Raw genomic sequence first — 230686 nt, forward strand, 5'->3', positions numbered from 1 at the left:
TCGCAGCATTATCGAACAAGTGGTATTAGATGGTGATGCGGCTATTTCTAAATTTAATCAGCAGTTTGATGGCGCTATCATTGATGATCTTGCCCTAACAACTGCAGAGATAGATTCTGCCAGTGCTAGAGTGTCAGACAAGGTAAAACAAAGCATTGCCCAGGCAGTTGCTAATATTGAAGCGTTTCATCGGGCACAAATATTTAAGCCGATTGATATTGAAACTCAAGTAGGCGTGCGATGTGAGCTTAGATCTGAAGCGATTGAAAAAGTCGGCTTGTATATTCCAGGTGGCACTGCCCCACTTATATCAACAGTAATGATGCTGGCCCTGCCCGCTAGAATTGCCGGTTGTGAGCAACGTGTATTAGTTAGCCCACCGCCAATCAATGATGCGATTATTTATGCGGCTAAGGTGTGTGGTATTACCGAGATTTATCAAGTCGGTGGTGCTCAAGCCATCGCCGCTTTGGCATTTGGTACAGAGACTATACCTAAAGTCGATAAAATATTTGGCCCAGGTAATCGTTATGTTACCGAAGCTAAACGCTTAGTGTCACAAGATAACCGCGTCAGTGTCACCATTGATATGCCTGCTGGACCGTCTGAAGTGTTGGTGATTGCCGATGACCAAGCCAATCCTGCTTTTATTGCAGCGGATTTGCTGTCACAAGCTGAGCACGGCGTGGACTCGCAAGTGATGTTGGTGACCAACAGCGTAGGGCAAGCTGATGCTGTGAATGCTCAGCTCACTATTCAACTGGCATTGTTACCACGACAAGATATTGCCGCCAAAGCACTTGAATGTAGCCGAAGCTTAGTGGTTAATGATCTCGCTCAAGCGGTACAAGTATCCAACCAATATGGCCCGGAGCACTTAATCGTTCAAACTGAAAACCCACGGGCTTTGCTCAGCACTATCCGTGCTGCAGGTTCGGTTTTTCTAGGTGCATACACACCAGAATCCGTTGGCGATTATGCCAGTGGCACTAACCATGTGTTACCCACTTACGGTTATAGCCGAGCGGTATCGAGTTTATCACTAGCGGATTTTAGTCGACGCTTTACAGTGCAAGAACTCAGCGCAGAAGGCCTGAAAAACATTGGCCAAACCGTGATGACCTTAGCCGAAAATGAACTGTTAGATGCGCACAAAAATGCCGTTGCAATTAGGTTAGCAAGCTTAGAACAATAACAGTAATCTTGGCGCTGTGATGATAAATCCATCGTTGACAGCAATAATAGAATTGATTTATGAGCACACGTTGATGAACACATTTGATGCAAAAAAATTAGCCAGACCCGAGTTACTCGACCTTACCCCTTATCAAAGTGCTAGGCGCATTGGTGGCCGAGGCGACATTTGGATTAATGCTAATGAATCACCTTTTAACAATAGTGATTTAGATAAATTAAATCGCTACCCAGAGTGCCAACCACCTGCACTAATCAATGCGTATGCTGATTATTCAGGGGTTAAGCCAAGTCAGATTATTGCAAGTCGCGGCGCAGATGAAGCTATTGAATTACTTATCCGCACTTTTTGTACGCCGGGTAAAGATACCATTGCCTCATTTGGTCCAACTTATGGCATGTATGCCATCAGTGCAGCCACCTTTAATGTCGGTGTAACAGCACTGAGTTTAGGGGCTGATTATCAATTACCCGAAAACTGGCCAGCTGAAATTGGCGATGCCAAACTGGTATTTATTTGTAATCCCAACAACCCGACTGGCACTATCATCAGCAAACAAGATATTGAAAAGGCGATTGCAAGTGCGCCTCAAGCAATCGTTGTGATTGATGAAGCTTACATTGAATTTAGCCCTGAGTATTCGGTTGCAGATTTACTGTCGACATACCCAAACCTTGTGGTATTGCGTACTTTATCTAAAGCGTTTGCTTTAGCCGGTGCCCGTTGCGGCTTTATGCTAGCGAATGAAGCCATTATCGATTTAGTCATGTTAGTAATAGCACCTTACCCTGTACCACTGCCGGTATCTGAATTAGCCACCAAAGCGTTAAGTTCTGATGGTATTAAGTTGATGCGTGAGCAAGTGGCTAGCTTAAACCAACAAGGTGAGCGACTTACTCAGGTACTACAACAAATTGGTGCCCAGGTGCTGACAGCAAAAGGTAACTTTGCCCTAGCTCGCTTTAAAAACGTTGGCGAAATAGCACAAATACTTAGAGACAATGGCATTGTCGCTAGAGCCTATAAAGACCCTCGTTTAGCAGATGCTATCCGCTTCAGTTTTGCCTCTAGCGCGCAAACAGACAAAGTAATAGACGTGCTATTAAGCAGCAAAAATACATAAATTATAACAATATTCCTACAAAGTTAAGGTCAGCAACATGAAACAGAAAATACTTTTTATTGATCGTGACGGCACATTAGTCGAAGAGCCTGCAATTGATAAGCAATTAGACAGCCTAGCTAAGTTAGTATTTGAGCCACAGGTGATCCCTGCGCTATTAAAATTGCAAAAGGCCGGTTTTAGATTAGTGATGGTCAGTAATCAGGACGGCTTAGGGACACCTTCATTCCCTAAAGATAATTTTGATGCACCGCATAACATGATGATGCAAATCTTTCAAAGCCAAGGGGTGATGTTTGACGATGTGGTTATTTGCCCGCACTTTAATGATGAAAACTGCAGTTGTCGCAAACCAAAACTTGGGCTTGTAAAAAGCTACTTAACTGAAGGCAGAGTCGACTTTACTGAATCCGCTGTTATTGGTGACCGCACTACAGATGTAGAACTCGCCAATGCTATGGGGATTAAAAGCTTCCTATACAATCGTCAAACCTTAGATTGGGACGCTATTTGCCAGGCGCTGTTAAGTAAAGGCCGTCAAGCCACGGTTGTGCGCACCACCAAAGAAACTGACATAAAAGTGACCATTGATTTAGATAATCAGTCAAAAGGTAAAATTGACACCGGCATTGGCTTTTTTGATCACATGCTTGACCAAATTCAAACCCACGGCAATTTCAAAATGGATGTTCACGTCGATGGCGATTTAGAAATTGATGATCATCACAGCGTTGAAGACACTGCACTGGCTATTGGTGATGCGATTCGTCAAGCCTTAGGTGATAAACGCGGTATTGCCCGTTTTGGCTTTAGCTTACCAATGGACGAAGCCAACGGCGAATGCTTAATGGATATTTCAGGCCGTCCATTAATTAAGTTCAAGGCTGATTTCGATCGGGAAATGGTCGGTGAAATGGCCACTGAGATGGTGCCACACTTTTTCCGTTCATTCGCTGATGGTTTACGCTGTACCTTGCATATCAGCTCTGAAGGTGACAATGACCACCACAAGGTAGAAGCCTTGTTTAAAGTATTAGGTCGCACTCTTCGCCAAGCGGTGAAAGTAGAAGGTGACATACTGCCTTCAAGTAAAGGCGTGCTGTAAGGAGTTAACGTGACAGACTTATCCATAAAAGAGCAGTCAGCTGTTCCTAATCGCGCTAAAGGCAATGACTTAGATGATCTTACTGTGATTATCGATACTGGTTGTGCCAATTTAAGCTCGGTGCGCTTTGCGTTTGAACGCCTTAATGCCAATATCGTCGTCAGCGCTGACTTTGATGTTATTCGCAGTGCTTCTAGAGTTGTTTTACCGGGCGTGGGTACTGCTGGTGCGGCTATGGCTGCATTAAAGTCAAAAGACTTAATCGAGTTAATTAAAAGCCTGACGCAACCCGTTATGGGCGTTTGCTTAGGGATGCAAATGCTTGCTTCCCTGTCAAATGAGTATGGCGGACGTGGCACACAGGCCATTGAATGTTTAGGCCTTATCCCGACAGAGATAGGTGATTTAGACAGCAAAGGCTTACCTTTGCCACACATGGGCTGGAATCAAATCACCGTATCTGATCATCCACTTTTTGCAGGCATAGAAAATGGCAGTTATGTGTACTTTGTGCATGGCTATCGTGCGCCAATCAGCGAATATACCTTAGCAAGCAGTAATTACGGTGAAGATTTCAGCGCCGCAATTGGCAAAGATAACTTTTTTGGGGTGCAATTTCACCCAGAAAAAAGTGCTACCGTTGGCGCTAAGATTTTACAAAACTTTTTAAACATGGGGAAAGCGCAATGATCATTCCTGCAATTGATTTAATTGATGGTCAAGTGGTGCGTTTATATCAAGGCGATTACCAACAAAAAACCACCTTTGACTTAAGCCCCCTCGCACAGCTGCAATCCTATGAAGCACAAGGTGCGAAATTACTCCATATTGTCGATTTGACTGGCGCTAAAGACCCTTCGAAACGCCAAATAGCCTTAATTGGCGAATTAGTGGCTGGGTTAACAACCGATATTCAAGTCGGTGGCGGTATTCGTAGTGAACAGCAAGTTGAAGAGTTATTAGCATTAGGGGTTAAACGGGTAGTAATTGGCTCACTGGCAGTTAAAGAGCCTGAATTAGTTAAAAGCTGGTTTGTTAAATATGGCAGCGAAGCTATTTGTTTAGCGCTTGATGTCAATATTAACGATGCGGGCGAGAAAATTGTTGCCGTATCTGGCTGGCAAACGGGTGGCGGCAAGTCTTTAGAGTCACTGGTAGCCGAATATCAAAGCGTTGGCTTGCAACATGCTTTAGTAACTGATATCAGCCGTGATGGCACCCTACAAGGAGCTAATACGGATTTATACCGCGAACTGGCAGCAAAGTATCCTGACATTAATTGGCAAGCTTCTGGCGGTATCGCCACATTAGATGATGTTGCTGCTGTGCGTGATAGTAAAGCCAATGGCATTATCATCGGCAAAGCACTACTGATTAAAAACTTCACCGTTGAGGAGGCAATCACATGCTGGCCAAACGCATAGTTCCTTGCCTTGATGTTCGTGAAGGTAAAGTCGTTAAAGGGGTACAATTTCGTGACCATGAAATTGTTGGCGACATAGTGCCGCTTGCTGCTCGATATGCTCTTGAAGGGGCTGATGAGCTGGTGTTTTACGATATTACCGCTAGTGCACACGATAGAGTGATTGATAAGTCATGGGTCAGTCGCGTGGCTGAACAAATTGATATCCCCTTCTGCGTGGCCGGTGGGATCAAAACCATTGAACAAGCCCGTGAAAAATTAGCTTTTGGGGCTGATAAAATATCAATTAACTCTCCTGCATTAACGGACCCAAGTTTAATTTCACGTCTTCAGGATGAATTTGGCCGCCAGTGTATTGTGATTGGTATCGACTCGTTCTATGACGCGGCATCAGACAGCTATAAAGTAAAGCAATTTACCGGTGATGAAGCCGCGACTAAAGACACCCAGTGGTACACCCAGGACTGGGTTGAAGAAGTGCAAAAGCGTGGCTGTGGTGAAATTGTACTCAATGTGATGAACCAAGATGGTGTACGTGGCGGCTATGATATTAAGCAGCTCAGTATGGTTCGCGCTATTTGTGATGTGCCGTTAATCGCATCAGGCGGCGCAGGTACCATGGAACATTTTAAAGAGGTGTTTGAGCTGGCCAAAGTTGATGCAGCATTAGCAGCCAGTGTATTCCATAAAGGCATAATCGATATTGGTGATTTAAAACGGTACCTACACAGCCAAAAAATTGCGATTCGACTATAAAACGCATTAAATAAAGAGATAAATTATGACACAAGTAACATTGGATAGTGCAAGCCTAGCTTGGGATAAACAGGATGGATTGATTCCTGCCGTGGTTCAAAATCACTTAACAGGCAAAGTCTTAATGCTAGGCTACATGAATGAAGCTGCCCTTGAGAAAACCCTATCGACCAATCAAGTTACTTTTTTTAGTCGTTCAAAACAGCGCTTATGGACCAAGGGCGAAAGCTCAGGTAATACCCTACAACTTATCGCTATTGATAAAGATTGCGATAACGACAGCCTGTTAGTGCAAGTTATTCCTAATGGCCCAACTTGCCATACTGGGACAGAAAGCTGCTGGCCAGATGGCAATGCCCATCCTTTTATTGATAATCTAACAAACGTCATAATTTCACGTAAGGGTCAAAGTGCAGACTCAAGCTATACAGCCTCATTGTTTGAACGGGGCACTAAACGAATTGCACAAAAGGTTGGTGAAGAAGGATTAGAAACAGCGTTAGCTGCGGTAACAAATGATAAAGAAGAGCTAGTTAATGAGGCGTCTGACTTAATGTATCACTTGATTGTGTTACTGGAAGATCAAGGCTTGTCGATGGCTGATATTAATCAAAACTTGCTTGCTCGTCATACCAAAGCGGCAAAGTAACGGCAAGCGATTAACGCTACAATAAAAAAGACGCCTAAGCGTCTTTTTTATTGTATAGAGTCATGTTGTTATTTACATAACCCACAAAAGTGACTTATGTTTATTGGGGTCTATCACTATTAGTAATCGTTAGATTGCCATCGACATGAATATCACGTTGCGGGAAGGCAATAGCAATATCGTTTTTACCAAATATGTCATAAATTCTAAAACGAATTTCACTTCGACGGCGGCGAATGTCGGTTTCAGATACTGCGTTAACCCAAAAGACCATATCAAATATGAGTGCACTATCACCAAAATCTTCAAATAGTACCGTTGGTTTAGGGTGCGGTAAAATATCATCACGCTCTTCAATAACATCAAACAATAACTTTTGCACTAACATCACATCTGAACCATAAGCGACGCCCACTCGCACAAAAGTACGGGCATTTTTATCAATCAAGGTCCAATTAGTTACAGTATTTTCAAGCAGTTGGCTGTTCGGAACTAACATATGAACACCATCATTTCGACGAATTAATGTCGAGCGGGTGTTTATCGACTCAACCACCCCTCTTGCATCGCTTACTTCTAAAAAGTCACCGATACGGATCGGGCGTTCCCACATTAAAATCCAACCTGATATAAAGTTGTTAATAATATTCTGCGCACCAAAACCCACACCAATGGCAATTGCGCCTGAAACAAACGCAAATGCAGTAAGGGGGATATTGAGAATATCCATGCTGGTAATAGCTAAAATAGCGATAGACAATACTAAATACATACGAGAAAACAAATGTACAGCATCAGCACTCACGTTACGTTTTCTTAAGCCGCTAGTAATTAACTTACCCACTCTGCTCACAATAAACCAAGCTAGAAAGATATACAGCGGCACCTGGATAATTTGCAGCAGAGTGATCGGGCGGTTATCGTAGGTGTAGACCACAAACGATAGCACCGAAAGTAACTCATTAAAGTCCATTAGATTGCTCTCTTGGTTATATTTATTGTTTAAGTTTAGTAAAGCTCTGCTTCACCCGGCGGACGAGTTTTCAATATTTTTAAAAACCACATGTATTGCTCAGGGTAAGCTTTTATGACTTGCTCAACAATTTGATTGAGCACTAAAGATTCATCTTCTTTAGTGACCATACTATCGGGATCTAATGCCGGCAATATGGTGGTATGAAATACCATGGCTTTTTTATCATAGCCGATTTTAACGGGAAACACTTTTGCATTACCCGCTTTGGCTAAACGTCCTACTACGGGTAATGTGGCTTTAGTGGTACCAAAAAATGGCGCAAACACGCTTTGTTCTGGTCCCAAGTCTTCATCGGGCAAATAAAAGAAGCTATTATCTTTTTTCAGTTCTGACAATAGCGCTCGAATACCTGCTTCACGCATATACACTCGGCCACCTTGGCTACTGCGTAAGCGGTTACTAAACCAGTTAAATAACCCATTACGGTGAGCTTTTGCCATTGTCACCATAGGTATTTCAATATTGACTCGCAACCCTGCATACTCCATGGGCCAAACATGCGGCATAATAAAAATAATCGGATGCCCTGCAGCTCTTGCTTGGGTCACATTTTCAAAACCCTGTAATTGAACGCGACGTTTAATGTGATCATTTGAGCGAAACAGCATTTCTGCTTGTGATAATAAGATAAGGATAAAGGCTTCGACATTATCACGGATCAGGCTATCGACTTCATCAGGGGTCAATTCTGGTAAACATTGACTAATATTGATCCGCGCTATGCTAATTGGCTTAGTGGCAATACGCATCACTAATTTAGCTAAAACACGGCTCATGGGATCGCGAATAAAGGCCGGTAAAATACCAAATAAAGATAATATTAGGATAACCAGCCAGGTTCCCCAGTATCGCGGATGCAATAACCCTGCATTAAAGCGAGTATCAAAATGCTTTTGTTGTCGAGCCAATAGATAAACCTCATCGAAAAAATCTGCGGCAGAATAATAGCATGACTATTTTATTCGGCAAATTCAAAAAAAAAGCCACTCTACCAGAGTGGCTCTTTTAATTATTACTATGTAAAGCAGATAAGCTAATTTAACTAGTGAACTTATTTCTTACCAGCGTTAGCCGCTTCCACGCGTGCTTTTAACTTTTGTCCAGGACGGAAAGTCACCACACGACGTGCAGAAATTGGAATGTCTTCACCAGTTTTCGGGTTCCGTCCCGGTCTTTGATTCTTGTCCCTAAGGTCAAAGTTGCCGAAGCCAGATAACTTGACCTGCTCACCATGTTCGAGTGCTTCACGAATTTCTTCAAAGAAAGACTCCACCATCTCTTTAGCCACACGCTTATTGATGCCAAGTGTTTCAAATAGATGTTCTGCCATTTCGGCTTTGGTAAGTGCCATACTTTAATCCCTCAACGATGCGTTGAACTCGGTCTTTAGCGCCGATAACACAGATTCCATAGTCTCAGTGATATCTTTATCTTCAAGCGTACGAGTAATGTCTTGTAACGTAAGTGCGATTGCCAGGCTCTTTTTGCCAGGTTCAACACCTTTACCTAGGTATACATCGAACAAGTTTAAGCCAACCAACTGATTTTCGCCAACTTTTCTTATCAAATTCATAACATCGGTTGCAGATATATGATCATCTACTACTACTGCGATATCACGTCGATTAGCAGGAAACTTAGATACAGCTTGGGCTAGCGGCAAACTGGCATGTAATAATGCGTCCAGTTCTAACTCAAAAACAATTGTTTTACCATTAAGTCCAAAAGGCTTTTCCAAGCTAGGATGGATAGCACCAATATGACCAATGACTCGATTATTTCTTAATATTTCAGCACATTGTCCTGGATGCAGCGCAGGATGAGTAGCTGCTTTAAAACTAAATTCAGAAGCGGCAACTGTCAAGCCGATTATTGCTTCTAAATCACCTTTTAAATCAAAGAAGTCTACAGACTTAGATTCCATTGACCAATGTTCATCATTCTGAGCACCGGAAATTACCGCACCAATCATAGCTTGTTGACGGACGCCAGCATCTGAACTTGTGTCAGGCACAAAGCGTAAACCGGTCTCAAATAAACGTACACGGCTTTGCTGGCGATTTTGATTATAGCCCACCGCTGATAATAATCCGGTAAACATCGACAAACGCATTGACGACATTTCTGTCGAAATAGGATTTGGCAAAATCATGGTGTCTTGTTCTGGGTGAACAAGGGCTTGCATTTTGGGGTCAACAAAACTGTAAGTAATTGCTTCTTGGAACCCGCGAGCCACCAGCATGTTACGAACACGTTTGAGTGGAATGTTAGCTTCAGTATGATCAGACATACTTAATGCAGCTTGCGGCGCTGTATTAGGGATATTGTTATAACCATAAATGCGCGCAACTTCTTCAATTAAATCTTCTTCAATTGCCATATCAAAACGGTAAGTCGCTGTAGTGACAACCCAAGTATCATTAACAGCTTCAACACTGAATCCTAAACGCTGTAAAATATCAACTACATCAGCATCAGGAATTGGATGGCCTAAGGTTTTATCTAGTTTACTGCGACGTAATGTAATTTTAGCTGCTGCTGGCAAATGTTCGACAGCCACCGCTTCAATTACTTGCCCAGCTTCACCACCACAAATATCCAACACAAGGCGTGTAGCACGATCCATTACCTTATGTTGCAGCTGTGGGTCAACACCACGCTCGAAACGATGTGAGGCATCTGTGTGTAAGCCTAAACGACGTGATTTACCCATAATCGCTAGAGGTGCAAAAAAAGCACACTCTAATAAGATATCTTGAGTACTATCAGTCACACCCGTTGCTTCACCACCAAATACTCCGGCTAATGCTACGGCTTGCTTATCATCAGCAATCACTAAGGTGTCACTAGGCACAGTAAGTTCATTACCATCTAATAACGTCAGCTTTTCCACACCATCGCCTAAACGCACATTGATTGCACCATTTAAGGTATTCAAGTCAAATGCATGCATTGGCTGACCAAACTCAATTAATACATAGTTGGTAATATCAACAATGGGATCAATTGAGCGAATACCACTACGACGTAACTTTTCTTGCATCCATAGAGGCGTTGCCGCTTTTACGTTGATATTTTTTACTATACGACCTAAATAACGTGGACAGGCTTCTTTTGCCTGCACGTTAATAGCTATCGGCGCGTCAATGGTTGCTTCAGCCGCTTTCCAGGTAGGCTCTGTCACTACTTGACGATTTAATACACCCACTTCACGTGCAAGACCTGCCATGCCTAAACAATCGGCACGGTTAGCGGTTAAGTCAACATCAATAATTGCATCATCTAAATCTAAGTACTGACGAACGTCTTGACCAATTGGTGCATCTTGCGGTAATTCAATAATGCCATCACTTTCAATATTGATACCTAACTCGCTGTAAGAGCACAACATACCCATTGACGGCTGGCCCCGCAGCTTGGCTTTCTTAATTTTAAAATCACCAGGCAATACTGCGCCAACCATGGCAACAGCAACTTTTAATCCTAAACGACAATTTGGTGCGCCACAAACAATATCAATTAACTCATCGCTACCGACATTAATTTTGGTAACGCGTAATTTGTCAGCATCGGGATGCTGGCCACACTCAACAACTTCACCCACAATAACACCGCTAAATGCAGCAGCTACTAGGTCTATGCCATCCACTTCAAGGCCGGCCATGGTAATTTGGTGTGATAATTCGTCACGACTTACTGATGGATTAACCCACTCACGAAGCCAAGATTCACTGAATTTCATCGCTTTGTTGCTCCGTTATTTGAATTGCTTAAGGAAACGTAAATCGTTTTCAAAGAAGGCACGTAAATCATTTACGCCATAACGCAACATAGTTAAACGCTCAACGCCCATACCAAAAGCAAAACCAGAGTATTTCTCAGGATCAATGCCGACACTGCGAAGTACATTTGGGTGCACCATGCCACAGCCTAACACCTCTAACCATTTACCGTTTTTACCCATGACATCCACTTCAGCAGAAGGCTCTGTGAAGGGGAAATATGAAGGACGAAAACGCACTTGCAAGTCTTCTTCAAAAAAGTTGCGTAGAAAATCATGCAATATGCCTTTTAATTCGGCAAAGTTAACGTTTTCGGCAACCATCAACCCTTCGACCTGATGAAACATCGGCGTGTGGGTTTGATCATAGTCGTTACGGTATACACGACCCGGTGAAATAATACGTAATGGTGGCTTTTCATGCTCCATAGTACGGATTTGAACCCCAGATGTTTGCGTACGCAACATCACTTTAGGGTTAAAATAAAACGTATCGTGGTCCGCACGAGCAGGATGATGTTCTGAGATATTTAATGCATCGAAGTTATGGAAATCATCTTCGATTTCAGGGCCATCTTTAACCGTAAACCCAAGCTCACCAAAAAAGGTTTCGATACGATCAATAGTGCGGGTCACTGGATGTAATCCGCCGTTATCAATGGTACGACCTGGTAAAGTGACATCAATTTGTTCAGCGGCCAATTTAGTGGCTAACTCTGATGCTTTTAAGCCATCAATACGTTCAGATAATTTCTGCTGGACTGCTTGTTTTGCTAGATTGACGGCTTGACCAAATGCAGGTTTCTCTTCTGCACTTAATTTCCCCATCATTTTCATCATGTCAGTGATTTGACCTTTTTTACCAAGGTAGTCGACACGGATATCATCCAATGCCTTTAGATCACTGGCCTGCTCTATCACTGCCAAGGCTTGTTCTACGATCTCTGTTAACTGCTGCATTTATTCATCCACTGCATCTGGGCATTACTAATGCGATTTTTACCATTAAACATAACGGCAAGATGTAGATAATACCTTTTAGATTATTCTAAAGGCACTACCCATCAATTAAAATAAAAGAGATAAATTTTACGTTAGCAGCCAACATATTACTAGGCTTTTTAAGGGTAATTATAAGCTTTTACTCAGGTTTATTAGCTTAAAGTAACTCGGCCTGACGACGTTGAGGATTAATCGTCAATTTATCGTGAATATTATCAATAGTCGCTTTACTATAATAAAGGTGGAATTAGCATTATATCATTGATGCAACTCAACCAGTCTGATTGAATAGTAGATAAATTAATCAGGTAACACTGAAAAAAGCTTTATGTATTAAAGTTTACCTTTTTCACCCCGATAAACTATGTACTTACCTAAGTACTTATTTAATTTAAGTACTTATTTACCTGAGATGGTTTTTACCTGAGTTCATAGCCAAAAAATAAAAAGAGGCACTGATGAAAGAAGTTAAATTTAGATGGATAGATCAATATCTTATCCATATGACCTTAAAAACAAAGTTTACTATTTTAGCGATTGTACCCATGTTGATGATTATTGGTTTAACGCTTTTCTTAAATAACCTTCATGCCGACAACTTACAAAAAACAAATAATAACAATCAATTACAGTTCATTAAGCAAGCCAATTATTACATGGAAAGCGCCTATGACTTAATTGACGAAAGTAAGCGTAATGAGTTAAAAACTCAGTTATCGAATACTAGTCAAATAGTCAGTATTGATGATCTAGACAACCGATTGAAGGTGCTTGCACAGCAAGGTGGTGGAATTAGTGAACAAGATAATATCACCCGCATCGTGAGTGGTATTAATAACCATAACATGGCTATAGTGAGTGAGATATCATCACAGCAGCTGGCTCATAACAATAACAATGCTAACTTAGCTTATATTATGATGGTGGTATTATTGGCTGTTCTTGCTGCCTTTGCTTACTACATCTCAACCTTTGTTGGCGGTGCATTATATACCACAGTAATGGCTTTAAGACGCGCAGCTAGCGGTGATTTAACCGGCAGACTTAATTTCTTTGAAGTAAAAGATGAATTCAGTCTACTTGCTATCAGTATTGATGCCTTAGTCGATCGTCAACACACTTTGGTTAAGCAAATAACCCAAGCCACTGAACAAATTCGCACCGTTGTGTCAGGTTTTAGAACCACAGCCCAAGATGGCCAAGCGATGGCTGTGGATCAGCGAGAGCATTTAGACTCATTGGCTACAGCAATGGAACAAATGACCGCAGCTGTTAAAGAAGTTGCCCGTAATGCAGAGCAATCTTCAAGTGAAACTGAAGAGACCAATAATCAAGTGGCCGCAGGCTCAAAAGATATTGCAACCACAGTACATGCAATTGATATTTTATCGGAAGAAATTGGTCAAGCATCTAATGCCGTCGGGGTGTTGAATGACAATGCCAGTAAAATTGATGCTGTGGTCACCACAATTAATGCTATTTCCGAACAAACTAACTTACTCGCACTTAACGCCGCCATTGAAGCTGCGCGTGCTGGTGAGCAAGGGCGCGGGTTTGCTGTCGTTGCAGATGAAGTACGTACTCTAGCAGGTAGAACACAAGCTGCCACAGTGGAAATTAAAACCATGATCGAAGCACTTCAATCAGGTACCCGTAATTTGACCCAAGTAATGTCTCGCACCGTTGAGCAGGCCAGTGAAGGTAAAAAGCATGTTCTTCAAACCGGTGAAGATTTGAATAATATTGCCCACCATAGTCATCGTGTACTTGAAATGAGTGTGTTAATTGCAACCTCAGCGGACGAACAATCTGCTGTTGCCAACGAAATAGCAACCAATTTAATGGAAATCCGCAATCAGTCGCATAATGTAGAGAAGTCAGCTAATCAGTCAGTATCTGGTTGCGATGAATTACACGCTACTGCTGAACAACTTGATCAATTATTGGTAGGCTTGAAGTTATAGTATTGGAGCTTGTGTTAGCTGAACCTAAAAACACAGCTATACCATTGTAAAGTAGAAGTTTAATCTAGGCGCTGCGGCGCCTTTTTTATTTATCAAATCATAAAACACTCCTTTAAATTAAACAACGCTCTGTGACCGCCCGTCGGTGCAGTCAGTAGGAACTACTGACATAATGTTAGCTATACAACCTCAACAGAGGGTAATAGATACATTCAATAACCTAAATTCATTAGGTTAAGCCTATTTTTTGGCAAACTTAGCGTTTGTTTGTAAAACAAAGCAGATTAATATATCAACAGTAGGCCTATTACACGTTTATGTAATGTCGTTAGCAAGACAACGAACTATTTGGGTAGGTGCTTGAGGCTATTAGGGTGAAGTGCTGATTAAATATCTGATAAACTATTTAAACGAGTTGATATAAGATTTATAAACCCGTACAAAAAAGCCTTAGCGCTTACGCTAAGGCTTTGATATTAAATCTGAGAAAGACTCTCTTTAGAAACATCTACCATATAGGAGTCCTGTAACCAATTACGGCCAATTAATAATTTATGACCCATTTCGCTACGATCAGTTAAGTTGACGTCAACTAAATATTCTTGCCCTAGTTCACCAACACTTAAACGAACCCTGTAGCGAATTTCAGATCCTTGTGCATTGCGAATAAGCGTTTTACCATAAATTTTAGTCCGAATATCAACGGCATTACCTTTCTCATTCTCTGTAGTAAATGTCACCATCTTACCGATGTTGTTTTTCATATCACTTTTATCTTCTTCTTCAATCCGCATATTGACTGCGTGAAGTGAATTTTGACCCGCTCCAGTATCAATACGTGTTTTAAACATTAGACTGGCTTGTTTTATGTTTAACTTGGCAATTGGGCCAATAATATTATCAATCTTCTTTCCAGATATATCGACAATATAGTCATTTTTGAGAAAGTTACGCCCAATTAACAATTTGTAATTCATATGGCTACGGTCACGTAAATTTACATGGACCATTTTTAACGCATCAGAAAAACCGATTTCAAGTTTGACCATGTAACGCGTTTCAATACCCTGCGAGTTTCTCACCGTTGAGGTTTTGAGAATTTCCGCTTGTAAACGTTTTTGCTCACCTTGTTCATTTTCAGTGGTAAATTCAATCATTTTACCAATATTGTGTTTCATTTTTTTCGCCGCACCGCCGATAATCTCTAAATCAACAGCATGCAAAGACGAATTTACTGCACCGGTATCCATACGCGCTTTATACATTAAACCCGACTGCGCAACAGTCATCACTTCCTTTTGTTTTAAAATTTGTTTTTCTGTCGCATTGGCAAAAGACAAACTGAAACACAATACAACAAGCAAGGTTATGCTTTTAAACATGTTTATTCCCAACAATAAATATTAAACTATAAAAAAATTAATGCAGTATTTTATCAATTTCTTGGTCGAACAAATTCTTAATTAAACCGGAAAATTCAGTTATAAAAATGCTTTGTTCAGGAGTGGCATTCTGATCAGCAACTTTAGCTAATATCTCTTCTAAATCATAAACAATCGCATCGATTTCTCGAATAACCATATTGCGTTGAGCAAATGATAATTGCGGATTTTGACCACAAACCATAATGATTTGAGCAGATAACTGTTCTTCAAATAACTCTAAAACGGTTTCAGACGCCAAGACATTATTTGCAGAGGTTTCAAATAACCCTAAATGCTCAGTTAAATACTGAATTAAATGCGTATAACCGTCTTTATCTGTAACCATCTGAACTCCGAAAACTGAATGACAATGTGATTATAAAGCTAGGTTATCCAAATAATAGATCACCTATTTAATTATGTTACTTCAGCACTAACGATATCTTTACGCCAGCTCTACTGTGATAAGGTTAGCACAAATGACACTGGAACCGCTAAACTGATACTGGTTAATCCGGCGATATCACGTAACTTTTCAACCCCTGATACTAAATTAAAATCTCCAGCTTGAACAACCACTGGCATTAAACTTGTTACTAACATTTTAGTGGCTGACAATTTAGCGACCACCACATTGAAAGGTAAAACTTGCTGCTCACCATGGAGCGCAACTGTAGCATCAACTTGGGTTGTTAACGTTTCGCCGACTTTTAAATCACTTATAAGCTTTGGGTTAATATTGGCTGTCAGTTGTAATTTTGGAAACTGAGCAACTTCAAATAACAAACCTTGCATTCTGTCATCACGGACACTAATTCCGCTATCTACACTGCTTAAGTCTATTGTTAAACTAAATCCACCAGAGTCACTCAGAGCACCTTCTATTTGTTTAAATCGATGAACCTCTCCCACGTCTGCTTTTTTAATTGAAATAAAGCTGACTGTAGACTGACTATTATTCACCTTCCAATCACTGGCTAAAGCCTGATTAGACAGTAATCCAAGTACCATTAACGATAACCATAGTTTCATCTTAAAATCCTTTTGCGAGTTCATAATATAATAAGTATAGATCAGCGTTGATTAACTAACCATTTATCCAACGATTGAGCAAATGCATGCTTATCTGTTTGTGAAAAAGTATTCGGGCCTTGGGTATGCACACCGCTGCTTCGCATCTCCTCCATAAAATCACGCATAGTTACTGTTTGCTTGATATTTTCAGTTGTATAGACATTGCCTCTAGGGTTAATGGCTAAAGCGCCTTTGTCAATTGCATCTGAAGCAAGCGGAATATCGGCGGTGATCACTAGATCCCCTTGATGAAGTTGCTCGACAATATAATTATCTGCTTCATCAAAACCAGAACTCACTCGGATCATCTTAATAAAGGGTGATATCGGTATTTTAATCATCTGATTAGCAACCAAGATAATGTTAACCGATTTACGCTCGGCGGCCCTAAACAACATCTCTTTTACTGGGTTAGGACACGCATCAGCATCCACCCAAATCTTAGCTTGCATAGCATGTCCTCATTAAGGTGCTAAACGATCAATTAGCCATGTTGACTCAGGTAATTGACTGTATATAAACCTATCATGCAATCTATGCTCCCCACCTTGCCAAAACTCGATACTTTGAGGTCGCACTAAGTATCCTCCCCAAAACTTAGGTAATGGCACATCGCCTTGAGCAAATTTAGCCTTCATTTCATTAAACTTACCTTCTAAAACTTGGCGAGCAGAAATTTTACTCGACTGTTTAGATACCCAGGCAGCTATTTGGCTGTCCTTAGGTCGGCTCATAAAGTATTTAGCGACTTCAACCATAGATAATGGCTCAGCTTTACCAATAACAGCGACTTGTCGCTCTAAAGGATGCCAAGGAAATAATAAGCTTATCTTATTGTTGGTTGATAATTGCGCCGCTTTGCGACTTGCTAGATTAGTAAAAAATATAAAACCATTATCATCAAATTTTTTAAGTAATACGATACGCTGAAAAGGCTGGCCATCTTCATCAACGGTAGCAACACACATAGCTGTAGGATCGGTTAAATTGGCATCTTTGGCCTGTGAGAGCCACTTTTCAAATAAATCCATCGGATTTATCGGTAAATCAGCACGGCGTAATCCACCTTGAGTATACTCTCGACGAATATCACTTAAATCGCTCATACCTTCCCCTTATAAGATAAAGCCCACTTCATGCTGGCTTTATATCAAAATATTATTTGTTAACTAAGCCTGTTCCTTTAGCCCAAACATGCGGCATTTAAAGACCTAGCGTAGCACCTGCAAAGCGATAAATATCTACTGATTCATAACATGGTGCAACTGGAGCCATATCTAGATTAACTATACTCATACAATGTAGGCAGTAAATGACTTTTATCGCTTTATCGCTGATTAATAAACTGAACACTGAAGTTACTGGTACGGTCAAAACATTCAATATCAAACGAGGTATGTAGCAATATATTTACGCACTTAAGTCACCATTTACACATACTGAATATTCAGGCTTGCTGCAAAAATGGCAGTACACTGTCCAAATTGCTAATTTACAAAAACTCAGGGCTCAGTAATTCTGAGCAAGTCTGCTGATAGTGGCTGAAAATTACATTATAACCTTGCCTAATTGGATATGAGCAATGTCCTACACATATATTTTTAGGTTCTATTGGCGAGGCTATCTCGGTGTTGAATCCGATGATGTCCCAACTTCTTGGCTTCAATATTGCCAACAGGGTTGACGCTATATCAGATTGATGTTGCTCAAGGTCTACATTAGTTTCTAAACTGACATACGAGCTCTGCTCTTGGGGCGTAATATGTACTGTGTAATAGAAATTATCTTTAATGCCATTGATTGAAAAACCAAGCGGAGTAAACACATGTGCATCGTATTCAAAGTCTGCAAAAAACTCATCTAGCAATAACAGTTTATATATCTGAGCTACTGTTTGCTGCTCAGTACATAAATAGTCTGCCACTGGTCCACTAATGTGGTACATCAATAATTCGTAGCTTTTATCCTGTGGCAGAATTTGGCTACTTTTAACACTGCTAAATAAAAAGTGATGATGATTATCTAAATGACCGACTCGAAAGGCGGTACCGGGTACCCTCAGCCTCAAGGTATTAATGTCATCTATAAACGTGCTGGCCTGTAAATGAGCTAAATATTCATTTTTACGTTGATAGCTAATAAATATCAGCTTATCTTCGGTCACTTTATCAATTAACGCACTCACTGAATCGATTAATGTCGATAAGCCACACGTTAGCATTACCACCCGATGGTCCCACACAAACAAGCTAGACTCACTGAGTAAGTATGCATCACATTGATCATTGTTAATATGCGACAGGATATCTGCCTTGGCTAAACTGACAATATGCTCCCAGAAAGATAACGGCAAAGCACGAAGTGATCCGAAACTCGGATCAACGCATAACTCTACTTTTTTTTCTGAACCTTCAAAAAACATATTAATCACGCATAACTCAATTGATTGAAAATAAATAAAGGCTTAGTCATTATTCATAACTAAGCCTTTTCTTCAATGATTTACTGATTAAGATTTACATAAATTAATATTAAAAATCTTCAAGATAAGTGTAACCGTCTAGGCCAGCTTGTAACTCTTCAAGAGTACTTACACGCTCATCAGGTGCAATATGCTGTTCTACTAACTCTTCAAACGTACGCATAAATGCATTCGCATCTAAGTTTACATAACGTAATACATCAGCAACTGTGTCACCTTGTAGTACTGATTCGATGTTAGTCAGTCCGTTTTCATCTAAACGAATAACTGCAGAGTTTGTATCACCAAATAAGTTATGCATATCACCAAGAATTTCTTGGTAAGCACCCACCATAAAGAAGCCTATTAAGTACGGACTTTCTGCACTCCATGCAGGCACAGGCAATGTAGTTTCAATCCCTTGACCATCAACGTATTGATCAACTATCCCATCTGAGTCACAGGTAATATCCAGCATAACGGCACGGCGCTCTGGCGCTTTCTCTAGTCCAGATAATGGCAGCACAGGGAACACTTGATCGATACCCCAAGCATCCGGTAATGACTGGAATAATGAGAAATTAACAAAGAACTTGTCAGCTAATTTTTCATTCAACTCATCAATTACTGGACGGTGATAGCGGTTATTATTACTTAATAAGCCCTTCACTTCGTGACAAACACGTAAATGAGCCTGTTCAGCCCAGGCACGATGCGCCAAAGTAAACTGACCAGCAGCGAATAACGAATGTGCTTCAGCAATGTCACTTTGGGTATCATGATAAATCTCAATGATGGCGCGTTGATCTTGACCACCACTGATTTCTTCCCATGATTGCCACATATTGTGTAACAACTGAGGGTCATCTTCATTAGGCGCAACAATCACTTCTGGCATGTAAGCTTCAGTGCCAATAACATCTGTGATCAATACTGCATGATGCGCGGTTAAATGACGGCCAGACTCTGAAATAATACGCGGCATTGGCTGCTCGTATTCATTACACAAATCAGTTAATACGTTAACAATGTTGTTAGCATATTCATTTAAACCATAATTCATTGAGTTGTTGCTTTGACTTCGAGTACCATCATAATCAACAGCTAAACCACCGCCGACATCAAAACAATCAATTTTGGCACCTAATTCGCGCAGTTCACAATAAAAACGACCCGCTTCGCCGACACCTTGACGAATATCACGGATATTGGCAATTTGCGATCCTAAATGGAAATGCAACAGCTGTAATGAATCAAGCATATCAGCGGTTTTTAATTGTTCGAGTACCTTAAGTACTTGCGCAGCAGACAAACCAAACTTTGATTTTTCGCCGCCGCTAGCTTGCCATTTGCCCTTACCCTGGAATGCTAAGCGAACACGTAGGCCCAAACGAGGTGTCACACCTAATAGCTTGGCTTGTTCTAGTACCATAAGCAGTTCAGACATCTTTTCTAGCACGATGTAAACTTTATGGCCCAACTTTTCACCAATAAGCGCTAAACGCACATATTCTTTATCTTTATAGCCATTACAAACGATCACAGAACTGGCTTTTTGAGCCATTGCCAGCACAGCCATTAACTCTGGCTTACTACCGGCTTCTAAACCTAGCTGCGGTACTTCTTTAGACTTTTGGCTGGCTAAAATTTCTTCAACTACGGTTTGCTGCTGATTAACCTTAATCGGGTAAACTAATAAATAATCATTTTGATATTCGTATTTTTGAATGGCATCATTGAATGCCTCACATAAACTTTCTACACGATGATGCAGAATTTGAGGGAAACGAACTAGCACAGGTAATGACACATCCTCTTTAACCAAATCCTTGGCTAAAGCACTTAATGCAACTTTATGATCGGGTTGACTTGGATTAGGTGATACAGTCACTTCCCCATCTTCACGAATACCATAGAAGCCGTGACTCCAATGAGTAACATTATAGCCCGCACGAGCATCTTCAATTGACCAATCAGACATAATTATTTTCCGTATTTCCCCTACCACATCAAAATCACATTCTGATGTAATATGGCTTGTGAATTAAATCATCATAACGTTAGCACATTATGAGATGTATAGTAGATGATCAGCTTTTACTTTGACGGCTAAATTATACCAATTTAGTGACACTGTTATCATCTATACGTACTTTATTTGCCGCTTTACTGCCTAGTATTTATCAATTCTAGGGCGACAATACAAACGCTTGTCTAAGTTTACTAAACGCATAAGTGAATACTTATGATCCATAACCGCATAAATACTTAAGTCTATTTTTACAAGGCCATAAAGACTTATCAGTCAGTGTGTTAAACCTTAAAACTTGAGCCTTTAAAAGCGGCGCAATTAAACCGCGCATTGTGCTTCAATGCAAGTAGAATAAGCTGTGGTATTAATAAAAAGCCTAGATTCTTTTTCTCTTCACAGATGAATTTCGACTCAATACGGTGTGATACTATTATCGGCTCACTCTTAATCTAAAATCACTCATAATTTTAAAAAACGTGTATACTAATGGCCTTTGAATATTTGCAATATTCACCTATTATTTTGCCCCAACAGATAGAGATTCACATGATACAAATCGGAAGAAGCTATTCACTCGAAGTCGTTAAAGAAGTCAGTTTTGGTATATATGTTAATGCCCTCGAACTTGGCCAAGTGTTAGTTCCGAAAAAGTTTGTTCCTAAAACATATGAAATTGGTCAAAACATTGATGTTTTTTTATACCTAGACTCTGAAGATAAAGTGATTGCAACCACACAAAAACCTTTCGCACAGATAGGTGAGTTTGCCTATTTAAAGGTTGCAGCTCTTAGCGAGTATGGCGCATTTTTAGATTGGGGTCTGGATAAAGATCTTTTCTTACCCTTTGGCGAACAGCACAAAACCATCGAAGAAGGCCGTTCATATTTAGTGTACGTCCATGCCAATAGAGCCGACGAGCGCATAGTTGCATCATCTAAAGTTGATAAATTTTTAGATAAAACACCAGCAGATTATGAAGTTGGCGAGCAAGTAAACTTGATTATCGGTGGTTCAACCGACTTAGGCTTTAAAGCGATTATCAATAATAAGCATTGGGGCGTTATTTATGAAAATGAAGTTTTTCAAAAGTTACGTTTTGGCCAAACACTCACTGGCTTTATTAAAACATTACGCAGTGATGGCAAAATTGACCTAGTGCTTCAGAAGGGTTCTCAACAGGAACTGGATAAACAAGCGATTCAAATTATGAATAAACTTGCTAAAGCAGATGGCTTTTTACCTTTACACGACAAAACAGACGCCGACGTGATTTATGCACAATTAGCTATGAGTAAAAAAGCCTTTAAAAGATCCATTGGTGGCTTATTCAAAGGTGGACAAATTACTATCGAGAAAGACGGTATCCGTCTGGTTTAAAAGATAAACTGATTTTATTGTACAGTACATAAACGATTGCATTGATATCGTTGTTAAAACAAGCATGGGGATGCTATAACATCTTCATGCTTTTTTATTTAAGGAACACCATCAATGGAATTAAATACACTGGAAGCCAGAGTGATTGGCTGTTTGATGGAAAAAGAAATCACCACTCCCGATCAGTATCCCTTATCTCTTAACTCAATCACTTTAGCGTGTAACCAAAAAAGTAGCCGTGAACCTGTGATGTCTTTAACTGAATCTGAAGTACAGATTATCATTGATGGTTTGACTAAAAAGCGATTACTCAGTGAACAATCGGGGTTTGGCAGTAGAGTCATTAAATATAAACACCGTTTTTGTAACACAGAATTTAGCGATTTAAAGCTCAACTCAGCCGAATACGCATTAGTGTGTGTTTTACTGTTAAGAGGGGCTCAGACACCTGGGGAATTAAAAACACGCACTAATCGTTTACATGAGTTCTCAGATGTTACCCAAGTAGAATCTATTTTGCTCGAGCGAGCAAAACAAGATAAACCTTTTATTGCACAACTGGCTAGGGAAGCGGGTAAACGAGATTGCCGTTACATTGAATTATTCAGTACATCTGTAGATGATTACCAAGCCAATAGTATCACTAACTTAGAGGTCTCAGCACAAGCGCAGCAAAACTCTTTACAAGATAATAAAATAGCTGAACTAGAACAACGAATTGAGGTATTAGAGACAGCATTCGCAAAGTTATTATCACAGTCTTAGCAAGCTCACTTGCTTAATCGTATGTTAATTTCGGGCGTTAATCACTAAAGGATCTTTATGAATAACCCAGCAATATCATCTCCATCAGCCCTTTCGCATATCTGGCTGCTTGCTCGTTTCGAACTGACAAAGCGTTTCAGTAGCCGCAGTGGGATAATTGCATTAATCGCTTTTATCATGGTGTGGAGTATTATTTTAATTTACCCTGTTAAAGAAGCCGCTAGCATTATTATGCAACCCAGCTTTAAAGAATTTATGGCGGCGGTATTTGGCCCTACCACACTTGACCAATTGTTTAATTGGAAGGTTGCAGAGTTTGCTGTCTTTTGGGTTGCGGCGCTATATTTGTTCCCATTATTCAGTATTTTTATCTCGGCAGATCAATTTAGCTCAGATAAACAGCGGGGGACTTTACGCTTTATCAGCTTAAGAGTTAGCCGTAATAGCTTATTTCTAGGACGTTTTATTGGTCAAGTAATGATTCAATCATTACTTATTTTACTGACGTTAATCGTCGCTATTGCGCTAGTTATGAGCAGAGACAGTAGCTTACTTTTTCCTGCAATCAAAACAGCTATGATTATTTTTGCTAGTGTATTGATTGTTGTATTACCTTACATTGCCATGATGGCACTATTGTCTATTATTGCCAATAGTGCACGTCAGGCCAGTATCTTCGCTGTTATTTTATGGATTATTGTCTCGCTGGTAATTACCTTAATTAATGTTCAATTGCCGGGTTTTGACGTTGTCAGTTATTTACTGCCGGGTTCGCAATTATCTGACATGGTCAATACCCAAGGTTTAGCTGCATTTGCCTACACTCCCATTCCATTGTTACAAACTTTTGCCATATTAATCATAGGCCGCATTGTTATGCAAAGGAGCGCATTATGAATCTAATACACTGCAAGCAGCTCAGTAAAAGCTATAACGGTAAGCCTGTCTTAGATAAAGTTGATATATCATTGGTTGCTGGTGCCCCCATTGCACTCGTTGGCCCTAACGGGGCGGGGAAAACGACTCTTTTTAGCATTTTGTGTGGTTATATCAAACCCAGTGCAGGGGAAGTCACTATTTTGGGCGAGCCCGTTGGTAGCCCTAAATTACAAGGCCTGCTTTCTGCATTACCACAAGATGCGCAACTAGACCCGGACAGTTCTATTTTTAGTCAACTAAAATTATTTGCTGAACTTCAGGGGATGAAAGGTAAAGCAGCAAAGCAAGAAGCTATGCGCGTCTTAGAGTTGGTAGATTTAGTTAATGTGGCTAAAGCAAAACCGAAAAGCTTAAGTCATGGTATGAGTAAACGGGTTTCGATTGCCCAAGCCTTAATCGGCTCGCCTAAATTAGTATTACTAGATGAGCCAACGGCCGGCCTTGATCCAGCTAATGCAAAGAAAATTCGTGAAATTGTTAGAGACCAATCCGAACGTACCACGTTTGTGATTAGCTCACACAATTTGGATGAATTAGAGAAATTGTGTGATCAGGTAATTTATTTAGAAAGAGGCCAGCTTAAACAGTCATTGTCGATACATACGGCGCAAGATGTTGATTACCTAACATTAATTATGAAAAAGGCTGATATGGCCGCGGTGCATCAAGCACTACTTGGGCTAACAGCTATCACTAAAGTCAGTCAAAGTGCTAATAACCAATTTATTATTGAATACCCCACTCAATCTGATTTCACTTTAGAACAACAACTGTTCAGTGTTTTAGCTCAACATCAATGGCAATATAAGTCGATTATGAAAGGACGTACATTAGAAGATACCTTGTTCGCTTCTGAGTTTGAACACGCCACCTAGAAGCTGTTTTTGTGGACATAGTTTGATTCTGTCTAGTATAAACAAGAAAGCCGGATAACTGTTTAGTTAACCGGCTTTTTATATATCTGAATATATAAGTTCGCATTTTCAATTGATGCAAAAAATATTAAGCATATTGGGGAGGTTATACTTACGATGATATTCAATTTTGCCTAAAAAAAAGCAAAAAAAAACTGCGGCATATGCCACAGCTTTAAGTCCATTTCACCTCGGTGAAATATTTTAGCTTAAACTAAAGAAACGTTTTCAGCTTGAGGACCTTTCTGACCTTGGGTCACAGTGAAAGAAACTTTTTGACCTTCGTCTAAAGTTTTGAAACCGTCTGAGTTAATTGCACGGAAGTGAACGAATACGTCTGGACCAGACTCTTGCTCGATAAATCCGAAACCTTTGTCAGAGTTGAACCACTTAACAACACCAGTAACTTGAGACATGATATAAATCCTGTAAATATAAAATAAAGCCTAAACGGCGGTAACGCTGGAAAATGCCGGTATTACTTATGTTAACAGGACGAAACTGGTCGTATTGAAACACAAAAAATAAGTCCAACCTTCAAGCTATGTAAACTATAAACCATTTTAAGAATAAGTCAACAGGCATGATAACCATGACTCATTTAATTACTACTTAACTCAATACCGTTTATCTAAATTCATCAATAAGTTATTGGTGTATTTACTCAGTTTACCCTGCAACACTATGACGTTTATGCACTTCGATTTTAAAATCTAATTCACAGTTAAGCCCTTCTTCTGCCATCTGTTGCTTTTGACTCAAGGATAACTTCCATGCATAAGGTGTCATATTGAGTAAATGTTCAATATCACTTTCATCTGTTAATGACAGCATGTACTCAAGACTATGCTGACCAAGATAATCAAAACCTTGCAATACTAATGACTCTTGTGGGTGGAGTCTTGGTTGATCATAAATTTTTTGTTTAATCGCAAAGTGATGTTTAGGCCCAGGAGAGACAGTAATTAATATCCCTTCAGGTTTGATGACTCGTTGTAGCTCTTCTACTTTAGATGGCGCATAAATGCGAATAGCTAAATCAAAACTATTTTCAATAAATGGCATCTCAAATACGCTCGCAACACAAAAATGCATGTTAGGATATTTTTTTGCCGCATATTTAATCGCAATTTTAGAAATATCTAATCCCCATAATTGGCAATCACTTTGTGTCTGATGAAGTTGATTAATTAAACGATAGCTGTAATACCCTTCCCCGCAGCCAATATCTAAAATGGCTTTTGCCTGTGGCTTATACTCACTAGCTAACTGATTCACTTTATCACTGAGTGCTTGATAATGTCCTTTGTTCAAAAATTCGCGTCTAGCCAACATCATTTCTTTATTGTCGCCAGGATCTTTCGATTTCTTTTTTTGTACCGGTAACAAATTCACATAGCCTTCTTTAGCCGTGTCAAATTGATGATTTTTTGCACAATACCAGGTTTTAGTTTGATTTTGATTTTGAGCTAAAGGAAGCTGACAAATAGGACAGATATAGGACATCAATAATTCTTAATAAGTTGTTAGTTTTCATCATCTGACAGTTGATTAACTAATTCAGTGACATCAAAAGGAGCCAGTATGTTATAGCATTCTAGTTTTTGCTGTAGCTTTTCAATATCTAATGAAGCTTCATTTGCAGCCCTAGATAGACTAGGACGCTCTAAAGACTGATGATAAGTACGTAAAAGCCATTGACGTTTATTCTGCAACAAATGATCTAGTTTTAACAGTTCAGTCGACACACCTGGGTGAATTTTTCCGGATTCACCACGCATATAATCTGCAATATCACGCCTAACCTGCTCCAATTCACTAATGTGTACAGCAAGTGTTGCGGTAGATTCACTATGCTTAGGTTTTTGCCCTAAAATAGTTTTAGCAATAACCAATACTTGTGGCTCGCACAATAATCGTAAATCATGCTCTAGTGGGATTAATTCAAACTTACCCTGCTCAACCGCACTAAAAAACATCTTACCGTCAGCTTGAATGATGATCTCAATACCTGCTTTCAACTGCTCAATACATACCCTAGGGGCGACAGCCATTCTAGAGTAGAGCCTAACACCTTGGCCAATCAGGCGATTGACATCATATTGTTCAGCAATACAATGCGTTGGTTGATAGTCAATATTCACAAATGCTTGCTGGCGAACAATTAACGTAGCCTCAACACCTGCTACTTGGCTCACTATCATTTCGAATAATGGGTTAGTTAAAGAAGCCAAAACCAGTAAATCATCAATATTGTCCAATAAACGAACCGTAATCAGAGTTGGATGGTCTATTTGAATCACATTGGGATGACTAAAAATATGCTGGTGCATTCAAAAAAATCCTTTTTACATTATGATTTGCGAATATTATCGGCTGACATCGTATTATCTGCATATTAATCTAGCAATCATTCAATTGATAAATCAACAAGCACTTAACCTAACCAGAATTAATGCTAAGATAATAAAATCATTTAGTAAGAAACTTCATTATGGCTGATGCAATACAACCCACTTTATTTTGGCACGATTATATGACCGTAAACACTAAGCCTATAATTCAAAAGGATTAAACAAAAAACCAACCCGCATTATGTACACAGGGATGTACACACATTAATTTCATCTATGTTTTACTCGTACATACACCACTGGTTTTTTTCTTTATCAAACCAAGTATCAATATTTACAGGATGGGCAGCGCCATCAGTAAACTGCGTAAAATCAAGGTCAGTTAAATCAACTTCACAGACTATCGCTGGTTCAAGAACAAAAATATTAAGAACAGCAACTAAAGAAAACAACACCGTGACACCAACAGCAACCCTAACAGGACGAAAGACCATTACTGATTCAACTCTGAACGAAGCGCCTCAATCTGGCGGTCAATAGTACCAACAACCGTATCAGCCTGCTGCATAACCGCTGTCATTTCTTGAGCTAAACTTTGTTGCCAGGTTGCACCGGCTAAATTATTGTTAGCATAACGACCACGATCACGCAGTTCATTAGTTTTGGCGTCGCGCTCTTTAAACACTTTTTTTCTATCTTGCTCAAGATCAGCTATTTCACGTTTAATTTGTTGCTTACGAATATAAGCACTGACTTCTGATTTTTTGTCAGAAATGGAAGAGTCTGAAGAAAGGTCATTATTTGATTTGGTTGGTGAAGCAAAGACGCTACCAACATTACTCAGGTCTAGGGGTACACTTTCACCATCACAGGGATCTGCTTGATATTTACCATCAGCGCACTTATAAACCTCTGCAGAAGCTGTAAGAGACGCCAAACACAGCAAAAGACTTAACGCTGCTTTTCCTTCCATAGAAACACCTCGTTTAATACATTACTCAAAATCGCCTGCTAATGTAGCAAGTTATTATCATTCTCGCCAAATTTAATATTCAATAGTCGATGGCAACTGATGGAACGAGATACCACTTATTAATAATAAATAATTACCCCTAAACCTCTATCTCCACAAACGCCAAGTCAGGTGCAGTCCCTAGCACTCTGCCGTCTTGAACATAGATATGATCGCCGATACTGCCAGAGCCAATAACCCGCTGGGTGTGGCCGCTGGCAGTAGTGGCGGTAACCGTTCCATCGGTATTCGCCACATTAATCGTCATAATTAAACGCGGGGCACTTAGGCTTTGTTGCAGCTGCTTTAACATTAATACTCCTTACAACGTCCGTGCTTATGCCACATGACGAACGACTGTGATGGTTTGCTCTACATCGATGTCGCCAGTGTCACTAACCGATGCGCTAATCGTGACTGAATCACAGGTACCTTTGAATACCTCTACTCCTTCACGAACGCCGATTAACATACCAGGTGTTGCGGGTGGTAAGTCGGCCAGAATCGGTAAACTCATATTGATATTAAGCTTATTGCCTGTATCGGCCAGTGCGTTAGTACCAGCTGTTCTAGCAGCCTGATTATCAACAATCAGTTGAGCGCTAATGTCATCAGTTGCGATATTGCCCGCAGTGCCTGCACGTTTTACTTTTGCGCTAATGCCCTGCTGCTCACCCCGCAGCCAAACCACATTACACTCGGTACCGATTTCTTTTGACTCGCTGTAACTGGTGATCACCGCATCGTGCAAGGTTAAATCAGGTGTCGCAGCATCCATTAACCACGGCACAGTTGGCCAACGTGGTACCACGGTTAATACTTTGGTTTCATCATTAGATAACAGCATGCAACCCAATTGTGTTACCGCTTCTTGCACTGCATCGATGGGCGATTTATTGCCAACGCTAAACGCGCCTGCAGGTACGTTAAAATCAACGATACCGTTAAGCTCAATAGTCCAACCAGTAAACTGCAGCATGTCAGAAAGTAAACCAGCAAAACTGCGTGATGTTGAATTGGTATAACTGATCGGCAATACATATGGCGTAGTCAGTTCGGCGCTGCGGCTGCGGCCTGTTCCGCGATAAGTCGCGTTACCAAACACTTTGCTTACGCTGGTTTGCTCAAGTAAAACATAAAACTCATAGCCGTTAATGCCTACTTTAAGCAGTTGGTTTTCAGCGCGGCTGGCATCGATACGGCTTGAAAAATCGATACTCACCGAACTGGCCCACTGGCCACGGCTGCGACTAATACTGATATTGCTGATCACAATCGGCACGTTGTCAGACAAGCGTATACACGTAATGGTTGGCTGCATTAAATAATACCTGCGCAATTGGGGTTCAATGGGGGTTTTAAAATCAAGATTGGGTAACACTGGGTTTGAGTCAATTAACCCGCCACCGTCGTCAAAGTAACAATACTCTGGTGAGGGTGTGAACCGGATAATAATCGGATTGACTGCAGAGCTGGTTAAAGGGGTAAATGGATCATTAAAACGAATACTCGCTACACCCACTGGTGGACGATATTTAGTCGAGCATATCCAGCGTGATGCATGCGGGCCCCATTTTAAAAGGTGTTCAGTACCGCAACGTATTCCTTTATAACGTAATGTATGCTGAATATGTTGTGCTGCGCCATCATGCCATATCAAACTTACTGATAATCTCTCAGCTGCAACATCTAACCAAAGCATTACGGTATCAGTTTGATGGTTAAGTGTTTTTTGCCATAAAATATCAATAGAGGTTTGATGGCTTGCTGGTATCGCCCAACTAACAGCAAAGTCATTACAGGTTTGTGGTAATGCTTTCCAGCTGAAGCCGTAGCTTATACCTTCTGATGCTTTAGATGCCCAACCAGCGATAATCGTTTGTTCGGTTCCATTGTTTAACGTCCAAGATGCGTCAAATTCGATACCTATGTGACTTGCTACCTCAGCTAATACAGTTTTTTTTTCAATAGCGATAGGTTTGCGCCACACCATACCGCATTCAATACCAATGCTATTATCGACAATTACAGGTGGTTCACCGTCATCGCCAAACCTAATTACAATGGGTGACAATCTAGACGCGTAAGGCCTGCTGAACCTTATAATTACCATATGTCTAACTCACCGAGTACCGCAGGTTCTAGTTTAATTGCGTCAATTTTTTGAAGCGCATAAACACCATTCATATCAATAATGCCGACAATAATTTTATTAGTTAATGCGTACTCGTAATTAAACACAGTTTGAAAAGTCTTTGACGGTGGTACTTCCATGTATCTCATAACCAAGCCAGTAGTTCGGTCAATTATCATCAAACGACTCGCTGCAACGTCAATATCAACGGTCAGTAACCCAACGTTTAAATGGTCAGCACCCTTTGTTAGTTTGAGTATTAAACTATTCATACCAAGTGTCCAAATCAATACATACGTTACATGAACCAACGTGACCTTGCCTGATAATCCAATAACTACGCCCCTGTTGAGTATGAACTTGCGGCCACGGTTGGTCACTATATCCACCTTGTGCAAATTCATACAGCCCAGCTATAGCGCCACGAATCACAGGTCTACTCTCGCTGAACCGTATGAGTGTATCAAAAGCGTCCTTGGTGCCTGAGTTAAGCGTTTTTAATTTCACCAATACAGGGGCAAGAAATAGGTTTGTAACGGGTACACCTTGCGAGTTAGAAGCTGACGTTTGAGAATAAAGTTTTGCACCATCCATCGGTAAATACAATTGGTACTCCGCTGAATATATGTCGTTGTTGGCGTCACCAAGTACGACTTGCCCTGAGCCGTTACCCAAATAATCTAGTGACAAATTCCAACCAGTACTACCTGTATTATTTGTTGATGCATAAAATGCCATCATTGTTGATTGGTCATAAGGTAGCGATGGGTCTAAATCACCAAACCACCAAGTACCAGACCCAGACGTACCTGACGCCATAGGTTTAGAGGTGTTATTAACTATTAAATAAAACGATCTCGACGTACCGATTATCACCCACTGCGTGTTATTTGCAGTTTGTGCAGAGATGGAATTATAAACGTGAAGCGGTAGCACTTCATCTACACTATTTGCAATTTTACCATGAGTATAAATTACCGTACCACCCACCCTATCATCCGTATTGAAATCCGCAAATCGCAATACACCACCACTACCGTCAGTGGGTGAGTTTCTAAAAACAATCTTTCTATTCTGAACATCTTCAAATGGTGCAGTCCACCCTAATGGTGATTTAGTTCCATAACCCTCAACCAAGCATTTTTTTAAAATCGTTATAAGTTCAGATGGTCGTCTTTCAACAAGTTGCGGTGCACCCACATCATCCCAACGATAAACCGTTACAGGTAATGCCATTTTAATACCCCTTCTTATAATTTATTAATATCGAGCGTTAAGACTCATTACCGCGGAATGACAATACAGCCCTATCTTCTGTAATTTGTGTGTGACCACTTTGTACCGTTCGCAACAACATGGCAGGTTTTGAACTGGCGTAGCTTCTAAAACGAATGGCTTCGCCAGCTTGCCAACCGCCACCAAATGCGCTCTGGCGAATAATAAAATACGGGGCAAGTGTCAGTGGGTTTATTGGAGCGAAATCATTGACGGTATCACCAGTGGCAATTTGACCTAGGCGCTTACCAATACAGCGAAATGCTGTTTGACTGGTCATAATCAACACCCAGTCCTCGTTAATTGCAGTGTCGTTACGCACTTCAATCGGGTAATCAACCACATTCAAGCTGGCTGTCGCATTGGTTCCATCTTGGTCCCAATTATTAGACCAGGCTGTCATATCGCGAACAGTACCAACTCGTGCTTGTAAATCACCTAAATCTTGTACGCTAGACACCACAGAGCCTATGGGGTACGACTGACTTAATGGCGCGGCTAATACCAAAGTATTGGGCAGCACCTCTACAACCAAAGCTAATTCACCGATGCTATCTGTCAGTAAAAATGGCGCTTCAAAACCACTAAAATTACTGTGCAGTGTCACAACACCCGTTTCTTTAACCACACTGTAATGCGTGTTATTTAGTGTCCATAAACTGGCACCGTTGGCGTCAGTAATATCGACAAATCGCGCATTCACTCGTACAGATAAGGTTTGATCAACCGCAGGGCTAACGATTACTTGGGTTTGACTATGCTGAACATTAATATTGGTCCAGGCAGTAAAACACGCCACAACACCGCCGTTTTTAATCCGCAGTGGGTTTAGGCCATAAAGCTCAGGAGGGGGTGAAAGCGTCACCGTTTCGGTTACGTCATAACGTAGGGTGCTTAATATCACTCGTTGCGCAAACTCAAGCGATACCGCGCCATTAACAATACTGCCTGTCACTCCCGTGCCGCTAATAATGCCGTTGGCATCGGCGCTGGCACTCAGCAAGGTTTCAGAAGTGGTCGAAACAGTGACATAAAAGCTATTCAGTACAGGCTCAGGACTGGTAAGAACAAACGTCACACTTAAATCACCAGGTGGCACATCGCCACCGCTAGCGGGTTCAGTTTTAGCTAACAAACAGCCATAGGTTAAAGTGAAATCACCCCGAAAATCCACATCCTTCGTCACCACACCAGTACGGGCATTAATCCAACCAATTACGGTCTGATTTAATTCGATTATTGGGATTGCACTAATGTTATCGGCACTAAAATTACCTAGGCTCACACTACTGTTGCTGTAGCTTGAACTATCAAAATTTACTTCACCCGCAAAAAAATCCTTCGTCAAAATGCTGTTAACAGGAAACGTATTACTACTGGCATAAATCTGGTACTTACTGGCTTGATAATACGACACCGCAATGCTGTTATTTCCCGTCATGTTGATGCCCGTAAAAATAACAGTAACCGTGGTACCAGTAATGAAGATGTTGGCATACTGACCAAACGCGCCGCTGTAACTTACCGCCTGTTTGTTGTTTTCAGCAAACCAAGGGGAATTAACCAAATCAGGTATCTCAAAAATATAGGTGTTTTGATTTTTCACACTGGGTAAAACTAAGGTTTTACGGGCTGGAGCATACACCCCAGCATTATCAACTGTAACACTACCGCCTTGCGAATCAGACACTCCCGCTAATGCATTACCTGCGCTTAATGAAATGGTACGCACCTTGGGTAACATCTCTGTTACCGTTGCACCAACATCAAGTATTTCACTCGTTGCAGCAGCTGTCAGCTCACTCACGCCATGGTATTTAATGCCATCGTTCGCACTAACATAACGCAATTTAGTACAGCCCGTTTCACCATTGATAGTGACGTCAAAGTTTGGTGTATTAAACGGAATAGCCGGCTTAAAATACACTTGCCCACCTTGGCCACCTGTTACGGTTTCTTGAACTTCACAAAAGTGTTCAAAGCGGGGGTACAGCGCATTTTCATTACCTGCATACTCAACAGAAATAACAATCACCTGGCCTTGGCTTAACCGAATAGTTTCGTAGTAGTCTTTACCATTGAATTGATAAATAGACTGTAAATACGAGCGAGGAAACGAGTCTTGGCCCGCCAACAAACCTATTAACCGGTTACGCACCAGTTGCCCAGCTTTAACTGATGACTCTAAAATCTCGACCATATCAGTCATGCGATCAGCATCTTCAAACTCATTTGACTCAGCTAACAACATGCTCACCAAAGGGTCTGTAGGTTTTTGGCTGAAAAAAACATGACCATTAAGCAACAGCTCAGTGCCTGTGGTATCTAGCGCGGGGTAACATTTGACAATATCAACCGCAGATTGCGCGTGATCAATATCTGAAATCGCTCTAAATAGCTCATTAAGCTCACCAGACTTCACCACTAATTTAGTACGCTGGCCGCCTGCATCATCACTTGAACCAAGCAACTCAGGTTTAAATATTTTTAAGTCATTACGGGTAATGGTCATGTGCCACCTGTGTTAATCATGCTAAAGCGTTAAAAATCGTAAAACCACGTTGGTTAACAATGGGTACTCGCCAAACTCATCATCCAAATCATCACCGGTGATCACGTTAGCTTGGGTGTTATCCCACACCACATTAATGTTGTTGCCGTCATGGTTAATGGTAAATTCGGTGAGTGTGCTAGCGGCGTGGGCTTGCAGCGCATTAAAATCTAGGCGATGCATCCAACCATCTTTAGTGCCTAGCTCTAATGCAATACCGGATGGAATAGCGGTTTGCTGAATATGCGGGGCACCGTTAAGTGCCCGCTTCATATTGGCGCTAACTCGTTGGGTGTTATTGCGGTTAAGCCAATGCAAAGGCTCTTCCAAATCAATACTGTCAATAATGGTGCTAAACATAGGACCTCTTTTTGAAGTGATACAGCAACCTAGCGGCTAACCGCCAACCGACTGCAAACGCTTAATCTCAGCCACCAACTCATTCACTATGCTGCGCTTAGTTTGCGCATCAAAGGTGCGGTTACCCACTTGCAGTTGCAACACAACCGTGTCACTGCTACTTGGGGCAACAGTGGTTTGGCTAGATGATGTTTGGGGTGCAGGGGCTTGTACCGTTTTTTGGGGTGTGGTTTGTTGTTTGAGGTTTTGCGTATCAGTAATGGCGCGTTGTTTGTCAGATTCTTGCTGAGCTTTAATTTCAGCGGTGCGAAACGCATAAACCTTGCTTAAGGTTTTTTCAGCTTCACGTAACTGATTAATTAACGCCTGATCACCCGTTCGCTCGGCTTTAGTAAGTTGCGCCTTAATCTCTGTTAGCTCTTGCTGATAACGACGTTTTTCAATTTCGTCCTGACGGCCAAGGTAACCGTCTAATTCATCTTGCAAGGTATCAAGGGTTGACTGAGCACTATCACGCAGTGAATCCATGCTAGATTTAGCTGAATCAATGGCCGATTTCAGCACACCCAAGTCTTGATCATTCATCAAGTTCATTGAATTAGCCGCACGTTCTGCGCTTCTAATTAAGCCAATGTTGCCACCTTCGGCCGCATTAAGTGCATCAACCATTTTAAGCAGCTCAATGCGCTGGCCATAATAGGCCGCTTGCGCTTGCTTACCGGCTATTTCAGCTTTACGGGCAAAAGTGCTAATGCCAGTGAAGTCGATAGCAATGGCTAGCTGGTTTTGTAGCTCATTAATCTCACCCGTTAAGCTTCGGTAAGTTTCAATGGTTTTATCTAACTCACTACTTGAGTCAATTAACAGGGTTTGACCGTAAAGAATCGACTTAAAGTAAGCAACAGCACCTTTACTTAGCTCAGCTACTTCGGCGGTAACACCTCGTAAAAAGTCAGTAAAAAACTCAGCAACACCGGCCAATGAAGTCCCTGCTTGCTCGGCACTTTTAACCACAACCCCCATGGTGTTTTCCATGGTGGTACCAATGCCTTTGTTAGCATTAGCCACTCTCACTTCATTTTCTTCAGCATCATTGCCGACGTTACCTTGCACCTCCTTTAAACGTTGGTACTGACCAATAAGCTGGTCAATATTATCAACTAGACCTAAATTTGCGGCTTGCTGACGAATACTGGCATCAACTTGTTGGTCACCGGCTGCGGCAGCTTTAATGGCAGCCTCAGCGTATTTTAAAAATGCCTGGTTAAGTTCGTTAGTTGACGCAACACCATCGGCTGCACCTTGTTTTACTTGTTCATAAGTCGCTTTAGCCGCTGCAGCCTGCTCGCGTAAAATCGATATTGTGGTAATACCGGCTTTAGACATCGCCAACTCAAACGCTTTAATTTTGGCGGTTTGTTCGTCGGTAGCATCACCTTGATTTTGCTGGGCGTTCGCAACTTTATTAGCTGCATCAGCCTGCACTTTAGCGCTTTTAGTTGCAGCATCACCCGCAGCCTTGTAAGCACTAGAAGCTGATTGCTCAATCTCACCCGTTATCTGTTTCCATGCAGCGGCAGCATCTTTTCCATCTTGCTCAACTTGGTCAAAATAGGCTTTAGATACAGCTTTAATCGCGGCAGCTTGATTTTCAAAAGCTTTAGATAAATCATCACCCCCCAGGAAACCAATAACCTTAGCCCAGCCCTCAAGTAAGAATGCAAATAAACCAGTAAATACACCTCCAACAGTGGCAACCATTGAAGTAAATGTATTAGCAAGCAAACGAATAGATCCACTAATAACATTCAGTGCCCGAGCAAAGGCGGAAATGTTTTCGAGTGTGGCAGTAATGCTGGCGCCACCATCGCGAATCATGGTGGTAAAAAAGTCACTAATATCTTGCGCAGCCTGCTTGATTTGACCGCTATTATTGAGTTCATCAAACTTTTCATTTAACGATTGAATAAAATCAACCGCCACCTGGTACGCACCCGAGTCAGCAATAATGGTTTTAAACTCGGTCCACTTGTTCGACATTAAGTTAACTTGACCGCTTAAGCGTTCAAGGCTTTTAGACGCTTGGCCATTAGCCTGCTTGCCCATTTCGTCAAACAGCTGCTTGATAACATCGCGGCCCAACTCACCTGCTGCGCTCATTTTTTGCAACTGAGTCACGTTTTTACCGGTGACTTTTTCAAGCAAGTCCCACACGGGTACACCGCGTTCAACTAACTGTAATATCTCCTCACCTTGCAGCTTTTGCTTTGCCCACGCCTGGCCAACCGCTAAAATAATTCCCTCTAATTTTTCTTGGCTACCACCTAAGCGCGCGTTGTAATCCACCATTGACTGCAGTGATCCATTCATAGGATCTATGCCAAAGGTTTTTAATGAGGCAAAGGCTTTTTTAGCGGTATCTAAACGGGTAGCGGTATTATTAGCAAAGTCTTTTATCCAAGCAGTGGCCTGCTCACCACCGGCAATACTGCCCATCATGGCGCTCATTTGCACTCCAAAGGCTTTAGCTTCATCCCCTGCAGTCAGTATTGACTTCAAACTTTCCCAAAGCCTATCAACACCAATATAAGCACCCGCCATTGCAACCAATGAGGCTGTGGCACTTTTAACGCTGCCACCAAAGTCACCCGCTTGCTTTTGTGACTCATTTAATAACTTATTGTGGCGTTCAAGCTTAGTGTTAACCCCTTTTAACGCTGCTTCACCAGCTATTTGCTGCTGCTTTAGATCAGCACTGGCATCAGCCAGCTTATCCATGCTTATGCCAGCTTTGTTTAAGCTGGCGGTGTTTTGATCTAACTCGGTTTTATTTTTATTAAGGCTACGTTCAAGCTGATTTAGCTCAGTTCTAGCGGTTTTTACTTGTAGCGTATATTCGGCTTTATTTCGGCTAGCCGCATCTGTTGCGGTGCTAACCTCAAGCAGTTCGCGGCGCTGTGTATCTAATGCGGTAGCCAGCTCTGTGGCGGCATTTTTTGCGCTGGTTTGTTCAGTGGTTAATTGCTGTAAATCAGTTTTGGCGTTGGTTAATGCTGCGGCTTGCTCTTTGCTGGCAGTGGCACTTTGTTGCTGTTCGCTGCTGAGCTTTGCAACTTCAACCCGGGCTTGCTGCAACTCGGTTTCATATTTAACTAATGCCGCTTGTGCCTGGTTGTATTCTTGCTCAAGTTGATTAGTTGAACCCTCGGCCGCCTTTTGCGCCGCTTCAAGTTGCTTTAACTCTTTGGCAGCCACTTTTTGCTGAACAACTAACTTATCAAGCGCGACTGAATTATCTTTATAGGCTTTTTCGCCTTTAATAATCGAGTCCGTTAAGCCATCAATAGAATTAGCCGCGGCCTGTAAGTCTTCTAACTCTTTTAAACGGGCATTAAGTATTTCGCTTTCTGATGCTAATTCAGCTAAAGCCTTTTCAGACTTTTTAGCTTCGCTTGAAAATAAATCTTTGCCCTGAATGATCAGGTTAATGACTTGGTCTTTAAAGCTCATGGGCTTTCCTTATAACAAATTGCAGACATAAAAAAAGCCTGAGCAATTCAGGCTTTTAATCAATAATTTTGAGTACAAGTTAACCATTAAGCATACTCCCCGAAAGCTTGGCCAAGCCTTTCATTGTGATGCGTACTTGGGTAGACACTTTGCATAGGCCGCTGCTGTGTTCAACTTCGGTAACTTTATGCTCAACTAATGCTTGTTGTATTTTGTCTTGGTAACCTAACCAACTAGAACCTTGGCGACGGTAAATCCACTTTTTACATTGCAGCAATAAAAACAATTCTTTAGGGCGTACTTGTAATTGTTTAGCCGCATCGGTAATACACAAGCTGCCATCTGCTGTGGCAATACGGTCTAGCGCATCGGCTTTGGGCTGAGTGACTTTTAACAGGTCCTCAAGCCCAATCACCTTTTCAGAATACCCTAACAACAAACCGCGCATTACGGCTGGGTCGCGCAAGGCTTCCATTGGGTCAATATGGGGTTGGCGTTGATTAAGGCGGTCTCTCATCTCAAAAAACGCTTTCACTAAATTCTTTTTAAACGCCTTTACCACACCAATGTTACGCATAAAGCTGATCAACAATGTGGCTTGCTGCTCGTTAAGGATGGCAACTTCACGATTTTGACTGCCGCCAGCGGTGTCAAAGGGTAGCATTTCAAATGCGACCCTTCCAAACTCCTGTAAATCATCAAAATTTTTGCGAATTAATTGAATCACTGTTTTATGGGTATTACCCACACCCTCAGCAATGGCTAACGATGTAGTAACAGGCACGCCACTTTGGCAGGTTACAATATTAGCGGCTAATTCTAGTTGCATTTTTTTTGTACTATTTGCTATAATCTGCATGGTAAATCCTTTGGTTATTTACGATTTGTGTTAATGCTTAAGCCTCGACTGTATTCGCAGTTGGGGCTTTGTTTTATGTCCTTTCCTGTTATCCCTTTTTTATACTCCCCTTTAGGCAACATAAAGCCGTGAGCGATTTGTAGAGAGCCAAGCTCGATTACGTTAAGTTATTGATGATTAAAAAGCCCACAGCGGTTAACTGTGGGCTTGTTTAAATGTTGATACAGTTTACGCTGCACTTCGCACAAAGAACTTCGACTTACCAGTAGCAACAATGCTGCTATCGGCCAGTACGCCGCCTTCAATGTCGAACGAGCCGTAATCGTCACCAATCAAGTCTAGCCCTGAGGTGGGCGTAGGCTTCCACTTATAAAACTTAAGCACCCACGGCTTGCCGGTTGAATCGTTAATACCGTCAATAACCACACCAACTGTTTTGCCCGATTCCGTTAATGCCTGCAAAGCGTTACCCGCTTGGCTGGTGTAGCTCACGGTTAATGCCTGCCCCGCAGTAATGGTGCCAGCTGATAACGCGCGAATACCTGCGGCGCTCACCACATAATCTTCATCCAACGTGTAGGTAACATCGCCAGCTGTATTTTTAACAACAGCGGCAATTGAGGTATCAATCATTTTAGCGGTTTGTGCCAAGCCATCTAACATGGCAATAATGTCTTCGTCGCTTACTGGTACAGCGGTTAACACATCGATTTTACCGCGCATGGCCAAGGCTAAGTTTTCATTGTTAAAGTCGTAAAACGTGCCGCTTAGGTTAACCGCTTTAATTAAGGTCACTTCATCGGCATAACCACCGCCACCGCGATAATTAGGTAACGATTTTGTTTCTTGCTCAATAGCGAGTTTTACACCGCTAACGTTGCCACAGTCTCGGCCGTCGATATAAACAATCGCCGATCCAATGTAGCTTTCAACTACAGTTTCGCTCATAGTCTTTCTCCAAATTTAACGGTATGAACTAGGGTTAAGGTAATGACCGCTAGCGCATGTTTTTCATGGCTTTCGGGCATAATGTATTTACAGGGTTCGGCCTCTTTAAAGCTGATACACATTGGCAACCATGAGGGTTTTTCCAAATTGCGTTCATCTTTAAAAAAGGCGCTGCGAATGTCTCGCACCAGGTTAATTAAATCGGTGGTGGGGTTGGTGGTTTTGGTGACATTGATACCGGCTATCACTTGCAATGCCAGATCGTCACGGTATTTATCTATGCCGTTTTTGGCGCTGAACAAGTCAGTGTGAGGCTGCAAAAATATAAACTTTTGCTCTTTGGCTGCCCCTTGTGCATAAAAGCCTTCGCGCACCTCTGCACCGTCAACCAGCTGTAAGCGGTTTAAAATGGTTTGAATCATGGGTACCTCAAAAACAGAATTGAACTACTTAGCGTATTGGCCATATTTTTTACGCAGATGAGCAATAATCGGAGGCGCTAACGCCTCACGCATAAAGCCAAAACTGCTTGCCACTGAAGGGCCATATAACGCTTTTTGTCCTTTAAGGTCACGCCAGGCGTTATCACCCTTTTTGCGACTAAACATCAATTGATTACCATTGCGGCCAAGCACCATAAATGCACCACTAAACCACACAGGCTGATGGCGAATAACGTTAATGCTAAACCCCGCAGCTACCCTTGCGGCTCGCTTACCCACCTTAAAACGTGGGCTAGCAAATCGCGTTAACGAGCTCGGTCGCATTCTTGCGTTTATTGATGCCCTAAGGGTTTTAGGATTAATGCTGACACTGAAATACTGATCAACATACGACTTAGACTTAAAGCCGTATTTGTTAAATATTTCATTTGCGGCTAACGCATTACCAAACTTGGCGGCATCGTCAATGGCTTTAGCAATAGCAGGGGCTTGTGCGACGCGCATGCGTTTTAGTTCAGCCGTTACCGCATCAAACCCTGTTGCCACTAATGCCATTTTTATTCCTAATAACTCACAAACACAAAGCTAACGCTAATATCATCTGAGCCATTGTGTTGCGTCAGTCGATATTGATGACCGTTCAGCTCAAACAAATCATCACATTGCACCTTGCCTTCGCTGAGCAAAAACTCGGCAATGTTCACTGGTTCTAGCACGTATTCGTTACTGCGATCTTTTTCGGTTGGCGGCAGATTGACACTACGGCTATAAGCCGCTTGGCCGGCGCTAGGGATAAACTGGCACGGTTGCGCCAGTTTAGTGAACGCACGCGCAAGCTTGGCGGCTATGCGTTCGTTAACGCTAGGCATTCACTTTTACCCAAACGCTATCACTTGGGTTGGCCGCATCGGCCCACGCTTTACCCGCTAAGGTATTGCCTGATGCAACGCTAGTGATCATGCCATCAGCCTTGATATAAACCTGCCCGCCCTGAGTAATGTCGTCAGCAGTCACTTTTGGCAACTCAAACACGCCCTCTGTTGCACCTACGCCCGCGTCACCAATGGCAACACTACCCAGCGACACAGCAACCAATTTACCTAATAACACAGGTTCACCACTGGCAACGGTGGCCGTGGCGATAAAGTCGATGGTATTACCATCTGCTACACAATTTTTCATAAAGGTTTGTCCCAATTACGTTAAAAATTAGCCATTAAAAAGGCCGCTACTTTTGTTAAGTCGCGGCCTTTTATATTGTGGAATGTACGAGGTTTTCAGCTAGGTTACACACCCGTTGATTTAACCAAACCACGGTGATCAAGCGGTGATACACCTGCATCAATACGCACTTTGGTTGCAACACCATCAACGGTAAAACCTTGTTGCTGCTCAATGTATGGCGTGTCGATACCATCAAGGTAAGCCACTTCAATCGTGTCTTCACCCTGCGCAGCAGTTAAGTACCACTCTTTGTCACTTTTCGCTTTTAAGCGAGGTTCAGACAACACCTCAACAAAGTCGCGAATTGGGTTAGCAATACCTGAGTTTGCATCAGTACCTTTAACCGACGTTGACTGAATAATTTGCAACACCGCACGCTTAAGATTTGGTGGTACCAACGCAAATGCAGGCATGATGTTTAACGGTGACTCGCCAATCATTTGCGATTCCATTAACTCAGCGGCAATGCTGAACGCTTCAACGCTTGGCGCGCCCGATGATAAGTTGCCATGCTCAGCATGGAATAAGGCTTTACCGTCATTCATTTTGGCGTTTTTGGTTAACACAGCCCAAAACAAGTCACCAATAGTGCGCTTAGCGGCTTTACCCATTTTCATCGGTACGCCCATTAACATGTCCATGTCATCGTTAATAACTGTCTGACGAGTTAACGTAAAAATACCGCCGTAGGTTGCTAAGGCAATTTTTTCAGCGTGGTCGCCAACAGTGATGTACTTGTATTCAGCACCGTCTTTCACTTCTGGTAAGCTTGTAAACTCACCCATGCCAACACGATGCGCCACTTTAAAGTCACTTAACTGACCTTTTTTAGCGATACGTTCAAAGGTTTCAGCCGCTTCAGCCCACCCTTTTAACACTGACTTATTGGCCACATCTAACATGATGTTACCGAAATCAGACGAGGTATGAGTAAAGGCTAAACCCACCATTTGCATCACGTTCATACCCGCACAACCAATGCCGCGATCGGCTAATGATGCACGGGCAAGTTCACGTAAGTTATAACTGCCATAGCCATTGTCTTTTTGTGCCGCTTCATGGCCAGCGCGTGCCATTAGTTGCGCACGAATTGAATCACCCACAATGTTACCGTTGCTGGCATGAATAATGACACTTTTAGGCTGCACGGCGCATGGCGTAATGCCTTCGCCAAGCTTAGCCAAAATCATATCTTTGGCTTTGTCAGCATCGATATTCGCATCAGCAATACAGCTGTTTTTAAGTTCAGCCAATTGCGGAAAAGTCGCAAACGCGGTGTTAATACCGCTAATACGCTCAGTGTTAAATACCATAGCCGCCGCTTGAATATCTGCTTGCGACGGTGCTGCGGGTGCTGGTACTAAAGCGGCTGGGGCTGGGGCTGGGGTAATAGTGGCTGCTGGCGCAGGTGTGTTTAAGGTGGTAGCACCGATATTGCCCTGTTGTGCTAGCAGGGTTTGTAATGCTTTAGGCATATTATTAAAGTCCTTCAGTCGTTTAAAATTAATTGATGCAGCCATTTGCATCGGTTCTATCACTTCATCTGCTAACCCAAGAGCAACAGCCTCTTGTGCTGACAACCAAGTATCTTCTTTGAAAAACTGTCCTAGCTGTTCATCACTTAACTTGCCACCGGCTTTATCTTTATAAGCCTTGCCCATACTTAAGCGCCACTTATCAAGCAAGTCTGCGTATTCACGTAAATCATCAGCGGTACCAACTGCACCGCCCCAATTACTGTGGATCATCAAAAAGGCATTAGACGGCATAATCACGGTATCGAATGCCATACAAATCACACTGGCCATTGATGCGGCTACCGACTCAATACAAATCGACTTTTGGCAAGGCCAACGCGCGAGGATGTTATAAATAGCCATGCCATCCATCACATCGCCGCCACCCGATTGAATGTAAGCGTTAATCTGCGACACTTTGCCCATAGCGCGTAGGTCAGTGGCGATTTGTTTGGCGGTAAAATCCCAGCCAACATCGCCATATAAAATCAATTCGACCACGCCATTGGCAGCACCTTTCATGCTGTAGATACCGCGTTTTTCTTTACTCTCGGTCAAGCTCGCTGATGCGCTTGGCATTAGCATCATGGCGGCCACGGCTAGACTTATTTGGGTCTTTTTCACTTGGGTTTTCTCCGTTTTGTGGCTCAGGGTCGTTACCCGTAACCATGTCGTTTTCACGGTTAAACTTCAGCTCACGTTGACGTTGGCGTTTAACTTCGCTTGGGTTACGGCCACGGGCTCGCGCCCAGTCAGCCTCGGTGGCAGCATTACCGGCTATCATCATTTCCCAACCTTGGGACTCTTTGCGGGGGTCAATCCATGGCATGGTAGGGCCGTAATAAACGGCATCAAACAAGCTGCGCATGTCTAAGTCTGGCGGTAGCACTAATCGGTCTTGCTTGTTCATTAACTCCATTTGCAACCAGTTACGAAACGCTGGCCGCGCCCAACCGGCACAAAACCATTGCTGCATAATGCGGTTAGACTCATCTTGCTCAACCAGCTCTTGGCGCTGGCTTGAGTAACTGCCTTGATAATCACGGGCAATGCTTGAGTAACTGCCACGAGTCCCCGCAGCACAGGCTTTTAACTGACCATTACGAAAATCAACCAAATGCACATTAGGGCGATTTGACTCAATCATGCCCACGTCTTCACCCGGTGCCAGGTCGTCGAACGTCATGCCTGGTGCAATGTTAATTTCACGGCTTAGGCTTTCGCCTTGGTCTGGCGTAAACATACTGGCGTCACCGCGTTTAATGTAAAACGCTAACGCGGCAGCAATACGGGCGGCTACACGTTCAGACTCTTCATAGTCTTTAATGTCGCCAAGGCGAGTTAAAATGCCATGAAAAATACTAATACCGCGCAGCTGGTGCAGGCGCTTAAACAGGCCAAGGTGCAGCATGTTACTGGCGGGTACGCTTTTAGTCTTAAAGCGAAAACCAATTTGGTCAGACGGGTGATCAAGCAACACATGGTAATTCACCACCTGCCCCCAACCGTTTACCTCTAACCCCTGGCGAACGCGCGTGGATACATCATTAAGTTCAAACGGAATGTAATCAGGCTCTAACGCCTCAATACTGTATTGGGTGCCTTGTGGGTTTGGGTGACCAAACTTAGCCGTTTTACCGCGCACTTGCTGGCCAAACACTTCACCATCACGCAATGCGGTACGTAACACTAAACGCTCAAACTCGGGGCGAGTGTAGCGCCCTGTTACATCGGGTTTTAATGACCACGCAGCAAATCGGCGCTGAATATCATTGGCTAACTCATCCAGTATTTCACCACTCATACTGCGCGGCTGTGGCTCAACCACAATGCCTTGCGCACCAATTACCCGCTCTTCCATACGGTCTAAAATGCCAATACTCAGGTCGTGGTTTTCGTCTAACCACCTTGCTTGCTCACGTAAACTTTTACCTGCGGCAAACACCGCTTGGTTGGCACCGCGCCCTTCTTTATTGGCTTTATGGGTTCGGCTTGGGCTGGCAGCTTCATAACCTTTAAGGTTGCGATAACTCATTGCGGCCGCCTGTCGCTTTAACGCCCAGCCAGGGGACAAATACGATAGTGCATCGTTAATAATGCTCATATTGATTCCTAGTTAAATCGGGCAAGTGTGGTGCCCCGTGGGCGGGTAAACATGCTTAGGGTGCGCTGCCATTCAATGCGGCCTTTACGAATTTGTTCTAGGTCTTCACTGGTCATCAGCTTGCCATTAACGCTAACGGTTTTACCCGCCAGCACCTCTTTTTCAGCGTCGATATACAGCGCCACCATGTCTGTCGCTTGTTGCTTTGACATTACAGCCAGCCTCCTGATTTAGCCGAGCCACCATTTAACCAGTCATTAGCTGGGGCTTTTTTCGGTTTTTGGGGTTTTTGGGGTTCATCGGTTAATGATGGGTTGTCGTCTTTATTTGTTATCACTTTACTGAGCGCATCGAGATTAATGCCAAAGCGTTCAATAGCGATATACAGCGCAGCCAAGGCATACACAAAACAATCTAGCGCTTCGTTACGCCTGCCGCCTGCGTCCCAGCGATAAACAATGCGACCGTCACGGCGTGTCGGCAATTTTCGTTCAGACGTTAACTGTTGCAGTTCGGTGTCATCACAAATGCTGTCGTTTAGTGGCAAATGAATCGCGCCAGGTGTGCGCGTATCAACACTGGGTTGAGTACGCATCATGGCCATGATCAACTCTTTGGCGTTGTCAGTACCCACCTCGGTTAAGTACACGCCTTTGTTAGTCCGCTTACGGGGGAAGTTAGCAATCGGCTTGCCGTACATGTTGGCGCCTCTAATCGGCACCACACGGAACAAGCCCAGCTTTTTACTCATTGAGTAAACCGTATCAGTGTAATGGCCGCCCGAATCCCAACACGTTGTGCCAATGTTAAGCACTATGCCGTCGTTACGGGGGTAACTTTGGTTTAAGCGCAGCGCCACTTTATCCAGCAGCACTTGGCTTGCTGGGTCACCGTACAAAATAAATCTGTCAATTAAGGCGCTTTCTTTACCCGCGCCCCAACCCCAAACGCGGCCTTCGTATCGGTCGTCTTGGGTGTCCACACCCGCGGTTAAATACACCACCCAATCGGGCATGTTGCCGTTGGGGTACATTTCACGCCTGCGGCCTAAGTCTTCCCATTCAATACGTTCGCCGTTGTCGTTGTCCCACGGCTGGCCAAGCTTGGTGTTAACAAAGGTTTGTAGCTTTTCTTTATCGCCTTTAGCTTTGTAAAATTCGGTAACTAACTTGGCCCAGCTGTTAAGCGTGTTATAAGCTGACCAGATATAAATAGAGATGTTTTCAGGCGTTAAAAAGTCGTCGCCGTCTTTATCAAAAAACGAAATAAAATCGGTTGTTGTCACCCCTGTTTTGTCGCATATCCATACCGCATTGGGGTGTTCTTCCATGTCGTGCAGTTGATTGTTTTCAATGCAGCAACCGCAGAGTTCGCAAACGTAATACGCTGTTTTTGGGTCGCTACCTTGCCATTTAATACCAAAGGGTTCAGTTTTGCCGCCCCACTTTAAATGCTGCAATTCATCGCAATGTGGGCATGGCAAATTAAATCTAAATTGGTACTGGCTTTCGCTACAGGCCTTTTCAATTTGGCAGGTACCTAATGTTTTAGGCGTTGAACCCCGTATCGATTTAGGAAACATCGACAATTCAACACGGGTGTCACCTAACGATGTGGCGTTACCTTCATGTTCAATTGACTCGTCAAAACCGGCTAACTCATCGTAAATTACGTCATCAACCGAGTGTTCACGATAGTTGGCCGCAGCAGTACCACCCCGCACCAATAATGTTTTTCCGTTGGTAAAAATTTTATCTTCTAAAGTGTTATCTTTATGCTTTTTACCAATCCACGGCGCTAACACTTTCCAAATCGGCATGTCACGAATTGCCGTTTCAACGTGCTTTTTCATAAACTTTTTAGCGATGCCATCAGTAGGCTGGTATATCAACACGTTACGTTTTTTATGTTCTATCTTGTAGCCCGCGTTGGCCATCAGCATTTTGGTGTAACCCACACGCGCCGACTTCATAATATTCAGCGTGGTAATTTGGTCGTTACCCATGGCATTCAATATGCCGATTTGAAACGGTAGGCTTTCCCATTTACCTTCGGTGTATGACGACTCAGACGACATATAAAAATGGGTGTCGGCGTATTCACTGCAGGTCAACATAGGTGGGCGGTAAAACGATTTAAGGCCAGCAGCGACAGCAGCTTTCAAATTTTTAATCTGTGCTGCTGATATATTCATCTAATAAATCCTCAATGCCGTTGGCCAGCTGCGCGGCGGTGTTTTGGCTTTTAATCACTTCAGCGCGAATAGCGTCTACGGTGCGTTCTGGCATATCGGGGAATTTACGTTTTACCCGAATGTGTATTTGGTCCAGCACCGGCGATATTTGTGCAGCAATGCGACTAAGCACAAATGAGCAAAACCTCACTTCAACCACTTCTTTGCCGTCTTTTTCGTTTTTAAGCTCTTGACCGAAGGCTTGCGCTTTGATTAAGCGGTAACGCTCAAACTCGATATTGGGTTTTTCATCTTCATCATCTTGCGGTTTGGCTGATTTTCCGAGCAGGTGTTTTTTACGCTCATTAGCCACCCGATTACCCACCACATCGCTCATGGTGTATAAACACTCACGGCCTTTTTTGCTGTGTATTGGCACATCCCATTTATCGAACGCTTGGGTACTAATACCCAAACTTTTGCACAGGTCGGTTTTATTCAGTAGCACTGGCTCGGCGTCGGGTGTTTGAATACGTGCCATTAGCTAGTCCTTGTGAATATCGTCTAACACATGGCTACATCGCTCTTGTTCAATATGCTGTAGCTGTTTAAGCAACACTTGCTCTTGCAGCGCTTGTATTCGGGCGTCACGCTCACTTTTTAATGTCGCACGCTGGCGCTGGCGGTCTTTATAAAACCAGTTAATAAACGCGGTAAACACAGCACACAACACGCCGACTAACACCCCAATATCCATATCGTTCACATAACTGCCAGCTGCGGTAAAAAACGAGGCAAGGTAAGACAATAACGAGGTGAGTTTTGCGCTAAGGTCAGTCGTTATGCTCATATTGTTGCCGCCATTGTTGTAGGCGCTGCATGTTTGCATTACACATTGCTAGCGCATTAGTTTGGGTAAGTGAGTGTTTAAGTAAATCAATATTGGTACTACCCACAAAATCAGCGTTGCGGCACAGCACCAACCAATCTGGCGGCGGTAACACATAAACCGTTTTGGTCTGCGTCACCACTTTTACAATCGGCTGGCTTGAGCAGCTGCAAAGCATCAATAGGCAACACAGCATTAGCCCAATCTTTTGTCGGTTCATCGGGTGAGTCCTTAATCAGATTGGCTTTAACTATTTTGTTTTCATGTGTGGCTTGTAAATCAACAACCTGTTTTCTATGCCTGGCATTCAGTTCGGTCATTACGCGGTAATCACGTTCAAGCGTGTTAATGCGTTCGGCTTGGTTATCGTTACTGCTTAATAGCGCATCAACACTCACTTGCGATTGCAGTAAGTCATGGCTTAACGCTTTATTAGTGGCGTTAAGTGAGTTAATACCCAACGCGGTAATGCCCAACAGCGTAGCCATAATCAGCACAATGCATAACAGCACTGTGGTTTTAAAGTCGTTAAACATTACAAGTCCCTCAAACAATAACGCCGCTCATTTGAGCGGCGTTTAACTAAGCCAGGTAACTTTTTCTTTTTGGCATAAACCCACCTTAGCAACTCGTTACATGCGCCAACGCGATCACCCGCCCACAACTTTTTACGCAGCGTAGAAGCCCCAAAAGCCTCGGCCCCAATGTTGTAAATAAAACTCAGGTAAGCAATATGTTCACCCTCGCTTAATGGCGGGGTCAACTTTACAAGTTCACGGTCAAAGCTTTTAAGGCTAGTAGCCAGCATGTCTAAACACTGCTGGTTAGTGAACACCATGCCAAGCTTTATGTTGTGGCCTGTTTGGCCAAAGCAAGCCGTTTCTATACCCGCTGGGTCAACATAGGTGTGTAATACTTCACCTTCACCCGTGGCAACTAACACACCGCCAGTAAGCAAAACGCCAGATAACCCCAGCGCCAAAAGCCTAGTTTTAATATTCATGCAGCACCTGGTAAATATGAGCAAAAAAAAGGGCTCCAATACAGGAGCCCAACGGCGATGATCTAACAAGAGAGGAAGCAAAGCCAGTTACGCAGTGGTATCAAGCTTATATAAACTATAGCGGTTTTCAGGGGTAAAAATACGCCATATATGGCGTGTTTTACGCCACATATGGCGTTGGTAAAATTGGATTTATGTGATATGTAAAACCGATAATTTCTAGGTTTGATTTAAAAGTTATCGGTTAAGTGATTTGCTGCAAATAGAAATGGTGCACAAGCTATCGGCAAAATCATTGATGGACAAAAAGGTTAACCACGAGCCTTCAGCACTCTGAAATCACATTATGTTAACTATAGTGAAAGAAATTGACGTTTGGTTAAAGGGCGATCTTAGCCCGTCCCAGTGAGCGAAGCGGACGGTTTGAACCAATTGTTATGAGCCTTTCACACTTTTAATTAAGTTACCTATCTGCTCAAGACCATCAAAGGTGCTAGGTAATTTTTCAGGGTCTGAAAGAATTCCGCTGAAAATTATGTTCTCAAATTTTTCCAGTGCTCCAGAATCTTGCTTCTTAATTTCCACAGAGTATCCGGCGTAGCTTTGAATAAATTGGCAAAGCGTCTGTCTTAGTTCAAGTTGCATGATTTGAGCTTTCACGGACCTATAATTGGCTAGGATTATTCTGAAAAAATAGATCAAAATAAGCTCAACGGAGATTAGTGGAATTAGAATGATTAAGTGATTGGCTGAGAAGGATTGACCACCGTATATTTCGCGCGCAGCAAATATAATTTCAAATATCAGAGGGGAGACAATGACTATGCCCATGAAAATTAATGACCAGAAGAGCCAGAAGGATTCATTGGTTTTTTTGATGGCTAGATCGGAAAAGCCTTTGTACAGGCCGACAAAATTAAAACCGATTTTGTATTCGTCGAGTTTGTCTTTCAATGCCTCTGTGGTTATTTTCTTTTGTTCTATTTCTTCGTCCCACTGAGCTTTAAGTTTTTCGGCTTCTACTTTTCTCTGCTCAAAATTCTTGAAAACACCAATATTTGCATCGTTAATAAAATCTTTTGCGATGTTGGCGGGCATTATGTATGAGGCGTAAATCATTTGCGATTTAACATCGTCATCCATTTCAGCTATGTCATCCTGCATTTTGGTTTTTATGGACCGCAATTCCATACCAAGCTCTTGGCCTGCGCCAACTAAAAAATCAAATTCGCAAACAAACCTATAACTCATTGAGTAAATGTGATCAATATCTACTCCTTTCTGGGGGTCAAAATTCATTAACCACTTGAGGAATTGGTCGCCAATGTGCTTGATGTTAAAGGTGCAACGTTCATCCCACCCTTCAGGTGATTTATAAATATAATTAATTATATCTCTAGCTAAAGAGAGGCGAACTGCTCTTACCTCATTATCAATATGAGCCGCGCCGGATTTGCGTAGAAACTCAGCCAGTATTTGAGCGTTATCTTTATTTCCGAAAAACATTAATACTCCACTTTGCGACTAGCTCATAACGCCGCCGTAGGCGGTATCATGAATGGGTTTGTTAGGTGATTAGTTTAGTAGGCTCTCGTATCTATTTTCTAAAAACTCAAGGAGTTCTTTAATCGGCTTAAAAAGAACTTTAATCTCATCGTAGTACTCCTCAATAAAGTCATCATCTAAATATTCATGAGACGATTTATTACGGTGATCTAATAAATCTTGCCAAACTATCTCTTCGTTTAGCCAACCTATTGCAAAACCTTCAACCATACTTTCCCGTGGACTATTTGGATGAATCCCCTCATATTTCAAACCACGTTTAAGCGTCTTCCATACCAATTCTACGACTGTCTCGAAACGTTGAATTGTCCCTTCAACAACAAGTTCACGATCTTTGGGGATTTGAAGTGCTTGTTCTAACTTGTCAACCGCCTTACGAAAATTACCAAGGCTATCCAATAGCTTTCTTGGGTTGCTCATATATGACTTCTCCATCGTTATAAATTCGTTGTTGCAAGCAGTCTGGGTTACTTAAAAAGTTAACAATCGATATTCTGAACACAACCCTAACATCATGAATTGCTCTTGCGCGCAACATGACCCAATCAGCTTTAGTAAAAGATGAGGCGACTACGGCTAAATCGATATCTGAATATTTGTCATAATCACCGCAAGCTCTAGAACCAAATATAATTAGCTTTTCTACTGAACTTCTTTGACTCAGTTCATCTAGAAATTCGATAGCTTCTACAGGAAGAGGGCTGATTTGATTTAAATTTATTCGCAAGTGACCTCCTTCACCTAACGCCGCATTAAGCGGACTAAAATTGTTGGTTATAATGTGTAGCGAAGTGGAATCTAACTAACTGTTTTAGTTCCGTTTAAATGCCTTTTTATGCGTTTCTCTCGTGACTTCACATACCCCCAAATCAATGAATCTAAAATTTTCTCATTAGAAAAATTCTTAGGAGTGAATTTGGTTCTAAATTTAACAATTGAATCAGTTATTGCACTCGAAGAGTTAACTTGTTTCTGTTCATAAATGAGGTAATCGACTAAAGCTATTGAGTCCTTTTTTTTCTCATCATAACTAGAACTACTAGTTTTAGGAATGAAGTAAAAGTTACAAACTTTTGAATCATAAATAGGAAAAATACCATCGATCATATGCATGAGCTTTGTTATAAATGAAAATTGAAATGATGACTTTTTACTCTCTAGATCTGTAGTAACTCCATCAAAGTAACTACAAACTTCAGCAAAAGATAATATAGCATTATTTTTATTATTCTCTAAAAACTCAAAATATTTTTTATTGAATTCTGAGACAGGAGAAATGAATCTCATAACCCAAAATTTACGATACCTTTTTTGATATTCAATATCTTCAGCAACATTTATCGAATAGAGACCATCCAAAAGGTAATCATATTCTTTAACATGATCTTGCCCAATTTCTTCAAGAACACTTTCGATTTCATTATTGATAGATTGATACATTAGGAAATACCTTAGAAACATAACAGCTTACTGAACGGCTAGACCGATAAAGCCGACAGTTTCAGTTACTGATTAATATCATCCTACATTTTCTATGTCTTTTCTTTGAAGTAAAGCAACTTTATGACTCTTACACTCAAATATAACATTTTGATTGTGCATTAAAAGTGTCAACGTCAAATGTAAAAAGTAATCGTGGGTGGCCATGTTAAACTTCAACGTCAAATGTAAAAATAATCGTGGCTGACCATGTTTCGTTTCTTGTCCTTTTAAGTGACTTGATAGGCTTTTTATGGCATGGCAATTTACATTGGTTTACTTTCATTAAACACACGTACCATTTTTGAAACAAACAAACTTGAAATGTTCATTATGTGTTCTGCAGTCTCCTTTGTAGTTTCCCCTTCATGCATTGCTTTATTTCTTGTCTTTCTTATCAAATGAAGTAACTCAATTTCCTTTAATGACAGAATATTCGTATCTCCGGCTAGTTGAACGAGCTCCATAAAAGTATGATGATTGGAAAAAGGAACATGCGCATAGTTTAAAGCCCTTCGCAATAACGCCTCTACAACGCGTGCTGATTCATTTACAGCCATATCATAAATACCAACCGAAAACGCTTTTTCAGCCCTAGCTAGTAACTCTAAATCTTCATCTTTCTCTTTTGCTATTTCTTCTTCATTAAATTTATTCTTAATGGTTTGAGATAAGAGTTTAATGAGTTTCTTGCCAAAAAAACCTGAAAGAAACGCCGCAGTAACAGATAAAACGCTAGGGGGTATCTGCGTTAATAGACTACCAATTAAAGATGCTGTTGCTGTCAATGCCCAAAAAAGTAGGAAAATTGGTGGAGTTGCTAAGGCTATCGAATAACAAATATTACTAAGTGTATCGAATAACTTCAAATGTTTAGATGAAGCAAATTGCAATGAAATGAAGTAAACAGCTAAACCCAAGCAAGCGGTCAAGAAAAAGTATGCGTGTTTGATCGTAAGATTGAGTGCAAAAAATTCAAACCCTAAATCCCCAGATACATCTACAAGAGGTTTGATTGCAAATACTGCAGCCAAAAGCCCAACTGTAAAACCAACTTTTGTTTTGAAAAAATCATCCATTTGTGCGGAAAATCTCCTAGAAGCCTAACGCCTAAATAACAGGTTAAAATACTGAGCTAAAATACTGAGCTAAAATGGCGCGGAGCGAACAGCGCGCTGTTTTTAGTCATTGCTGATTTTCTTGTTAGGCAATTTTTCACCTGCTTGTTTTTCAATTGATTCAATAACCTTTTCTAGTTGCGTGCCTCTTGACGGTTCATATGGAATTGATGAAGCCGCTAACACGGCCATTTTATAGTCACCCTTTTGAATGGCAAAATTAGATACTTTTTCTAAAGCCGAACCTCTAGATGGATCATATGGAATTTGGGATGCGGCGATTAACATAAGTTCCGTTTGAGAAGGTTCTTTACTTATTTCATATGGAATTGTGTATTGAACAACTTCATTACGAGTAGACGATGAGCCAATATTTGATGTTATTGCTGTAAAAGCCCAAATAAAAGCAGGCATCGCCAACATAAATGCAAACATACCAACAAAGTCTAAAAGACCTGCAACTGCTTCCGACACGGGACTGGTTTCAGTTTTACCATCAGAGGAGCTCTCGGCAGGTTTAAAAGTTGCAGCCTTATACAAACCAACAAGGGCTGTAGCTAAAATGATTAATTGAATTACTAATTCTGTGCTCATACTTTTGAATTGCCTAATAGCGTGAATCAGATAAACATTCACAGAATGCCAATCAAAATCCAGCGTCCATATAACTTTGATTACCAATAATTTCAGCAACTTATCAGATTTCACATTTCTAATCAATCACTCTTTAGTCTAGGCGAAAGCGGAAGTCTACATAACCGCTTAATATTCCCTTATTTTTTCTAAGTCTTTAAAACGCAAACGCTTTGCTTTAGGTAGCAAATAGCCGTGTGATCAAAGGTTCTCGATGACACCATGATAGCTTTATAAAATGGCTGAAGGGTTATCGATAACTCAGTTAAATGATAACTCATCAGTAAAATTGACAAATGCACCTGAGTGGGGCGATACTGTTTAGGCATTGGCAAAATCCAATGCCGGGATTCGAACCCCGCAGTTTCACAGGCGCAATTGTCGCCAGCCTAGTGCTGGTTTTTTATTGCGTGACTCGGCGCATCACTACTATGATGGGCTGGGTGAGGCAACCTTCGGGTTGGCCGTTCCTGTGACGGTAGTTCGAACCTTGCTCAGCTCATCACCCAATGATTCGAACCGTTAGGTGATGATTACTCTCGAACACAGGAGTGTCACCCAATGAATTTACAACAGTCTAAAAACTACCCTGCACAATTGGTCTTTATTAACGGCCAACAAACCATTACCAATTCACTGATCGTCGCCGATTATTTTGGCAAACAACATAAAGATGTATTACGCAAAATTGACCGTATTCTAGTCGATGCCCCAAGTGAATTTACGTCAGCGCATTTTTGCGCTAACGTGCAAAATCAACAGGTTGGCACCAGTCAACGTGATTTAAAGTGTTACCACCTGACCAAAGACGGTTTCATGTTTTTAGTGATGGGCTTTACCGGTGCCAAAGCTGCCGAACTTAAGATCAACTTCATTAATGCTTTTAACGAAGCCCAAAAGCGACTTAGCCGCACGACACACCCGTTTGAGCGTCAGCGCATGATGTTTACATGGGAAGGCGGCAAAATAGTCAGCTCGCAACCGATAAATGATGACCAGTTTGTCACCAGCCGCGATAAATTAGTGCAGTACATGCGCGAACCCCGCTTTTTATCTCTTGAGCAATTGCTAGAAATCAGTGAAGCCGCAAACCAACAAATTGCGACACTAGCAAGACTGGCAGAGAAACAAGCCCGTTTACGATAAAAAACCGCAGTTAAACGCCCATAAAAATGGCTACATCAAGTAGCCATTTTTGTTTGTAGGTAATCAGCGTGTGTGGTTATGTTTTGGTACCAACGCCCTGTTAACAGGCAAAAACAGTTGGTTAAAATTAGCGACGAAGGTGCGCAAGCCTACTGTTTCTGTCCTTGTTTTATTTGTTAGGCTTTTTAATTTAATAGCCTGATCTTTTGCTTATAGTATTAAATATATATTTAAAACACAAATTGACATCGAACAATGAAATGAATACCATGTATACAAATCAATACATCAAGAGTATATATAAATGCCACCTAAACATCCTGTACCTGCTTTATTTGATCATTTTGGCATGCCTGCGATCAAACCTTCAGATGAGTTTACAATAGTTTATAAAGGCGGAATGCTACAAGCCTCTGTTAAGCGTAAATCGGGTAAAGTAGAAACTATAACCCAAACAGTTGGTGGAAAAGGATTTAGCCAAATGTCAAAATTTGATCCTGATGACATGAGTGAAGTTGAACGCAATAAATTAATCAAAAAAATGTATAACAATGGGAGAGGTGAAAGCCAATCTGCATTAGGACAAAAATTTGGTTTAAGGCAACCTCAGGTATCTCGAATAGTAAATAAGGAGTGATTAAAACCTAACTGCTTACTGAACGCCTCGACCGATAAAGCCGCCCGCTTAAGTTATTGATTAATAGCATCCTACATTTTCTATGTCTTTGAAGTAAAGCAATTTAATGACTCTTACACTCAAATATAAAACGTAAATGGCACGTTAAAAGTGTCAACGTCAAATGTAAAAAACAAAACTAACAATATCAATACATTAGAGTAAGACGTTACAGCTACCAAAAGTTAGCTTAGTATTTTTTGCTTGGCCTTTAAAACGCATACGCTGTGCTTTAGGCAGCAGAAAACCACCGTTAAACGCCCATAAAAATGGCTACATCAAGTAGCCATTCTTTTCTTCGTAGCCAATAATCGCGGGTGACAATGAGTTAGCAAGGAATACATCTGTATTTTTAGTAAGTTATCGCCTTACTGATTTAAATGCAGTGTGCACGATTTTGACTAATACTTTTTCTTGTTCAAAAGAAATGGGAACGGAACGATCGTAATCCCAACAGAAACCATTGTCCTTGGTAAAAACGTTTACCGCTAACTTTTGGGGTAAGTCGTCGGCTCTTTTCAACTCATTTTGAATTATCTCTTCGATGATCGACATTTCAGAGGTGGATTCAATACAATACAATTCTGTGGCGTTACTCATAGTCATCCTTAACTAGTGAACTAGTGAACTAGTGTTACATCAATTTAACCAGTGCATTAAAAGTAGCATCAAACTGAAGTTATAGGCACAAATTTTTAGGCGATCAAAAGTTGTGGTTTAAGACGATCAAAAGTTGAGTGGAATTGCGCACTATCATATGTAGGGTAAAACACAATTAATTCATTAACTTAATAGGTTTATTTTTTAGGTAAAATTGAATAGCAGAGATCAAGCCCATAAAACAACAACGCAACCCCCTAAATTTTTCATAAATAGTGAAGCACTGCGCTTATCCACCACCGCAGTGCACCGAGCCAGAAGGACCCATTTATTTTTTAACCTCAAATGATAACAGCTCGCATTTGAGGTGAGTCAACCCAACACCTTGAATTATCAACATATCTCACTCCACTATTTCAATCTCTGCCCTTCTCAACCAGTACACATAAGACTTCTTACTATCGAATCCCATCAAGGCCCACTGCCCTTTGCAGACATAGTGCGCTCTAATGGCCCGTATGCATTGCGGTGCTAACTGCTCAATCATCATATCGAACTGCCTTACTTCACGCGGGGGCGTTATCTCGACCACTGCCGAACTGCCGTAAACAATCACCTCGCCTAACTTGTCGCACTGGCTTCGGCTTGCGAACCCTTGTCCATATTCTTGATGGGCCCAATAGTTACCCCAGCGTGTTAATCCATGACGTAACGCTTTCATGTTCAGCGTTACTTGTTGATGCTGCAGCTGCTGCACATTAATCTTCGCCATTATTCTTCACCACTAATAAGCGCACTTATTTCATCTATCCCTAACTTAAACACCTGGGCGCATATTGCCGAAACATCATCAAATGGCACTCTCACATCACCCCGTTCCCAACGCTGATAAGTCCGCTCGCTTACCCCATAAATCTCGGCCACTTCGGTCTGGGTTAGCCCGCGAATATTCCTGCCCGTTTTCAAAAAATCAAACCCGCGTAATGCCATTTCGCCCCCAAAAACCTCTAATTGCATATTCTACTAACAATGATGCAGTGATCATCACAGCCAGCCACTTGCAGTCAGGGTTTGACCGTTCCCAACTTCCACTGACGATCTAGGCAATATCTCGGGCGCAACAGAAGAAAATCCACGATAAATTAAATATTGATGGTATTGGTCTAACGCTTGGCTCATGCCCTTATCTAGGGTTGATTTAACATACTTACGCAGCAGCACAGGCAAGGCATGATTAAGCAATCGTTCACCAATCATCGTATCGACACCTAAGTCAGCAACAATGGTCCTAAACAAACGGCGTAAATCATGGCTAGTGAAATGCTTAAACCTAATCTGGGTATGCCAATCATGAGCAGAACGAATTGAAATAGCGCCAACACTGCCAGGGAACAAATACGCCCTTTTGCCAACATGCTTCAACTGCCAACGCTTATAATGCTCAATAAGTGCCTTAGCTGAATCGGTCATAGGCACTCGATGCTCTTGGTTATTCTTGGCATTGCTGGCAGGTATCACCCAATAATCACCCGCAAAGTGCTCCCATCTAGCTAATCGAGTCTCGTTAATGCGAGTACCAAACATCATCATCAACACAAACAACATCTGCACCGGCATCACCACTGCACCTAAACGAGTAAACAATTTAGCTAAATCAGACTCAAACAACCGAGTATCAACCACATCACCCACCTTAATTGAATACGTCACCCGATAACCGGCTAGCGGATTAGCATTAATCAATCGCAGCTTTGACGCCACAGCAAACACCGCTTTTAACTTATTCACTGCCTCACGAATGTACTTAGGCGAAAACCCCTCAACCAACATAGGCTTAACCAAATAGCCGTCAATCGTCATAAAACTCACATTCGCTAAACGAACATCAGCCAACCTCGGCAACAAATGACACTTGATCATCGACTTAATATTACTGCGCCAACTTTTGCTGTAGGTAGTGTTATTGGCAATGTGTTCCTGGTACCACTCAAGCAAACTGCCGACCGAATCAAACTGCCCCGTCACCATGCCGCCCACATTACGTTTAGCCAACATCACCGGTAAGTCAGCACACAAGGTTTTAATACACATGCTTGGCCAGGTGCCCACCTTTTGCCAAACCGTTTTACCGTTTTCATTCAACACCAAATGAACACTCGCCCGCGTTCGGCCAGTTGCTGCACGTAAACGAATTTCAGGAAATTGAGGATCACGATAATCACGTATAACACCACCGCTTAACCAACGTTTTAACGCCGCATCGTTTAACTTGCCCACCTCAACCCCTTTCGCAGCCTTCACCATCAAGCCACCAACCTGTATTCCCAGGCATGGCACCTATCACGGCGGCGCTTTTGCTTAACCGAATGAGGTAAATCACGCCATCTAGCACTCAATGCCGTTTCGCTATCGTGCACACCAAACTGGTCAAAACACTGCTGCTGGATCTCATACAGCGTTAAAAAACGGCCTGCACTCAACACACGACACAAACGCTCTTTTTGGGTTAACGGTTTTTTAACTGGGTTATTCATCGTTAGCACTCCTTAAACCAAGTTGACGTCTAAAACTTGCAACAAAGGCCTTGCCCTCAGCAGGTTCAATGCGCCGTGTCGCACGGGTCGATAACGCCTTAGGCAACTCAACGTCAACCAACTCACCTTTGCCGTACTTACGACACATAATCTGGTACTGGCGGGTAAACATGATCAACACATCTTTTTCAATGCCCGTCGCAAACAACCACGAGCCACACTCACGCACCGCCAACCTAACAACATCATGGCTCCACTTGTGTTTCATCGGGCTGTGATAATGTTTTTTAGCCTCACGAAACGCCGAATCCAAATCAGGCAAACCAAAATCACAAGCTGTAGGCATACACCACAACGCAAACTGGCGTGGCGTTGGCCAAAACTGGCGGTCACCCTGCTCACGTCTAGCCCTGTTCAACCCCATTTGCACTTGTTCTTTGGTTCTAACTCCCTGCAAAGCCAACGTTTTAAGCCACTCACTTTTGTGGGCTGCTTCATCCTCAACCTTTGGCGCGCCAACCGGAAACAACACACGAAGTTTATTAAACACACTGTCAACAATCGCCATATCCATAGCCGATGGCTGCTTGTTAGCGCGGCCAGCGTTTGGCATTCCCACCTGAGTTGAATTAATCACTGACTGAATCGATTTCATATCAAGGGATCCTCAGGGTCAAAAACAGCGTGTGACCAATCAGCCTTAACCGCTTGCCTAGCAACCAAGCCAGCGTTAACCAACCAATCAAATTCAAAACCAATCCAGCAACGTGACACGCACAACTCAAAAACCGCATCAACCGAACAACCCGCCTCAACCGCTTTCACCAAATGCGGTGCCAGGCGATTTATCGCAGTTTGGGTTAACTTGGCTTTTTTCTGCTTACGCACGGCTAACCAATCTTTAAAAACTTGTTTGCCTGGCAAAGCTGGCCAACTTGAAAAATCAAAAGGTGATTTTTTTGATGTGGTGACTAAATCTTTTAAAGATTCATTGACTGGTTCTAAAGTGACTGGTTCTGGGTGCAGGAGATTCACTAGGGGTAGTGCAGCAGATTCACTAGGTAGTGCAGCAGATTCACTAGGGGGTAGTGCGACAGATTCACTAGGTAGTGCAGCAGATTCACCACCTAAACCTGTGTTTTCATCAAAATCCAGATGAAAAACATTAGACGAATTACCCTTAACACCCTTGCGATATTCACGACGTAAAAAGCCCGACTTTTCGAGTTTTTTCACATGGTCCATCACGCTACGACGGCTCATTTCACACTGCTCAGCAATGTAATTATAACTAGGCCAACACTCGCCTTGGTCGTTTGCATTATCAGCCAGTTTAAGTAACACCAACTTGCGCAGCGGATTACCCACTTTCGCCTTCATGGCCTTAACCATTAATTCCATACTCATGCGGGGCACTCCCACACAAACAACTCAGCAAACGCTAAATTGACGAAACACAAATGCTTGAGTAACATATTATTGCCTCTCTTTAGGTATTAACCCCGTACTCAGTCGCCAAACTTAAGCGGGGTTTCTTATTTCCAAAACACACATACAAAAAAGTTGATCATCCATTTCTATTTTCAAAATAAATATCCCGCGCCAAATTAGTGCGTAACTGATAATAAATATTACGGCGTTTGATATGTTTGGCCTGATTAACCGGGTCTATTCTTGTTACTTCAATTGAACGCTCGGCACGCTTTTCTTTCATCAACAAATAACCCATAAACCAATCCACGCTGACTTGTGGTAACAACAACTTACTGTCATCACCTAACAGCACTTTACTCACAATCTTGACCGCAATAGCCTCCAAGCGGTCTGCGTTAACCTCAAGCAATTCGGGTTCACGCTTTAACACCTCAATCATTCGGCCAACCTGTGAACGGCTAAAATTATCTAAGGTACTAAACCCATACAAAGTTGATCTATTACGTCTAAAATCGATTTCACACATAGGTGAAGCATCTTTAGCCAAGGCCGCAGCCTTCATCATCAATACACCAGCCTGAGCAACCAACAATGCAACCTTTGGATCGGCGGCTTCTTCCTGCTTCCGCAAAAAATCAGCAAACTCTGGTGAAACATCTTTATTCAATTCGGAATCAGTTTGATTGCACGAAGTAAGTTTATCGAGATAGCTCAAACAACGTGGTGGTTGAAAACCTTGGACAATAGCCGCCGCATAGATACCCGCAACTTCTTGTGAGACTGGTGCATAACTTTCGTGCACCTGTTCTCCCAAAAATCGAGTAAAAGAAACCTTTTCGCCCGTTTTTTCAATAACCCACTTCTCTTTTTTTTCAATCAAACTGTTATCACTTAACTGAGTCATATCATCCCCGCTTACGCATTAATATTTTGCGTTGTTCACGTTCATAATCATCACGGCAATCCGCATCGCAAAAACGTTCAACCGTCGGTGATTCACAATAAAAACAACGTCCAGTTAATGGCGGTAAATTCGGTTTCGTCTTGGCCAATACACTGGTTAAATGCTGTTCAACTATTTTGTTAGCTTCATCAACGTTATCAGTCATAACTAACCAACTGACTTAAGTGATTTGTTCGACAAATAAGGGTAACTACGCTCAAAAACATCCATAGCCGCCTGCGTAGTCCCGCGCGACTCTCGTAATTCGCGGTAAGCTTGCTCAATTTCATGGCGCGTAGGTTCAATACCCAATCGAATTACCGCTATTTGCGCCTCACAATTTTCCTTTGTTAGCGTTGCAGCCAAATCATTAGTGCTTAACGACAACCCATCACTAACGTGATCAACCACCACTGTCACACCGACCATGTTATAAACATCGTTCAAATAACGAATGCGTAACTCAACAGGCATCGCGGCCAATATCGCCTGTTCAACATGAAACAAGCGTTCTGGCACCGCATGCTGCCCTTCGTACTGCCCAAGCCAGCGGAAAATCTTTTGCGCATTTACTCGGGCATCGTTGTAAATATCATCCGAGTAGGTAAACGTAATTCCTTCTTTAGCCAATACCGTCGCCAGCTTTAAGTCATCAACCGCCTGCACTACCGCAGTGGCCAACACCGAACGGCTGACTTTTGGCAACTCAAGCCAGGCATTAATGGCTTTCATCAATAAATTTAATCGTGATACTTGTTTCATGCTTTTTCTCCCTACTAACAACTACAATTAACTTGCTTGCTGAAGCCGAGGTAAATCAGCTTTCAACTTACCCTTTGTCAAACGCTCAATCTGATAAGCCCTAAGCTCTGGCACGTCATCTGGCCATTGCGAAACTGATGCTGGTGAGATGCCTAGTGCTTTCGCAAGATTCGACTTCCCCTTAAAATGATCTACAGCTATTTGCTTTTTCATACGGCCTCAAGTTTAAGTTTTCCTAAATTTTATAAACTTTAAGCTTTAATAAAACCTAAGTCAAATTGATTTAAGATAACTTATATGAAAACACTCGGTGAACGCTCTAAAGAGCGAAGAAAACTAACAAAACTGACTCAGATCCAGCTAAGTAAAAAAGTTGGAGTATCAGGTGTGACCATTTCACAGTGGGAGTCTGGTGACACCGCACCCAAAGGTGAGAATCTTCATAAACTTGCAAGAGCACTTAAATGCACGCCTGATTGGCTATTGTTTGGCAAAGAAATCAAGCCAACCAGCAATGCTGAATGGGCTGGTCCAATGGAAACATGGGACAGTGGTACACCGCTAAGTGATGATGAAGTAGAGATACCATTTTATATGGAAGTAGAATTAGCCGCAGGACACGGTATTGCGGAAGTAAGTGAGTATCACGGGCCTAAATTACGGTTTGCGAAGTCAACACTACGAAAATCAAGTGTAGATCCAACTAATGCTGCTTGCGTGCGAGTGAATGGCAACAGCATGGAACCAGTGTTACCCAACGGTTCAACGGTCGGAGTAGACACATCACAAACCAGCGTAATCGACGGCAAAATGTACGCCATTAATCACGATGGTATGCTACGCATAAAAACATTATATAAGTTACCAGGTGGCGGATTGCGCTTACGCAGCTTTAATACAGACGAATGGCCAGACGAGCGCTGCGAAGGCGATGACCTTAAACAGATTAAGATCATCGGTAAAGTGTTTTGGTATTCCGTATTGCTTTAATATAAACCAACATTATTTTGTCAAAAAGAGGGGCATGCCTTAAAACGTTTCTGCCCCAAAACGTGTCACAGCTCGAAGGCTAGCTCTTGCTTAATCTGATAGTTTGAGATATATAAAGTAATGAATACCCAAAAGTATTACCTGACTATGAGGGGTTTCAAAAATCGTTACGGTGAATCAGACTTGCCTAGTCTGGTTCACGGGCTGAACACCATCATTTCACGTTAGCTTTTGGCTAAAGGGCTCTCTATAGTGTACTTGTAAAAATCGAACACTCAGTAAAATCGGCGTTTATAGTTTATTTTAGAGTTGCTTCCAACATAGCTCTAACATCGTTAGTTTCCCGCAAACGTTTTACGCCAAGCACTTGGGCTAACTTGAAAACGTTGATTAAAATGTTGCCTAAATGACGTTGCAGTCTGAAAACCAACCATTTCAGACACTTTTTCTACAGGAAGTCGTGTACTTTCAAGAAGCTCAAGGCTACGTTGCAGACGAGCATTCACAAGCCATTTTCCAAATGACATACCGGTAGCGTTGTTGAAATGCCGAGTAAAGGTACGGCGACTCATAAATAATTGGTCTGCTAAATCAGCGATGGAATATTGTTTTTCGAGGTTTTCACGTAAATAATCCAGTAACCGATTGACCTCTGCATCTTGAGTTGATTTTGGGATGGGTTGTGCAATAAATTGTGCCTGGCCGCCTTCTCTGTGTGGCGGTACAACTAAGATGCGCGCAACTTTATTCGCTGTTTTTGTCCCATAAAAAGACCTCACAATATACAAGCAACAGTCTAAAGCGGCTGCAGTACCTGCGGAAGTGACTACACGGTCGCTTTCAACATAAAGTGCGTTCGTATTTAGCTTTATATTTGGAAAACGAACAGTAAAATCGTCCTCTGCCATCCAATGAGTTGCCGCTTCTTTTTCATCTAATAGCCCTGAGTAGGCTAATGCGTAAGCACCATAGCAAAGCCCCACGACCGTAGATCCTCTTTCATGAGCTCTAACCAATACTTCAGAAATATTGGAAGCAGGCGGACTTTCTAGGTCATGCCACCCTGGAATGACGACTATATCTGCCAACTCAACGAGTTCTAATCCACCATCAGGCTGAACTGTCATACAATTGTCAGAGTGTTGTGGCTTACCATCAATTGACACGATCTTTAAGTCAAAAATGGGTTTGCCATCTGGCTGCATCGAAAAAACGGCTTGAGGCACAGCGACATGAAACACGCTGAAATGAGGGTAGAGAATCAAAGCGACAGTTGGTACTTGCATGTGCAAAGCGCTCCCAAGTGAATCGTCATATCATTATTTGGCCCAATTGTTTCGATATTTGTCTCTTGGGTCAATATTCCCTCTCGTAAATACCGAAGATAATGTCTCATATTAATCAACCGCCAAAGAGATACATTATGAAAAACAAAGCTATCACCATCCTATTTACCTTAGGGCTTGCAACCATCATAAATAGCACCAATGCATTAGCTGAATCGGCTCCAACGCTGCATTCAGAACCACAGCAGGTTCAGTTTCAGCATATTCGAAATGCAACATCTAAACTCGCTTATGGTGACACAACATTTTTAATCGATCCTATGCTGGCAAAGAAAGATACCTATCCTGGTTTTGCCGGTACTTATCGTAGTGAAATACGTATACCAATGATCGATTTACCCATGTCAGCTAAAGCTGTAATTGACAATGTAGACGCTGTTATTGTCACTCACACACATCTTGATCATTGGGATGATACAGCACAAAGTGTAATTCCTAAAACGATGCCTTTATTTGTTCAAAATGAAGAGGATGCAAATACTATTCGCGCTCAAGGCTTTAAAGATGTGCGTGTGTTAGGCATTAAAACTCAGTTCAATGGTATTCGTTTAACCAAAACAGGTGGGCAGCATGGCACGGATGAAATGTATGCAATCCCAGAGTTAGCTAAATTGTTAGGAGAAGCTATGGGGGTGGTGTTACAAGCAGATAATTACAGTACTGTATATTTTGTCGGTGATACCATTTGGCGTAATGAAGTGGAAAATGTTCTAAATGAATTTAAGCCTGAAGTAGTTGTTCTTAACACGGGTGATGCTCGTTTAGACGGCCTTGAAGGTTCTATTATCATGGGCGAACAGGACACACTTCGAACTATTAAGCATGCACCTCAAGCTAAAATTGTTGCTGTACACATGGATACGGTCAATCACGCAGCATTGACTCGTAAAGAGCTCAGGGAGTTCGTGCAAGAAGAAGGCATTGAAAAACAAGTATTAATTCCTGAAGATGGTGAATCGTTGAAGTTATAAGTATAGCTTCTTGATTAATTAGTCGTGGGTAAGGAACAAAGGGGGGGATAAGTGAGTACTCGAAGTAGTGAGTGAATCACTCTACACCAGACTGATTCACGCCATCCGCTAAAACCCGCCCTATCGCCCCGTTTACAGCTGTTCTGGGGCGATTTTTTCCCTTAAGATGAATCAGATCTCTAGAGAATTGATTCATGACCCTGTTATGCCGATTCCGACTGGTGATATCGAGTGTTGGTTAGTTTGCAACCAAACGAAGCATTATTATTAGAATAGCTAATCCGAATCTGGCTAATAAGAGTGAATTATCTAACAAGGTTTTGTCCAAAAACGAGTTTGGTAGGCCTAATGTAGTGGCCAGTTTTTATTCGCCACTACACTGCCACCGTGGTAAACAATAGACACTATCTCACCCGTTCTAATTGAAGATCTTAACGTTTCAATCACACTCATAAACCCTCCTTAGTTCAATTGTTTATTTATACCTCTCCCAGATGTTCAAATCATTAAAACGAACAAAGCTTAAGAAAAACTAAATTTATCATTGACAGATAACTTAAGTTTACTTAAATTATGTTTAAGAGAACTTACGAGGACGGCAAAATGATACTGACAAACACCCCAACAACAGACAAAGAGCGCATCGAACATGCTCACTTAACCAGTGTTCGTTTTGCCTGCCTGCTGACCACCAAACAAGACCCAATGGAATGCACCCGAGTACAACAGCGCATAGCCAAACTTGAACGCCAGCTAATGACATGCAACCCAAGCCAGCTTTTCAGTAAGCAGTTTGAAAACCAAGCCGGTGAACTGGGTAACGAGTTAGCCCTGCGATACAACTACAACACAGGTCGCATCACCTTATGGCGTAACACACCACTACATCAAACCGGCAAAGTATTTCAGTTAAGAGCAAGCATATGAGCGCCGCAACTGAATATTGCGACCGTGAAATAGCCAAGTGCAAAGACATGATCCGCAACTGGCCCCACGAAGCACCATGCCTTAAGCGCTTAATTAAAGGCTGGCAACGCACTAAGCAGCAGTTACAACCGCCAATCGAACACGATGCTAGGAAGCAAAATGAATACAGAAAGGTGGCATAAATGAAATCGAAAGCAGCTTTTAACCATATTTTAGGCCACTACCGCGCCCAAAAAGTGGGATTGCCAATAAAGATGCATAGTGATGACAAAATTGGAATCGCCATAAAACTTGGCGCACTTGATTGCCTCTACTGGCAAGCATTGGGCAATGGCCTAACAAACTTAGCTAAAGGAATTGGTCGCACGATTATTCATTCTTACAAGTACCACCAAATCAGACTACCTGGTCACCCTATCACGGGCTACCAAGTTAACGGTTACCCAAAGATGGACCTAAAAACGGCTCAAGGCGGTGCAGCATGAACAAAATAACCACAACATTCAGCACTAAACAAGGTGTGGTCACCTTATCAGATCCATTTTTTACGCTTATGCATGACCATCAGCAGATTGAAGTGACATACAAACCAAACAACTACAACGGCTGGGGAGTCTGTAAAACGCTCAACGCGATTGAAGTTAGTGATTTCACCCAAGCCGATGCTGAACTATTTGCCAGCACCGCCGATTCAAAACTACGACTACAAGGGTATGCAGCATGAGTGGATTAATCGTTGATAACTTCGCTGGCGGTGGTGGTGCAAGTACCGGTATTGCATGGGCAATTGGGCGCAGTGTTGACATTGCAATCAATCATGACCCAGATGCAATTGCCATGCATGCCGCCAACCACCCAGACACATTGCATTATTGCGAGTCTGTATTTGATATTGACCCAGTGCAAGCCACTGCAGGTAAGCCGGTTGATTTGGCATGGTTTAGCCCAGACTGTAAGCACTTTTCAAAAGCCAAAGGCTGCAAGCCGGTTAATAAAGAAATACGGGGTCTTGCATGGGTAACTATTCGCTGGGCAATGAAAGTGCGACCAAAAGTCATCATGTTAGAAAACGTTGAAGAATTTAAAACATGGGGACCATTAATTGAATGCCAAAATACTGGTGACATGCGACCAAATCCTGAACTTAAAGGTGAAACGTTCGAAGCATTTGTAAACATGTTAAGCACGGGTATTGATGCTGATCACCCTGCACTCAATGAATGCGTTGACACCCTTGGGCTTGTTAATACCGCCAAACTAATTAAAGGCCTTGGCTATAAAGTTGAATGGCATGAAATGCGTGCATGTGATTTTGGTTCGCCAACCATTCGCAAACGCTTCTTTATGATTGCACGTTGCGATAATCAACCAATCGTATGGCCACAACCAACACACGGCGCACCAAATAGTGAAGGTGTAAAACTAGGTACATTAAAACCCTGGCGAACGGCTGCGGAGTGCATCGATTGGTCAATACCCTGTAAATCAATATTTGGCCGCAAACGCCCATTAGCCGAAAACACAATGAAGCGAATAGCCAAAGGCATTCAAAGATTTGTAATCGACTCAGCCAAACCGTTTAAGGCTCCGGCACAAGCTTTGGTAACTCCGTTCATAACAGAATGCGCTAACGCCAGTGCTCAACGCAACATGCCTGCTGATGAACCGTTAAGGACTATTTGCGCTGAAGTTAAAGGCGGTCACTTTGCGCTAGTCACAAGCCACATGGTCAAAATGCGCGGCACTAACATCGGGTTTGAAATGACTGAACCTGCTCACACCATCACCGCTGGCGGTTTGCACCTAGGCGAAGTGCGAGCGTTCTTCATCAAATACTACGGTAATGAACAAGACGGCGTTGCTTGTAACGAACCGCTGCACACGATTACTACTAATGACCGATTTGGGTTAGTGATCATCAAAGGTGAGCCATACCAAATAGTTGATATTGGACTACGCATGCTTGAACCACATGAGCTATTTGCATGCCAGGGATTTAATTCAGATTACATCATTAGCGATTACAACGGTAAAACTACCAAGAAACAACAAGTCGCACGGGTGGGTAATAGCGTACCACCACAACTTTCAGAGGCCTTGGTAAAAGCCAACCTACCAGAACAATGCACTCAACTAGCAAAAGTCGCCTAAGGGGTTATATGAAGAAGTCAGACGTTATCAAAGAAGCATTAAAACAATGGTATGCCCTTCCGCGCGATCAGGTCGGCTCATGCCAGCATTACATGAAAACACTAGCAGAAAAGCTTAAAAAGGAAGGTCAATAATGAATAATTTAGATCAACAAGAAAATCACACCAATACAGGAATGCAACAAGAGCCATTGTTCCTCAACACTAAAGAAGTCATGGTGCGCTATCGAATCTGCTCTACTGCTACATTATGGAAGTGGCGCAAAAATCTTGGTTTCCCAAACCCAATTCATAATGGGCGATTTTACAACATACAAGCACTTAAAAAGTGGGATGAAGAGCAATTGGCATCTTAAGGCAAAGTATCCAACACCATTACATTCATTTCTCTTTTGGCAGACAGCAGCAGTTTTTCCGTCCACATTTGGTAAGCTGCTGCTTGCTCATCTAGCCAATCATGCTTGTTGTACACCGCCATCACACCGCCAAGGACATGCCCTAGCATTTTTTCTGTTACATGAGGCAATATACCAAGCTCAGAAAGTCTCGTTGAAATAGTTCTTCTGAAATCATGCAGTCTCCAGTCTGGAATATCGACTCTTGGTCTAATTTCTCTGACTAATTTATTCACCGACGCTATACCAACAGGCTTTTTATAATCATTTGGTGCAGGAAAAGTCCATTGAGAGCGATGTAAAGACCATTGCTCTTGAAGCAGCTCTAGTAAAGCGGGGCTTATTGGCCGCCTGATAGGTTGGTTAGTTTTACTGTTAACAACCGGAACAGTCCACACCATGCTGTCTAAATCAAAATCAGCACGACTTGATTTAAGTAGCTCAGACACCCTCGCCCCTGTCATCATGCAAGCCTTTATAGAATTAGTGATGGTTCTGGTTGCTCTTGTTTTATCTAGCTCACGCCAAATCTTCCCGCATTCGAGTACGGTTAACACTCGTGAACCAACTGTGGAAGCAGAGCCAATGTCTGATACTCTAAGCTGTAACACATCAACCGATTTGATTAATTGTCTTCGTACAGACCAATTTAGTATTGTCTTTAACTGCTTTAATATTGCGCCAGAGGTTACTCGACTCACTTTTGATTTTTCATCAAAGAAGTCAATCCATTCTCCAAGTGTAATATCATCAACTAACCTATCATCAAAAGCATCAAACAAATGCACCCGAAAACATGATTGATAAGTGGCAATAGTTCCTGGCTTTAACGAGCTACCTTGTTTAAGTAAAAACTGTTCGCAGCAATATCGGACATTCACTTTGCCTCTTCTGGTATTGCGTTGTTTCCAATACACTCTTGGATCTGTATCATTCGCTAATGCGTTTCTCAGTTCAGGTACAAATTTTCGAGCTTCAGATAATTTAACATCAGGATAGCGACCTAATGTTAAACGTCCAACAGAAGAGCGAAAACGGAAGCGATATTGCCAAGTTACAGTTCCTGCATTGCTAATGCGGACACTTAAACCATCACGGTCAGCAATTTCAGGTTTACCCGTGTATGGTTTTCCGCTTATAGAACGTAACTGTGTGTCAGATAAAGACATTTAAAAAACCTGTGTACAGATTTATTGCTCGATATAACGAGTTTATGACACAAAACCAAATATGTACACACAGGTGTACACGGCACCTAAAGCAGCAGAATAAAACCAACCAAATTAGAATGAAAGGTTTAAAGCAAATTTAACCATGATTTACATGAAGTTAAATGCAAAAATGAGCAAAATTAAATGAAAATAAATCATGAAGAAACGCCTTCACTTTACTGGCACGATTATGAAACATTCGGCGCAAGTCCAGCCAAAGACCGCCCCTGTCAGTTTGCCGGGATCCGCACGGATCTTGAATTAAACATTATCGGCGAGCCCGAAACCTTTTATTGCCAGCTTGCGCCAGATTATTTACCATCACCAGAAGCAATATTAATCACCGGGATCACGCCGCAACTGGCTAATAGTAAAGGTATGCCTGAAGCTGAGTTCATGAAGCGTATTAATGAATTATTCAGCCAACCTAATACCTGTGTTGTCGGCTACAATTCCTTACGCTTTGATGATGAAGTCAGCCGTTATGGTTTTTATCGTAACTTTATCGACCCATATGCACGGGAATGGCAACAGGGGAATTCACGCTGGGACTTAATTGATCTCGTTCGAGCCTGTTATGCGTTTCGTCCTGATGGCATTAGTTGGCCAACAAAGGAAGATGGCTCTCCTAGCTTCAAATTAGAGCAATTAACTGTTGCCAATGGCTTAAGCCATGAAAAAGCCCATGATGCCATGTCTGATGTATACGCAACTATCGCTATGGCTAAATTCATAAAACAACAGCAGCCTAAGTTATATGATTACTATTTTAAGTTACGCCGTAAACAAGCTGTAAGTGATCAAATTGATGTTTTAAAAATGCAGCCTTTGGTGCATGTGAGTTCTAAAATTAGCGCGCTCAATGGCTGCACCACATTAATTGCCCCTGTGACTTTTCATCCGACCAATAAAAATGCCGTTATTTGTATCAATTTATCCATGGATATCTCACCTTTATTGACATTAACGGCTGAAGAAATTCAAGCTAGAATGTATACTTCACGTGCAGATTTAGCACCCGATGAACTGCCTATCCCTATTAAACAAATCCACATTAATAAGTGTCCGTTTATTGGCTCTGCCAAGTTATTAGATGATGATGTAGCACTGCGGTTAAATGTGGATAAAGCCTTTGCCCGAGAGCAATATAAACGCTTAAAACAATCAAGCGATATTCGTGAAAAATTAAATGCCATATTTGAAATAGAATCAGATAGGCCAGCGATAACTAACCCTGACTTAATGCTCTACAGTGGCGGTTTTTTCAGCCATGCAGATAAAACCAAAATAGACATAGTGAGTCATACTCAACCACACAATTTAGCCGCATTGGAATTGCAGTTTGATGACCCTCGTATTAATACCATGCTGTTTCGTTATCGAGCCCGTAATTACCCACAAACATTAAGTCACCTAGAAAGCCTTAAGTGGCGAGAATACTGCCAGGAGCAGTTAATGGATGCCGATTATGTGATGCGACTCGAAAACTTAGTTGAAGAAACCAGCGACAATGAGCACAAACAAAAGCTATTAAAAGCCCTATATCAATACTTACAATCACTTTAGTTTACATATATTAGTCATAAACTTAAGTTCAAATATGATATTTTTTATTTAAAGGATAAGGGAAAATGCAAAATCGATTCATAGACAGTATCAATCAACTGCCAAAGCCACTGGCGACAGCTTTAGTGCCATTATTGAATGCTAATTTTGGTGGTCATATTGATGCCAATCAAGTGTCGAATTTAATGACCGCAAGCCAGTTAAACGAACAAGACCTTTTAATGGCGTTGTTACCCATAGCCGCATCATTAGCAAGTCCAAGCCTTAGCCAATTTTATGTTGGCGCAATTGTAAAAGGCAGCAGTGGCGATATTTATATGGGGGCAAACTTGGAGTTACCAGGTGAAGCACTTTTTCATACCGTTCATGCTGAGCAAAGTGCTATAAGCCATGCATGGCTGTGTGGTGAAACCCATATAATAGACATCGTAGTGAATTTCAGTCCTTGTGGCCATTGCCGTCAATTCATCAATGAACTTGTTGATGGCAGTAAAATCAATATCCACTTACCCGGTCAAGCAGCTGCACCATTAAGCCATTATTTACCGTATGCATTTGGCCCAGCAGACTTGAATGTGACTCGCCCATTATTGTCAAAAAGTCATATTGAATTTGCATTAGAGTCAAATGACCCGACAATTATTGAAGGGTTAGAGCAAGCGGGATTAAGTTACTCGCCTTACACTAACTGTCACGCTGCGGTCGTATTAGAAACCCAAGACGGCGCCACTTTTTGCGGTCGATACGCCGAGAACGCAGCATTTAATCCATCAATGCAGCCAATGCAGATGGCATTATCAAACCTGATAAGACACAACAGAGATTATAGCGAAATTAAACGTGCGGTATTAGTTGAGTCATCTAAAGGCATGATAAGCCTTGTAGGGGCAGCTATGGATGCGCTACATACTGTTGCGGCAGTAGAATTAGAACACATTGTAGTCGAGCCAACGGACATCTAGTAAAAACCTAGTGCCATAAAAAAGGACTGCATCATAGCAGTCCTTTTTTGTTTATGTATTTCAATAGACTATTAACGATTTTTTTCTAGACGTGCTAATAAACTTGAAGTATCCCATCGATTACCTTTCATCGCTTGAACGTCAGCGTAGAATTGATCAACCAGTGCAGTCACAGGCAGAGTCGATCCATTACGACGAGCTTCATCAAGTGCTATACCTAAGTCTTTACGCATCCAGTCAATAGCAAACCCAAAGTTATACTCGCCTTGCCACATGGTTTTATAGCGATTTTCCATTTGCCAGCTTTGTGCGGCTCCCTGGCTGATCACCTCTATCACTTTTAAACCATCAAGGCCGGCACTTTTGGCAAAGTGTAATCCTTCTGCCAACCCTTGAACCACACCAGCGATACAAATTTGATTGACCATTTTAGTTAATTGTCCAGAACCAACCGGCCCTAATAACTCAGCACAGCGACTATAAGCAGCAATAACAGGTTTAACGGCATCAAAAGTAGCCTGTTCGCCACCGATCATAACGGTGAGCATGCCCTTTTCAGCCCCTGCTTGACCGCCTGAAATAGGTGCATCTAAGAAGGCAATATCTTTGGCAGCTAACACTGCAAAAATTTCACGGGCAACGTCAGCGGATGCTGTGGTGTGGTCAACTAAAATAGTGCCAGCATGCATACCATGAATAGCACCCTGCTCACCTAAAACAACCTGACGTAAATCATCGTCATTACCCACACAGGTAAAGACAATATCCTGACCCATTGAAGCAGCTTTAGGTGTCGGAGCAGATTTACCTTGGTAAGTTTGGGTCCATAAATCTGATTTAGCTTGCGTACGATTGTACACAGTCACCTCATGCCCCTGGCTCACTAAATGACCTGCCATGGGAAACCCCATCACACCCAAACCTAAAAATGCAACCTTAGCCATAACTTCTCCGATATGTAATTAATATTTACTCAACGATTGGTTTTACGTGAGCTTCCATCTCTGCACCAATGCGTTTACGCATGTCCATTAACCGTAATGCTGAATCGCGTAAACGAATGTCATCCTCGGTCTTGGGGATCCACTCAGGTACATCTGTCGGTTTACCAGCATCATCAACCGCAACCATAATCACAATGCAATGGGTTGTTAAATGACGTTCTGAATATTTTGGGTCACCCGCTTTAACATCAATCGCCACATGCATAGATGTTGTTCCAGTGTAGATAATTTTACCGGTCACTTCGACTATGTTACCCACATGAATAGGTTTAACAAAACGAATACCACCGGCGTATACAGTAATACAATACTTTCCGCTCCAACCTGCAGCAGATGCGTAAGCGGCTAAATCGATCCACTTCATTACCGCACCGCCATGAACTTTGCCGCCAAAATTCACATCAGCAGGCTCAGCTAAAAAACGTAATGTCAGCTGTCTGTCTATACCGGCCATATATTTAATCCTCTAAAATGTATTTTGTCAGTTTACGCTAAATAAACTAGGCAAAGGAATGGTTAATTAGCCATATTAAGATTTATCATACAAAAAAGGGAAGACATCATCTTCCCTTTATATAAATACCATTCGCAAGTGAATTAGATTTTCTTAAATAACAGTGAAGCGTTGGTGCCACCAAATCCAAATGAATTACATAAAGCGTAATCAAATTGATATTTACGTGAGGTATGGGCAACAAAATCTAAATCACAACCCTCATCAGGATTATCTAGATTGATTGTTGGTGGGATATGTTGATCTTGTAGAGCCAGTAAGGTAATAATCGCTTCAACTGACCCCGCAGCGCCTAGCAAATGACCCGTCATTGATTTAGTGGAGCTGACTAGCAAATCATAGGCATGTGCACCAAATACCGACTTAACCGCCGCAGCTTCAGCTTTATCTCCGGCTGGTGTAGAAGTGCCGTGCGCATTAATATAACCAATCGACTCTTTAGTAATACCAGCATCACTAATCGCATTCACCATAGCTGCGGCGGCACCTGCACCATCTGCAGGAGGAGATGTCATGTGAAACGCATCTCCGCTCATGCCAAAGCCGACTAGTTCGCCGTAAATTTTTGCACCACGAGCATTGGCGTGTTCATACTCTTCCATCACTAACACACCGGCACCATCACCAATAACAAAACCATCACGGTCTTTATCCCATGGGCGACTGGCGGCTTGATAGTCATCGTTACGAGTAGATAAGGCTTTAGCTGAGCCAAAGCCGGCAACAGCTAATGGGCTAGTAACATCTTCAGCTCCGCCAGCAACCATTACATCTGCATCACCATAAGCAATAGTGCGCGCTGCAAAGCCAATGTTGTGAACACCTGTTGTACAAGCCGTCGTGACAGCGAAATTAGGACCGGTCATGCCATACATAATTGATAAATGACCTGAAATCATATTAATAATAGTACTAGGCACATAAAATGGTGAAACTTTACGAGGTCCGCCTTTGAGTAATGCGCTATGATTTTGCTCTATTAAATGCATTCCACCCATACCAGAACCTATTGCGGTGCCTACACGCTCTGGTCGCTCTAGGCTCATGTCTAAGCCAGAGTCCTTCATGGCTTGAATTCCTGCCGCCATGCCGTATTGGATAAATAGATCCATTTTACGGGCATCTTTTTTAGTTAAATATTGTTCAACATCAAAGTTTTTAACTGAGCCACTAAAGCGAGTACTGAATTCTGTAGCATCAAATTTAGTAATAGGCTCAATACCACTTTGACCAGCAAGTAACGCTTTCCAGGATGATTCGACATCATTACCCACTGGAGTCACTAATCCTAGACCTGTAATAACAACTCGACGTTTAGACATGATTTTCACCTTTTATTCTGAATGTACAATGCCAATGAGTCTAGCAACGGCGATTAACCGGAAGGAGAAATATAAAGAGAGGTTAACCTACTAGAACAGGCGTTTTATATGAATAGCTAAGACTGCTTACTTTTTCTTGGAGTGCCAGAAACAAAAAAAGACGACAATAAATGCCGCCTTTCTCTGTGAATTTTGGATTACTGATTCTTAGAAACGTAATCGATCGCTGCTTGAACAGTAGTGATCTTTTCAGCTTCTTCATCAGGGATCTCGGTATCAAACTCTTCTTCTAGAGCCATAACCAATTCAACTGTGTCCAGAGAATCGGCACCTAAATCGTCCACGAAAGAAGCAGCAGATTTAACGTCTTCTTCTTTAACACCTAGTTGCTCAATAATGATTTTCTTTACACGTTCTTCGATGTTGCTCATTAGTTCTCTTTCCTATTCAAATTACGCACTTGCGTAAGATTGCGAGTAGTTTATTCGATTTAGATAACATTGCAAGCTTAGATTTTGTGGTCTAACCACAAAAAAAATCTGCCCTGCTTCTAACTCTGACTCAAATGAAGGTAGTTTCCTACCAATCGTCCTTAAACCATGTACATTCCGCCATTCACATGCAATGTTTCACCTGTGATGTAAGCGGCTGAATCTGAGGCCAAAAACAATACTGCATTGGCAATTTCTTGCGCTTGCCCTAAACGTTCCATCGGAACTTGCGACATAATAGCCTGTTGCTGCTCTGGTGTCAGCTCATCTGTCATATCAGTCTGAATAAATCCAGGTGAAACAGCATTAACTGTTATTTGACGAGATGCAACCTCTCTTGCAAGAGATTTAGTAAATCCTATTAAACCGGCTTTAGCGGCAGAGTAATTGACTTGGCCAGCATTACCCATAGTACCAACAACAGATCCGATACTGATGATACGCCCAAAACGCTTTTTCATCATAGATCGCATCACAGGCTTAGACAATTTAAATAATGAAGTTAAATTAGTGTCAATGATATCTTGCCACTCATCATCTTTCATTCTCATTAATAAATTATCACGTGTAATACCTGCATTATTCACGAGAATATCAACATCGCCAGCTTTTTCTTTAATTTGGCTAAATAAATGCGCCACAGATTCGCTATCTGTGACATTCAGCACAAGACCTAAACCTTTGTCGCCTAGATACTCTTGAATCGCTGCAGCGCCTTTCTCACTGGTTGCTGTACCAATGACAACCGCGCCAGCTTGTACTAATGTTTCTGCAATTGCACGTCCAATACCGCGGCTTGCACCCGTGACAAGTGCCACTTTACCTTCTAAATTAAAGCTAATACTCATTATTATTCCTTACTCAGTTAATGCAGCAAATGATGCAACATCATTGACTGCTTGGGCTGAAACAGATTTATTAATTCTTTTTGTCAAACCAGTTAATACTTTACCCGGTCCCATTTCAACTAATTCAGTGACACCTTTTTCGGCCATATAATTCACGGTATCGCTCCAACGAACCGGGCAATACAACTGGCGTACTAACGCATCTTTTATATCTTCGCCAAGTGTAGGCATTGCCACATCAACATTATTAATGACATTAATTACCGGGACTGAAAATGAAATATCAGCTAAGGCCTGAGCTAGTTTATCTGCCGCAGGCTTCATCAGGGCACAATGAGATGGCACGCTTACTGGCAATGCTACAACCATTTTAGCGCCAGCCGCTTTACACGCAGCTGCTGCGCGTTCGACGGCGTTTTTCTCTCCGGCTATAACGACCTGTCCTGGGCTGTTGTAGTTAACAGGACTGACCACATCTCCTTGTGCTGAGGCTTCACATGCTGTTGCAATTGCATCATCGTCTAGACCAATGATGGCGTACATAGCACCGGTTCCTGCAGGAACGGCTTGTTGCATTAATTGACCACGAAGTTCTACTAACTTAACCGCGTCTGTAAATTGCATAACACCTGCACACACAAGTGCTGAATATTCACCTAAACTATGACCAGCAAGATAAGCTGGCATGGCTTTACCGCTAGCTTGATAAGCACGCCAAATAGCCACACTTGCGGTAAGTAATGCTGGCTGGGTTTTATCCGTTTCATTTAATGATTCTGCTGGTCCGTCTTTTACAAGCGCCCATAAATCATAGCCAAGTACCTGTGAAGCCTCGGCAAATGTTTGTGCAACCACATCATGTTCTTGGGCTAAGTCAGCTAACATACCGACAGCTTGTGAACCTTGACCCGGAAATACAAAAGCCACATTTTCCATTGTTAATTACCTGTATTAAATTAAAGAAATTAGAAGCGAACTAACGCACTGCCCCAAGCAAATCCTGCTCCAAAGGCTTCTAAAAGTAATAATTGACCTCGTTGAATTCGACCATCTCGTACCGCTTCATCTAGCGCAATCGGCACAGATGCGGCAGAGGTATTACCATGCCTTGCTAAAGTTAAAACGACTTTATCTAAACTCATGTTCAATTTTTTAGCGGTCGCATTAATAATTCTAAAATTAGCTTGATGTGGGACTAACCAATCAATTTCAGATTTATCGATATTATTAATTCGCAGTGTTTCAGTCACTACATTTGATAGTTGAGTAACCGCCACTTTAAATACATCGTTGCCCTTCATTGTCATATAACCGACCGCTTCTGAGGATTCATTAGCGCGTGGAGGGAATGAGCATTTCAACAAATCACCCTGGCTGCCATCTGCGTAGATATGAGTATTAATAATTCCAGGGGTATCGCTAACGCCAATCACGACAGCACCGGCACCATCACCGAATAAAATAACCGTTGAACGATCGTCAGGTCCACACATGCGTGATAATACATCAGCGCCAATAACTAACACTTTTTTAGCCGCGCCAGTTTTAACAAATTGGTCTGCTACGGATAACGCGTAAACAAACCCTGAACACGCAGCGGCAATATCAAAAGCAGGGATTTGTTTAACACCTAACATGGCTTGAATTTCGCAAGCTGCGGCAGGAAAAGCATTGGGGGCACTCGTGGTACCACACACAATCATGTCAAGATCAGTCGCTTCGATACCCGCCATCTCAAGCGCTTTAAGTGCAGCTTGATAACCCATAGTCGACACGGACTCATCAGAGGCTGCTATACGGCGTTCTGAGATGCCTGTTCGATCCATAATCCATTGATCACTGGTGTCGACCATTTTTTCTAAATCTTGATTACTGCGCACTTGCACAGGCAGATAACTACCTGTTCCGAGAATTTTTGTATGCATATGATGTGATCAGCTATTGATGTCTAAAAGAATCGACTCCAAACGATCATTGATCATTTCAGGAAGACGACGTTTCGCTTCAGTTGCTGCTAAATTAATGGCTTGTAGATAGGCAGCTTCATCAGCGTTTCCATGACTCTTTACTACTATTCCGCGCAATCCTATCAGACTTGCACCGTTATAGTGGTCGGGGTTCATCTTACTGAGTACAGCTTGTATGCGTGGCGCGATGAGTTTGGATAATAAACGAACAAATATACCGCTATTTAAACCACGTTTTAACTGGTGAACTAAAAGCTTGGCAATACCTTCTGAGGTTTTTAAAGTAATGTTGCCGACAAAACCGTCGCACACTATTACATCTAAATTGCCGGTGTAGATTTCATCACCTTCGACGAAACCAACATAATTGAGTTGATCTGTGTGTTGCAGAAGACGTCCGGCTTGTTGTACTTGATCGTTACCTTTAATCTCTTCTATGCCGACATTTAATAAAGCCACTTTAGGACGAGATTTTTTATGCACCGCTTCGCACAACACCGAGCCCATAACCGCAAACTGAAATAAGGTTTCTGAATCACATGCGACATTAGCGCCTAAGTCTAACAAATAAACGGGCTTACCCGTTACCGTCGGTAAACACGACACTAGAGCCGGCCGGTCAATGCCAGGTAGGGTTTTCAACAGCACTTTTGCCATTGCCATTAACGCACCAGTATTGCCTGCACTAATACAAGCTTCAGCTTTTCCATCTCTGACTTGTTCTAGGGCAACGCGCATTGAACTATTTTTACGAGTACGTAAAGCATGTACAGGTCTATCATCCATAGTCACTACTTCTGTAGTATGGATTCGTTCAATTCGAGATAAAATAGCTGGGTCAGCTAGAGAGAGAAATGGTTCAATTTCAGCTTGATTGCCGATAAGAATAATATGTATAGAGGAATTAGATTTAAGTGCCTGCAAGGCTGCAGGCACTGTGACGTGGGGACCATGATCACCCCCCATCGCATCTAACGCGAGCGTCAGATTCGTCATTAGGTCGTCAACAAATTACTTGTTGATAACCTTTACACCGCGGTAAAAACCATCAGCAGTCACATTGTGACGTAGATGTAATTCACCGCTAGTTGCGTCTACAGATAATTGAGCAGTGCTCAATGAATCATGTGAACGGCGCATTCCGCGCTTTGAACGAGATTTTTTATTCTGTTGTACAGCCATTTGACTTGTCTCCTACGATTACTTGCTCTTCAGTTTTTGTAACACTGCAAACGGATTTGGACGCTCCTCATGAGCGGGGTCGATCTCGCCTACAACTATATCTTTCGATCCCAAACTGCAATCAGAATCTTCATGCACTGGGATAATCGGCATAGCGACTATCAATTCATCTTCAATCAATTGATGCAGACGTACTTCACCAATATCATTACACTCAATTGGGTCATACGCATCCGGGAGCTCATCGATTTCTGTTTCATTCTTACAAGGACTGAAACAAAACTCGACCGTAACCTCAGTAGTATATTGTGTCATGCAACGTTGACATAGCAGAGTGAGCTCCGTCACAGCCTTCCCGCGAAGGTAGACTATCCCCTGTAAGTCGACACCACATTCCAACGACACAACTACGTCGGAACAGTCGCCGGCACATAACTCATTTAATCGCTTATTCAGCTTACCAGGAACTATGCCATTATAACGAAGGCTGCTACTGGCGGCGCGAAAAGGATCAATTGAAACCGGTATCTTTACTGTTTGCATAAGGCGCGCATATTATAGTTTGAAAACGTTGGAGTCAAAGAAAATTTCTGCAAAATGCACTAAAATCTACCCTAAGATATATTCAAGCTCTCTATCACTACCAACATTAAATTTGAATGATAGCAAATTTTACCCAACAGTCCCTGCATACACAAGCATTTGCAGCGATATTTACCGCATATTAACGATTAATGGTAAACTTTGTGCTATCAAAGACTGATTAGATAAGAAATCATGCCTATAAAGTTAATTTTAGCCTCGACATCCGTTTACCGTCAGCAACTATTATCTAAATTAAATTATCCATTTACTGCTATTAACCCCAATATTGATGAATCACCACTAACAGATGAAACAGCAATACAGTTGGTTGAGCGTCTAGCACGGCAAAAAGCATTGGCGGGCAGTGCATTAATCGCTGCGGACACATCATCACAACACAATAAGCATAGCAATATCGTTATTGGCTCTGATCAAGTGGCACTTATAAATGGTGACATAGTGGGTAAACCCCACACGGCTGAAAATGCGATTAAGCAACTCACTCAAGCTTCAGGTCAAGCGATAACCTTTTATACTGGACTTGCGGTTTATTGCGCTGATACCAAAGTAATGCACAGTTGTGTTGAACCTTTTACGGTTCACTTCAGACAGTTAACAGAGGCTCAAATTCGCTATTACGTAAATACAGAACAGCCGCTTTACTGCGCTGGTAGTTTCAAAAGTGAGGGATTAGGCATTGCACTGTTTGACAAGCTTGAAGGCGACGATCCCAATACACTTATTGGCTTACCACTCATAAAGCTTATTGATTTATTAGCATTGCAAGGTATTGATGTATTGGCATAGCCACCTTACCCATTAGACCAGATTTATTTACCTTTAATTTAATGCCTAACACATTAGATTAAAGGTAATGAACTAATTCAGCGACACTATCGACAATGGCTAATGGATTGGCTGTTTGCAGTTGTTCAACCAAATTAGCACCATAACTTACTCCAATAGCGGCTACGCCGGCATTATTAGCCATATGCAAATCATGAACCGAATCCCCAATCATCACAGCTCGATAGGCGGGCACATTAAAATGTGCAAGCAGAGAATCAATCATCATAGGATCAGGTTTACTTTTCATTTCGTCAGCACAACGACTCGCAGCAAAATAATGCCCCATACCACTGAGCGCTAATACCCTGTCCAAGCCCGGGCGGCCTTTACCTGTGGCAATCGCTAATGTGTAACCATGGATAAAAAGCTGCTTTAATAACAGTTCACTACCCTCGAATAATGGGCTAACTGTATTAGCTGATAAGAAATGGTGTCTATAACGACTAACAATATCTTCATGCAGATGAACTAAATCAATGAATAAAATATTCAGTATTTTGGGTAATGAAAGGCCTATCAAGTCGCGAATAGCACGTTCACTTGGCACCTCAATACTAAGATCATGAGCCGCGGCTTGCATGCAGCTCACAATGGCCCCGATGGAATCCATTAAGGTGCCATCCCAATCAAAAATAACTAAATCATATTTATGTTGCAACGCCATTTCATTCACTTTTTCAGTTATCACAACCAATATTAAATCTTGTTCAGTTTTTCTAGCGTTTTTAACAACACATCATCCAACGGCGCACTAACCTGCATTGTGGTATCGGTTTCAGGATGGGTAAACTTCAATTCTGCTGCATGTAAAAATAAGCGGTTTAAACCTATAGCACGCATGCTGTCGTCAAATTTTTGCTCGCTATACTTATCATCGCAGGCAATAGCATGACCAGCAAATTGACAGTGAACTCGGATCTGATGAGTTCGACCCGTCACTGGGCTTGCTTTTACTAACGTTGCGCCGTCAAAGCGCTGCATAATCCGGTATCGCGTTTCGCATTCCTTTCCTTCCGGATTGACCCTCACTATACGCTCACCAGATTTTAAGGTAATTTTTAACAAGGGAGCTTTTATGACTTTGTCTTTTGCCTGCCAATCGCCACGTACTAATGCTAAATAATCTTTTTGCATTGTTTTGCTGCGTAGCTGCTCATGTAGGTGTTTTAACGCGCTGCGTTTTTTAGCCACCAATAAGACCCCTGAGGTATCTTTATCTAAGCGATGTACCAGCTCTAAAAACTTTTGTTGAGGTCGTAGCGAACGCAAACCTTCGATCACACCGTAATCAACCCCACTGCCACCATGTACAGCGATTCCAGCGGGTTTATTCAATACGATAAGAAACTTATCTTCATGAATAATTCGCTCTTCTAACTGAGAGACTCTGGATAAATTAGGTGACGGTGCTGTACGATTATCTTTTTCTGCCACTCTAACCGGCGGAATACGAACAACATCATCTATTTGAAGTTTATACTCAGGTTTAATTCGCTTCTTATTAACTCTGACCTCACCTTTTCGCACGATTCGATAAATCATGCTTTTAGGAACGCCTTTAAGCTTAGTTAATAGAAAATTATCAATTCGTTGTTCAACATTATCTTCGTCTATGGTGACGAAGTGAACTTGGGGGGTAGTTTCAGTATTCATGATGCGCCAATTTGTGAGAACGTCGCTATTGTAGCTTATTTCAATAAAACTTGGCTATCACAAGCGCAGGGCAATCATACTCTCTTATATAAATGCTGCTTTATAAACCAAGACGGTATGCATGAACGGCGTATAAAGGAACAAGAAGTGGCCGCATTCGAAGAAAAAGTGAGATAAGTAATACTATTATTAGCGCAGCATTCGCTGTCCCAAGTTAGTATCTAAAACAATCACCACTTAAAAGATTATAGGCTTTTGATTGCCGAACTTAGCTAATATTGCTATATTTGCGCATTGAATGAGGACAAACCGTGGATAAACTGTTCACAACCTATTCAATTAATGAAATTCAGTGCAATTTACACATGAACTTTATCGGTAGCAAATCATTGATTCGCAAATTATAAGTTTTTAAAACACGTCATTATTATGTGTTTATAATTAAACCGTAAGTTTAGTCTAAAAAAATGTAAAAACTGCCTGATTTCACCGCCAAATTCGAACAATATTTTAGCTTGTTATCAAACAACCGATTCGATTAGGCATTACTGGAAAAGACTGATATTTATGGGGTTGGTTGCAATGCAACGGATTCCTTGTTTTTGTAAACATTAGAAAATAAGCCATAAATTAGGCCGCGACACGCAGAGAATGCGTTTAACAGTCGTACTGCGCGCCTATATAGCCTGTAACAAGCCGTGAGGCTGCTAACTATTCGCAGGCCCGTAATGCAAATAATTGTTGTTTGATGACCTTTATAGAAGAATCACGTCATCATGAAACGTATGTTAATTAATGCAACTCAATCTGAAGAGTTGCGTGTCGCCCTAGTAGATGGGCAACAATTGTATGATCTGGACATTGAAAGCCCAGGCCATGAACAAAAAAAATCAAATATTTACAAAGGTAAAATCACCCGCGTAGAACCCTCTTTAGAAGCAGCATTTGTTGACTATGGCGCTGATCGTCATGGTTTTCTTCCGTTAAAAGAAATTGCCCGCGAATACTTCCCTAAAGGTTACTCTTTTCAAGGTCGTCCTAACATCAAAGAAGTGGTGCAGGAAGGTCAAGAAGTTATCGTTCAAATCGATAAAGAAGAGCGTGGCAATAAAGGTGCAGCCTTAACAACCTTTATCAGTCTTGCGGGTTCTTATTTAGTATTAATGCCAAACAACCCGCGCGCGGGTGGCATCTCTCGTCGCATTGAAGGTGATGAGCGTACTGAATTAAAAGAAGCGATGTCTGAACTTGAAGTGCCACATGGCATGGGCTTAATTGTTCGTACTGCTGGTGTAGGTAAAGAGTCAACAGAATTGAAGTGGGACTTAAAAGTCTTACAACATCACTGGGATGCCATTCAAGAAGCGTCTAAAACTAAAGGTGCTCCTTTCTTAATTCATCAAGAAAGTAATGTTATTGTTCGCGCAATTCGTGACTATTTACGTCGTGATGTCGGTGAAATTCTCATCGATCACCCACGTATTTATGAAGAAGCTAAATTACATATTGGCTTAGTTCGTCCTGATTTTCTTGAACGCGTCAAAATGTACGATTCTGAAGTGCCATTATTTACCCATTTCCAAATCGAATCTCAAATAGAATCTGCTTTCCAGCGTGAAGTTCGTTTACCCTCTGGTGGTTCAATTGTTATTGACCCAACAGAAGCATTAACCTCTATCGATATTAACTCTGCCCGTGCCACTAAAGGCGGTGATATCGAAGAAACGGCATTAAATACTAACCTTGAAGCCGCAGATGAAATTGCCCGTCAATTACGTTTACGTGATTTAGGTGGATTAGTGGTTATCGACTTTATTGACATGACACCTGTTCGTCATCAACGTGAAGTTGAAAATCGCATGCGTGATGCAGTGCATCATGACCGTGCTCGTGTGCAATTAGGTCGTATTTCACGTTTTGGTCTGATGGAAATGTCGCGTCAGCGCTTACGTCCTTCTTTAGAAGAGTCTGCTGCACATTTATGTCCTCGCTGTCATGGCCAAGGTACTATCCGTAGTACAGAATCTTTAGCATTATCGATTTTACGCTTAATGGAAGAAGAAGCCATTAAAGAGCATACCACTCAAATCGAAGCCATTGTTCCAGTTGATGTTGCAGCGTTTTTACTTAACGAAAAACGTAAAGCCATTCGCATTACCGAAGAACGTCATGGTGTAGAAGTGTATGTTATTCCTGATGCGCACATGCAAACACCTGAATATCGAGTGATCCGCCGTAAAAATGATGATGAAATCACCGAGTCAAGCTTTAAGCGCGTTGAAGCACCTAAATCAGAATTGTACGAGCCACGTAAATTAGAGCGTACCTTAGCACCAGAGCCAGCTTTAAAAGGTTTTGCTGCACCGCAAAAAACCGTTGAAGAGCCTAAAGCTGCTCCAGTTAAGCCTGTAGTTGCTGCTACACCTGGTTTATTCAGCCGCATTACATCTGCAATTAGTGCTTTCTTTAGCAGTGATGAAACTGAAACAAAAGAAAAGCCTGTAGTTAAGCCTGCAGTAACACAAGATAAAACTAACCCTCGTCGCAGCCGTCGTAATGATAGTGGTGATAATCGTAATGAAAGTCGCAATGACAGCCGTAACGATACTCGTCGTAAACGTAACGATAAAGATTCAACTACAACTGATAGCAAAAATACTCGTGGCCGTAATAAGCCTACTCGTGACAAAGATGACACTAAAACTGTCAGCAAACCAGAACCTGTTGCGAAGCCAGTAGTCAGTGACGATAAACCGACTAAAACTGTTGCGGCTGAAAAAACACCTAAACAGGAAGCCGCTCGTGAACGTCGTCAGCGCCGTAATATGCGTAGAAAAGTACGCATTGAGAATGAGCAAACTAATGACGAAACAGTTTTAGCCACTAATTTAGGTACTACGCCTAATGAAACCATGCCAGCGGATTCAACCAAAGATGTGCGAAGTGATGTTAACAATGTTGAGACTGCTGAATTAGTTGCTACTGTTAATACTGAAGATAAAGCTAATTCTGAAGTTAACCACTCAGATAAAGACAGTAAGCCTGTGCGTAAGCGTCAGCCTCGTAAAGAAAAGCCTGCTGATAACCAATCAGCGACAGTTGAACAAGCTACAACCTCAGCAACTGAAGAAACAGCTGAGTTTAAAGTAGACACTAGTGTTGCAGCAACAGCAGAAACTTCAGTACCGGCTATAACTGCAACTGCAGCAGTTGCTGTAACTATGCCAGCAGATGAAACGGTTAACGTGACTGAAACTGATGAGTCTGATGATGATAAACGTGAAGGTCAGCGTCGCAGCCGCCGCAGTCCTCGTCATCTTCGTGCAGCAGGTCAACGCCGCCGCCGTGATGATGACGAAGGTGCTTCTTCTGATACCGCGCCAGTGTTCACACCTGTTGATGAACTTGATAGACAGTTAACTGAAGAACTAGCACAAACTCAGGCTGCTACCGCAGCCGACGTTAATCAACCTACCAAGGCTGAACCAGTGTTAGAGAGTAAAGCTGCTAACACATCAGTTGCTGAGGTGAAAGTAGAAGCATCAGCTGAATCAACAAGGGTTGAAGCAGTACAAACTGCTCCTATCGTTGAAAGTAAAGTTGAAGTTGAGACTAAAGCCGAAACCGAAAATAAAGTGGTTGAAGTTACTACTGAAAAAACGGTATCAGTTACATCTGAGACGCTACCAGTTGTTGAAGCTGCGGTAAAAGCTGAAGTAACTAAAGAAGCTGAAGTTATTACACCCGTAAAAGACGTGCAGTCAACATCAACGGAAGCAAAGCCAACCAAAGCCGCAGTTAACGCGCCTATGGCAAAGCCGGCCACAATAGTGCGTAAAGTGGTTGAGAAAGCTGTAGAGCCGAAATCTGAGCAAACCAAAGCAGAAGTTGTTGTGCCATCAAAACCTGCCAGCAATAGTCGTTTTGGTTCAATGGTAAGTTCAACTACAACTAAGCCTACGGTTGAAGTTCGTGAGCAGCAAGCTATACCTCAAGGTAAAAGCTACGCTGAAACAGACAAGCCAGCTGCAGCAAAATCAAATTTTGCTAATAGCGCAACTGCTGAGATGACTAAACCACAGTCATAACAAAGTCGTTTAATGAGTTAAAGCCATGCTAAAGCATGGCTTTTTTTTTAATTAATTTTGATATAAGCGTCATTCCTCGCTGTTTAAGTTACATCAACTTCATTAATTGTTCTTCATGTCAGATTATTGGTTTAGAAGTGGTACGATTTTTGTTAAGATTGCGAGCTTAATCATCATTAAAATAAACTTAATAGAGGCTAAATGTTCGATATTATTCGTCATAAAACTGCCAGCAGTAAGGCAGATATTCTATCAGGCTTAACCGTTGCACTTGCGCTGATCCCTGAAGCTGTAGCGTTTGCATTTGTTGCACATGTTGAGCCAATGGTCGGGTTATATGCGGCATTCATCATGGGCTTAATAACAGCTGTTATCGGTGGCCGTCCAGGAATGATCTCTGGTGCAACGGGAGCTATGGCTGTTGTAATGGTGTCATTAGTCGTAGAACACGGGGTACAGTATTTATTTGCAGCTGTGGTACTTGCGGGTATTATCCAAATTTCAGCGGGTGTCTTTAAACTTGGCAAATTCATCCGAATTGTGCCTTATCCTGTCATGATAGGGTTTGTAAATGGCTTGGCTATTGTTATCTTCTTAGCGCAACTTGGACAATTTAAAGTCAAAGATGCTGCCGGTAATATGGTGTGGTTGGCACAAGAACCTATGATGATCATGGTTGGCTTAATTTTATTAACCATGGCCATTATCCATTTCTTACCAAAAATAACCACAGCAATACCGTCTTCATTAGTCGCCATCTTAACCGTCACTGCAATTGTTGTTGGTTTAGAGATGGATACTCGTAATGTTTTAGACTTCTTGAAAACCATGAGTGGTAACGATGCTGCCACTATTGCAGGTTCCTTACCTAGTTTCTCAATTCCTAGCGTACCTTTCAATTTTGAAACCTTTTATATCATTTTACCTTATGCCTGTATTTTAGCGGCAGTGGGTTTAATTGAATCACTGTTGACACTAACCGTCATTGATGAAATGACTAATACCCGTGGTAAAGGTAATAAAGAGTGCGTAGGTCAAGGTGTTGGTAATATTACCAGTGGCTTCTTCGGTGCTATGGGTGGCTGTGCCATGATTGGTCAATCAATGATCAACATTAACTCAGGTGGACGTGGGCGCTTATCTGGCATTACAGCAGCACTTGCTCTGTTGGCATTTATTCTATTTGGCTCTGCATTCATCGAAATTATCCCATTGGCAGCGCTAGTTGGGGTAATGTTTATTGTGGTACTGGGTACGTTTGAATGGGCAAGCTTTAAGGTAATGCGTAAAGTACCTAAACATGATGCTTTCGTTATTGTACTCGTAACAACGGTAACCGTATTTACTGACTTAGCTTTTGCGGTATTTGTCGGTGTTATTGTCTCGGCGTTAGTGTTTGCTTGGGAACATGCCAAACATATCAATGTTGAGATCAGTGAAGATGCCAATGGCTGCAAAGTTTACCGCTTAAATGGCCCACTGTTTTTTGGCTCTGTCGCTCATTTTCTTGAACTGTTTGATGCAGAAAATGATACTCAAGATGTGATTGTCGATTTTCAAAACTCACGGGTTGCTGACCACTCTGCACTAGAAGCGATTGATACCTTAGCAGAACGTTATGTTAATGCCGGTAAGCGTCTGCATTTAAGACATTTAAGCCAAGACTGTATCGCTTTACTGCATAAAGCTGGCGACTTAGTTGAAGTTAATTTAATTGAAGATCCACATTATAAAGTAGCTGATGACAAATTAGATTAATCGATTCTGGTTAAGGCTCTTTTTGGGGTAGCCATAAAGAGGCCAATAACAAGGGCGACAGTTATTGATACTGTCGCCCTTTTTGTCCACATAAATTCAAAAGTCGTTATTAAACTTAAATTGTTGACTTCAATTTGTCCGCAAACAGTGTCTTAAACTTATCAAATTTAGGCTTTACTACCAGTTGACAATAAGGTTGTTCACCATGTTTAGCAAAATAATCATTGTGATAGTTTTCTGCAGGATAAAATACATCAAAAGCGACCACTTCAGTCACAATAGGATCAGGCCAGATTTGCGCTTGCTGTAACGCATCAATCATTTTATTGGCGCTGTCTACTTGAGCTGCTGTGTGCGCAAAAATAACAGAGCGATATTGCGGACCTTTATCATTACCCTGTTGATTCAATGTTGTCGGATTATGGCTTTTAAACAATATCTCTAATAGCTCTTCAAAACTGATAATAGTGGGGTTAAAGCTGATATGCACCACTTCTGCATGACCTGTTCTACCGGAGCAAACGGCATCATAATTTGCCTGTTTCTCCTCTCCACCAGCATAACCAGATTGCACGCTATCAACCCCCTTAAGCGCCATAAATATCGCTTCGATACACCAAAAACAACCCGCACCAAAAGTAGCTTGCTCTAACACAGGCACTGAAGCATTGCTCGACTCATCATCTAAAGTTGAGGTTGATTTAAACACCATGGAAACAGAGTTAACACAATGACGAGTATTTTTATCGGTTAATCGCTCCCCTTCAAAAACATGACCTAAGTGCCCGCCACATTGATGACAGGTTATCTCTACTCTTTGCCCATCAGCATCGATTGTGCGATCAACGGCACCTGCAATTTCATCGTCAAAAGCTGGCCAACCACAGTGGGCATTAAACTTATGTTCACTTTTGTATAATGGCGCTAAACATTTTTTACAACAATATAGACCTGCAGCATCGTGATTAACATATTCACCTGAAAAAGGCCTTTCAGTGCCTTTTTGCTCAATGACAAACTTTTCAAATTCAGTTAATACTTGCATTCATTATCTCCACTTTAATCATTGGTCCAACCAACTCAATCATTCTACGTTAGTTAACCGCTAATCGTTCAACATAAAAGACCGTGAACAACCGCAAAAAATTGCAGCATTCTATGACAAGCGTTACCATTACCACGGGTCAAAAACAAATAAGAAACTAATATGAAACTAGAAACGATTGATTATCGTGCACCTGACAGTGCCGAGCGCTTTGTAAAGTCATTGCATGAAACTGGATTTGGGGTGTTATCAAACCATCCTATCAAACAATCTTTAGTCGAAACAATTTATCAAGAGTGGTACGCATTTTTCAATAGCGAAGAGAAACAAGCGTATTTATTTAAACCTGAAACCCAAGATGGCTTTTTTCCTGCTTCAGTATCTGAGACTGCAAAAGGAAATAGCGTAAAAGATATCAAAGAATATTTTCACGTCTATCCTTGGGGCCGTATACCCGATTCATTGCGAGATAATATTTTAGAATATTACCAACAAGCTAATCATTTTGCAGCCGAGTTACTTGGATGGATAGAACAATATTCACCAGCAGATGTTGCTGAAAAATATTCTATACAGCTATCTGAAATGATCAGCAATAGCCAAAAAACACTATTACGTATTCTACATTACCCGCCAATGCAAGGTGATGAAGAATTAGGTGCCATTCGCGCTGCAGCACATGAGGATATCAACCTTATTACCGTTTTACCGGCTGCGAATGAACCCGGATTACAAGTCAAGAATAAACAAGGCGAATGGGTGGATGTACCCAGCGACTTTGGCAATATCATTATCAATATTGGCGATATGCTACAAGAGGCCTCGGGGGGATATTTTCCATCCACATCACACAGAGTAATAAACCCACAAGGAGCTGACAAAACTAAGTCACGTATTTCACTGCCTTTGTTTCTTCATCCTAATCCAGAAGTTGTGCTGTCTGAGCGACACACCGCTGACAGTTATTTAATGGAAAGGTTACGTGAATTAGGCGTAATTTAAACCATTAAGCTTCCACAAAGCGCCTTAAGGCGCTTTTTTTATGCTTTTCATTTGGGTTCAAGGTACAATATTGGCATTGTTACTCAGTAGTAAAAGGCAACATCATGGCAATTCAGTGGTATCCAGGACACATGCACAAAGCACGCAAAGAGATTGAAGAGGCTATGCCTCAAGTCGACTTGGTGATTGAAGTGCTAGATGCCCGCATTCCTTATAGTAGTGAAAACCCCATGGTGACTCAGTTACGTGGTGGAAAGCCCTGTATTAAACTGCTGAACAAATCAGATTTAGCCGACCCCAAAGTGACCGAACAATGGATTGAATACCTAGAACGCGAGCAAGGCGTAAAGGCATCAGCCATTACAACGCTGCAACCCGCTATGGTTAGAATGATCCCTGACTTATGCCGAAAGTTGGTTCCTCATCGCGATATTATTGAAAAAGACATTCGTACCATGATTATGGGCATTCCTAACGTGGGTAAGTCTACTATTATTAATACGTTAGCTGGACGGGTTATTGCAAAAACAGGTAATGAACCCGCTGTGACTAAAAAGCAGCAACGCATTAACTTACGCAACGGTATTGTATTATCTGATACGCCAGGGATTTTATGGCCGAAAGTGGATAATGAATCAAGCAGTTATCGATTAGCGGTAACCGGTGCAATTAAAGATACCGCGATGGAATACGAAGATGTGGCAATGTTTGCAGCAGAGTATTTATTAAAAGCCTACCCAGAACTTATTTGCGAGCGATATAAGATTGATCATCTGCCAAACTCTGACTTTGAATTATTGGAAGAGATTGGCCGTAAGCGCGGCGCATTGCGCCCCGGCGGACGTATCGACTTACACAAGGCATCAGAACTGTTATTACATGAATTCCGCTCAGGAAAAATTGGTCAACTTAGTCTAGAAACACCCGCGATGGTCGAAATAGAAAAAGTTGAAGTTGAACGTCTTATTGCTCAAAAAGAAGCTGACCGATTGAAAAAACTCGAACTCAGTAAACTTAAACAATCTGGTAAACGTCATCAGGGCTAAATATTATTTATCATCCTGTTAAAATTAGTTAAATCAAAAAGCATGAATTTCATGCTTTTTTTATTAGCTAATAAAAACCAATGACCGACTGTGTTGTTTATTTTTTTGCAATAAACTTAGCCAAAGCGCTCAAGCTATTTTCAAGTAAATCTATCACCAGCTCAAATCCATTGTCACCGCCATAATAGGGATCAGGTACATCTTTGATATTTTTAAGGTCTTTGACACCTGTGTCACCAAACGCAAGTATCATTGATAATTTATGTTGATATTGCTTCGGACAGCGTGTCACAAGATCTTTCATATTAGCGGCATCAGCAGCAAGAATAAGGTCAAAATCAGCAAAGTCTTGCTCAGTGACCTGCCGTGCGCGAATACCACTAAAATCTATCCCACGAGCCTTACCGGCTTTCACACTGCGAGGATCAGGTGAGTTACCTTGGTGATAGGCTATCGTACCTGCTGAATCTATTTTTATATCTAGTTGACATTGCTTAGCTTTCTGTCTAAAAACAGCCTCTGCGGTTGGCGAGCGACATATATTACCCATGCAGACAAATAACACTGACTTTACTTCTGTGATCACCATTAGGTTACCTTTCCAATACTGATACTAATTAAAGCCACAGAAACTTACGGTTCTTTAGGTTCATCATCTCTTACCCGCCAAAAGCTTGCAAACCTTGGCACCCCATTTTTAGTAAAACCAATATGATGATAACTTATCAATGTGCCTATTGAGGGTGGGGTTTGACGTTGAAGGTCGCTAAAACCAGTACCAATATCAAACACAATTCCATTTGGCATTTTCACCGTTAATGCGCCCATCACGCCGGTATACTTCCCCTTGCCTTCAGTATGCCCAATGACCATAGCGTCAGCATCACTTTTAAGTTTTAATTTTAATATGTTATCTGTACGACCTGTAGCGTAAGTGGCTTGTTTTCGATGTAACATTAAGCCTTCAGCCCCTTGAGCAACAACATGCTTTAATCGTTGATATAACTCAAGCTCTGAAGATATTGTCACCTGTTCTATTGCTTGTAAATATTCAGATTTAGCGGCAATGACTTGTAATTGCTGATATCGATGCTCAAATGTTAATTCTGACAAAGGCAAATCAAATAACATCAACTTTACTTTATGCCAGGCAGCATCATCTGCTTCAGCCTGCCTCACCAGACCTGATATAGCTTCAAATTGTCCACGACCAATCCATAACTCGCCCTCCAATACGGTATTAGGAAAATCCTTAATAAACCAAGCGGGAGGGTTAATTAACCTGCCACTTTTAGTCAGTAGCTGTTTCCCATCCCAATACCCTCTGACACCATCTAATTTTTCACTAACAAGATAATCCTCAATGTGGATAGCCCCCGTTAATGACTTCGCTAATTGTATTTTCGGTTTAGGTATTACCTCCTCTGCTTGAGCATAACTAGAAAGAAAATGCATGATTAACACACCAATCATAACCAGATAATAACCGAGTAAATTGTAGTTTGTGGAAGTGTGTTTTAGATTTACTTGCTGGTTATTGATAGCGGTTATACAAATCAAAAATTTATTCATGAGCAGTCCTTTGCCTGACCAAACTGGTTACAACAGTTAACCAACATTGAATACTTGATTAACAAATATAAAGAAGAATGGCATAATCAGTAAAGAATTTAGTGTAGTACATAAAACGTAGGCTTGAATGAAACCTAAAAATAATCATGGATTTAAACGCGTCATTAGAGCAACAGGCTTTTCAATACAGGGATTTAAAGCAGCATTTAGGGATGAGGCAGCATTTAGGCAAGAACTCGCATTAGCAGCAATCATGCTCCCCATAGCCTTACTTGTTGATGTCAGCACATTAGAGCGCTTAATGCTAATACTAGGTGTTTTTATGGTGCTAATTGTAGAGTTACTTAACTCAGCCATTGAAGCGGTTGTTGATCGTTTTGGTGGTGAAATGCATCCATTAAGCGGTCAAGCCAAAGATATCGCTTCAGCAGCTGTTTTTCTCAGTTTGCTATTTTGTGGTATATGCTGGGCCGTTATTATTGGCCCATTAATTTGGTAATCATTCCAGTCTTAAAAAAGGCAGGAAGCACAAGTTACATTGAATTTAACTTGCTTATTTCTGCCTTGGTTAAGTTGGCGCTACAGGCCCTTTAGCTTGTAACAGGTTTAGCGCCTTTTCAATTTGCTCTCTTCGTTCATTTCCCTTCCAAAAAGCACCATATACGCTGCGCTCAATTGTAGCGGCTTGCTCAACTAAAAATACTTGCTTTGATGCTAAATACGGCTCAATAAATGAGTGAGGTAAAAATGCACTACCGCCATTGTTAAGTAAAAAGTCGAGCGCCATTCTTGCCGAGCTTGTATGTAAAGTCGGAACGGGTAACATTGTAAAAGTCTGTGCATGGGCAATATTAAACGCTGTTCCCCAATCCACTTTAATATAATTTATTGTGTCTATATTACTCAATGACATCCCCGCTTGGTGGCACACTAAACACAAACTTACATCCATTAACTTAACTATGTCTACCTCTTCTAATTTTGGGGTATCAAAGCTAATCGCGATATCGATACTTCGCTCAATCAGCTGTCGAGTCATAGCCTGGGGAGTAATTACTTCCGTGCGAAGTGATACTCCGGGTAATCCCTGATGTAAAGACTGGAAAAAGTGTTGTAAATAAGTATCCCAGATATTATGCCCTGTGCCCAAGGTTAGTTGTAACAAGTGATCCTGGTGCAAGCTTACATCTTGCTTTGCCCTTTCCCACGCAGTTAACACCGCTTCAGCATGACCCAGCATTCTTTCTCCTGCTGGGGTTGGGTGAATATTATTGCGAACACGGTCGAATAACTCCACCCCTAGCAGCGTTTCTAACTGCTTAACTCTAAAACTGACTGCACTTCGAGTTAAAAATAAATTTTCAGCCGCTTTACCGAAATGTCGTGTCTTAGAAACCTCAAGAAAGGTCTTTAATAAATCCGTGTCCATAAAAATTCTTCACCGAAATGGATAAAATATTTTGATTTAAAAAAATTTCAAGCTGGCCAATACTCCAATTGAAATCTTTATTCACTTAATCTTATAGGTAAATGCCATGTCACAGCAATCATATACACATGTAGCTGCCAGTATTGACACTTTAGCCAATGGCACAGCTAGCTTTGTAAGCAACAAACGTTTTTACGATGATGTTAATTTCCCAAAGGGATTTAAACGTTGTGGAGACTTTACCAACAAGGAAGCTGAATTACTTGAGCAACATGGTCAAGCACTGAAAAATTTATCTGAAGGTACACAACTGCCTTGTTCACCAGATGAAGACCAATTTGTTAAAGCGACCCAAGGATTAATGCCACCGACGACGCCAATCGAATTGCTCTGGTCTAAATACACTAGATTAGCCAAAGGTAAGCCATTTTATGCCGTTGTTGGCACTATTCATAACCCAGGCCAATCTGCAAAAGTTGAAATTGAAATTGACTTCGATGAGATAACCGATGATGAAGAAGAAGCATCAGGTGCCGAAGACTAAATAGCGCCTAAAGGCTGAATATTTAAACCTAGTAAAAATAAAGGAGCTTTAAGCTCCTTTATTTTTTGCTAAGGCTGTCAATTTTTAAATAATCAGTTTTTTTAAATACCTACAAATCATCCTAATTTTGATATTTAACTCTCGACTTGCAGTCGATAAAAACAGCATAAAACAGGCCATAGTTTACATTTTTCATCCTCTACACAAGAAAACTTTGATTTAACGCAACTTTAATGAAACAAAGTTTTTACATTTGCTTACATGATGCTAATATCATGAGTGTGTTCTAGTGACAGCATTTCTGCCACATACACTTAGTCATGCTACTCGTGAATCTTTAGTTACTACATTTTCTTCTGTCGACGCGTATTTAGAAGAAACATCTAACGAGTAATCAATGCATATTGCCACCAATGAGCAATAACTACAAAAAGAATAAATGCGGAGTTTTTATTTATGTTCAAAACTTTGATGTCGTGTGCGGTGCTCTTTATAGCAACCCCAGTATTTGCCGATGATAATAACGTCATCACTCCAGAACAAGTTAATGTTTTGCCAGATTCATTCACTATAAATATTGGTGGATTATATGCAAATTCTGACTCGTACATGGTAGTAACTAACCCTCGTACAGGGGGCACATTTCCATTAGATTTTGAGAATGACTTAAACCTTAAAGAAAAACAGTTTTTACCTTTTATTGAATTGGCTTACTCATTCAATCAAAGACATAATATTTATTTAGACTATAAATCTTTACACCGCACGGCCCAATCTCCTGAAATTGCAAAAGACTTTCAGTTCACATTGCCCGACTCAGATATTACCTATGATGTTGAAGCTGGTATCAGCTTAAAATCAACTTTAGACATTGATATTTTACGCTTAGGTTATGGTTATGATATTTGGCAGGGTGAGAACTATACAATAGGTGCTTCTGTCGGTTTACACACCATGTTTATTAAAACGGCTTTTGAAGGTGAAATAGGAATATGTGTTCCCAACACTCAGCTTGAGCAATATTGCGGTGAAACAATAACCACCCCTAGAGTTGTAGATAAAAGCTTAACAGCACCATTACCAAACTTTGGTGTTTATGGTGACTATGAATTCTCGCCTGGTTGGGTATTTAAAGCTTATGCACAGTACTTCTCACTAAAATACAACGATATAGCAGGTTCATTGGTAGATGTTCGAGCGGTAGTAGAAGCTGAATTAAATGAAGATTGGTCATTAATTGCAGGCTTTAATTATTATGAAATTGATGTAGATTATAAGCAAACATTAACCGCCTTAGACCAAGACTTTTATATTGCCGACTACAAAATTAACTACAGCTTTACTGGACCAATGATTTCAGTACAGTACACCTTTTAAATCAAGAATTAAAAAATCAAAAGCATCATTAGATGCTTTTTTTTGCGTTACACATCGCTATATTACTGCTATATTTTTATTATCATTATATAGATAATTAGAGGGTTAAGATGTCGACCACGCTTTTACAGCTTGCAGCAGCTAACTTAAAAAAAGCCGTGCCTTTAATGCTTAAGTATCAAATTCCCACAACGCCAATCAATTATGCGTTATGGTATGCCTATGTTGGCGAAAAAAATCCACAGTTGAATGCCGAACTTGATAATGCAATTAAGCAAAATCAAACCTGCTCCCCTGTTACCAGTGAATTACTATTTCGTAAGCACGTAGCAGATCCCGTAGAGCTTGATGTACGTGATATGCGTAAAAACCTCGATGCCATGGTATGTGACTTATCGCAATCTTTAAAAGACACCAATTCAGATACTGAATCATTTCAAGCACAGATTAATAAAGACTTTACGCGTTTAGCCGATCTTGAAAACCAAGGTTTTTCATTAGAGCAAGTTATCGGTGTTGTGCGTAATATAGTCAAAGAATCTGAAAACATTCGCTCCAGTACGGTTAGTTTTACCCAGCAATTACAAAAAGCCCAATCGGAAATTGACACACTTAAAACACGTTTGGCTGAGTCAGAGAAAGATGTACTGTATGATGCGTTAACTAATGTACTCAATCGTCGTGCTTTTAATGAAGATATCAATGCCCAAATTGAGTTGGCACCAGAAGGCTGTTGTCTTATTTTAATTGATATTGATCACTTCAAAAAATTTAACGACTCTTTTGGTCACCAACTAGGTGATCTTGTTTTGAAAACAGTGGCAAAGCGTGTACAAGAAGCTTGTCGTGACGGCATTAAGCTGTATCGATTTGGCGGTGAAGAGTTTGCTATTATCGTGCCTAAAAGCCAGCTAAGAGTCGCTCGTCATCTTGCCGAGGCCATTCGCCGTGCGATAGAAAAACTCAGTGTAAAAGATAGACGCAGTGAGAAAGTAATTGATTCTATCACCGCATCTTTCGGTGTATCAGAATGGAAACCCAAGCAAGATGTCGGTCAACTAATAGAAGCGACTGACAAATTGCTTTATGAAGCCAAGCGACTAGGTCGCAACCGTGTTATGCCAATATCTAACTAATAGTTAGCTAAATTAAATCAAGCTTGACGGACTTATTGATACAGCCTTTGCCTCTACAATGTAACGAAGGTCTGCATCACCGCCCAATTTATCAAATGGGTAGCAGGTTATTAAGGTTAACCGGCTGTCATCTGTCATGGCCATTTCATCAACTTGGGTATCGTGTACCACTCGTAAATCGGTCACCTGATAACGAGTGTACTGCCCCTGGGCATCTTGCAACTCGATAGTATCTCCCAATACTAAATGCTTTAGCTTCAGAAAATGGCTATCTCGATGCCCTGCAATAATGGTATTCCCCTTCTCACCTACATTAGCCCCACCTAAATATAAACCAGGGCCAAATGCCAATGTTCTGCCTGATATTCCCGCCAAAACATAGATATCTTGTTTATCTAGTTTGTGCTGCCGGTCAATGAAACGTATTTTTGCTACCGGATGAGTATCAGCCCAAGACCAAGGTTTATGCGGCTTGTTATCAATCAAGGTTTGTACGAATGCACGCTCAATCAAATACTGAGCAAAATGAGCTTTAGCTTGCATGTAGCCTCCCTTTATAATCATTGCTGACGCTATAATTAGCAGAGTAAAAAAAATTATCCATCGCAAATTAATTGTTCTTGTTAATCTAACTAACATAATGTTATTCCGCACTATTTAGAATGAGCCTTTGCGCAGGCAGTAAGCCTTTTAGCCATAGACCATAAAGTAAGGTTAATGCTAGTAAGCTCATTCCGATAAGTAACCATAAACGACTCGCTGTCGCAGTTTGTGGTAACACACCTTGTTGACTCGCACTAGCTTGCCACCCAGCAGGTAATAACGTCGCTAATTGATGCTCAGACTTGTCAGGGTGATGTGGATTAACCGGAGTAACATCAACCGCCAATAAACTGGTTTGGCTACTGACTAAATGATATAGCATGGCCAACGCTTCAACTTGCTTGGCCACTTTTTGACGATTCGCATGACTTTGACTTAGCTCTAATGCGGTTATTTGTGTATTAGCCCACAGTAAATCAATTCCCACGGCTGCGCGGCCCTGATTAAAATCCAGTTGTTGTTGCCAATATTGACCGTTTATATGGCCTGAAATAATCACTGGCTGTAATTGATCAGCAGGCATTTTAAAACTGACTGTAGCGGGATCGCTCTGATAAACATCATCAATCTGTGCGGGCCAATAATCCGGCACGCTACCATCAAGGTTATATAATTCAACATCGGTTAATATCGGCTGACTTATCTTGGTCAAAAGCTGGGATATTTTTTGCTCTACCTCCTCTGATTTACCTATATAAGTAAATGTCCCTCGTCCGACTCTGGCTGCCCTTGTCATAAAGTGTGAATTAGGAGCCGAGCCAATCCCGACCGTAAACAGTCTTGAATCTTGTAACTGATAGCTAATTTGTTCAAATAACTGTGCCTCATTTGATACCGCACCATCCGTCATAAATATGACTTGCCTTAGGCTTCCTGCTTTAGCATTAGCGTTAATGCTTGAAGTCAATGCCCTGTCCAATGCTGGTGCCATTTCGGTGCCACCATCTGCATTTAAAGAACCAATGAATCGCTTTGCCTCCTGCAAATACACACTGTTTGCTGGTTTTGCATCACTGAATAATGCACTAACACTAGAGTTAAATTCGATAATATTGAAACTGTCGTTTGGTTTAAGTGCTGTTAAGGCAATGTTCAACGCCTGCTTAGCTTGAATGATTGACTCTCCCGCCATTGAACCAGAGGTATCAATAACAAGGATTAATTCTCGGCTAATTTGCTGCTGAGCTTTTGAAGTCAATGTGGGTGGAAATAACATAGCCATCGCATAAATATCTTTTGGCTGGTCAAGATTGACGTCAGCATTGGCTTTATCTTGATAGGTTTTGCCTGTTTGAAAAAAAACCGTGGCAGCCACTTCATCACCAACACTTGTTTGCCATTGTAGGACAAAGTCACGGTCTAACGGCACTTTGCCCTGCAAGCTTACATTGGTTTTTCGTCCATTTTGATGTTGTTGTATATCGTGAAACGGACTACTTAATTTGGTAATATCAAAACCACCATCTATATCGATATGTATCGATACCTTATGGCTTGCTGATGCATTTTGTCCCTCAGTATTACGCTGCACATTTAGAGGATCAAGCATGGGCGATATTAGCTCTTTAGTTTCAGAAAATGTACTGCGTTGAAAATCCGGTCGATAACGCGGCACAACCACTAACGGAAAGCGCAGACTAAACAAACCATCCTGATAACTGATTGTTTGCAGATAAGTAATTTCAACGGTTACTTGCTGTAACGGGCCGATGTTAGCCAATTGAGTGGTAAACACATTGGTGCGTTGCTGACTGACCAAACTCGCCTGCTTGCCTTGTTGTTTAGCCTGCTCAAATTGTTGTTTAGCCTGTTGCTTTGGTTTGATAACACCTTCAATTACCCGGTCGCCAATTAGTAAATTCATCCCATCAACCGCGGAATTTTCAGGTAATGGGAATATATACTTAGCATGAATCCAGCTGTCTTCAACATTATTAAATATCTGCTTCACCGTCACCCTATTCACTAATCCTGATACTGTCATTTCAACTTGAGTATCTAGGGCAAACATCTGTTTATGCTGACTATTAATCTGGTAGCTAATCAGACCTTGAGTGATTTCATCAGCCTCATTTGTGATAGTTCGATTCAAGTATGCATCTTGTGATGCCAGGCTCAAATAGGGAAAACTGAAATAACATACACTGACTAAATACAACCACAAGGGTAATTTTACAAACATAACATCTCCTTCGCGGCATGGTATTCATGCCGCTAACTAAATCCATAAAGTGGAACACACGGTTAAATTAATTGGCGGCTAATTGCGCACTTTCTGGAATAAGCGTTAATGTTACTCGGCGATCGAAAAAATCATTTTCAAAATTCTGATCTGGATGAATTGGCGCGCTGGCACCATAGGCCTGACCTTGTAGACGTGACTTATCAATTCCTTGCGCCACAATGTAGTTGGTGACCTCAAGTAAGCGCTGCTCTGATAACGCCTGATTAAAATTATCATTACCCCGACGATCGGCAAAGCCCATTAAATCAACATTCAGCTCAGGCATTGATGCCATCATGTAAGCCACATTATCTAACTGTTGCTTAAACAAAGGTTCAATGAGGCTTGAACCGGTTTTAAATTGCACATTCATTCCCACACCTAATTCAGCTAAGGTTTGCTTTTGATGCGCTTGAAGTCGAGCGAGCTCTGATTTCACCTCTTCTAAGGACTGTTGTTGTTGGTTCATTTGTGCAATTTTTTGGCTAGTCTCATTAATTTCATATTGCTGCTGCGATAATAAAGATTGTTGTGCTTCAATCTCAGAATCATCACCAACAGACTTACCAATTAATGAGCCTGTTAATGCGCCAATAAAAGCACCAATAGGCCCGCCAACCACAGCTCCCAATATAATGCCCGAACTTAAGCCGACAAGTTCTTCAGTATTTTCACGTTCTGGTATTGTGTTGCCTTGAGCGCCATAGCTTATGTTACTAAACAGTACTGATGAGATAACGGCGATAGCGACTAGTTGCTTTTTCATAATGACATTCCTGTTTTTGATATTGATAAATGAGTTGTTCGACATGAGTCCTCGACTCGATGAAACTATTAAACAACACAGAAATGGCTATTTATGGGTTTAATAATGGCAATCCTCTGCTCAATTGTGGCAACAAAATGGCAATTGGTTTGGAAGCCTTTAACCCGTTATAAATTGCTGTATAGTCACAACAATAAACAGATTATGGAATTAGCTGATTAATGAAACGCATCGCGATTGTTGAAGATGAAGCCGCTATCCGCGACAACTATAAAGAAGTGCTCCAGCAACAAGGCTACAGTGTACAAGCCTACCCTAACCGCCCAACGGCTATGTTAGCCTTCAATGCTCGCCTGCCCGATTTAGCCATCATTGATATTGGCCTTGAAGGTGAAATTGATGGCGGTTTTACTCTGTGCCAATCCTTACGAGCAATGTCGAGTAGCTTGCCGATTATCTTTCTTACCGCACGAAGTGGCGATTTTGATACTGTTTGTGGTTTAAGGTTAGGCGCTGATGACTATCTAACCAAGGATGTCAGTTTCCCGCATTTATTGGCGCGTATTGCCGCATTATTTCGCCGTTCAGAATTAATCGGTTCAAGCCCGATTGAAGATAATCTAATGACACGCAATCACTTGCAAATTGACGGCAATCGCATTCAGGTCACTTGGAAGTTACAGCCGATTGAATTAACCGTTACTGAATTTTGGATGGTACACGCTATGGCTAAACACCCAGGACATGTCCGCAGCCGTCAGGATTTAATGCAAGAAGCAAAAATTTATGTCGATGACAGCACCATTACGTCCCATGTAAAGCGGATCAGAAAAAAGTTTTTAGCCATAGACAGTGAATTTGACTGTATCGATACCGTATATGGTATGGGCTATCGCTGGGATAGCTTGTAAGGAAGATGTTCAATATGTATTTGCCATTAGGCCTAAGGGCTAAAGTGATTATACTGTCACTATTTTTACTCTGCCTACCTTGGCTTGGGTATGAATATGTATGGGAAATGGAAAAGTACTTGCGCCATGGGCAAGAAAAAACCTTAGAAGGTACCACTCAAGCGTTGGCAACCGCACTACATGAACGCCCTAAACTGTTTGATAATCAAGCCAGTTTTTTAACCCAAGTCCAAAAAGGACGAGACTTATATGCTTATCCATTATCGGGCCCAATTCAACTTGACGGAAAGTTAGAAGACTGGCAATTGTACAGCCACCGTAAGTTGCATTATGGTAAAGAACACATTGTTTATCAACAAAATGCACAACAAGACATAAATCTTAACTTTACCCATATGGTGGGCAAATATGCTGGTTATCTTTATGGCTTTTTTGAGGTTAATGACTCCCAAGTTATTTACCGCAGTAAAAATAGCTTACGGGTCGACAGGAACGATCATTTAGTGATGGCCACACTTGCACCCGACAACTTATTTAGGCGCTATGTCATTGCCAACACCAAGGATGGCTGGCTAAGCGCTTATCAGTTACCTCAAGATCCAACACAATCAATGCCCGTCATCCCTGAGAATCGTATTCAAGGTCAGTGGCAAAAAACAGCCAATGGCTACAATATTGAGTTTCGTATTCCGTTAGACATGATTGGCAGTAAACTCGGATTCGCTATTCATAATGTGGATGACAATGAGACGCGCAATTTAATTAATATTGTCGGCACTTCAGCCACCAACTCGGTAGCAGAGTTAGGCACAGTTCTGGTACCTTCCCCTGAAATAGAAAGTATTGTCAAAGGTATGGGCCACAATAGCTCACGCATTTGGGTGGTCGATAATCATGGCAGAGTCTTAGCTCGATCGGGTGATATTCGAACATCAAGCAATACCTGGGATGCTGATTTAGATGACGCCCAGACTGAAAGCTCTTGGGCACTCTTCCATAAACAATACTTATTACCCTTATATTATAAAATTCTCACTAGACCGCCACAGGACTTTATCGATTCATTACAAGACTCAACTGAATTAAGTGGTAGCCATATTGAAAATGCCCTAGCAGGTAAACAGGCTTCAACCTGGCGATTAACCCCAGACAGTAAAGCGGTCGTATTAGCTGCAGCCAGTCCTATTTGGATTGATGACAAAGTGATGGGGGCTGTTATAGCCGAAGAAACTACTCACGGTATCCGTAGCTTGCGTAATCGGGCGCTGGAAAAGCTATTTAACGTTATTCTTACGATTATGAGCATGGGCACACTGGCACTATTCATTTTTGCATCGAGTATTTCTAGTCGTATTCGCCGCTTAAGAGATCAGGCGGAATTAGCTATAGACAGTCAAGGGCGTGTCAGACATCAAATAACACCTTCAAGAAATCGAGATGAAATAGGTGATTTATCAAGAAGCTTTGCCAATATTGTCGGCAGACTCGGTCAATATACTCACTATTTAGAAAACATGTCATCGCGGCTATCACATGAACTACGTACCCCTGTTGCAGTTGTTCGAAGCTCTTTAGAACACCTCAGCAATCAAAACCTAGATCAAGCAAGTAAAAAATATGTCAATAGAGCGCAGGATGGTGTCAATCGATTACATCTGATTTTAAATAACTTAACTGAGGCAACTAATCTCGAAGCCAGCTTATCACATGCTGAACGTAGCATATTTCCCTTAAAAAAGGTTATTGGCGGCTGCATGCAAGGTTATCAAATGACCTACCCAGAGCAGCGCTTTAACGTATTTATTGAAGATAAACTCATGATGTGTAATGGCGTCCCAGAATACATTGCCCAATTAATGGATAAACTCATTAGTAATGCCATTGAATTTAGCCATCCAGATAGCGCTATTAGTGTTAGCTTAAGTCAATATCATAAGCAGGCGATTCTAAAAGTAACCAATATCGGCCCAAGATTACCTGAAGACATGAGCGAGCAGATTTTTGAATCTATGGTGTCAATAAGGCCACAAATTCCCACCAACAAACCCCATCTTGGTTTAGGCTTGTATATCGCAAGATTGGTGACTGACTTTCATCATGGCACGATTAAAGCGAGCAATGTCAGCGGTGTAAAAGAAGATGATATTAACAAAACGACACTTCAAGCGGATGAGATACATCAAAGTGGCGTTGAGTTTTGTTTAACATTACCCATAGTGGAAACGACATAAGCTATTTTGCCTATGTAGCCGACATTATCTATCTCTCGCCTCTTTCATTTAGCCGTATAGATGTTAGGATGGCCAAATAGGTTTTTAGTGGATGAATTAATAATGAATAAACACGGTAAACAAGCAACCCAAATAGTCAGTTTAGGTCGAGATAAAAAATACACTAAGGGCATTATTAATCCGCCGGTATTTAGAGCATCTACAGTGGTGTTTGACACCATGGACGACATGCGTTTTGCCATTAAGAATAAAACCAATGGCGAGTTATTCTACGGTCGTCGTGGTACGCCAACCCATTTTGCCTTTCAAGAAGCCATTGCAGAACTTGAAGGCGGCTTTGGCACGGCGTTATATCCATCCGGTGCAGGGGCAATTAGCGCCGCATTATTAGCATTTTTAAAAAGCGGTGACCACTTATTGATGGTCGACACCGCCTATGAACCCACGCGTGATTTATGCGACAAAATGCTTGCCGGATTTGGCATCGAAACGAGCTATTATGGCCCTATGATAGGTGAAGGCATACGTGATCTCATTCGCCCAAATACTAAAGTACTCTTCCTTGAGTCGCCAGGGTCGATCACCATGGAAGTACAAGATGTGCCGACGCTGAGTCGCATCGCCCATGAACATAATATCGTTGTGATGCTGGATAACACCTGGGCTTCACCGATTAATTCTAGACCATTCGAAATGGGTGTGGATATCTCTATTCAAGCTGCGACTAAATACATTGTCGGTCATTCAGACGTCATGATGGGTACCGCAACGGCAAATGAGGTTCACTGGCCACAATTACGTGAAAACAGCTATTTAATGGGACAAACAACTTCGCCAGATGATGTATTTTTAGCGGCCAGAGGGCTACGTACCCTAGGAGTCCGTATGGCCCAGCACCATAAAAATGGACTTGAAGTCGCCAATTGGTTAGCAAAGCGTCCCGAGGTTGACCATGTCAGACATCCTGCTTTTGAAACATGCCCAGGTCATGAATTCTTTAAGCGTGACTTTACCAGCGCGAATGGCTTATTTTCATTTGTTTTAAAAGATGGCGATCTTAGAAGCATTACAGCCTTTGTCGAAAACATGCAGCATTTTAAAATGGGCTTTTCGTGGGGCGGTTTTGAAAGCTTAATTTTGGGTGTTTTCGGTATTGATAAAATAAGATCAGCAACCCAATGGGATAGCAGTAAGCCACTTATTCGTTTACATATCGGCTTGGAAGACGCAGAGGATTTAATTGCCGATCTTGAACGCGCTTTTGAGCGTTACAATCAAGCTATCGCTAAGTAACCACTGCTCGAGATAATAAACACATATAAAATAGGCCGCACAAATATTGATATTGGTGCGGCCTATTTTGTCATTCTACATAAGTGTGGACACTAATTTTGACTATCAACCTTCAATGCATTCCATGCCTGCGTTCCATAAAGCGGCACAGTTGATAAAGCATGCTTATGGCTGCCGTTAGTTTCTTTAGTGGAATAAGATAAATACAATAAAGTTTGATTTTCTTTATCCAAAATACGTCTCACTTTTAAGCTTTTAAATAAAATACTTAACGACTCTTTAAAGACCACTTCACCGCCTTTACTGGTATCGATGTCTGCTAAATCATTTACTGAAATAGGCCCAGTTTGACGGCAACTAATGCTCATATCTGAAGGGTCTGCAAAATCTAAATCTGCTTTAATACGACTGATATGACAAGTCACTCCTGGTATTTTAGGGTCATGTTTTGCATCAATAATCACATCTTTAGTGGTAAATAATCCTAAACTGACTTTACCGACATCGTCACTGCAGCTCATCATTAATCCACTCAATGAGATTAAAGCGGCTAATTTCAGGTTAATATTCATTTAACTTCCTTAAAATATTGTTGCGCCATACGAGTTAACCCTGCGGTAACAGAACCAAAGTGATCACCCACCACCACTTGTGCTTGAGGATACACTTTGGCAATTTGTTTGTATATTGCAGGGCTTCTTGCTGTACCGCCAGTGATATAAACAATATCAGGGCTTTCTAACGCCTTACCCTGATCATCAAGACTATTCATAGCCTGGCGCATTAATTGACTGACTTTATCCAGTGACGGCGCAATGGCTTGCTCAAATTGCTCGACACTGACTTCGATAGTGAGCTCTTTTTCCACAAATGACAGTGCTGCTTTATGAACGGGTGAATCGGTTAAAGCCACTTTAGCGATCTCCGCTTGACGCACAACCTGAAAACTCATCTGATTTTTTTGTATAGTCAATAAACGCTGCAGTAATTCAGGTTGCTCGGCACCATTGATCAAGGTTTCGATTAATCTCTTACTGGATAAATGATAGAAATCACGCTGGGCGCTAATATCATTCACGGCAACGGCATTCCAAAATAAATTAGAAGGGATAGGCTTGCCATCTAACATAGAACTGCCACTGCCAAAACTTGGCATAAAGCCTTGCATAGCAAGCGCTATATCAAGATCGTTACCACCGATACGCTGTCCGCTGTGTCCCAAACAGTCTTGATCTCGCTGCGTGTTACTCATTAATTCAGGGCCCATTTTTACTAACGAGCAATCTGTAGTACCGCCACCAACGTCGACAACTAATACATTAGCTGCCTTATTAAGGGTTGATTCAAAATCCATTCCAGCCGCAAGTGGCTCAAATAGAAAACCCACCGAGGTAAAACCGGCTCTTTTAGCCGCTAAGGTTAAAATGGCTTCTGCTTGTTGATTACTTTGTTCGCCGCCAATACCTTGAAAATTAACTGGGCGGCCAATCATGGCGTGGGAAGCCGTATTTAAGCCTTTAGCAGCTAATTGTTGATCAACACGTTGTTTAACGTGTTGCATCATCAAGGTAACAATATCTTCAAATAAAGCCACTTGTTCAGCTCTCAATCCTGTAGCCCCCAGAAAAGACTTGGGCGAACGGACATAAAAACCTTCTTCAGGCATTTCAAGATAAGCATCAATAGCGGCCTGACCGACAAACACTGTAGGTTCATTAATCAATAAATCGAGTTCATGTCGAATTATTTTCGCCCGCATTAATTGTGAGCTGCGTAAATGAGAAAATTCAGCTTTTAATGCTTCAGGCAAACCATTATAAACAGCCTCAGCAATCAGCTCACGATCCATGGCATAGAGTGTAGAGGGTAAATAATTAGAATTTTCACTAAGGGGGATTAACTCTATTTTCTCATTGATCCAAGCACCAATTGAACAATTAGCACTGCCATAATCGAAACCCACTATCATCAATAAACTCGCTTAAAAAAATCGAACGAATAAACTATCACATTCAAACAACAAATAGATATTTTTTGCCGTTAAGATGAATTAAGTGGTGAATTTTAAAACATTAATTGGATCTAAATTGAACTTGGAAGAAAAACTGGCATAAGTCGATAACATTGCATTTATCTAGGTAGGCAAATATCGCTCTTGGCATTTGTGCTGATAATCAAGGTCAGTTACTCGCCAACTGCATAGCCATAAACAAAACATTCCACTGCAAACAATAATAATACTGTTTACTAGAAAGTTAAGTTGCAGGATAACATGACTTAACCGCTGAACAATCAATTGATGATAATTAGTTTGGCTGAGGAAGCAGTAATTGATATTGCTCTTTACATGCTTGATTAATATAGACGCCAACTTGAGCCTCTAAAATGGGCGTGTTGGAGAATTGAAAGTCTTGGCTATTTATTTCAGGGTGCTTAAATAAGTAATCAGGGAATTGGTTAGAAAAAACTAAGTCCACTCGCTTATGTTTAAGCATTTTAAACCCCTGTTCAACCGATTCAATAGGCACCATATTAAGGCCGGCATTAATAAATTGCCGATGAAAATCCCCTTCTCGTTTGTAGCGCATAATGGCTAAACTTTTTCCTTTCAGTTCAGACAAGTCATCCCAAGAAAATGGCGCATTCTCCTTCCGACGAAATAAACCTAACACAACTTTCTGTTGGCTCAACGGCACAAAATAAGCTTGTTGAGACTCAGGAGGCGGAAAAAAGCTCAAACACCATCGGCCAGATTGAACTTGCAGCTGTGCTCTGGCCGGAGGTAAAAATAATGGTTTTACCTTAAAATCATAATAGCCGGAAATAAGTTGGCTTAATAATGAAAAGTTAATGCCATGGTCGCCGACACCCATGGTGGTGAAAGGTGGATAATCAACCGCAATGACTTCATGTTCACCGATATTTTGAGCAATGTTAACTTGATCATTAACAACCGTGTTTTGCGCCATTACTTGTAGGCTGACAAACAACACCAAAGAACCTAGTATACTTTGTAACATCACTTAAACCTTACTGATAAACGCCGAACAACCAGCATAGCTTAGTTGAATATAGCCATTTTTACATAGCTAGCGCATCAATTCATAAATACTTAACAAACAAAAACGCCATCATAATGATGGCGTTTGTAAACTAAATAACCTCAGATCTGATAATAAAACTACTTTTTAGTTTTTTTCTTAGGTGACTTTGTCGACTCACTCACCCACTTGCCGCCAATAAACTTAGCAGACCAACCAGTGGCTTTACCATCAACGTCGGTAGCAACATACTGCTCTTTCGTTTTACGGCTAAATCTGACAGAGGCTTTATTACCATCATCATCTTCGACTGGGGCATCGGCTAAAAAGGCGTACTTGTCCCATAATAACTCACGATATTGCACCAGCTCTTCAACAAGCGGCGCGCGGGTTTCACGGGATTTTGGGAAGGTACTTGCCGCTAAAAATATTCCAGCCGCGCCATCACGTAACACAAAGTGCGCATCAGACTTAGTACATTTAAGTTCCGGTAAGAAGATAGGATCTTCTTTTGGAGGCGCAGCTTCACCACTTCTTAACAGTTTGCGAGTGTTTTTACATTCAGTATTAGTACAACCAAAGTATTTTCCGAAACGGCCATTTTTAAGTTCCATATCATGACTGCAACGATCACATTCAATCAAAGGACCTTCATAGCCTTTTATTTTAAACTGACCTTTTTCAATCTCGTAACCATCACAGCTTGGGTTATTACCACAAACATGCAGTTTACGTGATTCGTCAATTAAATAGCCGTCCATTGCGGTGCCGCACTTACCACAACGGTGCTTAGCACGAAGTGCATCGGTTTCTGCATCTTCATTATCACTAATGGCTTCATCACCTGAAGTTAAATTAACCGTTGTTTTACAACGCTCTTTTGGTGGTAAGGCATAGCCACTACAACCTAAGAATACCCCAGTTGAACCAGTACGAATGCCCATTTTACGTTGACACGTTGGGCACTCGATATCGGTTAAAACCGGATCGTTTAAACGCATGCCGCCTTCATCTGGGTCCATTTCTGCCATCAATAATTGCTTGGTAAAATCACCATAGAAACCATCGAGCACTTTTTTCCAATCTAGCTTACCCTGAGCGACGTCATCAAGGGTTTGTTCCATACTGGCGGTAAAGTCATAACTCATTAGATCTTTAAAGCTTTCAACTAAACGTTCACTGACTATTTCACCCATTTTTTCAGCAAAGAAACGGCGATTATCCACTCGCACATAACCGCGGTCCTGAATAGTTGAAATAATAGTCGCGTAAGTTGAAGGTCGACCAATACCACGCTTCTCTAACTCTTTGACTAATGATGCTTCACCGTAACGAGCAGGCGGTTTAGTAAAGTGTTGTTTTGGTAAAAGTTGATCAAGCGTCAGTACATCACCCACTTCCACTACGGGCAATGTGCTAGTGTCTTCGTTTTTCTTGCTCATTGGCGGTTGTACACGTGTCCAACCGTCAAAGCGTAATGTACGACCACTGGCTTTTAATTCGTAATCACCGGCAACCACAGTCAAACGTGTTGCATCATATTGAGCTGGTGTCATTTGACACGCCACAAATTGACGCCAAATTAATTCATAAAGACGTTGAGCATCACGCTCCATATCCGTCATCGACGCAGATTGCACATCCACATTTGAAGGACGAATAGCTTCATGCGCCTCTTGAGCACCTTCTTTGCTACCATAACGTATAGGATCTGCAGGTAAATACTTGGTACCAAACTCTTTGCCAATCATCTCGCGTACATTTTCTACCGCTTCTTGGCTTAGGTTGGTTGAATCGGTACGCATATAAGTAATATGCCCCGCTTCATACAAACGCTGCGCCATCATCATGGTTTTTTTCACGCCATAACCCAAACGCGTGCTTGCAGCTTGTTGCAATGTAGACGTGATATAAGGTGCTGAAGGTTTGCTTGATGTCGCTTTATCTTCGCGGTTAGAAACTTTGTAAGAAGCTCCTTTTAACGCATCAACAGCAACTTTGGCTTGAGCTTCATTAATGGGTTCAAATGCTGCGGATTGAAATTTCAACACCTGCATTTTCAATTGTTCAGCATTACTGGTGTTTAAGTCAGCATGGATGTCCCAAAACTCTTCAGGTACAAATGCTTTAATCTCACTTTCTCGCTCAACCACTAATCTGACTGCAACAGATTGCACTCGACCAGCAGATAAACCACGTGCGACTTTTTTCCACAACAGCGGCGATACCATAAAGCCCACAACACGGTCGAGGAAACGACGTGCTTGTTGGGCATTGACCATATTGGTATCTAATGTAGATGGCTTACTAAAAGCATCTTGAATTGCTGATTGAGTGATTTCATTAAATACCACTCGTTGATACCGTGAAGCATCACCACCGATAATTTCCTGTAAATGCCAGGCGATAGCTTCCCCTTCACGGTCCAAATCGGTTGCGAGATAGATTTGGTCAGCGGACTCTGCAAGTTCTTTTAATTCTTTTACTACCTTTTCTTTACCGGGTAATACGGCATATTTAGCTGCCCAGCCTTTTTCGGGATTAATTCCCATCCGGCCAACAAGCGCTTGTTTATCTCTAGCCTGCTTATATATAGCTTTGGCTTCAGGTGACATCTTACGAACTTCTGCAGCAGTTTTAGCTGGAGGAGTACCATCAGATGTGGAGGAAGTCGGTAAATCACGTATGTGACCTACACTAGACTTCACGATGAAATCTTTACCAAGATACTTATTAATTGTCTTGGCTTTAGCCGGCGATTCGACAATAACTAACGATTTACCCATAGTTTGATTTGCGCCAAATAGTCTCAGAAAATAACAAAATTGATTCCATATATAGAGTGTTGCGACAAGACTTTCAAGTAAATCTGCTTTTTATGTGCGTTTATGAGCAATTTTCCAGCCAAAAATAAAAAAAATGAAAAATAATATGCGTTTTTTAAAACTAATTTCTCAATAAAACACTTTTGAGAGCAACTTGAGTGCATTTTTAGTCAAAAAAGCCTAATTGAACAAAAACCAAACAGCTTGTTAACCCGCTTAGCTTGCGTATACTTGCGGTAATTTAGTTATTTCTTACATGCAAATTTAATGTTATTTCCATGTCGAAATCTTAATAACAATAATCAATGAAGGATTAGCCATGAAGCAATTTGAAGCAAATTTTGATGGATTAGTGGGACCAACTCATAACTATGCCGGTTTATCATTTGGTAATGTGGCATCATATTCTAATGCCGCACAAGCCTCTAATCCTAAAGCTGCAGCCAAACAAGGATTACTAAAAGCTAAAGCACTTGCAGATTTAGGTATGGTTCAAGGTGTACTAGCCCCTCAAGAGCGCCCAGACCTTTATACACTGCGTAGAATTGGTTTTAGCGGAACTGATTCAGAAGTAATACAAAAAGCTGCTGAACAAGCTCCTGCTTTGCTGAACGCTTGCTGCAGCGCCTCAAGTATGTGGACTGCCAATGCGGCAACGGTCTCACCTTCCGCCGATACCCGTGATGGTAAAGTGCACTTTACCCCGGCTAATTTGGTGGATAAATTACACCGAAGTATTGAACCACTAACTACCGGAAGCATATTAAAAGCAACATTCAATAACGATCGTCACTTCAAACATCATCTGCACTTGCCAGAACATGCTAATTTTGGAGATGAAGGTGCAGCTAATCACACTCGTTTATGCAGTGATTATGGTAAAGCGGGCGTGGAGCTATTCGTCTATGGCCAAAGTGCAACCAATTCCAATGCGCCAAAACCAAATAAGTATCCTGCTCGTCAAACATTAGAAGCATCACAAGCTGTCGCGCGTTTACACCAACTTGAGGATGAAAGTTGTGTTTTCATCCAACAAAATCCTGATGTGATTGATCAAGGTGTGTTTCATAACGATGTCATTTCAGTCGGTAACCAGAATGTGCTGTTTTATCATGAACAGGCATTTTTAAATACTGAGGCAAAATTTGCTGAAATTCGTCAAAAAATGAATTCAGAAGTACACTTTATTAAAGTGTCTACCAATCAAGTGTCAATTGATGATGCGGTTAAAAGCTACTTATTTAACACTCAAATTATCACCTTACCTAATGGTGAAATGGCCATTATTGCGCCGACTAACTGCCAAGAAAACCCTGCAGTGTTCGCTTATTTGAATCAACTTGTTACCTTAGGTACTCCAATTACACAGGTTAAGTATTTTGATGTAAAACAAAGTATGCAAAATGGCGGTGGACCGGCGTGTCTTCGTCTTCGCGTGGCGATGAATGAGCTAGAGATTGAAGCGGTTAATCAACACACAATCATGAATGACGGCTTGTTTACACGTTTAAACACTTGGGTTGATAAACATTACCGCGATAGCCTAACAGTTGCAGATTTAGCAGACCCACAATTGATTATTGAATCTCGCACTTCATTAGATGAATTAACCCAAATATTGAAATTGGGTAGCGTGTATCAGTTCCAGAAGTAATTGTTCTACTTGCTTTGTCAAAATGGCCATCGTGATTAGCGACGGCCATTTTTTATTGCAAGGTAATCGTGAACATACACAAATACTGATCGATTTATGCAAATTATCTTTTTCTCGGATAAATAAAAAGGGCGCTGTAAGCGCCCTTTTTATTTATGGTTAATCCATATTACAGAATGCTCACTCCGATTGAAACGACTTCAGTAACTAATCCATTAGGTGTTTCAACCTCAACCAGGAATACACCAGAGTTAGGTTCATCTTCACCTTTAATCGTTACACCAAAGTCACGACCACCATTATAATTGCTGCTTGGCCACACATACTCACTTGCACTAACAACTGAACCCGCAGACGTTTTAAATCTTACAATAGAGCCTGCTGGCATTTGTTGGTTATGTAAGTCAGAGATAGTAAAGAATACCGAAGCTGAACCCTTGCCAACGATAGTAATATTGCCACCAAGGTGTTGACCATCACGATCATCGATTAAAATTTGACTACGTTCGGTAGCGTATGCAGTACTACCTGACATTACCATCACTAGACTACGACGCACATAAAGTGATTTTGAGTTGTTCACACCATCAGCACAGCCGGCATGCGCAGGAGATGAACACAATACGCCGTTATACAAACCATCTTTAACATCAAACGTACCATTAGCATTAAAATCAACTAACTCTTCTAATGCACCGCCACTTTGTCCGCCAGCTTGTTGAGGATTAAATAGGGTATCTTCGTTGTAGTCATTAAACGCATCATTTAGGTCAAATCGTTGCCCTGTTACATCAACACCATTTCTAAACTCAGTAAGTTCGCTGGCATCGAATCGACCATTACCATTTAAATCAGGGAAAGACTCTTCACCAATAGCCGTAGCGGTAATGGTTGCACGCCCACCATATTTTTGGCCGTAAATATTACCATATACATTTAATGCAGCATCATAAGCTAAAGCTGAATTAGGGTTACGGAACATAGCGCCAGTACCATTAATTAGCACTTCACCTTCTGGTCGCGGTAACTGACTAGTCCATTTTACTGAGCAGGCACCTTTTACCGTTTGACATGCATCTTCAATAGAGCCGCCTTCAGTGGTGAATGACACTGTTGTTCCATCAGGAACTGGGTTATTAAATGCATCGGCCATGCGTGCGGTTACAGTCACTTCCGTGCCGTCAATATCCCAACCTTCAGCATTAACAAACTCAGCAGAAAGTGAAAAACTGTCTTGATCTGGAATACCTGTAGAAACAATTAACTGCTTTGATTGACTTGATATAGCTGGCACAGCACCATTTTCAACTTTTGCAGTCACACGTAATGATGTCGCCACAGTACCAGTATTCACAACCGTTTGAACAATGCCTAAATTGTTTGTTGTTGCTATAACAGGTGTAATAGCAACGCCACCAACCGCAGTATTCAATGAAAATGATACTGATTGGTTGCTAACAGGATTACTATTTTTATCTAACACTCTAAATTTAACGGTTGAAGACTCAATACCACCGGTACCTAAAATACTAATATTTTCAGGCACTGCTGATACGAATGAAATACTGCCGACATCTGCTTGTAATACATTAATAGTACCCACCGCAGATAAGCTTATGCCGCCGGCATTAGCTGTGACGTTTATTTGATCTTCACCAACACAACCTTGTGCCAAATAAGTTGAAGTAGCAACACCATTACTTGAAGAAACAGGTGAGCTTAATTCTGCTTGAGCAGGATTTTTGGTCGCACAAGTCGATGAAAAATTCACATCAACTGGTTGATTAAAAGGTTGACCTAAGTCGTCTTGAATTCTTACCGTAATGGTTGCTGTACCGCCAGCAGATAAATCTGTAGTACTTACTTCAGCTTGGCCAGCAACAAATGTTGTACCAGAGCCGCTGCCCATAACAACATTAGTTGCACCAACAACCACAATAGTTTTGCCTACTTCGTTAGTGGGCAAGGTCGCACGCACTTCACCAGCACCTAATGAGCTGCCAGCATATATATCAACGGTCGCTTTACCTTCAGCATTTGTTACCGCTGTTTTTATCGGAAGATCTCCAATATCTGACTCAAACGTGACAATAGTCGGTTTGGTAATGCCAGTAACCGTAGCCGTTAATTTTCCCGGAGAAAGTGTACTAATAGTTTGAACTGTTGCACCTGCTGAGTTGGTCAATACAAGTGAAACTTGTGAACCACCACCAGCTTCACCGCCGTCACCGACCATAGTGATATTTACAGACGCTGTTTCACCAGAAGTAATAGTTGCGGTAACTGTTGCACCTGTATTAACAGAAGCGGTATCAAGTTTGATCTTTGCAACACCATCGGCATTGGTAGACACTTGTCCCGTTGCCGGAGAAAAAGTACCATAGCTGTCATCGTTTAATTCAAAACTGACTAAAGTACTAATGGGCTGACCTTTAGAGTCAGTAACCGTAGCGGTAATGTTTGCTGGTTCAGCAACAGACACTTGAGTATTATCAATAGATAATGCTACTGAAATAGTGACAGGGGATGTGCCACCGTCGCCACCACCACTACCGTCATCAGTAATGCCGCCACCGCCACCACAGGCGAAGAGTAAAAACGAACAAATTAACGTTATATAGACTTTAATTGCTGACCGCATTGTCAGGCTCCCTGTTACATTAAAATAATACTTATGATTTATAATAGTTACCTATTGGGTAATAATACACAAATATCTGATAACTATGCCACAACATGGTCGTTTTAATCGGTACATTTTGGTATAAACTTTAACTTTCATACCATTTCATAACTAAAGCTTTCCTGCTACGCTTTAGTCCATCAGCCAAACAATACTTAAAAAAATAATTGGAAGGAAAGATTGTGAGCAATAAAAAACAGCTCGGACTAACAAGTAAAATTTTAATCGGCATGGGTACAGGTATTATATTAGGCCTACTTTTAAGAAATCTCTTCCCCGACAGCTTATTTATTAAAGACTACATTACTGAAGGTTTATTGCACGTTTTAGGTGCTATTTTTATCTCCAGCTTAAAAATGCTTGTTGTTCCATTGGTGTTTGTGTCATTGGTGTGCGGTACTTGCTCATTAAGTGATCCCTCCAAACTAGGCCGATTAGGCGGAAAAACCATTTCGTTCTACCTATTCACTACCGCTATTGCGCTGACTATTTCTATCGTGGCTGCCATTTTAGTTCATCCCGGTAATGCCAGCTTAGTCAGTTCTACTATGGAATATACCGTAAAAGAAGCCCCAAGCTTGTCAGAAGTCATTATCAATATTGTGCCAGATAACCCTATTCAGGCGATGACTCAAGGCAACATGCTGCAAATCATCTTGTTTGCGGTCATCTTTGGTTTTGCGATATCGCATATTGGTGAGCGTGGTGAACGTGTTGCTCGCTTCTTTAACGACATCAACGAAGTGATCATGCGCGTTGTTACCTTGGTGATGCAGTTAGCACCCTATGGTGTTTTCGCTTTAATGGCAAAATTAAGCTTAACACTCGGAATGGAGACATTTGGCAGTGTGGTCAAATATTTCCTACTTGTTGTTGTTGTTCTACTCATTCAAGGATTAGTTGTATATCCCATCCTACTAAAAGTATTCTCAGGCTTAAGTCCACTGATGTTTTTACGTAAAATGAGAGATGTGCAGTTGTTTGCTTTTAGCACCGCAAGTTCAAACGCTACTTTACCAGTAACCATTGAAGCCTCTGAACATCGCATGGGGGTTGATAATAAAATTGCTTCATTTACATTGCCGTTAGGTGCCACCATTAATATGGATGGTACTGCGATAATGCAAGGTGTCGCGACAGTATTTATCGCCCAGGTCTTTGGCATTGAATTAAGCTTAACTGATTATGCTATGGTCGTTGTAACCGCAACATTAGCGTCAATTGGTACAGCTGGTGTACCCGGTGTTGGACTTATCATGCTTGCAATGGTGCTAAATCAAGTAGGCTTGCCAGTAGAAGGTATTGCATTAATTATTGGTGTAGACCGCTTGCTTGATATGATAAGAACTGCTGTTAATGTCACCGGTGATACGGTTGCCACTGTGATAATTGCAAAGTCTGAGGATGCATTCAATGAAGATATCTTTAATGACTCTCAAGCAGGTAAAGCAGCTACCAGTTTTGAAGAACAAGTATTGAATACCAAGGCAGCATCAAAAACCTCAGTATAATTGCATTATTAGCTCAATTTATTTTTCAATTATTTAAAGGCGCATTGATTACGCCTTTTTTATTTTTCCTTTATAAATAACCTCAGTTCGGGATAATAAACAAAATTTTATTTATCAGGAGTTTAAATGGATTTTACCTTACTTGCTAGCTTGGCTGCTATTCATATTATCGCCTTAATCAGCCCTGGCCCTGACTTTGCCATTATCGTTAAAATGGCCAGTCAGCAAAGTAGACAAGCTACAGTCGCTTGTGCGCTCGGCATCGCCATCGCCATTTTAATTCATACATTATTATCATTATTGGGCATTAGTTTGATGATCCGCCAGTCACCTCTGGCCTATACCTTAGTGCAGTGTATTGGGGTAAGTTATTTAGCCTGGATGGGATTTCAAGCGCTAAAGTCAGCGTTAAGCCGCTTTAAATCAATAGCAGCGTCAACCGAACAACCAACGCAAGCATTTGCTGCAGACAAACACAACACTGCCAGTTTCGGAATATTTAAAGGCTTTAAAATAGGATTGCTAACTAATTTACTCAATCCCAAAGCATTGATTTTCTTTATTACCTTATTCACTGTTTTAATCACACCAGAGGTAAATTTAATAACCAAAATTGCAGCAACCACACTATTATTCTCCTTGTCACTTATCTGGTTTAGCTTATTAGCGCTGGTGTTATCTAAGCCACTCATTAAAGCTAAATTATTAAGTGTTAGTCACATTATTGATTTGCTAGTTGGTATTATTTTTATCGGTGTTTCAGCTACTATTGCTGTGAGCTTAATTAACGATTTTTAAAGTCTGCACTAAGCAATAAATAGTCAGAAAGTGAAGTACTTACACATTAGCATTTAGCATCAGGAGCTGACTATGCGAATTTTAGTGATTGAAGACGACCCTATTTTATCTCATCACTTAAATGTGCAATTGAGCGAACTGGGTAATCAGATTCAAATAGCCGCGACGGCTCAAGATGGCTTTTATCAAGCGACTAATTACCCGATTGACATCGCTATTGTTGATTTAGGATTACCCGATCAGAACGGCATTAGCTTGATAAAGTCGATGAGAGACGCCAATGTTACCGCTCCTATTCTGATCCTTACAGCCAGAGTAAATTGGCAAGATAAAGTCGAAGGCCTCAATGCTGGTGCTGATGATTATTTAGTAAAACCCTTTCAAAAAGAAGAGTTAATTGCCCGGCTTGATGCATTGGTACGTCGCAGTGCAGGATTTGTAAAGTCGGTAATTAGCTGTGGCACACTGTCGGTGGATTTAGCCAGTAAACAAGTGTCTCTTAATGATTGTCATTTAGACATTACTGCGTTTGAATACCACATATTAGAATACCTGATGCGCCACAACCATGAAGTAGTTGGCAAACAGCGCTTATTAGATGTGGTTTATGCCGATAAAGAAGGCGACCCTAACACGATTGAAGTGATGGTAAGCCGTTTAAGAAAAAAGTTAGCCCACGGCGGTATCGAAGATGCCATCATGACAATACGTGGCCAAGGATATAAATTCAATTTACCATGCAACTAATGTTAAAACCGCAGAAACGTTTACTCACCAGGATGCTTATTACCTCCTTAAGCATTATTGCCTTAGTAGGGTTTGGGTTTGCCTGGCTAGTGACGTTATTGAATGCCCAAAATCGTTATACTCAGATCACCGCTGACTATATTGCAGAACTGCCAGTCATTGCCGCAGAATTTCGCGAAAATAATTTAGTCCCTATTACCGAGGCACAAGATAACGACAACATTGAAACCAGCTACATAATGGCCACCTGTAACGAGCAATATACCGGCTTATGGCGTTCTGAACTGGCTAAAGATTTATCCTTGACTAACATTTGTGAAAAATACAACCTCATCAAAGACGACTCGCAAGCCTACTTTCTTGAATTTGAAGGCTTGCACACATACCTAGTCTTTAAACTCAGCACCTTAATCGAGGGCAAGCAGTTCCATCTGTTAATACTTCAAGATGCTGAAGCCATGAAAAAAGAACTGCAAAAGTTTAATCGTCTCACGTATTTCAGGCTTGCTATTGTTCTCGGTGCAGCATTTTTCTTACTGATTAGCGCCGCTTATTGGGGTATGTTGCCACTAAAGCAACTAAAACAAGAGTTACTCAAACTTAAGCAGGGCAAACAGCAAAATCTGTCGAATGACTATCCTGTCGAGTTACAAGAAATTACCCAATCATTAAACCAACTGCTGGATCAAAATCAGCAACGCCAAACTCGCTATCAAAATGCCATGAATGACTTAGCCCACAGTTTGAAAACTCGGCTAGCAGCCAGTATCGCGCTAATTGACGATACCTCTTTAAATTCGCAGGAAAAAGAGCGGCAAATCTTAACCCAAATAGAAGACATGGATCATTTGGTTAAGTACCAGTTAAAACGCGCCATGATGGGCAGACAAGGTTTGTTAAAAGAACACTCTGATATCAAGCCGATACTTGATCAGCTTGTATTAATGTTGTCAAAATTATATCAAAGGAAAAACATTAACTTCATTGTCCACTGCCCTAATGACTTAGCCTTTCCAGTCAGTAAAGGGGATTTAATGGAGCTGTGCGGCAATTTGATTGAGAACGCCGCTAAATTCTGCATTAGTACTATCGAAATTACAGCCCAGCAGCACGACGGCTTGCTGAGGTTACAAGTCGATGACGATGGCCCAGGTGTTGAAGAGGGCTACAAACAAAAAATCTTTCAACGGGGAGTTCGCGCCGATACACAACATAACGGCCAAGGCATCGGCTTAGCCGTTTGTTTTGAGCTTGTTAGCAGTTACGCTGGTACCTTTGAAATACAAACCAGTTATTTAGAGGGCGCTTCATTTATTATCGAATTACCGGTTACTAACCAATAAACTAAGTACCTGTTGATGACCGTTATGTTTTAGCGGAACTTGGCGCAACTGCGCCATACAAGTTTTCTGCACGATTAAACATAATCCATGACGTTGCGATAAATTTATCACTACTCAAGGGAATATTACCGCGATGACTATGGGTAAAGCTTGCAGGTGCTATAACCATGGTTCCTTTTTTGGGTTTTATTTTTTGTTGTTGGTAATAAAACTCAGTTTCCCCGCCCTCTTCTACATCATTTAAATAGAACATATAAAGCACAACTCGATGTAAGGCTTCGTTGTGACCTTCCTGGGGGAATTGTTCTGAATGCCAATGGGGATAACCACCTTTCCCTTGCTGGTAGTGCTGGATATTAATCGTGCCACTACGGAATAAATACCGCACAATTGCGTTAACTTTATCAGCACCTAATTTTTCAAAATTTTCCGGTTGCAGTGCCACCGGCTGGCCATTTTCATCATTAACGGATACTGACACAGCTCCCATCAATGCTAATGCGTACTTTTTGAAATAATCAACACTATTGGCTAGTGTTAACTGCAGTAATTCATTGCGTAACTCGGCTAAATCAGCGTGTTGATCTAACATAAGATCACGACTAAACTTTTTACTGATATCAACGCCATTACCTGTAACGCCCTGGATCACACTAGGATGATGTTTTACCGCATCGATCAACTTATCACATAATTCATCACTAATCGCATTGGGGTATACTTCAATAAAGTCCATAATTCACTGCTTAATTTTTAAAGTTAATGTTAATATGCTGCATGTAACTTACCTATTTGTAAAGTCTGTGTAAGTTTTATTCTATCTAACGTTTAAACATATTTATCTATGAACCTGACCTGAGTCTAATCACCCACTTTTATGAAAAAAAATGTCAAAATAGCGGTATCAGAACTTAAAGTTGGGGTTTACGTTAGCTTGCCTGTCTCGTGGAAAGATCATCCTTTTTTATTCAGTAAATTCAAAGTTACCTCACAAACTCAAATTGAGTTGATAAAATCATTAGGCGTAAAAGATGTCTTTTATGATCCTGAAAGAAGCGATATTCAACCTGTTACAACGGATAACCCTTCAGATCCTGAACCGTTCGATGAAGCCTCACTTGATACCATTAAACAAGATATGCTCGATTACAAATCTGAACGTATCGATAAGCAGCAGAAACTAAAGCGTAATATCAAAAAAACTGAAAAGCAATTTGAGCGTTCAGTGTCAATGATGCACTCAATGGTCGGTAAAATAGCCAGTCGTCCACTTAATGCTGTCAGTGAGGCTAAAGATCTCATCAGTAACCTTACCAATCTGTTACTTGATGAAGATAACCTCGCGTTACACTTAATGGAAAACGCTAACCCTAAAGATATTATCCACCACCATTCGTTAAATGTATCCATGGTGTGTATGCTAATGGCAAAGGAATTAGGCTGGAGCCGAGAAGAAATTGAGTTGTTGGGTATTGGCTGTTTATTTCATGATATTGGGAAATTAAAAATCCCCTCAAATATTTTGAATAAAGTGGTGCCATTATCAACACCAGAAGAAAACCTAGTCAAACAGCACCCATTAATGAGTATTAACTTTTTAAAATTAGCTGACACTTTTCCGGAAGAAGCTAAACCGATGATCACCCATCATCATGAGTATTTAGATGGCAGTGGCAGCCCGCAAGGGCTAAAAGCGGATCAGCTGGATAAGTTTGCTCAACTGATTGCGGTGGTCAATACATACGATAATTTATGTAACGGCAGTCATTTAGTTAAAGCTAAAACCCCCAGCGTCGCCCTAGGCTTATTGTATAAAAACTATAAAAATAAGTTGAATGCAGAATACGTCCAAAAGTTGATTAAAATACTTGGCATCTATCCGCCAGGTAGCATTGTAGAACTGTCAAATGGTCATTTTGGCTTAGTTATGTCGGTAAATTTAAATAACATTTTATTTCCGTCAATCGTTGCATATGACCCCATAGTTCCTATAGCGCAATCGCCAATCATTGAGTTAGAAAAAGAAGGCATGAGTATTGTAAGAAGTCTTCCAGCCGCAGCTTTACCCGAAAAAATTCATAAGTATTTAAATCCAAGAGAAACCATTAGCTACGCATTTGGCCAAGGCTAATAAACGCAGTATAAAAACCAATAAATACAAAAATGGGCAGTGTTAAACTGCCCATTTTGTCAAACTTGCGCAAATGCTATAGCCAGCCTTTTTGTTTAAAAAAGAAGTACGTACCTGCTGCACTGGCAAACATTAACCCCACCGCCATCGGATAACCTAAACGCCAATCTAACTCTGGCATCAAAGCAAAGTTCATTCCATAGCTACTGGCAATCAAAGTTGGGGGTAAAAACACCACCGCCGATACCGAGAAAATTTTAATAATTTTATTCTGTTGCAGACCACTGAAACCCATAGCAGCATCAAGCAAAAATTTTAATTTATCGAAAATAAACTGGCTGTGTGGCATTAAAGATTCAATATCCGATAACATTTCACGAATGTCTTTCAGGTTCTCATCGGACAAATGTTGTCGGTAATAACGTTGCAAATAACGCAATGAACGCTGAGTATCAAGTAAACTTAAGCGAATTTTGCCATTGGAGTCTTCTTGCAAAGTGATTTGTTTAAATACGGCATCCAGTTCTTCGTCATTAAAAACCTGCTCACTCAAATTGTCCAGTACGCTATACACGTCTTCAATCAAATCAGATAGATAATCCACTTTAAGGGTGAATAACTCTAATAATAATCCTTCTGGGGTTTCGGTATCTAGTCGGCCTAAACGCATATAATTACGCAGTAAACGGATTAAGCCGATATCTTCTTCACGTATGGTTAATAGAAAATGCTGACGTAAATTAAATGAAACGTTGACCGCTCTGACATCAGAGCCAACCCGTTGTGGAAATAACGAGTTAATATGCAAACCATCTTGGTTTTGGAAAAATCGAGCGGATGCCTCAATTTCTTTGATATCTTCCTGGTCGGACACTTCCTCAGCAGAAAATCGACTCAACCAATCACGTTGTTCACTATCTGGTTTATATAAATCCAGCCAGAGAATATTATCCGGCAAAGACTCTTCAATAGAAAGTTCAGTAATTGTGAGCTGATGATTTTTGTAGGCGTAAGCGGTAATCATAGAAGTCCCCATTTACACACGGTTAACACGATTGTGTAACCCTGCAGGATGTTGGTAAAAACTGGCGCTAGTTTACAAATTTAAAAGCTAATGAAAAGTAAAAAGTACAATTAATACCCATTTATATTGCTATATGGTCTCAAAGTGGTGTTTTTAGCCTTTAATACCCTAAAAAAAGCGCCTGTGGTAGGCGCTTAATTTAAAAATGCTGCTTTTATACTCAAATTTGCCAATATGCTTAACACATCAGGCTTAAGTACAATATCAGACTATTCACCCTTTAATCGACGATCTAACTGATCTTTTAAATTAGCCGGAACACCTTTTATTAAAAGGGTGTCTGATATTGGGTCATAAATAACTCTCTCACCTAAATGGCCACCATCAAAACTTAAAGTCACGCCACCACCAGTACCAGAAAACTTTTTCAAACTGCGCAAACTGGCTTTATCTGCGGGAAATTCATCATCTAGTTCATAATTGCCACCGCAGGCAAAATCATAAAATGATTCCATGCCTTGATCAGCCAGTTCATCACCCAAATCTTTCACTTCAATGTCGGCGCCAACATCGGCACGTTCAGCGCAGTATTCAAACACTTTGTCGCGACATTGTTGACGTTCATCTTTGGTTAATTCACTGCCAGCGACAAAGTCTTCGACCGCATGAATCAAGGTTTTGTTCTGTGCTTTTGTATTTACGCCTTCAACACAACCCATAAAATCTAAAAAGAAATCAGCCACTTTACGGCCTGCTCTGCCGCGAATAAATGAGATATATTTCTTTGAGGCTTTATCTGCCTGCAACTCGGTTAAATCAATGCGCGCAGCTAATTGAATATTGTTTAAATCCAAATGATTATTCTGTGACAGCTCCATATCATCTAACACTGTCATTGATGACTTAGCACTAAGCAGCGCAACAAACAGATAATCACTGGCCATGGCGGAATAACATGACATCAATAAAAAACCGCCCTGGGAGAAGTCATACTTGGTTAATTCTTGCTGAAGTAACTTACTGGCACTCACGGTAAAATCAACAAAGCCTGACTGACCTTCACGGTATGATTGAAGTGCATTAGCAAACGCATCATTAGCATCGCCATCTTCATTTGGCACACCAAAATAGCCAAAACCTTTACCTGCTTTACTTGAATAGGTTTGATGTAATTCTTCCAGCATAGCCTCAACAGCTTTACTATTTAATAAAGGTTGCGGACGTAATCGGCAGGCCATTTGCCCCTGGCTGTCGAGTGATATTTCATGAATAATGGCTTGTTCGATATTAATCGTCATAAATGCGATAACCTTTGGTGAGACAAATATTGCTAAGAAGACTGAGCATGATATAACGATTTTAATCATGAAGGTATAGAAAACATGAGGCGAGCTTGATTGAAATCCGTTATCATATACAACAATTGAGAACTTATTTAGACAAGAAAAACATGGCCATTAAATCAAAATACAGCAACACCCAAGTAGAAGCCTTAATCAGTGAGATGTTAGCGCTATTAAACAAACATCAAGCCCCTACCGATTTAAGCTTAATGGTATTAGGCAATTGCGTCTCTCATTTATTAGAAAAGAAAGTCCCAACAGAATCTCGTCAAATGGTTGCGGAGCAGTTTGCTAAGGCACTAACTCAGTCCATTAAATAATGCATTGAAAGTGAGTTAACAGACCTTGTTAGCTATCGATAATCTATCTAAGAAGGGATCCATTAAGGCATGATCGAGCGCAGAAAGCAGATGACACGAGATAAAGTCTCGCGCCTGGTAAATTGGGGGCATTGGTTTGCCTTTTTCAATGGCTTGCTCGCCATGATTATTGGTTCCCGTTATATTGGCAGTGTCGGCCAACCAGACTCCATTATAAGTTGGGGCTATCTTGCGTTAAGTACCATAGGGCATTACACATTTTTAGCTTTTATTGTATACGTAATTTTTATCTTCCCAGTCAGTATCATCTTACCCTACTCCAAAATTCTACGAGGATATGCCGCCTTTGTAGCCTCAATGGCTTTGTATATTCTGCTCTACGACACGATTATTTATGATGACTACGGTATTCATCTCAGCCCGTTTGCATTTGATTTAGCCTGGCAAGATTTAAATGCCTTACTGCATAGCACCTCTTATATCGTCACCCCCATTGTCATTATCGTTATTGAACTCACCGCGGCCAACTTTATCTGGAAGCGAATCGATAAAATTCAAAAGAAACAATGGGGCAATAAAGTGGTGCTATTTGTTGGCGCCTGTTTTATTAGTAGCCACTTAATTCATATTTGGGCTGATGCCGCCAATATTACCGACATCACCCGTTTTGATGACGCCTATCCGGTTTCATATCCAGCAACAGCCAGAACCTTTATGGAATCACACGGGGTTGATGGCAACAAAGTGACCAGTGAGATTGCTCCGCAAACATCAAACTTGCATTACCCCATTGAACTACTGCAGTGTCAGGCTGACACGCCAACCAATGTGCTAGTCATTGCTATTGATAGCTTACAAGCAGCAATGGTTGATGATGTCACCATGCCTTTTTTAAGCCAGTACACCCGCGAGTCACTTAACTTTACCCAGCATTATACCGGCGGCACTCAGTTTAAAAGTAGTATGTTTACCTTAATGTATGGTTTACAAGGCAATTATAGCGACAAGCAAGATTTTGGGGTTATGTCACCCGTCATGAACCAGGAATTAATTCGCCAGGGTTATCAGCTAGGACTATTTACCGCCCGCTCACAGGCTGAATTAGCATCAACCGGCGCTATGTTTAAAGGGTTTCAACCCCATATCAGCGTCAGTGAAGATGGCAGTGCCACAACCGATATTCAAAATATTACAGCCCTTAATCAATGGCAACACAATCAAACCCAACCCTGGTTTGCAGTACTTAACCTCTCTGCACCACAAGATTACGATACACCCGTAGGCTTTTTGGGCATTGAAACCATAAAAGCGCCAACGTCATTAAAATCGGCACAAAAGGTGCTGTTTAACCAATATCGCCAGTCTTTAAAGTTTATTGATAATCAGCTTAGTCAGTTGTTGCCTCAAATAGATGACAATACCATAGTGTTTATTACTGGCACCCACGGCCAAGTTTTCACCAGCAGTATTGAAGATGCAAGGCGCGATTTGTCTCCTGACAATGTTAAAGTGCCATTAATCATCCACTGGCCTAACATTAACCCCAGTGAAATTCATTATCGCACCAGCCACTACGGTATTGCGCCAACGATTTTAAGCAAAGTATTGGGCTGTACAACAGCCAGTGAGAAATACAGTTCTGGCAGAAGCTTATTAGAGCCTAACCAAGAATCTTGGGTATATATTGGTAATAGCCGTGAATTTGCGATTTATCAAAAGAATGAGATAACCGTTCTAGGCCGATATGGAAAGTACCGTATATACGATGCACAATTTGAACGACGTCTTAACAAGAAAATGAGTGCACCAGAGTTGATTCAAGTCATGCGTGAAGGTCGCCGATTATATCAAAACTAGCTAATGGCATTTAACGCGAAGCCGGCCTTCTAATGGCGTCAAATGAGTTAACTTGAATAGAATATAATCAGTCAATAAATGCTGATTAACTAAGTGCTTGCGCCAAGCTCGTTCAATTGATACAGTGCTTGCTCACTAAGTTTACCCCACTAATTTGAAGCTTAGTAATGCAACAAAATTCGGTATGTAGCGCAGCTCGGTAGCGCACTTCGCTGGGGGTGAAGGGGTCGGAGGTTCGAATCCTCTCATACCGACCAAATTATAAAAGCCAGCTTAATCGCTGGCTTTTTGCTTTTCTGACATAACAAGTTAAGGCTGGCCGCTGTTATGCAGCTTACGTCAAAGGTAAAAATAATCGTGGGTGGCCATGCTTTTAGTCACCTGCGAGGCAATGACAAAACACGTAACTACCTTAATCGATTACAAGAAAGAATGAGTAAAGCAAAAGCGTTGTCTGCACTGGCACATAAGCTTGGTCGCTGCGTCTATTTCATGCTGAAGAACAAAACGGTGTTTGATGAACAACGATTCTTAAAAGGATAAGTCGCGCAATAAGGTGAGCTGAACGTCTAACTAGATACTCTTAAAAAGAGAAGCGAGCATGACAGTGAATGATGTGGCTAATGAAGCAATGACTTCTCACCATCATCACTATGCCAAATGCTATTTAAGCTACATAGCCTTGATTAGACACCTTATTGGCGTGCATTAATAAATACAATCAACAAAGTCGTTTACACCCTAAATGAGCCTGAAACTAACTGTGCAAAAAGCACCTCTGACTTGAATAGTGCATCTTAGGGTTAACCGATAAATGTCTCGGCTTTGGCTTCCTGCGTAGCTCTACCTTCTAAATCCATTTAGTCGTAGTGCCCCTGATATTTCACAGGAGTGAAAGCGTCAGGCAGCATTCTTCATTTTAAAGTAAATCGCACTAAGAGATCCTCTATATGTGTTTGCATGCTGTTGTTGCTAAAAGCACGATGATTTGACAGCTAAATGACAGACGAAGTAGATGAATTTGTTGATTGATTTTAATTTGACTGCAACAGCAGTCAAATAAGTTAGGCTCGCCTATTGACTGGCGGAAGGCTCATATGTGTTATGTGTTTACACACCCATTTCAGTTAATAAGATAACTACTTTATCTGACTTAGGTAACTTATGCAGATAATGAGATTTTAACTTTTTTAAGTTATCCAAATTATCAGAGTAACAACCTAGCTTATTGATTGAGTCGAGAGTATCAAATATTAGAGAGTCTAATTTATCCAAGTTAATTTCAGAAGTTTGCTTCGTAAGATTTACCCTTATGTCCGCTAACCGAACCAAATAGTGTTTATAAGGATCAACCAAATCCATTTCTTGATGTGAACACTCTAAGGCAAGTTCAGAATCAGCTCTTGAAATAAACGAACAACACAACGTTAGCAATAAAACTAGATACTTGCTCATGACTCTCCTAAACACATAACGCCCGCATAAACAGCGGAAAAATTTTGGACGCATTTTTGCGTCGTTTCACTTTGCAAAATTCGGACTAAATTGTGAAGTCTGAATTGATGCGCTTGTTATAAGCCATTTGCCACTTCAAGGTAAGACTTAGAACCAATACCAACCTGTGCCCAAACTTTACGTTTGTGGTTGCCAAGGTAATCGTATTGTTCGTCCATGTCCCAGAGAGTAACTATTTGATCAGGGAAAATATATTCCGACTCATTAAACGAGTGACTCTCCGATTCATTAGCGGAAATTGCATTAAATAAAGTAATGCCTTCAACATCAAATGCGTCAATACCACCAAACATAAGTTGATAATTAACGTTTTGAGATACACCGATAAAGTCTACTAAGTCGTTTTCAAAATCAATTTGAAGGCAACGGTCAAAATAGAAATCGCTAGATCCATCGGACAAAGTAAAAAAACCAGAGAATAGTTCTTTAACTTGTTCTCTAGACATTCCAAGTTTGATGAGGCCAATTCCATCATGAGGCTTAATTACAAACTCCATACCTTCCTATGGCTTATGAGAGCGTTTTAGCATGAATTCGATAAACATTTACAGAGTGCCAATCAAAATTCAGCGTTCATATAACTTTGATTACCAATAATTTCAGCAACTTATCAGATTTCATATTTCTAATCAATTACTCTTTAGTCTAGCCGAAAGCGGAAATCTAAATAACCGCCTAATATTGCCCCATTTGTTGCTAAGTATTTAAAACAAAAGCCGCTAAATTTTTCATATGCTTTGAAGCACTGCGCTTTTCCCCGCAGTGAGTCGAGCAAGAAGGACTCTTTAATTTAAGCCACTGCAAACCGATTTACATCGCGCTCAACACCAGTTTCTTTAATGCTATAACGCAATACATGCCTTTAATAAGGGTTAAATCATCTTGTCTGATACAACTGCTATGATTTGTCATCGGGATCTGTTTGCTAGTTAATCTTCGCGCGATATTTTGTGGTCGCTATGGTGGCGTGAATCCATTAAATGTGAACAAGCAAACATAATACTGCTTTAATCGGGCGTAGAATGAGGCAAAATTGATGTTGGAGGTTATTTATGTGGTGGAGAGTGTTGATTATTTCAATCGCTTATTGGTTAATTGGCGCGCATTTTCTTCGGTTTAACCATATTGAACTGGCCATTATCGCTGCCATTTCACCCTGTTTAATGTTTGTAAAACATGCCGTTGTCTCACGACTGTTACAGTTAGGTTTAGTGCTGGGCTGTATTTTTGTTTGGGGAGTATCAACGGTTGATTTTGTGCAAATGCGTATAACGATGGATGCCCCCTGGCTTAGACTGGCTAGCATTATGGCTAGTGTGATGGCTTTTACGTTATTCGCCGCCTATTGCTGTAATGGCTTAACCAAAAGAAACAAAGGATTACACTTATATTATTGATCACTACAACCCCACGTAAAATGCGAGGCGATGTATTTCACAAAAGTTACTGCTGCGACGGCAAGTATTTCGCTAGCTTTTGCTTGCGTAAGTAAACTAATGCCAAACAAATCACAATATAAATACTGGGTTCAATAATTTCAGATTTAACCGACCAGTAAAAATGCACTGGTGCTAGTAAAGCGACTAGATAAACCCAGTTATGCAGTTGTTGCCAGCGCTTGCCCATTTTCTTCCTAACCGCCATAAACGATGTCACGCTCAGTAGTAGCAAAATACTATAGGCTAACGCACCAACCAAAATGTAAGGACGCTTGATCACTTCTTCGAGTAAAAAGCCCCACGCGAACAATAAATCTAAGCTGATAAATGCGGTGATATGTAATGTTGCATAGGCAAATACATATAAGCCAATTAAGCGCCGAGTTTGTAATAACAGCCCTTGTTTGAGGTATTTTGCCAAAGGTGAAACCACCAAAGCTGCCAGCAGACTATTTAAAGCCCCCATGCCGGTATAATGAATAATGTATTGCACAGGGTCGCCGCCAGCATTATCACTTAATACCAAATATACCAAGTACAACATCGGCAAGATGAAGGCGATGTGTAAACCGCCTTTTAACCACCACAGACCCCGTGGAGTGATCCGCATTAATAATATTTCCTTAAATCGAGGTTTTTATATAAATCGGCAACCGTGTCAGCATAACCATTAAACATTTGCGTAGGAATGCGTTTAGCAGAAAACAAGCCACCCTCACCTATGCTTCGCTCTGATGCCTGAGACCATCTTGGGTGATCAACTTGTGGGTTAACATTGGCATAAAAACCATACTCATTAGACGCGAGTTGATTCCAACTGGTGGGTGGTTGCTTGTCCATAACCCGAATTTTGACAATCGATTTAATGCTTTTAAAGCCGTATTTCCACGGTACAACTAAACGAACAGGCGCACCATTTTGCGGTGGCAGCGTTTTGCCATATAAACCGACCGCTAGAAATGCCAATGGATTCATTGCTTCAGCCATAGTCAGCCCTTCAACATATGGGTAATGAATACCCCCGCCCATTAAGCGACTTTTCTGCCCGGGCATTTGATCTGGGTCAAACAAGGTTTCAAATGCGACATGGGTTGCGGATGATTTCACACCTGCTTCTTTTAATAAACTGGCGAGTGAAAAACCGACCCAGGGCACCACCATAGACCATGCTTCAACACAGCGTAATCGATAGGTTCGCTCTTCTAATGCAAAGCGTTTAGTTAAATCATCTAAATCTAAAGTTATTGGCTTGTCTACTAACCCTTCAATTTGCAGTGACCAGGGATTAACCTTAAATTGTTGTGCGTTTTCAAAAGGGTCTTGTTTACTGGTGCCAAACTCATAAAAATTATTATGGCGGGTGATTTTATCTTCTGGGGTTAATGTGTCTGGTATAACAAATGCTTTAGGTTGGGCAAATTGCAATGGTGAGGTGGTAAATGAAGGCGTTGATTTACTGCTGCCAAAATCAAATAAACCGGCTTGTACATATCCTGGAATACTGGCACCTAATGCACCCAGCCCTAGGGCTTTAACAATATTGCGTCTGTCTTTAAAAACCGACTCAGGGGTAACTTGATTATCCGGTAAATCCCATGCCGATTGGCGTTTAATTCCCCTGGTAAAGCGTGTTTTATTCACCATGTTATTCCCTCAATACTGTATTACAACTACCCATTAGACAGGTTAATACGCGATAAAATTTCATTTCGATTCAAAAATAAACGAATCACTGAAAAAACATTAAATTGTTCACCATAATACTTGCAGGCCAAACTTTTGCATGCGAATCTTATCGCGTTTCTATTTCAAAGGGTTAGGTTATGCCATTCGTTGTTGATTTCACACCGCCACAAATAGCCGCCATGGTTGCTATAGGGTTATTAAGTTTTTTAATAGGTGCATTACTTAACCAAAGGTTGACCCGTCAACGTTGGGAACAATTAAAACAAAAATACGAAGCTGAAGCGACTTTGGCTTTGACAGAGCAGCAACGTCAGGTTGTTCAAATCCAAGATATCCTCGATGATAAAATTGATAACTTAAATCATCTCCAGTCTAAGCTGGAATCTTATATTAGCCAACTTGCTAGAGCGCAGGCGCAAGTTGAGCGTATTCCTCACTTAGAGCAACAATTAGAAGACAGCCATCGAAAAATATTAGAGTCACAACTTAATCTATCAAAATCTAATGCCATGCAGCAAACCATCATGGCTAAAAGCGAAGCCGAAAACAAAGCATTAGAAGATAAAATCAATTTACTAGAAGTGGCTGAAGAAAGATTAAAAGTACAGTTTGAAAACCTTGCTAATCGTATTTTTGAGCAAAAAAGTGAAAGTTTCAAACAACAAAATGTCACTCAAATTGACGGCGTTCTAGGCCCGCTTAAACAGCAGTTAGATGGATTTAGGCAACAAATTCAACAGTCGTATAATCATGAACAATCTGAGCGCAGTGCATTAAAACATCAATTAAACCATTTACGTGAGCTCAATTTAAAAATGAGCCAAGATGCCATCAATCTGACCAAAGCACTTAAAGGTGACAATAAACAGCAAGGTAATTGGGGCGAAGTCATTCTTGAAAGAGTATTGCAAGAAAGTGGCCTACGTGAAGGACATGAATACGACACCCAGCAAGATTTAAAGAATGATGATGGTAAACGATTTAAACCCGACGTGATTGTTCATCTACCCGATAACAAAGATGTGGTGATTGATGCCAAGATGTCGTTGGTTGCGTATGAGCGCTACTTTAACAATGATGATGAAGATATTCGCCAGCAAGCGTTAAAAGATCATGCCCTATCTATTCGAATGCATATCAAGGGACTCAGCCAAAAGGATTACCATAAACTACATGGACTAAAAAGCTTAGATTATGTGCTAATGTTTATCCCTGTTGAACCGGCATTTTTACTGGCAATAGAATACGACCCTAGCCTAATTAATTTTGCCCTAGAGCAAAATATTATGCTGGTTAGTCCAACCAATTTATTAGTCGCTTTGCGGACCATTAATAACATATGGCGCTACGAGCATCAGAATCAACATGCACAAACAATTGCTAAGCAAGCGGCTAAAATATATGACAAATTGTGCAGTTATATTGATGACATGGACAAACTAGGACGCGCGCTTGAGACTGCCGATAAAAGTTATCAGCAAGCAATGGCTAAATTATCTTCGGGTAAAGGCAACTTAATACGCCAGGCGCATACCTTACAATGCCTGGGGGTCGACTCTAGCAAGCAGATTGGTAAGCAGATACTTAACCGCGCACTCGATGAGTCATTAGACAAAACTGAAGGATAAAATGGCAAAATTAATCATCAGTTAATTATTTACTCTAATACTGTTAATGTTTTAGCAGTTTCACAAAAAACTCATTTTAAAAACTTTATCGCAAACGTTGTACTGAGGCGGAGATTCTCATTTAAATGCGTACTACATGGATTAATACATGTTCACCTAAACGACTAACAACCTTACTCGTTGTCACGGCGCTGACTATTTTATCTAGCACCCCTGCTAATGCCTACACGGCTAAACAGCAGCAATATCTTGATGCGAAAAAAGCCTTAGACAGCGGACAAACTAGCCGTTATCAACAACTCAGAAAACAGCTAGGTGATTATCCATTAGCCATTTATCTTGATTATCACACCAGTATTGATGACATTGTGCGTATGCCGGGCAATAAAGCCTTTAGTGCCATCGAGCCGTTCAATACCATGCCTTTGTATAATTCAGCTCGATATCGTTATTTGATGAACGCTGGTAATACCCAGCGTTGGCAAGACTTTTTAGCTATCTCACCGACAACGCCTAATGACATGCGTTTACAGTGCTATTTTTTACGTGCGCAATTAGCAACGGGTGATAAAGCAGCGGCATACAAAGGCGCGGATCGACTATGGCTGCATGGTCAGTCTAGACCTAAAGAATGTGATCCTTTATTTACTCAGTGGGCCAAAGATGGCTACCGTACCCAGGAATTAATATGGGGGCGAATGCTGCTCAGTTTTGATGCAGGACAAACAGGTTTATTAAGTTATTTAAGCCAAAAAGTCAGCAAACATCGTAACGATGCTGAACTGCTATTAAAGGTATACAAAGACCCTAATATATTAAGAAATACCAAACTTTTTAGCAGCTCTAAACCTATTGTGAGTGATATTGTCGATGCAGGCTTAAGAAAGCTTGCCAGAAAAGATCTTAAACAAGCCACCAAACTTTACGTTAAATATCAAAAAGCGGGTCGATTCAGTGAGGCCAAAGATCGTCAATTAAATCATTATCTTGTCAGGCGTGGATTGATTTACCAAGAAGAAGCATTAATCGATCATATTGATACTATGTTACCGCTATTGGCATCTGATGACTTATATGAAATGCGCCTTCGCTGGGCTATCCGCCAGCAGGATTTTAATACCGTAAACATTTACCTAGCGCAATTAAGTCAGCAAGGTAAAGAGCATTCTCGCTGGCAATATTGGCAAGCCCGCATGAATGACCAACAGGATACTAAAAAAGCACAGGATAACTATTTAGTGTTGTCTCAACAACGGGATTTTTACGGTTTTAATGCCGCCAAAGTGATCAATAAACCTTTGTCATTTAATGATGACAACTTAACCTCCAACAAAGCATTACGCGCAAAGTTATTAGATGACCCTGGAATGTCTAGGGTCATAGAGCTAAGGGCCATTGATAAATATTTAGATTCGCGTACTGAGTGGATATATCTAATGCGTCGCCATGATCCAGCCATGACAGCTGAATACGGGCTTTATGCGCTTGAGCAAGGCTGGTATGACTTAAGTGTTGAGTCAAGTATTCAAGGGCAACAATGGAACGCATTAAATCTGCGTTTTCCTAATGCCGCCAATGAAGAATTTGTTAACGCCAGTAAAAAGTATAAAGTCGATATTAATGAAATTAGGGCTATTTCACGCCGTGAAAGTGCGTTTAATTACTATGCAACCTCAGGCGTGGGTGCCAGGGGTTTAATGCAATTAATGCCTGCTACAGCAAAACAAACAGCACAAAAGAACAAAATTCCCTTTAACGACGTAAAAGACTTATACAAGCCAAGCGTTAACGTCATGCTAGGCAGTGCCTACTATGCCGAGTTATTAAAGCAATTCAATAATAATCGAGTATTGGCAACAGCTGCATATAACGCAGGTCCTGGTAGTGTAAAACGTTGGTTAAAAGTGTCTAATGGATCATTAGATGCGATGAGCTTTATTGAAACCATCCCATACACTGAAACCCGTGAATATGTTCAAGCGGTATTAAGTTATCGAATGATTTATTTACAACAAGATAACCCCAAAGCCGATATGTTTACCAAACAGGAACTGAATTACGCTTATTAAGTCCCCGTTTGAGTTGACGACAAACCTGCCGTCAACTCAAACGCTGAAAAGGGCGATTAAAGCAATATTAAAATAAAGAGGATTAACTGTGTCCCATATGACAATCAAACAGCTAACAAGCCAACTTGAACAAGTTTTGCTTGGCAAGCCGATGCAGATAAAATTAGCGGTTGCGTGTATCTTAGCCAAGGGACATCTGCTTATTGAAGATTTACCTGGTATGGGCAAAACCAGTTTGTCACACGGTATTGCCACCAGTTTAGGCATGAGTTACCAACGAATACAATTTACCAGTGACATGTTACCCGCTGATATTTTAGGGGTATCTATTTTTGATCAAAACCTGCAAAAGTTTGAGTTTCATAAAGGACCGATATTTAATCAAATGTTGCTTGCCGATGAAATAAATCGCGCCAGTCCGAAAACCCAAAGTGCGCTGCTAGAAGCCATGGCAGAACAACAGATTACTCAAGATGGCCATACCTACCCTCTGCCTAATCCATTTTTTGTTATTGCCACCCAAAACCCCCAGGATCAGTCTGGTACATTTCCTCTGCCCGAGTCACAACTAGACCGGTTTATGATGCGGATATCGATTGGTTACCCAAGCGCAGAAGCTGAAATGGCCATGCTAAAAAATCAACATCACGGTCATAAACGTCCACCATTAAAGCAATGTTTAACCTCTGCTGAGTTAATGGATCTACAAACAGAAGTTAATCAGGTTTCAGCGTCCGATGCAGTACTTAAATATTTATTAGCACTTATTGATATGTCCCGTCAGCAAAACCAAGCAAGTGGATTATCACCTCGCGCAAGCTTAGCCCTACTGCAAGCAGCAAAAGCTTGGGCTGTCATTGAACAGCGAAACTATCTGGTGCCCGAAGATATTCAAGCGGTATTTCATGCAGTGGCAGAGCACCGAATAAGCGCACATGGCCAATTTCAAGCTAAGGCCTTGTCTGATACGCTGCTTGCCAGCGTTAATCCCATTCTTTAATGGTTTTTAAAATGTTTAGCCGCAAAAGTCGTCAAGATAACACTCACCTCCCTGAGCGGCAAAGCTGGGTAATGCGGCTTGTGCCCAATTCTGCTAAAAAAAAGTGGTCCAGATGGATAAGCCGTAGATTACCGCCACAACAAAGAGTCACATTGAGCCACAAAGGTATTTTCATCCTGCCCAGCGCATTTGGTTTAGCTTGGTTAGCACTTATCGTCCTACTGTACTTATTTGGCACCAACTACCAAAACAACTTAGTGATCGGACTTAGCTTATTACTGGCAAGCGTTTTTCATACCTGTATTCTTTACAGCTACAAAAATTTAGCGGGATTAACTTTTAACGCTATCACTCCAGCAGATGCTTACGCCGAACAAACGCATGCTTTCCCGATAATGCTGACCGGACATACCAAACAAAAACACCCTGATACGACTCATCAACAAATTTGCCTGCAATTTAGTGGCCAGCGCCATGTGCGCTTGGCACAAACTGAAGAACAATCGATTGCAACAGTGCAATATGCACACCCAAAGCGTGGCTTATTAACCCCTGGACGTATTAAGGTATGGTCACATTTTCCGTTAGGGCTATTTAAAGCATGGTCGTATGTTGATCTCGATTTGCACCAAGTTATTTTTGCAAAACCACTCGAATGCGACATTCATTTAACCAGTCAAAGCCGTGATGATAATAATGACATCAGTCATGGCAGAATTCGCCCTGGGGTTGATGACTACACAGGATTACGCGGCTATGTAATGGGCGAGTCTTTAAAACAAGTAGCATGGAAACAATGGGCCCAGGGCAAAGGCATGCTAACTAAAGAATTTAATGAACCTGAAGGCTCACCGGTATGGTTGTCACTTGATGATACCCAAGGGCATGATTTAGAACAAAAGCTAGGTAAACTATGCTGGCAAGTGAATTATCTCACTCAAAAAAATCAAGTGTTTGGCTTACTACTCAACCACAACACCTTAGGTCAAAGTAGTGGTGAAAGCCATCGAATAGCGTGCCAAAAAGCCATCGCCATGTACCGCCCAAGTTTCAATATTAATATTGATAAAAAACCAGGAGGCGATGATGCAGGATAACTTTGACAGCATCATTAGCCGCAATACATTGTTTTGGTTATTAATAACCAACGTAGCGGTTTTAACGCCGCAGTTTTCACACGCAACACCTTGGACTATGGCCATTTGCGCCATTTGCTTTGTTTGGCGCATGGGAATTTATTACGGCAAAGTGGCAGCTCCGCCTAAATTATTGGTCAATACCCTCGCAATAGCTGCTGCGGTAACCTTAGGTTTGGTGTCATCGCAAATTGGATTGTTAAATGCGCTAATTAACCTGTTAATTTTGGGTTACGCTTTGAAATACATCGAAATGCGCCAACAAAGAGATGTTAAAGTGGTGGTATTAGTGGGCTACTTCATCATTGCGCTGACCTTGCTAGATCAACAAGCCATTATTAATACCTTACACTTAACCCTTGTCGCCATTATCAATACCAGCGTACTGGTAAGCGTTTATCAAGATAACAGAAAACCTTTAACTAACTTACGTTTTAGCTTAAAAATTATCCTTCAAAGTATCCCACTCGCGATATTACTGTTCGTGGTATTTCCTCGTTTAGGCCCGCTGTGGTTGATGCCCAATATGAAAGCGGCCAAAACTGGCTTATCGGATGAAATGTCATTTGGTGATATCAGTAAATTGACTCGCTCTGATGAACTTGCTTTTAGAGTCGGCTTTGATAATTCTGACGGCAGCACATTAGGCCCAAAAAATGCGGATCTCTATTGGCGCACATTAGTGATGGAAAGCTATGATGGTAAAACCTGGCGACAGGACTCGAATATAAAAGATCTACAGGGTCAATCACTTTACCAAAAATTCAATCGCGCTTTACCACAAGACGACAGTCAAAAGATTAATAAATTGGAGTATGTGGTCATTAGTGAGCCAAGCCACCAGCGCTGGTTATACGGGCTTGACCAAGCCTTTAGTCAAGACAGTAATATTGTAGAATTATCCGACTACAGTCTTTACGCCATGCGGCCGGTAGCCCAACGCCAGAGTTATCGTGTGGTGTCTTACCCTAATAGTGTGATGGATGAAAATTTAACGCCGAACATCCGCAGTATTAATTTAGCCTTACCCGAAAACGCCAACCCGCAAACCTGGCGTTTAGCACAACAATTTAGCCAGCAATACCCGCAGCCTAAAGCCCGTATTAACGCTATGATGAATTACTTTGCTGAGCAAGCGTATTACTACACGCTTAGCCCGCCCGTACTTGGTGATCAGCAAATTGATGACTTTTTATTTGAGAATCGTGCGGGGTTCTGTGCCCATTATGCTTCTGCTTTGGTTTATTTAGCCCGTGCCAGTGGAATTCCTGCGCGTATGGTTACCGGATATCAAGGCGGTGAATACAACCCCAAAGCTGGCTATTACAGTATTTATCAATATATGGCCCACGCCTGGACCGAAGTGTGGTTTGAAGGTGAAGGCTGGCAGCGTTTTGACCCCACCGCCATGATTGCCCCACAACGTATTTTAGATGGCTTTGACGCCACATTTGACAGTCAATCTAGCTATTTGTTAGACAGCCCTTTTAGTAGCCTACGGATGAAGCAATACCCATGGTTAAACGATATACGTAATCAAATTGCCAGTATGGACTATTACTGGAGCGTGTGGGTGTTAGGCTTTGACGAGCAACGTAAACAGCAGGTATTGAAAAAGTTACTCGGTGATATCAGTACCAGTAAAATAGCCATCGCAATGTTGGTATCCATCCTTATCATCTTGTTATTTATTGCCTACTTTGCCGGGTTATTTGAATTTAAACCAAAACAAGATTTAATCATCCGCCGCTATAAAACCATTACCCAACTGTTGAGTGTAAAAGGCGTTTCTAGCCCACAACAACAGCCACCTTTAGCTTATGCGCAACAATTAGCACTTGAGCTAACTGAAATACAGCCGCAACTACTGCAGCAATTTAATCTGTTTACCGATTGTTTTGTCGCTTTAAAATACCAGCCACTTTCAGCGCCGCAATATAAACAAAACTTACGCCAATATACGCGCCTATATTGGTCATTAAGGCTTAAACTGCTAATGATTAAGCAATTGAAATAACATTGTAATATTAGTCGTTGATGCGAGCGAGCTAACCCCATAGAATGGCATAAGATGTTCTATTGCGAGTGCCCTATGCTGTCATTAATTCAATCCAATCAAATGGAGGTTCTGTCTGAGCAACTAGCTAAAATGCTGGCAACCCCTTTGCCTAATACTAGCCTGCTGACGACCGAACAAGTGTTAGTACAAAGCCCTGGCATGTCGACATGGCTGCGTTTAGAAGTGGCTAAACATAACCACATAGCCGCAGCACTCACCTTCCCTTTACCATCGAGCTTTATTTGGCAACTTTGTCATCAATTACTGCCCAATGTACCAAAGGAAAACGCCTTTACCAAAGCGGCAATGACCTGGAAGTTGATGGATTTAATCCCAAGCTTGCTTGATGACGCAGATTACAGCCCTTTGCAACACTATTTAAATAATGGCAACCTTGAGGGCGAGAATAACACCTCATCCAACTCACAAGATGCGATTAAGTTGTATCAACTTTCAAATCGCATTGCCGATATTTTTGACCAATATTTGGTTTATCGCCCAGATTGGATCCAGGCGTGGGAAAACAACCAACCACTGACTGAAATTAATTCACGTTTTAGCTTAGATGAAAACCAGTTATGGCAACCTAAGCTTTGGCGCGCATTAGTGCATTACAATCATACTGAACTACAGGCGAGCCAATATCACCGCGCTAATTTACACCAGTCCTTACTGAATGCTTTAGCAGACGCAACGACTGATATCAGTATGTTGCCTAGTCGGTTATTTGTATTTGGCATTTCCTCAATGCCACCACAAACATTAGAAGTTATTCATGCGCTAGCGCAACGTATTGAAGTGGTTATGCTGGCACTGAGCCCTTGCCAGCACTATTGGGGCGATATTATCGACCCTAAAGTCCGGGCCAGAATGGCGTTAAAATACACCCACAAAAAACAACTCGCCGAAGATTGGGAAGACAAACTTGAGGTGGGTAATCCATTACTGGCTAATAATGGCAAAATGGGACGCGAGTTATTAGATTTGCTGTTGAGTTTACCCCCAGAAAACACTAATTTCAGTTATGACTGCTATGTCGAACCAACACCGAATAACCTATTGCACGGTGTTCAATACGATATTTTACAAATGGAAACCCTAGGGCAAGCTTTAGGGCCAGACGCCAGGTTATATCAGCAAATTGATAAACGCCGTTTACTTAAAAACAGTGACACCTCAATTACCCTGCGCAGCTGTCATAGCCCACTGCGGGAAGTAGAAACATTACACGATCATATCGCAAATTTATTAGACGCTAACCCGACTTTAGAGCCAAAAGACATTGTGGTCATGATGCCAGATGTTGCCGCCTACGCGCCTTATATTGATGCGGTATTTGGCACAGTTAACAGTCAATTTTACTCAAGCTTTCAACGCGCCAGTAAAGGGCCACAGCAATTAGCTGTTCCCTATGCCATTGCCGACCGTGGTGCCGCCCAGGAGTCGCCGTTAATTAATAGCTTTTTAACCTTACTGAACATCAATCAAAGCCGTTTTGGGTTAACAGAGGTGCTGTCTATTTTAGAAGTGCCGGCCATTTTAAGGCGCTTTGAATTAGATGAAGATGACTTTGATATTATTAAGCGTTGGCTTGACCATGCCAATGTGCGTTGGGGACGAGATGCCAACAGTCGCACCCAATTAGGCTTACCTGCCTTTGGCCAAAACTCCTGGTCATTTGGCATCAAACGCTTAATTTTAGGTTATGCCCTTAATGACCAATCACCTATGTATCAAGGCATTCTGCCAGTCAGTGGTGTTGAAGGCCAATCGGCACAAGCCTTGGGAAAATTGCTGAACTTTTTGGAAGCGATTGACGATCATACCCAGGCATTCTTTAAGCCCAGTTCAACCGCTGACAGATTAAGCCAAATAAACCAATTAATTGAAGACTTCTATCAAACTATCGACGATGAACAGAGCCAAATACTCACCATCAGAAATGCGCTTGCCAGCTTATCAGATGAACTTATCGAAGCAGGTCATCAAGCGCAGATTAATATTGAAGTACTCAAGCAATGGTTTAATCAAACCTTAAATGACTCGCGCGTGGGCCAGCGCTACCTTGCCGGCAGTGTGAACTTTTGTACCTTAATGCCTATGCGTTCAATTCCGTTTAAAATTGTCTGTTTACTGGGCATGAACGACGGCGTTTACCCGCGAGTACAACATCCGGTCGGATTTGATTTAATGGCGCATTTTGGCGCCCAAAAAGGCGACCGTTCGCGCAGATTAGATGACAGATACCTGTTTTTAGAAGCGCTACTTTCTGCGCGTGAGCAACTTTACGTCAGTTACATTGGTCACAGCGAGCGTGACAATGCTGAACGTATCCCCTCGATGTTGATTTCAGAGTTAATTGAGTTCTGCCAAATGAGTTATCTGCCAGAGCACTTATCAAGTAACACATTAACCGAGGATGATATTGAACTCATTGAACAGGCCGTCAGCCTACAACTTATTCAAGCTCAACCATTACAACCCTTTGATCATAAATTATTCACCCCAGATAGCCCCTTACAAAGCTATCATCAGCGTTGGTGTCCTCCGTCATTGGACCAACAATATGATCAAAGGTTTTTCAATCCACAAAAACCGATTATTGCAGAAAAAAATGACCCGCAAACCTCCAATAATGCCAACAATCATCAGCACCACGACCAAAATGATGAACTGGAGCTGTCGGCATTAATTCGTTTCTTTCGCAATCCGGCGCAGTTTTTCTTCAACCGTAGCCTAAAAGTTGATTTAAACTTGAATTTACAAGCCGATGATAATGACGAACCGTTCAGTTTAGACGGTTTAGGCCGCTATAAATTGCAATCTAATCTTATCGATTCAGCCTTATGTCAAGTTAACAGCGATGTCGATATTGAACTGCTTAACCAGCTCAAAGCCAGTGGTAGTCTACCTATGGCGCCATTTGATGATATTTTATTATCGCAATATCAACGCGATATAGCCCCTTTGATTAATCGAATACATTTTTTACAAAATGAGCAAACCAGCGAATCGATTAATATCGACTTAAGTATGTCAGTTAACTCGGCGAACAATCAGCACTTAAGTCACATAAATTTGGTTGGACGCATCGATGATGTTAGCCCTAAAGGCTTAATCAATTATCGCCCAGGCACAGCCCACGGTAGAGATTTAGTCCAGTGCTTTATTCGTCATTTATGCCTTAATGCACAAGGTATTATCAAGTACAGTTACTTGTTAGACATGGGCCATTTTCATTGTTTTGCCCCTATCGATGCCGAACATGCCAGGTTACAACTTGCGCAATTTGTGCAAACTTATCTTGATGGCCAGCGCCAGCCATTATGTTTCCCGCCTCGTACAGCCTGGCTTTATGCACAAACCGACGGCACACACAGTGAAAAATTATTTGCCGCACAAAAACAATGGCGAGATGATCAAACACAATTAGGTGAAGGTTTTGAGCCTCACCATCAACGCTTGTTCACTTTTCCAGATGATTTTAGTCAAGCTATATTTGGCCAGTTAGTCAATACCTTATTACAACCGATGGTGAGCTTATATCATAAGGGCAAACTCGGTGAATTAGATGACTTTGTCAGTGGTGAGGCGGTGACACAACAGGTCGCTGAAATAGCCAAAGCCACTAATATAAGTCATTAGCGGTTAACGACTAACACTCGGGTTTCACCTGTTGAACAGACATATTACACAACGGCAAGCACACTGCATTGGAGCAAAATATACCGCTTATGAATAACGCAAAATCAGCTAATATTACCGTGTCAGCGCTGGATGCGCTCAACTTGCCTTTTGCGGGTTCTAGCCTGATTGAAGCCAGCGCGGGCACAGGAAAAACCTATACTATTTCGGGTTTATATTTGCGTTTGCTGCTCGGCCATGGCGGACAAGCCCCCTTGTTGTGTGAACAAATTTTAGTGGTAACCTTTACCAATGCCGCCACTGAAGAGCTGCGAGACCGAATACGTAAACGGATCCAAATTGCTTACAAACGTTTTTTAGGCGTCGCGACTGATGATCACTTTGTTGAACAGCTTTATCAGCAGATCCCTGAGGATGAGCGAGCCATTGCCCTAAAACGGTTCGATTTGGCGCTTAAGTCACTCGACGAAGGCGCTATTTTCACTATTCATGGTTTTTGTCAGCGCATTTTGGCCGACATGGCATTTGAATCGTCATTGCTATTTGAATCAGAATTCACCTTAGACGACAGCGAATACTTACACCATGCCGTGCGCGATTTTTGGCGTGAAGCCTGTTATCCGCTGCCATTATTTTTAGCACAACAGATCAGTAATACTTTTGGCGAACCAGAAAAACTCGCTCAAAAAGTACGTGCGTTATTAGGTGCAAGCCAGGCGATAGCCTCTGACACCCCGCCAGATTTCATTAAATTATCTGAGTCACTAGTGCAAAGTCTGCAGCGCTTTAAACTGCGCTGGCCTGCTGAACACCCGGCTATGCTAGCACTGTTAATGGACTTGCCTTTAAACGGTCAACGCTTTGGTAAAAAAGCCGATGGTTATCCCAAGTTACTGCAACTGTTTGACGATTTAACCCACTGGGTGGCTTATGGCCAAGGTTTACCGCCGTTAAAGCCAATGGAGCAATTAGCGTTATCAGAACTGAGATTAAATAAAGGCGGTGAAATCCCCTCAGCGCAAGATGCGCCGCTACTGGATCATATCGAGCGTTTAATGGCGTTAATTACTGCCATTATTCCTGCATTTTTAGTCCGCGCCCAAGCCGGCATTAAACAACGATTTGTACAACAGAAGCATCAGCGTAATTTGATGACGCCCGATGACTTGTTAACTAGCCTGGCGCAAGCTCTTGAGCATAATCCTGACACCTTGCCTAACGCGATAGCAAAGCGCTTTCCAATTGCGCTAATCGATGAGTTTCAAGATACCGACCCATTACAATTTCAAATATTTAATACCGTCTATCAAGCGCCACAATTTGATCCGCATAGCGCACAAGCAGACGGTTCACAAACGGGCGCCTCAGGCATTACCAAACCACAATCAGCCACGCCTAATAACGCCATAGGCATCTTGATGATTGGCGATCCCAAACAAGCCATTTATGCCTTTCGCGGTGCGGACATTTTTACTTATATTAACGCCCGTAATCAGACAGAAGCGCACTATAGTTTGGATACCAATTACCGCTCTTCAGCGCAATTAGTTAACGGTGTTAATCATTTTTTCAATCAGCATGACGATCCATTTATCAGCGATGCTATTCCCTATGATCCCGTCAAAACCCCTGTATCAGCACAAAAAAAGATATTGATTGAAGCGACTGAACAAACAGCGGCACTGCGGATAAAACTGCTTCAAGAAAACGAGCAAACTGGGCTAAACAAAACCACCGCTCGTCAATTGCTTGCCAATGATGCGGCCGCAGAAATAACCCGCTTACTGACAGAAGCACAGGCGGGCGAATGTGTTATCAATGGCGATGCATTAATTGCCAAAAATATTGCCGTATTGGTCAGGGACAGAAACGAAGCCGCTGTGATAAAAGCGGCCTTAAGTGCCCGCAACATTGGCGCGGTATTTTTAAGTCGCGATAGTGTGTTTGATACCAATGAAGCCAAAGAAACCGCCCTTATTCTGCGAGCATTAGCTAACCCCAAAGATGAGCGCGCCATTCGTGCCGCGCTGGCCACGGAATTAATAGGCTATAACGCCAATAAAATTCATCAATTTAATCAGGACGAGTCACTGCGTCAAAAGGTGTTGGACTTATTTGCTCACTGGCATCAGTTGTGGCTATCAAGCGGCATTATGCCTGCGCTACTTAGTCTGGCCAATGACACTAGACTAGTGCATCGACTATTAGCTAAGCCTGCCAACGCTATATCGTCCGAACCTGATATTGACAAAGATGCTAGCGTAAACTCGACAGCAGATGACGATGAATTTATCAGCATTAGCGCAAGTGGCGAGCGCCGCTTAACCGACTTTCGTCACCTAGGTGAGTTACTGCAACAAAAGGCCACTGAGTTAGACGGTAGCAGTGCATTAATCAATTGGTTTGAACAACAGCTGCTCGGTACCCAAGGTCAAGATGAGCAACAGCTGCGTTTAGAAAGTGAGCAAAATCTGGTGCAAATTGTCACCATTCATAAATCAAAGGGGCTTGAGTACCCCATCTGTTTTGTGCCTTTTATCAGTCTCGCCAGAGGCGGTAATCGTCGTCCTGAGCCGATGCTATATCATCACCAGGGTAAATTAATTTGGGATATTTATGGCAGTGATGAAGGTTGGGAGCAATATAAACGTGAAACCCTAGCCGAAGACTTACGACTATTATATGTGGCGTTAACCCGTCCAATTTATGCCTGTTATCTGTATATCGCCAATCAATCACGGCAATTAAAAGCCGGCATAAGCTCACAGCTGCATGAAATAGGCATAGGTTATTTATTAGGCATTACAGATAAGGATTGTGATGGCGAACAAATGGCAGCAAAAGTGGCTCAATTAGCCACAATTGATGCCATCAGTGTTAGCCAAGTGACTGACATTATCGACAATACGGTATTAGTCGACAATGTTGATACAAAACAAACCTATGCTGCCAAACAAACCTCTCGAAAACTTGGCTTACCTTGGCGAGTGGGCAGTTATTCTGGGTTAGTAAAACATCTTGCCCATGAAAAAACCGTTCCCGGCGCCGATGATGAAGACTTTAGTGAAGAAACACTTATTGAGGTTGAACTGCCTGCTGCACATGTTTTAGACCGATTTAGCTTTGAGCGCGGCGCCAATGCCGGTAGCTTTATGCATTTGGTATTAGAGCTATTTGATTTCACCCAGGCAGACACTGAGCTGCAACCCGCCTTAATCAAAGCGATGCAGCAATACGGTTTTGATCAACAAGTTTGGTTAGTGCCTTTAACCTTGTGGTATCAACAAATCCTGGCCACTCCCTTAGTGAAAACCTTGCTAAATACATCAAACCAAGCGGGCCAACATCCTATTTTTTTACAGGAATTAACCCCACAACAAACCCTGGTGGAAATGGAGTTCTATATACCGATCACTGAACTGCATGCTGAAAAGCTTAATCGCTTATTAGCACAATTTGGTTATGAGAATAACTTCAGCTTTGACACCTTAAAGGGCATGTTAAAAGGGTTTATCGATTTAACTTTCGAACATCAAGGTCAGTTCTATATTGCAGATTATAAGTCCAACCACTTAGGCCACCAGCTGCACGATTACAGCCAAACATCGATGGCTAAAGCCATCAATAGTCACAGATATAACTTACAGTACATACTTTATACGCTAGCCCTGCATCGATATTTACGCCTGCGGATGCCAAACTATGACTATCATCAGCATATTGGTGGCTGTTTTTACTTATTTCTCAGGGGTATGAGTCCTGATGCTGTTGGCTCAGGGGTCTTTTTTGATAAACCTGACGCCGCCCTTATCGACCAGTTGGATAAGTTATTTTCTCATCCTGAACTGGACACTCCAGCAAGCCAACACATCAGTCATAATAACGCGGAGAACCGATAATATGTTAACCACCACGCTCCCCATGGCTCAATTGCTTAAACAGTGGCAACAAGCAAAATTGATCACCGCGTTAGACAGACACTTTGCCCTTGAGCTCGCCAATATTGAAAACATGGCTGCCTCTAGCGTTATGCCCACAAGCGATATCAAGAGTGTTGATAATACCGATCCAGTTGACCAAGTAGACAGTGATTTATTGCTATTAATCTGCACCCTACTGAGTCAGCAATTGTCGAATCAGCACAGTTGTTTAGTGTTGCATAATATTGTGCTGACTAATCCAATGGCAGAAGACATTGGTAGCCACCCTTTTGCGGTGAGTGCTGAAGCATCATGTCAAATCACAGTCGACCACAATCAATTAATTGAACAACTTAGCCAGCTTAATGCTATCGGTCAGCCAGGTGATAACACGCCAATGATCATCGAATTTAACCGACTGTATCTGAATAAATACTATGTGTTCGAAACTCAGGTAGCACTTAAATTACGCCAACTTGCCAGTATTAATATACTTGCCGACAACCCATTACTGCCTGGCTATTTAGATGATTTGTTCCCACCACAAATCCATAATAGCCATCAATTCGATTGGCAAAAAATAGCCACAGCAACCGCGCTAACCAAAGCGCTTGCCGTCATTACTGGCGGCCCGGGTACCGGTAAAACCACCACAGTCACCAAGTTACTCTTGCTATTACTGACTCAGCAGAGTATGACCATTCGATTAGTGGCCCCAACAGGTAAAGCGGCAGCTAGACTGAGTGAATCAATCAAAGCCTCGAAAAATCGTTTAAGACAAAGCTTAACCGCAAATCAGCAACCTCAAGCACTATTGACCGCATTAGAGGCGATACCTGAAGAAGCCGCCACTTTGCACCGTTTACTCGGTGTCATACCGCATTCCCATCAATTTAGGCATAACAAAGACAATCCATTGCGACTTGATTTGCTGGTCATTGATGAAGCATCAATGGTCGACTTACCTATGATGAACAAAATATTAAGCGCACTGCCGGACAACGCCAGGTTAATTTTATTAGGCGATCAAGATCAATTAGCCTCGGTTGAGGCCGGTGCTGTGTTAGCTGATATTTGCCAGGGACTAAAACAAACTGCACAAACTGCAAAAGCTGACATTAACGTTGACATCAACGCAGATCAAACCAATCTGGCGCCCTGGCGTATGCATTATAGTCAGCAGCAAGCTGACAACATTAAACGCCTTACTGGGCAAGATGTGAGTCAGTTTATTGATACCCTTGACGATAACAATACTCAAAATAATTCTGACACGCATAATACTAACAGTCAGTTTGGCGACAGCTTATGTATGTTGATGCATAGCCACAGATTTAAGGGTGATGCCGGCATTGGCCAATTGGCAAATGCGGTTAATGACGCGAATGTCAGCCATATCCGTCAAGTGTGGCAGCACGGTTATGCTGAACTGAACTGGTTTGAGCATCAAACCCATTCCAATAAAATTAGCGCCAATCAAATCAGTGCTAATCAAGACAACGCTGGTAAACAGCAGTTATTAGCCTTGTCCGTCAGCGCTTATCAGCCGTACTTAGACATGATTCATTTCAATCAAAATGTGTTTAATAATAATGTCGCCAATACGCCTGTTTATGGCGCGGAACAAATTATTGAGCAATATAATCAGTATCGTATGCTGTGCGCCATGCGCGCATCTGAGTACGGAGTCGACGGAATGAACATCGCGATTACTGACAGTTTACGCCAAGCTCAGCTTATTCAACCAAAGCAAGAGTTTTACCTTGGGCGGCCAATCATAGTTCAAAATAATGATTATAATTTAGGCCTGTTTAACGGTGATATTGGCCTGATTTTACAGGACCAGCAAAATCCGGCTCGGTTAATGGCACACTTTATCCAAGCTGATGGCAATTTATTAAAAGTGTTACCCGCAAGACTCCCTAAACATGATACCTGCTTTGCCATGACGGTACATAAATCCCAGGGCAGTGAGTTTGATCAAGTCAGCTTTGTGCTGCCGCCAAGGCCAAGTGTTGCACAGTGGCAACTGCTAACTAAAGAACTAGTTTATACCGCGATCACTCGAGCAAAGAATCACTTCTATTGTTTGGGCAGCACCACTGTGTTTGAGCGAGCGGCGAAACAAGTCACCACCCGAGCATCAGGATTAGCACTGCGTTTATGGGCTCCTGAAGCGAATACTGAGTTGAATGCTGAGATTAAAACTAAGGCTAGCTAGCCTTAGTTTGAAATAAATAAGTGTACTTCAAGCAGATGTTTGTATCGAAAACGGCATTGAATTCACTTATAAAAAGTACACAATAGCCGCATTTGAGCAAACTTTGATCCTGTTTGTCTGCGAAAAACAGCAAAGCCTAGATAATTAAGCTTTGCTGCTGTTTATAACTGAAATATTGTTAACCTCCACTTGCCATTACCTAGTGGGGATCTTTATTATAAGCAGGTCATTTCAGGGCCCATTCATCTAGCCCAATTTTATTCATTTTTAGGAGCAACCATGCCAAAAATTAATCTGCTACTGTTATGTGGTGGTGGCGGCGCAGAACACGATATTTCATTAATGTCGGTTAAGTTTTTTGAGTCATCGCTGGCTAAGTCAGATAAATTCTCGGTACTGCGTTTAGAGCTAGATAAACACGGTCATTATAAAACGCAAGACGGAAAAGTCTGTGAACTGACTAACCGCCGTGAAGTTCGTTTCGAAGATGAAACAATATCAACATGGCCGGTAGATTATGTTATCCCTTGTATTCATGGATATCCCGCTGAAACTGGCGATATACAGTCCTATTTTAATTTAATCCAATTACCCTACTTTGGCTGTGAATCAGAAGCATCAAGCAATTGCTTTAACAAAATCACCGCCAAAATGTGGTTTAGCGCGTTAGGCGTGCCTAATACGCCGTATATTTTTCTGCACCAATATGATGATGACGCAATAGCCCAAGCTACTGCAGCATTTGATAAATGGGGCTCACTATTTATTAAAGCGGCATCTCAGGGGTCATCTGTGGGCTGTTATAAAGTCGATGATAAAACTCACATTGCCAGCATATTAAAAGAGGCGTTTAGCTATTCACCTTATGTCATTGTCGAGCAAACAATTGTGGCAAGAGAACTTGAAGTGGCTGTTTATGAATATCAAGGGGAAGTGATAGCGACAAAACCTGGTGAGATTGTCTGCGACAGTAATAACTTTTATACTTTCGATGAAAAGTATGCCACTAACAGCAAGGCTAAAACCTTTATCGAAGCTATTAATGTCCCCGATGAGATTAGCGAACAAATTCGCGCTTATGCCATAAAAGCCTTTAAAGGCATGAAACTACGTCATTTATCGCGTATTGACTTCTTCTTAACCGCTGACAATCAAATTCTATTGAATGAAATTAATACCTTTCCGGGTTTAACGCCCATCTCTATGTTCCCTAAGATGTTACAAAACCATGGCCATGATTTTACAGCGTATTTAGTGGATGTGATCAACAGGCAAGTTGAGCTGTAATCGACTAATTCATTACTTTAAGTGCATTGTTTAACTTTAAGTGCATTGTTTTAATTTAAACATTTCACAATACAAATAAAAAGGCCAAGCAAATTGCTTGGCCTTTTCGTGTGTTGCTAAAAACGATTAGAAACCTTCTACACCCGCCATGTCAGGTAATTGGTGTGCAATCCCCTTATGACAATCGATACAGGTTTTCTCACCGCTTGCCAATGAGGTTGAATGCATCTGTGACGCACGCTTTGATTGACGAGTAAAGTCCATATAATCAAAGTTATGACAGTTACGACATTCAAGTGAGTCATTTGCCTTCAGACGGGCCCACTCATTTTCAGCTAGGTGACGACGTTTCGCCTCAAACTTTTCACGGGTGTTAATAGTACCAAACACCTTACCCCACACTTCTTTTGAAGCTTGCATTTTACGGGCAATTTTATCGGTCCAGTTATGGGGAACATGACAATCAGGACAAGTTGCACGCACACCACTTCGGTTAGTGAAGTGAATAGTGCTTTGTAATTCCTGATAGACGTTATTCTCCATCTCATGACAACCGATACAGAATTTCTCTGTGTTGGTTACCTCAAGCGCAGTGTTAAAACCACCCCAGAAAATTACCCCTGCAACAAATCCACCTAATGTCAGAAACCCAAGGCTGTAATGAACGCTCGGACGGTTTAGTACCTTCCAAACAACTTTTAGCTTTTCAAACAAATTAGCCAACATAGTCACTCCTAATGCTTAGCAGGTGCTGTAGCATCCATTAGATGATCGAGGTCGACAAAGTCATTTTCGACCAATAGTTTGGCATCTAATTGAATCACATGACACTGGGTACAGTTATAACGTCTTGGAGAAAGCTCAGCCAAGAAGTTGTTATCTCTGTCCATGTAGTGAGTCACGCTAACCATAGGTGCTTGAGAGTGGCCAGTGCTATTGCGAGCATGACACTGCATACACTTATTGACCTTTAAATCTAATTGGTAGCCATCAATCTTGTGAGGGATCAAAGGTGGCTGCATTGGATAATTACGCATTTGCTTTAAATCAGTATTAAGCACTTGCTGCATTGCTGGCGGTGTTGGTTCGATATTAATTGGCGCCAAACGTAAGGTATCAATCTGGTCTTCAGGCACACTGGTCGCCAGTACGCTGAATGATAAACCTAAAATCGCAACCATTGACGCAACTTTGATAATGTTCATGTGTCTTCCCCTTATGCCTTCATAATCTTAATGGCACACTTTTTAAAGTCTGTTTGCTTAGATATTGGATCGGTAGCATCTAAGGTCACTTTATTAATCAGTTGACTTGCATCAAACCAAGGTACAAACACTAAGCCGATAGGTGGCTTATTACGACCACGAGTTTCTACACGTGTCTTAATTTCCCCTCGACGCGAGATGACTTTAATTTCATCACCACGGCGCAAACCACGTTTTTTAGCATCTTCAGGATGCATAAAACACACTGCATCAGGGAAAGCTTTATAAAGCTCTGGTACACGCTGAGTCATTGAACCTGAATGCCAATGTTCAAGCACTCGACCCGTTGATAGCCAAAGGTCGAACTCTTCATCTGGGGCTTCCGCTGCTGGTTCATAAGGTAATGCGAAAATAACCGCTTTACCGTCTGGTTTACCATAGAATTCAAAGCCTTTGCCAGCTTTGACATACGGATCTGAACCTTCACGGAAACGCCATTTGGTTTCTTTACCATCAACCACAGGCCAACGAAGACCGTGCTCTTTATGATATGTGTCAAAATCAGCTAAATCATGACCATGGCCACGACCAAAGGTAGCATATTCTTCAAACAGCCCTTTTTGAACATAGAAACCAAATGCCTCATTTTCATCATTGAGGAACTTAGGATCCGCATCAGCAAGCGGGAACTTTTCGACATTGCCATTTTGATACAAGACTTGATATAAAGTCTTACCTTTAAACTGCGGATTTGCTGCCAATACCGCTTCAGGCCACACTTCGTCAGTAGTGAAGTATTTAGAAAACTCCATTAACTGCCATAAATCGGACTTGGACTCACCCGGTGCCTTGACCATTTGATGCCAGAACTGGGTACGACGTTCAGCATTACCGTAAGCGCCTTCTTTCTCAACCCACATAGCTGTTGGTAAAATCATGTCTGCAGCTTGGGTGGTCACCGTTGGATAGGCATCTGACACCACGATAAAGTTATCTGGGTTTCGGTAACCCGGTAAGCCTTCTTCGTTTATATTAGGGCCAGCCTGCATGTTATTGTTAACTTGGACCCAGTAACAATTTAGATCACCATCTTTAAGGCGGCGGCTTTGCTCAACGGCGTGAAACCCAGGTTTTTCTGGAATAATACCACTTGGGATTTTCCAAATATTCTCAGCAATTTTTCTGTGTTCAGGATTAGTGACCACCATGTCAGCAGGCAAGCGGTGCGAGAAAGTGCCCACTTCACGTGCAGTACCACAAGCTGAAGGCTGACCCGTTAACGAGAAAGGACTGTTACCTGGAGTAGAAATTTTACCCACAAGTAAGTGGATGTTATACATTAAGTTATTACACCAAACACCACGAGTGTGCTGGTTAAAGCCCATGGTCCAGAATGACGTCACTTTAATTTTTGGATCAGCATACAGCTCGGCAAGTTCGAGCAGTTTGTGCTCAGGTACACCCGATAATTTACTGACAGATGTCACATCGTAGTCAGCAACAAACTTTTTAAACTGTTCAAAATCGATTGGGGTTGAATCGTTTGCGGTATCTGCGTTTTTAGACTTCATCTGGGTAGGATGAGTCGCACGTAGGCCATAACCAATGTCAGTGGTGCCTTTACGGAAATTGACATGCTTATTAACGAAATCCCAGTTGACCTTGTCATTTTGGATAATGTAATTAGCAATGAAGTTAAGAATAGCCAAATCTGTCTGCGGGTTAAACACCATTGGCAAATCAGCTAAATCAAATGATCTGTGCTCAAAGGTCGATAATACCGCGACTTTTACATGGGGCGCGCTTAAACGACGGTCTGTCACTCGAGTCCAAAGGATCGGGTGCATTTCTGCCATGTTAGAGCCCCATAATACGAACGCGTCAGCCGCTTCCATATCATCGTAACAACCCATTGGTTCATCAATACCAAAGGTACGCATAAAACCAGCAACAGCAGAAGCCATGCAGTGACGTGCGTTAGGGTCGATGTTGTTGGTACCAAAGCCAGCTTTCATTAGCTTAACGGCGGCATAACCTTCCCAAACAGTCCATTGACCAGAACCAAACATGCCAACAGCAGTAGGTCCTTTTGCCTTAATGGTTGCTTTCCACTTTTGTGCCATGGTTTCAAAAGCCGTACTCCAGCTAACGGGAGTAAACTCACCGTGCTTGTCATACTTGCCATCGGTCATACGCAACATAGGCGTAGTTAAACGGTCACGGCCGTACATAATTTTGGATAGAAAATAACCTTTAACACAGCTTAAACCACGGTTAACTTCACTATTCGCATCACCATGTGTCGCAACGACTTTACCATCACGGGTTGCAACCATCACAGAGCAACCTGTACCACAGAAACGGCAAGGGGCTTTATTCCACTCAAGTTTGGTTTGTTCTGAACTGGTAATGAGGTTACTTGCAGCTGCAGGTAATGCTAATCCAGCGACACTCGCTGCTGCCATTGCGGCATTAGCTTTCATAAAATCACGTCTATTCATTTTCATATCTCACCCTCTTCAAGCTCTTCACTTTGGTGGTAAACCATGGTCGCTGTTAACACGCCGGGTAATGCATTAATTGTCGAAATGTCATCCATTAATGATTTTTGGCTTGTGCCTTCAATCACCACAACAAGCTTGACGTCATTGTTTGCTGAAAGCTCTGCGTTTTTGATTGCCATTATTTTTTGTCTAACATCAGCCATTTTGTCTGGATGTACTTGGACAATTAAACTGGTTACGTGAAGTTCATTGCTCATTAATCACACTCACATGTTTATTTTTCATTTTTTGTTTTTATATTACCCAACACCTGGCGGGCCAGTTAAAATTTGGCTAAACCAGATGCTAAAGCCTAAAGCACTGACCAGAAGTACCGATAAAATAGGTGCTAGGAAGACCGTCAAGAAGATAAAAATTTTCAATTCGAGACTTTTTTCACTTTTAGTGTCTTTACTCATGGAGCCTCCAGGAGTGGTTGGGATTAAGACTTAAAAAATAAGTCATTGTCATTATTTTGCTTTAGATGAATTTTACCGTTAAACAATTTGCGATCTATATACTCACAAATTGGTAAACAAATGATTAGTTGATCTAGATCATTAAAAATAAGTAAACAATTACTCAACATGCAGTGTCTGAAGCATAAATATCGATTAAATATATTATTTAATCTCAACTAGGAATAATAAATGCAGGTGAAACCGTTTTTTGCACCGCTAACTGCGTTGAATTTACTTACAATAGGCTAGCTATTGACGTGTAAATCCGCCTTGGCTAACAGCGTAAAGTTCAGCTTGAAGGGAAACTCTGGAGTGTTGACTATATCAATCCAATTAATTCATCTCTTAACCAGAGTTGAGGTTATTTAACAAAAATAGCTGCTCAAAGATAATGGCGGTGAATATTTCACGGGCAAAATGAAGGGGCAAAATGAAAGGAAAAAATACAGGACATTATGTAATTTAAAGGTAAAACGATGACCTAGGTCTAGCAGACCGCTGAGCAGTTAAATAGGTATGCATGGGTAAAATAAAGATAACGGCTCTCAGTTAAATGGTTCGCTGAGAGCACATAGGGCTATGCTAGCTGAGCGAGTAACGCAGTACTTTTAACGACTTTTGCTCATCGATATCAGCAAAAATATCGGGATTGGCGATACGTTCAACATAATGTAGTTGCGGTGCATTGTCGGACACTTGCTGCATTAAAAAATCACAGCCTAATTCCGGTGCATTTAAACACAACAACACTTCGCCATTATCAGCAAGTAGACTAGATAAACGCTTCAATAAACGCTCATAATCTTTGGTCGCCACAAAACTGCCCTTTTGATTACTTGGAGGGTCGGCAACAATCAAGTCATAGGGACCCAATTTAGTCAGCTTACCCCAGGATTTAAAAATATCATGGCCAAGATACCTTGCCCCTTGAGGTAAATCATTTAATACATGATTTTGTTTACCTATACTGAGGGCACCTTTGCTCATATCCATATTAACCACTTCATCCGCGCCACCAAGTAATGCCACGACAGAAAAACCACAGGTGTAAGCAAATAAATTTAATACTTTTTTACCTTGAGCATGCTGCCGTACCCAGCGTCGACCATTTGCCATATCCAAGAATAAGCCATGATTTTGTCCACGCATGATATGGACATTAAACACAGCGCCCTGCTCTGTTACTACATGATTTTCTGGCACACTACCACTGACCAGTTCAGTCACTGTTTGCCCGCCACTTCGATGTTGAAATACCAAATTCAACTCTTTACTGTCGACTTGCTGATGATACTGTTCGGTGATGGCCGTAAACAAGGCTTGCTGTTCTGGCTCATCCAATGATTTAAAGCTGGTCAGCAGTAGCACGGGAGGATACCAATCGAGACAAAGGTGTTCTTCACCTTGGAATAAACCACCACGGCCATGAAACACCCGCTGAACTTCATTATCAAAAGTAAATTGACTCAAGGCTGTTATTAATCCAGACATAAATATACTGTATTCTCTTTCTATTCTAAATTGGATTCATTTTAGCTATTAACATTTTAATATTAAAAGTTTATTAGCTTATTGATATCGTTTTAGTAGGGCTATTTGGCCGTACTTATATAGTGGTAAATATGAGTGACTCAGTTAAAAACATTAGCTCTTTTGACTTGGTTCATCATCTGTATCATCCAGCTTATTCACCGCAGCGATTGATTCACCCTCCACATTGTCAACTTCTACTTCTTCGCTACTGGCTTGTGCCTCAGAGTCTAATTCGGTCATTTTATCTTCTGCATCGTCGACATTGTCTGCTAATAAAATAGCTAACCACATACCCGACTGACTCGATTCCATGCCAATTTTAACCACCATGGTCAGTGGGACTGATAATAACATCCCAACAGAGCCTAATAACCATCCCCAAAAGATTAATGACAGGAAAACCACTAAGGTTGATAAGCCTAAACCTTTCCCCATAAACTTAGGCTCAATCACATTGCCCATCACCATATTGGTGCCAAAGTAAAGCAATCCTGTTGCCCCTGCCGCGCCGGGACCAAACTGAATAAAAGCCAATAGCACAGCAGGAATGGCGGCAATAATAGAACCTATGTTAGGAATGTAATTAAACAAAAAAGCGATAACAGCCCATAACAATGCATAATCAACACCAATTATAGATAAGCCAATGCCGACAATAATACCGGTTGCTAAACTGACTAACGTCTTAATCATCATGTATTGATTAACTGAATTTAAAAATTTATCGATTTGCTTTAAACGCATATCAGGATCATCTAGCGCCAGATGGAATTTTTTAGGCATGTCTTGTGCTTCGAACAACATAAATACAATGGTCAAAATAATTAAGAATAAATTGGCCATCACATTACCCACACCAGAGAGCATATTAGTGGTCATGCTTAAAGCCATACCGGGATCAAAATACTCTAATACTTTATCTCGGGAGATATTAATATTAAACGACTGGAGTTTATCGAGCACCCATGCAAACTGCTCTATTAGTTGGGCACGATAAACTGGCATTTGCTTTGAAAATTCATTCACTGAACTGCCGACTAGACTTGCTAGCCATAAACCAATTAGCACAATGAATAACATCAGCAGCATCACAGCTAGCGCTTTAGGAATTTTGAACCGACACATTAACGTAATAGCAGGATTACAAATCATTGCTAAAAATGCCGATAAAACAAAAGGCACTACAATAGGACTGGCCGTTTTAATGCCCGCAAGAATAATCACTACGCATGCCATTACAATAAAACTGCGAACCGCCATAGACGATTGATGTATACCCTTCATAGAAGAAAAATCCTTGTTGCTACCGAAGTGCTAAATTAGTTATGTTAAGCTTACTCATTGAAAAATCTTTATTACTAGAAAAATATTATGAAACCAGAAACCGCTATTATACGCATAAAAAATCTTCGTTTACGTACCTATATCGGCATTAAAGAAGATGAAATTCAAAACCAACAAGATGTCATCATTAATGTCATCATTCATTACTGTGCAGACAAAGCTCGCAATAGTGATAACCTAGCAGACGCTCTCAATTATCGCACTATTACAAAAAAAATCATTGCCTTAATTGAAAACAATCGTTTCTTATTACTGGAAAACTTGACCAACCAAACCCTAGAAATAGCCAGTGAGCATCATTGGGTTGAGTTTGCTAGTGTTGAAATTGACAAGCCACATGCGCTTAGATTTGCCGACTCAGTATCAATGGAGCTTTGTTATCAAAAGCCTGCTGAACAGTATTGATCACGTTAGGTATTGATCAACTCAAGATTATACTGCGTATATTGCTGTATACTGCATTTTAAATTATTGGCTAGAGTGGCATATGAATATACTAATCACTGGTGCAACCGGCTTTGTTGGCAAACACTTGGTTGCCAAACTGACTGAACATAAATTAACTGTCCTCTCCCGCGACATTAATCATGCCGCAAAAGTGTTAGGCACTCATCACACTTTTATTGAAGACATTAGCCAGCTGAGCCATTTAAACAATTTCGATGCGGTAATTAATTTGGCTGGCGAACCGATTGTGGCTAAACGCTGGACTAAAAACCAGAAGATCCGCATATGCCATAGCCGTTGGGATATCACTCAAAATCTCAGTCAATTAATCGCTTCAAGCCAACACCCCCCAAAAACATTCATTAGTGCTTCAGCTATCGGTTATTACGGCAGACAAGGCCAGGAACCAGTTGACGAGCATAGCCAATTTCATGATGAGTTCAGTCATCAAATATGTCAAAAATGGGAACAACTGGCCCTTGAAGCAGACTCATCAACCACTCGAGTATGCATACCTCGCATTGGTATAGTGCTGGGTAAAAATGGCGGTGCATTAAGCAAGATGTTACCCCCATTCAAATTAGGCCTAGGCGGCCCGATTGGTAAAGGCAAACAAGGAATGAGCTGGATACACCAGGATGATTTAGTGGCATTGATTATTTGGATGTTGACGACCCCAACAACACGGGGCATTTACAACGCCACTGCCCCAAATCCTGTGAGCAACGCCGAATTTTCATCTGCCTTGGGCAAAGCATTAAATCGCCCAGCAAAAATTATCGCCCCACCTCTAGCGTTAAGGTTAGCCATGGGAGAAATGTCAGAATTACTCACAGAAGGTCAATATGTACTGCCTTCCCATGCGTTGTCAGAAGGATTTACGTTCAAGTTCACCGATGTAAATTCAGCATTAGCGGCCATAGTCTAATACCTGTGGCATCCGCTAACCAACATTGCTGCCAAGCTTATCTGTTTAATGCAGGTAAGCGAACAATTTATCCTAAAGCTTACATTAGCGATTTAATTAAACGAATAATGTTTTGATAACGTGTTGCCAGTACACGATGTTGCTTGTTCACTAAATATAATGGCTCAAAAACGATTAATGCTTGTCCATCCTGATTTTTTGCTATTTGAATATCTCCCTGTTGCACAAAACTTCTTACCGCAAACTCAGGTAATACAGTAAAGCCAAGTCCGTTAGCGACGGGTAATAATATTTGATTAAGCTGATTAACATAACCTGTTGTTTTTATTGTTATCGCCGATTCGGCTTGAAAAAAAGCGGCCTTTAATTGATGCCAATAATAATTGGCATCCGGATGCTCTATCATCCCCAGCAGGGTTAATGACTCAAAGTTGATATTAGGTTGATACGGTTTTCCTGCCACCATTTTAGGCAATACTAAACACAAAGACTGAAGACCTATCTCTGTACTCACTAGCTCAGGTTGCACCACATTTTGATTAACAATACCTAAATCTAATTGATTGGCTAAAACACTTTCAATAATTCGTTTGTTAGGACCCGCTTCTAAATACATGCGTAAATTTGGGTGATTTTGTTGCTCTTTGAGCAAGTAAGGGTATAGCAAAGACGCCATTGAGCCAGAGCAGCCTATTTTGCACTCCCCTGAAAAGGGCGTATCGACAGCTAAATTGTCAAGTAATGCCTGCTGCTGGCTTTGCATTAGGCACGCATAATGATAAACGGCTAGACCGGCTTCAGTCAGTTCAAATCGTTTACCAATGCGATTAATCAATGCACTACCCACCTGCTGTTCAAGCTTTTTAATATGTTGACTCACTCCGGGCTGAGTCATAAAAAGCTTTTCCGCCGTTTGGGTAAAATGCCCAAGCTCAACTAAAGAGATAAACGTGGTTAACCACTGTTGATTTAACATTCCATCACCTCCCTATTCATAACACCACATAACTCATATATAGCGCCGTATAAACATCTAACAAAACATAATAACAAAAAATTATTATAATAAGTATTTATGATAATTTTTAAGTTAAGTTATTTTTAAATACACTAACCTCATTGAAACAAAACATCCGTAACAGCAGAGGTTTTTATGACAAACAATTATCCACGCAGTTTTTCACACATTGGTATTTCAGTGCCAGACATCAAGGCGGCGGTAAAATTCTACACTGAAGTTCTGGGCTGGTATTTAATTATGGAGCCTACTGAAATAACGGAAGATGACAGTGCTATTGGCGAGATGTGTACCGATGTGTTTGGTGCAGGCTGGAAGTCATTTAAGATTGCCCATATGTCTACCGGTGACCGAATTGGCGTAGAACTGTTTCAATTCAATAATCAGGAAAACCCAGAAAATAACTTTGAGTACTGGAAAACAGGAATATTTCACTTCTGTGTTCAAGACCCTGATGTTGAAGGTTTAGCAGAGAAAATTGTTGCCGCTGGCGGTAAAAAACGTATGAAAGCGCCCCGTTACTATTACCCTGGTGAAAAACCATACCGGATGATTTATATGGAAGACCCATTTGGTAATATCTTAGAAATTTACAGCCACAGCTATGAGTTACATTATGCCAGTGGTGCTTATAATAAGTAGGTTGATCTATAAATCGAGATCAAAAAAGCTCAAGCTATAACGGCTTGAGCTTTTTATTATTACCACCATTTCGTGACTGAAATAGTGGTAATGGACTCGTATTAGAACGGCATTTTCATGCCAGGTGGTAATTGCATACCGCCAGTGACTTCAGCCATTTTAGTTTTCTGATTTTCTTCAACACGACGGACGGCATCATTACATGCTGCTGCAATTAAATCTTCCAGCATTTCTTTATCGTCTTCCATCAAACTTGGATCAATTTCAACACGACGCACATTGTGTGCACCTGTCATGGTGATTTTAACTAAACCTGCGCCAGACTCGCCAACAACTTCCATACGGGCAATTTCTTCCTGCACTTTAGCCATTTTGTCTTGCATCATTTGGGCTTGCTTCATTAAGTTGCCCATGCCGCCTTTTCCAAACATAATCTTTTCTCTTTCTCTATTAAATAATCTGAGTTATAGCAAGTCGCCAAAATTAACCTGATTTTACTGAAATTAATCAGATTAGCAAACGGGTTAATATAAATTTGCGAACTTGCTAACCTATTCAAAGTTAAGGTTAACGCTTAATGGCTATTGTCAAACTTCACTATATCTAAGCGATGAATTGTATAACAAGTGAATTTTTGCCCATGAAAGGCTCTTATCCGAGCAATGCGGGGATTTGTTCCGCCACGGTATTAAGCTGCTCAGGTGGATAAACCACTGAGTCGTCATCTAATTGAGCTGCAAGCTGATCTATCATCCACTTTACACTGTCATCGGTCAGTATCGATTGCTTAGCTTGTAATACTAACTCGTGGTGAAAACGTTTACGTAGCTCCAATGGCGTTTCCCGCTTCGAGTCTTGGCCAATATCAATATTCACTTGAATATCTTGTTGTAAAAACGCCGATAACCCAGCTTGTAATTGGCCAATAGCAATATCTGCACACAGATGTTTTTGATCCGGTTTTAGGGTGAGTTGTATCGGGTTTGATACCTCTTTACACAAAGAATTCACCCCAAGCTGTCTAACGCGCCCACCAACTTTAACTTGTGCCATGACTTGATACCAATGTAAGTCGACAGTATGACCAGTAATTTTATGGCCGATAACTGTGGGGTAACCAATAGCAGGTGTCGTTTCAGCCACAGGTTCAACTTGTGCATGCTGCTGAGTATCTACATCCGCCATTTCGACATGATTAGTTATCGTATCATTGGAATCAATACCAACAGGCGTCTTGTGCTGCTCAAGTGATGGTTCATTTGGCACAGACGGTATAGCTGGCTCTGAAGGTAAACTTAAAGGCTCACTTTGCGATAATCTTGACTGGACTTTTTCTGCCAGCTCTTCATCTGTTGGTGCTTCCCAAGGTGGCCTGTCATAAACGGTATCAGCTTGATGGGCGTGAGTGTTTTGAGTTGGTATAGTTGTTGTCGCAGAAGAAGTAGACTCTGCTATGACAGTTTGCGGCTCTTCATCTTGGGCCAATGATTGCTGCGGTGCTATTTTATCATTACTTTTAAGCTCAAGGGTGCTAACACTGCCCAGCTTAGATTGCTTAGCTTGCTGTTTATCTGCCGCTTTTTTATGTGAAGCATCTACTTCATCCTGCGCTTTATGGGCAATAACTTCAGCCAATAAAGTGTCTCTACTGGCTAATACGAGATCGAGAATGTCATCTAATGGATCATCATCCAATTCAACCAATCCATCGGTATTGTTTATTGTGTCATCATGTTGCTGAACTGATGAACTGACGGATGGATCTAATTGTTCACTATCAGCTTTAAGCCCTTTTGTTGGCTGAAGCGGAGTAAGTGATGCATCTCCAGCAGAGTGCTGATTATAAGCAAGATAATCTTCATAGTCGCTATTATCTTGACCGTCATCTTCACCGTATTGAATATCACTATAGTCACTATAGTCACCATAGTCGGTGGTAGAATATTGATCACTTAGTTGATCGCTTGACTGGTTATTATCAATAAATTCAGGCTCAGCTGCACCTGTAATAGTCAGTTCCGTTTCAGGTTGAAGTCTTATGTCAGTCTGACTATCACTGTCACTGTCACTGTCACTGTCACTGTCAATTATCTTGGTAGCAGTGCTATTGCTAGCAAAACCCATACTTTCAGCCTGATTAAGCACCATGGCCTGCTGGGCAATTAATTCTGCGGCCGCATCATCTTCATTATCAACGACAGCCTTATCGTCAAGGTCATCTTGAGGTTGAGGTTGAGGTTGAGGTTGAGGTTGAGAGTGCGAATGGACAGCTAACGGCGTGCTTTGCTCAACCACTGTTTTAGTATCACTGGCTTGAGCACTAATATTTTCAATACTGGCGTGTTCTAAACTAGTGATCTCAATACCCGTCGCTTCTTCAGTATCAGCGACTAAAGGTTGTTCAATAACATTTTCAGTTGCGGACTTTGGGCGAGTCTCTATGACCTCTTGCGATGTTAACGCGGCCTCAGTCAAATCGACTTTAGCAGGCGTGCCAGTCACCCAGCGCTTAGCTTGTTTTTCTGGCACAAATGCAACTGCGCGCAATAAAGCCATCTCTAAACCTGATTTTGGATCCGGGGCAAAAGGTAAGTCTTTGCGTCCAGCCAGTAACATTTGATAGTAGAGCTGAATTTGTTCGGTTGATATTTGCTGGGCAAAAGCCAAAATTTGTTCGCTGTATAAAGATGACTGCGCCGCTGCTGGAGCAAATTGAGTCAAGGTGATTTGATGCAGTAATTCTAGCAAGCTACGCAGTACTTCTTGCGCATCAGCACCAAATGCTAACACCTTGGAAACGGTTTGCATTAAAGGTTCAATATCGGCATCACACAGGGCTTTTAACAGTGCAATAACTTGCTGCTGGTCAATACTGCCCAACATGGTTTGTACCTGTTGATGCATCACTTGACCAGAACCAAAGGCAATGGCTTGATCGGTCAAACTTAATGCATCACGCATACTGCCATTGGCTGCTTTAGCTAATAACGTCAGCGCCTGGTTTTCAAAGGGTAATTGCTCTTGGGTTAAAACAAAATCTAACTGTTTGGCAATTTCTTCTTGGGATAAGCTTTTTAAATTGAACTGCAAACAACGTGACAGCACGGTCACAGGTAACTTTTGCGGGTCAGTTGTCGCTAATAGGAATTTTACGTGTTCAGGAGGCTCTTCTAAGGTTTTAAGCAAGGCATTAAAACTGCTACGAGAAAGCATATGAACTTCATCGATTAAGTAGACTTTATAGCGGCCACGTGAAGGACGATATTGGACGTTATCTAATAACTCTCGGGTGTCATCAACTTTGGTTCGTGAAGCAGCATCCACCTCAATTAAATCGACAAATCGACCTTGAGCAATTTCTTCACAACTTGAACATACGCCACAAGGATTTGCCGTCACGCCTTGCTCACAGTTTAAGCCTTTGGCAAACAGGCGCGCCAAACTGGTTTTACCGACCCCACGGGTGCCGGTAAATAAATAGGCATGATGTAAACGTTGCTGACTTAATGCGTTAGTCAGCGCTAATAACACATGCGCTTGACCGACCATTTGTTCAAATTTGGCAGGGCGCCATTTACGGGCTAACACCTGATAAGACATGCAATTCCCCAAGCTAAACAGTTCGGGAATTGATCCCGCTAATTATGCCAAACAATAACATGCAAAACAGCCACAGGCTATTGTTTGGCGGCTATTAGCTGGCTTTATCAACAATTCTAATCTTGCTGATGAAGTCGCTTACTCGCCTTCAAACTCACATAAGCTTAATACTTCTATGCCCATGCCTTTTAAGCGTGCTTCACCACCAATTTCAGGTAATGAAATAACAAAGGCTGCATGTTTAACTTCACCACCTAATTGGCGGATTAGCTTAACCGTAGCTTCAATTGTGCCACCTGTGGCTAATAAATCATCAATCACTAACACTTTGTCATCGGCATTTATCGCATCAATATGAATTTCTAAAGTGTCTTTGCCGTATTCTAGTTGATAACTTTGGCTGATGGTCTCGCGCGGTAACTTACCAGGCTTACGCACAGGAACAAAACCGATACCTAGCTCAAGCGCTAAAGGTGCACCAAATAAGAAACCGCGTGCTTCAGTGCCTACCACTTTGGTAAAGCCTTTAGATTGATAATGTGCAACTAATAAAGCAATAGTGGCTTTGTAAGCTTCTGCATTTTCTAAAAGGCTGGTGACATCGCGAAACATGATGCCCGCTTTAGGGTAATCAGGAATGGTTTTAATGCTTTGCTTAATCAGCGCTAAACTGTCTTTATTCATCATAATGAGAACTCTTTAAATGTGATTGCAATAAAAAAGCCCCACTTGGGACTATTTTAATTATAGAAGCGATCTTAAGCCTGTTGGTGATGGCTTGCAACTGTTGTGCAATTATTCTGTTAACTCTGGGATCTGCCACAAATAAAGCAACAAACCACATAACATACAAAATAGCATCGCTTTCACCCAAATAATGGGCACTATGGTGATACTTAACGCAAAACTTAATGTGGTCATTATCATCGCGCGGCGCTTTAAAGATTTATCCATTGCCCGCTTAGTTTGCCAATTATGTAATGCTTCAGAAAACCAAGGATGTGTCATTAACCATAGGTGCAGTTTGTCACTTGAACGCGCAAAACAAAATGCAGCCAATAGGATAAAAGGCACTGTTGGCAATACAGGCAGGATAATACCGATGATGCCAAGTATTAAACTAAGTAGTCCTACGCAAAGATATAAGCCGCGCTTTAGTATCATACTTAGTCACCCTAAAATAAAAAACCACTCTACATGAGTGGCTCTGGTCTTGCTGGTTATTATAACCTAATGTCTGGTCTAAATTAAGCCAGATATTTTTAACCAAGTTAATGTGGCTGGCAGTGTCGGAATAAGTAAAACAGCAATAAAACCAATTAAATAAAAAATGTTGAATGGATCTTTAAACGGCTCGCTCATGATATTTCCTTCGGCAAAAGTACTTGGTTATGTTTGACCTGTGTTCCAGTTAACATATCGCGTTGTATATTACGCAAAAAACGTGAACCGGATCACAACGGCGGCATTTTACTGGGAATCATTGACAATAAAAACCTTAAATATTTTATGGCCTTTATTGTCAATATTATCGACTGGTAACGACAATGCCTTTTTCAACCATTTGCGACAACAATTGCACACATCCATTGGTCAATACCTCGGTTTGCATCTGTGGGTATTGCTCTGTTAACCAAGTGACTATTTCAGCTAATGTGAAGTTCTGCTGTTGCTGATTTATCCCTGTTAAATCGGTACGCTGTGCAACTAATGCTAATACCTGTGCCGTTAATGGGTTCAACTGTAAGAATGCCACCTCGTCGTCAAGGTCACGGTAAACACAAAAATATTGCGGTTGCTCAGGCGGTTCAACTGGCTGATAATCAACACTAATATGTTGCACATCAAATTGGTATTGCGCCACTTTTGCACAGGCTGATATTTGCAACGGGCAAGTCGCTAACTGTTCAATGGTTAATGCTTGCTGTATCAGGCTAGCTTGAGTGGTGGCAACTACTAATTCTAACCATTCATAATGCGCCAACTCTAATAGAAAAATCGGGTCAGTCGGTTTTAATTGATACTGCTGTAAAAATGCTAAAAACTCGCCTGCTATTTCAATAAATATAGGCGTGTGACAATCATGCTCAACAAAAAACTGTTGTACTAACGCAAGCCAGTTTGATTCATGGTACAGAGTTTTAACAACCGGAAATGCGCTAGAAATAAAGCCATTAATATTATTAAAGAATAACTCACGGTAAATCGTCATACGTCTCGGCTCAATACCTTCAGGTAATGGCTGACTAGGATCTCGTATGTAGTTCATAAAGCCCTGTTGAATGGCTGTAAATTCCATTAGGCTTTCCTCACTGTTAGTGCCACTGTTGCTTGCTGTTGAAATGCATGTATTTGGTTGATTTCTTGCAATAATATTTCTGTCGGCGGTATATTGAAATCACGTTCTAACAAGGTGGGCTTGACCCCATGAATGCGATAACACTCCTGCAATAATGCCCATACAGGATCGATAATATCTGCCCCATGAGTATCAACCATTAAGTCAATATCTTCTTGATAATGTCCCGCAATATGCAAGTAAGCGATACGTACTGTAGGCATAGCCGCTAAAAATGCATTAGCGTCATATTGATGATTAACGGAATTAACATAAATGTTATTCACATCGAGCAACAGTTTACAATCAGCTTCAGCCAGCACTGCATTAACAAACGCTAGCTCACTCATCTGCGCGCCGGGGGCGGCATAAAAAGACACGTTTTCAACAATAAAAGGCCGCTCTAAAATATCTTCAACTTGCTTTATACGTTTGGCAGTGTGAATAACCGCCTCTTCGGTAAACGGTATTGGCATTAAATCGTACATATGCCCTGCCCCAGAACAATAACTTAAATGTTCTGAGTAAATTTCAATCTTATGTGAGTCTAAAAAGGTTTTGATATTTTTGACAAACTCAGTATCAAGTGGTGCTGGGCTGCCAATAGATAAAGAAAGTCCATGACAAAAGAAGGGATGACGTTCGGTAAGCTGTTTGAATTGGCGCGCATATTTGCCGCCTAAGGTCATCCAGTTTTCCGGTGCCACTTCAAAAAACTCTATTGCTTTAGGAGTAAGCTGACAGAACTCGTCCAACATTTCCCGCCTAAGACCTAAACCTACCATTGCATTAGGCATTATTTGATGGGCTGCAGACATAGACAAATCCTTACAACAAAGTACTTATTTACAATAAACATAAGGCCTGAAAACAGGCCTTATTTGGAGAATAATTATTTAGATAAATTTGTGGTTATTTGTTACCACCACACTTACCTTCTGTTGCTTTTTCAGCAGCTTTTTTCATGTCGCCGCCGCACTTGCCTTCGCCACATTTGCCTTCAGCTGCTTTTTCAGCAGCTTTTTTCATGTCGCCGCCGCACTTGCCTTCGCCACATTTACCTTCAGCTGCTTTTTCAGCAGTTTTTTTCATGTCGCCGCCGCACTTGCCTTCACCACATTTACCTTCAGCCGCTTTTTCAGCTGTTTTTTTCATCTCAGCGCCGCATTTACCTTCACCACATTTACCTTCGCCACCATCTAATTGGTAACCTTGGGTCAGTTGCTCGAATCCAAATGGGTTTGCTTGTGCTTCTGTTGCCATGCCAGCACTCATTACTACTGCGCCTAAAGCCACTGCTAAGGTAGTTTGCTTAATTGAGTTCATGTTTTGATTCCTTGTAAATAAATTTTGAATGATGACCAACATCATTGCTGGCTTGCATATAAAGACCTAGCGACTAAATAATAAATTTCAAAAAATTTAAAATAATTTTAACTTGATCAACATTTGCCATTCCTAAAGCTGTTAGGAATTAACAAAGCTGCTTAATCATAGAGCATATCCTGATGGTTTCAATACGTTTTTAAATTTTAAGCTTAAGCCTGTAAAACTAACACTGGCATCATCCGAGTTTCAGGTTAAAATGACGCCCTTTATTTTTAACCTGTGAGAATGCTGTGCGACTTGTATTAGCGCCGATGGAAGGCGTAGTTGATGATTTGATGCGCGATATTTTGTCCACTATTAACCCTTTTGATTTAGTGGTTACCGAATTTGTGCGTGTGGTGGATCAACTATTACCTGAAAAAGTCTACTATAAGCTATGCCCTGAACTGCACAATAATGGTTTAACACCTAACGGTACACCGGTAAGAGTGCAATTACTCGGTCAACATCCTGAGTGGATGGCTGAGAATGCTGTTCGTGCGGTTGAACTTGGCTCCCGTGGTGTAGATGTTAACTTTGGCTGCCCAGCAAAAATTGTTAACAAAAATAAAGGTGGCGCTGTCTTACTTCAATACCCTGATAGTCTTCATAATATTGTAAAAGCCATGCGCCAAGCCGTACCAGCTGAACAACCGGTTACCGCTAAAATTCGTTTAGGTTACGAAGATAAGTCACTGTTTATGGAAAATGCTCTAGCCATATATGAAGCAGGTGCGAGTGAAATAGCCATCCATGCCCGCAGTAAAGTGGATGGTTACAAGCCTCCAGCTTATTGGGAATACATCACTGAAGTTAAAAAACGCTTGCCTATACCTGTTATTGCCAATGGCGAGATATGGAATGAAGCCGATGCAAAACGCTGTATGGAAGTGACTGGCTGCAGCGACATTATGATTGGTCGCGGCGCAATTTCATTGCCTAATTTAGGGGCGTGTATCAAAAATGGTAGCCAACCTTATACTTGGGCAGAAACCTTAGATTTACTGCTCGGTTATACCGATAAACAATTGAGTGGTAAAAAAGCAGATTACTTGCCTGCACGGATTAAACAATGGTTTTGTTATTTGAATAGACAATACCCACAAGCTGATGATTTATTTCGTGAATTAAGAGTATTTAAAACCGCCGATGAAATTGTATCTGTGTTAAACAAAGCACAACACGAACTCAATTAGATATTGGTTACTTTTCTCCTACCAACCTTTCGGGTAATTGTCTTTGTCGCATGTGTAGATTAACAAAATTTAATCCACACATGCTGTTTGATGGCTAAAATCTGACTCAGAATTGATCTTCATCATAACTCAGGTTTTTCTAGCCCGTAAAATGGCATGCTATATTGATTATCTCTAATGAAGGTTATGTAGTGAAAAATCAGGACATTCGGGCGCAATTATCAAAAATTGAGATAGCGCTTAGATCAGAAATTGGTCTTGGGCTTATTCAGCAGCATCTTGCAGATCTAGAGCTCAATATTATTCAGCAAATGGATTTATCTAACCTTATTGATTATCTCAGCGAACTAAAGCTGGCCGATTGCGGTTCATTTGAACGCCTAATGCGTTTAGACGCCGCATTATGCCAACTTGATTTAGGCTTATATGGTCTATGTTCAGATTGTGAATCAGAAATAGAAGCATCACGCTTACAAAGCGATCCCACTGAACAACGCTGTAGTATCTGCGCCTCCCGTTACAACCAGGAACATCGGCATGAATTACGTTTAAACCATTAATATTGTGATGATACCACTGGAACAAAACCGTTAACCAACAATGCTGTATTTTTATATCAAAACCTTTTAATAAGTATTACTTGTTGGCATGTCTATTTAACAGCTTAATTCAATCTGCTTTGGGAACCGAATTAAGCATCATTCGGGCTAAGTTATCAAAACGGGCTTCTCTTTGTGCCATGTTGTTATCTGGTTCGGTAAAGCCTTGGGCTAAAACACGCCAGAAAGGTTGTTCGACGATTGGATTAAATAAGGCTATCAGCACAGAACCTTTTTCATGTTCGCTATCCACTCCCTGAGTAGCAAGCCCTGGCACTAACCCGGCCTTAGCTAATATTTCTGCATCGCTCATCTCTGATGCTAATGCCATACCAAAACCAATCGTCATTTGTGGCGAGTCAGTAGCTTTAACCACCTGATAGCCTTTTTCAGCCATTATCTTATCTACTGAGTCACGTAACTGAGTCTTTAAGGTTTGTTCATCTATTTTATTGGCTGTATGGACCGAAAACATGCTTGCATGCCAGGCATAGGTTTTGGCAACAGAATATAAATCACCGCTAGTAACCATAGTAATGCGGCTTGTTGGAGTCGACTCGATATTGGAAGCGGTACATGCTGTTAGCATAACAATACAAACAGAGAGGATAAGCTGATTAAAGTGTTTTAACATAAATAACGGCCCTATTTTCGCCACCTTTAACTCAGATGACATTGTGTAGTGTTAGTGCTGTGTTTGATACAAAATCGCGAAAAATATCCGAGTTAATTAACCCGATAAACTTAAGATAACAATAATTTATTAACGAGTATCTATTCTTGTAAAACTTTTTATTAGATTGTCATTACGTTACTGGTTAGAATGCCAGCCATTAATGTACTGAACCGGATAAATTGACTCAAAATGGAACTGGTCTTCGCCATTGCATTGTTTGCATTCTCTTCAGGTATCACCCCTGGCCCTAATAACATCATGTTAATGACATCAGGTGTTAACTTTGGTATTAAACAAAGTTTACCTCACCTTCTTGGCATTAGCCTTGGATTTCCGCTAATGATCCTTGCTGTAGGTTTAGGCATGGCAGCGGTATTTCAAACCTACCCCATCTTACATACCATCATCAAAGTGCTAGGGATAAGCTATTTGTTATACCTGTCATGGCTTATTGCCAATAGCAGCAGCAAGATGGAAGGTAAAAAAATCAGTAAGCCTTTTAGCTTTCTACAGGCAGCGGCTTTTCAATGGGTAAATCCCAAAGGCTGGATTATGGCTGTGGGCGCAATAGCCACATTCACCACTGTACACCAGGATCTCACAGCTCAAGTTATCACTATTGCCGGTGTGTTTTTGTGTGTCGCATTTCCCTGCGCCATCGTTTGGCTTGGCTTTGGTGTCGCCTTAAAGCGCATTCTTAAAAATGAACGCCAACAACGAATATTTAATATCAGTATGGCAATATTACTCGTGGCATCCATCATTCCGATGGTCATTCCAAATCATTAAAAAGATAGGCTAATTTATGTCAGATTTACATCCATGCATTGCTGAATCAGAAAATTGGGTTAAGCGGGTAATTGTAAAATATAATATTTGCCCATTTGCACGACGTGAAGTGGAGCGCGGCACCATTAGATACTACGCCTGTGAAGAAGCTAAAGTAAAAAAGGTGCTTGAAGCCTTTGTGATGGAATGTATTTTACTTGAACAGCAGCCAGACATTGAAACCACGCTGTTTATTTTGCCCCGAGGATTTGAAGGCTTTTATCCCTATCTTGACCTAGTTGATTTAGCCAACGACCTTTTAGTTGAGCAAGGATTTGAAGGGGTGTTTCAAATAGCCAGTTTTCACCCTGACTATTGTTTTGATGGTGAACCTCAAGATAGCCCAGCCAATTATACCAATCGCGCCCCTTACCCAACATTGCATCTTATCAGAGAGGCCAGTATGGAAAAGGCCTTAGCGGATTATGATGATCCTGAGTCAATACCAGAGCGAAATATCGAATTTGCTCAGCGTAAAGGGTGCGAGTTTTTTATTAAGTTGCTTAAAGAGTGCCAGCAGTAAGTTCTCTTATCGCGACATAGTCACGATAGCGTCAAGCCCAAGCCTTAAGGAGTTACCTTGAGGCTTTTTTATTAAAAAAATACACCTAATGAATTGTCTTAATCCATGCTAGTAAATAAGCTGGATAACAACCAATAAGCAGTAAATCTTTACAGCTTTATAACAATAAAAATGCATCACGCTTGTTTGATTTATATCGTGATTCGGTTAGCTTAGTCAGCGATTACCGATCTAATAACCGTAGCAGAAGGGATAAGGACATGAATAAGGCACTCGTTTCACTGTGCGTCTTAAGTAGCATAACCGCCACAGCGGCCTTTGCAGAACAAAAAGTAGTACAACAAACACCAGTAAAGGCAGCATTAATGGCAGAGCAAACAGACAGCTTTCAATGGCTTGAAGAGGTCGAAGGTAAAAAGCCTTTGGCTTGGGTAACTGAAAAAAATGCCCACAGCGCAGCAGCTATAAAATCTTATAAAGGTTTTGAAACCTTAGTAGATAATTCACTGGCTATTTTAAACAGTAAAGACAGGATCCCCTATGCCGAACGCAAGGGTGAGTACCTGTATAATTTTTGGAAAGACGAAACCCATGTTCGTGGTATATATCGCCGCACTAGCTTAACCGAATACGTAAAAGATGACCCTAAATGGGAAACGGTTTTAGACATAGATGCCATTGCCAAAGCCGATGATGTCAGCTGGGTCTTTAAAGGCATTAATTGTCACACCCCTGACAATACGCTGTGTTTAGTATCACTTTCCCGTGGCGGCGCAGATGCGGTTGAAGTGCGGGAATTTAATCTAAAAACTAAAAGCTTTATTAAAAATGGTTTCTTGTTACCCGAAGCAAAATCTGATCTCACCTGGTTAAACCAGGATCAAGTCTTTGTCGCGACAGATTTTGGCGGCACCGAAGGCATGACAGATTCAGGCTATGCTAGCGTAGTCAAACTTTGGCAACGCGGCACTGCCTTAGATAAAGCCAGCTTTATTTATCAGTCAGATAAAAGCTCAGTCGCCGCTGGCGCTCAGGTACTGGATGATGGTGAATCGAAAATAGTGTTAATTGGCGATTATCATACTTTCTACACTGCCAGTCACTTTGTCTATGATCAAGGCAAACTCACTGAATTGAATATTCCCAAAGACGCTGAAATTAAAGGTTACTTCAAGGGTAATATCTATCTTGAACTTAAAAGTGAGCTAACCAGTCAAAAACTGGCTCAAGGGGCTGTCGTTTATGCGCCTGTCGCCTCTCTTATTAGCGCAAATCCAGAATACCAGTTATTAACCGCCCCTGATGCCCATTCAGCTATCGCGCAGGTCGCTTTTAGCAAAAGCGCGGTATACGTTAACTACCTGGAAGATGTAAAAAGCAAACTGGTACGTTTTGAGCCAAAAGCAGACAGCACCTGGGTACAAACTCCGGTGGCATTCGATGCTAACGGCAGCCTAACTATTTTTGACATAGAGCAAGACAGAGATGATTTCTATGTCGATTACAACAGCTTTCTCGAGCCTTCTAGCTTGTATGAAGTGCAAGGTAATACATTAGCGATCAATAAACTAAAGTCGCTGCCACAGCAGTTTGATGCTGAAAGATTTGTTACTGAACAATACTTTGCCACCTCAAAAGATGGCACTAAAGTGCCCTACTTTGTGGTGATGGATAAAAACCTGAAGTTCAATGGTAAGAATCCAACCCTACTTTACGGTTACGGTGGATTTGAGATTTCACTTCGCCCTAAATATTCAGCAACCATAGGTAAAAACTGGCTAGAACAAGGCGGCGTGTACGTATTATCAAACATACGCGGTGGTGGCGAATATGGCCCTGCTTGGCACCAGGCGGCGTTAAAGCAAAATCGTCATAAAGCCTATGAAGATTTTGAAGCCATAGCAGAAGATCTTATCAGCCGAAACATCACCTCAAGCCAGCATTTAGGCATTCAAGGCGGCAGTAACGGCGGCCTATTAATGGGCGCAGCCCTGACTCGCCGCCCTGACTTATACAATGCTGTGGTATGCCAAGTACCGTTATTGGACATGAAACGCTTCAGTCAATTGTTAGCGGGAGCTAGCTGGATGGGCGAGTATGGTAATCCAGATATCGCTGAAGAATGGGCTTATATTAAAACTTATTCGCCGTACCATAATTTAGATAAAAGCAAAAAGTATCCTAAGGCCTTCTTCACCACCTCAACCCGTGATGACCGTGTCCACCCTGGGCACGCCCGTAAAATGGTCGCAAAAATGGAGTCTATGGGAATTGATGTGCTGTATTACGAAAATATGGAAGGTGGTCATGCTGGTGCAGCAGACAACAAACAAGCTGCCGAGCTTTCGAGCTTAGTGTATGCCTATTTGCTACAGCAGCTGAAATAACGGCTAAAGTTACAGATCAGATAGTTGCGGCGCTAATCACGCTATTTTTGTGGTGATTAGCAAGCTGTATTAACAGTCTGTACTCGCAATCGATAATAACCAGCAAAACACAAAACCAGTCAACTGACTGGTTTTTTTGAGCAAATTATTTAAACATAATAATATAGTAAAGGGGATTACATTTGTTTCGGTTAACGAAAAATACCTATATTTATCAGTAACTAAATATGTTTACCTCTGTGATTGAAAATGACCTTTTAATAAATGGCCACGTCATTTCATATATAAGATAAAAACCAACCTTAGAAAAGATTAATACTTTTAACTTAAAAACAAAACCCAAAACCCCACCTTAAGGCTAACAAAAAAGTATCAAAATCATAACAAAAAAACACCTAAACCCATGATATATAAGTTAATTCCTGAATAAAACCAAAATCAACCGAATTTCTACCCCCTACTTTATTACTAATACTGCAATTTATTCAAATAACCTGCAAGTCGGCTTTAACGCCTAAAATGTAAACAAATTGTTACTCAATTAATCTAAATCCAAACTACTGCGTCGCAACAAAGAAACAAATATGTCATTTTTTAATCTATTTTGGATAAGTCTCGACATTCATGGAGGCAACAACAATATGGAGAATCAAATGGTACAAAAACATAAAATAGCCCTTGCGGTATTGGCAGCTCTGAGCACTCTTCCAATTCAATCCAAGGCAGCAGAATTACTTTTAGTCGACAGTTCAAAAGCGATTAAAGATAATTATATCGTGGTATTTAATACCCCTAGCGTGTTAAATCTTCAAGACGTATCAGCATTAGCTGACTTTTCAACTCAGCAAGCGAATATACTGGCCACTAACTACGATATTAGCGTAGTAAAAAACTTTGGTAGCGCATTAAATGGTGTATTAATTAATGCAAATGCCAAACAAATTGCTGAACTTCAAAATGACCCCAAAATTAAATACATAGAACAAGATCAAATGATGTCTATTTCGCCAGTAATAGAAGCCAATAGTAATCAGGGTAATCCTACCTGGGGGTTAGACAGAATAGATCAGCGAGATTTACCCTTAGATAATAACTATCACTATGATTTCGATGGTTCTGGTGTCACCGCTTATGTGGTTGATACTGGAGTACTGACTAGCCATAATGAATTTGGTGGCCGCGCCAGTAGTGGTTATGATTTTATTGATAATGACTTTGATGCCACTGACTGTAATGGTCACGGTACACATGTAGCGGGTACGATTGGTGGTTCAAGTTACGGGGTTGCCAAAAACGTTAACATCGTCGGTGTCCGCGTACTAAATTGTAGTGGTTCTGGTAGTAATTCAGGCGTCATTTCGGGCATTAACTGGGTTAAAAATAATGCCTCAGGCCCTTCTGTAGCGAATATGAGTTTAGGTGGCGGCGCATCACAAGCAACCGATGATGCGGTGAATGCTGCTGTTGCAGCAGGTATCAGCTTTGTTGTCGCTGCTGGTAATGACAATAGCAATGCTTGTAATTACTCTCCGGCTCGTGCAGCCAATGCTGTCACAGTAGGCTCAACAACAAGCTCTGACTCCCGTTCAAGCTTTTCCAACTATGGTACTTGTCTTGATATTTATGCCCCAGGTTCAAGCATTACTTCAGCTTGGTATACTTCAAATAGTGCAACAAATACCATCAGCGGGACCTCAATGGCAGCTCCCCATGTAGCTGGTGTTGCTGCGGTTTATCTTAATCAAACTCCAACTATGACGCCAGCTCAAGTGACAAGCTTACTGACCACGCGTGGCAGTGGCGGTAAAGTATCTGATGCAAAAACGGGCTCACCCAACACACTGCTATTCTCGTTAGACGAAGTGGGTGGTTGTGGTACTAATTGCCCACCGCCAACAGATACTGAGCTTTTAGATGGACAAGCTATTAGTACTTCTGGGGCTCAGGGTTCAGCGAACTACTATTTCATCGATGTGCCTGCAAATGCTTCAAGTCTTGCCATTGCATTAGCTGGAGGATCTGGTGATGCGGACATTTATGTCAGTCAAGGTGTCAAACCGACAGTGAATAGTTATCAATGTCGCCCCTATAAAACGGGCAATAATGAAAGTTGTGATTTTACCAATCCAGCTGCGGGTAAGTGGTATGTCATGGTACAAGGTTATGCAGCCTACTCAAATGCTAACCTAATGGCTGACTATAGCGTAGGAGGCGGCACCAGTTGCTCAGGCAGTGATTGTCTAGTCAATGGCGTACCAAGAACAGGCCTAACTGGCACTAGCAGTTCGCAGACTTTCTACAAAGTCGTTGTACCCGCAAACAAAACATTGACTGTAGCGATGAGTGGTGGCAACGGCGATGCGGATTTATATGTTAAAGCCGGTAGCCAGCCTAGCACGAGCAGTTTTGATTGCCGTCCATACAAAAATGGCAATAATGAAACCTGTTCACTAACCCCTTCAGTGGAAACCACCTACCATGTAATGATGTTAGGATACACTAGCTATTCGGGGATAAGTTTAGTAGCAAGTTATTAATATTTGATAAATATTAATAACTAAAAATGAAACTGCCGCTTATTTCTGACTAGAAGTAAGCGGCATTTTTAATCTTACTTTTTTGATTCATGGCTGAGTTAAAACAACATGTGTATCACTCTAGATTGATGAAAAGCGCACTGCAGTAATTAACCTTGTGCACTGATACTAAAGTTTCACAAAAAAGCAGCCTTAATCATGCTGCACAAATCACAGTACAGTAAAGCCTTACATATCAGCTGCAACGGGTAATCGAATATAAAACCGAGCACCACAACCTGGTTCAGAGTTATAGCCAATTCTGCCATTCATTACTTCAATAAGCTCCTTACACAATGCTAAGCCTAAACCAGTACCGCCTTTAGCTTTAGAACTACTGGCGTCGGCTTGGGAAAATTTTTCGAAAATTTTACTTTTAAAGTCTTCTGATATACCGGCTCCTTGATCTTGTACGGCAATCTCAACCTCACCTGCAATAATCGTCGCGGACAAAGTAACACCTCCAGTGGGTGGTGAAAATTTGACTGCGTTAGAGAGTAAATTGGTCAAAATTTGTAACAAACGATGCTCATCAACAAATAGCCAAATCTCATCCATTGACTCATCCAGTTGTAATGCCAAAGTAATTTTATGCAGGTCTGCGTATGGCTGATGATCATCAATCGCTCTTTGCAAAAGCGGCACTATATTTAATCGCTGCATTTCAAATAACATTTTACCTGCCGCAAGTTTTTCAATGTCTAATAAGTCATTGATCAAGCGACTAAGTTGCTTACAGTTACTGCTTGCTATATCTATCAGCTTCTCCGCTTTAGCAGGTAAAGTGACAATTTTTCCAGACTGTAATAAGTTTAACGCACCATAAATAGACGTTAAGGGGGTACGAAGCTCATGACTGACTGTTGAGATGAATTCATCTTTCATTTGCTGTAATTTCATTCTGTCGGTAACGTCTTGCACAGACCCTATCATGAGAAGATCAGGGTTTTTATCTTCAGTAACCAATTGCCCTAATTCATGTACCCAACGCACCTCACCGTTAGGCTTAATGATGCGGTGAACCACGTTGTGAATGCCTGTCAAGCGGGCCTGCTGCTCACTTTTTTCAACTTTATCAATATCGTCAGGATGAACAGCGCTTTTAAACAGTGTCACACTCGGCACGATATCCTGTGCGTCAAAACCAAAAATCTGATAAATAATCGGCGACCACCATAAGGTTCCATGTTTAAGCGATGCATGCCAATAACCAATTTGAGCTTGCTCACTGGCTAAGTCAAGACTTTGCTGGGCAACATTAAGCTGTAAATTGAGTTCCTCAAGTTTGAGGTAATATTCTTTAGTCTGGGTAATATCATGAATATAACCATGCCATAAAGTACTGCCGTCGGGCATCATTTCTGGTGTAGCTTTGCCAGATAGCCACATCAGTGAATTGTCATCCCGGTAAACACGATATTCCTGTTCCCAGATAGCCTGTTGTTGACTAGATTGCTCAATACTGTGGCCAACAGCAGCTAAATCTTCAGGATAAATTTTGGCAAATGCATTTGATGCATCGCTAAGAACCTCTTCCGGTGTTACACCATAAATATCTTTAATTGCATCACTAGCATAAGGAAACGCACTGCGTCCGTCAGGCCATAACTGGAACTGATAAACTACACCAGGAAGCTGCTGGGTCAATTTTATCAATTGGTCCTGCAGCTTATTTTCTTTAGTAACATCCATGATAAAACCATCGAGAAACTGCACTACTCCGTTACTATCATATTCGGCGGCGCCATGCTCTTCCACCCACATAACTGAACCATTATGATGCAACACACGGTAAGTGATTACCCAGCTAGATAGATTCAGTATCGCTTTTTCAACAAGATTAACTATCAGTACTCTATCTTCTGGATGAATAACACTGGCATAACTGCGCACCGCATTATCGATAAAATCACTAGCAGAATAGCCTATAAGCGAGTAGATATGCTCGCTCATAAATAGCATAGTCCAGTGCTCATCGGCTTTACATCGGTAGGTCACCCCAGGGATATTGGCGACCAAAGTCTTAAACTGGTCTCGGCTGTGCATTAATGCTAACTGGTTATGCTTTTGTGTGGTGATATCTGCATGGGTGCCGTACATCATAAGAGGCTTGCCATCAGCAGTGTATGAAACCACTTTACCTCTGTCATGTACCCATACAAAGTGGCCGTCTTTATGTTTCATTCGACATTCAATATCATAAAACTCGGTTAAACCATTAAAATGCTCTTGGAGTGAGATATTAGAATTAGCTAAATCATCTGGATGTGTCATAGCTATCCAGGTTTCTATCGAAATGGGTTCAAGCTCCTCAAGCTTATAACCAATAATCTCAGCCCAGCGCTCGTTATAAACCGTTTCACCGGTTTCAATATTCCATTGCCAAGTCCCTATCCTCGTTCCTTCTAGAACTGAGCGATAAAGTAACTCACTTGCCGCTAATTGATTATGGGCCTGCTCTTGTAATCTATCGTAAATTTCCTGTTCAACACTCTTAGCAAATCCGAATGCAATCTGGCGCTCTTTTTCAGTAAATTGGCGAGGCTGGCTATCAATAAAGCAAAGTGTGCCAATATTTTGCCCTTTAACCACTAAAGTCACACCAGCATAAAAGCGAATAAATGGCGCGTCTAGTACTAAGGGATTATCTGCAAATCGGCTATCAAGTAAGGTATCTGGAACTTCAAAAATGCCCTTTGATAAAATGGCATGGCCACAGAATGAGATATCTCGGCCGGTCTCGCAGGCATCAAGACCTTGTTTAGATTTAAACCACTGCCGGTCGGTATCAACCAATGAGACAAGCACGATTTCTGTACCTAGGCACAGTTGCGCTAACTGGGTTAAGCGATCAAAACGTCGCTCTGGCAGCGTATCTAACAACCCAGTATTTTGTAATACGATAAGTCTTTCTTTCTCGCAGGTAGGCAACAAAGGAGTTTGCATCAGTTACTCCGGATTATTTGTGTCTTGTGATGCAAAGTAAGCCTGATAAATAGATTCCAATTTATCGCCAAGGCTCATTGCATCAAAGGGTTTTTCAATAACAGCAACTGCGCCAGCATTTAAATATTCTTGCTTTTCCGACTGCTGAATACGCGCTGTCATAAAAACAACTGGGATTGTTTGGCAATGGGGTTTTTTACGAATTTCAGCCAGCGTTTGTAAACCATCTATACCCGGCATCATGGCATCTAACAATATTAAGTCTGGCGTAAAGTGCTCCACCTGCCTGATGGCCTCATAACCACCATCGCAAGATACTAAAGTAAACCCAGATATATCAACCAGAGCCATTTCGACGATAACTCGAATTGTCTCAGCATCTTCTACGTGTAAAATTTTCTCTAGTGGCATGCAGGCTCCAGTATGATGGGGATCCCAAAAAAATTGAGTTAAACTGATTTGCTAATTATTGTATGATAATTTCTTTATAGCAAACTAAGTTGTTGAATAAAATCATTGATTCACAATAGCTCAGGATTATCTATATAGATATATATAAGTGCTGGATTCAGCAACAAGATATCGATTAAGCTGCTATTATCTTTACATATAGTAAACTTAAAAAGTCATCATGAGCCGAGAACCATAGTTATGAAAACGAATAAAGAGCTTGTTAATCAGCATTCGGTCAATGACATTGATGAAAATATCACTCATAAGTGTAGCTCAGAATCGACAACTAAGACGCTCGAAAATTTACTACAACCTTTTGGGGGGAATGAGAAATTCTATCGGCGCTTAATCAGCGTTTTTGAAGCCAATTTAGAGCAACAACTGCAAAAATTGGCGTTGATGACCGCGCAAAAAAATGCCAAAGAAATACTGGGAATTGTCCATACTCTTAAAGGCAGTGCAGGATCAACGGGCTTATCATCATTGTATCGTGACTTGTGTGAGTGTGAAACTAAGCTAAAGCAAGCTTATGACTCTAATACTTCAGCCTTTGATATGCTTTGTGTCGACCTAGCTGAACAATTACGTTTTGTAGCACAAACGGATCTATCGAATATTCATGCACTTTTACTCAATCAATCACAAATAAAACCCTCAGAGACAGCACCGCAGCAAGCTGAATATACCATCACTGAACTGAAGTTGATCCTAGCTGAACTTAAGCAACACCTAGACGATTTTAATCTCAAAGCTGTCGATATCGCTGAACTACTTCAAAGTAACCGAGCCCAGAAGCTATCCCTTGAGCACAACTTCACTGCGTTATGTGATGCTGTAGAGGTACTTGATTTCGAAAAAGCACTTATTGAATTATCTTCCCTATCTGAAGGATTGTAGAACTCGCTTTACTTCACAGGTACTATCCCCAAAAACACTGCAGTATAGGCAAAGTTTTATAATTTTATTGCACTCAACGAGTAGACCAAAGGCATCGCTTGGTTATTTTTAACCATCTGATAACGTGGGACTTCACTACTTTCATCCAAGCTTAGCCCTGTAAAACAATTATAAGGGCTATAGTCAAATTCATTAAAATGCTTAAGCTGTAAACCCGCAGCTAATAATGCATTAATCACATCGCTTATCGGATGTGCCCAAGTAACCACAGTATGTTCAGTACCATCACAATTTTCAGTATAAGTACCTTCTTGTTCTATATCCGGTTGAGCGCGATTAAAATAACCATAACCTTCCACTACGTCATTAAATGGATGAAATTCGGCCATATAAAATAATCCCCCCGACTTCAAACTATTTGCTATGGTTTGGGCCCAAAGGGTTAAATCAGGTAACCAGCAAATTACCCCAAATGAAGTAAATACAATATCGAACTCGGGTTTAACTAATTCACCAAATTGATAAACATCATGGCAAATAAACCGAGCATCGACATTAATTGCAGATGCAAGCTCATTAGCCTTTTCAATCGCACTATCCGATAAATCGACACCGGTAACAATCGCACCTTTTCTAGCCCACGATATGCTGTCCAAACCAAAGTGACATTGTAAGTGAAGCAAGGTTTTGCCGTTAACGTCGGGTAACTCATGCGTCTCAATTTCAGTTAATGATGATGCGCCATTTAAAAAACCGTCGACGTCGTAAAATTTCGAGGCTACGTGTACCTGAGTTCGAGCATTCCAGGTAGCTTTGTTGCTGGTGAGATAATCTTTACATAAATCCATTTGAGTCCCAAAAATAAAAAACGAGCATCGGCTCGGCTTCTATCTTACTAATATTAATAATGTCATTAAACAATGTTGATAAAATATTAACTCACAATAACCATATTATTATCGGCGTTATTCAAATTGACGACAAAAATCGATAATGTGCTCAGGCCAATCATCAACATCCGCCATGCTTTGGGCAATATGCAATGTTGCATTAGGCAGCACCTCAGCTAAGGTTTTCGCACAGGACAAAGGGTGAGTATCATCGCCATCCCACGCAAGAATTAAACAAGGAATATTAAGCTTAGCTAATTGTTCATGTGTCGGAAAATCATTCTCAGCTGCGGCTAAAAACAGCTGTTCAAGGCTACCTCGTTTCATACTTTTTAAGCCATCAAGCATGCCCAAAACGCTGTGTTTATGAGCTTCAATCAGCCACGAAGGCAGCATTCTATCAATATGTTTGGCATTAATTTTAGCCAACCCTTTACCACCAAGCATTTTGGCGGCTTTAGCCACTTTATAGTAATACTCTTTTTGCTTAACCCTTAATTCCCAGACGGTAGGCGGGTTCATCAAAATCAGCCCTTTAACCCATTCAGGATGAAGAATCGCGCCAAATAAGCTGCTCGCACAGCCCATTGACTGACCGCCTAACACGACTGCCGTATCACCAAGCACCTTAGTGCCGAGTTGATAGGTATCTTCAGCAAGGCTTGTCCAAAGATAGTCTGATTTTTTATCAGTGGTTGCAGACAGCCCGTGGCCAGCAGCATCAAATCTTAATAGGGTGAGTTTTTTAGGGAATCGATGCCAGGCATAAATCCCTAACGCATCTTCACTTTGAATGCAGCCAAGCAAACCATGAGACCATATTAACGCGGAGCCCTTACCCGTTGAGCGATAATTAAATTGATTAATATCAAAAGGGTGTGTCATGGCAAGCCTCCTTATATAGGGTTCACAATGTGTTCAGATTTTTTAACCAGTTACGATTTCAATTAATCGATTAATAAAGGCTTCAACCGCTTTTTCATTATCAAACTTAAAGGCTAAACCGTAGTGAATTTCTGATAGACCTTTATTGCGTCGAGTCGGAAAACGAGTCATTTGCGCATTATGATGGTAATCATATTTAGCATGTACACCTTCAATAGTAGCTAATTCGCTGGAAAATACCTCAAAGGCGGGTCGAATAATCAACAAAGGGGTTTTGGCATCAAGGTGTAAATACACTGCCTCTTTTAACTCTGGCAGCATATATTCGGTAACGTTTTTGATATTAAAGTTACTGCGGCAATTTACATTTGTTAGTGCTTGAATAGCTTGTTCGTGGGATAGGCTCATAAGATCCTCTGCATCATTAGTAATAACTCAAGTCTACCGCCCTGAAAACAAAAAGCCCCGAACTTTCGTTCAGGGCTTGAATATTTTGGCGCGAAAGCAATTATTTAGCTTTCAATGCCCCGGCTACCAAGGAACTCATCATAAGTACCTTTGAAGTCATTAATACCATCTTTGGTTAATTCAATAATACGTGTTGCTAAAGACGATACAAATGCACGGTCATGGGACACAAAAATTAATGTGCCTTCATATAACTCTAACGCATTGTTTAATGACTCAATCGATTCCATGTCCATGTGGTTAGTCGGTTCATCAAGTAATAATATATTTGGTTTTTGCATAATTAGCTTACCAAAATACATACGACCTTTTTCCCCACCAGATAACACAGTCACTGACTTTTTGATATCGTCAGAACCGAACAACATACGGCCTAAAATACCACGAACAGATTGGTCGTCGTCATTCTCTTTGCGCCACTGGCTCATCCACTCAAACAAGGTCATGTCATTAGCAAAATCAGCTTCGTGATCTTGAGCATAATAACCAATGTTATGGTTTTCAGACCACTGAATCGTACCTTCATCCTGTGGAATATCATGGACTAGTGTGCGCAACAGTGTTGTTTTACCAATACCGTTTTCGCCCAAAATAGCGATGCGCTCGCCCACTTCAACCATCAAATCAAGTTTACTGAATAATGGTGTGTCGTACCCTTTGGCTAGGTTTTCAACCACTAGCGCATTACGGAACAATTTCTTTTCTTGTTCGAAACGAATAAACGGGTTAACACGACTTGAGGCTTTAATTTCATCAAGTTTAATTTTATCTATTTGTTTAGCACGTGATGTTGCTTGCTTGGCTTTAGATGCGTTAGCAGAGAAACGTGCCACGAAGCCTTGAAGCTCAGCAATTTGAGCTTTTTTCTTAGCATTATCAGATTGTAAACGCTCACGAGATTGCTGCGCTGCAGTCATGTATTCATCATAGTTACCAGGATAAACTCGCAGTGCACCGTAATCTAAGTCAGCCATGTGAGTACACACTGAGTTTAAGAAATAACGGTCATGGGAAATAATAACCATGGTACTGTTACGTTGGTTCAACATATCTTGTAACCAACGAATAGTATCGATGTCCAAGTTGTTGGTGGGTTCGTCAAGTAACAATAAGTCTGGATCTGAAAACAACGCCTGAGCCAACAAGACTCTAAGTTTAAAGCCTGGCGCAATTTCACTCATTAAGCCAAAATGCTGATCAGTGCCAATACCGACACCCAATAATAAGTCACCCGCGCGAGATTCAGCGGTGTAACCGTCCATTTCAGCAAATTCCATTTCAAGCTCAGACACCTTGATGCCGTCTTCTTCACTCATTTCAGGTAAAGAGTATATACGGTCACGTTCAAGCTTAACTTCCCATAATTCTTTGTGGCCCATGATCACAGTATCAATGACACTAAATTCATCAAATGCGAATTGGTCTTGACTCAATTTACCCATACGCTCATGTGGATCTAACGACACATTACCGCTTGATGGTTCTAAATCGCCGCCAAGAATTTTCATAAAGGTTGATTTACCACAACCGTTTGCACCAATTAAACCGTAGCGGTTACCGCCACCAAATTTAACTGATAGATTTTCAAACAGTGGCTTAGCACCAAACTGCATCGTAATGTTAGCTGTAGTAATCAAAATGAAATTCCAAATCGAGTATGAGTGTTAGCGCAATAAACCTAAGCTTGGTAACTATAAGCTAAATGGCTAACAGGATAATTAAAGTAACCGTTTTGCCTGACGCTATAAGAATAAGCAATATAGGACAAAGACAGGCAGAATCAAGCGCGACATTTTAGAGATTTTTGGACTATTTATCAACCTAAGCGAAATGATAGCTTAGCGAATCATAAAATGACGTCCTGTCTACTGAATGTCATCAATATCTAAACGTTATTTTAGCCTATTTTTAAATATTCAATTATATAATCAAGTCCACCAGTTATTGCCGCAACTTGGGCATCATTACATTCTTTAGCCGTTACATTAGGGCTATCCGGGTAAACTTCTGTTGTAGTATTAAAATGATTATGGGTAATACCAGCGCATAAACTGAGTTTTTTAACCGGATAATTAATTACCCCAAATTGCTCAATAGGCACCTCAATTAATTGGCCGTCATCATCTGGCGCGATATGGGTTACTTTAGCCACAGCATCAATAATTGCTTTTTGAAACTCAGGCGTTGGATTTTCAGAGTCGCCGACTAAATAAAAGCCATCAGGAATAATACCCGCCTCATACTCTTTACCATCTCTTGCTGACAATAGTGGTCTAAATTCACATTCGTCTGTGTCGGTAGTTTCATGCAAATCAATATGTGCGTACACCTCACCTAATGAGGCAACAAAAGCCATTAAGGCTGCAGACTCTTCGGCAGGGCTATCAGCATAAAATGAGCGATTCGGGTCAATTGCTTTAGGGTTCCAACGATTGACCGTTTCATATCCCCATGGGCTAATACAAGGTGCCACGGCAATATTAAAATATTGGCTATAGTGCGCGGCTTTAGTGTCTAAAAATTGAATGGCACCATGAACACCACTGGTTTCATAACCGTGTACCCCACCGGTGACCAGTATGGTCTTTTTAGTGGCAGTCCAATTTTTAGTTTTAAAGGCAAACAAAGGATATTTAGCCGCATCAAATGTTAGTGCGCCATAATTAACCTGTTCAAAATCTGCTGATAAAGCGGCAAACTTGCTGATCACTTCATCTTGATAACTGCGCTTAATGGTAACTTGGGCTAACCATTGTGCTTTCTCTGACTCATCCCAAGGTTGCCCCGGCGTGCCAATTGGAAAAACTGCTTCTTGTGTCATAAACCCTCTGCCTTTAGTGACATCATCTTTTTTCAGGCAAGCATATTAACTGATTGAGTCCTGCAGATCGATTAATCACCTAAGGAAGTCGTCGACATTGCTGTAAACCACTGACTACCTGTACAACAATCACGCTTAATAACAAATGACGACTGTCGACTGTCGACTGTCGAGGAGATAATTAATGAGCCTAAATCAAATAGAAAAATACTTTTGATAAAGTGAGCGGGAGTTGAGATTTATTGCCAGTATAACAAGGTGATAAGTTGAGTGGTGAGCGCCTAAACTGAATTTACCGACTGCGAACCAGTTTGTTGCAGCAGTCGGTATGTTTAAAGGCGATAAAGAGGGTGTTAACTGCCTTATTTTTTCATCGGAATCGCGTTTTTAAGCCCATCAACTAACAAGGTAGAAAACACACTGTTATGTGTCTGCCCTGGTAAAACGGTAGATTGAATATGTAAACCAGCATAATTTCGCGATTTTAGCTGTGCATCAAATTCTTGCATCTCATCAACCATGGTTTTTTCTTCGCTACCTATATACATAAATACATTGGCCTTCATGGCCTTATTGTTTTTTGCATAGTCGTTTTCTAAGCGAAACATCACTTTTTTGTCATACCAAAACGATGGACTGCCTAAAATGTAATAGTTAAATAACTCTGGATTCGTGATTAACATATTGGCTCCTAACAAGCCGCCATATGAATGGCCAACAAATATTTTTTTATCTTGTTTGATACGATATTTTTGACTAATTAATGGTAACACTTCATCTGAGATAAAACTGATGTACTGCAAAGCCTTACCAGAATGCTGTTGAGCTTCACGAGAGTGTCCCCTCTTTTCATTTGGTGCATAGGTTGGCGTGAAGTCTCTGGTACGGCTAATGAAAGGGTTTTCTCCCTTAGAGTATGAAATCCCCACAATAATAAGATCCTCAATATCACTGCCCACCATAAGGTGTACAACACCGCTCGCCACTGCAAACGAGTAACTTGTATCGTTAATCACGGCTACTGGATATTGTTTATTATTTTTTGAGTAGTCTCTAGGTAGGCGAATATATAATTCGTATTCTAATCCGCTTGCTTCAGATTTAAGTTGTACAGTATGGGTATTGTTAATTTTAAACTCAGTCGCTTCCTCAGCTAATAACGAGGCAGAATAAAAGACCCATACCGCAAGTAGTAATTTACTGTAATTGAACAACATCATTATCCTTAATTATGTGAAGGCGTAATCCAGTTAACACCTTAATAGAATATAAAAATTTGTTTACTAAAATTTTTTAGCCCGCTAACTTAAGTGTTAGCAATTTCATTGTCAACACTCCTTTAACGCTAAGTTTTACGCCCCATTAGCACCAGTGAGATACCACTTAAAATGATTGCCCCGCTAGCGATTAAATGCAGGCTTAATGTTTCATGATTAAACACAACACCTCCAACGGCGGCAATAAAAGGCACACTTAATTGCAGTGCAGCGGCTTTTGATGGGGTAAGCCCTGTTAACGCCTTATACCAAATAGCGTAACCAATACCTGAGGTCAGCGCACCGGACACTATGGCTAATATGACTCCATCATAATGCGCACTTTGCAGTGTATTGCTTAGGGTTAATTGCACTGAATTAACATTCATAGCCAAACTTAATATGACTAACCCGGCCAGCATTAAAATCACACTTCGGCTAAAATACTCGGCAGAATCTAACACGGAAGATTGGCTTTTGCGCCCTAATAGAGAATACATTCCCCACGCCACACCACTTAATGCCATGAGTATCATCGACCAATATTGAGGCGTGCCGATATTAGGCCACAACAAATATCCAAGCCCGATAAACGCAATGACACTGCCGACAACTTCAATTGTCGTGGGTCTTTGCCCTTGAATAACCGCAACCACATTCATTGATAATTGTACTGCACCAAATAAAACCAGCGCTCCCGTTGCGGTATCTAACGACAAATAAGCGATAGAAAATAACCAAGCATAGGCCAGTAAACTTAACGCCCCTAGCCACTTACGCCAGTTGTAAAATGGATGATGTTGATACGAATGCTGCTTAAGGGAGGTCAACGAGTCTGATAACTTGGCTGGTTTTTGTTGATATAAATGCATGCAACCAACAATAAACCACAGCGTTAATGCACCAGATAATAATCGAATTAAGGTAAATGAATCGGCATCAATTAAGCGGGCTTCCCCCCCGCCTAGTGCCATACGGCTTAATACAGAATTAGCGGCAAACGCCACTAATGCTGTCAAGGTTAAAGCTGCCGTGACAAGCGATGATGGCGTTAAGGGTTTTTCAGACAAGTTAACTTACCTTTTAAGGATTTTTATTTTTAGTGAAGGTGAATTTATTAACAAACCAACCAATTGTGGCTAATTGGCGAGTTTGTGATAAGCCAAAGTAAATACAAATCCACGGCGATATAAGCAAAAACCAGGGTAAACCCGCAGTCGAGCGACCACTGAAAAACAGATACAAAAAACCAGCGTAGATCACAATCACACCCAAGATACCCACAAGCAGCATGACCTTTTTAATCCACACTTCTATCATTGTAATGTTCACTTTAGTCCCTTCATAAAAATGTTATCAATAGCTATATTATGCTTATACCGATGCCAATATATAAGTTTAGTCCACACAAAAGCCGAGCTAGGCTCGGCTTTGGGTCAGCATAATAACATGCTTAAGTTTACAAGCGAATGCCGCCGTCAATTTCAACTACACGGCCATTTACATAATCGTTTTCAATGATAAAACCCACGGTAGAAGCAATTTCAGGTGCTTTATCTAAACATCCAACAGAGCCGTTAAATAAATGAGCAGATAGAATTAGGCTCTATGTAGCCATGTAATTTGTATAAAGCTTTATTAAATAAAATAAAAGAAAATAAAAGAGAAAATAAAAGATGCCACCCATGATTTTGATCTTGCAGAACTCGGTCTGGCCAAGGGTAGTTAACCCGACTGGGTGATAAGAGCCGCAAGATAGCACATTACATACTCATCAAGGTTGTTGTTAACGATGAAGAATTGGCTCAGTCCAACCAGTGCTAGCCCGAATAGGCCAAGGATAGGATAAACCTAACCCGCATGAGTGTTTCAATTGACAGGCGCAGTGGTACGGATTTCATTACGGGCACAGCTTGACTGTTAAGCCCGCTTCTCTTATAAAAATTGGGGCAGTACAACCGCTTATAGCGGTAAATGAGTCACATTAAAAGCAATGACAAGTGTGAAGCAATAGAATAGAAAACTAACGCCAAAAGCTTTGGGTGAGCAGAGTATTATCTTGACTCACCGGGAGCGTCCATATATGGCCATGTTATTATTTGTTAATTTATATTTTAGCCCTCTCTATTCCCATTTCGTTAAGAGCCTGTTTGTATTTTTCAATTAGAAACATTTCCTGGCTAACCATTTCATTAAAAGTATTTCTTAATAAAATAACTGTACTTCTTTGATTTTTTTTCTCCAAAGATTCGCGCGCCGAAAGAATTGTCAAAATACGATTTAAAGTTGACTCAACACCTTGAGCCTGATGTTTGTATAGTTTGGAGAGGGTAAACATTGTATCAAAATCAATTGCTGAAGATAAACTTGAAGATTTTAGTGTTTGCCAAGATCCATTATCCAAAGTTCGCTGCACCACACCATTAGGCATTAAACTCCATATCATTTCACCATTCTCGGTGAATAATGCACTATTAATAGCATTATTGTTAAGCGATTCGTTCAGATTATTCAGTACTTTTTCGTGATATGGAAGCCACTCATTGAGTGCTTCCATATTTGATTTAAGTTCAATTCTTACCATTGCCATGGCTAGGTTTATTTGCTGTTCTTCTTTAAGTTGACCTCTATATTCATTAAGGAACAAAGCAAGTAAAACGCTAAAAATAATTAATGCTGGTTCGAAAACCAGTTTTAGGATATTTTTTTTTGTAAGAAATTTTGTTGATTTCATTTATATTCCTAAAAACACTGACACAGGGGGTTAGCTGGACATTGTGTATTTGATTTCAATACTTAATTTCTCTTTTAAAAAATTGTTAACTCTTTCATAGAATTTTTTTGCTGTGTCATTTAATTCAAATGCACACGCAACAACTATTGAAACTTGCTTTCCCTTATCTTCAGGAAATTCTTCACAAAGTTGACCAGATTCTATAAAACGAATGTATGAATTAATTTTCGCTTGCAACAATTGTTGATGCTCTAAATCATCAGACCAATCTAAATGGTCAGTAATCAATAAAACGACTTCATTATGCTCTTTAGAAGAGACTACCGAATCAATTTTATTGGTTTCAGTTATAGCCATACCTCTCCTGACCAGCTAACGCCGCCGTCAAGAGGGCCTTGTTATAACGTTTATACAATTGTATATGACAACGTTAATTTACTGCCCAGCTTTACAACTGCTTGATTTACATAAGCTGGAACATCAATGATACGCTTATCATATTCTGAAACGAACGATATAAAAATATCCGTCTTTTCCTTGGATATACTGCAGCCTTCCATGAACAACGAGATGAGGGAAATATTAGCCTCACTCAACGGAACAATACCAGTAGGGCTCTTTGTCTTGAAATGCGTACCGAACTCAGACTCAGGAATAACCTGCCTTAGTATAACTACTTGTTTTTCAGACAGATCCAAAAATCTAAAGCTTATTTCTAGTTCTATATCAGAGTCCATTACCAGTGATCCAATGGGTTATAACAGCTTATTGAACGACTCGACCAATAATGCCGATCGTTTAAGTTATTGATTTACAACATCCTACATTTTCTATGTCTTTGAAGTAAAGCAATTTAATGACTGTTGCACTCAAACAAGAAACTAAAATTGCGCGTTAAAAGTGTCGGCGCCAAATGTAAAAAATAAACCAAGTAAGATCAATATATTAGAGCAGCCCTATTTTTCTCGACATAGTCCTTTAGACTGCTTTTCGTTCACTTATTATTGTTATTCCGTCAAAACCCATTATAACTGTATATAAATACAGTCCAGGTAACATAAAGGGGGACTTGCTTGCGGCGTGCCTTAGACGCATTGGTATTAAGCAGCAGACTAAATAAAGATAAATACTCATCAGCAAAAAGCCGAGCTAGGCTCGGCTTTGTTTAAGGATAATATCAAGCTTAAGATTACAGGCGAATGCCGCCGTCAATTTCAAATACACGACCATTTACATAATCATTTTCAATGATAAAACGCACCGTAGAAGCAATTTCATGGGCTTCACCTAAACGTCCAACCGGTACCATTTTTGTCATGCGCTCTAACGCTTCAGGTTTCATCGCTGCGGTCATTTCGGTAGCAATAACCCCTGGTGCCACTGCGGCTGAACGGATATTGTAACGGGCTAATTCTTTGGCCCAACCGACAGACATTGCTGCAACACCTGCTTTTGATGCTGAATAGTTAGATTGCCCCATGTTACCTGCTTTAGCTAGGCTTGAAATATTGATAATCACGCCTTGCTGGCCTGTTTCAATCATGGCTGCAGCCGCTTCACGGCCGCACAAAAATGTGCCGGTTAGATTGACATTAATGACTGACTGAAACTTTTCATAGGACATACGCTCAATCACTTTACCGTCTTTTGCCTTAACCATTAAGCCATCGCGCAAAATACCGGCATTATTGATTAACACATTAATATGACCAAAATCTTCGCGAATAAAATTGAACCCCGCAACAACATCGTCTTCGTCGGTAATGTCAAACGCATAACCTTGCACTTCAGTTATTGCACCTAAGTCTGCACACGCTTGCTCAAGTTTTGCTTGGTCTACATCGATAAGCGCCAATTTTGCACCTTGGGAGGCTAAATCATGCGCCATAGCAAGACCTAAACCACCCGCGCCACCTGTGATGACGACAACCTTATCTTTTAATTCCATTACCGAGTCCTTTTACTTTTTATTTTGATTGGCAAATTGTTCAAAAATGCTAGAAAAATCAAGACGACCATGACCTTGACGAGCATGGTTAACATATAAACTACGCGCTAATGCGCCCATTGGGGTACTTGAGTTTGAACCTAAGGCAGTTTGTTGTGACAAGCCTAAGTCTTTCACCATTAGATCAACCATAAAACCACCTTGATAGCCTTTTGATGATGGCACATTTTCCATCACGTCAGGACAAGGGTTATATTTTTCAAGCGTCCAGTTTCCGCCGCTGCTGACTTTCATGATATCAGACAATACTTTAGGATCTAAACCGTTATCTATGCCTAATTGCAAAGACTCGCTGGTGCCGACCATTAATACTGATAACAGCATGTTATTACAAATTTTAGCAATTTGACCTGCGCCGACCTGGCCAGCGTGGAAAATATTTGCGCCCATTACCGTTAATACCGTTTGAGCCTGGGTAAAAGCCGCTTCTGTGCCACCGCAAATAAAGGTCAATGTCCCTGCTGCTGCGCCTGCTGTGCCACCAGAAACTGGAGCATCCATAAAGGCGAGGCCTTTTTCAGCGGCTTTAGCGCCGACTAATTGCGCTGTGGCGGCATCAATGGTTGAGCAGTCAATTAATAAGGTGTCTTTACCGACAACATCTAATAAACCTTTATTATTGTCATCGCCCATATAGATACTTTGAACGTGTTTGCCCGCTGGTAACATACTAATGACATAGTCGGCTGACGCCGCTGCGCCACACGCTGTTTTAGCGCTTAATGCGCCTTGGTCGGTTAATGTTGCTACGGCCTGTGGATTAAGGTCAAATGCCGTTACCGTCATGCCCGCTTTAATTAAATTGGCCGCCATAGGGCCGCCCATGTTACCTAATCCAATAAATGCTACTGTTGCCATGTTTAATTCCTTTTAAAAGTCTTTTAATGGGTGGTTATTTGCTTGCCAAGGTGAAGTCAATAAGGCCGATAGGGCGTCATCTGTGACGTCTGCCACATCAGTAAAACGCCATTGTGGATTACGGTCTTTATCAATAAGCAGCGCCCTTACTCCTTCACAAAAATCGCCATGAGAGCAACAGTTAACGCTGACACCTAGCTCCCATTTAAAGCAATCTGCTAAGTCTAATTCTGTACCCAGTGCTGCTTGAGCAAACACTAAATGCCAGCTTAATGGGCTGCCTGCTAATGCGGTTTTTTGTGCCCGTTTAAGCCAGTCTAGTTCGGTTTGTAAGCTAGACAATTGATGGTGAACATCTTCAATATCACCTGACATGAGCAAATTAATCTGTTGCTGGAATTGTTCTAGTGGGCTGTCGCCAAGCACCACTGAGACTTTATTTTGCATCGAGGTTAATAGCTGTGTTAATGCTTGATGATTCACATCAGCATTATCATTCCAGTGAATATCAGCTAGGGCATCAAACAGCGGCTCTTTGTCATCACTGGCTAGAAAATGAGTACCGACATTGACGTACATGGCATCTGCCGCGTTCATGTTGTACGCCGTCAGCCCTAAAAATAGCCCGGTTTTACCTGGCATGCGATTTAAAAAGTAGCTGCCACCCACATCTGGGTATAAACCAATAGTCACTTCAGGCATAGCAATACGGCTGCGCTCGGTTAATACACGATGGCTGCCGCCGGCCATTAAGCCTAATCCGCCGCCCATCACAATGCCATCGCCCCACACTAGTACTGGCTTGCCAAACTGATGTAGCAAATAATCTAACTGGTATTCTTGAGTGAAAAACTCACAGGCTTCGTCAGTCATTTTATTTGGGTTAGCGATTGAGGCATGATAAATAGCCCGCACATCACCGCCGGCACAGAATGCTTTTTCGCCGCTACCTTCTAATACCACTAAGGCGATATCATCATTGGTTTGCCATTGCAGTAATTGAGCGGTCATCGCCTTCACCATATCGATATTCAGTGCATTAAGCGCTTTTTCGATATTAAGGGTGACGATTCCGATAGACTTACCCGATAATGTGCCGAGAGTTTGAAATATGACATCTTGGGTCATTAGCAGTTTCTCCAGTTTGGTTTACGCTTTTCAAGGAAAGCATTAACGCCTTCGGCTTGATCTTCTGTATCGAATAGGCCGATAAAAAGCTCACGCTCTAAAGGTAAAGCCTGTGCGCGTGGCATTGTGCGTCCAGCCTGAATTAAGGTTTTACATACCGACACACTGCTAGGTGATTGACGTGCCACTTTTGCCGCCAGTGCAATAGCCGCATCTAAGGCTTGTCCTTGCTCAACCACTTCTTCCACCAAACCAATTTTTTCAGCTTTAGCGGCATCAATGCGTTCGCCGCATAAAATCATCCGTTTTGCCCAGCCCTCACCCACCAAAGCGGTTAAGTTTTGCGTACCGCCAGCACAGGGCAATAAGCCCACACTGGCTTCAGGTAAGGCCATTTGCGCTTGCGCTTCAGCAATACGGATATCACAGGCTAAAGCGACTTCTAAACCACCGCCCATGGCATAACCATTAATCGCGGCGATGGATACACCACGAAAAGCACTTAATGCCTCAAATGCAGCACCAAAATGCTTGGCCATAGTGGCTGCATTGCCTTTGTCGCCATCGGCAAATAAATTTAAGTCAGCACCCGCAGAGAAAAACTTCTCGCCCTGGCCGGTAATAACCAAAGCATAAATCTCTTTATTGTCATTTAACTCAAGCACTTTAGCGGTTAGCGCTTGTAAGCTTTGCGCAGTCCAGGTGTTAGCTGGCGGGTTATTCATTTTAATAATGGCGGTATTTCCGTCAATACGCACCCAAATAGCTTCTGTGGTCATTGTGATAGCCTTATCGTCCGTTGAAATTGTCTAGTTTGAATGATTAGCGACCCGATTAACGAATTGGGTGAGCGTTTTCATCCAGTAATCGACGGGCAATAATCAACCGCATAATTTCGTTGGTACCCTCAAGAATTTGATGCACGCGCACATCACGGAAATGACGCTCTAACGGATATTCACGAATATAGCCATAACCACCATGAATTTGCAGTGCTGCATCACAAACCTGAAAACCAACATCAGTTGCAAAGCGTTTTGCCATTGCACAATAAGCACTTGATTCTGGATCTTGCATGTCTAATTTAAACGCCGCTAATCGCACCATTTGGCGCGCAGCAACTAATTCTGTCGCCATATCAGCTAACTTAAATTGTAATGCTTGAAATGCCGCTAACGGTTTGCCAAATTGCTTACGCTCATTCATATATTGAGTTGCGCGATCAAGTGCAGATTGCGCCGTACCAATAGAACAAGTGGCAATATTGATGCGCCCGCCATCTAAGCCTTTCATCGCAAAGGTAAACCCTTGGCCTTCTTCACCTAAAAGATTAGTCACCGGGATGCGGACATTTTCAAAACTGATTTGTCTTGTTGGCTGTGCATTCCAGCCCATTTTATCTTCCGCTTTGCCGTAAGATACACCCGCTGCATCGGCCGGAATAACAACCGCAGAAATGCCTTTAGGGCCAGCTTCGCCAGTGCGGCACATCACCACTAATAGCTCGGTTTCACCCGCGCCAGAAATAAACACTTTTGAACCATTAATAATGTAATCATCACCATCGCGCACCGCTTTAGTTTGCAGTGATGCGGCATCACTGCCTGAACCCGGTTCAGTTAAACAATATGAGGCTAATAGCTGACCTGTGGTGAGCCCTTCTGACCATTGACTGCGGACAGTCTCAGATCCCCAGGTAGTCACCATCCAGGTGGCCATATTGTGAATAGTTAACATGGCGGTGGTTGCGGTGCAACCGTAAGATAGCTCTTCAAAGATAATTGAGGCATCTAAACGTGATAAGCCCATACCGCCTTCAGACTCTGGTGAATATAATGAGCAAAAGCCCAGTTCACCTGCTTTTTGAATCACGTCTTTAGGGAAGTGGTGCTCTTCATCCCATTTAGCCGCAAACGGAGTTAATTCATCGGCGGCAAATTGACGGGCAAGATCAGCAAATTGGCGTTGATCTTCATTTAAATTAAAATCCATTGAGGGACTCCTAATTTGTTATGTTTGATGACTCTTGGGTCATTTGTTGGCAGGCCAAAGGGAATTTAACCTGCCATTAGGTCTTGTTATTATCTTAAATCTAATCGAAATATAAGCTTATTTAAGATTAATACTCATATTTGGACCGCTAACGGCGTCGGTTTCAAACCAACGTGAAGTAATGGTTTTAGTTTCAGTATAGAAACGTACCGCTTGCTTACCGTATGCGTGCTGATCGCCGTAAAAACTGCCTTTCCAACCCGTAAACGAGAAGAAGGGTAAAGGCACAGGAATTGGCACGTTAATACCCACTTGGCCGACTTCTATTTCGTGTTGATATTTGCGCGCTGCGCCACCCGATGCGGTAAAGATTGAGGTGCCATTGCCGTATGGACTGTTATTTACCAGTTCAATAGCATCATCTAAATTGTCAGCTTCCATACAACATAAAACAGGGCCAAAGATTTCTTCTTTGTAGATGCTCATGTCTGTAGTGACTTTAGAAAACATGGTTGGGCCAACCCAGTTACCTGACTCATAGCCTTCAACGGTAAAGTCACTGCCATCTAGCAAGCATTCAGCCCCTTCTTGTTTGCCTTGCTCGATTAAGCTTAATACCCGTGTTTTAGCCGCTGGGCTAATCACTGGGCCATAGGCCGCATCAGCATCATTCCATAAACCTGGACGTACTTTGGCTAAGGCTTCTTTTAATTCTGGGATCCACTCTTTTGCTTTACCGACAAATATCGCCACTGAAATGGCCATACAGCGTTGACCTGCTGCGCCAACTGAAGCGCCAACAAGGTTATTAATCACATGTTGTTTGCTTGCATCAGGCATGATCACGCAGTGATTCTTTGCCCCAGCAAACGCTTGCACACGTTTAAGGTTATCTGTACCTGTTTTGTAGATGTATTGACCTACCGCGACAGAGCCGACAAACGAAATAGCCTTGATGGCTGGATCACGCAGTAAAATATCAACCGCCACTTTGTCACCATGAATAAGCTGTAATACGCCTTTTGGCGCACCTGCTTCAACAAATAACTCCACTAAACGTTGTGGTGTCATCGGGTCTTGTTCAGACGGTTTTAAAATAAAGGTGTTACCGCAGGCAATGGCTAATGGGAACATCCATAAGGGGATCATCGCAGGGAAGTTAAATGGCGTAATACCAGCACAGACGCCAAGCGGTTGGGTGTAGCTGTAGGTATCAATATTGCGGGCAACGTTTTCAACGGTTTCGCCCATCATTAATGAGGCAACATTACAGGCGTGTTCCGCTACTTCAATACCGCGCCATACATCGCCTTTAGCATCCTCAAAGGTTTTACCGGTTTCTTGGGCTAGAATAGTCGCGATTTGATCGTGGTTTTCTTTCAACAGGTGCTGGTAACGTAACATCACCCGAGCACGTTCTGATACTGGCACTTCTTTCCAGGTTTTAAACGCTTCTTTTGCACTGTGAATTGCTTGCTCAACTTCAGCAGGTGTCGCCGCGTTAATTTTAGCAATCACACCATTATTAATGGGGTTAGTGACATCGATATTTTGCGTGCCAGTACCCACTGTGAACTCGCCATCAATATAATGTTTTACTTGTATGGTCATAATATTTCCCTTTGAACCAGATTAAATCGGGGTAAGCATTAATGGCGATGATGTTGTATTTATCCCAATCACTTGGTATCGGGTTATTGCTCATTAATGCTTGTCTTGTTGAATGTTATGTTTTCTAAATCGTACTCAGCGTCAAGCGCCTTATACTTTATACTTCAATCGCCATGGCCACGGCTTCACCGCCGCCAATACATAATGACGCTACACCACGATGTAATCCGCGTGCTTTTAATGCGTGAATTAAGGTCACGAGCAAACGTGCGCCAGAACAACCAATTGGATGACCTAATGCACATGCTCCGCCATTAACATTGACTTTATTGGCGTCTAAACCAAGTTCAGAAATCGCTAACATAGTCACCATGGCAAATGCTTCGTTGATTTCGAATAAATCAACATCATCCTTAGTCCAATCTACTTTACCAAGCAATTTGTTCATCGCGCCTACTGGTGCGGTAGTGAACATGGCTGGCTCTTGTGAGTGTGTGGTATGGCCTTTAATAGTAGCTAAAACCGCTAAGCCTAAATTGGCGGCTTTTTCACGGGTCATCAGCAATAACACCGCGGCACCATCAGAAATTGAGCTAGAGTTGGCTGCGGTAATAGTGCCATCTTTAGTGAATGCTGGACGTAAACTCGGAATCTTTTCAGGACGGGCATTACCCGGTTGTTCATCGGTATCAATAACAATATCGCCACGGCGATCGCTAACTGTTACCGGAGTGATTTCAGCTTTGAAGGCACCTGAGTTAATCGCATTGTTGGCTTTTTCAAGTGACGCTAAAGCAAAGGCGTCCATTTGCTCGCGGGTTAAGCCAAAGTCATCTGCGGTTTTCTGAGCAAATGTGCCCATAGCGCCACCAGTGTAGGCATCTTCTAGGCCATCTAAAAACATATGGTCCATCACTTTGCCATGGCCCATACGCATGCCACTGCGCGCTTTATCAAGAAGGTACGGTGCCTGACTCATGCTTTCCATGCCACCAGCAATAACCACTTCACTGCTACCCGCTTTAATTAAATCATGGGCTAACATGACGGTTTTCATTCCTGAACCGCAGACTTTGTTAATCGTAGTCGCACCAACTGAAAGCGGTAAACCTGCGCCTAATGTTGCTTGACGAGCTGGCGCCTGACCTAAACCTGCTGGTAATACACAACCCATAAGCACTTCATCAATACTGGCTGGTGATATACCGCTATCGGTAATTAAACCTTGAATAGCGGCGGCAGCCAAGGCTGGGGATTTCACTGATGAAAGTGAACCTTGAAAGCCCCCCATTGGGGTGCGCTTTGCTGCAACAATGACGATATCTTGAGCCTGATTGGCCATTCCAGCTTGCTGTGAACTCATAACTACTCCAATAAAAACTAATTATCACAAAAAAACATAATATCACTTTGACGTTTACGCGAACGTAAAGCAAGTAATAATTAGTCTAACAAGTGGATGAATTTCGGTCCATGTGTCAGTGAAGATTTACACCAATAAATAGACGCTTAATCAGGAATAATTGAACCTAGCGTTATCACGGGGAGTTGAGAGAAAAATTAAACACTTTTAAGGTAAAGTTGAACTTGATTTCGACCTTGATTTTTAGCTTGATACATCGCCAGATCGGCTTTTTTAACCAAATCGGCAAAATGCTGCTCACTTGAATAATGGTCCCAATTTGAATAGGTGCTATTTGAGGCAACAGCAACACCCAAACTAATTGTAAACCCAACGGTAACGCCACTAAACTTGAAAGGCTGTTCAGCTATCACGTTCCTTAAACGCTCAGCAATTTGCATAGCTTCATTGCTATCAACATTGGGCAGAATGCATAAAAACTCTTCACCGCCTATCCTGCCAATAATATCGGTTTGCTTAATATAACTTTGACTACGACCTACTGCGGCAGCTATCGCTTTATCACCAATGTCATGACCAAATTGATCATTTATTTTTTTAAAGTGGTCAATATCAAACATTATTAATGCTAAAGATTGATGGTGTTCTTGGCATTGTTGTAAACGTTTTTGTCCTTCTTGGAAGGTAAACCTGCGATTCGCGATACCGGTTAAAAAATCTGTTTGTGCACGTCGAATAAATTGTCTTCTCGAATAAATTAAGAAAATCACCAACACAGCTAAACTTGCGGCAATGACGATAAAGATAAACATAGATAACTTGGTTATTCTTTGCTTATCTATTTGGCTGTTTAGGTTTAATTGATTTATCGACAACTCTTTTTCAAGCAATTGATTTTCATATTGAGTCATTTTAACATTATGATTGAGTGAAGCTAACACCACATCATTGGAAACGGCCTGTTCGATATGATTTTTTTCAACAGCTATTGCAGAAAACAAATACTCTAACGCAGTAAAATAATCGCCTTCAGAAGAGTAGTATATCGATCTAACTTGCTCAATTAAGGTCGCTGATTGGCCATTAAGACCATCTGAATTAAGAAACAGCTCTGCTGTTTGCCCTGCCGATGCAATATCTTGATAGTGAAATAAGCTTAGTGCCAATAAGCCTAAGTTTTCAGTAACAAATAAAGCTTCCTCGGTTTCTGTTGAAGCATCATTGGCCATTTCAAATGATTGAATTGCAGAGGAATATTCTTGTCGCCCAAAGTGGTAACGACCTTGATTGAAGTAATAGAAAAATGGCAGGTCTTTATTATTTTTCATTTGCACCATTAACGCTGACATTTGCTTGAGGTAATCGACGGCACGTTTCCATTTAGTCAGCATAATCGCTTCGCCAACTAGATTGTGTAACATGTTAAACATACTCTTTTTATCATCCGCTTGCTGCCAATGATTGAATGCCTGTTGAAAATATTCTTCCGCTTGCCTGTGCAGGTGATTATCACGATAAACCGCGGCTGTCGCATTAAAAATCATTGCCAATTTATCGGGCGCTAATTGATATTTTTTGGCAATATCTAAGGCTTCGGATAAGTGCAAAAGGCCGATATCAAAATTATCCGCTTGGTTAAAGCAATAGGCTGTTTGCGTTAATGCATGGACTAATTGGTCTTGATCTGATTGTTTCCGGGCTAATTTGACTGCGTTAATTCGATCAGGACAATACTGTTTATAATCGTTGGTCTGCAAGGACACTATAAGAGAACGAGCCAGATAGGCTTTAACCAACAGTGAGGGTTTAGGGGTGACTAACAGTAAATCTATGGCTTGTGAGTAACTGTCAAAAGCCTTATCAAGTTGCTTATTTTGCTGTTGCGCTGCGGCAAGGTGAAATAATAACTGGGCTTTTTCATCAGCTGAGCCATGACTAATAAGCGAAAGTTGTTGAGTAATATAGTCAATTTTTTTGGCTGGTACATCAATGCGAGTTAAATCTTGTTCAATTAAGCTTAAATCAGGTGAATTTGCCGCAATACTTATTGACCCATATAGGTAAGCCAATAACGCTATGCCTTTAAAGACAGCACAGTAACGTACAAACTGGCGAGTTATAATTGCCGCTAAATTGAACATAGCCTTAAATTCATCTCAAAAGATCAACCGTATCTCTAACATAGCGCTAATTTAAATCAATTGGAAACACCTATTTAGACATTATCAGCAATTAATTTTTAGCCCTATTCAATAGCGATTACCCTTTAGCTTGCTTACTTTCCCACGGTGTCATCTTGCTCATGTCCGATAGGTCATACGGCGTTAACTGGTAAACATAATAGTTAAGCCAATTACTGACCAGCAAACTGCCATGACTGTGCCAACGTGCTATTTGATCCTGGTTTGGGTCATCGTTACGATAATAGTTTAAGGGGACATTTGGATTCAAACCTTGGGCTAAATCACGTTGATATTCATCGTTCAAAGTGCCTTTTTGGTATTCAGGGTGTCCCATAACGAATAGATTTCGGCTATCACGGCTTAAAACGATATAGGCACCAGCTTCAGCTGACTCAGCTAAAATTTCAACGTCATTATTGCGGCGAATGTCTTCAATGTTAATTTCGGCAAAACGCGAATGCGGTGCATAAAATTCATCATCAAAACCACGTAGTAAAGGATGTGGTTCAGTTGCCCTAACATGATTAAACACACCCGAGCGTTTTTGGTCTAATAAGCCACGGTTTATGCCATATAAGTGAAATAATCCAGCATGTGCCGCCCAACACAAAAACAATACCGAGGTCACATGCTTTTGGGACCAATCGATAATTTCTTTAATGTGGTCCCAGTAGACAACATCTTCAAAGTCAATTTGCCCTAAAGGTGCACCAGTAATAATAAGCCCATCATAATTATTGTGTCTAACATCTTCAAAGTCGCGATAAAAGGTATTCATGTGGTCAACCGAGGTATGTTTAGACTCTTTATCATGAATACGCAGTAAATCGACGCCAACTTGTAATGGCGTATTACCCAGCAAACGAAGCAGTTGGGTTTCTGTCTCAATTTTATTGGGCATCAAATTCAAGATAAGCACCCGCATAGGACGAATGTCCTGATTTGCTGCGCGAGTTTCTGACATCACAAAGATATTCTCTGACTCTAAAATACCTGCTGCGGGTAAATCATCTGGAATTCGAACCGGCATACTACATCCCTTACCTAATTATTAATCGACAAATACCGCTAAAATTATCGCTTTACCAGATCAACAACCACTGTTAATGGTTGTGGATTATTGATATCTACGGGATAAGATTGCGTATTAATAAACCACAATTCATCGGCAACAGTGATCCGTGCACTGATGGCATAACGATGACCTGTTTTAAAAGCATCCATTGGCACCACAAACTCGAAAGGCGTGACACCTGTTACCGGGCTAATTTCATATTCCGCTAAAATTTCAGCCTTAACATCTTGCAATGACACGTCCTGTAATTGGATTTGGATCACAGAATCAGCAGGTAGTGCAATGCGTTGTTTATATAACACTTCACCCACTATCTGACTATTTTGAGGCGTGGTTTGGCACCCTGACATAGCCGCAATCATCGCTATAACGCACATTATCTGTTTAATCATGACTCACCTGCTTTTATTAAGTGACGTCGCATTATAATACATTAAGACGTCTAGAAGTCTACACTTCCGATATTGAAAAATTTTCGTGCTTGTTATCCACGGAGGTTATTTCTATCATAAACCTATCTTTAGGAAATTGAGCACCAATTACCCCCATGACCACCATCGCAACCGCTATGATTATTGGTGCTAGCTCGCAGCTAAGTAAAGAATTAGCCAGCCAGCTTGCTACTCAAAAGGTAAAATTGTTGTTATTTGTGCAACAACCAGAGCTGTTAACCGAATTTGCTAAAACACTGCCAGTATCAGTAGAGGTCTTACCGCTTTCGATTGCCGAGCCAGCAAAGCTAATAGAGCAAATAACCACAGCATGGCAACAGGAAAATGGCGCCCATTTGGTGATAGTCAATACCGGCATGAATGGTTACGATGCCACCCTTCCTTGGCAATTAGAACAAGATATTATTGACGTGAATGTAAAAGGCTTTGCCGCTATTTGCCACTGTGTATTCAAATTGATGATCGAACAAGGTTACGGTCAGTTGGCAGCGATTAACTCAATAGCAGGACAGCGAGGCGGGCCAAGCATGGCTTATCATGCGTCTAAAGCCTTTGCCGCTAATTATTTTGAAGGCTTAAGCATGCATGCGCAGCGTTTAAAGCTACCTATTACCATTAGTGACATTCAATTAGGCTTGTTAGATAAAGCAGCATTGCAACAAAATCAGTTTTTATTAGCCCCTTTAGATAAAGTCGCTAAACAAATTTTGATTGCTTTGCAAAAGGGAAAACGCCGGGTATATGTGACCAAACGTTGGCGTTTTGTTGCTTGGTTAAATCGCTTATTACCCGAGTATATTTATAATACTCGTCATTGGAAGCCGAAAAAAAACCAGCGTAAATAACACCATCACGCTAAACGAAAATAGGAGCCATTTGGCTCCTATCTTTATACAGCTTGATTACGTGTTATTAGAACTTGTAACCAACGCTAACCATATAAACCCATGGGTTAATGTCGGTATCAACTGAAAGCGCTGCGCCACCAGCAGTGAAGTTTACATCGGTTGATATATCTGCATACCAGATAGAAGCATTAACTAACCATGCTTTATTGATATTGTAGTCTAAACCTACTTGTGCTGCTAAGCCCCAAGAATTGGTTAAGCTCAGGTTATCTAGGCCTAAATCTTTTGCTTCTTGAGTAAAGTCATTATCAAAGAAATTAGTGAAGTTAACACCTACGCCAACATAAGGACGTAATTTAGATTGAGCATCACCAAAATAGTACTGTGCTACTAAGGTTGGTGGTAAATGCTTAGTTTCAGCAATCTTACCTAAAGCCCCTAATGATACTTCATGACTAAATGGTGTTGCCGCTAGTAATTCAACGCCCCAGTTGTCAGTTAGCATATAACCAAAGTTCAAACCGATTTGCATGTTGTTATCAACACCAAACTCAGCCACATCAGCAACAACTGGGCTAGACTCATTTGGAGCAACCACAACCGCACCCGCTCTGAAAATAAAATCCCCTGCTTGATGAGCAACTGCTACAGAAGAAACACCGGCAGATAATAAACCTGCTGCAACTAAACCTAGGGCCATTTTTTTATTCATCTTCATACTCCATTAGGGTAACAACTAGATGCTTTACACTACATCCTTAACATTTGCCGTCACTCTGCCAGAATTATTTATTAACATCATTGATTTAGATCAATGATTCTAGCTACACATTTAGGGGTATAGCTAAATGATAAATTTCCTTGATTTAGATCACAGTTAATTAGCTACACACACCTTTAATTCCTATGTAAATAAACATGTCGCTGCGTCAATAAATAAGCTTGATGTCCGAGTTAAAATCATCCTTGTAATAAATATTCTTCGGCTTTTTCAATACTGCGAGGTTTACCCACAAGCATTAAAATATCATTACGGCGAAATACCCAGTCATCTGGTGCGGGCTCAATTTCAGAGCCTTTTCTTCGCACGGCTCGAAGCTCAACTTCCAATTGATGCCATGGAATGTCCGCGACTTTTTTACCGACACTGCTGGCGCTGGTACTTAACGACACTGCATGTAATAAGTCCAAAGTAAAATCTGTTTCGGTGCCGGAGAAAAAACCATGTAAGTATTGATAATGATTACGTCTTTCAGATTCAAGCCGCTTAATAATACGCGGTAAAGGTACTCCGCACTTATAGAGCACTTGCGACACTAACATCAGACTACCTTCAAGCGACTCAGGTATAACCTGTGTTGCTCCAGCCTCTTTAAGCTCTTTTAGATTAGAATCATCTCGGGTGCGGATAAGTATTTTAGCATCAGGGGCTAATTTTCGACTTACCGCTAACGCCTCCTCTGCTTGACGCTCTTCGGTGAACGTCACTACCACCATACTGGCCTGGCGGATCCCAATTCGCTTTAAAATGCCCATTTTACAGGCATCGCCAAAATAAACCGGCTCACCCGCTGCTCGAGACTCTGTAACACGGATAGGATCAAGGTCTAACACAATGTAATTGATCGCTTCGGTTTTTAAGAAACGTGCGATGGTTTGCCCTACACGGCCGTAGCCTAAAATCACCACAAAGTCATCATCATCGCCGCCAGGTAAAGTAATGGTTTGCGACTCCATGCTTTTAGATGGTTTTCCGCCCTTAAACTTCTTGGCAATATCGACACTGTGACGGATTAACCAGGGGGCGAATGACATTGAAATAACGGCTACTGCAACTAATACGGTGCTAACTTCAGTGTCTAATAACTGATAGTTAACTGCCAAGGCCAACAACACAAAACTAAACTCACCGACTTGCCCCAAACTGATGGCTGTGCTTAATGCCACTTTGGCGTGTTCACCCGCCAGCTTTAACAAGCCATAGACGATTATTATTTTAAGTGCGACAGCGGCAATCAAGATGGTCAATATTTGCCACCAATATTGCATCACCAAATTAAAGTCCAGCATCATCCCTATTGAGATAAAAAATAGCCCCATCAGCAAATCTCTAAATGGGCGAATATCGGCTTCTAACTGGCGACGATACTGGCTTTCTCCAAGTAGCATACCGGCAATAAACGCCCCTAATGCCATCGATAACCCTACCCACTGGGTAAATGCCCCCGTCAATAAGGCAACAACTAAGGTCGACAACACAAATAACTCGTTAGAACGTGAGCGAGCGACTTCATCAAAAATACGCGGCAAGACCCACTTACCAAATGACATTAATCCCAAGAAGGCCAAAATACCGGTCAGCAGAGCATACGCAATGCTATTTAAACTCATCTGGCTGCCATCATTTGCCAGTAAGGGTAATAAAATTAACATGGGTACTACGGCTAAATCTTGAAATAGCAAAACACTGACCGACAACTCGCCGTGGCGTCGTCTTAGCCAGCCTTGCTCGTTCATTAGTTTCAGTACAATGGCGGTAGAAGATAATGCGATAGCCGAGCCAATAACCACAGCAGCAACCAAATTCTGACCTAATAGATAAGCCACACCACCGGCTATAAAAGCGGTGACAATAACTTGCGCACTGCCTAAGCCAAATACAGTACGGCGCATTGACCATAAACGCGGAACAGAAAACTCAAGGCCTAAGGTAAACATCAGCAGCACCACGCCAAGCTCGGCAACATAATGCATTTCATGTTGAGTAAACCAGTGAAAACCACTAGGTCCGCTGATCACACCCGTCAAAAGATAAGCAAGAATAGCTGGCAGTCCTACACGCCCTAAAATAGCAATCGTCGCAATGGCGATGACTAGCATGAACAAAATATGAATAAACATATTGTTTTCCATAGGCAAAAAACTCCTTGTCAAGAAACTGTCGAAAAGCGTTACATCTTGTTTATCAGAATGACAACTAAATTACAAACACTTAAAAAACATAGGAAAATCACTTTAGGCATACAACTTGCTTAATACCTGTATCACAGTGTAACGTTTTGGAGTAACCCTATGGACTTTGCTATTGCAACCGAACTTTTCCCAGAAGAATATGGGTATAGGTCAAACACCTATCTACGAATGGAGCCTGAACTTGATCTAGTCCAAGTCATCCAGCAATTACATGCAAGTTTAGATCCTCGGACAGTATTTGCCTGTTATGGCAAAATTGTCGGTCAACATTTGCCGATAAAAGCCCTGCAACTGTTCACTGCAGATCAAAAGTTTACCTGGGGACGTCACAATGGTATTGAGTTAGTGCGTCATATCAAAACTGAATCTGACACGCTAAAGATACATTACTATCTTTCTGTGCCGCTCAGCCCAATACAGATGAAACTACTTAACCATATTGAAGCATTAACTCTGCAGCCATTTAGTAATGCACTTAAGTATCAACAGGTATCTAACCAGGCTATGTTTGATGCATTAACAGGACTTGGTAATCGTTATTACTTTAGAAAATCGATGCATAAAAGCATTGCCAGAGCGCAGCGTAAACAAGGCCATGTGTCGTTAATCGTATTAGATTTAGATAAATTTAAACAACTTAATGACCAATTTGGTCATACTGTTGGCGATAAGGTACTCACAGGCTTTGCCGCACTAATTAATGATGCCATACGAGATACCGATCAGGCATTTCGCATTGGTGGCGATGAATTTGTCGTTATCACCGAAGGTGGATCACCCGCTGCAAGCTTAGTATGCCAACGCATTATTGATAACTTACCTCTGCACCCAGAGTTAATGGAATATAATGTTAAGTGTAGCTTAGGTATAGCTCAATCGCGTGCTAAAGAAGATTTGACAACACTTTATGAGCGCGCCGATAAAGCCATGTACAGTGCAAAAGCGGCCGGTAGAAACTGTTTTAGAATTTGTGCTGACACGCAATAGCTAGCATAAAAATCATCACAATGACCACAGCCTTACTCCTCTGTGGTCATTGTTGAGATTATCAGTCACATATTGACTTTGGTATCGGTATTACAACCCTCTAAGCTGAATACGCCTTAAAAATTCTGTCATTACTCTATCGTAAACTAAATCCCCCAAAAACAAATCCTCTACCCCATGATCAATGCTCGGATTATCGTTAACTTCAATCACAAATGCTTTACCGTCAATTTCTTTTAAATCGACACCGTATAAACCTGCACCAATTAAATTAGCCGCCTTACTGGCCGCATCAATCACCTGCTGCGGCACCATCTTTAAGTCTACACAATCAAAGTCACCACTGCTCACACGGCCGCTTTGATGATGTTGATAAATTTGCCAGTGACCGCGACTCATAAAATAGCGACAAGCATAAATAGGCTGACGATTTAACATGCCAATACGCCAGTCATAATCTGTTGGCATAAAGGCTTGGGCTAAAATAAGCGCACTGTGTTCAAAAATTTTATTCGCTTGTTCAATCAAGGTTTCTCTGTCTTTAACTTTTAGTACTCCAAGCGAAAAAGCCCCATCAGGCACTTTAAGCACCGCGGGCAAACCTATGGTTTCAATAACATTATCGACCCAGTTTTCATCAGACTTTTTAAAGATTAAACTTTTAGGAACCGGCACTTTATGTCGATTCAATAGCTCAGTTAAAAACACCTTGTTAGTACATTTCATAATGGATTCAGGGTCGTCCATTACCACTAACCCTAACTGCTCTGCCGCTTTGGCAAATCGGTAAGTGAAGTTACTAATATTAGTGGTTGAGCGAATGAATAAACCATCAAACTCACTCAGCCGAGCTAAATCGCGGGAGCCAATTTGCACTAAATCCATACCGATACGGTTGGCTGATTTAGTAAATAATTTAAGCGCAGCCTTATCTGATGGAGGCATTTTTTCGTCTTCATCCACCAACATGGCAATTTCATAGCGATAGCGCTTAGCCGCTTTAGGTAACTTCCATACCTTTTGCGAAAACACTTCTAAGTACTTAGCAAACAAATCCTGTTCAACGTCAGTTAAGTTTTGAAAGGCCGCAGGTTCAATAGTATCCACTTGCCATTTATCTGACTGTTTAGATAAGCGCACTTCTAGGATAGGTACCGTGAATCGTTCAAAAATTTTACGGGCGATTTTTTCTAATGCAGGGTTGTCACAATAACCGAAAAAGATTTTCATCGAGATATCATTAACGGTAGCGGCTAATTTATCTAATCCGGACTGAGGCAGGCTAAAAAATCGGTCTTGGGACAAATCATTAATGGTCATAACCCGAGGTATAACTCGGTGCCCACGCGCTTCAGCCATTAACGAACAATAATATCCGGTGCTTAAATAATCATAACTACGGCACAAGTTAATCACTTGCATAGCACCTTTATCTGAGTAGGCGCCCATATTTAAATAATCGTGAACAGTGACCATGTTGTCACTTGGAAGATAAGGACGCCAATCACTTGCGTCATCGGTAACAATTAAAAACTGAGCCATAAATATCTATTGCCTCTTGTGTGGTTTAGCGCGTAAATTAAGTCACTATCGTGTTTACCAATCCGAGCCTATTCATGCTGCTGCGTCAAGCTATTCTAAGCGACCTCCCCCAACTCAATACCCTTGAAACGAATGCGTTTAGTGGCGACAAAATCAGTTCTCGACAAATGAAACGCTTTATTAATTCACCATTAGACTGCTTATTAGTCGCCGAAATCGACGGTATCATCGCCGCTTATGCATTGGTGCTTTTTCATCGTGGTACTCGCCTAGCCAGGCTGTATTCAATTGCCGTAGCGGCTGAATTTAGAGGCCGTAACATTGCCTTTGAACTTGTTACCCGCTGCGAGCAAACGGTGGTCGAACGTGGCTTCATTACATTACGCCTAGAAGTAAGAAACGACAATATCGCCGCCAAAAATCTTTATTTAAAAATGGGTTATAAGGTACTAAAAACCTTAGTGCATTATTACGATGATTTGGCCGACGGCGTGCGCATGCACAAACGCTTAGACCCACCAGGGCCAAGTAAAGTCATCAAGATGCCTTTGTACGTGCAAACCACTCCTTTTACCTGTGGTGCCGCCTGCCTAATGATGGCAATGAGCGCCGTAAATCAGCGTTACCAACCTAGCCGCATTGATGAGTTAAGCATTTGGCGTGAAGCCACCACTATTTTTATGACCAGCGGACATGGGGGTTGCAGTGTGCATGGTTTGGCTTTAGCAGGGGTAAAACGCGGGTTACAGCTTGAGGTTTACAGCCAATCCACTTCAGTGCCTTTTATTGACAGCGTACGTGACAGCAATAAAAAAGAAGTGATAACCCTAGTGCACAATGAATTTTGCCAGCAACTGACCAGCCAAGGCATTCAAATGCACAATGCATCGCCAAGTTTGGCTCAGCTTCGAGACTGGATAGATAACGGCTATGCGGTCTTACTGATGATCAGCACTTACCGCTTTAATGGCGAAAAAGGCCCGCACTGGGTCATTCTAAGCGGTTATAACGAGCAGTTTATGTTTATTCACGACCCATATGTTGTCGCTCAAAAAGATGCGATAAATGCCGCTTATGTGCCGATAAGCCAATCTGAGTTGGCGCAGGTAATGCAATATGGAAGACAAAAACAGGTTTCGTGTTTGGTGGTAAAGTCATCTCAGGCTTAATGTTTAAGCTTTTTTAGTTTTGTACTTATGGAATGCTGCCAATAATGTCGTGACGATTCGCCACACCAAACCAAGAGTAAAGCTACCGCAGTTCTCTGCTCACTGTTACAAAATCATTAGCTCAGCCGCCCCGCTACATTTTCCCTATTGAATTTAATAACAGTTGCTAAAATTTCACCATAGGGATTGACCCAGCCTTTAACTTCTTCAGTAAACTGCTAAGACCCATCTTGTGTAAATAGGCTTTTCAGAGTTTGAACTAGACCACTTAAACTAGCTATATAGCTAGTTTTTTCCGCAAAGTGTGTTACTAGCTCTGACCAAATGCATAAATATATTCGATGATAAACACAGTGTAAGCAATTGACTTAAAATGTTAATATAAAATTCATGCTAGTAAATCAATACCAAAATATTTAAGTAACCACGAAAACAACAAGAACTGGCAATGTTGGTATTAGGTACCAGAAGGTATGCTAGGCAAGATTTGCAATTTTTTATTTGATTCATTTTTCAGATAAAGCCAAATCATTGCCATGATAGTCACATAGGGATAGCACTATTGCCGCTAATTTGTCGCTTAGTTTAGCGATTTCTGATGCGACAAGTATGATTGCCGCCGCGATGAGGTATTTTGTCATTATCCTGGTGATAAATTCTCTTTTTGCCATCAACCCTAAAAACCGATTGCCGATAGGTTTTTAGTTTGGCATACTGCTTGGGTACATTGTTAAGAGAATTATGTAATGCAATTAGGCGAACTCGAAAAGTTAGTACTTCAATTCCTTTGGTCTGAGAAAGAAGCAGATGCAAAGCGTGTTCATGCTGCTGTGGGCATAGTGCGGGGAAACTCGCTAAATACGATTCAAAGTACTTTAGATCGGTTATTCAAAAAAGGCTTATTAAGTCGAACGAAGCAGGGACATGCACATTTATATTGTGCAAAAGTTGATCGTGAATCACTTATAGCAACGTTAATTACTGATGTTACCGCTGACTTTATCGGGGACGGTGAGCACAGTCTTATTGCGGCTTTTGCTTCTTCATCATCCAATCTTGATGATGCTCAATTTGAAGCATTGGAAAAACTCATCGAACAACAACGTCAGTTACGTAGTAGGCAATCGTAAGATGCTCACAGGTAATATCGCTATTTTATTGAATTTATCCAGTGTTGCTATAACGGCTTTCGTTTTAGTGACAATGCTAATATCTGCCATTATCCCTTTGGTTAAGAACAGACTAGGTTTAGTTAACTTTACTGCGCAAAAACGTACATTATGGTTGTTAGCAACAGCGCCTTGGTGGATTGCTTTATGTTGCGTAGTAATTTTTTTTCCACGTCAAAATACTGCAAGCATAGTCATTTGGATAGAAAATATAGCTCATTGGCATCATATTGATTTGTTCATATTTACCAGCTGGCATGGGTTTACTTTGATTATTGCAGCGGTCATTTTAACATTGCTAGTGAGTACCGCATTGACTCAAATCCGACGACATTCGAGGGCGATGGACAGTCTTTTTTCATTATCAGAGGTGCAGCCTATCAATCGTAATGGCGATGATACAATTTATTCGATTTCACTCACTACCCCAGCCGCTTTTACTATTGGTTTTTTCAAGCCAAAGGTCTATTTGACCACTGGTTTATTACAACACCTTAAACCTTCGGCTTTGGATATCATTATCCAACATGAATTAGCCCATGTGCGGGCACGAGATCCCTTATTCAAAAGCGTATTCTCTTTTTTTTGCCAGCTTTATCCAAAACCAACCCGCCGTATTTTGCAACAGCATTTTACATTGCTGACCGAGCAGTTGGCAGACTCGGTTGTTACGCGTTATCACGATAACCTCGATGTAGCACAAACACTGATTAGCGTTGCCAAGAAGCAGCGTAACTTACCCCTAAGGTGTGACAGTTTCCAAATCAGTCACTTTAGTCACGATCAAATTACCTTACGTGTACAAAAGCTGTTATCACCACAATGCAAAAAATCTGAACTTACTTTAGTAGTGACGGGATTATGCTTTCTAGCAGCAACCCTATTTACGGCATCAACCATAGATAGTATTCATCACCTAATTGAAACCTATTTCATCCATTAAATAAGGGCTATGAATGAATCTATTCGTTGCAACAATCAAGATTAAAAAACCGATTGACAATCGGTTTTTGTTTGGCTTGTTTACATTTATCATGGCTTTTTCTGTTACGGCAAAAGAGGTTAAGGAATTCGAGTCGGCTATTTACTTGAATGATGCCGTTAGCATGACGCTTGCTAATCATCCTGAGCTAAAAGCCTTTTTACTTCGAAATGATATGCAACAAGGTCAGGTACAGCAAGCCGCAATAGGTGAACCTTCACAAATAAACCTGACTGTTGAGGACGCGTTAGGGGTGGGTCAGCACAGTGCATTGAGTAATATGCAAACCACATTGACGTTTTCTTGGTTGTTGCAACAAGAACAAATAAACGGTCGCGTTAATACCGCGAAAACAGAAATAGAACAGCTAGCCGTTGAGCAACAAATTGTATCATTCGATTTGGCTGCAACTACTGCCAAACAATTTATCCAGATTTTAGTAAAGCAAGAGCGTTTAAAGCTTAACCAAATGGCAACGCTTCAGGCTAAGGAAGTGTTGAAAGCCCTATCAGAGCGAGTTAACGCGGGTAAAGGGTCTAATATTGATGTTCGTATGGCTGAGGTTGAGATTGTACGAATGGCATTAGCGGTGGAAGACACAGTTCACGACTTAAAAGCCAGCCAATACCAACTGTCTTCGCTTTGGGGGCAAGCAGGTAGCACTTTTCGAGTCAATGGTGATTTACTGGCGTTACCTAAGTTGTCTAACTTGGAATATGAGTTAGATAAGCTTAAACAAAGTCCCCATATTCTTCAGTTTGTTACCGCAACACGTATTGCACAATCGCAACTAGAATTAGCGCGTATTGAGGCTAAGTCACAATGGCAGTTTACTGCTGGATTAAGACGTTATGAAGCAACGGATGATTTTGGATTAGTCGCAGGGGTGTCTATACCACTGGGAACTGACAATCGAAATGCAGGCAAAATAGCAACATTAAAGGCGAAGCAAGATGTACTTGCTTTTGAACAAGCGTCACTTATGCAACAGCTTGATTCGCAGCTTTATGTGCTACTTCAAGAGATGGCCCATGCACGACACGTTATTGATACATTTCAACAGGATATTATTCCGACACTCGACATAACCCTTAAAGAGGCCGTTATAGCATTTAATGTTGGCCAACTCAGTTACAGCCAGTGGAGTGATATACGCCGAGAGTTACTTAATGCGCAATCGGAATTGTTAAATACTTACGAGAGTTTGCATTTACAGCATATTGAAATTCAACGCCTAACCGGCGCATCTATATCTCAGTGAGACCTTTATGAAAAATGATAAGATTTTGACATTATTGACTGTCGCGGTATTTCTGTTTACAGGTTTTACGGCCCCATTGCCTGTGTTTGCATCATCTGATCCTGAGGTTGAACAAGCTGAGCCAGAAAAAGGCCCCAATAGAGGCCGTATGTTACGAGATGGCGATATTGCAGTTGAACTCGCGATTTTTGAAACCGGCATTCCTCCTGAATTTAGAGTGTGGATCACGGATATTGGTATGCCAGTATCCCCTGACAAAGTTGACTTAAGTGTGCAGCTAACCAGGCTGGGTAATGTTGTTGATGACATTAAATTTCGTGTTCAAGGAGACTTTCTTCGTGGTGACCTGGAAATTTATGAGCCGCATTCATTTGTGGTTACGATCATGGCTAAGTATCAGGGTAAAACCCACCGCTGGGAATACGATAACATTGAAGGACGTACTCAAATAGCGCCTGATGTCGCCAATGCCATGGAAATTGAAACAGAGGTAGTAGGACCTGTAACCCTCCATCAAACTATTCCAGCATATGGGCGTTTATCGCTTCCTGCTAACGCGAGCCATAACATAGCGGCAAGATTTGATGGCGTTATAAAAACCTTATTTGTTCAACAGGGCGATGTTGTAAAGCAAGGGCAAGTGTTGATGACGGTGGAAAGCAACGAAAGTCTTAAACCCTATCAAATAACGTCGCCTTCTGACGGCATTATTAGTGAGCAATATGCCAATACTGGTGAACCAACAGGCGGAAAAGTACTACTAAGGTTAACCAATACGGCTCATTATGTGGCAAAACTGGCGATATACCCACAAGACTATACCAAGGTTGAAATAGGGACACCTGTAACCATTAAGGTCGAAGGTGATGAGCATCTGCTGATCGGCAAAGTCGAATTTATTGAACAAAGAGTTCGTGATGACCAGGCAAAACTTGTTTGGGTCACATTACCTAATACTAACCATTCACTGGCGGAAGGTGGTTTCGTCAATGCAGATATCGAGGTCGCAACAATCAATGTTGCCGTGGCGGTTAAAAAAGTGGGTTTACAAGGATTCAGGGATTTTACCGTCGTTTACGCAAAGGTGGGCGATCAATACGAAGTGAGAATGCTTGAGTTGGGTAGCGAAGACAGTCAGTGGATTGAAGTGCTGGGCGGTATCGAAGTGGGTACAACCTATGTCACTGAAAATAGTTACATTATCAAGGCCGACATTGAAAAGTCAGGCGCATCGCACGATCACTAGGAGAGCGACATGTTGGAATCCATTTTACGCTTTTCGATAAAGCGCAATTTGCTCGTTTTAGTCTTAGTGCTTATTGTCGCAGGCTTAGGTGCTTGGAATTTCACTAAACTGCCTATTGATGCAGTGCCTGACATCACCAATGTACAGGTCATGATCAATACGGAAGCATTAGGTTATACGCCATTAGAAATTGAACAACGAGTGACTTTCCCATTAGAGAATGCGCTTGCTGGATTACCTGGACTAACTTATACCCGCTCAGTTTCGCGTTATGGTTTATCGCAAGTAGTGGCGGTATTTGATGATAATACTGATGTCTATTTTGCAAGGCAATTAGTCAACGAACGCTTATCAGCAGCGCGCTCTGAATTACCGACAGGTTTAGAACCCGAACTGGGCCCTATCGCTACCGGTTTGGGTGAAATATTTATGTTCACCGTAGACGCTTTACCTGATGCAACACATGCTGACGGCTCTGCTATTACGCCTACTGATTTACGAACGGTTCACGACTGGACTATTCGACCACAATTAATGCGCGTTCCTGGTGTGGTTGAGGTTAATCCCATCGGAGGATTTGAGCGCGAAATTTTGGTGGCATTCCAACCCGAAAAACTACTGGCGTTTGGCGTCAGTCAAGCCGATGTGGTAGCGGCAATTGCTCAAAATAACCAAAACCAAGGTGCTGGTTTTATTGAGCAGAATGGGGCGCAGTGGTTAATCCGGGTACCCGGGCAGGTCGAAGATGTACAGGACATTGGCGACATTCCACTCAAAAGTATTGATGGCTCATCAGTACGCATAAAAGATGTAGCAAGTATCGGTGATGGAAAAGGGCTGCGTACTGGCGCCGCCACTCAAAATGGCCGTGAAGTGGTAATGAGCACAGTGTTTATGCTTATTGGTGAAAATAGCCGTACAGTTGCTCACGCCGTTGGAGAGAAGTTAAAAGAAATTAATGCCAGTTTGCCAGAGGGAATGATAGCAACCGCTGTATATGACCGCACAAAACTGGTTGATCAAACCCTGAGTACAGTGCAAAAAAATCTCACCGAAGGCGCTATTCTCGTTGTGGTGGTGTTATTTGTTTTATTGGGCAATTTCAGAGCGGCTTTTTTAACGGCATTGGTTATTCCATTTGCCATGTTAATGACAGTTACAGGTATGGTGCAAGTTGGCGTGAGTGCCAATCTAATGAGTTTAGGGGCACTTGATTTTGGATTATTAGTCGATGGCGCCATAATCATTGTTGAGAATTGTTTACGTCGACTTAGCCAAGCTGGGAACGAGCCATTACCATTAAAGGTGCGCTTAGAATTGGTTTTCTCCGCAACGCGTGAAGTGATCCGGCCAGCCTTATTTGGTGTGTTTATCATTACCGCAGTGTACTTGCCTATTTTTGCCCTTGAAGGTGTTGAGGGGAAAATGTTCCACCCAATGGCTATTACTGTGGTTATCGCGCTTTTAAGCTCAATGTTGCTGTCGGTGACTTTTGTTCCTGCAATGATTGCCTTGCTATTTAAAAAGCCGGTTAAAGAGAAACACAGTCCCATCATTCGTGGCGCGGCTTATTTATACCGCCCAGCGCTTAATGTTGTGCTTAAAGCGCGTTGGCTTGTGGTGATAATGGCAATGTTACTGGTAGTGGTTTTTGGCCATCAGGCAACACGCTTAGGCAGTGAGTTTGTGCCAAATTTAGATGAGGGTGATATCGCGATGCATGCCCTGCGTATTCCAGGCACATCGTTAAGTCAGGCTATTGCATTGCAAGAAGTGCTCGAAGAAAAAATAAAGCAAATGCCAGAGGTAGAAAGAGTCTTTGCCAAAATTGGTACCGCAGATGTGGCAACTGATGCCGTACCGCCTAGCGTGGCGGATAACTTTATTATTCTAAAACCGCGAGAGCAATGGCCTAATCCTAATAAGTCGAAGGAACAGATCGTTGAAGAGTTAGCCGCTTTGGTTGAGCCCATTCCGGGCAACCGTTATGAGTTTTTACAACCTATTCAGATGCGTTTTAATGAGTTACTGGCAGGTGTTAGGGCTGAATTAGCGATTAAGGTGTTTGGTGATGATTTTGAAACACTGACCGCTTTAGGCAATGAAATCGAGTCAGCTATTAGTCAAGTTGAGGGCATTGCCGATGTCCAAGTCGAGCAGACAACCGGTTTACCGCTGCTATCTATTACGCCTAATGCTGACAGAATCATGCAATACCGTATCAGTAAGGCTGAATTACAAAGTCAAATAGCTACCGCTCTTGGTGGAACAGTTGCGGGTAAGTTTTACCAAGGCGATAGGCGTTCAGATATCGTTGTAAGATTAGATGAAACGCGGCGGAACGATGTCAAAGCGTTATCGTATTTGCCTATACATTTGGAAAATGGTCGTTCAGTGCCATTACAAGAACTGGCTACATTAGCGCTTATTAACGGCGCTAACCAAATAAATCGTGAAAATGGCAAACGCAGAATAGTGGTAACCGCCAATGTCAGAGGACGAGATTTAGGGAGTTTTGTGCAAGATATTCAACAAGCAGTTAGTACTAATGTGGATATTCCGGCAGGTTACTGGATTGAATATGGTGGCACTTACCAGAAGTTGCAGTCAGCTTCACAACGGCTAAGTGTTGTTGTGCCAGTGACACTGCTAATGATTATTGGCTTACTCGTATTAGCCTTGAACTCCTTAAAAGATGCATTAATTATTTTTACTGGGGTGCCTTTAGCTTTAACGGGAGGGGTCGCAGCATTAATGTTGAGTGGTATTCCTTTTTCTATATCGGCCGCAGTTGGCTTTATTGCGCTGTCAGGTATCGCCATTTTGAACGGTTTGGTAATGGTATCGTTCATACGTGACTTACGACAAGATGGAATGGGTTTAAATCAAGCTATTTTCGACGGCGCAGTAACCCGACTTCGCCCCGTTATCACTACCGCGTTTGTCGCATCATTAGGGTTTATTCCCATGGCATTTAATAGTGGTATGGGATCAGAAGTACAACGCCCTTTAGCTATGGTGGTTATTGGTGGCATTATTTCATCCACTTTACTGACGTTATTTGTCATTCCGGCACTGTATCGAATTTTACATAAAGATCAGGACGCTATCTTGACTGAGTCGGACACAGTGGGGCCATTCAATGCTAAATAAACTCTCAAATTATTGTTTGCTCTTCATCCTTATTGGCTCTACTTTTATCTGTATCGAAGTTTTTGCCCACGGGGTCGATGACAATACCCGAGCTTTTCTAGAGCAAAATAGTGGCGTGCAGTTTGTACCTTTTATTTATATCGGTGCAAAGCATATGATAACGGGTTATGACCATTTATTATTTCTAGTCGGCGTGGTGTTTTTCTTACATAGACGTCGCGATGTTCTCTTGTATGTCACCATGTTCACCATTGGTCATAGCACTACCTTATTACTGGGTGTGCTCGGCAATGTGCAAGTTAATGCTTATCTTATTGATGCGATTATTGGTTTATCTGTAGTATACAAAGGCTTTGATAACTTAGGTGGGTTTAAACGCTGCTTTAATTGGCAGCCTAATACCCAGTGGGCGGTATTGATTTTTGGGCTGTTCCACGGTTTAGGTTTGGCGACAAAGTTACAAGAGTTTAATTTACCCAGCGAGGGCCTTTTTACTAATCTGCTGGCTTTTAATATTGGTGTTGAACTCGGTCAGTTTGCTGCGTTAGTGGTTATCTTAATTGCCATTAATACATGGCGAAAGTGGCCTTCTTTTCAGCGTTTTTCCACCTTGACCAATACCTTATTAATGAGTGCCGGTGTCATGTTGATGGGTTATCAACTGACTGGCTACTTCATCAACTTATAACAATGATTATGACAATGAGAATACTATGCAACATACCGTCAGCAGCAATACATTAATTAAAGCCACCTTATCTGCGATTATCCTAGCCAGCATTGTGTTAGTGACACTCATTTTACCTGCGGAATACAACATAGATCCGACAGGTATTGGACACAAGATAGGTGTCACTGTGTTAGCACAAACCGCGAAAACCGAAGTACCAAAGAGCGCTGTTGCTGGGTCAGATGAGTTTCAAATGATTGAGGTTATTGTGCCTGCGGGTCGTGGCGTTGAGTATAAATTCGACATGCAACAATTTGAAAAAATGACCTACGAATGGATCACTGATAGAGGTCCTTTATTTTTTGATCTGCATGGTGAACCAGAAGGTGATACAAGCGGCTATTACGAAAGTTACGTCATTGCGACATCAGCTGAAATGAAAGGCAGTTTTACGGCCCCTTTTGCTGGTTCACACGGATGGTATTGGAAAAACACGTCTACACAAGCAGTAACGGTAAAGCTATTAGTAAAAGGCCAATACAAAGTGATCGGTTTAAAATAATAGGGAGTTATTGATGAGAGTATTATTTTTACTCGTCGTAATATTTAGCACTGTCATAAGTAGTTACTCTTTTGTACATCATTTAGACAAATTAAAAGAATGGATCATTCAAGGCATAGTAATATGCATTAAAAGACAGCTGTCTGTATTATCATCTCGATACAAAAAATGACTTTTAAGGATTTGGATTACAAAGTGAATCAACTTCCAGCATCATGGTAAACTGAAGTGGATTAGTAAAACTGGCCATATATTTGTCAGTATGAAGCGCCTAAGTGGATGTAACTCGTAAAACTCCAAATATGAAATAGTTAAGCTTTTATCCTGCTCTTGTATAGCCTTTTCCCACGGTCATAAATGAAGTTAAATCGAAGAAACAAAATTACCGGTACAGATAAGCCTGCTATAAAGTAGATTAAAGCATCAAAACTTAAGGATAAAGTTGGGTAACCTCGAGCACAATCATCGAGCTCACCATTTAGGGAAGATAAAGCCATTCAATAACATGCGTCTATTGACTACCCTAAAATGTTTACCCTGCCCTCCACTAATTTCGTCGTTATTAATTCGTCGTTATTAGCAATTAACTAGAAATAGCTTGTGAACACAACTCTGATTTTTGGATCCAAATAATTATTTTTAATTAATATTTCCATCATTTGGTTTACCCTAGAAAGCCTATACTTCAGACTATTATTAGAAACATCAATATCTTTGCATTCACCAGCAAGAAAAACCAAATACTCAATCTGCTTTGCAAGCGTTTCTACACGAGCTACAAAATCTGAATCCAAAATGCCTTTATTAAGAAATAGGTCAACGTTGTATTCATTTTTCATTGCTTCAGCAAAAATAATCCAATGGCCAAACTTTGCTAGGTTAGCAATAGTAATTATTTTATCTTGAGAAAGCTGAATACCTATATCACCTGTTTCCTTGGAAAGATTGCATTGAAAACCAATACCTTGATCATGGAGGCGTTTGGTGACATTTTCTGCAATATGATGAGCATATATTGGCTCAATGATAAGACTAATTATAAAATCAGAGCAAGCTCTAAATTCTGCTAACGCCTCAGACTTTAATGTAGTTTTCTTTTGTAATCCTAATGAATCTGTATGTTGGTGGTATAAAAACCAAATTGTTGTAACAGCAACTAGAGGAGATACTAATGCTCCTATACCAGCCAACATAGAAAAAAACTGACTCCACCGTTCATGATCTTCACTTAAAACGTTTCCAAAATAGCTTGAGTAAACAAACAGAAAGATACAAACAACAGCTGCATATAACAGTAACGACCCTTGTATTATTTTCTTCACTAAAGTTTATTCCTTGTTACATTGCTCAATTATCACATAGACGCATTACGCCTGTATTTGCGGTTGGTTTGGAGCACAGCGGAAAACCAGTCCGACAACATGCACTTGTATACGCCCAGCATGGGCATAAACTAATGAGGTGAAAGTCCTCTGTAGGAAGACCACCGATCAATAACATGCTGTTATTAAACGTTAACTACTAGCGAATGGCAAGGGCTTATCTGCGAGAATCGGTCTATAGGAAGCCGCTAGCAAATTCCCGAGCTGATGAACAAGAACATCAAAATTTGTCGGATCAGGGTAAACTTTTATAAAATGAACCTTCCAACCCGCTTTTGTCCAAATGCAAGGTTAAATATGCCAATACGGTCTCGACTGTTAATTTTGCCAAATCCGGCAGGCTACTCAAATACTGTAAAGGCTAACCATGAGTATTTGCGAGACGACCGTCCGTCCCATGGATGGGTCGGCCGAGCTATAGGGATATACTTGCGCGTGTCGGTGAGCAAATGTCATGGTAAGCCTGAAGATAGAGTTTCAGCCAGCTCATTGTTGTCCAAAAATGAGGTTAAATCGAAGAGGCAATAATTCAGGTGCAGATGAGCCAGCGAGTATCCAAAACACTGTTTTGGTTAAGCCCACATGGAAGCTGATTTAAAAATCAAGAATTGGCGTCTCGCTGGATCATTTGCAATAAAGGTCGCTCTTTCACATTTATGTGATCACGACATTCCGTTCATCCTGAACATAGGCATGCAGCAGGAAATAAGTCCACATGAACTGTTGGGCTAGCCAAACTCACAATTAAAACAAACTGATCCCTTGCTGCCCTGCTTGGGCTAAATAGCGCTTATGGCAGGAAGCCAAGCCACTCATAATTTGAAATAACGACATCACTCTTTATTATTCTAATTTCGATTAGCACATCTGACATTTCAAACAGAAAATTAACTGGGATAGCTCATTCTATTGACTGCTAATAACAGTAAATAGTCTTTTTGAGCTTGATCAATACAGCAGGAAATTATCTTTTTTACAAAAAACAAGTGTTAGATTAACTTAAGTATCTGTTATTTAGCATGTTCGTGTGTCACATTAGCGATAAGGGAAATACTAACGATTTAAAAATTAAAGGAGTAACTTAATGTTGAGATTCTTTTTACTCAGTTTATTTATATTCATCTCTGACTTCGCTAATGCGGACCAAGACATACATAAATTAAATGAGAAAGTTAAACACAAAACCCAGGTGATGATTTTTGGCAGCATTCATCTCAATAGTATTGGAAACAAACTCAATAGAGATACGCTGTTGCCGATTCTCGATTTACTCGAAACTTATCAGCCAACCGCCATAGCTGTAGAGTCATTAAGAGGTGAGGATGTTATCACCATGCAAAATGGCTCGACAGAATATAAAGAGATTTTGACAAGTTATGTCGGTGAGACGTTACTGTCGTTAGCAAAAAAAGAGCAGCAAATCCTAGCCGTTTCGGCAACTGAAGCAATCATTAAAATGAATGTTCTTTTAGAAAATTCCGAACTGAATGTAGAGCAAACCGTTGAAGTGATTAAAGTCGCTATTGCTGGATATTATCCGGATACAGCTGCACTACACTGGCAGTATTTAAATAAAACTTCAGCAGCTCATTCAATATCACCTGAGTTACAGCTTTATCTCAATCAGCGCATATCAAGCAATAATGAAAGAATCACCATTGCCACCGCTTTAGCCTCTAAGATAAACCTAAATCGTCTTTATCCAATAGATGATCACCTAGATAAAGATATGTACCCAAATATGGTTGAAAAGTTAATGCCTTCATATGAAAAATCCAAATATGCAAAGCAACTTCTTGAAAGTGAGTATATCAATAAACCGCAGATACTGAGAGACCAAGCCCTGAAATCAGGTAATTGGCTACCCTTATTTTTATGGATAAATAGTAAAGAATATAATGCCGATGTTATTAATAAAGATTGGATTCTGTTTGCTGACAAAGATTTAGATCCGAAAGCTGGTTTAGCAAGGATTGCGCTATGGGAAATAAGAAACCTTAATATGGTGTCGAATATTATGCGGGTTGTCGCAAGTCATACTGGAGAAAGAGTCATTATCGTTGTTGGTTCTACACATAAAGTCTTTTTAGAACAGTACTTGTCTAACATGATAGGAGTCGATGTTATTCAATTCTCTGAACTAGTCTCTAAATAGCACCAGTATTAATACCTGTTTCCACTATCACCTGGCCGCACCAATTTGAGCCTACTGGATCTGATCATGTGATTTTAGTGCTCCGAGACCTTGGTAGGCAAAGTTAAACACGCCAATCATTAATAGTTGAATTAGGTACATACGGTTACTAAAATGCAATGTAGTTTTCGATCTCAAGCTATTGCAAAGTAAGCTATTTATTTACAATGGAAAGAGTCTACATAACCTCAACTCGGGTTAAGAGATGGGCTCAATAAGCTGAATTCAACAGATTTAGCTTATTTTCTAGCAAACTTGTCGTTTGTTTTGAAAACAAGGCGTATTAACACGTCAATAGCTGGCCTATTGCACGTGCTCTTGTGTAAAAAATAACGCAGTTAGCAAGACAAAGGGCTGTTTGGTAAGCGTTTATTATCCCGAGCTGAGGTTACATCTGCATATGGACATTGATAGCTCTGACTATGTAGTATATTTCGTCACGACAATACGATATAAACAAACCGTCAGAGCGGTATCATTCCATTACTCTAGCTAAAAGTTCCATCAGCTTAAGATTGCCACAAATCAACATAACAAAACCATTAACGCGTTGGTTAGTTGAATCATTCCTTCGAACTCATTTTTGACCAAACATGGATTAACACAAAATTTTTATCTTGTACTTGTATAGATCTTTTTCTCACCGTAATAGATACCGCTAAATTGAAAATTGCTGATGTTTATAAGCAAGCGAGTATCCAATCACATTCATAATTAAAACAAACTAATCCCTTGCTGCCCTTCTTGGGCTAAATAGCGCTTATCTACCCATAATCCGATAGCGCCAACTAAGACTTCATCATAAAACACTAACGGAATATGCTGGCGACGCCAGGGGGGAATATTGCACTCTTGCCACAGCTTCTTTAGCTCACGTGGTTTAACGCGTTGTGAACTGGCAAATTGGGGATGGCATTTAATTGAACCTGTAGCACCAAAACGAATGGTCACTTTACTGCTGGTTAATGGTAAAGCGAGTAAAGGCTTATTAATAAATGTTTCTAGCTTTATAAGGGATTGATGTTGGCCTACATCCATTAGCAACTCGGTCGCATCGCCGTATATAATGCTGATAAAACGATCGCTTAGTTGGGCTAATTCTGGCGTATCAAGCTCACCGGTGTTAAGCACATAAGCAACTCCAGCAAAGCGTTTAACTTGATAACTGCCCCATTGAATTGACACATTAGCATCGTCTTTGGCAGCTAACAGTTGTGACAACATCTGCTGTAATTGTGCTTGTGACGGTAAGCTAGCCCCACAGTGAAGTAAATATCCGCGGAACAGTAATGCTTGCCAGGCTTTTGTTAATTGTTCAAAACCTGTGAGCTTAAAGCCACTTGATTCAGTAAGTAATGCATCATCATCGCTTGCTAACACTAGCCATTGGGGTAAGCGATGACTGACTTCATCATCAATAACTTGCTGTTGCTCGGCGCACAAGGCTGCACTTCTGGCTGCGGTTGTGGCGATACTTGGCCAGCGTTGTTTTAAGCGTGGGATAATGTCTAGACGCAGAAAATTACGATCATAACTGTCGTCTTGATTACTTTCATCTTCAATATGGGTCAACTGCTGTTGAAGGGCAAATTGCTCTATTTGATCTCGGCTGATGTCTAATAATGGTCTGACTAACCAAGCTTGCTTATAAGCTTGTATGGCGCCCATTGCACCAAGTCCTTTAGGGCCTTGGCCGCGCTTTAATGCTAGCAATAGCGTTTCGAGTTGATCATCTTGATGATGGGCGGTAAGTAAAATATCACCTGGATTAAGATAACGGTCAAATGCTTGATAACGGGCGTCTCGCGCTTGCGCTTCTAAACTTTGCCTTGGGCCTTTATCAACGCTAACGCGCTCAATTTGTACTGGCAATTGGTAATGCCCTGCGCGGGTTATGCAGTGTTGCACCCAGGTATTGGCATTAGCGCTGAGCCCATGATGTATATGAATAAGTAAACAGGCAATGTGTGGATGTTTGTGTGCAAAGGCACTCAGTCCACAGGCTAAGACTTCTGAATCAACCCCGCCACTGTAAGCCAGTACTAACTTAGCCGCAGGGTCACCCTGCACTGTCGTCAATTGATAAAGAGGCATTACCGCTTGTTCTAGCAAGCTCAGTAATTGCTCTTTGGTCATGTGCGCTGAAGCTAAACTATTTGAAGCAGGGTTACTCGAAGCTAAGTTATTCGCTGTCATGGTGCACGCCTAGTTAAAGACAATTTTAACATTAGTGGAACCCAGTTGTGTTTCTAGGGCCAGCATCAAATCATCTGATGGATTAACGCGCCATTCATCACCTAGCACTAACCTTCCTGCAGCTGCATTTTTGGTATAATTTATCACTACTGGCACAGCGCCTGATTTCCACGGCATTAGTATTTGCTGAAAATTCGTTAACCATTCGGGCGATAATATATCTGCATGGATATTGAGTTCAACCGCTTTAGCAAAATGGCTTCTTGCTTCACCAATTTCAATGATATTACGGCCATTCATGCGATTGCCACCGGCAAAATCATCATAGCTAACATCACCTTCACAGATTAAAATACGATCTTTTTCAAGTAAATGACCGAATTTTTCAAATGGTTCAGTGAATAACATCACCTCTAAGCGAGCACTTTTATCATCTAATGTCACCAAGCCCATCTTTGAGCCGCGCTTGGTGATCATCACGCGGGTGGCAACCACTAAACCCGCCACTTTGACCGTTTTACCGCGCTCAGTCGGGTGAATGTCTTTTAAGCGAGCTGAAGTATATTGTTTCAACTCAGCTAAATACTGATTAATCGGATGGCCGGTCAAGTACAACCCAAGGGTATCGCGCTCCCCTTCTAACCATATTTTGTCTGGCCAGGGAGTACATTCAACAAAATTTTGCTTATTATCGTCTGGCTCGTCATTAAGCAAACCAAACATATCATGTTGACCGATTTCTTGCGCTTTCGCGTGTTGCGCTGCTGCGCGAATGGCTTCAGGTAATGTGGCCATCATTGAGGCACGATGCGGGCCAAGGTCATCTAATGCACCGGCACAAATCAGTTTTTCGATAACCCGTTTATTGAGTTTTTTTAGATCGATACGGGCACAAAAATCAAATAAATCGATAAAAGGTCCATCTTTGCGCGCTTCAAGAATAGAATCGACTGGGCCTTCACCCACGCCTTTAATCGCACCTATGCCATACACAATATTTAAGTCATCATCAACGGTGAACTTGAATTGACCTTTGTTCACATCGGGCGGAATAAGCGGTAATCCCATGCGCTCGCATTCATCGACCAAGGTAACAATTTTATCTGTGTTATCCATATCAGCCGACATTACCGCGGCCATAAATTGCGCTGGATAATGGGTTTTAAGCCACAATGTTTGGTAAGAAACTAATGCGTAAGCAGCAGAATGCGATTTGTTAAAACCATAACCGGCGAACTTTTCAACCAAGTCGAAAATTTTCATCGACAAGTCGCCGTCAACGCCGTTATTAATCGCACCTTCTTTGAACGTGCCACGCTGCTTAGCCATTTCTTCAGGCTTTTTCTTACCCATAGCTCGGCGAAGCATGTCCGCGCCGCCTAGGGTATAACCCGACAGCACCTGGGCAATCTGCATTACCTGCTCTTGATACAAGATAATGCCGTAGGTCGGTGACAGTAATTCTCTTAACGATTCATGCTGATATTCAGCATCGGGATAAGATACGGCTTCACGACCATGTTTACGTTCGATAAAGTTATCTACCATGCCTGATTGCAAAGGCCCTGGGCGGAAAAGGGCTACCAGTGCAATCATGTCTTCAAAACAATCGGGCTGTAGACGTTTAATCAGATCTTTCATGCCGCGAGATTCTAACTGGAATACTGCGGTGGTTTCATAACGTTGTAGTAATTTAAAGCAAGCGGGATCGGCCAGCGGAATCGCTTCGATGCGAACCGGTTCTTTACCTTGTTTGGCTAAGCGCGGATTGATCATCTGCAATGCCCAGTCAATAATGGTTAAAGTACGTAACCCCAAGAAGTCGAACTTAACTAAACCGGCGGTTTCTACGTCATTTTTATCAAACTGAGTGACCGGGTTTAAGCCTTCTGCATCACAATATAGTGGCGCAAAGTCCGTTATACGAGTCGGCGCAATAACCACACCACCGGCATGCTTACCAGCGTTACGCGTCACACCTTCTAAGCGGCGACACATGTCGATAAGCTCTTTGACATCTTCATCAGCGGCGTAGGCTTCAGGCAGCGCAGGTTCCACCTCAAACGCTTTAGCCAGTGTCATGCCGGGTTCTGCGGGGATCATCTTAGTTAGACGTTCAACAAACCCATATGGATGACCTAATACACGGCCAACATCGCGTACAACCGCTTTAGCCGCCATAGTACCAAAGGTAATAATTTGCGATACCGCTTCACGGCCATACAGCTCGGCTACATGGTCGATAACCTCATCGCGGCGATCCATACAAAAATCGACGTCGAAATCGGGCATGGATACACGTTCAGGGTTTAAGAAACGCTCGAACAGTAAATCATATTCAAGGGGATCTAAATCAGTAATTTTAAGCGCATAAGCGACTAACGATCCCGCACCTGAACCACGACCAGGGCCTACGGGAATGCCTTGATCTTTACCCCATTGAATAAACTCCATCACAATTAAGAAATAACCCGGGAATCCCATTTGGTTGATGACTTTAAGCTCAATTTCTAGGCGCTCATCGTACTCAGGCCTTCTTTGGGCTCTCACGGTTGGATCTGGAAATAAAAACTCAAGACGCTCTTCTAAGCCTTTAACTGACGCGGCAACCAAGAAGTCTTCTATTGATAGGTCGCCCGTTGGAAAGTTCGGCAGAAAGTATTCATATAATCGAATGGTGACGTTACAGCGTTTGGCTATTTCGACACTATTGCTAATCGCTGAAGGAATATCTTTAAAAAGCTCACACATTTCATCTTCGCTGCGAAGATACTGGGCGTTACTGTAGGTTTTAGGGCGTCTAGGGTCTACTAGGGTATAGCCATCGTGAATAGCGACGCGAATTTCATGCGCTTCAAAATCATCGGCTTTTAAAAACACCACCTGGTTGGTAGCAACAACAGGAATGCCTGTCTTGGCGGCAAGTTCAACCGCCATGTGTAGATAGCGCTCTTCGTCTGCACGGTCGGTGCGAATGAGTTCAAGAAAATAGCGATCACTAAAATGCGTTTGATAAAAGTTTACGAGGTCGTCAACTTGGCCTTGGTTGCCTTTTAATAAAGCTTTACCTATATCGCCTTCTTTGGCACCCGATAAAAGCAAAATCCCTTTGTTATAGGTCACAAGCCAGTCTTGATCGATAACGACTCGACCATCAACTTGACCGCGAAGATAGGCTTCACTGATTAACTGGGTGAGGTTTTGGTAACCGTCGTTATCCATTGCAATAATGGTAAGTGCACATAATTCTTTTTCAAAACCAGGCACACGCATCCAAAAGTCAGCACCGACAATAGGTTTAATACCCACTGCATGTGCGCCACCATAAAACTTCACTAAACCACAAAAGTTGTTTTGATCTGTCAATGCGATCGCGGCCATCCCCTGCGCTTCTGCTGCTGCTAAGATAGGTTTCACCTTAGCGACACCATCTGTCATGGAATAGTCACTGTGGACACGCAAATGCACAAAACGAGGATCGGACATAAATAAAATTCTTATTTTTCGAAGGAAAAAAGATACAAACAATGCAGTTGAAATTATTAATCACACTAGCAAACATTCACATTACAGCCAATGCTTATTCAATCGTGGAACTATCGAGATTAACACCTAGAAATAAAGACGGCTAAGATTTAAATGGCTTCATAGCGGTATGATTTAAAAAATTAGCATCTAGGTAATTACTTTGCCGTGTTAGCTAAACATTCTGCAACCGGTTTAAAGCTTTTTCGATGTTCATCTATGGCACCGAACTGTGCAAGTGCTTCAAAATGTGCTTTTGTAGGATAGCCCTTATGCTTAGCAAACCCGTATTGAGGATACTTGGCATCAAGCTCATCCATCTCTTTATCTCGGGTCACTTTAGCAATAATGGATGCTGCACTGATTGCAGCAACTAAGCCATCGCCTTTAATAATCGCATGGGCAACAATGCCAAAATCAGGTACGCGATTACCATCGACTAATACCCGTTCAGGTACAATAGCCAAGCCAGCAACAGCACGTTGCATGGCTAACATGGTCGCTTGTAAAATATTAATTTGATCAATTTCGGTCGGAGTTGCCCGGCCAACACTGACCGCAAGCGCATTGGCTATAATATCTTGATACAGTGAGTTGCGCCGTTTTTCAGTCAATTTTTTAGAATCGTTTAAACCAATTATGGGTTTAGTGGGGTCTAAAATAACCGCGGCGGTAACCACATCTCCCACTAAAGGACCGCGACCAACTTCATCAACACCGGCGACAATACCCTCTGAAATTATCGCCACTTGCTCTGGGGTGATCTGTTTTATCACTTGCGGTAATGTCGACATATTTGGTTATCCTACTCGTTAGCCTCAACAGATTACTGCGTTGGCAATAAGGCCACTACAGCATCGGCAGCACGTTCGCTGGCGTTACATTTAAGTAATTGATGTAACTGCTCAAATTTTTCATTCAGTGGCGCAAAATCTTGATTAAGTTGCTTAATCACCGCATCTGCAATTAACTGCGGCTGGCAATTAGCTTGCATTAATTCAGGCACGATCGTTTCGTTAGCCAGTAAGTTAGGCAGCGAATAGTTTTTGATTTTCATCATGCGAATAGCAATGGCATAAGTAATAGGGCTAACGCGGTAAGACACCACCATAGGGCGCTTGACCAACATAGCTTCTAATGTCGCGGTACCTGATGCTAATAAAATGCAATCAGCCGCAGCCATCACTTCCCTTGAATGCCCCTCAATAAGTTCAACCTCTAAATCTGGCGCATGTTCAGCCAATGCGGCTAAAAACTGTTGCCGACGCGCTTCATTAACTAATGGGGTGACAAACTTTATATCGGGAAAATGCTGTTTAACTAACATTGCCGCTTTAACGAATGGCTCAGCGAGTTGCTTTAACTCCCCTCCACGAGATCCGGGTAAAACCGCCAAATACTCTGCATCAGGATCTAAATTAAGTAACTTACGTGCTGACGCTTTATCGCTTTTGAGCGGAATATCATCCGCTAAAGTATGGCCAACAA

At 41.5% G+C, this 230686-nt stretch carries 212 protein-coding genes, 1 tRNA gene and 2 pseudogenes (2 of these 215 cut by a window edge); 78 read left to right on the plus strand and 137 right to left on the minus strand.

What is annotated here, in order from left to right; genetic code table 11:
* The 7 genes from hisD to hisIE form a co-directional block, all read left to right on the plus strand.
* Positions 1-1195 carry the 3' portion of a histidinol dehydrogenase gene (gene hisD / locus FJ709_RS10950; RefSeq protein WP_226415941.1) on the plus strand. Its footprint begins 98 nt before the window's first position, so 1195 of the gene's 1293 nt are visible here — the last part of the coding sequence; its start codon lies off the left edge, out of view; the stop codon is at positions 1193-1195.
* A 73-nt stretch (positions 1196-1268) separates the two neighbouring features.
* The gene (gene hisC, locus FJ709_RS10955; protein ID WP_226410098.1) at positions 1269-2318 is read left to right on the plus strand and encodes a histidinol-phosphate transaminase; all 1050 of its coding nucleotides are present in this window, start codon (positions 1269-1271) and stop codon (positions 2316-2318) included.
* Between the two features lie 37 nt (positions 2319-2355).
* Positions 2356-3423, plus strand: coding sequence for a bifunctional histidinol-phosphatase/imidazoleglycerol-phosphate dehydratase HisB (gene hisB / locus FJ709_RS10960; protein WP_226410099.1), 1068 nt, complete (start codon positions 2356-2358; stop codon positions 3421-3423).
* A 24-nt stretch (positions 3424-3447) separates the two neighbouring features.
* On the plus strand, positions 3448-4113 hold the full coding sequence (gene hisH / locus FJ709_RS10965; RefSeq protein ID WP_226415943.1) for an imidazole glycerol phosphate synthase subunit HisH: 666 nt from the start codon (positions 3448-3450) through the stop codon (positions 4111-4113).
* Positions 4110-4847: a 1-(5-phosphoribosyl)-5-[(5-phosphoribosylamino)methylideneamino]imidazole-4-carboxamide isomerase gene (gene hisA / locus FJ709_RS10970; RefSeq protein WP_226410100.1), complete on the plus strand. Its 738-nt coding sequence runs from the start codon at positions 4110-4112 to the stop codon at positions 4845-4847. The genes hisH and hisA overlap by 4 nt, the downstream gene beginning before the upstream one ends.
* Complete coding sequence (gene hisF, locus FJ709_RS10975; protein ID WP_226410101.1) at positions 4829-5602, plus strand: imidazole glycerol phosphate synthase subunit HisF; 774 nt, start codon at positions 4829-4831, stop codon at positions 5600-5602. Before hisA ends, hisF begins: the two co-directional genes overlap by 19 nt.
* 25 nt (positions 5603-5627) lie before the next feature.
* The gene (gene hisIE / locus FJ709_RS10980) at positions 5628-6251 is read left to right on the plus strand and encodes a bifunctional phosphoribosyl-AMP cyclohydrolase/phosphoribosyl-ATP diphosphatase HisIE (protein WP_226410102.1); all 624 of its coding nucleotides are present in this window, start codon (positions 5628-5630) and stop codon (positions 6249-6251) included.
* A 100-nt stretch (positions 6252-6351) separates the two neighbouring features.
* On the opposite strand, the gene FJ709_RS10985 is transcribed toward hisIE, so the two are convergent.
* From FJ709_RS10985 to pheS, 5 genes are all read right to left on the minus strand, one after another.
* Positions 6352-7224 carry a mechanosensitive ion channel family protein gene (locus FJ709_RS10985; protein WP_226410103.1) on the minus strand — a complete coding sequence of 291 codons (873 nt, stop codon included), beginning with the start codon at positions 7222-7224 and terminating at the stop codon, positions 6352-6354.
* A 35-nt stretch (positions 7225-7259) separates the two neighbouring features.
* Positions 7260-8195 (minus strand): lauroyl-Kdo(2)-lipid IV(A) myristoyltransferase, encoded by a 936-nt coding sequence (gene lpxM / locus FJ709_RS10990; RefSeq protein WP_226410104.1) that lies wholly within the window; start codon positions 8193-8195, stop codon positions 7260-7262.
* Between the two features lie 143 nt (positions 8196-8338).
* Positions 8339-8638 carry an integration host factor subunit alpha gene (ihfA, locus tag FJ709_RS10995; RefSeq protein ID WP_226410105.1) on the minus strand — a complete coding sequence of 100 codons (300 nt, stop codon included), beginning with the start codon at positions 8636-8638 and terminating at the stop codon, positions 8339-8341.
* Positions 8639-8641: 3 nt separating this feature from the next.
* Positions 8642-11029, minus strand: coding sequence for a phenylalanine--tRNA ligase subunit beta (pheT, locus tag FJ709_RS11000; RefSeq protein WP_226410106.1), 2388 nt, complete (start codon positions 11027-11029; stop codon positions 8642-8644).
* A 15-nt stretch (positions 11030-11044) separates the two neighbouring features.
* Positions 11045-12028, minus strand: a complete 984-nt coding sequence (pheS, locus tag FJ709_RS11005) for a phenylalanine--tRNA ligase subunit alpha (RefSeq protein ID WP_226410107.1) — start codon at positions 12026-12028, stop codon at positions 11045-11047.
* Between the two features lie 500 nt (positions 12029-12528).
* Here pheS and FJ709_RS11010 point away from each other — a divergent pair, with 500 nt between their 5' ends.
* The gene (locus FJ709_RS11010) at positions 12529-14034 is read left to right on the plus strand and encodes a methyl-accepting chemotaxis protein (RefSeq protein WP_226410108.1); all 1506 of its coding nucleotides are present in this window, start codon (positions 12529-12531) and stop codon (positions 14032-14034) included.
* A gap of 476 nt (positions 14035-14510) precedes the next feature.
* On the opposite strand, the gene FJ709_RS11015 is transcribed toward FJ709_RS11010, so the two are convergent.
* The 7 genes from FJ709_RS11015 to speA form a co-directional block, all read right to left on the minus strand.
* Positions 14511-15416: a putative ATP-dependent zinc protease gene (locus FJ709_RS11015; RefSeq protein ID WP_226410109.1), complete on the minus strand. Its 906-nt coding sequence runs from the start codon at positions 15414-15416 to the stop codon at positions 14511-14513.
* Positions 15417-15453: 37 nt separating this feature from the next.
* Entirely contained in the window at positions 15454-15804 is a 351-nt protein-coding gene (locus tag FJ709_RS11020) for a DUF3802 family protein (protein ID WP_226410110.1), read from the minus strand.
* A 110-nt stretch (positions 15805-15914) separates the two neighbouring features.
* Complete coding sequence (locus FJ709_RS11025) at positions 15915-16490, minus strand: YceI family protein (RefSeq protein ID WP_226410111.1); 576 nt, start codon at positions 16488-16490, stop codon at positions 15915-15917.
* Positions 16491-16531: 41 nt separating this feature from the next.
* A complete protein-coding gene (locus tag FJ709_RS11030; protein ID WP_226410112.1) occupies positions 16532-16984 on the minus strand; it encodes a YaiI/YqxD family protein in 453 nt (150 codons plus the stop codon).
* Positions 16985-16996: 12 nt separating this feature from the next.
* Positions 16997-17638 carry a pyridoxamine 5'-phosphate oxidase gene (gene pdxH, locus FJ709_RS11035; RefSeq protein ID WP_226410113.1) on the minus strand — a complete coding sequence of 214 codons (642 nt, stop codon included), beginning with the start codon at positions 17636-17638 and terminating at the stop codon, positions 16997-16999.
* 386 nt (positions 17639-18024) lie between these two features.
* Positions 18025-18954 carry an S-adenosylmethionine decarboxylase proenzyme gene (locus tag FJ709_RS11040; protein ID WP_226415945.1) on the minus strand — a complete coding sequence of 310 codons (930 nt, stop codon included), beginning with the start codon at positions 18952-18954 and terminating at the stop codon, positions 18025-18027.
* A gap of 109 nt (positions 18955-19063) precedes the next feature.
* Positions 19064-20974 (minus strand): biosynthetic arginine decarboxylase, encoded by a 1911-nt coding sequence (speA, locus tag FJ709_RS11045; protein WP_226410114.1) that lies wholly within the window; start codon positions 20972-20974, stop codon positions 19064-19066.
* 597 nt (positions 20975-21571) lie between these two features.
* On the opposite strand from speA, the gene FJ709_RS11050 reads away from it, so the two are divergent.
* The 4 genes from FJ709_RS11050 to FJ709_RS11065 all read left to right on the plus strand — a co-directional run bounded on the left by FJ709_RS11050 (position 21572) and on the right by FJ709_RS11065 (position 24981).
* Complete coding sequence (locus FJ709_RS11050) at positions 21572-22402, plus strand: CvfB family protein (RefSeq protein ID WP_226410115.1); 831 nt, start codon at positions 21572-21574, stop codon at positions 22400-22402.
* 114 nt (positions 22403-22516) lie between these two features.
* Entirely contained in the window at positions 22517-23167 is a 651-nt protein-coding gene (locus tag FJ709_RS11055) for a YceH family protein (RefSeq protein WP_226410116.1), read from the plus strand.
* 57 nt (positions 23168-23224) lie between these two features.
* Positions 23225-24064: an ABC transporter permease gene (locus tag FJ709_RS11060; RefSeq protein ID WP_226410117.1), complete on the plus strand. Its 840-nt coding sequence runs from the start codon at positions 23225-23227 to the stop codon at positions 24062-24064.
* On the plus strand, positions 24061-24981 hold the full coding sequence (locus FJ709_RS11065; RefSeq protein ID WP_226410118.1) for an ABC transporter ATP-binding protein: 921 nt from the start codon (positions 24061-24063) through the stop codon (positions 24979-24981). The genes FJ709_RS11060 and FJ709_RS11065 overlap by 4 nt, the downstream gene beginning before the upstream one ends.
* Positions 24982-25229: 248 nt before the next feature.
* On the opposite strand, the gene FJ709_RS11070 is transcribed toward FJ709_RS11065, so the two are convergent.
* The 33 genes from FJ709_RS11070 to FJ709_RS11225 form a co-directional block, all read right to left on the minus strand.
* The gene (locus tag FJ709_RS11070; protein ID WP_226410119.1) at positions 25230-25436 is read right to left on the minus strand and encodes a cold-shock protein; all 207 of its coding nucleotides are present in this window, start codon (positions 25434-25436) and stop codon (positions 25230-25232) included.
* Between the two features lie 253 nt (positions 25437-25689).
* Positions 25690-26526 carry a 23S rRNA (guanine(745)-N(1))-methyltransferase gene (gene rlmA, locus FJ709_RS11075; RefSeq protein ID WP_226410120.1) on the minus strand — a complete coding sequence of 279 codons (837 nt, stop codon included), beginning with the start codon at positions 26524-26526 and terminating at the stop codon, positions 25690-25692.
* A 20-nt stretch (positions 26527-26546) separates the two neighbouring features.
* Positions 26547-27353, minus strand: coding sequence for a hypothetical protein (locus FJ709_RS11080; protein ID WP_226410121.1), 807 nt, complete (start codon positions 27351-27353; stop codon positions 26547-26549).
* Between the two features lie 302 nt (positions 27354-27655).
* A complete protein-coding gene (locus FJ709_RS11085) occupies positions 27656-27868 on the minus strand; it encodes a hypothetical protein (RefSeq protein ID WP_226410122.1) in 213 nt (70 codons plus the stop codon).
* A complete protein-coding gene (locus tag FJ709_RS11090; RefSeq protein WP_226410123.1) occupies positions 27868-28347 on the minus strand; it encodes a hypothetical protein in 480 nt (159 codons plus the stop codon). Before FJ709_RS11090 ends, FJ709_RS11085 begins: the two co-directional genes overlap by 1 nt.
* Positions 28348-28486: 139 nt before the next feature.
* Positions 28487-28699: a hypothetical protein gene (locus tag FJ709_RS11095; protein ID WP_226410124.1), complete on the minus strand. Its 213-nt coding sequence runs from the start codon at positions 28697-28699 to the stop codon at positions 28487-28489.
* 24 nt (positions 28700-28723) lie between these two features.
* On the minus strand, positions 28724-30460 hold the full coding sequence (locus FJ709_RS11100; RefSeq protein WP_226410125.1) for a hypothetical protein: 1737 nt from the start codon (positions 30458-30460) through the stop codon (positions 28724-28726).
* A 32-nt stretch (positions 30461-30492) separates the two neighbouring features.
* Positions 30493-30792: a hypothetical protein gene (locus FJ709_RS11105; protein ID WP_226410126.1), complete on the minus strand. Its 300-nt coding sequence runs from the start codon at positions 30790-30792 to the stop codon at positions 30493-30495.
* Positions 30785-31756: a hypothetical protein gene (locus tag FJ709_RS11110; protein WP_226410127.1), complete on the minus strand. Its 972-nt coding sequence runs from the start codon at positions 31754-31756 to the stop codon at positions 30785-30787. Before FJ709_RS11110 ends, FJ709_RS11105 begins: the two co-directional genes overlap by 8 nt.
* A gap of 37 nt (positions 31757-31793) precedes the next feature.
* Positions 31794-34307, minus strand: a complete 2514-nt coding sequence (locus FJ709_RS11115) for a hypothetical protein (protein WP_226410128.1) — start codon at positions 34305-34307, stop codon at positions 31794-31796.
* 21 nt (positions 34308-34328) lie between these two features.
* Positions 34329-34706, minus strand: coding sequence for a hypothetical protein (locus FJ709_RS11120; protein WP_226410129.1), 378 nt, complete (start codon positions 34704-34706; stop codon positions 34329-34331).
* A gap of 36 nt (positions 34707-34742) precedes the next feature.
* The gene (locus FJ709_RS11125; protein ID WP_226410130.1) at positions 34743-38216 is read right to left on the minus strand and encodes a tape measure protein; all 3474 of its coding nucleotides are present in this window, start codon (positions 38214-38216) and stop codon (positions 34743-34745) included.
* A 79-nt stretch (positions 38217-38295) separates the two neighbouring features.
* Complete coding sequence (locus FJ709_RS11130) at positions 38296-39075, minus strand: phage antirepressor KilAC domain-containing protein (RefSeq protein WP_226410131.1); 780 nt, start codon at positions 39073-39075, stop codon at positions 38296-38298.
* A 228-nt stretch (positions 39076-39303) separates the two neighbouring features.
* A complete protein-coding gene (locus tag FJ709_RS11135; protein WP_226410132.1) occupies positions 39304-40023 on the minus strand; it encodes a phage tail tube protein in 720 nt (239 codons plus the stop codon).
* Positions 40020-40445 (minus strand): hypothetical protein, encoded by a 426-nt coding sequence (locus FJ709_RS11140; RefSeq protein ID WP_226410133.1) that lies wholly within the window; start codon positions 40443-40445, stop codon positions 40020-40022. Before FJ709_RS11140 ends, FJ709_RS11135 begins: the two co-directional genes overlap by 4 nt.
* 24 nt (positions 40446-40469) lie before the next feature.
* On the minus strand, positions 40470-41021 hold the full coding sequence (locus FJ709_RS11145) for a hypothetical protein (protein ID WP_226410134.1): 552 nt from the start codon (positions 41019-41021) through the stop codon (positions 40470-40472).
* Positions 41022-41029: 8 nt separating this feature from the next.
* Positions 41030-41335: a hypothetical protein gene (locus tag FJ709_RS11150; RefSeq protein ID WP_226410135.1), complete on the minus strand. Its 306-nt coding sequence runs from the start codon at positions 41333-41335 to the stop codon at positions 41030-41032.
* Entirely contained in the window at positions 41328-41648 is a 321-nt protein-coding gene (locus FJ709_RS11155) for a DUF2190 family protein (protein WP_226410136.1), read from the minus strand. Before FJ709_RS11155 ends, FJ709_RS11150 begins: the two co-directional genes overlap by 8 nt.
* 104 nt (positions 41649-41752) lie before the next feature.
* A complete protein-coding gene (locus FJ709_RS11160; RefSeq protein ID WP_226410137.1) occupies positions 41753-43831 on the minus strand; it encodes a ClpP-like prohead protease/major capsid protein fusion protein in 2079 nt (692 codons plus the stop codon).
* On the minus strand, positions 43752-45311 hold the full coding sequence (locus FJ709_RS11165) for a phage portal protein (protein ID WP_226410138.1): 1560 nt from the start codon (positions 45309-45311) through the stop codon (positions 43752-43754). The genes FJ709_RS11160 and FJ709_RS11165 overlap by 80 nt, the downstream gene beginning before the upstream one ends.
* An 8-nt stretch (positions 45312-45319) precedes the next feature.
* Positions 45320-45523, minus strand: coding sequence for a hypothetical protein (locus FJ709_RS11170; RefSeq protein ID WP_226410139.1), 204 nt, complete (start codon positions 45521-45523; stop codon positions 45320-45322).
* Positions 45523-47505 (minus strand): phage terminase large subunit family protein, encoded by a 1983-nt coding sequence (locus FJ709_RS11175; RefSeq protein WP_226410140.1) that lies wholly within the window; start codon positions 47503-47505, stop codon positions 45523-45525. Before FJ709_RS11175 ends, FJ709_RS11170 begins: the two co-directional genes overlap by 1 nt.
* Positions 47480-48025, minus strand: coding sequence for a terminase small subunit (locus tag FJ709_RS11180; RefSeq protein ID WP_226410141.1), 546 nt, complete (start codon positions 48023-48025; stop codon positions 47480-47482). The genes FJ709_RS11175 and FJ709_RS11180 overlap by 26 nt, the downstream gene beginning before the upstream one ends.
* Positions 48026-48028: 3 nt before the next feature.
* The gene (locus FJ709_RS11185) at positions 48029-48334 is read right to left on the minus strand and encodes a phage holin family protein (protein WP_226410142.1); all 306 of its coding nucleotides are present in this window, start codon (positions 48332-48334) and stop codon (positions 48029-48031) included.
* A complete protein-coding gene (gene lysC, locus FJ709_RS19725; protein WP_450103973.1) occupies positions 48318-48551 on the minus strand; it encodes an Rz1-like lysis system protein LysC in 234 nt (77 codons plus the stop codon). The genes FJ709_RS11185 and lysC overlap by 17 nt, the downstream gene beginning before the upstream one ends.
* Complete coding sequence (locus tag FJ709_RS11190) at positions 48445-48909, minus strand: hypothetical protein (protein WP_226410143.1); 465 nt, start codon at positions 48907-48909, stop codon at positions 48445-48447. The genes lysC and FJ709_RS11190 overlap by 107 nt, the downstream gene beginning before the upstream one ends.
* Positions 48909-49376, minus strand: coding sequence for a lysozyme (locus FJ709_RS11195; protein WP_226410144.1), 468 nt, complete (start codon positions 49374-49376; stop codon positions 48909-48911). The genes FJ709_RS11190 and FJ709_RS11195 overlap by 1 nt, the downstream gene beginning before the upstream one ends.
* Positions 49377-49811: 435 nt before the next feature.
* A complete protein-coding gene (locus FJ709_RS11200; RefSeq protein ID WP_226410145.1) occupies positions 49812-50882 on the minus strand; it encodes a hypothetical protein in 1071 nt (356 codons plus the stop codon).
* 69 nt (positions 50883-50951) lie between these two features.
* Positions 50952-51362: an HI0074 family nucleotidyltransferase substrate-binding subunit gene (locus FJ709_RS11205; RefSeq protein ID WP_226410146.1), complete on the minus strand. Its 411-nt coding sequence runs from the start codon at positions 51360-51362 to the stop codon at positions 50952-50954.
* Positions 51334-51669 (minus strand): nucleotidyltransferase domain-containing protein, encoded by a 336-nt coding sequence (locus FJ709_RS11210; RefSeq protein ID WP_226410147.1) that lies wholly within the window; start codon positions 51667-51669, stop codon positions 51334-51336. Before FJ709_RS11210 ends, FJ709_RS11205 begins: the two co-directional genes overlap by 29 nt.
* Positions 51670-51740: 71 nt before the next feature.
* Positions 51741-52382, minus strand: a complete 642-nt coding sequence (locus FJ709_RS11215; RefSeq protein ID WP_226410148.1) for a hypothetical protein — start codon at positions 52380-52382, stop codon at positions 51741-51743.
* 305 nt (positions 52383-52687) lie between these two features.
* Complete coding sequence (locus tag FJ709_RS11220; protein ID WP_226410149.1) at positions 52688-53500, minus strand: HEPN domain-containing protein; 813 nt, start codon at positions 53498-53500, stop codon at positions 52688-52690.
* A 102-nt stretch (positions 53501-53602) separates the two neighbouring features.
* Positions 53603-54133: a hypothetical protein gene (locus FJ709_RS11225; RefSeq protein ID WP_226410150.1), complete on the minus strand. Its 531-nt coding sequence runs from the start codon at positions 54131-54133 to the stop codon at positions 53603-53605.
* Between the two features lie 600 nt (positions 54134-54733).
* Between FJ709_RS11225 and FJ709_RS11230 the strand changes: the two genes are divergently transcribed.
* Both FJ709_RS11230 and FJ709_RS11235 read left to right on the plus strand, forming a co-directional pair.
* Positions 54734-55318, plus strand: coding sequence for a Rha family transcriptional regulator (locus FJ709_RS11230; RefSeq protein WP_226410151.1), 585 nt, complete (start codon positions 54734-54736; stop codon positions 55316-55318).
* Between the two features lie 304 nt (positions 55319-55622).
* Entirely contained in the window at positions 55623-55955 is a 333-nt protein-coding gene (locus FJ709_RS11235) for a hypothetical protein (RefSeq protein WP_226410152.1), read from the plus strand.
* Between the two features lie 399 nt (positions 55956-56354).
* Here the strand turns inward: FJ709_RS11235 and FJ709_RS11240 are convergent, their stop codons facing one another.
* The 11 genes from FJ709_RS11240 to FJ709_RS11290 form a co-directional block, all read right to left on the minus strand.
* Positions 56355-56594: a hypothetical protein gene (locus FJ709_RS11240; protein ID WP_226410153.1), complete on the minus strand. Its 240-nt coding sequence runs from the start codon at positions 56592-56594 to the stop codon at positions 56355-56357.
* A 403-nt stretch (positions 56595-56997) separates the two neighbouring features.
* Entirely contained in the window at positions 56998-57366 is a 369-nt protein-coding gene (locus FJ709_RS11245; protein WP_226410154.1) for a hypothetical protein, read from the minus strand.
* The gene (locus FJ709_RS11250) at positions 57366-57584 is read right to left on the minus strand and encodes a helix-turn-helix domain-containing protein (protein ID WP_226410155.1); all 219 of its coding nucleotides are present in this window, start codon (positions 57582-57584) and stop codon (positions 57366-57368) included. Before FJ709_RS11250 ends, FJ709_RS11245 begins: the two co-directional genes overlap by 1 nt.
* 54 nt (positions 57585-57638) lie before the next feature.
* Positions 57639-58898 (minus strand): site-specific integrase, encoded by a 1260-nt coding sequence (locus tag FJ709_RS11255; RefSeq protein ID WP_226410156.1) that lies wholly within the window; start codon positions 58896-58898, stop codon positions 57639-57641.
* Positions 58898-59128, minus strand: coding sequence for a hypothetical protein (locus FJ709_RS11260; RefSeq protein ID WP_226410157.1), 231 nt, complete (start codon positions 59126-59128; stop codon positions 58898-58900). The genes FJ709_RS11255 and FJ709_RS11260 overlap by 1 nt, the downstream gene beginning before the upstream one ends.
* Positions 59121-59783: a replication protein P gene (locus FJ709_RS11265; protein ID WP_226410158.1), complete on the minus strand. Its 663-nt coding sequence runs from the start codon at positions 59781-59783 to the stop codon at positions 59121-59123. Before FJ709_RS11265 ends, FJ709_RS11260 begins: the two co-directional genes overlap by 8 nt.
* Complete coding sequence (locus FJ709_RS11270; RefSeq protein WP_226410159.1) at positions 59780-60535, minus strand: helix-turn-helix domain-containing protein; 756 nt, start codon at positions 60533-60535, stop codon at positions 59780-59782. The genes FJ709_RS11265 and FJ709_RS11270 overlap by 4 nt, the downstream gene beginning before the upstream one ends.
* A gap of 160 nt (positions 60536-60695) precedes the next feature.
* Positions 60696-61466, minus strand: a complete 771-nt coding sequence (locus tag FJ709_RS11275; protein WP_226410160.1) for a hypothetical protein — start codon at positions 61464-61466, stop codon at positions 60696-60698.
* Between the two features lies 1 nt (position 61467).
* Positions 61468-61671: a hypothetical protein gene (locus FJ709_RS11280; protein WP_226410161.1), complete on the minus strand. Its 204-nt coding sequence runs from the start codon at positions 61669-61671 to the stop codon at positions 61468-61470.
* 2 nt (positions 61672-61673) lie between these two features.
* Positions 61674-62267 carry a toxin YdaT family protein gene (locus tag FJ709_RS11285; RefSeq protein WP_226410162.1) on the minus strand — a complete coding sequence of 198 codons (594 nt, stop codon included), beginning with the start codon at positions 62265-62267 and terminating at the stop codon, positions 61674-61676.
* A 27-nt stretch (positions 62268-62294) separates the two neighbouring features.
* Positions 62295-62480, minus strand: coding sequence for a Cro/CI family transcriptional regulator (locus FJ709_RS11290; RefSeq protein ID WP_226410163.1), 186 nt, complete (start codon positions 62478-62480; stop codon positions 62295-62297).
* 84 nt (positions 62481-62564) lie between these two features.
* Between FJ709_RS11290 and FJ709_RS11295 the strand changes: the two genes are divergently transcribed.
* Positions 62565-63257: a S24 family peptidase gene (locus FJ709_RS11295; protein ID WP_226410164.1), complete on the plus strand. Its 693-nt coding sequence runs from the start codon at positions 62565-62567 to the stop codon at positions 63255-63257.
* A 335-nt stretch (positions 63258-63592) separates the two neighbouring features.
* On the opposite strand, the gene FJ709_RS11300 is transcribed toward FJ709_RS11295, so the two are convergent.
* Positions 63593-64543 (minus strand): GlxA family transcriptional regulator, encoded by a 951-nt coding sequence (locus FJ709_RS11300; protein ID WP_226410165.1) that lies wholly within the window; start codon positions 64541-64543, stop codon positions 63593-63595.
* A gap of 137 nt (positions 64544-64680) precedes the next feature.
* Here FJ709_RS11300 and FJ709_RS11305 point away from each other — a divergent pair, with 137 nt between their 5' ends.
* The 8 genes from FJ709_RS11305 to FJ709_RS11335 all read left to right on the plus strand — a co-directional run bounded on the left by FJ709_RS11305 (position 64681) and on the right by FJ709_RS11335 (position 69007).
* Positions 64681-65574 (plus strand): MBL fold metallo-hydrolase, encoded by an 894-nt coding sequence (locus tag FJ709_RS11305; protein WP_226410166.1) that lies wholly within the window; start codon positions 64681-64683, stop codon positions 65572-65574.
* Positions 65575-66177: 603 nt separating this feature from the next.
* The gene (locus FJ709_RS11310; RefSeq protein WP_226410167.1) at positions 66178-66501 is read left to right on the plus strand and encodes a hypothetical protein; all 324 of its coding nucleotides are present in this window, start codon (positions 66178-66180) and stop codon (positions 66499-66501) included.
* The gene (locus FJ709_RS11315; protein WP_226410168.1) at positions 66498-66683 is read left to right on the plus strand and encodes a hypothetical protein; all 186 of its coding nucleotides are present in this window, start codon (positions 66498-66500) and stop codon (positions 66681-66683) included. Before FJ709_RS11310 ends, FJ709_RS11315 begins: the two co-directional genes overlap by 4 nt.
* Positions 66684-66986: a hypothetical protein gene (locus FJ709_RS11320; protein ID WP_226410169.1), complete on the plus strand. Its 303-nt coding sequence runs from the start codon at positions 66684-66686 to the stop codon at positions 66984-66986.
* A complete protein-coding gene (locus FJ709_RS11325; RefSeq protein WP_226410170.1) occupies positions 66983-67225 on the plus strand; it encodes a hypothetical protein in 243 nt (80 codons plus the stop codon). Before FJ709_RS11320 ends, FJ709_RS11325 begins: the two co-directional genes overlap by 4 nt.
* On the plus strand, positions 67222-68652 hold the full coding sequence (locus FJ709_RS11330) for a DNA cytosine methyltransferase (protein ID WP_226410171.1): 1431 nt from the start codon (positions 67222-67224) through the stop codon (positions 68650-68652). The genes FJ709_RS11325 and FJ709_RS11330 overlap by 4 nt, the downstream gene beginning before the upstream one ends.
* Positions 68653-68660: 8 nt before the next feature.
* Complete coding sequence (locus FJ709_RS19605) at positions 68661-68786, plus strand: hypothetical protein (RefSeq protein WP_259395480.1); 126 nt, start codon at positions 68661-68663, stop codon at positions 68784-68786.
* Positions 68786-69007, plus strand: coding sequence for a hypothetical protein (locus FJ709_RS11335; RefSeq protein ID WP_226410172.1), 222 nt, complete (start codon positions 68786-68788; stop codon positions 69005-69007). Before FJ709_RS19605 ends, FJ709_RS11335 begins: the two co-directional genes overlap by 1 nt.
* On the opposite strand, the gene FJ709_RS11340 is transcribed toward FJ709_RS11335, so the two are convergent.
* Positions 69004-70215, minus strand: a complete 1212-nt coding sequence (locus FJ709_RS11340) for a tyrosine-type recombinase/integrase (protein ID WP_226410173.1) — start codon at positions 70213-70215, stop codon at positions 69004-69006. The genes FJ709_RS11335 and FJ709_RS11340 overlap by 4 nt on opposite strands.
* A 186-nt stretch (positions 70216-70401) precedes the next feature.
* On the opposite strand from FJ709_RS11340, the gene sbcB reads away from it, so the two are divergent.
* Together sbcB and cdd are read left to right on the plus strand one after the other, a co-directional pair.
* Positions 70402-71823 (plus strand): exodeoxyribonuclease I, encoded by a 1422-nt coding sequence (gene sbcB / locus FJ709_RS11345; RefSeq protein WP_226410174.1) that lies wholly within the window; start codon positions 70402-70404, stop codon positions 71821-71823.
* A 65-nt stretch (positions 71824-71888) separates the two neighbouring features.
* Complete coding sequence (gene cdd, locus FJ709_RS11350) at positions 71889-72785, plus strand: cytidine deaminase (RefSeq protein WP_226410175.1); 897 nt, start codon at positions 71889-71891, stop codon at positions 72783-72785.
* A 71-nt stretch (positions 72786-72856) separates the two neighbouring features.
* On the opposite strand, the gene FJ709_RS11355 is transcribed toward cdd, so the two are convergent.
* The 10 genes from FJ709_RS11355 to yceD all read right to left on the minus strand — a co-directional run bounded on the left by FJ709_RS11355 (position 72857) and on the right by yceD (position 80656).
* Complete coding sequence (locus tag FJ709_RS11355) at positions 72857-73729, minus strand: NAD(P)-dependent oxidoreductase (RefSeq protein WP_226410176.1); 873 nt, start codon at positions 73727-73729, stop codon at positions 72857-72859.
* 25 nt (positions 73730-73754) lie between these two features.
* A complete protein-coding gene (locus FJ709_RS11360; protein WP_226410177.1) occupies positions 73755-74243 on the minus strand; it encodes an acyl-CoA thioesterase in 489 nt (162 codons plus the stop codon).
* A 143-nt stretch (positions 74244-74386) separates the two neighbouring features.
* Positions 74387-75625: a beta-ketoacyl-ACP synthase II gene (fabF, locus tag FJ709_RS11365; protein ID WP_226410178.1), complete on the minus strand. Its 1239-nt coding sequence runs from the start codon at positions 75623-75625 to the stop codon at positions 74387-74389.
* Between the two features lie 197 nt (positions 75626-75822).
* Positions 75823-76056, minus strand: a complete 234-nt coding sequence (gene acpP, locus FJ709_RS11370; RefSeq protein ID WP_011496723.1) for an acyl carrier protein — start codon at positions 76054-76056, stop codon at positions 75823-75825.
* A 161-nt stretch (positions 76057-76217) separates the two neighbouring features.
* Positions 76218-76964: a 3-oxoacyl-ACP reductase FabG gene (gene fabG / locus FJ709_RS11375; RefSeq protein WP_226410179.1), complete on the minus strand. Its 747-nt coding sequence runs from the start codon at positions 76962-76964 to the stop codon at positions 76218-76220.
* 9 nt (positions 76965-76973) lie between these two features.
* Positions 76974-77900 (minus strand): ACP S-malonyltransferase, encoded by a 927-nt coding sequence (fabD, locus tag FJ709_RS11380; protein WP_226410180.1) that lies wholly within the window; start codon positions 77898-77900, stop codon positions 76974-76976.
* A gap of 29 nt (positions 77901-77929) precedes the next feature.
* On the minus strand, positions 77930-78889 hold the full coding sequence (locus FJ709_RS11385; RefSeq protein WP_226410181.1) for a beta-ketoacyl-ACP synthase III: 960 nt from the start codon (positions 78887-78889) through the stop codon (positions 77930-77932).
* A gap of 9 nt (positions 78890-78898) precedes the next feature.
* Positions 78899-79927 (minus strand): phosphate acyltransferase PlsX, encoded by a 1029-nt coding sequence (gene plsX / locus FJ709_RS11390; RefSeq protein WP_226410182.1) that lies wholly within the window; start codon positions 79925-79927, stop codon positions 78899-78901.
* Positions 79928-79942: 15 nt separating this feature from the next.
* On the minus strand, positions 79943-80113 hold the full coding sequence (gene rpmF, locus FJ709_RS11395) for a 50S ribosomal protein L32 (RefSeq protein ID WP_226410183.1): 171 nt from the start codon (positions 80111-80113) through the stop codon (positions 79943-79945).
* A gap of 18 nt (positions 80114-80131) precedes the next feature.
* Positions 80132-80656, minus strand: coding sequence for a 23S rRNA accumulation protein YceD (gene yceD, locus FJ709_RS11400; RefSeq protein ID WP_226410184.1), 525 nt, complete (start codon positions 80654-80656; stop codon positions 80132-80134).
* A 234-nt stretch (positions 80657-80890) separates the two neighbouring features.
* On the opposite strand from yceD, the gene FJ709_RS11405 reads away from it, so the two are divergent.
* Positions 80891-81505 (plus strand): Maf family protein, encoded by a 615-nt coding sequence (locus FJ709_RS11405; RefSeq protein ID WP_226410185.1) that lies wholly within the window; start codon positions 80891-80893, stop codon positions 81503-81505.
* Between the two features lie 58 nt (positions 81506-81563).
* Here FJ709_RS11405 and FJ709_RS11410 read toward each other — a convergent pair whose 3' ends face one another.
* Complete coding sequence (locus FJ709_RS11410; RefSeq protein WP_226410186.1) at positions 81564-82211, minus strand: HAD-IA family hydrolase; 648 nt, start codon at positions 82209-82211, stop codon at positions 81564-81566.
* Positions 82212-82243: 32 nt separating this feature from the next.
* Positions 82244-83200, minus strand: a complete 957-nt coding sequence (gene rluC / locus FJ709_RS11415; RefSeq protein ID WP_226410187.1) for a 23S rRNA pseudouridine(955/2504/2580) synthase RluC — start codon at positions 83198-83200, stop codon at positions 82244-82246.
* A 776-nt stretch (positions 83201-83976) separates the two neighbouring features.
* Here rluC and rne point away from each other — a divergent pair.
* Together rne and FJ709_RS11425 are read left to right on the plus strand one after the other, a co-directional pair.
* On the plus strand, positions 83977-87288 hold the full coding sequence (rne, locus tag FJ709_RS11420; protein ID WP_226410188.1) for a ribonuclease E: 3312 nt from the start codon (positions 83977-83979) through the stop codon (positions 87286-87288).
* A 201-nt stretch (positions 87289-87489) separates the two neighbouring features.
* On the plus strand, positions 87490-89046 hold the full coding sequence (locus FJ709_RS11425; RefSeq protein WP_226410189.1) for a SulP family inorganic anion transporter: 1557 nt from the start codon (positions 87490-87492) through the stop codon (positions 89044-89046).
* Positions 89047-89161: 115 nt separating this feature from the next.
* Here the strand turns inward: FJ709_RS11425 and FJ709_RS11430 are convergent, their stop codons facing one another.
* Positions 89162-90091 carry a bifunctional methionine sulfoxide reductase B/A protein gene (locus FJ709_RS11430; protein WP_226410190.1) on the minus strand — a complete coding sequence of 310 codons (930 nt, stop codon included), beginning with the start codon at positions 90089-90091 and terminating at the stop codon, positions 89162-89164.
* 162 nt (positions 90092-90253) lie between these two features.
* On the opposite strand from FJ709_RS11430, the gene FJ709_RS11435 reads away from it, so the two are divergent.
* A complete protein-coding gene (locus FJ709_RS11435; RefSeq protein WP_226410191.1) occupies positions 90254-91093 on the plus strand; it encodes an isopenicillin N synthase family dioxygenase in 840 nt (279 codons plus the stop codon).
* 104 nt (positions 91094-91197) lie between these two features.
* Entirely contained in the window at positions 91198-92139 is a 942-nt protein-coding gene (gene ylqF, locus FJ709_RS11440) for a ribosome biogenesis GTPase YlqF (protein ID WP_226410192.1), read from the plus strand.
* Between the two features lie 97 nt (positions 92140-92236).
* Here the strand turns inward: ylqF and FJ709_RS11445 are convergent, their stop codons facing one another.
* Together FJ709_RS11445 and FJ709_RS11450 are read right to left on the minus strand one after the other, a co-directional pair.
* Positions 92237-92728 carry a low molecular weight protein-tyrosine-phosphatase gene (locus FJ709_RS11445; RefSeq protein ID WP_226410193.1) on the minus strand — a complete coding sequence of 164 codons (492 nt, stop codon included), beginning with the start codon at positions 92726-92728 and terminating at the stop codon, positions 92237-92239.
* A gap of 44 nt (positions 92729-92772) precedes the next feature.
* The gene (locus FJ709_RS11450; protein WP_226410194.1) at positions 92773-93711 is read right to left on the minus strand and encodes a DNA ligase; all 939 of its coding nucleotides are present in this window, start codon (positions 93709-93711) and stop codon (positions 92773-92775) included.
* Positions 93712-93838: 127 nt separating this feature from the next.
* On the opposite strand from FJ709_RS11450, the gene FJ709_RS11455 reads away from it, so the two are divergent.
* On the plus strand, positions 93839-94210 hold the full coding sequence (locus FJ709_RS11455; RefSeq protein WP_226410195.1) for a diacylglycerol kinase: 372 nt from the start codon (positions 93839-93841) through the stop codon (positions 94208-94210).
* A gap of 69 nt (positions 94211-94279) precedes the next feature.
* On the opposite strand, the gene FJ709_RS11460 is transcribed toward FJ709_RS11455, so the two are convergent.
* Positions 94280-95140: a LysR family transcriptional regulator gene (locus tag FJ709_RS11460; RefSeq protein WP_226410196.1), complete on the minus strand. Its 861-nt coding sequence runs from the start codon at positions 95138-95140 to the stop codon at positions 94280-94282.
* A gap of 106 nt (positions 95141-95246) precedes the next feature.
* On the opposite strand from FJ709_RS11460, the gene FJ709_RS11465 reads away from it, so the two are divergent.
* From FJ709_RS11465 to FJ709_RS11475, 3 genes are all read left to right on the plus strand, one after another.
* Positions 95247-95684: a DUF413 domain-containing protein gene (locus FJ709_RS11465; protein ID WP_226410197.1), complete on the plus strand. Its 438-nt coding sequence runs from the start codon at positions 95247-95249 to the stop codon at positions 95682-95684.
* 456 nt (positions 95685-96140) lie between these two features.
* Entirely contained in the window at positions 96141-97061 is a 921-nt protein-coding gene (locus FJ709_RS11470) for a hypothetical protein (RefSeq protein ID WP_226410198.1), read from the plus strand.
* A gap of 110 nt (positions 97062-97171) precedes the next feature.
* Positions 97172-98197: a GGDEF domain-containing protein gene (locus FJ709_RS11475; RefSeq protein WP_226410199.1), complete on the plus strand. Its 1026-nt coding sequence runs from the start codon at positions 97172-97174 to the stop codon at positions 98195-98197.
* A gap of 12 nt (positions 98198-98209) precedes the next feature.
* Here the strand turns inward: FJ709_RS11475 and FJ709_RS11480 are convergent, their stop codons facing one another.
* From FJ709_RS11480 to pdsO, 3 genes are all read right to left on the minus strand, one after another.
* Positions 98210-98836 carry a class GN sortase gene (locus FJ709_RS11480; RefSeq protein ID WP_226410200.1) on the minus strand — a complete coding sequence of 209 codons (627 nt, stop codon included), beginning with the start codon at positions 98834-98836 and terminating at the stop codon, positions 98210-98212.
* 4 nt (positions 98837-98840) lie between these two features.
* Entirely contained in the window at positions 98841-100982 is a 2142-nt protein-coding gene (locus tag FJ709_RS11485) for a marine proteobacterial sortase target protein (protein ID WP_226410201.1), read from the minus strand.
* A gap of 67 nt (positions 100983-101049) precedes the next feature.
* On the minus strand, positions 101050-101790 hold the full coding sequence (pdsO, locus tag FJ709_RS11490) for a sortase-associated OmpA-like protein PdsO (protein WP_226410202.1): 741 nt from the start codon (positions 101788-101790) through the stop codon (positions 101050-101052).
* Between the two features lie 221 nt (positions 101791-102011).
* Here pdsO and pdsR point away from each other — a divergent pair, with 221 nt between their 5' ends.
* From pdsR to FJ709_RS11505, 3 genes are all read left to right on the plus strand, one after another.
* Positions 102012-102701 carry a proteobacterial dedicated sortase system response regulator gene (pdsR, locus tag FJ709_RS11495; RefSeq protein ID WP_226410203.1) on the plus strand — a complete coding sequence of 230 codons (690 nt, stop codon included), beginning with the start codon at positions 102012-102014 and terminating at the stop codon, positions 102699-102701.
* Positions 102702-102706: 5 nt separating this feature from the next.
* Positions 102707-104932 carry a proteobacterial dedicated sortase system histidine kinase gene (gene pdsS, locus FJ709_RS11500; protein ID WP_226410204.1) on the plus strand — a complete coding sequence of 742 codons (2226 nt, stop codon included), beginning with the start codon at positions 102707-102709 and terminating at the stop codon, positions 104930-104932.
* A gap of 102 nt (positions 104933-105034) precedes the next feature.
* The gene (locus tag FJ709_RS11505; protein ID WP_404830053.1) at positions 105035-106225 is read left to right on the plus strand and encodes a cystathionine beta-lyase; all 1191 of its coding nucleotides are present in this window, start codon (positions 105035-105037) and stop codon (positions 106223-106225) included.
* Between the two features lie 92 nt (positions 106226-106317).
* Here FJ709_RS11505 and FJ709_RS11510 read toward each other — a convergent pair whose 3' ends face one another.
* From FJ709_RS11510 to topA, 4 genes are all read right to left on the minus strand, one after another.
* A complete protein-coding gene (locus tag FJ709_RS11510; protein WP_404829955.1) occupies positions 106318-106797 on the minus strand; it encodes a CreA family protein in 480 nt (159 codons plus the stop codon).
* Positions 106794-108194, minus strand: a complete 1401-nt coding sequence (gene yegD, locus FJ709_RS11515) for a molecular chaperone (protein ID WP_226410205.1) — start codon at positions 108192-108194, stop codon at positions 106794-106796. Before yegD ends, FJ709_RS11510 begins: the two co-directional genes overlap by 4 nt.
* A 337-nt stretch (positions 108195-108531) precedes the next feature.
* A complete protein-coding gene (locus tag FJ709_RS11520) occupies positions 108532-109245 on the minus strand; it encodes a substrate-binding periplasmic protein (protein ID WP_226410206.1) in 714 nt (237 codons plus the stop codon).
* Positions 109246-109406: 161 nt separating this feature from the next.
* Entirely contained in the window at positions 109407-112052 is a 2646-nt protein-coding gene (topA, locus tag FJ709_RS11525; RefSeq protein WP_226410207.1) for a type I DNA topoisomerase, read from the minus strand.
* Between the two features lie 358 nt (positions 112053-112410).
* Between topA and astB the strand changes: the two genes are divergently transcribed.
* The gene (gene astB / locus FJ709_RS11530; protein ID WP_226410208.1) at positions 112411-113745 is read left to right on the plus strand and encodes an N-succinylarginine dihydrolase; all 1335 of its coding nucleotides are present in this window, start codon (positions 112411-112413) and stop codon (positions 113743-113745) included.
* Between the two features lie 169 nt (positions 113746-113914).
* Here astB and FJ709_RS11535 read toward each other — a convergent pair whose 3' ends face one another.
* Complete coding sequence (locus tag FJ709_RS11535; RefSeq protein ID WP_226410209.1) at positions 113915-116386, minus strand: Ig-like domain-containing protein; 2472 nt, start codon at positions 116384-116386, stop codon at positions 113915-113917.
* A gap of 224 nt (positions 116387-116610) precedes the next feature.
* On the opposite strand from FJ709_RS11535, the gene FJ709_RS11540 reads away from it, so the two are divergent.
* The 4 genes from FJ709_RS11540 to FJ709_RS11555 all read left to right on the plus strand — a co-directional run bounded on the left by FJ709_RS11540 (position 116611) and on the right by FJ709_RS11555 (position 120827).
* On the plus strand, positions 116611-117939 hold the full coding sequence (locus FJ709_RS11540) for a dicarboxylate/amino acid:cation symporter (RefSeq protein ID WP_226410210.1): 1329 nt from the start codon (positions 116611-116613) through the stop codon (positions 117937-117939).
* 126 nt (positions 117940-118065) lie between these two features.
* Complete coding sequence (locus tag FJ709_RS11545; RefSeq protein ID WP_226410211.1) at positions 118066-118737, plus strand: LysE family transporter; 672 nt, start codon at positions 118066-118068, stop codon at positions 118735-118737.
* Between the two features lie 72 nt (positions 118738-118809).
* Positions 118810-119484, plus strand: a complete 675-nt coding sequence (locus FJ709_RS11550) for a response regulator (RefSeq protein ID WP_226410212.1) — start codon at positions 118810-118812, stop codon at positions 119482-119484.
* A complete protein-coding gene (locus FJ709_RS11555) occupies positions 119475-120827 on the plus strand; it encodes an ATP-binding protein (RefSeq protein WP_226410213.1) in 1353 nt (450 codons plus the stop codon). Before FJ709_RS11550 ends, FJ709_RS11555 begins: the two co-directional genes overlap by 10 nt.
* Before the next feature lie 22 nt (positions 120828-120849).
* Here the strand turns inward: FJ709_RS11555 and FJ709_RS11560 are convergent, their stop codons facing one another.
* Positions 120850-121563 carry a 2OG-Fe(II) oxygenase gene (locus FJ709_RS11560; protein ID WP_226410214.1) on the minus strand — a complete coding sequence of 238 codons (714 nt, stop codon included), beginning with the start codon at positions 121561-121563 and terminating at the stop codon, positions 120850-120852.
* A 141-nt stretch (positions 121564-121704) separates the two neighbouring features.
* On the opposite strand from FJ709_RS11560, the gene FJ709_RS11565 reads away from it, so the two are divergent.
* On the plus strand, positions 121705-122958 hold the full coding sequence (locus tag FJ709_RS11565; RefSeq protein WP_226410215.1) for an HD-GYP domain-containing protein: 1254 nt from the start codon (positions 121705-121707) through the stop codon (positions 122956-122958).
* A 76-nt stretch (positions 122959-123034) separates the two neighbouring features.
* Here FJ709_RS11565 and corA read toward each other — a convergent pair whose 3' ends face one another.
* Both corA and yejK read right to left on the minus strand, forming a co-directional pair.
* Positions 123035-123982, minus strand: coding sequence for a magnesium/cobalt transporter CorA (gene corA / locus FJ709_RS11570; protein WP_226410216.1), 948 nt, complete (start codon positions 123980-123982; stop codon positions 123035-123037).
* A 269-nt stretch (positions 123983-124251) separates the two neighbouring features.
* Positions 124252-125280: a nucleoid-associated protein YejK gene (gene yejK, locus FJ709_RS11575; protein WP_226410217.1), complete on the minus strand. Its 1029-nt coding sequence runs from the start codon at positions 125278-125280 to the stop codon at positions 124252-124254.
* 152 nt (positions 125281-125432) lie between these two features.
* Between yejK and FJ709_RS11580 the strand changes: the two genes are divergently transcribed.
* The 4 genes and pseudogenes from FJ709_RS11580 to FJ709_RS11595 all read left to right on the plus strand — a co-directional run.
* Positions 125433-125645: a YejL family protein gene (locus FJ709_RS11580; protein ID WP_226410218.1), complete on the plus strand. Its 213-nt coding sequence runs from the start codon at positions 125433-125435 to the stop codon at positions 125643-125645.
* Between the two features lie 69 nt (positions 125646-125714).
* Entirely contained in the window at positions 125715-127502 is a 1788-nt protein-coding gene (locus FJ709_RS11585; RefSeq protein WP_226410219.1) for a DUF3413 domain-containing protein, read from the plus strand.
* Positions 127503-127682: 180 nt separating this feature from the next.
* Positions 127683-127759, plus strand: a tRNA-Pro gene (locus FJ709_RS11590).
* Between the two features lie 112 nt (positions 127760-127871).
* Positions 127872-128045: pseudogene (locus FJ709_RS11595) on the plus strand (IS110 family transposase); the annotation flags it as partial.
* A gap of 567 nt (positions 128046-128612) precedes the next feature.
* Here the strand turns inward: FJ709_RS11595 and FJ709_RS11600 are convergent.
* Together FJ709_RS11600 and FJ709_RS11605 are read right to left on the minus strand one after the other, a co-directional pair.
* A complete protein-coding gene (locus FJ709_RS11600) occupies positions 128613-128957 on the minus strand; it encodes a hypothetical protein (protein WP_226410220.1) in 345 nt (114 codons plus the stop codon).
* A 116-nt stretch (positions 128958-129073) separates the two neighbouring features.
* Entirely contained in the window at positions 129074-129514 is a 441-nt protein-coding gene (locus FJ709_RS11605; RefSeq protein ID WP_226410221.1) for a hypothetical protein, read from the minus strand.
* Positions 129515-130069: 555 nt separating this feature from the next.
* Here FJ709_RS11605 and FJ709_RS11610 point away from each other — a divergent pair.
* The gene (locus FJ709_RS11610; RefSeq protein ID WP_226410222.1) at positions 130070-130414 is read left to right on the plus strand and encodes a hypothetical protein; all 345 of its coding nucleotides are present in this window, start codon (positions 130070-130072) and stop codon (positions 130412-130414) included.
* Between the two features lie 46 nt (positions 130415-130460).
* On the opposite strand, the gene msrQ is transcribed toward FJ709_RS11610, so the two are convergent.
* Positions 130461-131066 carry a protein-methionine-sulfoxide reductase heme-binding subunit MsrQ gene (gene msrQ / locus FJ709_RS11615; protein WP_226410223.1) on the minus strand — a complete coding sequence of 202 codons (606 nt, stop codon included), beginning with the start codon at positions 131064-131066 and terminating at the stop codon, positions 130461-130463.
* Positions 131066-132100 (minus strand): protein-methionine-sulfoxide reductase catalytic subunit MsrP, encoded by a 1035-nt coding sequence (gene msrP, locus FJ709_RS11620; protein WP_226410224.1) that lies wholly within the window; start codon positions 132098-132100, stop codon positions 131066-131068. The genes msrQ and msrP overlap by 1 nt, the downstream gene beginning before the upstream one ends.
* A 179-nt stretch (positions 132101-132279) precedes the next feature.
* On the opposite strand from msrP, the gene rmuC reads away from it, so the two are divergent.
* The 9 genes from rmuC to FJ709_RS11665 all read left to right on the plus strand — a co-directional run bounded on the left by rmuC (position 132280) and on the right by FJ709_RS11665 (position 151107).
* Complete coding sequence (gene rmuC / locus FJ709_RS11625) at positions 132280-133770, plus strand: DNA recombination protein RmuC (protein WP_226410225.1); 1491 nt, start codon at positions 132280-132282, stop codon at positions 133768-133770.
* A gap of 125 nt (positions 133771-133895) precedes the next feature.
* A complete protein-coding gene (locus tag FJ709_RS11630) occupies positions 133896-135839 on the plus strand; it encodes a transglycosylase SLT domain-containing protein (RefSeq protein ID WP_226410226.1) in 1944 nt (647 codons plus the stop codon).
* A gap of 97 nt (positions 135840-135936) precedes the next feature.
* On the plus strand, positions 135937-136839 hold the full coding sequence (locus tag FJ709_RS11635) for an AAA family ATPase (protein ID WP_226415951.1): 903 nt from the start codon (positions 135937-135939) through the stop codon (positions 136837-136839).
* Positions 136840-136850: 11 nt separating this feature from the next.
* Positions 136851-137936 carry a DUF58 domain-containing protein gene (locus FJ709_RS11640; RefSeq protein ID WP_226410227.1) on the plus strand — a complete coding sequence of 362 codons (1086 nt, stop codon included), beginning with the start codon at positions 136851-136853 and terminating at the stop codon, positions 137934-137936.
* Positions 137926-139992 (plus strand): transglutaminase family protein, encoded by a 2067-nt coding sequence (locus FJ709_RS11645; RefSeq protein ID WP_226410228.1) that lies wholly within the window; start codon positions 137926-137928, stop codon positions 139990-139992. The genes FJ709_RS11640 and FJ709_RS11645 overlap by 11 nt, the downstream gene beginning before the upstream one ends.
* Positions 139993-140067: 75 nt before the next feature.
* Positions 140068-143679: an exodeoxyribonuclease V subunit gamma gene (gene recC, locus FJ709_RS11650; protein ID WP_226410229.1), complete on the plus strand. Its 3612-nt coding sequence runs from the start codon at positions 140068-140070 to the stop codon at positions 143677-143679.
* An 89-nt stretch (positions 143680-143768) separates the two neighbouring features.
* A complete protein-coding gene (locus FJ709_RS11655; RefSeq protein WP_226410230.1) occupies positions 143769-147578 on the plus strand; it encodes a UvrD-helicase domain-containing protein in 3810 nt (1269 codons plus the stop codon).
* A gap of 1 nt (position 147579) precedes the next feature.
* Entirely contained in the window at positions 147580-149820 is a 2241-nt protein-coding gene (recD, locus tag FJ709_RS11660) for an exodeoxyribonuclease V subunit alpha (RefSeq protein WP_226410231.1), read from the plus strand.
* A gap of 279 nt (positions 149821-150099) precedes the next feature.
* Positions 150100-151107 (plus strand): D-alanine--D-alanine ligase, encoded by a 1008-nt coding sequence (locus tag FJ709_RS11665; RefSeq protein WP_226410232.1) that lies wholly within the window; start codon positions 150100-150102, stop codon positions 151105-151107.
* A 126-nt stretch (positions 151108-151233) separates the two neighbouring features.
* Here FJ709_RS11665 and FJ709_RS11670 read toward each other — a convergent pair whose 3' ends face one another.
* The 7 genes from FJ709_RS11670 to FJ709_RS11700 all read right to left on the minus strand — a co-directional run bounded on the left by FJ709_RS11670 (position 151234) and on the right by FJ709_RS11700 (position 158133).
* Positions 151234-151821 (minus strand): cytochrome c3 family protein, encoded by a 588-nt coding sequence (locus FJ709_RS11670; protein WP_226415953.1) that lies wholly within the window; start codon positions 151819-151821, stop codon positions 151234-151236.
* Positions 151822-151841: 20 nt separating this feature from the next.
* Positions 151842-152288: a nitrate reductase cytochrome c-type subunit gene (locus FJ709_RS11675; protein ID WP_404830054.1), complete on the minus strand. Its 447-nt coding sequence runs from the start codon at positions 152286-152288 to the stop codon at positions 151842-151844.
* A gap of 35 nt (positions 152289-152323) precedes the next feature.
* Positions 152324-154813, minus strand: a complete 2490-nt coding sequence (gene napA, locus FJ709_RS11680; RefSeq protein ID WP_226415955.1) for a nitrate reductase catalytic subunit NapA — start codon at positions 154811-154813, stop codon at positions 152324-152326.
* A gap of 2 nt (positions 154814-154815) precedes the next feature.
* On the minus strand, positions 154816-155073 hold the full coding sequence (locus FJ709_RS11685; protein WP_226410234.1) for a chaperone NapD: 258 nt from the start codon (positions 155071-155073) through the stop codon (positions 154816-154818).
* A gap of 42 nt (positions 155074-155115) precedes the next feature.
* A complete protein-coding gene (locus FJ709_RS11690; protein ID WP_226410235.1) occupies positions 155116-155274 on the minus strand; it encodes a periplasmic nitrate reductase, NapE protein in 159 nt (52 codons plus the stop codon).
* A gap of 624 nt (positions 155275-155898) precedes the next feature.
* On the minus strand, positions 155899-156807 hold the full coding sequence (locus FJ709_RS11695; protein ID WP_226410236.1) for a class I SAM-dependent methyltransferase: 909 nt from the start codon (positions 156805-156807) through the stop codon (positions 155899-155901).
* A 153-nt stretch (positions 156808-156960) separates the two neighbouring features.
* On the minus strand, positions 156961-158133 hold the full coding sequence (locus tag FJ709_RS11700) for an AI-2E family transporter (RefSeq protein WP_226410237.1): 1173 nt from the start codon (positions 158131-158133) through the stop codon (positions 156961-156963).
* Positions 158134-158220: 87 nt separating this feature from the next.
* On the opposite strand from FJ709_RS11700, the gene folX reads away from it, so the two are divergent.
* Both folX and FJ709_RS11710 read left to right on the plus strand, forming a co-directional pair.
* Positions 158221-158598 carry a dihydroneopterin triphosphate 2'-epimerase gene (folX, locus tag FJ709_RS11705; RefSeq protein ID WP_226410238.1) on the plus strand — a complete coding sequence of 126 codons (378 nt, stop codon included), beginning with the start codon at positions 158221-158223 and terminating at the stop codon, positions 158596-158598.
* Positions 158599-158680: 82 nt separating this feature from the next.
* Positions 158681-159568, plus strand: a complete 888-nt coding sequence (locus FJ709_RS11710) for a TIGR01777 family oxidoreductase (protein WP_226410239.1) — start codon at positions 158681-158683, stop codon at positions 159566-159568.
* Between the two features lie 79 nt (positions 159569-159647).
* On the opposite strand, the gene FJ709_RS11715 is transcribed toward FJ709_RS11710, so the two are convergent.
* Positions 159648-160544: a LysR family transcriptional regulator gene (locus FJ709_RS11715; RefSeq protein ID WP_226410240.1), complete on the minus strand. Its 897-nt coding sequence runs from the start codon at positions 160542-160544 to the stop codon at positions 159648-159650.
* A gap of 177 nt (positions 160545-160721) precedes the next feature.
* Between FJ709_RS11715 and FJ709_RS11720 the strand changes: the two genes are divergently transcribed.
* Positions 160722-161228 carry a lactoylglutathione lyase family protein gene (locus FJ709_RS11720; RefSeq protein WP_226410241.1) on the plus strand — a complete coding sequence of 169 codons (507 nt, stop codon included), beginning with the start codon at positions 160722-160724 and terminating at the stop codon, positions 161226-161228.
* Between the two features lie 101 nt (positions 161229-161329).
* Here FJ709_RS11720 and FJ709_RS11725 read toward each other — a convergent pair whose 3' ends face one another.
* The 7 genes from FJ709_RS11725 to FJ709_RS11755 form a co-directional block, all read right to left on the minus strand.
* Complete coding sequence (locus tag FJ709_RS11725; protein ID WP_226410242.1) at positions 161330-161659, minus strand: YbaB/EbfC family nucleoid-associated protein; 330 nt, start codon at positions 161657-161659, stop codon at positions 161330-161332.
* Positions 161660-161879: 220 nt separating this feature from the next.
* Positions 161880-164828 (minus strand): DNA polymerase III subunit gamma/tau, encoded by a 2949-nt coding sequence (dnaX, locus tag FJ709_RS11730; protein WP_226410243.1) that lies wholly within the window; start codon positions 164826-164828, stop codon positions 161880-161882.
* A gap of 138 nt (positions 164829-164966) precedes the next feature.
* Positions 164967-165518 carry an adenine phosphoribosyltransferase gene (gene apt, locus FJ709_RS11735; protein ID WP_226415957.1) on the minus strand — a complete coding sequence of 184 codons (552 nt, stop codon included), beginning with the start codon at positions 165516-165518 and terminating at the stop codon, positions 164967-164969.
* A gap of 105 nt (positions 165519-165623) precedes the next feature.
* Positions 165624-165992, minus strand: coding sequence for a YbaN family protein (locus FJ709_RS11740; RefSeq protein ID WP_226410244.1), 369 nt, complete (start codon positions 165990-165992; stop codon positions 165624-165626).
* Between the two features lie 364 nt (positions 165993-166356).
* Positions 166357-167127, minus strand: coding sequence for an HvfC family RiPP maturation protein (locus FJ709_RS11745; protein ID WP_226410245.1), 771 nt, complete (start codon positions 167125-167127; stop codon positions 166357-166359).
* Entirely contained in the window at positions 167127-167984 is an 858-nt protein-coding gene (locus FJ709_RS11750; protein WP_226410246.1) for an HvfB family MNIO-type RiPP peptide maturase, read from the minus strand. Before FJ709_RS11750 ends, FJ709_RS11745 begins: the two co-directional genes overlap by 1 nt.
* 94 nt (positions 167985-168078) lie before the next feature.
* Entirely contained in the window at positions 168079-168492 is a 414-nt protein-coding gene (locus tag FJ709_RS11755; protein WP_226410247.1) for an HvfA family oxazolone/thioamide-modified RiPP metallophore, read from the minus strand.
* A 293-nt stretch (positions 168493-168785) separates the two neighbouring features.
* Between FJ709_RS11755 and FJ709_RS11760 the strand changes: the two genes are divergently transcribed.
* Both FJ709_RS11760 and FJ709_RS11765 read left to right on the plus strand, forming a co-directional pair.
* Positions 168786-169730: a tRNA-dihydrouridine synthase gene (locus FJ709_RS11760; RefSeq protein WP_226410248.1), complete on the plus strand. Its 945-nt coding sequence runs from the start codon at positions 168786-168788 to the stop codon at positions 169728-169730.
* A gap of 191 nt (positions 169731-169921) precedes the next feature.
* Positions 169922-170290, plus strand: coding sequence for a TraR/DksA family transcriptional regulator (locus FJ709_RS11765; RefSeq protein ID WP_226410249.1), 369 nt, complete (start codon positions 169922-169924; stop codon positions 170288-170290).
* Between the two features lie 109 nt (positions 170291-170399).
* Here FJ709_RS11765 and FJ709_RS11770 read toward each other — a convergent pair whose 3' ends face one another.
* Positions 170400-170963 carry a DUF4136 domain-containing protein gene (locus FJ709_RS11770; RefSeq protein ID WP_226410250.1) on the minus strand — a complete coding sequence of 188 codons (564 nt, stop codon included), beginning with the start codon at positions 170961-170963 and terminating at the stop codon, positions 170400-170402.
* Between the two features lie 231 nt (positions 170964-171194).
* Here FJ709_RS11770 and FJ709_RS11775 point away from each other — a divergent pair, with 231 nt between their 5' ends.
* The 4 genes from FJ709_RS11775 (at position 171195) to FJ709_RS11790 (ending at position 177280) form a co-directional block, all read left to right on the plus strand.
* The gene (locus FJ709_RS11775; RefSeq protein WP_226410251.1) at positions 171195-171794 is read left to right on the plus strand and encodes a LysE family translocator; all 600 of its coding nucleotides are present in this window, start codon (positions 171195-171197) and stop codon (positions 171792-171794) included.
* Between the two features lie 16 nt (positions 171795-171810).
* Positions 171811-172356 carry a DUF1415 domain-containing protein gene (locus FJ709_RS11780; RefSeq protein ID WP_226410252.1) on the plus strand — a complete coding sequence of 182 codons (546 nt, stop codon included), beginning with the start codon at positions 171811-171813 and terminating at the stop codon, positions 172354-172356.
* Between the two features lie 260 nt (positions 172357-172616).
* A complete protein-coding gene (locus FJ709_RS11785) occupies positions 172617-174743 on the plus strand; it encodes a prolyl oligopeptidase family serine peptidase (RefSeq protein WP_404829956.1) in 2127 nt (708 codons plus the stop codon).
* 653 nt (positions 174744-175396) lie between these two features.
* Complete coding sequence (locus tag FJ709_RS11790; RefSeq protein ID WP_226415961.1) at positions 175397-177280, plus strand: S8 family serine peptidase; 1884 nt, start codon at positions 175397-175399, stop codon at positions 177278-177280.
* A 228-nt stretch (positions 177281-177508) separates the two neighbouring features.
* On the opposite strand, the gene FJ709_RS11795 is transcribed toward FJ709_RS11790, so the two are convergent.
* Both FJ709_RS11795 and FJ709_RS11800 read right to left on the minus strand, forming a co-directional pair.
* A complete protein-coding gene (locus FJ709_RS11795; protein WP_226410253.1) occupies positions 177509-180265 on the minus strand; it encodes a PAS domain-containing protein in 2757 nt (918 codons plus the stop codon).
* A gap of 3 nt (positions 180266-180268) precedes the next feature.
* Positions 180269-180676 carry a response regulator gene (locus FJ709_RS11800; RefSeq protein WP_226410254.1) on the minus strand — a complete coding sequence of 136 codons (408 nt, stop codon included), beginning with the start codon at positions 180674-180676 and terminating at the stop codon, positions 180269-180271.
* Positions 180677-180916: 240 nt separating this feature from the next.
* On the opposite strand from FJ709_RS11800, the gene FJ709_RS11805 reads away from it, so the two are divergent.
* The gene (locus tag FJ709_RS11805) at positions 180917-181615 is read left to right on the plus strand and encodes an Hpt domain-containing protein (RefSeq protein WP_226410255.1); all 699 of its coding nucleotides are present in this window, start codon (positions 180917-180919) and stop codon (positions 181613-181615) included.
* 56 nt (positions 181616-181671) lie between these two features.
* Here FJ709_RS11805 and FJ709_RS11810 read toward each other — a convergent pair whose 3' ends face one another.
* From FJ709_RS11810 to FJ709_RS11915, 22 genes and pseudogenes are all read right to left on the minus strand, one after another.
* Positions 181672-182463: a class I SAM-dependent methyltransferase gene (locus FJ709_RS11810; RefSeq protein ID WP_226410256.1), complete on the minus strand. Its 792-nt coding sequence runs from the start codon at positions 182461-182463 to the stop codon at positions 181672-181674.
* 117 nt (positions 182464-182580) lie between these two features.
* Complete coding sequence (locus FJ709_RS11815; RefSeq protein ID WP_226410257.1) at positions 182581-183390, minus strand: alpha/beta fold hydrolase; 810 nt, start codon at positions 183388-183390, stop codon at positions 182581-182583.
* 42 nt (positions 183391-183432) lie between these two features.
* Positions 183433-183798, minus strand: a complete 366-nt coding sequence (locus tag FJ709_RS11820; RefSeq protein ID WP_226410258.1) for a hypothetical protein — start codon at positions 183796-183798, stop codon at positions 183433-183435.
* Positions 183799-183902: 104 nt separating this feature from the next.
* Positions 183903-185495: an ABC-F family ATPase gene (locus FJ709_RS11825; RefSeq protein ID WP_226410259.1), complete on the minus strand. Its 1593-nt coding sequence runs from the start codon at positions 185493-185495 to the stop codon at positions 183903-183905.
* 260 nt (positions 185496-185755) lie between these two features.
* Positions 185756-186679 carry a M14 family metallopeptidase gene (locus FJ709_RS11830; RefSeq protein WP_226410260.1) on the minus strand — a complete coding sequence of 308 codons (924 nt, stop codon included), beginning with the start codon at positions 186677-186679 and terminating at the stop codon, positions 185756-185758.
* A gap of 362 nt (positions 186680-187041) precedes the next feature.
* Entirely contained in the window at positions 187042-187899 is an 858-nt protein-coding gene (locus FJ709_RS11835) for an alpha/beta hydrolase (RefSeq protein ID WP_226410261.1), read from the minus strand.
* A gap of 125 nt (positions 187900-188024) precedes the next feature.
* Positions 188025-189005, minus strand: a complete 981-nt coding sequence (locus FJ709_RS11840) for a DMT family transporter (RefSeq protein ID WP_226410262.1) — start codon at positions 189003-189005, stop codon at positions 188025-188027.
* A 13-nt stretch (positions 189006-189018) separates the two neighbouring features.
* A complete protein-coding gene (locus FJ709_RS11845; protein WP_226415963.1) occupies positions 189019-189255 on the minus strand; it encodes a hypothetical protein in 237 nt (78 codons plus the stop codon).
* A gap of 139 nt (positions 189256-189394) precedes the next feature.
* Positions 189395-189505 (minus strand): annotated as a pseudogene (locus tag FJ709_RS11850) (short chain dehydrogenase); the annotation flags it as partial.
* A gap of 537 nt (positions 189506-190042) precedes the next feature.
* A complete protein-coding gene (locus tag FJ709_RS11855) occupies positions 190043-190669 on the minus strand; it encodes a hypothetical protein (protein WP_226410263.1) in 627 nt (208 codons plus the stop codon).
* Positions 190670-190699: 30 nt separating this feature from the next.
* Entirely contained in the window at positions 190700-191026 is a 327-nt protein-coding gene (locus tag FJ709_RS11860) for a DUF6572 domain-containing protein (protein ID WP_226410264.1), read from the minus strand.
* A 50-nt stretch (positions 191027-191076) separates the two neighbouring features.
* Complete coding sequence (locus FJ709_RS11865) at positions 191077-191406, minus strand: hypothetical protein (protein WP_226410265.1); 330 nt, start codon at positions 191404-191406, stop codon at positions 191077-191079.
* 452 nt (positions 191407-191858) lie between these two features.
* Positions 191859-192617, minus strand: a complete 759-nt coding sequence (locus tag FJ709_RS11870; protein WP_226410266.1) for an SDR family oxidoreductase — start codon at positions 192615-192617, stop codon at positions 191859-191861.
* A gap of 12 nt (positions 192618-192629) precedes the next feature.
* Positions 192630-193535, minus strand: coding sequence for a 3-hydroxyisobutyrate dehydrogenase (gene mmsB, locus FJ709_RS11875; protein WP_226410267.1), 906 nt, complete (start codon positions 193533-193535; stop codon positions 192630-192632).
* 12 nt (positions 193536-193547) lie between these two features.
* The gene (locus FJ709_RS11880; protein ID WP_226410268.1) at positions 193548-194663 is read right to left on the minus strand and encodes an enoyl-CoA hydratase/isomerase family protein; all 1116 of its coding nucleotides are present in this window, start codon (positions 194661-194663) and stop codon (positions 193548-193550) included.
* Positions 194663-195442, minus strand: coding sequence for an enoyl-CoA hydratase (locus FJ709_RS11885; RefSeq protein ID WP_226410269.1), 780 nt, complete (start codon positions 195440-195442; stop codon positions 194663-194665). The genes FJ709_RS11880 and FJ709_RS11885 overlap by 1 nt, the downstream gene beginning before the upstream one ends.
* A 55-nt stretch (positions 195443-195497) precedes the next feature.
* The gene (locus FJ709_RS11890; RefSeq protein ID WP_226410270.1) at positions 195498-196655 is read right to left on the minus strand and encodes an acyl-CoA dehydrogenase family protein; all 1158 of its coding nucleotides are present in this window, start codon (positions 196653-196655) and stop codon (positions 195498-195500) included.
* 117 nt (positions 196656-196772) lie between these two features.
* Entirely contained in the window at positions 196773-198266 is a 1494-nt protein-coding gene (locus FJ709_RS11895) for a CoA-acylating methylmalonate-semialdehyde dehydrogenase (RefSeq protein ID WP_226410271.1), read from the minus strand.
* 157 nt (positions 198267-198423) lie between these two features.
* Positions 198424-199608 (minus strand): thiolase family protein, encoded by a 1185-nt coding sequence (locus tag FJ709_RS11900; protein WP_404830055.1) that lies wholly within the window; start codon positions 199606-199608, stop codon positions 198424-198426.
* Positions 199609-199826: 218 nt separating this feature from the next.
* Positions 199827-201770 (minus strand): tetratricopeptide repeat-containing diguanylate cyclase, encoded by a 1944-nt coding sequence (locus tag FJ709_RS11905; protein ID WP_226410273.1) that lies wholly within the window; start codon positions 201768-201770, stop codon positions 199827-199829.
* A 118-nt stretch (positions 201771-201888) separates the two neighbouring features.
* Positions 201889-202842: a homoserine O-acetyltransferase MetA gene (metA, locus tag FJ709_RS11910; RefSeq protein WP_226410274.1), complete on the minus strand. Its 954-nt coding sequence runs from the start codon at positions 202840-202842 to the stop codon at positions 201889-201891.
* Between the two features lie 44 nt (positions 202843-202886).
* The gene (locus FJ709_RS11915; RefSeq protein WP_226410275.1) at positions 202887-203279 is read right to left on the minus strand and encodes a YbaY family lipoprotein; all 393 of its coding nucleotides are present in this window, start codon (positions 203277-203279) and stop codon (positions 202887-202889) included.
* 155 nt (positions 203280-203434) lie between these two features.
* Here FJ709_RS11915 and FJ709_RS11920 point away from each other — a divergent pair, with 155 nt between their 5' ends.
* Positions 203435-204184 carry an SDR family NAD(P)-dependent oxidoreductase gene (locus FJ709_RS11920; protein WP_226410276.1) on the plus strand — a complete coding sequence of 250 codons (750 nt, stop codon included), beginning with the start codon at positions 203435-203437 and terminating at the stop codon, positions 204182-204184.
* Positions 204185-204251: 67 nt separating this feature from the next.
* Here the strand turns inward: FJ709_RS11920 and ompW are convergent, their stop codons facing one another.
* Both ompW and FJ709_RS11930 read right to left on the minus strand, forming a co-directional pair.
* Complete coding sequence (ompW, locus tag FJ709_RS11925) at positions 204252-204899, minus strand: outer membrane protein OmpW (protein WP_226410277.1); 648 nt, start codon at positions 204897-204899, stop codon at positions 204252-204254.
* Between the two features lie 248 nt (positions 204900-205147).
* Entirely contained in the window at positions 205148-207100 is a 1953-nt protein-coding gene (locus FJ709_RS11930; RefSeq protein WP_226410278.1) for a monovalent cation:proton antiporter-2 (CPA2) family protein, read from the minus strand.
* A 159-nt stretch (positions 207101-207259) separates the two neighbouring features.
* Between FJ709_RS11930 and dgcS the strand changes: the two genes are divergently transcribed.
* Positions 207260-208147 carry a diguanylate cyclase DgcS gene (gene dgcS, locus FJ709_RS11935; RefSeq protein ID WP_226410279.1) on the plus strand — a complete coding sequence of 296 codons (888 nt, stop codon included), beginning with the start codon at positions 207260-207262 and terminating at the stop codon, positions 208145-208147.
* A 90-nt stretch (positions 208148-208237) separates the two neighbouring features.
* Here the strand turns inward: dgcS and FJ709_RS11940 are convergent, their stop codons facing one another.
* A complete protein-coding gene (locus FJ709_RS11940; RefSeq protein WP_226410280.1) occupies positions 208238-209689 on the minus strand; it encodes a RimK family protein in 1452 nt (483 codons plus the stop codon).
* 74 nt (positions 209690-209763) lie between these two features.
* Here FJ709_RS11940 and FJ709_RS11945 point away from each other — a divergent pair, with 74 nt between their 5' ends.
* The 8 genes from FJ709_RS11945 (at position 209764) to FJ709_RS11980 (ending at position 219901) form a co-directional block, all read left to right on the plus strand.
* Positions 209764-210858, plus strand: coding sequence for a GNAT family N-acetyltransferase/peptidase C39 family protein (locus FJ709_RS11945; RefSeq protein WP_226410281.1), 1095 nt, complete (start codon positions 209764-209766; stop codon positions 210856-210858).
* 746 nt (positions 210859-211604) lie between these two features.
* Positions 211605-211988 (plus strand): BlaI/MecI/CopY family transcriptional regulator, encoded by a 384-nt coding sequence (locus FJ709_RS11950; RefSeq protein ID WP_226410282.1) that lies wholly within the window; start codon positions 211605-211607, stop codon positions 211986-211988.
* A 1-nt stretch (position 211989) separates the two neighbouring features.
* The gene (locus tag FJ709_RS11955) at positions 211990-212970 is read left to right on the plus strand and encodes a M56 family metallopeptidase (RefSeq protein ID WP_226410283.1); all 981 of its coding nucleotides are present in this window, start codon (positions 211990-211992) and stop codon (positions 212968-212970) included.
* 13 nt (positions 212971-212983) lie between these two features.
* Complete coding sequence (locus FJ709_RS11960; protein WP_226410284.1) at positions 212984-214270, plus strand: TolC family protein; 1287 nt, start codon at positions 212984-212986, stop codon at positions 214268-214270.
* 7 nt (positions 214271-214277) lie between these two features.
* Positions 214278-215516 (plus strand): efflux RND transporter periplasmic adaptor subunit, encoded by a 1239-nt coding sequence (locus FJ709_RS11965; protein ID WP_226410285.1) that lies wholly within the window; start codon positions 214278-214280, stop codon positions 215514-215516.
* Between the two features lie 9 nt (positions 215517-215525).
* The gene (locus FJ709_RS11970; protein ID WP_226410286.1) at positions 215526-218669 is read left to right on the plus strand and encodes an efflux RND transporter permease subunit; all 3144 of its coding nucleotides are present in this window, start codon (positions 215526-215528) and stop codon (positions 218667-218669) included.
* Positions 218659-219357: a HupE/UreJ family protein gene (locus tag FJ709_RS11975; RefSeq protein WP_226410287.1), complete on the plus strand. Its 699-nt coding sequence runs from the start codon at positions 218659-218661 to the stop codon at positions 219355-219357. Before FJ709_RS11970 ends, FJ709_RS11975 begins: the two co-directional genes overlap by 11 nt.
* 25 nt (positions 219358-219382) lie before the next feature.
* A complete protein-coding gene (locus FJ709_RS11980) occupies positions 219383-219901 on the plus strand; it encodes a hypothetical protein (protein ID WP_226410288.1) in 519 nt (172 codons plus the stop codon).
* Between the two features lie 587 nt (positions 219902-220488).
* On the opposite strand, the gene FJ709_RS11985 is transcribed toward FJ709_RS11980, so the two are convergent.
* Positions 220489-221223, minus strand: a complete 735-nt coding sequence (locus FJ709_RS11985; RefSeq protein WP_226410289.1) for a hypothetical protein — start codon at positions 221221-221223, stop codon at positions 220489-220491.
* Positions 221224-222367: 1144 nt separating this feature from the next.
* Between FJ709_RS11985 and FJ709_RS11990 the strand changes: the two genes are divergently transcribed.
* Complete coding sequence (locus FJ709_RS11990; RefSeq protein ID WP_226410290.1) at positions 222368-223438, plus strand: DUF5694 domain-containing protein; 1071 nt, start codon at positions 222368-222370, stop codon at positions 223436-223438.
* A 753-nt stretch (positions 223439-224191) separates the two neighbouring features.
* Here the strand turns inward: FJ709_RS11990 and tilS are convergent.
* The 4 genes from tilS to lpxB form a co-directional block, all read right to left on the minus strand.
* Complete coding sequence (gene tilS, locus FJ709_RS11995) at positions 224192-225673, minus strand: tRNA lysidine(34) synthetase TilS (RefSeq protein ID WP_226410291.1); 1482 nt, start codon at positions 225671-225673, stop codon at positions 224192-224194.
* A gap of 9 nt (positions 225674-225682) precedes the next feature.
* Positions 225683-229159, minus strand: coding sequence for a DNA polymerase III subunit alpha (dnaE, locus tag FJ709_RS12000; protein WP_226410292.1), 3477 nt, complete (start codon positions 229157-229159; stop codon positions 225683-225685).
* 197 nt (positions 229160-229356) lie between these two features.
* Complete coding sequence (gene rnhB / locus FJ709_RS12005; protein ID WP_226410293.1) at positions 229357-229992, minus strand: ribonuclease HII; 636 nt, start codon at positions 229990-229992, stop codon at positions 229357-229359.
* A gap of 32 nt (positions 229993-230024) precedes the next feature.
* A protein-coding gene (gene lpxB / locus FJ709_RS12010) for a lipid-A-disaccharide synthase (RefSeq protein WP_226410294.1) crosses the window boundary here: on the minus strand, positions 230025-230686 show its 3' portion. The gene runs 487 nt beyond the window's last position; the window shows 662 of its 1149 coding nt (coding positions 488-1149); the start codon falls outside the window, past its right edge; its stop codon occupies positions 230025-230027.

It is taken from the genome of Shewanella glacialimarina (assembly GCF_020511155.1).
Taxonomy (GTDB): domain Bacteria; phylum Pseudomonadota; class Gammaproteobacteria; order Enterobacterales; family Shewanellaceae; genus Shewanella; species Shewanella glacialimarina.

Coding starts and splice junctions, on each gene's coding strand:
- FJ709_RS11280 (WP_226410161.1), bottom strand. CDS start 61,671: ATGACTGATAACGTTGATGAAGCTAACAAAATAGTTGAACAGCATTTA.
- hisC (WP_226410098.1), top strand. CDS start 1,269: ATGAACACATTTGATGCAAAAAAATTAGCCAGACCCGAGTTACTCGAC.
- fabF (WP_226410178.1), bottom strand. CDS start 75,625: ATGTCTAAACGTCGAGTTGTTATTACAGGTCTAGGATTAGTGACTCCA.
- FJ709_RS11635 (WP_226415951.1), top strand. CDS start 135,937: ATGACAATCAAACAGCTAACAAGCCAACTTGAACAAGTTTTGCTTGGC.
- FJ709_RS11475 (WP_226410199.1), top strand. CDS start 97,172: ATGTCGACCACGCTTTTACAGCTTGCAGCAGCTAACTTAAAAAAAGCC.
- FJ709_RS11425 (WP_226410189.1), top strand. CDS start 87,490: ATGTTCGATATTATTCGTCATAAAACTGCCAGCAGTAAGGCAGATATT.
- FJ709_RS11115 (WP_226410128.1), bottom strand. CDS start 34,307: ATGACCATTACCCGTAATGACTTAAAAATATTTAAACCTGAGTTGCTT.
- FJ709_RS11920 (WP_226410276.1), top strand. CDS start 203,435: ATGACCACCATCGCAACCGCTATGATTATTGGTGCTAGCTCGCAGCTA.
- FJ709_RS11905 (WP_226410273.1), bottom strand. CDS start 201,770: ATGTTCAATTTAGCGGCAATTATAACTCGCCAGTTTGTACGTTACTGT.
- FJ709_RS11450 (WP_226410194.1), bottom strand. CDS start 93,711: ATGAATAAATTTTTGATTTGTATAACCGCTATCAATAACCAGCAAGTA.
- rmuC (WP_226410225.1), top strand. CDS start 132,280: ATGCCATTCGTTGTTGATTTCACACCGCCACAAATAGCCGCCATGGTT.
- FJ709_RS11190 (WP_226410143.1), bottom strand. CDS start 48,909: ATGTTTAACGACTTTAAAACCACAGTGCTGTTATGCATTGTGCTGATT.
- FJ709_RS11405 (WP_226410185.1), top strand. CDS start 80,891: ATGCCTATAAAGTTAATTTTAGCCTCGACATCCGTTTACCGTCAGCAA.
- fabG (WP_226410179.1), bottom strand. CDS start 76,964: ATGAGTATTAGCTTTAATTTAGAAGGTAAAGTGGCACTTGTCACGGGT.
- FJ709_RS11915 (WP_226410275.1), bottom strand. CDS start 203,279: ATGATTAAACAGATAATGTGCGTTATAGCGATGATTGCGGCTATGTCA.
- FJ709_RS11745 (WP_226410245.1), bottom strand. CDS start 167,127: ATGGAATTTACAGCCATTCAACAGGGCTTTATGAACTACATACGAGAT.
- FJ709_RS11655 (WP_226410230.1), top strand. CDS start 143,769: ATGAATAACGCAAAATCAGCTAATATTACCGTGTCAGCGCTGGATGCG.
- ylqF (WP_226410192.1), top strand. CDS start 91,198: ATGGCAATTCAGTGGTATCCAGGACACATGCACAAAGCACGCAAAGAG.
- FJ709_RS11555 (WP_226410213.1), top strand. CDS start 119,475: ATGCAACTAATGTTAAAACCGCAGAAACGTTTACTCACCAGGATGCTT.
- FJ709_RS11040 (WP_226415945.1), bottom strand. CDS start 18,954: ATGTTTTTTGAAGGTTCAGAAAAAAAAGTAGAGTTATGCGTTGATCCG.
- FJ709_RS11775 (WP_226410251.1), top strand. CDS start 171,195: ATGGAACTGGTCTTCGCCATTGCATTGTTTGCATTCTCTTCAGGTATC.
- hisA (WP_226410100.1), top strand. CDS start 4,110: ATGATCATTCCTGCAATTGATTTAATTGATGGTCAAGTGGTGCGTTTA.
- FJ709_RS11340 (WP_226410173.1), bottom strand. CDS start 70,215: ATGTCTTTATCTGACACACAGTTACGTTCTATAAGCGGAAAACCATAC.
- FJ709_RS11150 (WP_226410135.1), bottom strand. CDS start 41,335: ATGCCTAGCGTTAACGAACGCATAGCCGCCAAGCTTGCGCGTGCGTTC.
- hisF (WP_226410101.1), top strand. CDS start 4,829: ATGCTGGCCAAACGCATAGTTCCTTGCCTTGATGTTCGTGAAGGTAAA.
- FJ709_RS11050 (WP_226410115.1), top strand. CDS start 21,572: ATGATACAAATCGGAAGAAGCTATTCACTCGAAGTCGTTAAAGAAGTC.
- hisB (WP_226410099.1), top strand. CDS start 2,356: ATGAAACAGAAAATACTTTTTATTGATCGTGACGGCACATTAGTCGAA.
- yceD (WP_226410184.1), bottom strand. CDS start 80,656: ATGCAAACAGTAAAGATACCGGTTTCAATTGATCCTTTTCGCGCCGCC.
- FJ709_RS11930 (WP_226410278.1), bottom strand. CDS start 207,100: ATGGAAAACAATATGTTTATTCATATTTTGTTCATGCTAGTCATCGCC.
- FJ709_RS11260 (WP_226410157.1), bottom strand. CDS start 59,128: ATGAATAACCCAGTTAAAAAACCGTTAACCCAAAAAGAGCGTTTGTGT.
- FJ709_RS11410 (WP_226410186.1), bottom strand. CDS start 82,211: ATGGCGTTGCAACATAAATATGATTTAGTTATTTTTGATTGGGATGGC.
- FJ709_RS11665 (WP_226410232.1), top strand. CDS start 150,100: ATGCCAAAAATTAATCTGCTACTGTTATGTGGTGGTGGCGGCGCAGAA.
- FJ709_RS11120 (WP_226410129.1), bottom strand. CDS start 34,706: ATGTTTAGCACCATTATTGACAGTATTGATTTGGAAGAGCCTTTGCAT.
- acpP (WP_011496723.1), bottom strand. CDS start 76,056: ATGAGCAACATCGAAGAACGTGTAAAGAAAATCATTATTGAGCAACTA.
- dnaX (WP_226410243.1), bottom strand. CDS start 164,828: ATGTCTTATCAGGTGTTAGCCCGTAAATGGCGCCCTGCCAAATTTGAA.
- FJ709_RS11320 (WP_226410169.1), top strand. CDS start 66,684: ATGAAATCGAAAGCAGCTTTTAACCATATTTTAGGCCACTACCGCGCC.
- FJ709_RS11550 (WP_226410212.1), top strand. CDS start 118,810: ATGCGAATTTTAGTGATTGAAGACGACCCTATTTTATCTCATCACTTA.
- FJ709_RS11135 (WP_226410132.1), bottom strand. CDS start 40,023: ATGAGCGAAACTGTAGTTGAAAGCTACATTGGATCGGCGATTGTTTAT.
- FJ709_RS11965 (WP_226410285.1), top strand. CDS start 214,278: ATGAAAAATGATAAGATTTTGACATTATTGACTGTCGCGGTATTTCTG.
- topA (WP_226410207.1), bottom strand. CDS start 112,052: ATGGGTAAATCGTTAGTTATTGTCGAATCGCCGGCTAAAGCCAAGACA.
- FJ709_RS11220 (WP_226410149.1), bottom strand. CDS start 53,500: ATGGATGATTTTTTCAAAACAAAAGTTGGTTTTACAGTTGGGCTTTTG.
- FJ709_RS11140 (WP_226410133.1), bottom strand. CDS start 40,445: ATGATTCAAACCATTTTAAACCGCTTACAGCTGGTTGACGGTGCAGAG.
- dnaE (WP_226410292.1), bottom strand. CDS start 229,159: ATGTCCGATCCTCGTTTTGTGCATTTGCGTGTCCACAGTGACTATTCC.
- FJ709_RS11580 (WP_226410218.1), top strand. CDS start 125,433: ATGGCCATTAAATCAAAATACAGCAACACCCAAGTAGAAGCCTTAATC.
- pdsS (WP_226410204.1), top strand. CDS start 102,707: ATGTTCAATATGTATTTGCCATTAGGCCTAAGGGCTAAAGTGATTATA.
- FJ709_RS11900 (WP_404830055.1), bottom strand. CDS start 199,608: ATGGCCAATCAGGCTCAAGATATCGTCATTGTTGCAGCAAAGCGCACC.
- FJ709_RS11095 (WP_226410124.1), bottom strand. CDS start 28,699: ATGTTAAAGCAGCTGCAACAAAGCCTAAGTGCCCCGCGTTTAATTATG.
- FJ709_RS11695 (WP_226410236.1), bottom strand. CDS start 156,807: ATGTCTGGATTAATAACAGCCTTGAGTCAATTTACTTTTGATAATGAA.
- FJ709_RS11275 (WP_226410160.1), bottom strand. CDS start 61,466: ATGACTCAGTTAAGTGATAACAGTTTGATTGAAAAAAAAGAGAAGTGG.
- FJ709_RS11645 (WP_226410228.1), top strand. CDS start 137,926: ATGCAGGATAACTTTGACAGCATCATTAGCCGCAATACATTGTTTTGG.
- FJ709_RS11505 (WP_404830053.1), top strand. CDS start 105,035: ATGAATAAACACGGTAAACAAGCAACCCAAATAGTCAGTTTAGGTCGA.
- astB (WP_226410208.1), top strand. CDS start 112,411: ATGAAGCAATTTGAAGCAAATTTTGATGGATTAGTGGGACCAACTCAT.
- recD (WP_226410231.1), top strand. CDS start 147,580: ATGTTAACCACCACGCTCCCCATGGCTCAATTGCTTAAACAGTGGCAA.
- FJ709_RS11165 (WP_226410138.1), bottom strand. CDS start 45,311: ATGAGCATTATTAACGATGCACTATCGTATTTGTCCCCTGGCTGGGCG.
- FJ709_RS11080 (WP_226410121.1), bottom strand. CDS start 27,353: ATGCACCAGCATATTTTTAGTCATCCCAATGTGATTCAAATAGACCAT.
- FJ709_RS11020 (WP_226410110.1), bottom strand. CDS start 15,804: ATGGTTACAGATAAAGACGGTTATACGCATTTAATTCAGTATTTAACT.
- FJ709_RS11950 (WP_226410282.1), top strand. CDS start 211,605: ATGCAATTAGGCGAACTCGAAAAGTTAGTACTTCAATTCCTTTGGTCT.
- FJ709_RS11305 (WP_226410166.1), top strand. CDS start 64,681: ATGAAAAACAAAGCTATCACCATCCTATTTACCTTAGGGCTTGCAACC.
- FJ709_RS11195 (WP_226410144.1), bottom strand. CDS start 49,376: ATGAATATTAAAACTAGGCTTTTGGCGCTGGGGTTATCTGGCGTTTTG.
- pheS (WP_226410107.1), bottom strand. CDS start 12,028: ATGCAGCAGTTAACAGAGATCGTAGAACAAGCCTTGGCAGTGATAGAG.
- FJ709_RS11980 (WP_226410288.1), top strand. CDS start 219,383: ATGCAACATACCGTCAGCAGCAATACATTAATTAAAGCCACCTTATCT.
- FJ709_RS11235 (WP_226410152.1), top strand. CDS start 55,623: ATGCCACCTAAACATCCTGTACCTGCTTTATTTGATCATTTTGGCATG.
- FJ709_RS11585 (WP_226410219.1), top strand. CDS start 125,715: ATGATCGAGCGCAGAAAGCAGATGACACGAGATAAAGTCTCGCGCCTG.
- sbcB (WP_226410174.1), top strand. CDS start 70,402: ATGAAAATAAATCATGAAGAAACGCCTTCACTTTACTGGCACGATTAT.
- FJ709_RS11255 (WP_226410156.1), bottom strand. CDS start 58,898: ATGGTGAAGGCTGCGAAAGGGGTTGAGGTGGGCAAGTTAAACGATGCG.
- ihfA (WP_226410105.1), bottom strand. CDS start 8,638: ATGGCACTTACCAAAGCCGAAATGGCAGAACATCTATTTGAAACACTT.
- FJ709_RS11145 (WP_226410134.1), bottom strand. CDS start 41,021: ATGGCATTAGTGGCAACAGGGTTTGATGCGGTAACGGCTGAACTAAAA.
- FJ709_RS11065 (WP_226410118.1), top strand. CDS start 24,061: ATGAATCTAATACACTGCAAGCAGCTCAGTAAAAGCTATAACGGTAAG.
- FJ709_RS11325 (WP_226410170.1), top strand. CDS start 66,983: ATGAACAAAATAACCACAACATTCAGCACTAAACAAGGTGTGGTCACC.
- FJ709_RS11890 (WP_226410270.1), bottom strand. CDS start 196,655: ATGGATTTTAATTTAAATGAAGATCAACGCCAATTTGCTGATCTTGCC.
- FJ709_RS11455 (WP_226410195.1), top strand. CDS start 93,839: ATGAAACCTAAAAATAATCATGGATTTAAACGCGTCATTAGAGCAACA.
- FJ709_RS11810 (WP_226410256.1), bottom strand. CDS start 182,463: ATGGATTTATGTAAAGATTATCTCACCAGCAACAAAGCTACCTGGAAT.
- FJ709_RS11845 (WP_226415963.1), bottom strand. CDS start 189,255: ATGATAGAAGTGTGGATTAAAAAGGTCATGCTGCTTGTGGGTATCTTG.
- FJ709_RS11290 (WP_226410163.1), bottom strand. CDS start 62,480: ATGAAAAAGCAAATAGCTGTAGATCATTTTAAGGGGAAGTCGAATCTT.
- FJ709_RS11860 (WP_226410264.1), bottom strand. CDS start 191,026: ATGGCTATAACTGAAACCAATAAAATTGATTCGGTAGTCTCTTCTAAA.
- FJ709_RS11960 (WP_226410284.1), top strand. CDS start 212,984: ATGAATCTATTCGTTGCAACAATCAAGATTAAAAAACCGATTGACAAT.
- FJ709_RS11085 (WP_226410122.1), bottom strand. CDS start 27,868: ATGGTCTTTCGTCCTGTTAGGGTTGCTGTTGGTGTCACGGTGTTGTTT.
- FJ709_RS11815 (WP_226410257.1), bottom strand. CDS start 183,390: ATGACACACCCTTTTGATATTAATCAATTTAATTATCGCTCAACGGGT.
- FJ709_RS11630 (WP_226410226.1), top strand. CDS start 133,896: ATGCGTACTACATGGATTAATACATGTTCACCTAAACGACTAACAACC.
- dgcS (WP_226410279.1), top strand. CDS start 207,260: ATGGACTTTGCTATTGCAACCGAACTTTTCCCAGAAGAATATGGGTAT.
- FJ709_RS11110 (WP_226410127.1), bottom strand. CDS start 31,756: ATGGCATTACCTGTAACGGTTTATCGTTGGGATGATGTGGGTGCACCG.
- FJ709_RS11230 (WP_226410151.1), top strand. CDS start 54,734: ATGAATTTACAACAGTCTAAAAACTACCCTGCACAATTGGTCTTTATT.
- FJ709_RS11605 (WP_226410221.1), bottom strand. CDS start 129,514: ATGGAGTTTGTAATTAAGCCTCATGATGGAATTGGCCTCATCAAACTT.
- FJ709_RS11970 (WP_226410286.1), top strand. CDS start 215,526: ATGTTGGAATCCATTTTACGCTTTTCGATAAAGCGCAATTTGCTCGTT.
- FJ709_RS11240 (WP_226410153.1), bottom strand. CDS start 56,594: ATGAGTAACGCCACAGAATTGTATTGTATTGAATCCACCTCTGAAATG.
- lysC (WP_450103973.1), bottom strand. CDS start 48,551: ATGCTTTGCAGCTGCTCAAGCCAGCCGATTGTAAAAGTGGTGACGCAG.
- FJ709_RS11470 (WP_226410198.1), top strand. CDS start 96,141: ATGTTCAAAACTTTGATGTCGTGTGCGGTGCTCTTTATAGCAACCCCA.
- pdxH (WP_226410113.1), bottom strand. CDS start 17,638: ATGAGCGATTTAAGTGATATTCGTCGAGAGTATACTCAAGGTGGATTA.
- FJ709_RS11770 (WP_226410250.1), bottom strand. CDS start 170,963: ATGTTAAAACACTTTAATCAGCTTATCCTCTCTGTTTGTATTGTTATG.
- msrP (WP_226410224.1), bottom strand. CDS start 132,100: ATGGTGAATAAAACACGCTTTACCAGGGGAATTAAACGCCAATCGGCA.
- FJ709_RS11485 (WP_226410201.1), bottom strand. CDS start 100,982: ATGTTTGTAAAATTACCCTTGTGGTTGTATTTAGTCAGTGTATGTTAT.
- rpmF (WP_226410183.1), bottom strand. CDS start 80,113: ATGGCTGTACAACAGAATAAAAAATCTCGTTCAAAGCGCGGAATGCGC.
- FJ709_RS11090 (WP_226410123.1), bottom strand. CDS start 28,347: ATGGAAGGAAAAGCAGCGTTAAGTCTTTTGCTGTGTTTGGCGTCTCTT.
- FJ709_RS11300 (WP_226410165.1), bottom strand. CDS start 64,543: ATGCAAGTACCAACTGTCGCTTTGATTCTCTACCCTCATTTCAGCGTG.
- FJ709_RS11535 (WP_226410209.1), bottom strand. CDS start 116,386: ATGCGGTCAGCAATTAAAGTCTATATAACGTTAATTTGTTCGTTTTTA.
- FJ709_RS11640 (WP_226410227.1), top strand. CDS start 136,851: ATGTTTAGCCGCAAAAGTCGTCAAGATAACACTCACCTCCCTGAGCGG.
- FJ709_RS11685 (WP_226410234.1), bottom strand. CDS start 155,073: ATGAGCAATGAACTTCACGTAACCAGTTTAATTGTCCAAGTACATCCA.
- FJ709_RS11855 (WP_226410263.1), bottom strand. CDS start 190,669: ATGAAATCAACAAAATTTCTTACAAAAAAAAATATCCTAAAACTGGTT.
- FJ709_RS11200 (WP_226410145.1), bottom strand. CDS start 50,882: ATGTTTTTCGGAAATAAAGATAACGCTCAAATACTGGCTGAGTTTCTA.
- FJ709_RS11720 (WP_226410241.1), top strand. CDS start 160,722: ATGACAAACAATTATCCACGCAGTTTTTCACACATTGGTATTTCAGTG.
- FJ709_RS11790 (WP_226415961.1), top strand. CDS start 175,397: ATGGTACAAAAACATAAAATAGCCCTTGCGGTATTGGCAGCTCTGAGC.
- rne (WP_226410188.1), top strand. CDS start 83,977: ATGAAACGTATGTTAATTAATGCAACTCAATCTGAAGAGTTGCGTGTC.
- FJ709_RS11800 (WP_226410254.1), bottom strand. CDS start 180,676: ATGCCACTAGAGAAAATTTTACACGTAGAAGATGCTGAGACAATTCGA.
- yejK (WP_226410217.1), bottom strand. CDS start 125,280: ATGACGATTAATATCGAACAAGCCATTATTCATGAAATATCACTCGAC.
- FJ709_RS11510 (WP_404829955.1), bottom strand. CDS start 106,797: ATGAATATTAACCTGAAATTAGCCGCTTTAATCTCATTGAGTGGATTA.
- FJ709_RS11010 (WP_226410108.1), top strand. CDS start 12,529: ATGAAAGAAGTTAAATTTAGATGGATAGATCAATATCTTATCCATATG.
- FJ709_RS11600 (WP_226410220.1), bottom strand. CDS start 128,957: ATGAGCAAGTATCTAGTTTTATTGCTAACGTTGTGTTGTTCGTTTATT.
- FJ709_RS11675 (WP_404830054.1), bottom strand. CDS start 152,288: ATGGTTGCGATTTTAGGTTTATCATTCAGCGTACTGGCGACCAGTGTG.
- pdsO (WP_226410202.1), bottom strand. CDS start 101,790: ATGAAAAAGCAACTAGTCGCTATCGCCGTTATCTCATCAGTACTGTTT.
- rnhB (WP_226410293.1), bottom strand. CDS start 229,992: ATGTCGACATTACCGCAAGTGATAAAACAGATCACCCCAGAGCAAGTG.
- FJ709_RS11830 (WP_226410260.1), bottom strand. CDS start 186,679: ATGACACAAGAAGCAGTTTTTCCAATTGGCACGCCGGGGCAACCTTGG.
- FJ709_RS11105 (WP_226410126.1), bottom strand. CDS start 30,792: ATGAATAGTTTAATACTCAAACTAACAAAGGGTGCTGACCATTTAAAC.
- FJ709_RS11295 (WP_226410164.1), top strand. CDS start 62,565: ATGAAAACACTCGGTGAACGCTCTAAAGAGCGAAGAAAACTAACAAAA.
- FJ709_RS11755 (WP_226410247.1), bottom strand. CDS start 168,492: ATGAACTCAATTAAGCAAACTACCTTAGCAGTGGCTTTAGGCGCAGTA.
- recC (WP_226410229.1), top strand. CDS start 140,068: ATGCTGTCATTAATTCAATCCAATCAAATGGAGGTTCTGTCTGAGCAA.
- rluC (WP_226410187.1), bottom strand. CDS start 83,200: ATGAATACTGAAACTACCCCCCAAGTTCACTTCGTCACCATAGACGAA.
- rlmA (WP_226410120.1), bottom strand. CDS start 26,526: ATGTCCTATATCTGTCCTATTTGTCAGCTTCCTTTAGCTCAAAATCAA.
- FJ709_RS11270 (WP_226410159.1), bottom strand. CDS start 60,535: ATGAGTATGGAATTAATGGTTAAGGCCATGAAGGCGAAAGTGGGTAAT.
- FJ709_RS11445 (WP_226410193.1), bottom strand. CDS start 92,728: ATGGTGATCACAGAAGTAAAGTCAGTGTTATTTGTCTGCATGGGTAAT.
- FJ709_RS11780 (WP_226410252.1), top strand. CDS start 171,811: ATGTCAGATTTACATCCATGCATTGCTGAATCAGAAAATTGGGTTAAG.
- metA (WP_226410274.1), bottom strand. CDS start 202,842: ATGCCGGTTCGAATTCCAGATGATTTACCCGCAGCAGGTATTTTAGAG.
- napA (WP_226415955.1), bottom strand. CDS start 154,813: ATGAATAGACGTGATTTTATGAAAGCTAATGCCGCAATGGCAGCAGCG.
- pdsR (WP_226410203.1), top strand. CDS start 102,012: ATGAAACGCATCGCGATTGTTGAAGATGAAGCCGCTATCCGCGACAAC.
- FJ709_RS11060 (WP_226410117.1), top strand. CDS start 23,225: ATGAATAACCCAGCAATATCATCTCCATCAGCCCTTTCGCATATCTGG.
- FJ709_RS11480 (WP_226410200.1), bottom strand. CDS start 98,836: ATGTTAGTTAGATTAACAAGAACAATTAATTTGCGATGGATAATTTTT.
- FJ709_RS11315 (WP_226410168.1), top strand. CDS start 66,498: ATGAGCGCCGCAACTGAATATTGCGACCGTGAAATAGCCAAGTGCAAA.
- FJ709_RS11435 (WP_226410191.1), top strand. CDS start 90,254: ATGAAACTAGAAACGATTGATTATCGTGCACCTGACAGTGCCGAGCGC.
- ompW (WP_226410277.1), bottom strand. CDS start 204,899: ATGAATAAAAAAATGGCCCTAGGTTTAGTTGCAGCAGGTTTATTATCT.
- FJ709_RS11205 (WP_226410146.1), bottom strand. CDS start 51,362: ATGAGCAACCCAAGAAAGCTATTGGATAGCCTTGGTAATTTTCGTAAG.
- FJ709_RS11880 (WP_226410268.1), bottom strand. CDS start 194,663: ATGACCCAAGATGTCATATTTCAAACTCTCGGCACATTATCGGGTAAG.
- msrQ (WP_226410223.1), bottom strand. CDS start 131,066: ATGCGGATCACTCCACGGGGTCTGTGGTGGTTAAAAGGCGGTTTACAC.
- FJ709_RS11250 (WP_226410155.1), bottom strand. CDS start 57,584: ATGGCATTACGCGGGTTTGATTTTTTGAAAACGGGCAGGAATATTCGC.
- FJ709_RS11170 (WP_226410139.1), bottom strand. CDS start 45,523: ATGTCAAAGCAACAAGCGACAGACATGGTGGCGCTGTATATCGACGCT.
- FJ709_RS11175 (WP_226410140.1), bottom strand. CDS start 47,505: ATGAATATATCAGCAGCACAGATTAAAAATTTGAAAGCTGCTGTCGCT.
- FJ709_RS11360 (WP_226410177.1), bottom strand. CDS start 74,243: ATGGCCGGTATAGACAGACAGCTGACATTACGTTTTTTAGCTGAGCCT.
- FJ709_RS11180 (WP_226410141.1), bottom strand. CDS start 48,025: ATGGCACGTATTCAAACACCCGACGCCGAGCCAGTGCTACTGAATAAA.
- FJ709_RS11185 (WP_226410142.1), bottom strand. CDS start 48,334: ATGAGCATAACGACTGACCTTAGCGCAAAACTCACCTCGTTATTGTCT.
- FJ709_RS11560 (WP_226410214.1), bottom strand. CDS start 121,563: ATGGACTTTATTGAAGTATACCCCAATGCGATTAGTGATGAATTATGT.
- FJ709_RS11725 (WP_226410242.1), bottom strand. CDS start 161,659: ATGTTTGGAAAAGGCGGCATGGGCAACTTAATGAAGCAAGCCCAAATG.
- pheT (WP_226410106.1), bottom strand. CDS start 11,029: ATGAAATTCAGTGAATCTTGGCTTCGTGAGTGGGTTAATCCATCAGTA.
- speA (WP_226410114.1), bottom strand. CDS start 20,974: ATGTCTGATTGGTCAATTGAAGATGCTCGTGCGGGCTATAATGTTACT.
- FJ709_RS11225 (WP_226410150.1), bottom strand. CDS start 54,133: ATGAGCACAGAATTAGTAATTCAATTAATCATTTTAGCTACAGCCCTT.
- FJ709_RS11940 (WP_226410280.1), bottom strand. CDS start 209,689: ATGGCTCAGTTTTTAATTGTTACCGATGACGCAAGTGATTGGCGTCCT.
- FJ709_RS11785 (WP_404829956.1), top strand. CDS start 172,617: ATGAATAAGGCACTCGTTTCACTGTGCGTCTTAAGTAGCATAACCGCC.
- corA (WP_226410216.1), bottom strand. CDS start 123,982: ATGATTACCGCTTACGCCTACAAAAATCATCAGCTCACAATTACTGAA.
- tilS (WP_226410291.1), bottom strand. CDS start 225,673: ATGACAGCGAATAACTTAGCTTCGAGTAACCCTGCTTCAAATAGTTTA.
- FJ709_RS11885 (WP_226410269.1), bottom strand. CDS start 195,442: ATGACCACAGAAGCTATTTGGGTGCGTATTGACGGAAATACCGCCATT.
- FJ709_RS11055 (WP_226410116.1), top strand. CDS start 22,517: ATGGAATTAAATACACTGGAAGCCAGAGTGATTGGCTGTTTGATGGAA.
- FJ709_RS11155 (WP_226410136.1), bottom strand. CDS start 41,648: ATGAAAAATTGTGTAGCAGATGGTAATACCATCGACTTTATCGCCACG.
- FJ709_RS11265 (WP_226410158.1), bottom strand. CDS start 59,783: ATGAAATCGATTCAGTCAGTGATTAATTCAACTCAGGTGGGAATGCCA.
- FJ709_RS11565 (WP_226410215.1), top strand. CDS start 121,705: ATGAAAAAAAATGTCAAAATAGCGGTATCAGAACTTAAAGTTGGGGTT.
- FJ709_RS11465 (WP_226410197.1), top strand. CDS start 95,247: ATGTCACAGCAATCATATACACATGTAGCTGCCAGTATTGACACTTTA.
- FJ709_RS11285 (WP_226410162.1), bottom strand. CDS start 62,267: ATGAAACAAGTATCACGATTAAATTTATTGATGAAAGCCATTAATGCC.
- FJ709_RS11610 (WP_226410222.1), top strand. CDS start 130,070: ATGTGGTGGAGAGTGTTGATTATTTCAATCGCTTATTGGTTAATTGGC.
- FJ709_RS11335 (WP_226410172.1), top strand. CDS start 68,786: ATGAATAATTTAGATCAACAAGAAAATCACACCAATACAGGAATGCAA.
- FJ709_RS11945 (WP_226410281.1), top strand. CDS start 209,764: ATGCTGCTGCGTCAAGCTATTCTAAGCGACCTCCCCCAACTCAATACC.
- FJ709_RS11955 (WP_226410283.1), top strand. CDS start 211,990: ATGCTCACAGGTAATATCGCTATTTTATTGAATTTATCCAGTGTTGCT.
- mmsB (WP_226410267.1), bottom strand. CDS start 193,535: ATGGCAACAGTAGCATTTATTGGATTAGGTAACATGGGCGGCCCTATG.
- FJ709_RS11975 (WP_226410287.1), top strand. CDS start 218,659: ATGCTAAATAAACTCTCAAATTATTGTTTGCTCTTCATCCTTATTGGC.
- FJ709_RS11015 (WP_226410109.1), bottom strand. CDS start 15,416: ATGTTTAAAAGCATAACCTTGCTTGTTGTATTGTGTTTCAGTTTGTCT.
- FJ709_RS11710 (WP_226410239.1), top strand. CDS start 158,681: ATGAATATACTAATCACTGGTGCAACCGGCTTTGTTGGCAAACACTTG.
- FJ709_RS11330 (WP_226410171.1), top strand. CDS start 67,222: ATGAGTGGATTAATCGTTGATAACTTCGCTGGCGGTGGTGGTGCAAGT.
- FJ709_RS11715 (WP_226410240.1), bottom strand. CDS start 160,544: ATGTTAAATCAACAGTGGTTAACCACGTTTATCTCTTTAGTTGAGCTT.
- FJ709_RS11750 (WP_226410246.1), bottom strand. CDS start 167,984: ATGTCTGCAGCCCATCAAATAATGCCTAATGCAATGGTAGGTTTAGGT.
- FJ709_RS11700 (WP_226410237.1), bottom strand. CDS start 158,133: ATGAAGGGTATACATCAATCGTCTATGGCGGTTCGCAGTTTTATTGTA.
- FJ709_RS19605 (WP_259395480.1), top strand. CDS start 68,661: ATGAAGAAGTCAGACGTTATCAAAGAAGCATTAAAACAATGGTATGCC.
- fabD (WP_226410180.1), bottom strand. CDS start 77,900: ATGGAAAATGTGGCTTTTGTATTTCCGGGTCAAGGTTCACAAGCTGTC.
- cdd (WP_226410175.1), top strand. CDS start 71,889: ATGCAAAATCGATTCATAGACAGTATCAATCAACTGCCAAAGCCACTG.
- FJ709_RS11870 (WP_226410266.1), bottom strand. CDS start 192,617: ATGGAATTAAAAGATAAGGTTGTCGTCATCACAGGTGGCGCGGGTGGT.
- FJ709_RS11805 (WP_226410255.1), top strand. CDS start 180,917: ATGAAAACGAATAAAGAGCTTGTTAATCAGCATTCGGTCAATGACATT.
- FJ709_RS11820 (WP_226410258.1), bottom strand. CDS start 183,798: ATGAGCCTATCCCACGAACAAGCTATTCAAGCACTAACAAATGTAAAT.
- folX (WP_226410238.1), top strand. CDS start 158,221: ATGAAACCAGAAACCGCTATTATACGCATAAAAAATCTTCGTTTACGT.
- FJ709_RS11865 (WP_226410265.1), bottom strand. CDS start 191,406: ATGGACTCTGATATAGAACTAGAAATAAGCTTTAGATTTTTGGATCTG.
- FJ709_RS11835 (WP_226410261.1), bottom strand. CDS start 187,899: ATGATGTTGTTCAATTACAGTAAATTACTACTTGCGGTATGGGTCTTT.
- FJ709_RS11795 (WP_226410253.1), bottom strand. CDS start 180,265: ATGCAAACTCCTTTGTTGCCTACCTGCGAGAAAGAAAGACTTATCGTA.
- FJ709_RS11030 (WP_226410112.1), bottom strand. CDS start 16,984: ATGCAAGCTAAGATTTGGGTGGATGCTGATGCGTGTCCTAACCCAGTA.
- FJ709_RS11990 (WP_226410290.1), top strand. CDS start 222,368: ATGTTGAGATTCTTTTTACTCAGTTTATTTATATTCATCTCTGACTTC.
- FJ709_RS11740 (WP_226410244.1), bottom strand. CDS start 165,992: ATGATACTAAAGCGCGGCTTATATCTTTGCGTAGGACTACTTAGTTTA.
- FJ709_RS11215 (WP_226410148.1), bottom strand. CDS start 52,382: ATGTATCAATCTATCAATAATGAAATCGAAAGTGTTCTTGAAGAAATT.
- FJ709_RS11895 (WP_226410271.1), bottom strand. CDS start 198,266: ATGACCATACAAGTAAAACATTATATTGATGGCGAGTTCACAGTGGGT.
- FJ709_RS11690 (WP_226410235.1), bottom strand. CDS start 155,274: ATGAGTAAAGACACTAAAAGTGAAAAAAGTCTCGAATTGAAAATTTTT.
- FJ709_RS11125 (WP_226410130.1), bottom strand. CDS start 38,216: ATGAGCTTTAAAGACCAAGTCATTAACCTGATCATTCAGGGCAAAGAT.
- FJ709_RS11130 (WP_226410131.1), bottom strand. CDS start 39,075: ATGCAGATTATAGCAAATAGTACAAAAAAAATGCAACTAGAATTAGCC.
- FJ709_RS10985 (WP_226410103.1), bottom strand. CDS start 7,224: ATGGACTTTAATGAGTTACTTTCGGTGCTATCGTTTGTGGTCTACACC.
- plsX (WP_226410182.1), bottom strand. CDS start 79,927: ATGACGAATCTGACGCTCGCGTTAGATGCGATGGGGGGTGATCATGGT.
- FJ709_RS11025 (WP_226410111.1), bottom strand. CDS start 16,490: ATGAAACTATGGTTATCGTTAATGGTACTTGGATTACTGTCTAATCAG.
- FJ709_RS11520 (WP_226410206.1), bottom strand. CDS start 109,245: ATGTTACAAAGTATACTAGGTTCTTTGGTGTTGTTTGTCAGCCTACAA.
- FJ709_RS11310 (WP_226410167.1), top strand. CDS start 66,178: ATGATACTGACAAACACCCCAACAACAGACAAAGAGCGCATCGAACAT.
- FJ709_RS11460 (WP_226410196.1), bottom strand. CDS start 95,140: ATGGACACGGATTTATTAAAGACCTTTCTTGAGGTTTCTAAGACACGA.
- FJ709_RS11355 (WP_226410176.1), bottom strand. CDS start 73,729: ATGGCTAAGGTTGCATTTTTAGGTTTGGGTGTGATGGGGTTTCCCATG.
- FJ709_RS11070 (WP_226410119.1), bottom strand. CDS start 25,436: ATGTCTCAAGTTACTGGTGTTGTTAAGTGGTTCAACTCTGACAAAGGT.
- FJ709_RS11545 (WP_226410211.1), top strand. CDS start 118,066: ATGGATTTTACCTTACTTGCTAGCTTGGCTGCTATTCATATTATCGCC.
- FJ709_RS11385 (WP_226410181.1), bottom strand. CDS start 78,889: ATGCATACAAAAATTCTCGGAACAGGTAGTTATCTGCCTGTGCAAGTG.
- FJ709_RS11430 (WP_226410190.1), bottom strand. CDS start 90,091: ATGCAAGTATTAACTGAATTTGAAAAGTTTGTCATTGAGCAAAAAGGC.
- yegD (WP_226410205.1), bottom strand. CDS start 108,194: ATGATAGTGGGTTTCGATTATGGCAGTGCTAATTGTTCAATTGGTGCT.
- hisIE (WP_226410102.1), top strand. CDS start 5,628: ATGACACAAGTAACATTGGATAGTGCAAGCCTAGCTTGGGATAAACAG.
- FJ709_RS11245 (WP_226410154.1), bottom strand. CDS start 57,366: ATGGCGAAGATTAATGTGCAGCAGCTGCAGCATCAACAAGTAACGCTG.